The sequence below is a fragment of the Thioalkalivibrio sp. ALJ4 genome, assembly GCF_000377225.1.
In the GTDB taxonomy this organism is placed as follows: domain Bacteria; phylum Pseudomonadota; class Gammaproteobacteria; order Ectothiorhodospirales; family Ectothiorhodospiraceae; genus Thioalkalivibrio.
Window position 1 is genome coordinate 105,812 of the sequence record NZ_KB897918.1, and the last position, 227,630, is coordinate 333,441.

Sequence of the window (227,630 nt, forward strand, 5' to 3'; positions counted from 1 at the left end):
GAGCCAGAGCCAGAGCCAGAGCCAGAGCCAGAGCCAGAGCCAGAGCCAGAGCCAGAGCCAGAGCCAGACTCCGATGCGGACTCTGTGGAGGCCGCGGATGCCTCCCCGACGGATGAGGACGCCGAAGCGGTCGAGGACGACCCTGGCGACGAGGAAGCCGGTACTCCGGGTGCCGGTGCCACTCCTGCGGACGCTGATGCCGAAGGTGGTGGTGAGCCGGGTGTGGATCCCGATTATCTTGCGGAACTGCAGGCTTGGGTGGAGCAACACAAACGCTATCCGCGCCAGGCCCAGCGCCGCAGAGAAGAGGGCACGGCATCGGTCTGGTTGCGGCTCGATGGAGATGGCAACGTCGTCGACTATCGGATCGAGGAGGGATCCGGCAGCCGGATCCTGGATCGGGCGGTCGAGGAGATGGTCGAGCGCGCCGATCCGTTTCCGGCGCCGAGCGCGATCGATCGAGACGAGTTCGAGATCGTGGTTCCCGTAACGTTTTCCATTCGCTGACCAGGAGTGGAGCACCGTCACGGACACCGGCATGAGGACCGATGACCCGGACCTTGGCGGCAGACCCAGTTGAAAACGAGGACTTACCCATGCATTTACCAGGCAGGAGCATCCGGATACTGATCGCGGGCCTTTTCGTATTCGGCCTTTCGGGAAACGCGGCAGCCGAAGCGGACCCCGAGATCAGTGTCCAACTCAACAAGCTGGAAGCCGACGGTGATGACTGTCGTGCCCATCTGGTACTGGAAAATGCCCTGGGTGAAGCGCTGGAATCATTCCAGCTGGATATGGTGGTTTTCGACAAGGAGGGGGTTATTCAGCGCCGCACCGCAGTCGAACTGGCACCGCTGCGGGAGGGGAGCACTTCCGTGCGGGCCTTCCGGATGCCGGACACGGACTGCGACGGCATCGGGCGAATCCTGATCAACGAGATCGCCGCCTGCGAAGGCCCCGAGGGCGCGATAGAGGGCTGCGTCGATCGGCTGGAGATCGAAAGTCTGGCGGATGTGCCCCTGATTCGTTGAGGCAGGTGCCAGGAGATTACCGTGGCCTGTCCAGCCGGTTTCGCTGCAAATATAGATAATGGTGTTGCAAATCGTTCGCATTACCGATATTGTATCGACGCGTTGAGGGTGCCTTGCATCCGGGCGAAGCCGGGCGGGATAGTGGGGACGGACCCTGGCGGTCCCGGGGTCTCTTTAATCAATCCGGCGTTTGACCCGACCAACCCCAAAATATCTTCTCAGGAGAGTTCTGATGCAAGGCGATAAGGATGTAATTCGTTACCTCAACCAGGCCCTCAAGGGCGAGTTGACCGCGATAAACCAGTATTTCCTCCATTCCCGCATGTTCAAGGACTGGGGGCTGGAGAAACTGGCCGCGGCCGAATATGAAGAATCGATCGACGAGATGAAACACGCGGACGAGCTGATCAACCGCATCCTGTTTCTCGAAGGGCTGCCCAATTTGCAGGACCTGGGCACGCTGAGTATTGGCGAGAACACCCGCGAGATCCTGGAAGCGGATCTGGCGCTCGAGCATGCGGGTACCCCCATCTACCGCGACGCCATTGCCCACTGCGAGCAGGTGCGGGACTTCGTGACGCGGGATCTGCTGCAAAAGATCCTGGACAGCGAGGAAAGCCATATCGATTGGCTGGAGACGCAGCTGCAGCTCATCGATCGCATCGGTTTGCAGAACTACGAGCAGAGCCAGGCGAGCTCCGCGTCGTAACCGTTACGAGTACGACCGCCCCCGGGGCGGCCGGGGAGACAAACATGAGTTTCAGTGAAGGCGGGCGCATCCCGGCATCCAAGGCGTTCCCCCCGGCCGGCCGGGGCGTATGCGACGGCCCTGGCGCTGTGCCTAGGGAGGTCGCGTCGAGCGAATTGCTGCGCGACGCCGACCGTCTGTTTATCCGCCACGAGGGGCAGTGTTACACCCTGCGGGTGACCTCCAGCAAGAAACTGATATTGACCAAGTAGTTGTACTGAAGGAGTTTTCAGGCAAGCCAGCCAGCGCCGGAATCAGCCGGAGCCCGCCAGCCAGCCTCCCGTGATGCTGACCAGCCCTATGGTCAGTCGGACGTCTTTTACAGGGAGACTGATCATGATGAAGAAGCAATTGTTGGCTCTGTCGGTGGGGGCGGCGCTGGCAACCCCCGTAGTGTACGCACAGGAGGATCCCTCCAACGGCACAGAGCGCCTCTCGCCGGTCGTCATCACGGCGGGCGGTTTCGAGCAGGATCTCGAACAGGCGCCGGCCAGCATCTCCGTGGTGACGCGCGAAGAGCTGGAGCGCCGCGAGGTCACCAGCCTCGCGGATGCACTGCGCGGGGTCGAAGGGGTGAACGTGCGCTCGCTGGATGCCCGCAGCGGCAAGACCGGCAATCAGACGATCAGCCTGCGCGGCCTGCCCGAGGAATACACCCTGGTGCTGATCGACGGTGTGCGCCAGAACGTCTCCGGCACCGTGGCCCCGAATGCATTTACGGATGCCTCCAGCGTGTTCATTCCGCCGGTTGCGGCAATAGAGCGGATCGAGGTGATTCGCGGCCCGATGTCCACCCTGTATGGCTCCGACGCGATCGGGGGCGTGGTCAACATCATCACCCGCCAGCCGGGTGACGAGTGGGAGGGCTCCGCAACGCTGGGGCATACGTTCCAGTCGGATTCCGACTTTGGCGGCTACTCCACCCTGGAAGGCTATCTTGCCGGCCCGCTGGTGGACGAACGCCTGTCCATGCAGCTGTATACGCGTCTGTACGAGCGCTCGGCCTCCAGCATCGACATCCCCGGCACCGAGCCCAGCCTGACCGACAACCGCACCATGGGGCAGAACCCGACGAGCGCGAATGTCGAGACCTTTGGCGGTCGCCTGCTGTTCACACCCAATGCGCAGGATGAATTCTCCCTGCGGCTGGATACCACGCGACAAAGCTATGACAACTCGCGCGGACAGCTCGGGCGCCTGACGGGCACGGGCGATTCACGCGAGGACTTCCTGCGCGGCTATTCGCGCGACCTCGAGTTCCAGCGGGATCAGGTGCGTCTCGGCCATCGGGGCGATTACGACTTCGGGACCTGGGAGACCACCCTGACCCAGGATCGGGTGGAGACGCTCGGGCGTACGATCAACGAGGGGGCCGTTCCGGATGCCTCGCGCGAAGGCGCGCCGCGAACGCTCCGGCTGGACACCACGATCCTGGATACTCAGGTGGTCACGTATCTGGATGACCACGTGCTGACGGTCGGGGGGCAGTATCTGCGTCCGAAGCTGGAAGACGGCATCCTGCCGGATTCGCTGTCTTTCTGGCAGTACAGCCTGTTCGTCGAAGACGAGTGGTTCATGACCGACCGGTTCACCCTGACCGGTGGTCTGCGGTTTGACGACAATGAAAACTTCAGCAGTCAGATCACGCCGCGCCTGTACGGGGTGTTCAGTGCGACGGACACCGTCACGCTCAAGGGTGGGATCGGTCAGGGCTTTCGCGCCCCGTATATCGAGCAGATCACCGGCGGGGTGATCGGCTATGGCGACGGTGGCTCCACGCCGCTGTTCGGCAACCCGGACCTGGAGCCCGAGCGCAGCACCAACGTCGAGTTCACTGTCGCCTATGACAACCGCCAGGATTTCTCGGCCCAGGCGACCGTGTTCCGCAACGAGCTCAAGGATAAGATCGAACGTGGCACCGGGGCCAATGAAGGCATCGACGTAAACATTGGCGAGTCCGTAGTGCGGGGGCTCGAGCTCTCGACGCGCTACCGCTTCGCACCCGACTGGGCGTTCTCGGCCAACTACACCTGGACGGACAGCGAGGTAAAACGGGGCGGGACCGCCGCCAGCAACGTCGGCGACCCGCTGGCCAGCGTGCCCGAGCACATGCTCAATGCCCGACTGGACTGGCAGGCGACCCCGCGGGTCGAGGCCTTCGCCGAGGCCGAGTACCGCTCCAGCGCCTTCCGCCCGCGCAATTATCACGAGCCGCAGGACGGTGGCAGCGCGCAAGGCGCCTACGATGCCCTGGGAGATTTCCACGGGTTCACGATGGTGAACGTCGGTGCGGCCTACCACATCTCCGAGAACGTCACGCTGAACGCGACGATCTACAACCTCTTCGACAAGGACTTCAAGGACTACCGGCCGTATGCCCGGGAGGACACCGGAGAAACCACCTTCAGCAATGTCTACAACAACATCTACGAGCCCCGGCGGCTGTTCGTTTCGCTGAATGCCCGTTTCTGATCGGTTGCCACCGGGCCCGCCGAAAAACCGGACGTCGATCACAGTGTGGCAGGGCAGGTGCCTGGAGCGGCGATCATTCCGGTTTGCCGATGGTCCCAACGCCCGAGTCCAGCAAGCGGCGGTCCTCGACAGAGGTCGCCGATTGGACTATCTACGAGAAGGATCCATTTTCCGGTAAAGGAGCGAACCGATGCTCAACAAGTCTCGACTGACGATTTTCTTCCTGGCGCTGATGCTGGCGCTGGGCGGTGCCAGCCTCGCCGGCTGTGACAACCAGGGCCCGGCCGAAGAGGCGGGCGAAGACATTGATGACGCCATGGATGATGCCGGCGATTCGATGGAAGATGCTGGCGAAGAGATGGAAGACACCTTCGACAACTGATCGTTAGTTGTCAGGTTTTCTGATCCAGAAGGGCAGCGGCCATTGTCGCTGCCCTTTTTGTTTGCGGTGTTCGATGCAGTCGGTCGGACATAAAAAAGGAGGGGCCTGGCCCCTCCTTTTGCGTGCTTCAGGCAGGTGACAGGACTAGAAGTCCTGTTCGCCACCCTCGTCCGCGGGCGGTTCCATGCTGCCTTCTTCATCCGGCATCTGGCCGCCTTCCTGCGGGGGTTGCTGCTGTTGCATGCCCTCATCCGCCGGCGGTTGCATCGGCTCGCCACCACCTTGTTCCTGCTGCTCCATTTGTTGCTGCTCGAACTCTTCCATGTCCATGTCGCCTTCGCCGCAGCCGACCAGCAGGGCGAACGGGGCGATTGCGAGCGTCGCCAGAATTCCAGTGGATCGTTTCATAATGCCTCTCCTTGTTGTCCGAAGGCTTTGGGTGAGTCGTGCGTGAAAACACTCTGCTTTCCGTGCAGGGGACAACAACCGTTTTTATGAGTTCGACCCGATTTTTCGGCGCGTCCCTAGCTGTGCCGGCCGTCACGAAAGACTGTGTGCCAAATCGCCCTCTACATGAGGGGGCGTTAAAGTGAACTCACTACTACCCGGAGGGTCCCGGACAGTACCGGGTTCGCAGGACAGACGATGGCTGATACTCCAGAACTGGAAAACCTCGTGGAGCAGGCCCGCAAGGCCTGGGGGCGCGGCGATATCGAGGCCGCGATCGACGGCTGGCGCGCCGGTGCCGCAGCTGGCGATGCCCGCTGCGCCTATAACCTGGGCGTCCTGGCCGACGAGGGGCAATATCAGCCGCGCGATCCGGAAGCGGCCGCGCGCTGGTACCGCCGGGCAGCGGAGGCCGGCTTTCCGGATGCAGCCTTCAATCTCGCCGTCCTCTACGAGCAGGGCGATGGCGTCGCCCCCGATGCCAACGAGGCCGCCCGCTGGTTTCACGTAGCGGCCGAGCGCGGCAATGCTCAGGCGATGTTCAATCTCGGGCTCAAGTTCGATGAGGGGCGCGGCTTGCCCCAGGACGCCGAACAGGCCGCGCAGTGGTATCTGCTGGCGGCCGAGGGTGGCGAAGGCCGGGGTGCCGCGAATCTGGGGCGGCTGTTCGCGATGGGCGAGGGCGTGGAGCGTTCGGACGTGTCGGCGTTCAAGTGGTACGCGATCGCCGCCGAGATGGGCGTGGCCAACGCGGCCCGTTACCGCGAGCGCGTGGCCCGGGAGCTGTCTCCCGACGAACGATTGCATGCGGGCGAGAAGGCCCGCGAGTGGTTGCAAAGCCAGGGACAGCCGGTGACGCGGCTGCAATAATCGGCGGGGTTGGCGCTTAAGGTGGCGCTACTAGACCACCACGTTAAGTTCGCGCCGTGGCTCCTCGGTGGGGCCTGCCAGACGCACGGCCAGTTCCACCCGACGTCGCAAGGCCTCGACGCCGTCCTGCCCCAACGAACTGCCATCACGAATCGCTGAATCGTCCAGCGTGTCGCCATCGCGGCGCATGCGGGCTGCCTCCTGCTCGGCGCTGATGCGCGCACGGCTCGACAGTTCCTGTTCGGAACGCGCGCCGAACTCCAGCGAGCGGTCACTCTGGTCGCCACCACGGCGATCGCTATCCTGCTCCGCATCGTCCTCGATCGGACGGCGGGCCTCGCCGGCCTCGGGATCGTTCAGCGGGCGGTCAAACTCCGCGGGTGCCGAGGTCTGGCCGAGTCCCAGGCGATCGGAACCCGTCGGCCGCGTGCCGAGCGGGACTGCCGCCGAAGGATTGCTGACTGGGACTTCCATCGTCCGCCTCCCGGAATCCGCCGTCTCAGGCGCGCACGTCCAGCAGCGAGCCGATCATGCGATCTTCGGCCTGCAGGGTTTTCACCGAGGCCTCGACCTGATTCTGGCTCGCGATCATGCCGACCTGCGCGGTTGTGCTTTCGCGCCCGCCGGCCGGCTCGGTGGCCACCGTATGCGCCTGCTGGCGCAGGCTGGTGACACCGTTCTGGATGCCCGTCAGGGACGCGCTGCCATCGATCATCGACTGAATCCGTTAAATGAACGTCTTGATAATTATAGATCAATTACTTGGAAGGCGCTTCATGCGTTGGCGAGGCTGCCGGTCAGGGCATCGCGAACGATGGAGCGGGCATCGGCCTGGCGCTGCTGCCATTGCGCCAGGTCATCGCGTCGATCCTGTGCGGTCCGGCCCTCGGCCAGGCGTGCGAGCACCTCGTCGGCCACCTCTTCCGGCGTGCTGCCACGCGACACCAGACCGGTGTGCTCGGCGGCCAGTCGCAGCCGGGTCGCAGCGTCCGGCTGAGTCGGGTTGTCCGCCGGGCCGCAGACGACGGCACTGCCGTGAGCCAGGGGCAGCCCGAGGTCCGGCGGTGTTTCGCTGGCGGCCAGTGTGCCGCCAGGCAGGGTGATGTGCGCGCAGCCATAGGCCGAGTGCAGGGTCTCGGGGTCCTCGATGTAGTACACCCGGTTCTTGCGCGGCACAAAGGAGGTCATGAAGCGGTTGTGGCGGATGATCGGGAGCGAGTACTTGATCGCGTCGCGGTACACCGGCTCGTGGCGTTCGCGGTCTGCCGGTGCCAGTAGCAGGATCGCGGCGGTCTTGCGCAGCACGGCGAACAGCACCGCGAACGCAAAGGCCTCCTCGCCGGGCCCCGTGTTGGGGGCGAGCAGGATAGGGTGCCCCTTCTCGTGATATTCGCGAAAGCGTTCGCAGAAGCCCGTGTCGGGCGCCGGGGCCGCGGGCAGCTCGACAGCCCCTGCGATCGGGTCGCCGATCACCCGTGCCCCGGGCGCGTTACAGGCCTGATCGCGTGCAGCAAAGACCCCGGCCCACTCGACGCCGGTGGGTGCGTCGCCCTCGGCGTTCACCCAGAGGCGGGGCGCGGTGATCGCGGCGAGTGGCGGGCCCAGTTCGCCAACCGGTCCGATGACGACCACGGCCCGAGGTTGCAGGCGTGCGAGACGTTCCCGGGCCAGGTCCGGTGGCAGCGCCACTGCGGGCCGGTCACCACCCGGGTCGGGCAAGTCTCCATCGCGTTCGGCATCGGTTACGCCGAGCGTTAGCGGGCCCGCCGTGATGGCCAGGTCGTCCAGCCAGTCGACGGCGGCCAGCAAGGTCTGTTTCGGGGCCAGCACGACGATGCGGCCGGTACTGCCGGCAGGCACGGAGCGGGCGGTGATCCAGGCGGACAAACGTGAGAACATGGCGGGCTGTCATCCGGTGGTCAGCGGGAGGGCCGGCATTATACGAGAGCCGGCGCGCCGTGGCCGCCTCGCGTCGGGGAGTGCAAGGCATGCAGATACGCTGGATCGTGGGACTGATCGCGATGGCCGTGATCATGGCGCTGGCGATGTGGGTCTATTCCAACCCGGGCGGTCAGCGTACCCAGCAGTTCACCGACCTGCCCTGGCAGGTGCAGGTGATCGACGAGCAGCGCACCCGCGTGTTGGGCATCACGCTGGGTGAATCCACGATGGCGGACCAGATGGGCCGTCTGCCGGTGCCGGATATCCGCCTGTTCGTGGACCCGGACGGCAGTCGTTCAGTCGAGGCCTATTACGTGAACGCGCGCATCCCGCCGTTCGAGACGAACCTGGTGCTGCGCCCGGATCTGGACGAAGCCGACCTTGATCGCATCGAGTCCCAGACGACCTCCGATCGGCCCATGCCCAGCGGGGCATGGCGCTACGGGCTGAGCGACGAGGCGCTCAGTTCGCTGGGCAATGTGCCGATCGTCGAGATGAGCTACATCCCCCGCGCGCGCTGGACCCACGACGTTCTGGAGGAACGCTTTGGCGAGCCGGCCGAGCGCATGCAAATCGATTCCGACCACAGCTACTGGCTTTATCCGGATCGTGGCCTGGCCATCATGGTGCCGCGCCGGGGCCGCGTGCTGATGCACTTCGTGACCCAGGAGCGCTGGGCCCAGACGGTGAGCCGCTTGCGTGATGAGGGACGGCGCATGCTCGGCGAGGATCATGAGTGATCCCGCAGACGGGGCCTCGGTCCCGTTCTGGGAGCGCCCGCTGGAGACGCTGAGCCACGCCGAGTGGGAGGCCCTGTGCGATGGCTGCGGCCGCTGCTGCCTGCACAAACTGGAAGACGAGGACTCGGGCGAACTGGCCTTTACCTGGCTGGCCTGCGACCTGCTCGACTGCGAGACCGGCGCCTGTTCGGACTACGCAAACCGCCGCAACTTCGTGCCCGACTGCATCCAGCTCACCCTGGAAGACCTGCCCAGCTACCACTGGCTGCCGCCGACCTGCGCCTACCGACTGCGCTTCGAGGGCCAGCCTCTGCCCACCTGGCACCCTCTGCTGACAGGCGATCCGGAGACGGTCAAGCGCGCCCGCGTCTCGGTGGCCGGAAGGGTCATCCGCGAGTGTGATGCCCCGGATCTCCCCCTGATCGACTACGTGGTCGACTGGCCCGGCCAGGTGCCGGAGTCCGCGCGCCTGTGGCGCCCGGTGGTACGGCTCTCGCAGGAGTAGGCATCGGTATGGCGGCGTTTGTTGACCTGTTCGTGTACGGGACGCTGAAGCAGGGCTTCGCCAACCACCGCGCATTCTGCGCGCGGGCCCTCCGGATTCGTACGGCCAGCATCGCGGGGTCGATCTATGACCTGCCCGTGGGCTATCCCGCCGTGCAGGTCCCTGGCAGCAGCATTCTCCTGAAGGCCGGTCAGGACCCGGCCCGTGACGCGGGGCATCAGCACCGCTTTCGGGGTCTGACGCAGCCAGTCCCGGAGGGGACGCAGGGGCTTGTGCACGGCGAGTGGATTCGCCTGCCCGATCCGCCACGGACTCTGCCACACATCGATGCCCTCGAGGGCGTGCGCGCGGACGGCCGCGGGGAGTATCGCCGTGCCCTGGTGCCCGCCTGGACCGAGGAAGGCCCGGCGGCCCTCTGGGTCTACTGGATGCCACGCCTGCCGCCCGGCGCGCGCCATCTGGCGGACGGCACCTGGCCGGCGCGGCCCTGAACCGTATGGGCCACTCACTGGTGGTGATTCTGTAGCGTCCGCTCCACGATCCGCGCGGGGTGTAGGATGCGGATGAGCGCAGCGAATCGCATCATTGGGGTTGAAGCAGGTTCCACGCTTGAAGCGATGCGATGCGATTCGCTGCGCTCATCGCATCCTACGCTTTGCCTTGTGGTCTTCGTGCAGGACTAGCCAGCAGAGGCGAGGAGTTCGCGGGCGTGGGTGCGGGTGGTCTCGGTGAGCTGGGTGCCGCCGATCAGGCGGGCCAGGGCCTCCACGCGGCGCTCGTCGTCCAGCGGTTGGATGGCGGTGCGGGTGCCGTCCTTGCCGTGCGACTTCTGCACCTCCAGCTGCTGGTGGGCCTGGGCGGCGACCTGGGCCAGGTGGGTCACGCACAGGACCTGATGGCGCTCGCCCAGGGTGCGCAGCTTGCGCCCGACGACCTCGGCGACCGCGCCACTGATGCCGCTGTCGACCTCGTCGAAGATCAGCGTGGGCACGGTCTGCTGCTGGCTGGCCAGCACCTGTAGCGCGAGCCCGATACGCGAGAGCTCGCCGCCGGAGGCGACCTTCGCCATCGGCTGGGGCGCGGCGCCGGGGTTCGCGGCGACGCGGAACTCGATCTGGTCCTGGCCGTGCGCCTGTGGCTTGTCGGCAGGCTCGATCGCGATCTCGAAGTGGCCGCCGGCCATGCCCAGCTCCTGCATGGTGTCGGTGACTGCCTGGCCGATGCGTTTGGCGGTCTGCTGGCGGGCCTTGCTGAGCGCCGCGGCGGCCGCATCAAAGGCGGCGCGGGTCTCCTGTTCGCGCGCCTCCAGGGCCTCGAGGGTCTGGTCGCCGTTCTCCAGGGCGTCCCGCTCGGTCTGAAGTTCGTCGTGCAGGCCCGGCAGGGCCTCGGGATCGACGCGGTGCTTGCGCGCCAGGCGCAGGTACTCGCCGACGCGCTGGTCCAGTTCGGCCAGGCGCTCCGGGTCCAGTTCGATGCCTTCGGCCAGCCGGCGCAGGGTGTCGTTGGACTCAATGATCTGGATGCGCGCGGATTCCAGCAGCTCGACAGCCGGGCTGACCCGGTCGTCGTGCTGCTCGGCGCCCTGCAGTGCGTGCAGGACATGGCCGATCTGGGTATCCAGTCCGGCGTCGTCCTCGATCTGCTGGCTGGCGGTCTGCAGCGCGGTCAGCACCTCGGTGCCGTGGGCGAGCTGGTTCTGCTCGACGAGCAGTTGCGGGTATTCGTCCTGTACCGGGGCCAGTTCGGCCAGCTCGGTGGTCTGGAAGCGCAGCAGGTCGAGGCGGTCGGAGGTGTCGGCCTGGCTCTCACGGGCCTGCTCCAGCGCGCGAGCGGCCTCGCGCCAGGCCGTGTGGGCCTCGCGCACACGGGGCACGCGGTCGCCTTCTAGGAAGCCGTCTAGCCAGTGGCGCTGGGTGTCGCGCTGCAGCAGCTGCTGATGGGCGTGCTGGCCGTGGATGTCCACCAGCCACTCGCCCAGCGTGCGCAGCTGGCCGACCGCGACCGGGCGGCCGTTGATCCAGGCGCGGCTCTTGCCCTGGCGGGTCAGGACCCGCCGCAGGAGCACCGCGTCGTCATCGGGGTCCGCCAGATCCTGTTCGGCCAGCCATGTGCCGGCCGGGCCCGTGTCGGGCAGGGCAAACTCCGCGGACAGGTCGGCCTGTTCGGCGCCTTCGCGCACCATGCCCGCATCCGCACGGTCGCCCAGCAGCTGGCCGATCACGTCGATCAGGATGGATTTGCCGGCCCCGGTCTCGCCGGTCAGGGCGCTCAGGCCCGTGTCCAGCTCCAGTTCCAGCTGGTCGATGATCGCGAAGTCGCGGATGCTGATCAGTCGCAGCATGGCGGGATCAGGGCTGCTCGCCCCAGCGCAGCTTGGTCCGGAGCACGCGCAGGAAGTAGTGTTCGCGCGGGTGGATCAGGGTCAGGTTGCGCTCGCGGCGGCGGATGCGCACCAGATCGCCGGGGGCAAAGTCGATGTTCTCCTGACCATCCAGCGCGATCTGGGCCGGTGACCGGCTCCCGCTGGACAGGCGAATCTCCACCGTGGAACGGCCGCTGACCACCAGCGGGCGGTGGTTCAGGCTGTGCGGGCAGACCGGGACCATGACCATCGCATCCAGCTGCGGGGTCAGGATCGGGCCGCCGGCGGATAGGGCGTAGGCGGTGGAGCCGGTGGGAGTGGCCACGACCAGCCCGTCGGCGCGCAGGCGGCCGATGTCCATGCCGTCGATCGCGGTGTCGAATTCGATGATGCGGACCACGCTCAGCACGTGCAGTACCACGTCGTTGAGCGCGATACCTTCGTGGATGGTGACGCCGTCGCGGATCAGCTCGGCCTCGAGCATTGCGCGCGGTTCCAGTTCGTACGCGCCGTCGAGAACCTCGCCCAGTTCCTCGCAGGCCGTCTCCGGCGAGACATCCACCAGGAAGCCCAGCCGCCCGAGGTTGATGCCGAGTACCGGGGTTTCGTTGTCGGCGATCCGCCGCGCGGTGGCCAGCAACGTGCCGTCGCCGCCGATCACGACCAGCAGATCGGCGGCCTCGGCGAGTTCGGCCAGGGGGAGCAGGGCGATGTCGTCCGGGCGGTCGAAGCCGGGGATGTCCTGCTCCATGTGGACCTGGCGGTCGCGCGAGTGGAGCAGCTCCACCAGTCGCGCCACCAGCGGGCCCGTGCGCGAGTCGCTGGTCTTGCCCACCAGCCCGATCGTCTTGAATTCCGGCATCATGGCGGCATTATCCGGAAAAGGACGGGCGACTGCATCCGCGGTTTCTTGACGTCTCCCGGTGCGGATCGAACACTGGGCGTTGTTACTCGCCCCCATGGAGCGCTGATCACCGATGGAAAATGCTGCGATCAATCTGGATGCCAGGGCCCGTACCCTGCTGCGGACCCTGATCGAGAGCTATATCCGCGACGGTCAGCCGGTCGGCTCGCGTACCCTCGCGCGCACCTCCGGCCTCAATGTCAGTGCGGCCACGGTGCGCAACGTGATGGCCGATCTCGAGGACCTGGGTCTGATTCAGGCGCCACACACCTCCGCCGGGCGGATCCCGACCGCGAGCGGCTACCGCCTGTTCGTCGACAGCCTGCTCGAGGTGCGCGAACCGACGGTTGAGGAGATTCGCGCGATCCAGTCGGGTTTCGACCCGAACGCGACCACCCAGGACCTGATGGGCGCGACCTCCAACCTGCTGTCGCAGGTGACGCGCATGGCGGGCATGGTGCGCCTGCCGCGCCACCGCAACGTGGCGCTCAGCCAGCTCGAGTTCTTGCGCCTGGGCGAACGCCGGGTGCTGGCGATCCTGGTGATCGACGGCAAGGAGGTGCAGAACCGCGTACTGGAGCTGGAGCGCGACTTCGATCAGGACGATCTCCAGCGCATGGCCAACTACCTGAACGCGCACCTGGCCGGCAAGAGCCTGCACGCGGTGCGCGATGCCCTGCTGCGCGAGATGCGCGACGTGCGCGAGAACCTCGATGCGATGATGCTGGCGGCCATTGATCTGGGCGAGAAGGCCGTGGCCGGCGAAGACCCGGACGATGTCGTGGTGGCGGGTCAGACTCACCTGCTCAGCTACGAGGAGCTGGCGGACATCGACCGCCTGCGCCAGCTGCTGGAGGCCTTCAACGAGAAGCGCGAGATCCTCGGGATTCTGGATCAGTGCATCCGCAGCGACCGGGTGCAGATCTTCATCGGGCGCGAGTCCGGGCTCGACTGGTTCGAGAACTGTTCGGTGGTCACCGCGCCCTACAGTGTCGACGGGGAAGTGGTCGGCGTGCTCGGGGTGATCGGACCCACGCGCATGTCCTACGATCGCGTGATTCCGATTGTCGATGTGACCGCGCGCCTGCTGGGTTCGGCGCTTGGCGACCCGGTCCATGACACGAAATAGCCGGACGCCCTTGAAACCGCGCAGGGTGCCCCCAGAGTCCCGATAGTCAAACCGAATTGATCCGCGTGTGCCGCCCGCAGGGTCCGGCATGCGTTTTACTTTTTCACCGATTTTACGAGGCAGACATGTCCGATCAGCGTGAACCCCAGGAACCGGCGGAAGCATTCGAGGCCGCGGATTCGGAGAATACCCAGCCCGAGGGCGACGAGGCCGTTGAGGATGCCGATTCGCGCCTGCAGGAGCTCGAGGCCCTGGCCGAGGAGCGCCGCGACCAGGCCCTGCGCGCCCAGGCGGAGCTGGAAAATCAGCGCCGGCGCTTCGAACGCGAGCTGGAGAACGCGCACAAGTATGCGATGGAAAAATTCGCCTCCGAGATGCTGGAGGTGGGCGACTCCCTGGAGATGGGCCTGCAGGCTGCCCGCGAGTCCAAGGATGTCGAGCGCATCATCGAAGGCGCCGAGCTGACCCTGAAAAACCTGAACCGGGTGTTCGAGAAGTTCGGTATCCAGGCCGAGGATCCCACCGGCGAGCGTTTCGACCCGGAACGGCATCAGGCAATGTCCATGCAGGAAGACCCGGAAAATCCGCCGAATACCGTGGTGGCGACCATGCAAAAGGGCTACCTCCTGCAGGACCGCGTGCTGCGCCCGGCGATGGTCGTGGTCTCCAAGGCGCCCACCTCGCCCAACATCGACGAGAGCGCCTGACCCGGTCCCTGCGGGGCGGTTTTCGGGGCGCGTGACAGGGCGTCCCTTGAAAACGCGGCCCGGGGCCCCAGATTCCCGTACAAGTTGGCAGAGAGTCGTTCTCTGCCGAGCACAAATTTTCGCATCAGGAGAATTCAGCCATGGGCAAGATCATCGGTATCGACCTCGGGACCACCAACTCCTGTGTCGCCGTCATGGAAGGCGACCAGGCCAAGGTCATCGAGAACGCGGAAGGCACCCGCACCACCCCGTCCATCGTCGCGTTCAGTGAAGATGGCGAGGTGCTGGTCGGCCAGTCCGCCAAGCGCCAGGCGGTTACGAATCCGCAGAACACCATCTTTGCGGCCAAGCGCCTGATCGGGCGCAAGTTCGATGAAGGCGAGGTCCAGAAGGACATCAAGCTGGTCTCCTACAACATCGTGAAGGCCGACAACGGCGATGCCTGGATCGAGGTGCAGGGCAAGAAGATGGCCCCGCCAGAGATCTCCGCGCGTGTGCTGCAGAAGATGAAGAAGACCGCCGAGGACTACCTGGGCGAGCCGGTGACCGAGGCGGTGATTACCGTCCCGGCCTACTTCAACGACTCCCAGCGTCAGGCGACCAAGGACGCGGGCAAGATCGCCGGGCTCGAGGTCAAGCGCATCATCAACGAGCCGACCGCGGCTGCACTGGCCTACGGTATGGACAAGCAGCGCGGTGATCGCAAGATCGCCGTGTATGACCTCGGTGGCGGTACCTTCGACGTCTCGATCATCGAGATCGCCGAGGTGGACGGCGAGCACCAGTTCGAGGTGCTGGCGACCAACGGCGACACCTTCCTGGGTGGCGAGGATTTCGACAACCGCCTGATCGACTACCTGGTCGAGGAGTTCAAGAAGGACCAGGGCATCGACATCAAGGGCGACCCGCTGGCGATGCAGCGCGTGAAGGAGGCTGCCGAGAAGGCCAAGATCGAGCTGTCCTCCAGCCAGCAGACCGAGGTCAACCTGCCGTACATCACGGCCGACAACACCGGGCCGAAGCACCTGGCGCTGAAGATTACCCGCGCCAAGCTGGAGAGCCTGGTCGACGACCTGGTCAAGCGCTCCATCGAGCCGTGCAAGGTCGCGCTGAAGGATGCCGGCCTGTCCGCCTCCGAGGTGGACGACGTGATCCTGGTCGGCGGTCAGACCCGCATGCCCAAGGTGCAGGAAGCGGTGCAGTCCTTCTTCGGCAAGGAGCCGCGCAAGGACGTGAACCCGGACGAGGCCGTTGCGGTCGGTGCCGCGGTGCAGGCCGGAGTGCTGGGTGGCGACGTCAAGGACGTGCTGCTGCTGGACGTGACCCCCCTGTCGCTCGGGATCGAGACGATGGGCGGCGTGATGACCAAGCTGATCGAGAAGAACACCACCATCCCGACCCGGGCCAACCAGGTGTTCTCCACCGCCGACGACAACCAGACCGCGGTGACCGTGCACGTGCTGCAGGGTGAGCGCGAGATGGCCAGCGCCAACAAGTCGCTGGGCCGTTTTGACCTGCAGGACATCCCGGCCGCGCCGCGCGGCGTGCCGCAGATCGAGGTCACCTTTGACATCGATTCCAACGGTATCCTGAACGTCTCGGCCAAGGACAAGGCGACCGGCAAGGAGAACAAGATCGTGATCAAGGCCTCCTCCGGCCTGTCCGACGAGGAAGTCGAACAGATGGTCAAGGACGCCGAGGCCCATGCCGAGGAAGACAAGAAGTTCCATCAGTTGGTCGGCGCCCGTAACCAGGCCGATGCCCTGGTGCACTCGGCCGAGAAGTCACTGAAGGACCTGAGTGACCAGGTCTCCGACGACGAGCGTTCCGCGATCGAGGCGGCCGTCGCCGAGGTCAAGAAGGCCATGGAGGGTGACGACGTCGAGGCCATCGAACAGTCCACCCAGAAGCTGGCCGAGGCCTCCGGCAAGCTGGCCGAGAAGGCCTATGCCCAGAGCGCGGACGCCGCGGGCGAGGCCGGGGCCGAGCAGGCCGGTGGCGAGCAGCAGGCCGACGACGTCGTGGACGCCGAGTTCGAGGAAGTCGACGACGACCAGAAGAAGCAGGGCTGATGCCACACCCGATGGGGCCTGGTGCCCCGCCGCCAGGGAGACTTGCGTTTCCCTGTCGTTTTAACGCCGCGCCCGGGGTACTCTCCGGGCGTTTGCGTGAAGGCATCCCGCGTTCACGCGAACATTCGGGCTAGCTGGGAAGGACCATGTCACAACGCGACTACTACGAGGTGCTGGGCGTCTCCAAGGACGCCTCGGCCGCCGACATCAAGAAGGCCTTTCGCCGCCTCGCGATGAAGTACCACCCCGATCGCAATCCGGGGGACGAGGAGGCCGAGGCCAAGTTCAAGGAGGCGCGCGCCGCCTATGACGTCCTCAGCGACGACCAGAAGCGTGCAGCCTACGACCGCTACGGCCATGCCGGCGTCGATGGTGGGGCCGGGGGCTTTGGTGGCGGTGCCGGGGCCTCCAATTTCTCGGATATCTTCGAGGATATCTTTGGCGACATCTTCGGGGGTGGCGGTGGTCGCGCGCGCGGTTCGCGTGCATTCCGCGGCTCCGACCTGCAGTACAACCTGGACCTGACCCTCGAGGAGGCCGTGTTCGGTACCGAGGTCAAGATCCGCATCCCGACCACCGTCTCCTGCGAGGCCTGTGACGGCTCGGGTGCCGAACCGGGGACCTCGCCGGAGACCTGCCCGACCTGTAACGGCGTGGGCCAGGTGCGCATCCAGCAGGGCTTTTTCTCGGTGCAGCAGACCTGCCCGCGCTGCGAGGGCTCGGGCAAGATCGTCGCCAGCCCCTGCAAGGCCTGTAACGGCAACGGCCGGGTGCAGGAGCAGAACACGCTGGACGTGAAGATCCCCGCCGGGGTCGACAGCGGCGACCGCATTCGCCTGGCCGGTCAGGGCGAGGCCGGGGTCAACGGCGGCCCGCCGGGGGATCTCTATGTGCAGGTGCGGGTCAAGCCGCACAAGCTGTTCCGCCGCGACGGATCGGATCTGCACATCGAGGTGCCGATCTCGTTTGCCACCGCCGCACTCGGCGGCGAACTGGAGGTTCCCTGCCTGGACGGTCGGGTGAAGCTGAAGGTGCCCGCCGAGACCCAGACCGGCAAGCAGTTCCGCGTCGGTGGCAAGGGCGTGCAGTCCGTGCACGGGGGTGGTGTCGGCGATCTGATCTGCCGGGTGACCGTGGAGACCCCGATCAACCTGACCAAGGAGCAAAAGGCGCTACTGCGCCAGTTCGAGGATTCAACTCAGGCGGGCGGCACCAAGCACAGCCCGCAGGCGCACTCCTGGCTGGATGGCGTGAAGGGCTTTTTCGAGGACCTGAACTTCTGGTCGAAATAGGCTAGGGAAACACTGATGAATGTACACGCTCGCGCTCGAGTCGCTTTTGCGTGCGAACAAGGCGCGGTGACTGCCGTGCAGTCATTCTGCACAAGGGAGCCGCAACGCCGTTCCCACGCAAAAGCGGCCGAGCCCCTGCATTCAATAGCTTGTGGGGTTGGCGCCCCAGGTTCCCCGATCCTGCGTTGCGGTCCTTGCCGGTAGAACCACTACCGGCAAGGACCGCGCCTTGTCTCGGAAAACCTGGGGTGCCAACGCGAGCGCGTACATTCATCAGTGTTTCCCTCGGTCAGGTCGCCTCGAAGTCGAACGTCGGTTTGGCCAGGGGCGACTGGATGAAGTACCCCTGCACCAGGTTGACGTTCAATCCGTAGAGCACGGCGAGCACGCTGGCATCCTCGACGTGAGGCACGATCACCTGCTTGCCCTTGGCGTGCGCCGCGTCGACGTACTCGCGGATCGCCTCCTGGTTTTCGTCGTTCTCCGCCAGCCCCTCGACGAATGAGGGGTCGAGCTTGATGTGATCGGCCTCCAGGTGCTGCAGCAGCTGGAACGGGTTCAGGCCATTGCCGAAGTCGTCGATGCACAGGTGGCTGTGCATCTCCATCAGGCCGCGCGATACGTTCATCGCCGGCTTCAGGTTAGTGACCACGGTCGGCTCCTTGAGCTCGACCACGACGTTGTCGGCCGGGATGCGCAGGGCGTGCAGGTCATCGTTGAGCCAGCTGACCACGGTCGGGTCGCCCATTGAGCCGGTGCCCAGCTTCAGGAAAAACTGAGTCTTGGGCTGGGACTTCAGGCACCCGGCGAGTTCGCCCAGCGCGGTCTTGACGATCCAGCGATCCACCGCCGGGGCCATGCCTGTGCGTTCGGCCGCAGGCAGGAAGGCGGGTGGCTCGTGCAGGTGGCCGTCGGCGTCGCGCAGGCGCACGAACACGGAATAGCGCGGCCGGTCGTTGCCGTGCAGATGCACGATCGGCTGGAAGCGAAGTTCCAGGCGGTCATGGTCCAGGGCGTCCTGGATGCGCAGCTTCCACTGTTGATCAGCCTGGCCCTGGGTCAGCTCGCCTTCGGCCGGGTGGTAGAAGCGATGGACGCCGCCGCCCGCCTCGACTGCTTCCTCCAGCGCCCGGTGGGCCTGGTCGAGCAGATCCTCCGTGCTGGGGGCGCTCTCATCGGCGATCACCGCGCCGGCCGACAGGGTGCAGTTGGTCGACGACTGGTTGAGTTCGAAGACATGCCCGGTGACGGCCTGCATCAGGCTGTGGATGCGCTCCTCGACCTCCTGACGGCGGGTCTCCGGCGCCAGCACACCGAAGTGTTCGCCCTCCAGGCGTGCGGCAATCGCGGGTTCCGGAAAGTGATCCTCAATCATCTTGCCCATGTCGGCCAGGAGCAGGTCGGCGGCCGACATCCCGACCTTCGCGCGGATCTCCGCGAAGCGGTCGACTGTCAGGGTCAGCAGCGCGAAGGGTTTCTCCGTCTCCTCGGCCCGGGTCTGAGCGCTCTCGATCGTGGACAGGAAGTGCTGGCGGTTGTACAGGCCGGTGACCAGATCGCGCTGCGAGAGGAAGTCGATGCGCTCCGCCAGCTCGGGGTCTTCCTGGCTGGCTTCCAGCTGGAGCTGGGTGCAGGCCTCGCCCTCCACGCTCGCGGCGGACAGGCGCAGATCGGCCTCGAATGGCAGGCCATCGATACTCTGCAGGTGGAAGCGGGCGCGAGCCGTATCGCCTTCCTCGCCATTCTGGAAGCGGCGCAGCAGCGCCTTCATCTCGCCGCGGTTATCGGCCGTGACCAGATCCATCAGTGGCAGCCCGTCGACCTCGTCCGGGTCCTCGATACCGAAGCGTTCGCGCCAGGAGGCGTTGGCGTACAGGTGCATGCCCTCGTGGACATACGCGATCGCGTCGCGCGAGTTGTCGAGCAACAACTGGCAGCGGTTCTCGGACTCGTGCAGGGAGGCCTCAAGACGCTGGACACGCTGGCGCAGGCGCCGTTGTTCGGCCGCGCGGATGGCCATCAGGCTCGCCAGATCGACCTGCTCGTGATCGACCACGGCGAAACTCCCAGCCTCATAGTCCAGGACACGCTCGGGCTCCGGACGCTCGGTTAGCAGGACCAGCGGGATGCGGCGCCCACTGTCGCGCAGGGCGGCATCGACCACCTCTCGCGAGAGCGTGAGACCGGGCTCGATCAATACAACCACGTCGTGTCGCGTGTTCTCCAGCGCGCTGATCAGGTCGTCCTGGGTCTCGACCTGTTCCGGCCGTACCGCGCTACCCCGCGTACGAATGCTGCTGATGACTTGTTCGGCGAGGTTCGGGTTCGCCGTGACGAAGAGGATTCGGATGGTTTCGCTCATGCGGGTCCATTATTGCGTTCGCGCGGTGTGAGCGACAGCCCGGGCTGGGCCTGGTCAGTCACCGCTTCGTTGGCTTCCATGTCATCGGGAGGCGGTTCTCCCAGCGTCAGATCGGTCATCCGGCAGCCGGTTTCGGTAAACAGTGTCGTACCGGTGCGCTCGCTGTCCAGTGCCAGGACACGCGGGCGCCCCGCCAGCCAGCATACGACGCGGCTCTCGTGGTCGAACACCTGGGCCGGCATGAACAGCGCCGCCCCGCCACGATCCCTGCGCAGCGAGGCAAACAGACCCGGGTGCGCCGGGCCGGCCGCGCGGCCATTACGGTACTCCTGCAGTTGCACCGGCAGGCCGCGTTCGGCGAGAAATTCCACCCCGATGCTGATCTCGATGTCGCTGTCGTAGCGGATCCAGCGCAGGACCCCGACCGTCCAGTAGTGGTCGTCGGGGTGGCGCAGGGCGGCCAGGTCGCCAATCAGTAGTGACTGGCGGGGCTGAGCCAGCCGCAGGCGCAGTCCGCCCGCCCCGATGTCGTCCACGGTCCATTGCTCGGGGGGGTGCCGCTTGGTGATCGGGGTGCGGGGTTCGTCCGGACGGGCACTCTCCAGCCCGCGACCGACGTTTTCCCAGGCGGCAGCGGCCGTATCGGGCGGCCCGTCCGCCAGCTTGCGCAGCTCGGACGGTGGGCGGTGTGGGCTCGCGGCATCCACCAGGGCGAAGTCCGAGCCGCGCTCGGCGGCGGTGGACATGTGGTAAACGCCCACCCGATCCGTGTCCCGGGTGACTCCGCTGGGGAGGGGCGTATGTGATGTGTCGCGCTTGCGTTCCTCCAGTTCCTCGCACAGGAAGTGCTGGATGCGCTTGATCCCCAGCAGGCACAGGCGGTGCTGGCCCTCGGTGGTTTCGCGCGAATGCTGGCGGGTGGGCAGCTGCGACCAGAGCCGCAGCAGGCGTTCGGTCAGGCTGCGCTCGTCCGGGCGCCGGTGCGGTTCCAGGCGGCGAGGCGCCTCTCGCAGCTGCTCCAGCACCGGCCCGAGTTCGACACAACAGTCACCGTGCAGCCGCGCGTGCTCGCGCAGTGTCAGCCCCGGAGGGTGGGCGCTGTCGAGGGCCGCACACAGGACCGGGAGGTCGGGGTGCGGGGTCGCGGACAGCCCTTCGCCGCAGGACAGTGGCAGACGGTCCAGCCAGCGAGCCAGAAGGTCGACCTCGCCCACCTCCAGGGCATTGGGGTCGCTGCCGCCCAGCAGCATCAGACGTGCCGCCAGGGTCTCGACCGGGGCCATGGACAGGGGCCCATAGCGAGACTCGTCGCGCGGCTGTGCCTGCGCGAGGTTCTGTGCACGTGCCCATGACAGGATGGCGTAGGTACGCTGCCAGAAGTCATCCGGGAGCGGTTGATACAGGCGCCAGTGATGCACGGCTTGGGCGGCGCTCAAGGCCAGGGCGGCCTGCAACGCACGCGCACCGCGTTCGCTCTGCCCGTGGTGTTCGCGGGCAATCAGGAGCCAGGCGGTGAGCAGGCTGTCCAGTGCCTCGGCCTGCTCCCGCGCGCGCCTCAGACTGCGCGCCCCCAGGGGGAGCATGCGCTGGGAAAGGGATTTTCCGGTCCGCTGCAGCAAGGGCAGCAGGGGCTCCTCCAGCAGGGTGATCAACGAGTAACGAACCCCGGGGTCCAGCGCGAGACTGTTCAGTTCTCTCAGGGCCTGACGCAAATGGGAAAAGGCCGATTCCGGGTCGGCCGACGGGAGTGCTCGACACCACTGGCGCAGGCTGCGCGGCTGGCGATGCGGGAAGCTCTCGGGGCCGGCGGTGCGGGTTGGCAGTTTGGGCAGGGTGTCGGTCATGAGGGGGGCTGGAGGTTGCACCGTTGGTGGCCGGGCATCCGTTCACTGTAGCACCTCCCGAGGGGGGTGCTAATCACGACCTGTGTGCGCGCCTTCACAGCCCGGCCCAACGGGGCGTCTTGCCGGGCTCGCCCGGGATCTCGCGGACCAGGCGGGGCACCAGATAACCGGGCAGCCGGGCATGCAGGGCCTGGTGTAGCTCCAGCGCGCGGTGCTCCGTGACCTCGAAATGGGCGGTGCCCCGCGTGCGGTCGAGCAGGTGGAGGTAGTAGGGAAGAACCCCGTGGCGAAAACCGGCCTCCTGGAGTTCGCACAGGGTGTCCGGGTCATCGTTGATCCCGGCCAGCAGTACCGCCTGGTTCAGCAATGTGATGCCGTGCGCATGCAGACGTGCAAGGGCGGGGGCGGCCGGGTCGGCAAACTCCCGCGGATGATTGGCGTGCAGGACCAGTACATGATGCAGGCGCCCCTTGCCCAGCCAGCTCAGGAGTTGGTTGTCCACCCGCTCCGGCAGAACGACCGGCAGCCGCGTGTGGATGCGCAGGCGCTCGAGGTGGGGGATGACCTCCAGGCGCCGGACCAGATCGGCGAGGCGCCGATCTGGCAGAGACAGGGGGTCACCGCCGCTCAGGATCACCTCACGGATAGAGCTGTCGGCATGGATGTAGGCAAGTGCGGGCGCCCAGTCTTCCTGAGATGCGTTGTGCTCGGCGTACGGGAACTCGCGGCGGAAGCAGTAGCGACAGTGCACCGCGCAGGCCCCGGTCGTCAGCAGCAGCACGCGACCATGGTATTTGTGCACGAGGCCGGGGGCGGCCAGGGCGTCGTGGTCGCCCACCGGGTCCGCCACGAATCCCGGGTGCTCTTCGGTCTCCCGATGCTGAGGCAGGACCTGCAGTAGCAGAGGGTCCCGTGGGTCGCCCTTGCGCATGCGTGCGAGGTAGCTTGCCGGGACGCGCACTCGAAACAGGGTATGGCCCGCGTGCAGGCCGGGCAGGTGAGTCGGGTCCAGCTCCAGTTCGCGGGCCAGGGTTTCGGGGTCGCGGATCGCGCGGGCGAACGCTTGCTGCCAGGCCGGCGTGGTGTCCCCCGTGCGGGTTCGGTCGCTCGGCTGGGTTCCCCGCGGCGTGCGCGTTATCATGATGGGCTTTGTGGGCATGGCAGACTCGTTAGTGGGCGGTCATGTCCGCGCCACGCAATCGCTTGAGGACTGACGCGCAATGGCAACCTACAGTACCAACGAATTCAAGGCCGGTCTCAAACTCCTGCTGGATGGCGACCCGCAGGCCATTGTCGAGAACGAATTCGTCAAGCCGGGCAAGGGCCAGGCCTTCAACCGCGTCAAGCTGCGCAACCTGCGCACGGGGCGGGTGCTGGAAAAGACCTTCAAGTCCGGTGAGTCGGTCGAGGCGGCCGATGTCATGGATACCGAGATGCAGTACCTCTACAACGATGGCGAGTTCTGGCATTTCATGGTGCCGGACACCTTCGAGCAGTACGCCGTCGGCGAGGCTGCGCTGGGCGGCTGCGGTCAGTGGCTGAAGGAGCAGGACGTCTGCACCGTAACCCTGTGGAACGGCGAACCGCTGTCGGTGGTGCCGCCGTCCTTTGTCGAGATGAAGATCACCCAGTGCGACCCGGGCGTGCGCGGTGATACCGCCCAGGGCGGCACCAAGCCCGCAACGCTAGAGAGCGGTGCGGTGGTCAAGGTCCCGCTGTTCGTCGAGGAAGGCGAGACGGTCAAGGTCGACACCCGCTCCGGCGAGTACGTCTCGCGCGTCTGATTGTCGCGGGCGGCCGGGCATGACTGACTGGCGACCGGGCGCCGCGGCGGCCCGGGAGGCGCGTGCGCGGCTGCTGGCCGGCCTGCGCGGGTTCTTTGCCGCACGCAATGTGCTCGAGGTGGAGACGCCGATCCTGAGCCGCGGCGCGCCTCTGGATCCGATGGTCGAGAGCTGGACCGCAACCAGCCCGGACGGCGCCAGTGGCTATCTGCAGACCTCGCCGGAATACCCGATGAAGCGCCTGCTGGCGGATGGCGCGCCGGACATCTACCAGATCGCGCGCGTCTTTCGAGGTGGCGAATCGGGGCCCCGCCACAATCCCGAGTTCACGCTGCTGGAGTGGTACCGCCACGGGATGGATCATCACCGTCTGGCGCGCGAGGTGGTGGCCCTGATCATGAACCAGGCGGCACTGGATGCGAGCTGGAGGCGTCCGGCCCGCCTGCGCGAGATCTCGTATCAGGCGTTGTTTCAGGAACATCTGGGCATCGACCCGCTGGTGGCGGATGCCGACGCACTGCAGGCCGTCGCGGCACGCCAGGGGCTGGAGATTCAGGGGGCGCTGGATCGTGATGCCTGGCTGGATCTCCTGATCAGCCTGGCGATTGCCCCGGCGTTTCCGGACGACCGGCTCACCGTGGTGCACGACTACCCGGAGAGCCAGGCGGTGTTGGCCCGCCCCTGTGAACAGGATGCCCGGCTCGCGGCGCGCTTCGAGGTGTACTGGGGCGCGCTGGAGCTGGCCAACGGCTACCACGAGCTGAGCGACCCCGCCCAGTTTCGTGAACGTCGCGATCGCGACCAGGCGCTGCGCAGGCAGCGCGGGCAGGTCCTGCCCCGACCCGATGCCCATCTGGAGGCCGCGCTGGCGTCGGGGCTGCCCGAGTGTGCCGGGGTGGCGGTGGGGGTCGATCGCCTGCTGATGCGGCTGCTGGGGGCGGAGCGTATCGAACAGGTGATCGACTTCCCGTGCGAGTCCGCCTGAGGCGGTTTGCGGGTTTGTCCGGCAGGACCGGCGTTGCGCCGATCCGGGGCTTGTCAGCCCCCCCGTTGCGGGTGACTATTGTGGCGTCGATCCGGTGTCTGCTTCGGGATGGTAGCTTCGATGCGCAAGTGTTTCTTCTGGTTCTCCCGACGGTCGTTCCGCCGGGCCTTGTCCCCCTGGACGCTGTGTGTCGCACTGTTGCTGGTCGTGCCGCCGGCGCAGGCGCAGTTCGAACACCTGCCTGCGCCGCTACAGCGGGCAATCCAGGCCCAGGGGCTGTCCCCCGACTCGGTGGGTCTCTGGGTGCAGCGGGTCCCGGACGGGGCCGTGCTGGCCCGGCTGAATGCCGATACCCCTTATAACCCGGCCTCCACGGTCAAGCTGGCCACCTCGCTGGCGGCCCTGCACGAACTCGGCCCCAATTACACCTGGACGACCGAGATCTGGGCCACCCGCCCGGTCCAGGATGGTGTGCTGCGCGGGGACCTGGTGATCCGTGGGACTGGCGACCCGGGCATGGTGAGCGAGGAATACTGGCGCATGATTGGCGAGCTGCGCCGTACCGGGCTCAAGCGCATCGAGGGCGATGTGATCCTGGATGCCAGCCACTTCCAGCTCCCGAATCGGGACCCTGGAGACTTCAACCGCCAGCCATTGCGGGCGTACAACCAGCTGCCGTATGCCCTGCACGTGAACTCCAATTCCCAGCGCTTCCACGTGCGTCCCGAACGGCGCGGCAACGGCATCGATGTGGTGGTCGATCCGCCCCTGCCCGGGCTCGAGGTCGTCAACCGCCTGCAGCCGACCCGAGGGGGGTGTGGCGAGTGGCAGCGGGGTATCCAGTTCAATGTCGATCAGAACGCCCAGCGGGTGACCTTCTCCGGCCAGTACCCGGTGAACTGTGGCAACTACGAGATGCTGCGCTCGGTACTCTCGCCGGAGGCCAATCATGCCGAGATGTTTCGCATGGCCTGGGATCAATGGGGCGGCGAGCTGACGGGCAGGGTGCGTACCGGCGTGCTGCCCGTGCTGCATGACGAGCCGATTGTGCGCCATCGCTCGCGGCCCCTGTCCGATCTGATCCGGGTGTCCAACAAGTGGAGCTCGAATGTCATGAGCGATCACTTGCTGCTGACCCTGGGGGCGCGCAAGAACGGCCCGCCCGCGACGATGGACAAGGGGCGCGAGGCCCTGGTCGACTCACTGCGCGATCTGGGCGTGGATGTCGGCGGTATGGTGGTCGACAACGGCTCGGGCCTCAGCCGCGATGCCCGGATGACCGCGCGCCAGCTCGGCGAGATCCTCGAGGCGGGCTGGAAGCACCCGCATCGGCCCGAGTTCCAGTCGTCCCTGGCCCTGTCGGGGCTGGACGGTACCCTGCGCAACCGCTTCCGCAATGGTGACCTGCGCGGGCAGATGCACCTGAAGACCGGGCACATCAACGAGGTCTCGGCGGTGGCGGGCTATGTCCGCACGTCCAGCGGCGATGACGTGATCGTCACAGTGCTGGTGAATGGGCCGCGTGCGCACATCGGGCATGGGCGCAATCTCCAGGATGCGGTCCTGGAGTGGGCGCACGGGTTGTAACTATTGGGTTTCGACCTGCCAGTTCGATAGCACTGGTTTCTTCGAGACCTCGACGTCGAGGGTTTCCAGCCACTGGGCGACCACGCGGTTCGAATTGTGGCGCAGGGTGTAGGCATCGGGGTGGCGGACGAAGCTCATGCCCCAGGCCGCGGAGTGGACGCGCTCGTCGGCCCCTTCTTCCCATATGGCCTCGAGCTTTTCGATCAGTGCCTGCGCCCGTGAGGCCGGGACCTCGATGTGGTGGACCTCCTCCAACGGAACCCGCAGGCCCGCGCGCACGGCGGCGTTCAGGTTGGCGCCCTCAAGCTCCTGGCGTCCCAGCGCCGCCGGAGTGGAGGCGAAGACGGCCGCGAGCATCGCTCCCGGTCCAGTATTGCGTTCGACATAGAATGACCAGTCGCCATAGGAATAGCGCAGCCAGTGCCCGGGCGGTTCGGTCGGCAGCACCAGGCTGGAGTGGCGGCCGTGGTCGAGCACGGCCACGGTCACCGGGTCTTCGGGCTCCGCCGGGGCCTTGAGGGTGGTTGGGGCGCAGCCGGACAGCAGCCCGGCCAGGCCGATGACCAGGATCAGGGATAGCCAGCGTGTGGTCGGCCTTGGGCGCATGGTTCAGGGGCCTTTGGCTGTGTGTGTCGACGATCGCGACAGCCGATTGAATCGTTGTCCGTCACCCGTTCGGGCGGGTTCCATTGACGCGGTTCGCGTTGAGCGAGATTAGCATGGCCGGGAATGGGGGCGGCGAGTGCGTTCGCGACGGTCGTGCGGCACAATGGCGACCGTGTTTCCTCGCGGAAAATGACAGTGGAAGATCAAACGGCAGTCGGGCTGTGGACGGCCCTCGGGATTCTGGCGATCGTGGTGGCTGGTCTGGTGGGCTTCTGGGTCGGTCGCGTGACCAGTGACGAACGCAAACTGATCCGCGAGCTGGAGGAAGAGCTGGATCGGCGCATGCAGGAGCTGACGCGCTATCGCGGTCAGGTCAACGACCACTTCGACCGTACGGCCACCCTGTTCGCGACCATGGCCGGTTCCTATCGCGACCTCTATCACCACCTCGCCCAGAGTGCGGAGGAGCTGGCGGACAAGCCGACCCGGGACCGCCTGGAGGATCGCGCGGGACGCCTGTTGTCGAACGTGCCGAATCGTGATTACGGCGACAGTCCGAGCGAGGGCCGCGGACACCGTGAACGCGACTCGGAGCCGGAGGGCGATGTACCCGACCGGCGCTACGAGAGCGACTACCGCGAGTCCTCCGACGCCGAGCAGCCGCCGTCGCGTCCGCGGGTCGATTAGGCGGGCGAATACTCCTTCCGCTACCGAGGTGTACTCGCGGGAGCGGACGAAAGAAAGGCCGGGCGTATGCCCGGCCTTTCTGTTGGTTGGGGTGGCTATACGGGAGTAACGGGATTAGAGCGCCGAGATTTCCGCGCGGATCTGGTTGTCCAGATTCTGCACCCAGTTGTTGTAATTCGGGTGAATGCGTCCATCCTCGTAGTCGAGGTTCGAGCTGTCCTTGTAGCGGATGCTGTACGCCCCGTCGCTATAGGGGATTTCGACCACTGCAATATGGTCGCGCAGCGACAGCCGACCTTCGAGCAGGCCGGACTCGGTTTCGCTCATCTGCCAGCCCAGTGCCGCGCCGGCGTTGCGGATCGCCTGTTGCATCTGCTCTGCGCTCGGGCGCTCGCCGTGCACATCGGTGACTGTGGTGTCGCTGACATCATGCACCGGTGCGGTACCGCGGCAGCCCGCGAGCACGAGTACGCTGGCTATGAGCAGGATCAGCAGGAGTCTTGCAGACATTGGTGTCGGCCTTGATGGTGGATGATCACCTCGCAGTGTAGGCAGCGTGGCCTCGAATTGCCATGCCCGTCCTGGAAAAAGGTTTTTGAATCCGACCCTTGCGGTGATTTTCAGGGTCTGCGCAGTAGTCCCAGATGTCGCAGCAGACCGAGCGGGTGCAGGCCACGCGCGAGCAGGCGCAGGGCGACCATCTGGATAATGCGCAGGGTGTCGGTGGCGGCCCGAAAATGGCTGGCGCGGTGCTGGTCCGGGTAGATGCAGCGCACGGGTACCAGGGTGACCGGGAAGCCCAGGCGTTCGGCCTCGATCAGGGCCTCGCTCTCGAATACGAAGCTGCGGCGCTCGCCATGAGGCAGCTCCAGGCGTCGCAACAGGCCGGCCGGATACAGCCGAAAGCCGGACTGCGAATCGCGCAGCGGCTGTCCCGAGGCCCAGCCTATCCAGAAGTCCGCGGTGCGGTTGCCAAACAGGCGCAGAGGGGGCGTTGTTTCCCGGCCCTTGAGCCGTGCCCCGATCACCAGATGGTGGGGGTGGGCTCGCCAGGCGGCGATCAGGTTCGGGATCTCCGAGGCATCGTGCTGGCCGTCCGCATCCAGCGTGACGATGGCATCCGCTCCCTGTTCCAGGGCGTACTGCATGCCCGTCCAAAGCGCGTTCGCCTTGCCACGGTTTTCCGGTAGCCGCAGGACTTCAATCACCCCGGGTTCGGTCGCGACGCGGTCGGCAGTGCCGTCCTGCGAGCCGTCGTCGACCACGATTACCCGGTCGACAAGAGGGCGCGTGGCCGCGACGACCGCGGCGATCGTGGGGGCCTCGTTATGGGCCGGTATCAGCGCGTAGACGGACGCCATCGTCTCGGCTCAGGCCAGTGCGCCATTGATGCCGATCACCTGGCCGGAGACATAGCCGGCCTGCTCGGAGGCCAGATACGCCACCAGTCCGGCGACTTCCTCGGGGCGTCCGGCGCGCTGCGCGGGCACCATGCGCCTGATCGTCTCGGTGTCGAAGCTCGACTCGCTCATCGCGGTCTCGATGATCCCCGGCGCGACCGCATTGGCCGTGATGCCGCGCGACCCGACCTCCTGCGCCAGCGAGCGGATGGCCCCGTGCAGTCCCGACTTGGCTGCGGCGTAGTTGGCCTGGCCGCGGTTGCCGACCACGCCGGCTACCGAGGAGATCGCAATCACGCGACCCCAGCGGGTGGTGATCATGGGCAGCAGCAGCGGCTGGGCCACGTTGTAGAACCCGTTGAGCGCGACATCGATCGGCCGGGCCCATTGTTCCGGGCTCATGCCGGCCAGCGGCGCGTCGTCGTGCACGCCCGCGTTGTGAACCAGGATCTGCACCGGCTGCGCAGCCGCGACGGGCTCCAGCTGCGCCCGCGCGGCATCGGCGTCGGTGATGTCGAAGACCAGGACATCCGCCTGACCGCCGTCGGAGTGGATCTGTTCGGCCAGCTCGCGGGCAGGCTCGGGGTTGCGGTGTGCGTGCAGCAAAACCTCGCAGCCGCGATCGGCCAGGGCCCGTGCGATGGCCTGGCCGATGGCACCGCTGGCGCCGGTGATCAGTGCACGATGGCTCATGTCGGGGTGTCCTCGGTTTGCAGGATCACGGTCGCCCGCGCGGACAGGACGGGCTCGCCGTCGGCCGATACCTCGAGATCATAGATGGAGCTGTTGCGATCCGACATCACGCTGCGGGCCGTGATGTCGAGATCCGCATTCAGGTCGTCCAGCAGAGTCCGGTGCACGCGCAGGTTGCGGACTGCGGCCAGGAAGCCGGCCTTGGGTGGTCCGGCGTCGGCCAGCAGGGCGCCATGTACGGCCATCGCCTGGGCGCCGTACTCCAGCGCCGACAGGGCCGGGAGCCCGGTGGTGTTGCGCAAGGGGTTGTCGGGGGCGCGGTGGCTGATGGCGCGGCAACGGATCGCCTGTTCGTCCCATGCGACCACGGCCTCCAGCAGGCACATTGCGCCTGCATGCGGCAGCAGGCGGCAGATCGCCTCGTGGTTCAGTTGGGGGCTGGCGGCCTTCATGCGGGATCGTCCTGATCCGTTGTTAATGCGAGAGGCAAACCACCGGAAGATCAGGGCGTGACGCGGATCTCTAGCGATCGTCCCAGCGGCGCGGCAAGCGTAACATGGCCGCCTTCGCCGCGCGCGAGCACCTCCAGCAGGGGCAGGGCGCGGGCGGCGGGGTTGGTGCCGCGCAGGGCCTCGAGCGAATCCTGGCGGCAGGGGGTGGGATCGCCGCCTTCTCCCAGGGCCAGCTCGAGTGTGGGCCGCCCGGCACCCGCGGGACTCAGGCGCAGGCCGACGGCAAACGGCTCGGTGATGGGCCGTACACGCCGGAACGTGGCCATGGAAGCGACATCGTAGGCGGCCAGCAGGACGTCGCCGCCCTCGGCCTGCAGTAGCGTGGCGGCCTCCAGCAGTCCCGCCGCCAGCGTCGCATTGAAGCCGGAGATGGCCGTTGCCGGGGCCGGATTCGCGGTCGCGATCGACCAGTTGCCGGCAGGGGCGTTGTGTACCGAGTTGTGGAATTGCACGGGCGAGACCATGGGCTCCGGTTGCGTCAGGGCCTCGCAAATGCGGTCGATGATGTCCATGTCCCCGGAGGACGAGGCGAACACCGAGCGCAGCTGGCTGCGGTCGCAGTCGGCCGTGGCCTCCTCCGCGACCTTCAGCGCCAGGCGAATCGTGTCCGTCGTGCGGCGGCGTTCGTTGGCCGGCAGCAGGGTGGTCGGCGGGATGGTCACCGGCGCCCGTTCATGGGGCTGCTGCCCGGCGAGGACGGGGCGCGCCGAGGCGAAATCGGCCAGGCCCGAGCCCAGCAGGCCGATGGCCGCAATACCGACCTTCATGCGGCCTCCAGCAGCAGGCTGCAGTTGTTGCCGCCAAAGCCGAAGGCGTTTACGAGTACGTGGCGGATGTCGCGTTCCTCAGCAGCCCCCCCGGGCATCCAGTTCAAGCTCAGGGTCCAGTTGGTCGAGCCCCGCCGTGGCGGGCACGAAGCCCCTCTCCAGGCTGGCCAGTGCCTGCGCGACCCCGACGGCGCCGGCCGCCCCGAGCGTGTGACCGGTCAGGCCCTTGGTGCCGGTGGCGCGGCTCTTTGCGCCAAACAGCTGCGCCAGGGCGCGTGCCTCGGAGCGGTCGTTGGCGGGGGTCGCGGTGGCATGCATAAGCACGTAGTCGATGGCCCCGGCGGACCGCTGTGCCCGCGTGAGGGCCTGCTCCATGGCGCGTGCTGCACCGAGCCCTTCCGGGTGCGGGGCAGACATGTGGTGGGCATCGCTGGATTCGCCGTGGCCGATCAGTCGAGGGCCGGCGGCGTGGCTGTCAGCCCTCTCCAGCAGGAAGAATCCGGCGGCCTCGCCGATGGAGATGCCGGCGCGCTCGGCATGCAGCGGGCGGCAGGGTTCCGGTGCCACGAGCTGCAGCGCATTGAAGCCGTGCAGCGTCATCCCGCAGAGGGTGTCGACCCCGCCGACCACTGCTGCGTCGCAGAGCCCGGCCGCAATAAAGCGTTCGGCATCGGCAAACACCTTGGCGCTGGACGAGCAGGCCGTGGAGACGACCATCGCCGGTCCCCGCAGCCCGAGCCGGGTACCGACGAAATCGGCCAGCGAGAACATGTTCTGGGTGTGCTGGTAGTCGTAGTCCGGTGGCAGGTCCCCGGTGGCCGGGTCGCGGCGGTGGTAGGCCTGCTCCGTCGCGGCAATCCCCGAGGTGCTGGTGCCCATCAGGACTGCGATGCGCCCGGCGCCGTAGCGCTCGCGGGCGGTCTCGACGGCCTCGATGAAGCCATCCTGGCGCAGCCCCAGCTCGGCCAGCTGGTGGTTGCGGCACTGAAACGGGGCCAGGTGATCCGTCAGCACGATGTCCTCCACACCCGCCACGCGCCCGATGTGGGTGTCCAGCCGCACGGAGTCCAGGTCGCAGGCGCGCAGCCCGCTGTGCCCTTTGTGCAGTGCATCGGCATTGGCCTGGCGGCCGGTTCCGGTGGCGGAGGTCAGGGTGTGGGCGGAGATTACCAGTGGATTCATTCGGCGGGCTGCGGTTGGCGGGACTGTTGGCAGTGGGGTCAGGGATTGTTGGTGACTACTGTACGGCGCGACTGGGGGGGCTGCGCCAGAAGCGCGGCTGCGAGAAAGGAAAATATCACGCCCAGTAATACGGTGAGCCCCATGGCCCGCAATACCGGAAGACTGGAAAGGGCCAGCAGGCCAAACACGGCCACGGTGGACAATGCGCAAATGCTGACCGATGCGGCCGTGTTCTGCCGCGCCTGCAGGTCTCTCAGCGGGCGGCTGAAGAACACCGCGTAGTCCAGGCACAGGCCAACGATCAGCAACAACGCGATCAGATGGAAAAGGGATAGGGAAATCCCGAGCAGGATCAGCGCAGCCACGGTCAGGACCAGCCCGCTCCCTACTGCGGTGAGGATGCGCAGGCTGCGCCCGGGGGCGCGCGTGACCAGCAACAGCAACAGGGTGACGGCCACCACACCGAGGGCCAGTCGCTGCAGCGCCTGATCGCGGAATCCGCTGACCAGGTCCTCCGAGGCACGCAGGAAATCCACGTGCTGCACGCCCACATCGGCCAGATCGGCCAGATCCGCCAGCGGTTCCCGCTGCAGCCATTGCCTCACCGCGGTCGCATCCTCCACGCCGCTTAGCCGCACCCAGGCCATCCAGTCGCCGCGGTTCTCGTCCGGCATCAGCAGGGTGCCCGTCGTCTGACGCAGCGGGCCGTCGGGCAGTGTGGCCGGGGTCAGCGGTTCCAGATCACGGGCGTGTGCCACATCCTGAAGAAAGGGGTCGAAGGCGTCTGCGCGAAAACCCAGCCCGTCGACGGCGGTGTCCAGCCGCTCGCGCAGGGTGTCTGTGGCGGGCAGGGAATCCTGGCGTGTGCGCTGCAGTGCCTGGCTCGGCAGGGCCTGGGCCGCATGATCGTAGGCGGTCAGCGCCCCCTGGTTGCGCAGATCTTCCAGGCCCGGGGTCAGTGCCTCGGCGGCCTGCAGCGCCCGTTCGGGGTTGGAAGCGGTGATCAGCAGGGCATGGCGGATATCCGGCAGCCCCAGGGCGTGGCGCAGTTCGCGGTCGCGGTCGATGTGTTCCTGCGGCACTGGGTGCAGTGCGCCCAGGTTGTCCTCCCAGGGGAACGGGTCGGCGCTGGCGATGACCACCAGCGCCCCCAGCACGGAGGCGGCCAGGACCCAGCGCGCCGTCACCGGCGGCTGCGTCAGAGCGGTCGGTATCGGTAGGCGGGCCGGGGGTATCCCGTTACGCCGCAAAGCCTGCGGCATCAGGCGGGGCAGTACCCAGCGCGTGGTGATCGCGGCCACGCCGACGCCGGTCAGCACGAACAGCCCGAGCTGGGCCATGCCGGAAAACCCCGTGATCGCCATCAGCGCGTAGACCAGTACCGTGCTCCCGGCACCCAGGCCAATCGCCGGCCACAGCTCGCGTGCCACGCCGCGCATCCCGTCCCTCGGGGGCTGCCGGCTGTGCGCGAATAGGTGCAATGGGTAGTCGAGCGCGATGCCCAGCACGGTAATGCCGAACGCCAGTGCGATCCCGTGCAGGTGGCCGAAAACCACGGTCACGACCGCCGCCCCGGCCAGGATGCCGGTGGCCAGCGGAACGGCCGCGAGCCAGACCGGGTGGGGGTGGCGAAACACGACCAGCAGGAGCGTGGCCAGGGCCAGGCTGGCGGCCAGGCTGAAGGCGGTGATCTCGCCCCGGATACGCCCGCGCGATTCGACCGCAATCACCGCCGGCCCCGCGACGAGCAGATCCAGCTCGTCCGCGTAGTCGGCGAAGGCCTCGTCCAGCGCCTTCAGGAGCGACTCCTGACCGTCCAGGTCCATGCCTTCGGCCGCGCTGTGCAGGACCAGCACGGCCCGATCGCGCTCGGGGTCGACCCAGATGCCGTGGCTGTCGCGTTCGCCCCCGCCACCGGCCTGTCCCAACTGCTCGAGCACCACCAGTGATTCGCCCGTGGGGTCGCGGCCGATCAGTTCCCGGGGCATCAGCGGGGCGGCACTACTGAGGTCCTCCCGGCGTTCCCCGAGCCGGTCGCGCAGGGTGCCGACAGAGAAGCGCTCCGGGGTGACCTCGGGGCTCAGGAGATAGCGGTGCTCAAGCAGGAAATCCAGGGCGGGGTCATCCGGGTCGAGACGCCCGTTGCGGATCTCCGCGACCGCGGGGTGGTCGCGCAGCGCCTGGACCAGATGGTCGCTGGCATCCGCGCGTGCCTGGCTGTTCCCGCCTTCGATGCCCAGCAGCAGGATCTGTCCGGCCGGGCCGCCCCCGGGGTCCAGCGCCACCCCGGTCTCGGTGACCGGCTCCGGGGTGAAGCCCTGGAGGTCGGTGACCAGTTCGCCTCGCCACAGCAGGATGCTGGCTGCCACCAGCAGCCCGATCAGCCAGAGCGCCGGTCCCGGTGACAGGGGGAAGCGATTCGGCACCAATCAGTCGCCGTCTTGCGGATCGAGCTGCATGCGGCTGTGGCGCCCTCCGGATTCCTCGGTGTCCAGGCGCAGGAGGGCACCGCCCTCGCCCTGGAGGTCGAGTCCGAGGATCATGCGACGAAGGGCGCGGTCACGCGGAGTGAGTTCCAGCCTCCAGGCCTCCAGGTCGCCTTCGGTCTCGACCTCGAAGTGTTCTTCCAGTCCCTCGCGTTCCCCCTTGGCGAGGGAGCGGAACAAGGCGGCAAACGCGGCCAGGCCCGGCTGCTCGTCCAGGTCCACCTCGCGGCTGGAGCCTCGGCGTTCCACGATCACCTGGCGTCCCTCGATACGCACGCGTTCGCCGCCGTCGCCATCCATCCGGCGCTCCAGGGTGTCCGGCGGCTCGAACACCAGTGTGCCGGTACGGGTCTCGGGGAATTCGAGCAGGGGGTCCTGGCGGGTTTCGCGAAAGTCGATACGTGAAGGCGGATTGTCGGCCAGTGCCTCCAGGATCTGGTCCAGTGTGTCGCCGGAGGTCTCCGCCTGTGCGAACAGCGGGCAAGTCAGCAGGAGCACCGCCAGGGCCAGTGCCCGGACCCCGGGCAGTTGCCGGAAGCAAGGCTTAGCGAGACGAGTCATTCCAGAAATCATAGAAGTTGAACCAGTTGTACGGGGCCTCGCGCACACGTGCCTCGAGGCGATCGGCGTAGCGTTGCACCCATTCGGCCAGGGCCTCTTCGCGTCGGCCGCGGGGGGCCTCGATGACGTCGGCAAAGCGTTCAAAGACGATATCGTAGCGATTGCCGCCGCGATAGAGGCCGAAGCACAGGATGACCGGGACCTTCAGTACTGCGGCCAGCAGCAGGGGACCCTGGGGAAAAAAGGCCCGTCCCCCGAGGAAACGGCATTCCACCATCTTGTCGCTCTCGGCCACGCGATCGGCCAGGGTGGCCACAATCCCCCCCTGTTCCAGGCAGTCGCGGGCGTGCAGCAGGGTCTCGGTGTCGCCCAGGGGGATGACCGACGCGGCGACCTCGGGGTTGAGCGCCTCCAGCAACTGGGTGATGCGCTGATTGTGATCGCGGTACATCAGCACGCGCACGGGAAAGTCGTTCTTGCCGACCGCGAGTACCCGCAGGGCCTCGAAACTCCCCAGGTGTGCCCCCAGCAGCAGGGCCCCGCGGCCGCTTTCGACATGCTCGAGGAAGATCTCGCGATCGTGAACCTGAAGATCCAGGCACTCGTCCTTGCCGGCCAGCAGGAAGACGCGGTCCAGGATCACGGCCGCGAAGCTGTGGAAGTGCCGGGCAATCTCGCGCAGGCGCGGTTCGCGTCCGAGCACGCGGCGCAGGTAGTCCCGGCTGGACCCCCGGGACTTGGGAGCGAACAGAAGAAAATAGGCGGTTATCGGGTACAGCAGTACGCGCCCGGCCGGTCGCCCGAGATGCAAGGCAACCCACAAGATGATGCGCAGCGCCAGGGGGGACCCTCGCTCCCCCTGGCTGAACCACCCCCGGCTCACGCCGGTTGTCCGGCGTCGTGCAGTTTCAGTTGCCCGCTACACAGGAGTTCGGGGGGCTCCGTACCGTCGCGGATAACGCGGAATGCGCGCAGGCCGCTGGTACCAGGGGGGTCAATCTCCACCCGGAAATCGACCTCCGGGAGCAATGGCGCCAGGAACTTGGCCCGTGGCAGGGCGGCCACCGGCCCCAGGCCGCTTGCGCGCGCGACGGCGACCACTGTGTCCAGGATGACCACGCCCGGTACGACCGGCTGACCGGGGAAATGCCCGGGCAGTGAGGGGTGGCTGGCCGGGATGCGGCGCGTGGCAATGATTGGGGCCATTGTTCAGGCGCACTGACCGTGCTGATCCAGCAGGTCCAGCAGCACCTGGCGCGGGAGCTTGCCCGTCGCGCTGCGGGGGAGGGCATCCACCATCACCAGGGGGCGCGGAAGGAACAGCGGGTCCGTGGTTTCGGCCAGTGCGGCCAGGATCTCGGCCTCGGAGCGCTCCGGGGCGACCACGATCGCAGCCAGACGGGCAGTCCCGCTGTCCTGTCCGGGGTCGGGCGGGATGAACACGCCGTCCAGTACCCCGGGGATGGCATTCAGGCGCCGGTTCAGCTCGGCAAGAGAGGCGCGCTTGCCGGCGATATTAAGCTGATCCGCCAGGCGCCCGCGCATGCGGAAGCGCCGGGCATCTTCCCGTTCGATGCGGTCGGGCAGGGGGACTGGTGCCGGGTGCTGGGGCCCCTGTACTGCCACCCGGTCGCTGTCCTGGGTTGTCAGGGCAATCCCGTCATAGACCGTCCACAGGGGCTCCCGGGCCGTCTCGCGGCTGGCGATGGCCCCGGCCTCGGTGCAGCCGTAGATCTCGCGGACGGTCGTGCCAAACAGTGTTTCCGCGGCCCGTGCCCGGTCTTGTTCCAGTGGGGCGGTGGCGCTGAGGATGCGCGCCGCTCTGGGCCAGGTCAGCCCCGCCCGCAGGCAGGCGTCCAGGTGAAACGGGGTCGTGACGAGGTTTGCCGGGGCATGCTCGGCCAGGGCCTGGCGGATATCGTCCGGGAAGAACGGGCGCTCGGCCAGCAGCGTGCAGGGGCCGAGCAGGGCATACAGCACCGTGGACTCCAGGCCGTACATGTGTTGTGCGGGGACCGTTCCCACCAGTGTTCCCCCGTCGGCATCCAGTCCGAAGCGGCGCAGGGCCTGTGCGGTCACGACGTGAAGGCTGTTCCAGCTCCTGCTGTGGGCAGTGGGCTGTCCGGTGCTGCCCGAGGTATAGGCATGCACCGCCATCTGATTCGACGGGATCTCGGGGGTCGCACCCGCATTGTGGGCGTGCCCTGTCCCGTCCGCGGTGACGGGAATGACGGGGATGGTGACACTGAGGTCGCGCTCGTCCACCAGTGCGTGCGCGCCGGGATGACGCTCGGCGATCTCGCTCAGGGTCGTCCGGGCGCGGTTCGGGGGGAGGATGTTAGTGCCCCCGCGCAGCAGGATCGCGGCAAACGCGACGGCAAAGCGATAGCGATCCTCGCACAGGTTGAAGTGGGCTCCACCGGCCGGGATTCGCCGGGCGAGGGCGCGGACATCCGCCAGAAACGCGGTCCGCGAGACACAGCGTCCTGCCACCCAGGCCAGTGGCGTTGGGTGGTCGGCAATCAGCGCTTGCGTGTTCGAGTCCCTCATCGTTGTCTCAGGATGTGGCGGTGGTCGGCGCGTGCCAGCGCGGCGAGGTAGGGCAGGAAACCCGCCCGTGGTTCGTCGCACAGGAGCCAGCGCCGTAACGGATATTCCAGCATGAACAGCGCCGCCAGGAACAGATAGTTGATCCCATTTGCGAACAAGGCCCAGGTGGTGGTGGATACCGCCACCGCCAGTACCGCCGACAACAGGGCGAGTCCACCGCACAGCAGGGCCCAGGCGGCCGTCAGCCGCCGCGTATAGCGATGCACCGGCGTGCTGTCGGAGGCGCCCATGGCCAGCGCATACCGGGTAATCAGGGGTGTGGAACCCGGGCGCAGAGAGCGGGCAAACAGCCATGCCAGGCCCCCCTGGATAAGCACCGGTACTGCATAGATCAGCCATTTCCCGGCCGGCTCGGTACCCAGAAGCAACACTAGCACGGCCAGCACCAGGGCTATCACCCCCCGGCCGAGCACGGGCAGGGCCGGCCAGGCGAGGACCAGTATGAGCAGCGCCAGCCACGCCAGTGGCAGTCGCGGCAGCTCCAGGAAGCTGCCCGCGATCACGGCCACCGGGTAGCCCAGGGCTACCACGGCGGCGATCCGGGTACTCACGACGTGGCTCGGTGCGCCTCGATATGGGCGGTCAGGGCCCGCAAGGATGCGAAGATCTGGCGGTTGTTCTCGTCATCGGAGCGGATCTGCACGCCATAGGCACGCGAGATGGCCAGCGCCAGCTCCAGTGCATCGATCGAGTCCAGCCCAAGCCCCTCGCGGAACAAGGGGGCCTCCGGCTCGATGTCCTCGGGGCTGACCTCTTCGAGATTCAGACTGTCGACGATCAGCCTGGCGACTTCCTGTTCCATTGCGGTTTGTGCTGCCACGTCTCTCCCCTAAATAGCGGCGTAATCCGAAATCGGCTCTCCCTGTGCGAAGGTGCTGGGCTTCCCGCGCACCTTCCAGCCCGGGGCCGATGATACGCAACCCCAAGGGGGCGTGGTACCCTCCAAATGCAGGGAACAAGCGGTTTTGCGGGGCGGGCCGGCAGAGTGGGCGCTCTCATGGGATGAGACGACTCGGCCGCCAGCGAGCCGCCAGGGGGGGATATGGAGGGCAAGTCGTGATCGGCGGCCGAGTAGGACTGCGGCGCGTCGGGTCGGATGGGCTGCTGACGTTTGGGTTGTCCAATCTGGTCATTGTGCTGACGGCGGGGCTTAGCTGGCTCGCGCTGTGGGGTCGCATGCAGCTCTGGGTGCGCGGTCTGCACTGTCCGGGGCGGGCACCCTGGATCATTGTCCTGGGGCAGCAGTTACAAGAGGGGCGTCCTGGGCCGGGTTACCGGCTGCGCCTGTTGCGGGCCCTGCGCTTGCTGCGGCGTGACCCGGAGGCCCGCGTTCTGCTGTTGGGGGGGTATACCTCGCCGGAGGGGCCCAGCGAGTCAGCCGCAGGGGCGGCCTTCCTGCGCCAGCGCGGCATCCGGGCCTCTCGCATCTTCTGTGAAGAGGACTCGCGGCACACCCTGGAGAACCTGCAAAACGCCCGCGACCTGCTCGCCCAGCGTACCGGCGGCAGCCTGCCGAGCTGCGTGCTCGTGACCAGTCGCTTCCATCTGCCCCGGGCGGTGGCCATCGCGCGCGGGGTGGGACTCGAGGTCTGTCCCTGCCCTGCCGAGCACTCGCCGCGAGTGCCGCAGCTGCGGCTGGCACGCGAGATCTGGATGTTGCACTGGTACCACACCGGGCGGCTGTTCGCCCGGCTGATCCGCCATCAGGGGATGCTCGACCGGATCAGCTGACCCGCCCTTTGCAGTAGCGGTCGCAGCCGCTACATCGCGCGGATGCGTTCGCGCTGGGCGGCGAGCTGGTCGCGGGTGGCCTGCATCTCGGCGACGCGGTCGCGTTCCTTCTGCACCACCTCGGCCGGGGCGCGGTCGACGAAGCTCGCGTTGGCAAGGCGCTTTTCGCTCTGCTCGAGGTTCTTGTCGAGCTTGCCGATCTCCTTGTCCAGGCGGGCCAGCTCGGCATCCTTGTCGATCAGCCCGGCCAGCGGGATCAGCAGCTGCATCTCGTCGACCAGGGCCATCGCCGATTCCGGGGCCTCGTCGGCGGCGTCCAGCCAGGTGACGCTCTCGGGTTTGGCGAGGAACTCCAGCAGGCCGCGGTGGCGCGTGTAGCGCTCCTGGTCGGCCTCGCTCCAGTTCTTCACCAGCACCGGCAGCGGCTTGCCCGGGGCGATGTCCATCTCCGCGCGGATGCGGCGCAGCCCGGTGATGAAGTCCTTGACCCAGTCGAGCTCGGCGGTGGCGGTGGCATCACGCGGGAAGCCGTCCTGCGCCGGCCAGCGGCACTGCACCAGGAACTCGACGTCGTCGCCGATCCCGGCGTGCGGCTTCACACTGGTCCAGATCGCCTCGGTGATGAACGGCATCACCGGGTGCAGCAGGCGCAGCAGGGCCTCGAGCACGGTGACCAGCGTATTGCGCGTGGCGCGCTTGACCGCCTCCGGCGTGGCCGCGTCGTTCAGGACCGGCTTGGTCAGCTCCAGGTACCAGTCGCAGTAGTCGTGCCAGGTGAATTCGTACAGCGTCTGCGCAGCGAGGTCGAAGCGGTAGGCATCGAGCTGCTGCGTAGCGGTCTCGGCGGTGGCCGCCAGGCGGTCGAGGATCCAGCGATCGGCCAGGGTGCGGTGTTCCGCCGTGTCGGTGGCCGCCGAGCAGTCGTGGCCCTCGACGTTCATCAGCACGAAGCGCGAGGCGTTCCACAGCTTGTTGCAGAAGTTGCGGTAGCCCTCGATGCGGCCGAGGTCGAACTTGATGTCGCGCCCGGTGGTGGCCAGTGCCGCCAGGGTGAAACGCAGGGCGTCGGTGCCGAAGGCGGGGAAGCCGTCGGGGAAGGCCTTGCGCGTGGTCTTCTCGATCTTCGCGGCCATCTGCGGCTGCATCAGGCCCCGGGTGCGCTTGGCCACCAGGTCGTCGGCGCTGATGCCGTCGATCAGGTCAATCGGGTCGATCACGTTACCCTTGGACTTGGACATCTTCTGGCCTTCCGAGTCACGGATCAGGCCGGTGACGTAGACCTCGCGGAAGGGCACGTCGCCCATGAAGTGCTCGCCCATCATGATCATGCGGGCGACCCAGAAGAAGATGATGTCGAAGCCGGTGACCAGCACGCTGGTCGGGTAGAAGGCGCGCAGCTCCGGCGTCTCCTGCGGCCAGCCGAGGGTGGAGAACGGCCACAGCGCGGAGGAGAACCAGGTGTCCAGTACGTCCTCGTCCTGTTCCAGCGCCACCTCGGCGCCCAGGCCGTGCTTCTCGCGCACCTCGTCCTCGGAACGCCCGACGTACACGTTGCCATCGCTGTCGTACCAGGCCGGGATGCGGTGGCCCCACCAGATCTGGCGCGAGATGCACCAGTCCTCGATGTTGCGCATCCACTCGAAGTAGGTCTTCGACCAGTTCTCCGGCACGAAGCGGATGCGCCCGTCTTCCACCGCCTTGATCGCCGGCGCGGCCAGCGGGCCGGCCTTCACATACCACTGGTCGGTCAGATAGGGCTCGACCACGGTGCCGGAGCGGTCGCCGCGCGGGACCATCAGCTTGTGGTCGTCGATCTTCTCCAGCAGCCCCAGGGCGTCCAGGTCGTCGACGACCTTCTGCCGCGCCTGGTAGCGGTCCAGGCCGCGATAGGCCTCGGGTACGTTGTCGTTCAGGCAGGCGTCGATGGTCAGGATGTTGATCACCGGCAGGTCGTGACGCTGGCCCATCGCGTAGTCGTTGAAGTCATGCGCCGGGGTGATCTTTACGCAGCCGGAGCCGAACTCGGCCTCGACGTAGTCATCGGCGATAATCGGGATCTCGCGCCCGACCAGCGGCAGCTTGATCGTCTGGCCGATCAGGTGGCGGTAGCGCTCGTCCTCCGGGTGCACCGCGACGGCGGTATCGCCCAGCATCGTCTCGGGGCGCGTGGTCGCGACGGTCAGGTGCCCGGAGCCGTCGGCCAGCGGGTAGCGGAAGTGCCACAGGTGGCCGTTTTCCTCCTCCGACAGCACCTCGAGGTCGGACAGCGCGGTGTGCAGCACCGGGTCCCAGTTGACCAGGCGCTTGCCGCGGTAGATCAGGCCCTCTTCATGCAGGCGCACGAAGACCTCGCGCACCGCCGCGGACAGCCCGTCGTCCATGGTGAAGCGCTCGCGCGACCAGTCCACCGAGTCGCCCAGGCGACGCATCTGGCGGGTGATGGTGCCGCCGGACTGGTCCTTCCAGTCCCAGACCGCCTCGAGAAACTTCTCGCGTCCGAGGTCGTGGCGGCCCTTGCCGTCGGCGGAGAGCTGGCGCTCGACCACCATCTGGGTGGCGATCCCGGCATGGTCGGTGCCGCCCTGCCACAGGGTGCGGTCGCCGTGCATGCGGCGGTAGCGGATCAGGGTATCCATCAGCGTGTGCTGGAACGCGTGCCCCATATGCAGCGTTCCGGTCACGTTCGGCGGCGGCAGGAGGATGCAGTAGCTGGCCTCGCCCGACTCCGGCGGCGCGAAGATGTTCGCAGCCTCCCAGCGTTCGTACTGGGTCTGCTCGATGCTCTTGGGGTCGAAGCTTTTGTCCATGATCGCGGGCGCGCTCGGGTCGGAATGGGCGAAAGCCGCGCATTATAACGGCGCGGCGCGTGCGCCGCCCGCTGCCCGCTCATGTGTTTACATTGGTTTTGTCTGGCCGCCTGCCCAGTAGTGGCTGGGCCTGGTTCGGCCTCGGGTGTTTACGGTGCTTTCGTCCGGCCGCCTGCCTGCGCTGTCTCGGCAGCGCGCCCCGAGTTACTTCTTTGCTCGTACAAAGAAGTAACCAAGAAACACGCCCGGGATTCGCCCGGGAACCTTGCTCCGGACGCGTCAGGCCGGCGGCGCTGAAACTCGCTACGCTCAGACAGTCAGCGCCTTCTCCCGGCCTGTCACGCCCTCCACAAGGGGCTCATATCGGGAGGGAAGGTCAAAACCGACGGTGTTCCCGCACCTGTCATGAGCCCAAGGCTGTAGGGTGCGTTGAGCGCAGCGAAACGCACCATGCCAACGTCGGGGCAACCCTGATGCGATTCGCTGCGCTCATCAGCATCCTACCTGTCCCCCTGGCGCCCGCTCGCGGGCGCGGCACGCCAGGGCCGTAGGCCGCGCGTGCCAAGATGTTGGAACATCTTGCCTCCATCCACTCGCACGAACCTCTGGATCGCCGTTGTCTTGACCTTCTCCCCCCGTATGAAGCCCCTTGCGGAAGGGTCCTCGGGACGGACGATTCAAAATAGAAACGGGGGCGCTGACTGTCTGAGCGAAGCGAGTTTCAGCGCCGCCGGCCCGAGGGCCCTGGAGCAAGGTCCCCGGGCGGAATCCGGGTGCGCCTCGACGGGTACTTTCTTGGGCAAGCAAGAAAGTACCTCGGGGTGCGCTGCCGAGACAGCGCTTGGCAGGCGGCCGGACGAAGGCACTCGGAACACCCGAGGCCGAACCAGGCCCAGCCTGAAAGCGGTGAGAGCTTGGCTCAGGTGGTGGCGAGCCGGTGGAGCAGCTCGCGATAGCCGGTGCGGTAGTCGGGGTAGCGCAGGCGATACCCGCTGGCATGCAGTCGCCCGTTGCGGCAGCGCTTGCCGCGGACGTCGCCGGCCGGCATCGGCGGCGTCCCCGGCGGATCGAGCTCCATCTCCTGCGCCAGCCAGCCGAGCAGCTCGTGGCGCAGGGCCGGTTCGTCATCGACGCCCAGATAAAGCGGCTCGGGGTCGTCCAGATGAAACAGGTGGGTCAGCAGGCCCACGCAGTCCTCACGGTGGATGCGGTTGGTCCAGACCGGTGCTTCGTGCTGGCCACGCACGCCCTCGCGGACCTTGCGCAGGTGGTACTCGCGTCCCGGACCATAGATGCCGCCAAAGCGCACGACCACGCCGGCAAACGGGCTGTCGGCCAGCAACTGCTCGGCCTCCAGCAGGCAGTGCCCGGAGAAACGGGTGGGCTCGGCCGGGCTGGTCTCGTCCACCCAGCGCCCGTCGTCGGCGCCAAAGACCGAGGTGCTGGAGACGAACGCGATGCGGCGCGGATTTTGTTTGGCCTGCTCCAGAGCGGCCAGAGTGTTGCGCAGGCCGTCGACATAGGCGCGGCGGTATGCGGCCTCGGTGAACTCGCCCGGGGTGGCGATGAAATAGACGGTGTCCAGAGCCGCGGGGAGCGGCGGCAGCGCGTCCGCGCGGGCGAAGTCGCCGGCCAGCGGCTGGATCGGTTCCGGGATGCGCTCTGGCTGACGGCGCAGGCCCCAGACCGCGTGCCCGGCTGCGGCGAGCTGTTCTCCGACGCCGCCGCCGAGATCGCCGCAGCCCATGATCAGGATGTTGGCCATGAATCAGTATCTCTCTGGGTGCTTTCGCAACCTAACGTTTCGGCGTACGGAAGACCAGTCCCAAAGTATGGGTTCGACCCGGGGCAATGGCTCGTGCATGCTGGCGGCGACGTCGATCAGGGGAGGTATCGCTTGGGCAAGGCCAGCCGCAGGAAGGGGAATATATGCGCCTGTGGATCCGGGCTGGACCGGGCGGCCTGCTGCGGGCAGTACCTGGACGGCGCGGCTGCGGCCCCGACGGCGCAGGCGCTGATGCGCTCGCGCTATGCCGCCTTCGTGGAGGGGCGCGAGGACTATCTGCTAGCCACCTGGGCCGCCGCGACGCGACCGGAATCCCTGGTGCTGGAGCCGGGCCAGCGCTGGCTCGGTCTGGCGATCCGCGCGACCGAGGCGGGCGGGCCGGAGGATCAGGAGGGCTGGGTCGAGTTCGTCGCCCGCTCGCGGGTACGCGGCCAGGGGGTGCGCCTGCACGAGCGCAGCCGCTTTCGCCGCGAGGACGGGCGCTGGGTCTATGTGGACGGCGAGTTCCCGGGCGCATGATCGATGGGGATCGCCCAGCCGGTTCGCCGGTGGATACGGCACTGCTGGAGCGGGTGCTGGAGGCGCTGCGCGGACATCCGTGCGGATGTACGGAGCATGCGCTGATTGCGCAGCTGCGCGATCTGGAAGTGGAGCCGTTCGCCGCGGCGCGCCTGCAGGAGCCGTTGAGCCTGTTCCAGACCCACTTTGTGCTGTTCCACTGTCTTTACCGGCTGCGCGACATGCTCGCGGGGCAGGGCGAGTGGCTGCGTATCCATTGCCTGGGTATCGGGATCGAGCCGCTACAGGCGGCGGACATGGGGTCGGACCTGCCGGCGCGGGGTGATCCACTGCGGGCCTACTACCTGGATCTGACGCGGCTGGAGGGGATGGATGCGGCCGCGGTGGAGGCGCTACTGGGCGAGTTCTGGGCGCATCTGGCGCGTGACGAGCGGCGCGAGCAGGCGCTCGAGGTGCTGGGGCTGGAGGATCCGGTTGATGCGGCGGCGATCCGGCAGCAGTACCGGCGTCTGGCGCAGCGTCACCACCCCGACCGGGGTGGTGACACAGCCGTCCTGCAGCGGATCAACGCGGCCCGCTGGGTGCTGCTGGCTCAGGGCAGTTAGTCGTCCGAGTCGGACATCGTGGTCACGAAGGCCTGTTCCACGGTGAAGTTGCCGACCCCCTTGTAGTTGGTCTGGGTCCAGCCGTGTTCGACCAGCCACTCGCTCATCTCGCGGTTCATCGCCGGGTTGCCGCAGAGCATCACGCGGTCGTGCGCCGGATCTGCCGGGGGCAGGTTGAGGATCTGGAACAGCTCGCCGGAGCGGAACATGTCGGCCCCGCGCTGGTTGTTGTCATACGGCTGCTGCGCGATCGGGCAGGCAAAGTCGTGGTTCTCGCGGGTGACCGTTGGTACGTAGCGCAGGCGGTCGCTGATGCGCGACTCGATCTCCTGGCGGTAGGCGAGCTCCTCGACGGTGCGCACGCTATGCACCAGCACCGCGTTCTCGAAGTGCTCGAACAGCTCCGGGCTGCGGATCAGCGAGATGAACGGGGCCAGACCCGTGCCGGTGGCCAGCATGTACAGGGTCCGCCCGGGCTGCACGTAGTCGAAGGTCAGTGAACCGGTGACCTTGGTGTTGATCCAGATCGAGTCGCCGGGGCCGACCTGGGCCAGGCGACTGGTCAGCGCGCCGTCGGGAACGTGGATGCTCAGGAACTCCAGTTCCTCGGCCTCGGGTTCGGAGACGATCGAGTAGGCGCGCGGGATCAGTTTGCCCTCGGGGCGCAGACCCAGCGTGACGAACTGCCCGTTCTTGAACTGCAGGCCTTCGGGGCGCGTGGTCTTGAAGCTAAAGGTCTTGTCCGACCAGCGATGGGTCGAGGTGATCTGTTCTTCCGAATACGGCATGGGGTCCCACGGTTGATCAGTTGAGATGGGCCGCACGCTAACAGCTTGCCGCTGGCAAGGCGAAAGCGTCGGCTATCTCAAGGGTTGAGGCGCGCGAGCCGGGATTCAAGCCTGATCAGCGGCCGGCAATTTCCGCGAGGTAGTCGGCCAGCGGAATCGGCCTGGCCAGGTGATAGCCCTGGACGAAGTCGAGCCCGATCTCGCGCAGGTGGTGCATGGTCTCCTCGGATTCCACGCACTCGGCGATGGTGCGCAGCCCGAGCACATGGCCGACGCGGTGGATCGCGGTGACCATCGCCGCATCGACCGCGTTGGTCGCGATGTCGCGCACGAAACTGCCGTCCACCTTGAGGAAGTCGACCGGCAGGTTCTTCAGGTAGCCGAACGAGGACAGCCCGCTGCCGAAGTCGTCCAGGGAGAAGCGGCAGCCCATGTAGCGCAGCGCGCGGATCAGGCCCTGTGCGCGGTCGTGATGACTGATCGCGGCGGTCTCGGTGATCTCGAAAATGATCTGCTGCGCCTGAATGCGGAACTGGCTCATGCGGCTGGTGATGAATTCGAGCATCCCGTCCTGCGCCAGCGACTGCCCGGACAGATTGATCGACACCACGACTGGGGCATGATCCGGGTTCTGGTCCCGGTGATCGGCCAGCTGGCGGAACACGAGTTCGACCACATGGCGATCGATCTCGGGCATCAGGTGGTAGCGTTCGGCAGCCGGGATAAAGGCGCCCGGGGTGATCAGGGTTCCGTCTTCCCCGTGCAGGCGCAGCAGGATCTCGACATGGTCCAGCGGCAGATCGGCGCCGTTCAGGGGCTTGACCGGCTGGGCATAGGCGACAAAACGGGCATCCTCCAGGGCCGCACGCAGACGGCCGACCCATTCCATCTCGCCATGGCGTCGGCGCAGGATCTGGTCGGAGGGCTTCCAGGTATAGAGCCGGTTGCGCCCGAGATCCTTGGCCACGTAGCAAGCGGAATCCGCCTGGCTGAGGACCTCCGGAAGGTTCCGGCCAGGGCCCTCGATCGGGACCAGGCCGATGCTCATGCCCACATCAAAGCGGCGGCCCTCCCAGGAGAAGCGCAGTCCCTGGGCGGTGGCCAGTAGTTTCTTGCCGATGGCCTCCGCGCGTTCCACCGGGCAATGCGTCAGTAGCAGGCCGAACTCGTCACCACCGAGACGCGCCAGGGTGTCGCTGTCGCGAATATGGGCGGGCAGCAGGTCGGCCAGTTCGCGCAGTAGCGCGTCCCCGGCCTGATGGCCGCAGGTATCGTTGATGATCTTGAACTGGTCCAGGTCCATATAGAACAGCGCGTGGGGCGTGTCGCCCTCCTCCAGGGTGCGCAGGGCCTCGTCCAGGCGCCGTTCGAACTCGCGGCGGTTGCACAGGCCGGTGAGCTCGTCGTGGGTGGCCTGGTGGTTCAGTTGCTGGGTCATGCGCCACAGCTCGGTGTGGTCATGCAGCACGACCACGACCCCCTCGCTGTGGTGGTCCGGTCGCCGCAGGGGCGAGACCAGCAGGCGGACCACGCGGGCCGCACCGTCCGGGCGGCGCAGCACGCGCTCCGGCGACTCCAGCGTCATACCCGTCTCCAGGCACTGCGTGACCGGGTTCATGACCCGGTGGCCGGTATGCGTGTCCTCGAGCTCCAGCACCTCGTCGAGACGCTGGCCCTGGACCGCCGTGGCGTCCACGCCCAGCAGGTCGCGCGCCGACGGGTTGAGATAGGTCAGGCGCCCGGTGGTGTCCGCGGTCAGCACGCCATCGCTGATGGAATGCAGGGTGGTCAGGAGCCGGTCGCGTTCCGAGGCGGTGGTCGCCTCGGCCGCGCGCAGCGAGGAGATATCCCAGGCGACCCCGAGCACGCCCGGCTGTAGTGACTGCGAAATCTCCGACGGCATCCAGGAGATGGCGAAGTGGCTGTCGCCGACCTTGACCTCGGTTTGAAAGCGCTCTCCGGCGAGCGCGCGATCGATTGCAGACAGGATGGCCGGATGGTCGGCGTACAGCAGGCGTGCGTCCTGTCCGACGACCTCGCCGGGTTGTAGGCCCAGGCTGTGCAGGGCAGCCCCCTCGGACAGGGTGAAAACACCATCCGGCCCCAGCCCGAACAGGATCAGGGGCGCGTGACGGATCGTGGCCGAGAGCTGGGTCTCCAGTTCGTGCAGGGCCTGCTCGGATTGCTGCTGTCGGGTGATGTCGTGGACCGTGGCCAGGACCTCGATATCCTCCCCGGTATGAATCGCGTTGATGTTGATCTCGGCCGGAAATTCGGCCCCGTCGCGGCGGCGGTAGCGCGTTTCAAAGCGGGCCGGCAGGCGCTCGTCCGGCTGGCCGTGCGCACGGTCGACGTCGGCCTGTGTGGCCTCGAGGTCGATCGTGGTGATGTGGATGCCGCCGGTCAGTTCGTCCTGGGCGTAGCCGAGCAGGAGTGATGCGGCCTGGTTTGCCGCGACGACATGGCCCGCTCGATTGAGCACCAGCTGCGCCTCCGGTGCCTGATCAAACAGGCGCTGAAAGCGGGTGCTGTCCGGGTGATCGGGCATGGCGACAGGATGAATCCTTTCGTAGGGTGCTGGGGTCGCAAAGTGGATCCCGCTCCCGAGTGTCACCTGTCGTGCGGGTGCTGGCAAGCGTTAGTCGCTGGTTATTGTCCGGGCGCCTGGGTGAGACGGGAGAGGTGGTCTGCGGTCGGCGCTGGCGAAGGGTTGCGCAATCGTTCGAGTGCCCAGCCGACGTGTTCGCGTACCAGGGCGGAGGGGTGGTCGGCGCGGGCACGAAGGGCCGCCTCGGCCTCGGCGGAGGCCGGACCATTGCCCAGGGCGACTGCCAGATTGCGCAACCACTGCTCGTGGCCGATGCGGCGGATGGCCATGCCCTCGGTGCGTTGCAGGAAGGTGGTCTCGTCCCAGCCGAACAGTTCCACCAGACTAGCGGCATCCAGTCCGTGGCGAGCGACGAAATCGGGTTCCGCGGAGACCTCGGCAAAGCGGTTCCACGGGCAGATCAGCTGGCAGTCGTCGCAGCCGTAGATGCGGTTGCCGATCAGCGGGCGCAGCTCTTCGGGGATCGACCCCTTCAGCTCGATGGTCAGGTAGGAGATGCAGCGCCGGGCATCCAGGTCGTAGGGCCCGCGAAAGGCCTGCGTCGGGCAGATGTCGAGGCAGGCGGTACATGCCCCGCAGTGTTCGCCAACCGGGCCGTCCATCGGTAGCGGCAGGTCCGTAAACAGCTCGCCCAGAAAGAACCAGGATCCACTCTCGCGGGCGAGCAGGTTGGTGTTCTTGCCGATCCAGCCGAGCCCGGCACGGGCGGCCAGGGCCTTTTCCAGAATGGGTGCGCTGTCGGTGAAGGCACGATAGCCGTGCGGTCCTGCTGCGGCCTCGATGCGCCGGCCCAGTTCGGTCAGGCGCTTGCGGATCAGCTTGTGGTAGTCGCGGCCGAGGGCGTAGCGGGAGACATAGGCGCGGTCCCGTTCGGCCAGCTGGATCGCCGGGCGCCGGGTACGCGGAGGAAAGTAGTCCATGCGCACGCTGATCACGCGTTGTACGCCCGGCATCAGTTGTGCGGGATCGTGGCGCAGTGCGGCGCGTTCGGCCATCCAGCCCATCTCGCCGTGCGAGCCTTTCTGCAGCCAGCGGTCCAGGTGCTGGCGGTCCGCCTCCGGGACTGTGGCCGGCGCGATGCGCAGGGCCTGGAAGCCCAGCTCGCGGCCCCAGGCCCGAATCTGTTCGGCCAGTGCGTCACATTGGCGTGGATCGAGAGGCTCAGGCACGATTTCGATAATCATACGATCGGGGCAATAAACGTGAATGATGGACCCGGGGCGATCCCCCTGACCAGCGCGCTTTACGACAGCGAGGGCATGCGGGCTCTGGATGCGGCCGGCATGGCCCTGCCGGAGATCGCGCCCGGGGAGTTGATGGAGCGGGCCGGGGCGGCCCTGCTGGCGGCCGTCAGGGCCCACTGGCCCGAGGTGCGCCGGCTCGGCATCCTCTGCGGCCCCGGCAACAACGGGGGCGATGGTTATGTGCTGGCGCGACTGGCGGCACAGGCCGGCCTCGATGTGCGGCTCCACGGCGGCCCATCGCGCGCGCGCCCGCAGTCGGACGGCCGTCAGGCGCATCGACGCTGGATCGAGCACGGGGGGGCGATGGCGCCGCTCGAGGCCTTCGACCCGGCGGACGCCGAGCTGTGGGTCGACTGCCTGTTCGGTATCGGGCTGGAGCGCCCGCTGCACGATGCCTATGGCGAGGTGGTTGAACGCCTGAATGCCTCCGGGCGGCCCGTGCTGGCCGCGGACATCCCCTCGGGCGTCAATGCCGATACCGGCGCGGTGCCGGGACCCGCGGTGCGCGCCCGGCATACCGTGACCATGATTGCCGACAAGCTGGGGCTGCACACCGGCGCGGGCGTGGACTACGCGGGCACCGTCGAGGTGGCGCGGCTGGATCTGCCCGAGCAGATTGCCCGGGGCGTGATGCCGCGGGCCCGGCATCTGGGCCCGGAGGACTGGCAGGATCGTCTTCCGGCCCGCCGGCCGGGGGCGCACAAGGGTAACGCCGGACATGTGCTGGTCGTCGGGGGCGCGCCGGGATTCTCCGGGGCGGCCCGCCTGACGGCGCTCGCGGCCCTGCGTGCCGGGGCCGGGCGGGTGACGCTGGCCACGCACGAGGACCATGCGGCCTGGGCCAATGCCGACCGGCCCGAGATCATGGTGCGGGCGGTGCGCGAGCCGACCGATCTGTTACGCCTGGCCCGTCAGGTGGATGTGATCGCGGCAGGCCCGGGTCTGGGCACGGAGGAGTGGGGGCGCCGCCTGTGGCACGCGGTCGCGGATGCGGGGGTGCCCCTGGTGGTGGATGCCGATGCCCTGAACCTGCTGGCTGCGACGCCCCGTCAGATGGATTCCTGGATCCTGACTCCGCATCCAGGCGAGGCCGGCCGCCTGCTGAATCGTCCGGCGGCGGAGGTGGAGGCAAATCGACCGGCGGCCGTGCTCGAGCTGGCGCAGCGCTTCGGCGGCGTGTCGCTGCTCAAGGGGGCCGGGACGCTGGTCGCCGACGCCGATCCCGGTGTTGAGGTCGGGCCACTGAGCTGTGTGACCGGGGGCCACGCCGGCATGGCGGTCCCCGGGAGCGGGGACGTGCTTACGGGGATTATCGTCGCGCTGCGGGCGCAGGGGCTCGAGGCACGCGCCGCGGCCGAGATCGGGGCAGCCTGGCATTGTGCCGCTGGTCGGGTCCTGCGCGCGCGGCTCGGCAGCTGGCGCGGGCTGCTGGCGGGCGAGCTGGCGGATGCGCTGCCGGCCGCCGCTGGGGAGGAGGGGGTGTGAACGAGGGGATCCGGCTACCGGACGCCGCGGCTACAGAGCGGGCCGGTGCGGCCCTTGCGGGGATGGAAGGCCTGCAGATCGTCTCCCTGGAGGGGGATCTCGGCGCGGGCAAGACGACCTGGGCGCGTGGCCTCCTGCAGGCGCTGGGGCATGCGGGCAACGTGCGCAGCCCCACCTACACGCTGGTGGAGTCCTACGAACTCCAGGGACGCAGCGTGCTGCACTTCGATCTGTATCGCCTGGCGGACCCGGAGGAGCTGGAGTATCTGGGGGTGCGCGAGGCCTTTGGCGGGCAAGCGCTCTGGCTGGTGGAGTGGCCGGAGCGCGGGGCCGGCTGGCTGCCGGAGCCGGATCTTCGGGTGCGGCTGGAGCCGTGCGAGCCGGACGGGCGCATGCTTTACGTGTCCGGGCCGGCCGCCGGCGACTATCGCACGCGCCTCCAGCGAAACGCCCCACCCTGATAACCCAATGAAAAGCCGGAATAAATCCAGCCCCCCAAGAGGGATTGCGGTTCTTGTGGGGCGAGGTATCAGTTGCAATGCCACACACAAAAACCTCGATATCTCGCTCATAAAGAAAGAATTTTGCTATTGCTTTTCCAGAAAAAGCGTCCACAATGGAGTCAGACCCCCTGAATTAAAAGGGATTCGCCGTGGGCCAAAGCACGATTCCGGATATGCGCCGCCGCCAGGTGCTGCGCGCTCTGACTGCCCTGGGGCTGGTCGGGCTGCCGCTGCCCGCACTGGCGCGCACGGGTGTCGAGCGGGTGCGCATGTCCGTGGATGGTGACACCACGCGCCTGGTCTTCGACATGGATGGCGATGCCGAGTACTCGATGTTCAAGCTCGAGTCGCCCGATCGCCTGGTGGTGGATATCAAGAACGCTCGCGCGGTGGACGAGCTGAAGCTCAGCTCCAATCCGCGTTCGGTCGTGGAGTCGATCCGTCACGCCCCGCGCGACGGCGGTGATCTGCGCGTGGTGTTCGACCTGCGCAAGCCGATCGAGCCGCGCAGCTTCAAGTTGATGCCGGCCCAGGATTCCCCGCATCGTCTGGTGCTCGACCTGACCAGCCGCGAGGGTGCCCCCACGCAGTCGGCCCGGGAGGAATCCCGCGACAACGGCGAACCTCGCCGAGGCCGCTCGCAGGAGGATCTGCGTGATGTGGTGGTGGCCATCGACGCTGGCCATGGCGGGCATGACCCGGGCGCGATTGGCCCTGGTGGTACCCGCGAGAAGGACGTGGTCCTGCAGATCTCCAAGCGGCTGGCCGAGCGCGTCGACAACGAGCGCGGCATGAAGGCGGTGATGATCCGCACCGGCGATTACTTCCTGCCCCTGCGCGAGCGCATCGAGCGTGCCCGCGAGGCGGACGCTGACGTCTTTGTGTCGATTCACGCCGACGCGATCGCCAACCGCAACGTGCAGGGTTCCTCGGTCTACATGCTCTCCGAACGCGGGGCCTCCAGCGAGGCCGCCCGTTTTCTGGCGCAGCGCGAGAACCAGGCCGACCTGCGGCTGGGCGGTGTGCCGATCAACGGCAAGGATGACTCCCTGACCAACGTGCTGCTGGATCTGGCTCAGAGCGGCAGTCTCGAGGCGAGCAACACCCTGGCCGAGCGCATGATTTCCGAACTGCACCGGGTGGGCAAGGTGCGCAAGCCGGAGGTCGAGCGGGCGAACTTCGCGGTGCTGCGCTCGCCCGATGTCCCGTCCATCCTGGTCGAGGCCGCGTTCATCTCCAACCCGTCCGAGGAGCGCAAGCTGCGCAGCACGGACTTCCAGAATTCTCTTGCGGATGCCCTGCTGACCGGGCTGCGGTCCTATTTCTCGACGCATGCCCGCCCGGGCACGCTGATCGCCGATGGTCAGCCGGACCAGCACATTATTCGCCCCGGCGAGACCTTGTCCGGGATCGCCGATCGTTACAGCCTGTCGCTGGCCGATCTGCGCTCGGCGAACGATGTCAGCGACGATCGCATCTACGCCGGCCAAGTCCTGCGCATCCCGCGCGATTCCTGACGCCCATCGGCGCCTGTCCGTCCCGGAACGGGTGCCCGTCACGGATTCGGACTTTGTACCCACCGCGGTCTGTGCAGGGGCGCCCACCGGCGCGTGCAAATCGAGCTGCGTTTCCCTAGGCTTGTGGGCCCATTCCGGCCCATGGATTCGCGTGTGTCCATCGAGAAACTCTCCGAGCAACTGATCAACCAGATCGCAGCAGGCGAGGTGGTCGAGCGCCCGGCCTCGGTGGTCAAGGAGCTGGTGGAGAATGCCCTGGACGCGGGTTCGACCCGCATCGAGATCCGTCTGGAGCAGGGCGGCATCCGTCTGATCCAGATCAGCGACAATGGTTGCGGCATCCATCGCGACGAGCTCCCGCTGGCACTGTCACGCCACGCGACCAGCAAGATCCGCTCGATGGAGGACCTCGAGGCCCTGCACACCCTCGGCTTTCGTGGCGAGGCACTGCCGTCGATCGCATCCGTCTCGCGCCTGTCCATGACCTCGGCGGTGGAGGGCGAGCGCAATGGGTGGCGTCTGACCGGGGATGGTTCGGATGTCTTTCGCGAGGCGGCCCCTGCCGCGCACCCGGTGGGCACGACGGTCGAGGTGCGGGACCTGTTCTTCAATGTCCCCGCAAGGCGCAAGTTCGTGCGCACCGAGCGCACCGAGTTCAACCACTGCGAGACCGTCATCCGTACCCAGGCGGCGGCCTGCCCGGAGGTCGCCTTCATCCTGCGCCACAACGATCGTGTGGTGTTGGACCTGCCCGCCGCAGCGGACCCTGCCCAGCGCGTGCGTGCCCTGCTGGGCGAGGCCTTTATGGACGCGGCGACGCCGGTGGACGAGCAGCGCGCCGGCCTCAAGCTTTCGGGCTGGCTGGGCGCCCCGACCCAGTCCCGGGCCCAGCCCGATCAGCAGTTCTTCTTCGTTAATGGCCGCGCGATTCGCGACCGCGTGCTGGCGGCAGCCGTGCGCAAGGCCTATCAGGACGTGCTCTACCACGGGCGTCACCCGATGTTCGTGCTGGAGCTCGAACTGGACCCCGTGCAGGTCGACGTGAACGCCCACCCCACCAAGCAGGAGGTGCGTTTTCGCGAGTCGCGGATGGTGCACGACTTCATCTTTCATGCCCTGCACAAGGCGCTGGCGGATGTGCGTCCCGGGGATGGCGGGATGCCCGGGCATCTGCCGCCCGTGACCGGGGCCGCGCGGCCGTCACAGGAGCAGGCTGCGCCGGGGTTCCCACGCGAGCGGGCGCTGAGCGGACTGGGGGTGCCCGAGTACCGCGCCGAAGCCCGGTCGCCTGCGGCCGGGTCGGGTGACCGCCGCGAGTATGCGTCTGGAACATCATCGGAGTATGCGGCAGCCTGGGCCGAGTTCCGCGGGCCAGCCGCGGTGGCCGAGCCCGCGCCCCGGGCATTCGAGGCGGCCGCCCGCGCGGATGAGGACGCTGGCACGGAAGGCACGCCCCCGCTGGGCTTCGCGCTGGGGCAGGTCGCGGAGACCTTTATCCTCGCGGAGAATGCAAGCGGCCTGATCGTGGTCGACATGCATGCGGCCCATGAGCGCATTACCTACGAGCGGCTCAAGCGCGAATGGGGTTCGCAGGGCATTACCTCGCAACCCCTGCTGGTACCGGAGACGCTGGACGTGACGCCCACCGAGGCCGCGCTGGCCGAAGAGCATGCCGGTGTACTGGGTGCTTTGGGTTTCGAACTGGATCGGTCGGGGCCGGAGGCGCTGACCCTGCGCGCGGCCCCGGCGCTGCTGCGCGGGCGTGACACGGCCCAGCTGGTGCGCGATGTGCTCGCGGACCTCGCGGCCGTCGGCTACAGCCACCGCGCCGAGGGCGAGATGAATGCCGTGCTCGGCACCATGGCCTGCCACGGCTCGGTGCGCGCCGGGCGTCGTCTGACGCTCCCGGAGATGAACCAGCTGCTGCGCGACATGGAGGCGACCGAACGCTCCGGGCAATGCAATCATGGCCGCCCGACCTGGGTGGAGCTCGATCACCAGGCGCTGGATCGCTTGTTTCTGCGAGGCCGCTAGCGATCAATGGACGCATTCGGACCCGGCCGCCCGCCGGTGGTGATCCTGGCCGGACCGACGGCCTCGGGCAAGACCGCGTTGTCGCTGGCGCTTGCCGAGGCGCTGGAGGGCGAGATCGTCAGCGTCGACTCCGCGCTGGTCTATCGCGGCATGGATATCGGCACCGCGAAACCGACTGCGGAGGAGCGCGCCCGCGTGCCGCACCATCTGCTGGATATCCGCGATCCGGAGGACACTTACAGTGCCGCCGACTTCGCGCGCGACGCCCGGGAGGCGATCGCCGGGATCCACGCGCGTGGCCGGGTGGCGCTGCTGGTGGGTGGCACGCTGTTGTACCTGCGTGCTCTGCTGGATGGTTTCGACGAGATCCCCGAGGTACCGGATGCGGTGCGCGAACGGGTGCGGGCGCGCCTGGACGTGGAGGGTGGCCTGGCCTTGCATCGCGAACTCGTCAAGGTGGATCCCGAGGCGGCGGCGCGTATTCACCCGAACGACCCGCAGCGCATCCTGCGGGCACTGGAGGTCTTTGAGGCGACCGGGCGGCCGTTGTCCAGCTTCCAGCAGGGTGCGGCGGCCCGCGTGCCGGAGGGCTGGGTATCGCTGGCCCTGTGGCCGGAGGATCGCGACGTCCTGCGCGACCGGATCGCCCGTCGCTTCGACGCGATGCTGGAGGCCGGGTTTGTCGACGAACTGATGGCCCTGCAGCAGCGCCCCGGGCTGACGGCGGAGCATCCCTCCCAGCGCGCGGTGGGCTACCGTCAGGGCTGGCAGTGGCTGGCGGGAGAGCTCGACTTTGCGCAGTTCCGCGAGCGGGCGATCGCTGCGACGCGGCAACTGGCCAAGCGCCAGCTGACGGGCTTGCGGCGATTCCCGCTGCATGCGCGATTGAACGCGGCCACGATCGATCGGTCGGAAGTGTTGAACGTGATTCGCCGCGCAGACTTCCAGTAGTGATGTGCTACTCTCTGAGAAGGCGCCGCCGGGGCTTGGTGGAGGAGCTTTTGGCGTGTGGCGAGATGAAGAATAACAACCAAGGAACGCACTGATGGCCAAAGGGCAAATGCTGCAGGAACCCTTCCTGAACGCGCTGCGTCGGGACCGTGTGCCGGTCTCGATCTATCTGGTCAACGGCATCAAGCTGCAGGGGCAGATCGAGTCCTTCGATCAGTTCGTGGTGCTGCTGCGCAGTACCGTTTCGCAGATGGTGTACAAGCATGCGATCTCGACCATCGTCCCGTCCCGCCAGGTGCGCATGAATACCGAGGGCGAAGAGGTCACCACCGCTGAGGCGGAGGCTTGAGCGTGCGCGGGAGGTTCGTCTTTTTTGTTTGAGCGTCCCGACAGCGCCGGCGATCGCGCCGTGCTGGTGGCACTGGCCATCGGCGAAAACCCCGATATCGAGGCCCAGGTCCAGGAGTTCGACGAACTGGTCCGCTCCGCCGGCGCGGATGTCCTGGAACTCGTCCGTGGTTCACGCGACCGCCCGCATCCCCGCTTGTTCGTAGGCGCCGGCAAGGCCGACGAGATTCGTGCCGCGGTCGAGGCCCATGGCGCCGATGTGGTGATCTTCAACCACGCCCTCTCGCCCAGTCAGGAACGTAACCTCGAACGTCAGCTGCAATGCCGTGTGCTGGACCGTGCGGGGCTGATCCTCGACATCTTCGCCCAGCGCGCGCGTTCGCACGAAGGCAAGCTGCAGGTCGAGCTGGCCCAGTTGCGGCACATGGCCACGCGGCTGGTGCGCGGCTGGACTCACCTGGAACGGCAGAAGGGCGGGATTGGTCTGCGCGGCCCGGGGGAAACCCAGCTCGAAACCGACCGCCGCTTGCTGGCGGCGCGCATCAAGCACATCGAACGGCGTCTGGAGAAGGTCGAGCGCACCCGCGAGCAGGGGCGTCAGGCGCGCCTGCGCAACGAGATCCCGACCGTGTCCCTGGTGGGCTATACCAACGCCGGCAAGTCCACGCTGTTTAACCGCCTGACGCACTCGGATGTGTACGAGGCGGATCAGCTGTTCGCGACCCTGGACCCGACCCTGCGGCGGCTGGACCTGGCCCCGCACCAGTCGCTGATCCTGGCGGACACGGTCGGGTTCGTGCGCGACCTGCCGCACGAACTGGTGGCGGCCTTTAAAGCGACCCTGACCGAGACCCGCGAGGCCGCGCTGCTGCTGCACGTGATCGACGCCGCCGATCCCGAACGCGAGGCGCGCATCCGCCAGGTCGATGCGGTGCTGGAGGAGATCGGCGCGCAGGATGTCCCCTGCTGGCGGGTCTACAACAAGATCGACCGACTGGAGTCGGCCCCGGATGCCGCCGAGGCCCGCTTCGGCTCCGGCGATGACGTCTTCTGGGTGTCCGCGTATACGGGCGAGGGGATCGCCACGCTGGAAGAGCGCCTGGCCGAGACCTTTACCGAGTCGATGATGCGGGGCTGGGTGGAACTGCCGGCCAGTGCCGGCCGTTTGCGCGCCCAGCTGTACGAGGAGAAGGCCGTGGAGGCGGAGCAGACCACCGCGGACGGTCAGATCCAGCTGCGCTTGAGTCTGCCGCAACGGCGCTTCCAGCAACTGGTGCGCGATGCCGGTCTGAATCCGGAGCAGATCGAGGTCGTATTCGACGCGCCCTCATCGGCCGCGGTGGGACAGTAGGTACCCGGACGGGCGCGCGGCATCAGGGGCCGCGAGCGCCGGCGCGTCAGGCGTCGCGGGCTCGCGCAATGGCCTCTTCGTCGGCCTCGGCCACGTAGAGCGTCAGGGTCTCCCCCGCGCGGATGCCGTCGCCATTGAGCGAGTTCCAGCGGCGCAGGTCGCTTACCGAGACCTGGAACTGACGGGCAATGCTGGACAGGGAATCCCCAGGCTGGACTTCGTAGGCCACGCTGCGGCCGTTATCCGACGCGCTCCCCCCATTGGCTTGGGCGACCTGCAACGTGTCGCCCGGACGCAGGATGGCGTCGCGCTCCAGCTCGTTCGCCGCGCGCAGTTCGCTGATGGTCATGCCCGTACGTTCGCTGATGGTCCACAGGCTGTCGCCTTCCTGGATCTCGTAGGTGTCGAGCTCGCCCGCCTCGGCAGCGGCCGCGACCTGGATCTCGGCGTCTTCCTGTCCGGTTACCGGCAGTTTCAGCGTCTGTCCGGCGCGGATGTTGTCGCCGTTGAGACCATTCATTTCGCGCAGCACGGCCACGCGGGTACCGGCGCGCTGGGCGATGGAACCGAGGTTGTCACCACTGGCCACGGTGTATTCGCGGAAGCGGATCAGCGGGTCGTCGCCGTGTTCGGCCAGGGCGACTTCCAGGGTCTCGGCCGCATCGTGCGGAATGAACAGGTGCTGGGCATGAGCCGGATGGGTGGCGTGGCGCTGATACCCCGGGTTCAGGCGCTTCAGGTCATCCGCCTCGAGCCCGATCATCTCGGCGATCAGGGCGAGATCGGCCTGGCGACCGGGCTCGATCCGCTCCAGCGCCGGTTCGTTGGCGATCGGGGTGATCTGTGTCCCGTGTTCGTCGGGCTTCAGAAACAGCTCGCGCAGGGCCAGGAGACGGGGCACGTAGGCGGTCGCCTCGGCCGAGAGTTCGAGGCTCCAGTAGTCGGTCGGCTCCCCGCGCGCGGCGTTGCGTTCCATTGCCCGCGTCACGTTGCCCTGGCCGAAGTTGTAGGCGGCCAGGGCCAGGTACCAGTCATCGAAGCGCTGATACAGCGCCTCCAGGTAGTCCAGCGCGGCGAGGGTGGACTGATAGACATCGCGGCGCCCGTCGTACCAGTGGTCGCGCGTCAGGTCGAAATGGTCGCCAGTCGCCGGGATGAACTGCCAGATGCCGGCTGCACGACCGCTGGAGGTCGCCTCGGCGGCAAAGCCACTCTCCACGATCGGCAGCAGCAGCAGCTCGGTTGGCATGTCGCGCTGTTCGATCTCCGAGAGGATGAAGTACGCAAACGGCTCGGCGCGCTCGGTCGAGAGCTGGATGATGCGCGGGTTGGCGCGGTAGTGCTCGATGTACTGCTCCACGCGCTCGTGGTGCAGGTCATCTTCAAAGCCGAAGCCCAAGCGGGTGCGCTCCCACAGGTCGTCGGTCTCCGCGGCCTGGTCGGCGGCCTCGAGGGCCTGCCGCTCCATGGCGGCCTGGACGTCGGCCTGGGTCGGACCCTCCACCACGGGCTTGTCGACCTGGGAGGTATCCAGTGCGCGTTCGGAGTCGTGTAGGCTACAGGCAGAGGCCAGCAGGGTCGCCAGGCCCAGGATAATGCCAAGCGGCAGTCGGGAGCGGGGTCGGATCATCATGGCGCTGAAGGATAAACCACACTCGGAGTATCACCAAGACCCTTTTTTGCGCTGGCTTTCTCACTGGTACGAGAAGCCGCAGGGCCGGCGCGTTCGCGAGCGGCTTTTGCAACGGATTCGACAGCACGCCGCCCCCGGCCCGGGGGAGGTCGCGATCGAGCTCTCCCCGGTCCCGATGCTGGAAGATTCCGACACCCTGGGCGGTCCAGTCGTGCGCATGGACTCCTCGCGTCCAGGCCTGTTGATGGAGCCGGAATCCTGGCCACTGGAGTCGGATTGCGCGCGCCGCATCGTGCTGGCCCATCCCTGCTCTTACAGCGATCTGCCCGCCGCCGTGGTTGCCGAGGCCGCGCGCGTGCTGGAGCCGGAGGGCATGGTCTTCATGCTCGAGGGCAACCGCCTGCAACTGGGCGATCAGGGTGGGGTGCGCGTGTCTCCGCTGCCGGAGGGGCTCCGGCGTCGCCAGTACCGCGAGTTCATGGAATCGGCCGATCTGGAGGTGCTGGAGCAGTGGAGCCTCAGCCTGCTGCCGCCCGGACTGTCCGAGGCCTGGCAGCAAAGGCTGGCCCCGGTGGACGCCTGGACCCGCCGGGGGCTGCCGCCGCTGGCCAGCGTGATCCTGACCGTTGCCCACAAGCGCGTGGATCTGCCCTTGCGCCCGGCGCCGCAATATCGCTTCGCCACCCCGGGTCCCCGCCTGCGGCCCGGACTGGTATCCTCGCGCTCCCCTCATTCCGGAGTCCGCCGAGCGCATGGCTGACGAACGCGTGTACATCTATACCGACGGCGCCTGTCGCGGTAACCCGGGCCCTGGTGGCTGGGGCGCAATCCTGCGTTACCAGGGCACTGAGCGGGAGTTGTACGGGGCAGAGGCCGAGACCACCAATAACCGCATGGAGATGACCGCCGCAATCCGCGCCCTGGAGACGCTCAAGCGCCCCTGCAAAGTGGAACTGGTCACGGATTCGAAATACGTCAAGCAGGGGGTGACCGACTGGCTGCCCGGCTGGAAACGGCGTAACTGGAAATCCGCCAGCGGCTCCCCGGTGAAGAACCGCGACCTGTGGGAGGCCCTGGACGCCCAGGCCGCGCGTCACGACATCGAGTGGTACTGGGTGCGTGGGCACAGCGGTCACCCGGAGAACGAGCGCGCCGACCAGCTGGCCAATGCGGGGATCGACGCCCTGCTGGCGGGCGAGCCGACGGAGAACTGAAATGCGACAGATCGTGCTGGATACCGAGACCACCGGCCTGGAGCCGGCCGAGGGGCACCGCATCATCGAGATCGGTTGCCTGGAGCTGGATAACCGCCGGCCGACCGGACGCAAGCTGCACGAGTACCTGCAGCCGGATCGCGAGATCGATGCCGGCGCGATCGAGGTCCATGGAATTACCAACGATTTCCTCGCGGACAAGCCGCGTTTCGCCGATGTGGTCGGCCAATTCATCGAGTTCGTGCGCGGCGCCGAGCTGATCATCCACAATGCCCCGTTCGATGTCGGCTTCATCAATCATGAGTTGCGTCTGCTGGGTGCCGCCGCGCCGGTGACGGAGCTGGCGGAGGCCTGCACCGTGCTGGATTCGCTGGTGATGGCGCGGCGCATGCACCCGGGGACACGCAATTCGCTGGACGCGCTGTGCAAGCGCTACGAGATCGATGCCTCCGGGCGCACGCTGCACGGCGCGCTGCTCGATGCCGAGCTGCTGGCGGATGTCTATCTGGCGATGACCGGTGGTCAGGTTGCCCTGGGCCTGGACGCCGAGGGCGAGGGCGGTGCCGAGGCCGGTGCCCCGGTGCGCGCGCAGCGCTCCGGCAAGCCCCTGCCGGTGATCGAACCGAATGCCGACGAACAGGCCGCGCACGAGACCCTGTTGCGCACGCTGGACGAGGCCGCGGGCGGGGCCTGTCGCTGGCGCGCGACCTCGTCCTGACGTAGGGAAACACTGATCAATGTACACACTCGCGTTGGCACCCCAGGTTTTCCGAGACAAGGCGCGTCGTGCAGCGGGTAGTGGTTCTACCCGCAAGGGGCGCAACGCAGAATCGGGGAACCTGGGGTGCCAACCCCTACAAGCTACTGAGAGACGGGGCTCGGCCGCTTTTGCGCGCGCACGGCGTTGCGGTTCCCTTGTGCAGAATGACTGCACGGCAGTCACCGCGCCTTGTTCGCACGCAAAAGCGACTCGAGCGCAAGCGTGTACATTGATCAGTGTTTCCCTTTGGCCTTCCGGCGCGGCCGGTCGCGGTCAGAAGATCAGATTGATCACCACCAGCGAGACGACCATGAACAGCAGGGTCATCAGCGCGCCGGCGCGCAGGTAGTCGGCTACGCGGTAGCCGCCCGGGTCCATGATCAGGGCATTCACCTGGTGGGTGGGTAGCAGGAACGAGTTGGACGCGGCAATCGCGACGATCAGGGCGAATACCCGCGGGTCGGCGTCGATGCCCACGCCCTGGGCGACGGTGGCGAAGCTGACGGCCAGTGGCACCAGCAGCACGGTGGCCCCCACGTTCGACATCACCAGTGTGAAGAAGGTGGTCAGCAGGAACACCGCGACCTGCAGGACCCAGACCGGCATCCCCTCCAGCTGCGCCATGCCGTTGGCCGCGATCCACTCGCCGGCCCCGGAGTTCTCCACCGCGAGCCCCAGCGGGATCAGCGAGGCCAGCAGAAACACCGTCTTCCAGCTGATGCCCCGGTAGGCCTCGTCCATCGCGATCACGCCGGTCAAGATCATCCCCAGCGCGCCCCCCAGCAAGGCCAGCGCCAGTGGCAGATCGGTGAACAGCACCAGCCCCAGGCCCAGCGCCAGCGAGCCGAGGGCCGCCAGTGGCCGGTGAGTCGCGGGCTCCTCGCGCCGGCGGCGCGGGTAGCGGCTGGTGACCACCACGAAGTCGCGGTCGTCCTCCAGCGCCTGCAGGTTCTCCCATGGGGTGTGCACGACCAGGGTGTCGCCGGCCTTGAGTGGGGTCTCCGGGACCTCGTCGACGATGCGGTCGTCCCCGCGCTGGATACGCAGCACCGAGATCCCGTAGGTACGGCGCATGCCCTTGTCGCGCACGGTCTGGCCGATCAGGTCGGAGCCGGGTGGGATGATCACCTCGGCAATCCCGCCGTAACGGGCCGACATCGCACGCGCGAACACGTCCAGTTCGTCCTTGAGGATCGTGCCGGTGCCGTCGCAGGTCTTCTCGATGGTGGTGACCGGACCGAGGATCGCCAGATGCGCGCCGCGTTCCAGTTCGATCTCGCGGTTCGGTTCGATGCGCGTCTCGTCACCGGTGGTCACCCCCACCACATGCACCCCGAAGGCCGCCTCGAAATCCCCCACCCGCATACCGGCCAGAGAGCTGTCCTCGCCCAGGCGCGCCTCGCGCACGCCGAAATCCATGCCGTATACATCACGAAACCAGGCCGAGGTGGTCTGCACCCGGCTCTCGTCCGGGTCCTCGGCCTGTGGATCGCGGGCCGGCAGGACCCAGTGCCCGAGAATCGCGAAGTAGAGGATCAGGGTGGCCAGCAGCGCCAGCCCGATCGGGGTCACGTCGAACAGCCCGAAGTCGTCCAGATGCCCGGGCATCAGGTCATTGAGCAGGATCAGCGGGCTGGAGGCGACCAGCGTCAGGGTGCCGCCGACGATCGCGGCAAAGCCCATGGGCATCAGCAGCCGCGAGCGCGGGATGCGCGCGGCCGCGCCGATGCGGTTAATCACGGGCATGAACAGGGCGGCGGCCCCGATGTTCTGCATGAAGCTGGTGATCACCCCCACCGCGCCGGAGGTTGTGGCCATCACCCGGCGTTCGGTCTGACCACCAAAGCGCAGGATCAGGTCCGCCAGGCGGTTCATGACGCCGGAACGGTCGAGGCCCGCGCCGATGATCATCACCGCGATGATCGCGATCACCGCGTTCGAGGCAAAGCCCGAGAACAGTTCGTCGCCCTCGACGATCGGGGCCACGCCCGGTACCAGCGCCACCATGCCGAGCAGGAACAGCACGCTCAGCGCCGCCAGGTCGATCCGGATGATCTCGGTGACGAACAGCAGGATCGTCAGGCCAAGCAGGCCGAACACGATCCCCATCTCCAGGGTGAAGGCGACCTCGTCCATCGTGGTCGCCCGGGTTCAGCCGAGCAAGCGCTCGCGCAGGGCGTTGAGCAGGCCGTCCATCGGGAGGTGTTCGGCTTCGCTGGAGGTGCGCGCCTGGTATTCGAGTTCGCCGGCGTCGAGGCCGCGTTCGCCGATGACCAGTCGGTGCGGGATGCCGATCAGCTCCATGTCGGCGAACATCACGCCGGGGCGCTGTTCGCGATCATCCAGCAGGACCTGGAAGCCGGCGGCCTCCAGCTCGTCGTGCAGTCTCTCCGCGGCCTCGCGCACGCGCTGAGACTTCTTTGCGCCGATCGGGCACAGGGCGATGTCGAAGGGGGCGATCGCCGTGGGCCAGCAGATGCCGCGCTCGTCGGAGTTCTGCTCGATTGCGGCCGCGACCACGCGCGAGACGCCAATGCCGTAGCAGCCCATCGTTACCACCTGTTCGCGGCCGTCCTCGTCCAGCACGCGGGCGCCCAGGGCCTGCGAATACTTGTCGCCGAGCTGGAAGATGTGGCCGACCTCGATACCGCGGCGGATCTCGATCGGGCCGGAGCCGTCCGGGGCCGGTTCGCCCTCGGTGATGTTGCGCAGGTCGGCGCTCTCCGGCTGCGGCAGGTCGCGTTCCCAGTTCACGTGCTTCAGGTGGTGGCCGTCCTCGTTGGCCCCGACCACCATGTCCGCCATGCCCAGCACGGCCTGATCGGCCAGCACGGGGATCGGGCTGTCCACCGGCCCCAGCGAGCCGGGCTCGGCGCCGAAGGCGGTACGGATCTCGGCCGCCTCGGCCATGCGCAGGGGGTCGGCTACCCATGGGTGCTTCTCGGCCTTCACCGCATTGAGTTCGTGGTCCCCGCGCAGGACCAGCGCGACCAGATCGGCATCGATCGCGTCGGAGGCGGCCACGACCAGGGTCTTGACGGTCTGTGCGGCTGGGATGCCGAGGGAGTTCGCCAGATCCTCGATGGTATGCACCCCGGGGGTGGCAATTTTTTCCATGGCACCGCTGGGGGGCGGGGCCTGGGCCGGCTGCGGACACATGGCCAGCTCGACGTTGGCGGCATAGCCGCCCGGCGAGAAGGCGATCGCGTCCTCGCCGGAGCTGGCGAGCACGTGGAACTCGTGCGAGGCGTTGCCACCGATCGCGCCGGTGTCGGCCTCTACCGCGCGGAAGTCCAGGCCGCAGCGCTCGAAGATGCGGCAGTAGGCGTCGTGCATTTGCTGGTAGGTCTGCCCCAGCGACTCGGCATCCAGGTGGAAGGAGTAGGCATCCTTCATCAGGAACTCGCGGGCGCGCATCACGCCGAAGCGCGGGCGGCGCTCGTCCCGGAATTTGGTCTGGATCTGGTAGTAGTTGACCGGCAGTTGGCGGTAGCTACGGATCTCGCGGCGCACGAGATCCGTGATGACCTCCTCGTGGGTCGGGCCGAAGCAGAAGTCGCGTTCGTGGCGATCCTTCAGGCGCAGCAGCTCGGCCCCGTAGAAGTCCCAGCGACCGGACTCCTGCCACAACTCGGCCGGCTGCACTGCCGGCATCAGCACCTCCAGCGCTCCGGCACGGTTCATCTCTTCGCGAACGATGTTTTCCACCCGGCGCAGCACACGCAGCCCCAGCGGCAGCCAGGTGTACAGCCCGGCGGCCAGGCGCCGGACATAGCCGGCGCGCAGCATCAGCTGGTGGGAGATGATCTCGGCGTCGGCCGGGGTTTCTTTCAGGGTGTTCAGCGGGAATTGCGAGACGCGCATCGGGGCAGTCCGTTATCAAGTGCGTGAGAGAAGTGACGGCCCACCGGGCCGCGATGATTCAGAACGTCGTGCTGTTGGTGCCCCAGAAGTGGCGCGGGGCGTCGGAGAATTCGATATAGACCCGGGCTGGGTCCAGGCCCAGCTCGGTTTGCAGGGCGTCGCAGAGTTTGCGTGACAGCTCGCGGGTCAGCCCCTCGGGCAGGTCGATGCTTTTCAACTCGCAGTAGGCGAGTGGGTCGGTGCTGCCGGCGAAGCACATCGCCGGGTTGTGCGTGCAGGTGACCATCACGTAGCCCTCGGGCTTGCCCAGCCAGTCGGCCACCTGTGCGGACAGGTGCTGGCACAGCCCCGAAGGGTCGTCGGGCAGGACGGTGTTGGTCTCGACTCGCAGCAGCGGCATCTCGGTTCCCCATCGGTTAGCTACGGCGCCACATGATACGGCCAGCGGACGGACCGTGCAGTCCGGGGTGCGTTGGCTGACGATATAGCTATACTCACCGCAAGGTATTTCCGGGCGTCGGCGTTGCCGTCGGCGCGCAATCGGCGTATAAATTAGAAAACGCTAATATATGTCGAACCCGCTTTATCCCGACCCAATGGGCTCGATAGCACGCAAGGAACCGAAGCCGATGACACTCAAGTGGATGCGCCCGGCCCTCTGGGGGCTGTTGTTGTTGCCATTTTCCGCCCAGGCGGACTTCCCGTTCGACACGGCGACCGCGGAGCGACAGACGCTCGCGCAGGAGCGCATCCTGGATGGCCGAGTCGAGGCCGTTCAGCGTTCCACGATCTCGGCGCAGACCTCCGGCCGGGTGCGCGAGATCTACGTCGACGTAGACGACTTCGTCGAGGCGGACGAGCTGCTGTTGCGCATTAGCGATTCCGAGCAGCAGGCGCGTGTGAGCCAGGCCGAGGGCGATCTGGCCGAGGCCCGTGCCCGCTTTGGCGAAGCACGCTCCGAGTTCAATCGCATCCAGGACGTATTTGATCGCGGCGTGGTATCGCGTTCGGAGTTCGAGCGCGCGGAGGCCGAGCTGGAATCGGCCCGGGCGCGTTTGCGCTCGGCCGAGGCCCGCGTCGAGGAGGCTCGCGAGCAGCTCGGTTACACCGAGGTGTTCGCGCCGTTTTCCGGAATCGTTACCGAGCGCCACGTGGAGTTCGGGGAGTCGGTCAGCCCCGGCTCGCCGCTGCTCTCGGGGATTAGTCTGGACCGTCTGCGCGTAGAGGTGGATATCCCTCAGCGGCTGATCCACGCGGTACGCGAGCGCCGCGAGGCCGAGGTGCTGCTGAATGACGACCGTCGCCTGGCGGCCGAGAGCCTGACCATCTTCCCCTATGCCGATCCAGCGAGCTCCACCTTCCGTATCCGCGTGAATCTGCCGGAGCAGGAGGACCTGGGTCTGTTCCCCGGCATGTTCGTGAAGACGGCGTTCTTCCTGGACGAGGTCGAGCGCCTGACCGTCCCGCGCGAGGCCGTCGTCTATCGCAGCGAGGTCACCGCTGTGTACGTGATCGACGACGAGGACCGGGTACGTTTCCGTCAGGTCCGTGTCGGGCGCACGCATGACGGATACATTGAGATCCTCGGTGGCCTGAGCGAGGGCGAGCGCGTGGCGCTGGACCCGGTGCACGCGGCGATCTACCTGAAGGAACATCAGCAGGTGGGCGCCGATGAGTGATGCCAGCACGGACGCGGCATCCGGCCGCATGGGGATCTCCGGGCGTATCGCCAAGGCTTTTCTGACCACCCAGATCACGCCGCTGCTGGCCCTGGTGGGGCTGCTGCTGGGGCTGTTCGCGATCCTCGTGACCCCACGCGAGGAAGAGCCGCAGATCAACGTGACCATGGCGGATGTGTTCATCCCGTTCCCCGGGGCGAGCGCCGAGGAGGTCGCGCAACTGGTGGCGACACCGGCCGAGCAGGTGCTCTCGGAGATCGAGGGCATCGACGACATCTATTCCACCTCGCGCCCGAACATGGCGCAGGTCACCATCCAGTTCGAGGTCGGCGAGGACCGCACCGCGGCGCTCGTGCGCCTGTACAACCAGGTGTTCTCCAACCAGGACTGGTTGCCCGAGGGCCTGGGGGTCGGCGAGCCGATCATCAAGCCGATGGGCATCGACGACGTGCCGATCGTCAACGTGACGCTGTGGACCGAGGACGGGGATCGCGGCGGTCATGACCTGCTGCGCGTGGCACATGCGCTGGAATCGGAACTCAAGCGCGTCCCCGGGACCCGTGATATCTATACCGTCGGTGGTCCGGATCATGTAGTGCACGTACGCTTCAAGCCGGAGACGCTGGCGGCCTACAACCTGTCGGTGGACGACCTGCGCGACAGCCTGCAGGCCTCGAATTTCTCGCGCGATGCCGGCCGGCTCTACCAGGACGACCAGGAGATCCTGATCCAGGCCGGCGATTTCATCACCGAACCAGAGGCCTTCGCTGGGCTGGTGGTCGGGATGCACGACGACCGCCCGGTCTACCTGTCCGATGTCGCCGAGGTGATACAGGGCCCGGCATATGCGACCGAGCATGTGCGCTTTGCCCATGGCGCGGCGGCCGGGGATCACGCGCGTGTCGGCGAGAGCCACCCGGCGGTCACCGTGGCGATCGCCAAGCAGCCGGGCACCAACGCCCCGGACATCGCCGATGCCCTGATCGAGCGGCTCGAGCAGCTGCGCGGGACGTACATCCCCGACGGCATCGAGACCACGATCACCCGCAACTATGGCGCGACCGCCGACGACAAGGCGAACACCCTGATCCAGAAGCTGATCCTCGCGACGGCCTCGGTGGTGATCCTGGTCTGGATCGCGCTCGGCTGGCGCGAGGCCTTCATCGTTGGCGTGGCGGTGGTGATCACGCTGGCGATCACGCTGTTCGCCTCCTGGGCCTACGGCTTCACGCTCAACCGCGTGTCGCTGTTCGCGCTGATCTTCTCCATCGGGATCCTCGTGGACGACGCGATAGTGGTGGTGGAGAACATCCACCGGCACATGGTCCAGGGCGGCAAGAAGTTCCTCGAGGCGATCCCCCATGCGGTCGACGAGGTGGGCGGGCCGACGATCCTCGCCACCTTCACCGTGATCGCGGCGCTGTTGCCGATGGCCTTCGTCACCGGTCTGATGGGGCCGTACATGAGCCCGATCCCGATCAACGCCTCGATGGGGATGATCATCTCGCTGGCCGTGGCTTATGTGGTCACGCCGTGGCTAACCTACAAGGTCTTGCGGCGCCAGGCCGAGCAGTATGAACACGCGGCCCCGGCCGCCGGCGGCCACGCCGCGCAGGGCGAGAGCGCCTCCGCCGGGCTAATGAAGATCTTCAACACCCTGCTGCTGCCGTTCCTGGGGACCGGTGGGCGCAAGAAGGCCAATCGTCTCGCGCTGTGGGTCGGCACGCTGGTGCTGATCCTGGGCTCCGTCTCGCTGGCGTACTTCCAGCTGGTGGTGATGAAGATGCTGCCCTTCGACGACAAGTCGGAGTTCCAAGTGGTGCTGGACATGCCGGAAGGGACCAGCCTGGAGCGCACCTCCATGGTGCTGTCCGAGATGGCCGACTACCTCAAGACCGTGCCCGAGGTCGACAACGTGCAGACCTATGCGGGTACGGCCGCACCGATCAACTTCAACGGCCTGGTGCGGCAGTACTACCTGCGCGAGGGTTCACATGTCGGGGACATCCAGGTGAACCTGACCCATGAGTCCGAGCGCTCGCGCAAGAGCCACGACATTGCTCTCGGCGTGCGCGAGGCAATCAACGCGATCGCCGACCGCCACGACGCGGCGGTGAAGGTGGTCGAGGTGCCGCCGGGGCCACCGGTGATGTCGCCGATCGTGGCCGAGATCTACGGCCCGGACTATGCGGGCCAGATCGAGGTCGCCAAAAAGGTGCGCGAGTTATTCGAGAACACCGAGGGCATCACCGACATCGACGACTCGGTGGAATACCCGGGGCCGAAGAAGATCCTGCAGGTGGACCGCGAGCGGGCTGCACGCCTGGGCGTGTCGCAGCAGGCGGTGGTCAAGGCGATCGAGACCGCGCTGTCCGGCGAGGACGTGACCTACCTCTACGGTTCCAACGTGAAGTACGCGGTCCCCGTGCGGCTCGAGTTCGAGCAGGCCGAGAAGGGCAGCCTGGACCCGGTGCTGGGGCTCAAGGTGCGCTCGCGCGACGGCGCCCTGGTGCCACTGTCCGAGGTCGTCAACGTGGTGGACTCGACCCTCGAGCACTCGATCCACCACAAGAACCTGCTGCCGGTGGTCTACGTGATGGGCGACCTGGCCGGCGGGCTGGACAGCCCGTTGTACGGCATGTTCGACATGTTCTTCGGCCTGCGCGACACGCCGATGGCCTACGACGAGCCGCTGGAACAGCTGTTCATCAACCAGCCGGACAATCCGTACAACTTCTCGCTGAAGTGGGATGGCGAGTGGCAGGTGACCTACGAGACCTTCCGCGACATGGGTATCGCCTACTCGGTGGGTCTGATCCTGATCTACCTGCTGGTGGTCGCGCAGTTCCGTTCGTACATGGTGCCGCTGATCATCATGGCGCCGATCCCGCTGACGGTGATCGGGGTGATGCCGGGCCATGCGTTCATGGATGCCTTCTTCATGGACGCCAAGTTCACCGCGACCTCGATGATCGGGATGATTGCGCTGGCCGGGATCATTGTGCGCAACTCGATCCTGCTGGTGGACTTCATCAACGACGAGATCCGCCGTGGCGTGGAGGTGATCGAGGCGGTGGTGCACGCGGGTGCGGTGCGCGCCAAGCCGATCATCCTGACCGGGCTGGCGGCGATGGTCGGCGCCGGGTTTATCCTCGACGACCCGATCTTCTCGGGCCTGGCGATCTCGCTGATCTTCGGCGTGTTCGTCTCGACCCTGCTGACGCTGGTGATCATCCCGGTGCTGTACTACCTGTACGTGCGCAACCGGGTCGATCTGATCCGCGCCCAGACGGCGTAGGCCGGCCCCTTCATTGCGAGGAGCGTAGCGACGAAGCAATTGCCACGGTGGACTCCGGGCCCCAGCGCGCTGCCAGCGTCAACCGATTGCCGCGACGCCTTCGGCTCCTCGCAATGACGCCGGCCGGGACGGGCGCTGTGTCTCGGCGCGTTGCTGCACGGCAATGCCCGAGCTCGGGTCCGGCGTTTTCGCTGCGGGCGCGCGAGCCGCTACAATCCCGGCTTTGACCGAACTGGAGTGACCCGATGGATGTCGAGATGGGAGAAGAGGGCCTGAACGTCCTCGGGATCAGCCGCGAGCAATGCGCGACGCTGGTCGAGGTGCTGAAGGCCAGCGAGGACCAGCGCTTCATGGACGATCCGGAGCTGCGCAAGCTGTTCAAGCTGCTGGCCGTGCTGCAGAGCGACCTGTGGGACGACATGACCGCCGGGCAGTTCGACTTCGCCCCCTACAAGAAGCAGTAATCGCCTGCCGCGCAGGCCCGGAGCCCCCCGATGCCCGAAAACGGATCCCGCCGTCCCTCGAACTTCGTAATCGGCAATATCTTCCTCGGCGCGGCCGCGCTGATGCTGTTCTTCTTCGTCACCCTGTGGGAGATCCTGGGCGTGGTGGCCCTGGTCCTGTGGATGGCGCTGGCGGCCATCGGGGTCTACTTCATCGTGAAGGACAAGGACATCAATCCCGGCGGCCCGCCCAATTAGGGAAACACTGATTTCAGTGTTTCCCAAGGGGAACCTGCTTCCCTGGGAAGGTGACCGCCATGCCCGTCCGTTTCGGTACGGGATGTGATTCGGCCGGTGGCTGTGCCCGGCGTCCGACCTCCCGTCAACCGGGTATGTGACCCGACCACCGAGGACAGCCGCCATGAACCTGCGTGAGCAGCACCCGACCGGCGCGCGCCTGCAGGCCGAGTTTTTGCAATCCCTTCCGGAACACGTCACCCGCCTGCGCGAACTTGCCCGGAACCTGGAGGAAGCCGCTTCGCCGGCCCAGGCACGCGACCTACTGGGGCAGCGGATCAGCGAGCTCCGGCACTCGGCCGAGGTGTTCGGGATTCCGGTGGTCGGGGCAGCGGTGGCAACCCTGGCCGACTCGCTCGATGCCTCCACCGGAGACTCGGATCTGGTCGATCGTGACCAATGGGACAACGCCCTGGACCGGCTCGCGGCGATTGCCGCCCAGCATGCGCGTGGCGACGCCCTCGCCATCGCCAGCCGGGTGCAGCCGTTGTCCGGCGCGCGTGCGGACGGGCGGGTGCTGGTCGTCGTGGATGATGACGCCCTGGCGCGCGATATCGTGCTGATGCTCCAGGACCACGGGTTCCGGACGGACCAGATCCCGGTCCGTGATTCGCAGGCCCCGCAGCCCCCCGACGACGACCCCTACACCGCGGTCGTCCTCTGCGCCGGTGTGGTGATGCCCGGCACCGTGATTACGAATGATTTTGCTGGGTGCCTGGCGCCGGGGCACGCGCGCCTTCCGGTGCTGGCGGTAGCGCGGGAATGGAATCCCGGTGCACGGCTGGATGCCGTGCGCCAGGGGGTGGCCCGCTGCCTGGATTATCCACTCGACGGGGATACCCTGATCGAGCAGTTGGTCCAGATCGGGGGTGTGATAACCGAGAGCGACTACCGGGTCCTGTTAATCGCCGGTGCCGAACAAGAAGGCGTGGAGCGCACGCTGCTCGATGCAGGCTATCGTGTGGAGCGGGCGGAAGAGCCGGACCGCCTGGTGGAGGTCATGGACGAGCTCGACCCCGAGGTGGCCATCCTTGATGTCGAATCCCTGGACTGCTCGGCGCTCGAGGTGGCCGCGGTTCTGCGGACCCGGCAGAGCGGGGGCTCGATTCCACTGGTGATCCTGACCGCGGATGCCTCGCGTACCAATGCCCTGATGACGCTTCATCCGGGCGTGTGCGGTGTACTCCTGAAGCCGCTGGAGGCCAGTCGGGTCCTCGCGGTGGTGACCAATCGGGCGCGCCAGTTGCGCGAGATGGACAGTGTCAGCCGTTCCTACCGCGAAACCCTCTACGAGCGCGAACGGGAGCATCTCGCCGTCAACGAGCATGCCCTCGTCAGCATTGCCGATGCCCGGGGCGACATCATTTATGCCAACAGGCGGTTCGCCGAGGTCAGCGGATACATGGTCGAAGAGCTGCTCGGGCAAAATCATCGAGTGGTGAAGTCCGGGCAGCATCCGCCGCACTTCTACACCCGCATGTGGGAGACCATCACGGCGGGCCAGGTCTGGCAGGACGAGATCTGCAATCGGGCACGTGACGGTTCGCTGTACTGGGTCGACACCACGATCGTGCCGTACCTGGATGCCGAAGGCGTGCCCTATCAGTTCGTGTCCATCCGCACGGAGATCACCACGGTCAAGCGCCAGGAACAGCGCCAACGCTCGAGCCAGATCTTCGCCAATATGGGCACTTGGGAATGGACGCCCGACCAGGAGCGCCTCGAATGGTCCGAGCGGATTCCACCGCTGCTGGGTTACCGCGACGGTGCGGTCGAACCGACGGTTACCAACTTCATGCACGCCGTGCATCCGGAGGATCGCGATCGGATGCGCAACGCCATCTCGAGCAGCCTGCGTCGGGGCGCGCACTTCGAACTGGAGCACCGGGTGCTGTGGCCCGACGGCTCCGAACACTGGCTGCTACAACGGGGCGACGCCGTTCGGGACGCCGATGGCAGCGTGCTGTACATGCTGGGCGTGATGCAGGACATCACCAAACGCAAGCACTCCGAGCTGGCGCTGTCGGAGCTGTCGACACGGTTGCTGGAGGCACAGCGACTGGCCCGGCTCGGTCACTGGGAATACGAAGTGCGCAGCGACCGACTGACCTGGTCGAAGGTGATTTACGAGATGTTCGAGATGATCGCCGGGAACGGCCATCTCGCCCGGGATGACTATCAACGCCTAGTGCATCCGGACGACCGCGAGCGGGTGCAGGCATTCGAGGCCGGTCTGGCCGACTCCGGACACGGCGAGATCACCCATCGCGTGCAGCTCCCGGACGGCATGGTCCGCTACGTTCATCAGATCGCTACGGCTACGTTCGACGACGGCGGTGAGGTGGTCCGCCTCTCGGGCACGCTCCAGGATCTGACCGAATTGCACGAGGCTCAGGATCGGCTGACCCTGTTCGGGCGAATCATCGAATCAGCCGAACAGGGCGTTGCGGTGGTGGACCGGGAAGGTTGTTTCGTGTACGTCAATCCGGCAGCGCTGGATCTGGTCGGTTATCGCCTGGATGAGATGGTCGGCCGCAGCTTCCGCGCAATGGGCATTATCCCCGAGGAGGCGCGCGAGGAGGCTCAGGAGATCGATCGGGTGCTGGCGGAGGGCGGGGTATGGACTGGGCTGTTGCCTCACCGCTGCGCCAACGGGGCCGTATTCGTCACCGCAAGCACCATCAGTGTTGTGCGCGACGAGCACGGTGATCCGCAGTATGGCTTCAATATCTTCAGTGATTACACCGATGAGTTGCGGCGGCGCGAAGAGCTCCGTCAGGCGCGTGATGCCTCAGAGCGTGCGAACCGGGCGAAGTCGGAATTCCTGTCCAGCATGAGTCACGAGCTGCGCACGCCAATGAATGCCGTGCTCGGCTTCGCCCAGTTGCTGGAGCGCGACCCCGGACTGGGCGAGCGCCAGCATTCGCATGCGACCGAGATCCGCCGCGCCGGCTCGCACCTGCTGGACCTGATCAACGAGGTCCTGGATCTGGCCCGGATCGAGGCCGGGCGGCTGAAGATCGACCTGCAGCCGGTCTTCGTGGCGCCGGTGGTCACCGACTGCCTGTCCCTGACCCGTGCCCTGGTCGATGAACATGCGGTGCACTGCGAGGCCGAAGTGGCTGATGATGTGCAGGTGCAGGCGGACCCCCTGCGCCTGAAGCAGGTCCTGCTGAACCTGGTGGGCAACGCGATCAAGTACAACCGCCGCGGCGGCGAAGTCCGTGTCGGTGTCACGCCGCAGCGGGATGTCGTCGAGATCGCGGTAAGCGATAGCGGACCCGGGATCGCGCTGGAGGATCAGGCGCGGCTGTTCGAACCCTTTGAGCGGCTGCATGCCGATGGCGGTCGCGTCGAGGGTGCGGGCGTCGGACTCGCGGTCTCGAACAGCCTGGTCAAAATGATGGGGGGCGAGCTTGCGGTGGAATCGGAGCCGGGTGTCGGCAGCCGCTTCTGGTTCCGGCTGCCGCGTGCCGGGGCGGAGCCCCACGTGATGGATGACTCAACCGTCGAGTCCGGCGTGGACAAGGACCCGCATGTCCTGTTGATCGAGGCCGACCCCGAACACCTCGCGAGGCTCCAGACCATGTTCGAGGGGCAGGTGGGGCTGCAGCCGTTGTGCGCGACCTCGGCGGTGGAGGGTCTGGACCTGGCGCTGCGCCATGTGCCGGCCCTGGTGGTGCTGGCACTGGACCTGCCGGTGATGGATGGCTTCCAGGTCCTGCGCGCGCTGCAGGCGGACCCCGCCCTGGCGCCAATCCCTGTAGTTGCGGTCGGGGGGGGCGAGGATTCAGAGAGGACTGAACGCGCCCGCCATGCACCCTTCCGGCGCGTGCTGACCCGGCCGGTGTCGGCGGACGATCTGGCCGCGTTGCTGGACGATCTCGCGATCTGTCAGAGGTAGAGGAAGCCGACGATCGCGACCGCCGCGATCACGGCCACCGCATCGGCGCTCAGCGCCGCGGCCAGGGTGTGGCGTACGCGCTTGACGCCGATCGCGCCGAAGTACACGGCGAGCACGTAGAAGGTCGTCTCGGTCGAGCCCTGCAGGGTGGAGACCAGGATGCCGACATGGGTGTCCGGGCCGGTGGCCGGGTCCTGCATGATGCCGGCCATGATGCCGTAGGCGCCGGAGCCGGACAGCGGACGCAGCAGGGCCATCGGCAGGGCCTCGGCCGGCAGGCCGAACGGGGTCGTCAGTGGCCCGACCAGCCCGACGAACATGCCCAGCGCACCACTCTCGCGCAGCATCCCCACCGCGACCAGGATCGCCACCAGATAGGGGATGATGCGCAGGGCCACGTTGAAGCCCTCCTTGGCCCCCTCGACGAAGACCTCGTAGACCGGCACCCCGCGGATCACCCCGTAGGACAGGAACCCCACCACCAGCCCGGGGATGATCCAGGGGGCGATTGCCTGGCCGTACACGATCGTCAGCGGGATGATCGCCAGCACCCCCAGCAGGACCAGGATCGAGACCCAGGCCGGGTAGCCCTCGGTGGGGACCTCGATGTTCATCGGCTGCTGATCGGGCTGGGCGCTGTCCTGCTCGCGATTCTCGGCCTTCGCCGGTTCGGTGCTGTCCTGGCTCGCTTCCCGGATCGTGTCTTCCAGTTCGTCGGAGCCGGCGGAGGCATCCGCGTCGATCGAGCGGGTGGGGGCCGGGCTGCGGAAATAGCGCTGCAGGATCAGGGCACTGGTGATGCCGGCGATGGTCGCGAACAGCGTGGCGAACAGCGTGGTCGGCAGGATCGCCGCCGGGGCCTCGGAGCCGAGCGAGGCACGCAGCGCGATCACCCCGGTGGGCAGCAGCGTAATGCTGGAGGTGTTGATTGCCAGGAACAGCGCCATCGCATTGGTCGCGGTGCCCGGGTGCGGATTCAGCTTCTCCAGCTCCTGCATCGCGCGGATGCCGAACGGGGTCGCGGCGTTGCCCAGCCCCAGGATGTTGGCGGAGAAGTTCAGGATCATCGCGCCCATCGCCGGGTGCTCCGGCGGGACCGACGGAAACAGGCGGGTCATCAGCGGGCGCAGCAGGCGGGCGAGCACGGTCAGCAGGCCGCCGGCCTCGGCGATCTTCATCAGCCCGAGGAACAGCGCCATTACCCCGACCAGCCCCAGCGCCAGTTCGACCGCCGAGCCGGTGGCATCGATCGCGCCCTCGGACAGGGCCTGCATCGGCTGTTCGTCGGGGTCGGTGGACTGGAACTCGCGGATCGCGGCCGTAGCCACGGCGATCACGATCAGCGCGAGAAAGATCAGATTCATGCGGCGCCCGCCCCTGGCCGCGCGCGCATCAGCGGTTCTCCCCGCGCGATACCCCGCGCAGCACGGCGTCCATCGCGCGCGCCGGCAGCAGCCACTTCAGGAAGGCGAACAACTTGGTCGGGAAGGTGATGCGGTAGCGCACCCGCGGGCGGCGGGCCTCCAGGGCATGCATCACGCAGCGGGTGACGGCCTCCGGGCCGAGGGTGAACGGGGCATCGGACTCGGCATTGGCCATGCGCGCCTCGGCCGCGCGGTAGGTCTCGGCCCAAGGGCTGTGCTCGCGGTGGATGTGGCGGCGGAAGGCCTTCAGGGCGTTGGCGCGGAAGGCACTGCGGATCGGGCCGGGCTCGACCAGGCTCACATGGATGCCCGTGCCGTGCAGCTCCTGGCGCAGGGTGTCGCTCATGCCCTCGATCGCGAACTTGGACGTCACATAGGCCCCGCGCAGGCGCAGGGCGGCAAAGCCCAGCACCGAGGAGTTCTGGATGATCCGTCCCTCCCCGGCACGGCGCATCGCGGGCAGTACCGCATTGGTCAGCTCCAGCCAGCCGAGTACGTTGGTCTCGAGCTGGGCGCGCAGGGTGGCGCGCGAGAGGTCCTCCACCGCGCCGGGCTGGCCATAGGCGCCGTTGTTGAACAGGCCGTAGAGATGCCCGTCGGTGCGGTGCAGGATCTCGGTGACCGCGCTGTGGATGCTGGCGGAGTCGTCCAGATCCAGCTGCAGGGCCTCGAAGCCCTCCTTCTTCAGGCGCGCAACATCCTCGCCGCGACGGGCGGTCGGGAACACGCGGTAGCCGCGCTCGCCCAGCGCACGGGCGGCGTGCAGTCCGATCCCGCTGGAGCAGCCGGTAATCAGGACGGCACGGGGCCGGGATTCGCTCACCGGGCCCGGCTCAGTAGGTCAGGGTGGCCACGTCGTCCTCGACCACCTCGCCGATAAAGGCGCCCCCGCCGCGCATGCCGTCCAGTTCGGGGATCGCGTTGTCCAGGGTCAGGCCGTTTTCGTCCATTGCGCCGGCGCAGGCGTAGAAGCGGCAGCCGGCCTCGTGGGCATCCTGCATGAAGCTGTAGACCGATTTCTCCTTCGCCTCGCCGGGGTAGATCTTGTCCGCCACGCCCTGGCGCAACAGGCGCGTGGTGCCGGCGGCGAAGTACATCTCGACTTCCAGATCCATCGCGGCGGCGACGGTCGCCTGGAAGAACGGGGCCCCCAGCGTGCCGGGGCGGTCCAGGTCCAGGTTCAGCAGCATGATCACGATCTTTTCGGCCATGACGGGTCCTTGCGGGCAGTACGTTCGGGTATGGGGCGAATGATCGGCGCTGCGGCCTCGCGGCGCAAACACGGATTGCCACCGGGGAAAGCCTTTTATTCCCGGGAAACGCCCGCATAATACGCCTCGAACCGTTTTGTTGCGGCCGTTGTCGCGGACGCGAAGCCTGAGGAATACACGCATGCCCATTTACGAGTATCAGTGCAAGGACTGTGGCGAGATTTCCGAGATCCTGCAGAAGATCTCCGATCCGCCGGCCACCACCTGTCCCGAATGTGGCGCCGAGGCCCTGACCAAGCAGGTCTCCGCTGCCGGCTTTCGCCTGGCGGGGGGCGGCTGGTACGAGACTGACTTCAAGAAAGACGGCAAGCGCAATCTGAAGGATGGCGGTGGTGCTGGCAGCGGTTCCGGCAAGGGCGATTCCACGGCGACCTCGAAAGCGGCAGCGACCGGAACCTGATCGATGCTGGTCTCCCTGCGCCGCTACCTGATTGCAGGGCTGCTGGTCTGGCTGCCGCTGATCGTCACCGGCTTCGTTATCAAGCTGCTGGTCGATCTGCTGGACTTCACCATTCTCCTCCTGCCGCCGGCCTGGCGGCCGGAGGCCTTGCTTGGCTTTTCGATCCCCGGTGCCGGGATCGTGGTCGCGATCGTGGTTGTGTTCGTCACCGGCGTGATCGTGGCCAATATTGTCGGGCGCAAGCTGGTCTCGGTGGGCGAATCCATCGTGCACCGCATCCCGCTGGTCAGCTCGATCTACGGGGCGGTGAAGAAGGTCACCGAGACGGTGCTGACCGATGGTGGCCAGGCCTTTCGCAAGGTCGTGATGATCGAGTACCCGCGTCGCGGGCTGTGGTCGGTCGGTTTCATGACCGGCGTTGGTTACGGCGAGGTGCAGGAGCGTACCGAGCGCGAGGTGATTACCGTGTTCGTCCCCACCACCCCCAACCCGACCTCCGGCTTTGTGCTGCTGGTTCCGCGCGACGAGGCGGTCGAGCTCGACATGACGGTGGAGGACGGGCTCAAGTTCGTGATGTCCATGGGCGTGGTCACGCCGCTGTCGAGCCCGTCCGAGGCCCCGGCTCCGGTTGCGCGAGAGCAGGGCAAATCGTAAGATTTCCGGCCTTTTCGCGGGCGCAGGCGCGACGTTTGCCCCGTTTTCCCGACTAACCGTGCAGGCCCTTTCGGGCGTGCCCTTCGGCTGGAACAGCGTAATGCGAACTCATCTGTGTGGACGTGTCACCGAGAACGAACTCGACTCGGAGGTGACCCTTTGCGGCTGGGTGAATCGCCGGCGTGACCACGGGGGCGTGATATTCGTCGACCTGCGCGACCACACGGGGCGGGTGCAGGTGGTGTTCGACCCCGACCGCGAGGACGTCTTCGCCCGCGCCGAGCAGCTGCGTAGCGAGTTCGTGATCCGCATGACCGGCCGCGTGCGCCGCCGCCCCGAGGGCACCGAGAACCCCGACCTGTCCACCGGCGCGGTGGAGATCCTGGGTCTGGAGCTCGAGGTCCTGAACGCCGCGAAGACCCCGCCGTTCCCGCTGGACGACGAGGACGTCGGCGAGGACACCCGCCTGCGCTATCGCTACGTGGACCTGCGCCGCCCGGTTATGCAGGAGCGCCTGCGCCTGCGTGCGAAGGTCTCCGCGGCCATGCGCCGCTTCCTCGAGGAGCGCGACTTCCTCGACCTCGAAACCCCGATGCTGACCAAGGCCACGCCGGAGGGCGCACGCGACTACCTGGTGCCCAGCCGTACGCATCCGGGCAGCTTCTTTGCCCTGCCGCAGTCGCCGCAGCTGTTCAAGCAGCTGCTGATGATGTCCGGCATGGACCGCTACTACCAGATCACCCGCTGCTTCCGCGACGAGGACCTGCGCGCCGATCGCCAGCCGGAGTTCACCCAGCTGGATATGGAGATGGCCTTTGTCGACGAGGCCGACGTGATGGACGTGACCGAGGGCCTGATCCGCCACCTGTTCCGCGAGGTGCAGGGTGTCGAGTTGCCCGATCCGTTCCCGCGCATGGCCTACGCCGAGGCGATGGCCCGCTTCGGGTCGGACAAGCCCGATCTGCGCATCCCGCTGGAGTTCACCGAGCTGACCGAGGTGATGCAGGCGGTGGAGTTCAAGGTGTTCAACGGCCCGGCGAACGACCCCGAGGGCCGCGTGGCCGCGCTGCGCGTGCCGGGCGGGGCGAAACTGACGCGCAAGGAGATTGACGTCTACACCGAGTACGTCGGTCGCTACGGCGCGAAGGGCCTGGCCTACATCAAGGTCAACGACCCGGCGGACCTCGCGGGCGGGCTGCAGTCGCCGATCCTGAAATTCCTGCCGGAGGATGTGACCCGCCAGATCCTGGAGAAGACCGCGGCCGCCGCCGGCGACCTGATCTTCTTCGGTGCGGACAAGGCCTCGGTGGTCAACGAGGCGATCGGCGCGCTGCGTGTGAAGCTCGGCCACGACCTCGAGCTGGTCGAGGCGGGCTGGCAGCCGCTGTGGGTGGTCGACTTCCCGATGTTCGAGTACGACGACGAGGACAAGCGCCTGTACGCCCTGCATCACCCGTTCACCGCCCCGGCGGTGGACAGCCCGGACGCGCTGCGCAATAACCCGCGCGAGGCCCTGTCCCGTGCCTACGACATGGTGCTCAACGGCACCGAGGTGGGCGGTGGCTCCATCCGTATCCACAACCCCGAGATGCAGCAGGCCGCGTTTGAGGCCCTGGGCATCGGCGAGGACGAGGCGCGCGAGAAGTTCGGCTTCCTGCTGGATGCGCTGGAGTTCGGTGCCCCGCCGCACGGCGGCCTGGCCTTTGGCCTGGACCGCTTGGTGATGCTGATGAGCGGCGCCCACTCCATTCGCGACGTAATGGCCTTCCCCAAGACCCAGACGGCCGCCTGCCTGCTGACCGACGCCCCGGCGCCGGTCGGCGAGAAGCAGCTGCGCGAGCTGGGCATCCGTCTGCGCGCCAGCGCCACACAACAGGCCGGGTAGGCAACGGGCCGGTCGTTCACCATGGCCGGCATGCGCGCCAGCGTTGTTACGGTCCATGGCTGGCATATGCCGGGCCTGGAGCTGGCGCTGCTGGAACGCCGGCTGCGTGCGGCCGGGCTGGAGGTCCATCGCTTCCACTATGCCTCGCGCCGCCAGACCCCGGAACAGGCGGCGCGCGCCCTGGCCGCCTTCATTGAGGCAGTGCCCGGCGACCTGGTGCACCTTGTGGCCCACAGCCTCGGCGGCATCATCGTCCGCCATCTGTTCACCGTGGCCCCGGTCCAGCGCCCCGGTCGGATCGTGATGCTGGGCTCGCCGCTGGCGGGCAGCCGGGTGGCCGCGCGTCTGGCGCGCAACCGGCTCGGCCGCTGGTGGTTGGGGGCCGCGCTGGACCGCGGTCTGCTGGGGGGCAGCCCTGTCTTGCGCGGACGCGAAATCGGGATGATCGCCGGCAGCCGCCCACTGGGTCCGGCACCGCTGTTCGCGCAGATGCCGCCCCCGCATGATGGCTTCGTCGCCGTCGACGAGACACGCGGCCCGGATGTCACGCGCCACCTGACACTGCCGATCTCGCATACGGGGATGCTGTTCGATGCCACGGTGGCCCGCGAGACCCTGCACTTCCTCGATCGCGGCGACTTCCTTCCCTGAGCGGCCCCGTTCAGCGTTTCCCTCAGGCGGCGCCTCGCCGGGTCTCCAGCAGTTCTTCGATCTGACGCCGCCATTGCGGTTCCACCCTCTTGCTGTGCCACTGGCCGATATCGGGGACGGGCGGTCGCGCGCCGGTCAGCCATGCGCCGAGACGCGTGGCCAGTGCTTGGGTATCACCGGCGGGGTAACGGCAGGTGGCCGGGTATTGCTCGGGGTATACCAGGGCATCCGGCACCAGTGGCAGTATGCCCGCGCGGGTGGCCTCCAGCAGCGAAAGACCCTGGAACTCGTGGCGGGCAGTGCTGACCACGATCCCCGCCCGGCACAGCCAGTATTCGTATTCCTCGCGCGAGCACTTGGCGTCCACGATGATGCGGTCAGCCAGATGCGTGCGGAGTCGTGTGAGGGCGTCCGGAATCCTGGCGGGCCGAGGGCCGAGCAGGGCCAGTCGGAAATCGATTCCCTCACGGGCCAGTTGCAGCAAGGCTTCCGCGAAGTCGTCCGGGGCCTTGTCGTACTCCCAGCGGTGATTCCACAAAATCAGGTTCGGGTCGCGCTCTGCGTGGTCGGTGGTGGTGATGGCCTGGATCGGAACGGGCAGGATCTCGCTGCGCTCGTCGAGCGTCGTGCGCAGACCCGGGGGTACCTTGTCTGGCATACGTGCAAGCAGGCGGTCGACGCCGTCGAGAAAGGTATCGCGGTTGTAGTGCGAGTTGAACGCGATGCGGTCGGCCGCCAGGGCGCCGTAGAGCTGGACCATCTGCGGATCCACCGAGGGGTTCTGGCCGGGGCTGGTCGGGTAGGCGAACTGGTTTTCGTGGAAGTAGTACAGCGCAGGTGATTGCGCGAGTGCCGGGTGCAGGCCGCGCAGTGTGGCGAGATCGACCATGGAGGTCGCAACCATGGCGTCGGGTTGGGCGTCGCCGAGGCTGCGGAGCCAGGAGAGCGGGTTGCCCCGTATGCGCCAGCGGAAGTGGCGCCCCGGTAATTCCCGGCGATCCCAGTCGAACTCGGGGAATTGCCGGGTCAGCCAGTCGGCCCAGGCGGCATGGCTGTCCGCACGGTAGGCGGACAGTAGCAGGATGCGGGGTGCCGCGGGCTGCACACCTACGGGGCCCGGTCCGGCGGGAAGTCCGGCGAGGGGCGATTCAGATGGTAGCCCTGGACCATGTCGACCCCCAGGTCGGCCAGCATCGCAAGGGTGTCGCCGTCTTCGACGCACTCGGCCACGGTCCATTTTTCCAGTCCGCGAGCGACGTCGACCATCGCGCGGATGAATGCCTGGTTGTCGCGGTTGTTCGGCAGATCCCGCACGAACATGCCGTCGATTTTGAGCACCTGTACGCCCAGGTACTTGAGGTAGGCAAAGGTGGAGAAGCCGGAGCCAAAATCGTCCAGGCAGACGAGGCAGCCGGCCTGCTGCAACGCTTCGATGAAGCGCTGGGCGTCCTGCATCTCGGAGACGGCTGCCGTTTCGGTCAGTTCGATGATCAGCCGCCGGGGATTGACACCCTGCTGGCTCAGCTCGTTGGTGATGTATTGCGGCAGCCCGGGTTCGTCGAAGCTGCGACCGGAGATGTTGATCGCGATCCCCGGGAGTTCAGGGTGGCCGGCCAGGTGCGCGATGCTCTCGCGGATCACCCAGCGGTCGATATCGAGGATCTGCCCGGTCTTCTCGGCCACAGGGATGAACTGCCCTGGCATCACGACCTCGTCGGACGCCAGTGGGTCGCGCATGCGGACCAGGGCCTCCATGTGATTGAGCGCCCCGCTGTCCAACTGGTAGATCCCCTGGAAATGCAGCTCGAACTGCCCGCCCTCCAGCGCGTTGCCAATGCGCTGGCTCCAGCTCATTCGCTCGAGCATGCGTTCGGCGGTGTTGCGGCTGGCGTCGAATACCGCCCAGGTGTTTTTGCCCGAGTCCTTGGCCTGGTACATCGCGGCATCGGCATGCGCCACCAGGTCTTCGACATTGTCACCGTGCTCGGGGTAGCGCGCGATCCCGATGCTCGCGGTCAGGCGGTAGTTTTGGCCGCGGAAGCGGAACGGAATCGCGGAGATCGCGCGGGCCACGCGTTCAGCTAGCCCTTCAGGTTCCCGTTCGGATGCCTGGTCGACCAGGATCGCGAACTCGTCGCCGCCAAGGCGGGCAAAGATCTCCTCCTCGCGTACGAGGCTTGCGATCTCGCCCGCCGCGCGTACCAGGACCGTGTCCCCGGCGCGGTGGCCGAAGGTGTCGTTGATGGTCTTGAACTCATCGAGGTCGAAGTAGATCAACGCGAGCTGGGTCTCGCGGCGGCGGGCGTTGTGGATCGCATGCTCCAGCTGGCGCTGGAAGCGGTGGCGGTTGTACAGGCCCGTGAGCGGGTCGTGCTCGGCCAGATAGACCAGCTGCTGGGCGGTCTGGCGCTCGTGGGTGACGTCCTCGTACAGCCACAGCCGACCAATAGAGCGCTCGTCGGCATCGTGTACCGGATAGGACAGCTGCGTGAGGATCCGGCCGTCGTAGAGATCCACCTCGAAGCGTTCGCTGATCTCGTGGGTGTCGAGGACGTGCAGCACGTGCCTCGAGGCATGGTCGGGCCGGGCAAAGCGGTGAGTGGAATGTTCCAGCACGGCACGTGAGGGCTGGCCGACCAGGTCGATTTCGTCGGCGATCGCCCACATGCGGCGAAATGCCGGGTTCACGTACTCGATGTACCCCTCGCGATCCTCGAACAGGATGCCGATGCTCATGGCCGACAGCAGCGAGGCCATGCGTCCCTGCTCGCGCCGCGTAAGTTCCAGCAGCCGGGCCTGCTCGTCGCGCGAGGTCTCCAGGCTTTCCAGTGCCTCCAGAAGTGCTTCTTCATTGCGCCTGCGCTGGCTGATGTCGTGCACGATGGCGACATAGCGCGGGCGTTCACCCCGGGGGGCGACCAGCTGCAGGGAGATGTGTACGGGGATCAGATGGCCGGCGATGTGCTGGTGCGTGGTCTCGAACAGCAACTGGTCGCGCTCCCCTCGCCGCAGGGGTTCCAGCATGCTGCGGAAACGGGTCTCGGGGAACTCCGGTTTGATGTCGTAAGGGTGCAGTTGCAAGAGCTCGTCGCGAGTACGCCCGGTCTGGTCCATTGCGCCCTGGTTGACATAGATGAACTGCAGGCTGTCCACGTCGAACAGGAAGACGCCATCCAGCGTCAGGTCCAGCGTGCTGCGAAAGGCCTCGAGCTCCTCGCTGCGGCGTTCGAGTTCGTGGGAGGTGGTGACCAGCTCGTGGGCGTCGATCACGTGACCCTGAAGATAGATGAGCCGCCCGTGTGCGTCGTACACGCCGGTCCCGCGTTCGAAGACCCAGCGCAAAGATCCGTCCCGGTTTACCGCTCGATACTGGATCTGATAACTGCCGTCTCGCTTGAGCCCTTCCTGCACGCCCTCCCAGGTATAGTCGGTATCGTCCGGGTGGACCCAGGCGGCGAAGGTGATGTCGCCACGATAGAAGTCGCGGGCCTCGTAGCCGGTCAGCTCATGCACCCCACCGTCGACGAAGATCACGTCCCACTGCGGGTTGTTGCGGCAGCGGTAGACAAAGCCATTGACCGTGTCCAGCACCCGTAGCAGGTCGTCGCTGTGCTGCGCGCCGAGACTGCGTGCGAGGCTGATCAGCGCCAGGGTGAAGAGCATCGCGGCACCGGTGCGCAGTGACTGGATCGGGACCCCGGTTGCGGCCAGGAAATCGCCCTGCGTGGGCAGCCATGGGGGGAGGCCGAAATCAACCTGTGCCGGGAAAGGCAGAAACGCGGCATAGGCCAGGAACGCGAAGGCTGCGATCCCCAGCGCCGGGATATGCCGCTGCATCTCCGGCTGCGCCTCCGGGGGGCGAACGTGCAGCAGGAACGCGAGCCCTGTGAGGAGCGCGCCGGGGAATCCGATCAGGTAGCGGGCGCCATTGGCGAGGCCCGTTGCCGGCTCAACGACGACCAGGAGCATTGTGCTCAGGCCGATAGCGAGACCCCCGTATATCCCCCAGGCTGGCAGGTGCAGGCCGGGGCGGATATCGAGCAGCGCGCGCCGACCGAACTCCAGCAGGGGCAGATAGGAGATCGCGAGCCAGGTGGCCATGAACCAGCGATCGGACACTATGCCCAGTTCGTGATGCAGGCCGATCGCGTTGAGGAAACCATAGGTCCCGTGCAGAAGACCGAACGGCACCAGCCACCCGACATGAGCGGCGAAAGGTACAAACCGTTCGCGGCGCGGCAGCATCAGCGCCACGATGCCGAGGGTGAAGAACGCGAGCCCGTTGAGCGCGTACAGCAGCGTCAGTGGCGTGGTGTCCAGGCCCACTGGCTAGAGGTGGGCTCTGATTGGAGAACGATGTTGCTCGGGGCCGGGGCAGGCGCTCGAACGGGAGTGGGGCACGCGGAGCTCCTTAAACGGGCGGTTCATCGTCCGATAACGTCCAGAAGGCCAAAAATTTGAGGCGCTGCGGCGTAAGCGTGACCGGTTTGTGACCCAGTCCGCAAGTCGTACCGTTCAATTGCGGAGGCTATAAACGTGAACACCGCCCGGAGGCGGTGTTCGCAGGTGCCGTCAGGCGGTGTGGTGATCAGCCGCCACGGACATGGGCATCGCACCAGCCGTCGGCGTTGACCAGGACGTCCTGGAAGGCCTGGTGGTGGCAGCCACCCCAGCCGTTGTCCTCTTCGCCCGCCCAGAAGGCGCAGTTGTCGCACACGGCACCGTCTTCGTAGGCGTCGTGGCCGGATGCGTCGGACGCATCGTTCACGTAGTCATGGGCGTGACCGTCTTCGGCCTTCGGCTTGGCATAGGCAACGCCGAAGGTGGTCAGACTTGCGAGCGGGACGGCTGCCACAGCCATGGAGGCGCGGCGGAGAAAGGCTCGGCGGTTCGCGTTCGGTTGATCGGACATGGAGTGACCTCCGTAGATCATATGAATTTTTTAGCGCTTAATTTGACCCGAGGCATGGTTGAAGCATGCCGGACGGATCGCTGGATTAGAGCGAGGGAATATCCAGATGTTCCCGTGGTGGGCAACTTCTGCCTGATTCAAAGACACGCTCCGCACCCTTCGATGCATCGGGCGGCGAAAAAATTCCGTTCCCTGGTGGCCCGCCCCGGTTTCTATGGACTCGGGGATCAACTAATATCAGGAGGTGCTGAAGTTCCTGCTGGCGGTGGCGGCACGACGCGCCAGCGGGGCTTCAGGTCCCCGTCAATGACTCACTGGAGGTGTCCCATGCTCAAGCTACGTACGTCCCTTGCTATGTTGGCCGCTGGTTCTCTTGCGCTGGCCGGAACGACGGTCCAGGCGCAGGAACGCGTGGGCATGGAACCCAGTATCGCCGTCATGCTCGGCTCGGTCTCGCCGGACGCGTCGGGGGCCTCGACGGACTGGGGCTATGGCATCGAGCTGGGTGCAAATTGCCAGCTGCTCCAGCCGCGCACCGGTGTCCTGCGCCACCAGCTGAGCGTTTCCCGATACTCCGAGAGCCCGCTGCGCATGACCAGCACCGAGCTGAATACCCACTGGATGTTCGAGACCGCACCGAACCTTGAGCTGGGTTTCGGTCCCGGCCTGGGCTATGTGCGTGCGGAATTGGGTGATGACACCAACGGCCTGTGGGCGGCTCAGTTCGGCGGCAGCCTGAAGTACACCATGGACAACAATATGTTTCTTGGCGTCGAGGCCCGCTATCAGTTCACGGAGAGTGATCGCTTCCGTAGCGGCCGCGGTCGCGAGGACGTCGACAATCTGCGGGTGATGGCCAAGCTGGGCGTGCATTTCTAGCCGGCCACAGGCTAGCCGACCATCGGCTGAACGGCGGGGCTGAATCAGGCCCCGCGCCCTGCCCGCCGAGGCTTGCCGGTCGCGGGGTCTTGTTCGAGGATGGGGCTTCATCTCTCGGCACCGATACCGAATGGACGAATCGCAAAACGCGCAGTCCCCCAGGGACGAGACCATCGCCTGGCATGCTCTTGATCCCGATGCCGCCCTGAGCGAGCGCGACAGTCGCCGCGAGGGGCTGTCCACTGACGCGGCCCGGGAACGCCTGGACCAGTACGGCAGGAACCAGCTGCGCCCGCCGGAGCAGGCGGGCCTGATCCGGCGTTTCTTTCGCCACTTCCACAACATCCTGATCTACATCCTGCTGGCCGCGGCGGCCGGTACGGCCCTGCTCGGTCACTGGGTCGACACCGGCGTGATCCTGGCCGTGGTCCTGATCAACACGCTGATCGGCTTTGTCCAGGAGGGCAAGGCGGAAAAGGCGCTGGATGCGATCCGCAAGATGCTCTCGCCGCACGCGCTGGCCCTGCGCGATGGGCACCGGCGCGAGATTCCGGCCGAGGAGCTGGTCCCGGGCGATATCGTCTATCTGCAGGCGGGCGACCGTGTGCCGGCGGACCTGCGCCTGCTCGAGGTCAAGAACCTGCGGGTCGAGGAGGCGGTGCTGACCGGGGAGTCGGTCGCGGTGGAAAAATCCCCCGAAGCCGTGGACCGCGAGGCGGACCTGGGGGACCGCACCGGCATGGCCTTTTCCGGCACGCTGGTCGCCTTCGGGCGCGGGCACGGCGTGGTGGTGGCCACCGGCGAGCACACCGAGATCGGTCGCATATCTTCGATGCTGGGCGAGGTCGAAAGCCTGCAGACGCCGCTGGTACGCCAGATGGAGCAGTTCGGCCGCTGGCTGGCCGGCGTCGTCGTGGTTATCTCCGCTGCGACGTTCGCCTTTGGCTACTGGGTGCGCAGTTACCCGCTGGACGAGATGTTCCTGGCAGCGGCCAGTCTGGCGGTCTCCTCCATCCCCGAGGGTCTGCCGGCGATCATGACCATCGCCCTGGCGATCGGCGTGCAGAAGATGGCGCGGCGCAATGCCATCATCCGTCGCCTGCCGGCGGTGGAGACGCTGGGCTCGGTCTCCACGATCTGCTCCGACAAGACCGGCACGCTGACCCGCAACGAGATGACGGTGCAGACCGTGTGCACGGCGGGCGAAGAGTACGGCGTCTCCGGCGTGGGCTATGCCCCGCACGGGCATTTCTCCGTGGGCCAGCAGGAAGTGGAGGCCGACGAGCAGCCGGCGCTGCTGGAGGTGCTGCGCGCGGGCCTTTTGTGCAACGACGCCCAGGTGTTCGAACGCGAGGGCGAGTGGGTGATGGAGGGCGACCCGACCGAGGGGGCGCTGGTGGTGGCCGCGCGCAAGGCGGGGCTCGACCCGCACCTGGAGGCGGAGCGGCTTCCGCGTGCCGATGTGATCCCGTTCGAGTCCGATCATCGCTACATGGCGACCCTGCACCATGATCACGACGGGCATGCGCAGATCTTTCTGAAGGGGGCCCCGGAGCGGGTGCTGGAGCTGTGCGACCGGGTGCGTGCGGGTGAGGATACCAATGACCTTGACCGCGAAGCCTGGCACCAGTCGCTGGAAGCCATCGCGGCTCGCGGCCAGCGCCTGCTGGCCATTGCGACCCGCGAGGTGGAGCCTGATCAGCGCGAACTGAATTTCGATCATGTCGAGCAGGGCGGGTTCGCCCTGCTCGCCCTGGTGGGGATTATCGATCCGCCGCGGGACGAGGCGATCCAGGCCGTGGCCGAGTGCCGGGAGGCGGGCATTCGCGTGAAGATGATCACCGGCGATCATCTGGCGACCGCGCGGGCCATCGGCGAGCAGCTGGGGCTGGGGCGCGATGCCGAGGCGCACGCGGGGCACGAGCTGGATGATGTAGACGACGAGCGCCTGGCGCAGATGGCCGAGGCCACCGATGTGTTCGCACGCACCTCGCCCGAGCACAAGCTGCGTCTGGTGCGGGCCCTGCAGGGCCGCGGTCGGATCGTTGCCATGACCGGGGACGGGGTGAACGACGCCCCGGCACTCAAGCGCGCGGATGTCGGCGTCGCGATGGGCGGCAAGGGCACGGAGGCCGCCAAGGAGGCGTCGGAGATGGTGCTCGCGGACGACAACTTCGCCTCGATCGCCCACGCGGTCGAGGAGGGGCGCACGGTCTACGACAACATCCGCAAGGCCATCCTGCACATGCTGCCGACCAACGCCGGGCAGTCGCTGACTATCATGATGGCGATCCTGATGGGGCTGGCCCTGCCGCTGACACCGGTGCAGGTACTGTGGGTGAACATGGTGACCTCGGTGACCCTGGCGATGGCGCTGGCCTTCGAACGTGCCGAGCCGGGGGTGATGCAGCGTCCGCCGCGTGCCCCGGATCAGCCGCTCCTGTCCGGGTTCCTGTTGTGGCGCATCCCGTTTGTTGCGGTCCTGCTGTGGCTCGGGACCTTCGGACATTTCGTCTACATGGAGACGGTGGTCGGCGTAAACGAGGAGCTGGCGCGTACCATTGCGATCAATACCCTGGTGGCCGGGCAGGCCTTTTATCTCCTGAATCTGCGCCTGATCCACCAGCCGGTGCTGCCGGGATTCGAGCTGTTTCGCTCGCACAGCATGTGGATCGCGATTGGGGTCCTGATCCTGCTTCAACTGGCCTTCACCTATGCCCCGGTGATGCACACCCTGTTCGGCACGACCACGATCGGCCTGGGCGACTGGCTGCGCATCCTGGCCTTCGGCCTTGCGGTGTTCGTGATCGTGGAGCTGGAGAAACTGGTGGTGCGCCAGGTGCTGGCCCGCCGTCGAGGAATTGCCCCGACGGCGGTGTAGCCTCCAGGCCGGCCGCTGGGCTCAGGTGGTGACCAGCGGGAGCTGATCGGCAACCAGGAGGTCGCCGGCCCGGTCGGCGGGTACGGGGCGGGAGTAGTAGTACCCTTGGGCTCGGGTGCACCCCAGTGCGCGCAAGGTGGCCGCGTGGGTATTGCTCTCGACGCCCTCGGCGACCGCCTCCAGGCCGAGGTTGCGCGCCATGTTGATCACGGTCTGCACCAGGCGCTGGCTGTATTCGTCGCGGTCCAGCCCGGCCACGAAGGCGCGATCGATCTTCAGGATATCCAGCGGCAGGCGGTGAAGATAACTGAGCGACGAGTAGCCCGTGCCGAAGTCATCCATCGCCAGACTGACGCCGAGGGCCTTCAGTCCCTTCAGGGTGGCGATCAGTTCTTCGAGGTTGCCCAGCGTTGCGGTCTCGGTGATCTCCAGGCGCAGTTGTTCCGGCGGGGTGTCGGTACCGCACAGGATCGTGGCGACCTCGTCCACCAGCTCGGGGCGGGTGAGCTGCCGCGCGGAGAGGTTGGTGCTGATCGTCAGCGGCGGGCCGCTGCGTTGTGCATTCCAGGTCTGTAGCTGGCAGCACGCGGTGTACAGCACCTGCATGTCGATCAGGTGGACCAGCCCGGCATCCTCCGCGATCGGGATGAAGCGATCCGGGGGCAGGAGTTCGCCTTCCCGTTCCCAGCGCACCAGGGCCTCGAACCCGGTAATGCGATTGTCCGCCAGGGACATGATCGGCTGGTAATGCACGACAAAGGCATTGCGCTCCACCGACTCGCGCAGGCTGGTCTCCAGACGCAGGCTCTCGAGCGCCTGCGTCTGCATGCCCGGGTCGCAGAACTCGCAGCGGGCCTTGCCGAGCGATTTGGCGCGATACATCGCCATATCCGCCTCGCGCATCAGATCCTCGGCACAGCTCGGGCCGTCCTGATCGGCACTGGCGACTGGGCAGGCCTGGCCATAGGGGCGCGTGGCGATGCCGATACTGACCGTGACATACACCGTCTGGCCGGCGACCGCGAAGGGCTCGTGCAGGACGGCCTGCAGGCGCTCGGCGACGCGCAGCGCATCCACCGGTTCGTGCAGGCCCTCCAGCAGGATCGTGAATTCGTCACCGCCCAGTCGGGCGAGGGTGTCGTCCGGTCGCGCATTGTGGTCAACGCCGGGACGAGAAACCGTGTCGTTCTGGCGTAGCGTCGTCAGCAGACGCTGGCCGACCTGGGCCAGCAGTTCGTCGCCGGCCGTGTGGCCGAGGCTGTCGTTGACGAGCTTGAAGCGGTCGAGATCGACGAACAGCACGGCGAACAGTGACTCCGGCTCGCGCGCATAGCGCGCGATCGCGTGCTCCAGGCGGTCGTGAAAGAGCCGCCGGTTCGGCAGGCCCGTCAGCGGATCATGGGAGGCGTGGTGGATCAGCCGTTCGGCGTGGCGGTTGCGCTCGACCACGCGCCCCAGTTGCACACCGGCCTGTGCCAGCAGGGCCAGTACCTCCGGCTGCTCGGGAGTGGTCTCGGCGGCGAAAAATTCCAGTACGCAGGCGACCTCGTGCCCGACCATGACCGGGAAGGCGAAGCCCGAGCGCAGGCCGCTCAAGGCCGCTGCCGCGCGCCGGGGGAAATGGGGGTCCTGATCCAGGTGCTCGATCCACACCGGGGCACGCTGTTCGAGAACGCGGCCGGGCAGGCCCTGGCCGGAACGGAAGATCGTGTCTTCCGTACATTCACGAAAGGCCTCGACCGGGTCGAGTGTCCGCAGGTGCCAGATGCCCGTCGGGCCCAGCTCCAGTTCGCCATCTGAACTCTTGCGCGCAAGGTAGGCATGGCCGACCGGCCAGTCGAGAAACTCCCCGATGGCATTCAGGGCCGTGCGCAGGACTTCGGCGATGGAGTCGGACTGATTGGCTGCGAAGGCAATCGTGTTGAGCAGTTCGATCTGCTGCTGCTTCGCGTAGAGGTCCTGCAGGCGGGTGTCGGCCAGGGATTCTGCATGTCGTCGGGCCTCGCGTTCCTCGCGAATCAGGCCCTCGAGGCGCGCGCGCTCCTCGTCCGGGAGGACGTCGCTACGGCGGCGATTCATTGGTGGTTTCCGTGTTCGCGGCGACCACTGGCTGCGTCATGCATGGGCTTCCCCGGTCTTCCATACCCTGGGTGTGAACGCGGCGGATCATAACCCGTTTGAGGCTTGCTATCTCGGCAGACGCCGTGGCGCTAGCGGCTATTCCCGAGTGAGCGTAATTCCTGGGGGCGGTGTGGCTTGCGTGAGGTCCCGGTTGAGCACTGTTTAGTGATGTTCGTGCCCGGTCGAAGGGTTGCGCGGATCGGATACGTGAGTGACCCAGGGCTCGCCCATCTCTTCCTCCCAGGCCTCCTGGGTCGGGTGGTTCTGGTCGTAGCGGATCCATGCCTCGAAGATCTCGTCGGGCCACTGCGCCTGTATGAAGGCGATAATCGCTTCTACGTCGTCGTAGGACAGGGTGTCCTCGAAACTGGGCATGGCCCCGCCGCGCGCTTCGGCGCCGTAGCGGATCATGTCCTTGAGCTGCCAGTAGGGGTGGTGCCAGGTGTGGGCGCTGCCATCCAGGGGCGGGGGCGGCATGTAGCCGTCCGCGTCGCGCTGGCGCCAGTTCTCCGCGCCCTCGCGATTCTCGCCGTGGCATACCGCGCAGTTCTGCATGTACAGCCGTTCGCCGTATTGCAGGGTCTCGTTGTCCCAGTCGCGCTGGTGGTGTTCCGGGGTCGCGTCCAGGCCTGGCAGACCGTCGCAACCGACCAGGACCGCGCCGGCGAGCAGCGCGGCCAGGGCCGGAAGGAACATGACGGGCCGGCGTCCGTGTCGGCTTGGCTTCATTCAACCCTCATTGTGACGAGTACCATTTCAGTCCGTCCGTTGGTTCAATTCGTCTGCATCGCCGGGTCGTCCGGGTCCGCGGGATTTTCCTGCGTGCCCGGTTCGCCTTGCTCGGCCGGCGGGCGATCCCCGCGGACGGCATCACGAACGGAGCCCCAGGCCTTGCGCGAGCCATCGCGAACGCCACCCCAGGCATCGCGGGCGCCTTCGCGCACACCCTGCCAGGCACCGGAGGAACGTTCGCGGGTCTCGGCGGACCATTCGGCCAGGTTGTCGCGTTCGCGTACCAGTCCGTCGTAGGCCCGTTCTCGGCGCTCGCGGGTGGCATCGCTCAGGTCATCCCAGCCCTCGCGCGTGCGTTCGCGCAGGGTGGTGAGCTGCTGGTCCATTGCATCCAGGGTTTCGCGGGTGCGCGAGCGGGTTGCTTCGTCGTCGCGTTCGGCATCGGCCTGGATTTCTTCGCGGGTCTGCGCCCAGTCGTCGCGCAGCTCTTCCATTTCGGTTGCGGTTTCGTCCTCGGCGGCCTGCTCCTCGGCCAGCACGAGCGGCGCACTGAGTGCCAGCGCGGCCGCGGCCACCAGGGCGAGTCCTGTCGTGCGGATGTGGTCCATCATCGTATCCCCCGTGGGAATGGGCTTGTGGTCATGTGATGATAAGACGTTCGTGCGGTGGAATTTGTTGCAGTGGATGATGGATTTGCGACGCGAGACACGTGATGGGGTACCAGCCATGATAGACAGACGACTAATCGGGGCGCTTCTGCTGGGCGGGCTGCTGGCGGGTTGTGCGCCATTCCCTTCTGAGCAAAAGCGAGCGACGGACGTGTTCCAGCCGCAGCCGACCGAGCGCAAGACGCTCGAGATCCCGGAGCTCGAACCGGCCGCCACGCCGGGGGGCGCGGTGATGGACTGGGTGGAGGCCAGCGGCTGGCGCGAGGGCCTGGGTACGGACTACTCCAGTCTGGAGATCCACCATCAGCGCCGCGAGCGGGCCGAGGTCTTCGTCAAGAACCTGCGCGATGACGCCGTGCGCGACCATGAATACCGGCTGACACTTCGTGAACGCGACGATGGCTGGGCGGTGACCGGGGTGGAGCGGCGCGTGATCTGTCGCCGGGGGTTGTCTGGCGACGGGCTTTGTCGCTGATCGCCTGATTCGCGCGCGGCCTGACGATCAGCGGCGACGCGCCAGGGACAGGCCGTCGCCGATCGGCACCAGCGAGAGGTCGATGCGCTCGTCGCGATGCAGCGCCTGGTTGAAGTCGCGGATGGCCCGGGTGTCCTCGTCATCGCAGTGCCGGTCCGCCACCTGGCCATGCCAGAGGGTGTTGTCCACCATGATCAGTCCGCCCGGGCGGACCAGGCGCAGGCAGGCCTCGAAGTACTCCGGGTAACCGGTCTTGTCGGCGTCGATGAACGCAAGATCGAAGCGATCGCTCTGTCCTTCAGCCTCCAGCTGGCGCAGGCTGGCGCGCGCATCGCCCAGGCGCAGGTCCATGCGCGCGGCCAGACCGGCCCGGTCCCAGTAGCGCCTGGCGATCGCGGTCCAGGTCTCGCTGTGATCCAGGCAGACCACCTCGCCGTCGTCGGGGAGGGCTTGCCCCACCGCCAGCGCGCTGTAGCCGGTAAAGGTGCCGACTTCCAGGTAGCGCCGGGCCCCGACCAGGCGCGCCAGCAGGGCCATGAACTGTCCCTGTTCGGGGGCGATCTGCATGTTGTGCTCCGGCAGCCCCGCGGTCTCGGCGCGCAGCTCCGCAAGCAGGCTGGACTCGCGCAGCGAGCGATCCAGTACATAGGCCTGAAGGCGGTCATCGAGCCCGATTGAACGGTTGGACATCACGGCTCCTTAGGCATGGGCAGGCAGGCGCCAGCGTAGCGGATGCAGGGCGAGCACCACCAGCACGGCCAGCGCCACCCATTCGACGGTGGGCGGTATCCATTCGGTGGCCTTGCCCGGGGTGATCGCGGGGCTCAACCCGCTCATGCCCAGTCCGGCATCCAGTGCCAGCCCGAGCGCCACGGTGCTGGCGCCGATACCCAATAGATAAAGACTCAGGGCCGCGTTGCCGAGTTCCCGCCGGAACACCCCCAGGGTCGCCAGGCTGGTGATCGGGGCGGCCAGCAGGAACACCAGCACGGCGCCAGGAGAAACTCCAGCCGCCAGCAGGGCGACCGCGATGGGGGTGGCCGCGGTCGCACACAGGTACATCGGGATGCCGATCACGGCGAGCAGCAGCATTGCCGGCAGCCCGCTGCCATATTCCGCCAGTGCGGCCGGTGGCACCAGGGCCAGCAGCGCCCCGGCAACGAACAGTCCGATCACCAGCCAGAGACGGATGTCATCCAGCACGTCGCCGAATGCGTAGCGCTGGCCCTCCAGCAGGCGCGTCCATGGGCCCGGCGCCGTGGCGGATGGTGAGCCCCCTCCATCGCAGGAAGCCGCGGTGCAGCAGTCTTGTGACGTCTGCGTATTGTCCGCATGCGCCGCGGGAGCGCGCGTGCGCCCGACCAGCAGGCCCGTGGCGATGGCCGTCACCACGGCGCCGGCGACCCGGGCGACGGTCATCAGGGGGCCGAGCAGGGCATAGCTGATCGCCACCGAGTCGACGCCCACGCCCGGGGTACCGATCAGGAACGCCGTGGTCGGGCCCCGTCCGGCGCCGCCCCGGTGCAGTGCCAGGGCGGTCGGGATCGCCCCGCAGGAGCAAAGCGGCAAGGGTGCCCCGGCAATGGCGGCGCGGGCGGTCGGTGCCAGACCCGTGCCGCCCAGCCAGCGCTGCAGCGCCGCCTCTGGCAGGAAGGCCTTGACCAGTCCGGCCGCGGCCAGGCCCAGCAGCAGCCACGGGGCGGCCGTCAGGGCGAGTTCCAGCGTAGCGCTCAGGATCGCGGCGATCATTGGTCGATCGTCGTCTTGGGACGTCGCCGCTGCAAGAGTCCGCGAGGGCAGCGCCGGATGGTGACTGGCGAGACAGGGGTCGGCAGAGTCCGCTGTGCCCGGCTACACTGCGCCACGGAATCATCCGAAACGGACAAGGAGCGGAATATGGAAGGGTATGCACTGGCCACCGTGGTGCACGTGCTGGCGGTCGTGATCTGGGTTGGCGGGATGTTCTTCGCCTGGATGTTCCTGCGGCCGACGGCGGGACGGCAGCTCGACGACATGGCGCGGCTGCGCCTGTGGGAAGAGGTGTTCCAGCGCTTCTTTCCCTGGGTGTGGGCGGCGGTCGTGGCGCTGCTGATCACCGGCTTCCACATGATCTTCCTGGTGTTTGGCGGCATGGACAGCGTGCATCCCAGTGTGCACACGATGCTGGCGCTGGGCCTCATCATGATGGCGATCTTCGCCCATGTGGTATTCGCCCCGTACCGCCGTATGCGCCAGGCGATCGCGGCCAGTGACACCGCGGAAGGCCTGCGCCGTCTGGGCCAGATCCGCCGGCTGGTGGGTATCAACACCCTGATCGGGCTGGTCACCATCATCGTGGCCTCCGGTGGTCCGCTGATGCCGCAGTAGGGTCATTGCCGGTCGGGCAGTCGGGAGCGGCCGGGGCTCAGCCGGCCGATCACAGGGCCGGGTGCCAGACCAGACGCGGCGTGCCGGGAGGTTCGATTACCACAGCCGCGTTCTGGTCGAACCCGACCATCCAGGTATCCAGCTCGGCGGCGCCCATCCCCAGCACACAGCAGCCGGGTTCGTCGGGCCAGCGGCCGGCCGGGTCCCGGTGGACCGTGGGCCAGCAGCGCCAGCCGGCCTGCGCCAGCTCGCGCTCGAGACGGGCCTGGCGTGCGCGGTTCTCCGGGTCCGGCAGGGGGTCGCTGCGCGGGTTCCATGCGGTCAGCAAGCTGGCCTGCTTCACCCCCTGTGCCTGCACGGCGGCCTCGAGACGCGGATCGCGCTGACCGATGCGCAGGAGCAACGTCTGCCCGGGGGCCTCGATGCAATAGTGCGTGGCAGTGTAGGCCCGGGACAGCGCCGCCCGGGTCTCGGGGTTATCGATGGGTGTCCCGTCCCCTCTTGAGTTTGGCGCCATCCCGGGGCACTCTCGCGTGTGGTCGTGCGGACTCACGATCACACAGGGAGACAGCATGCGCGTCAAGGACTGGACTCAGACCTGCCGGACGGTCGGTGACGATCCGACGATCACGCGGGCGAAGGCACTGGCAGCCGGAAGGTCGGTGGGCTGATCGTGTCCGTCGATCGCCCGCGTGTCCCGGGAATCACCAGCGTGTTTGCGCTGGTGATTCTGCTGGTCGCGGCGATCGCGGTGTTCAGTTGGCTGCGGGTGCAACACCTGCAGCAGGATATCCAGACCCTCACCGAAGAACACATCCAGAGGGTTGATCATGTCCACCGCATGCGCAGCCTGGTGCGCGAGCGTGTGCTGCGCGCATCGCTGGTGGTGAGCGCGGAGGACACCGCCCTGCAGGAGCGCTATCACCGGGAGTTTCGCGACCTCGCGCCCCAGTTCGTGGAGACACTGGCGGCGGCGGAGGCCCAGACCACCGAGACCGCGGAGCGCCAGCGCATGCAGGAATTGCGCGAGCTGACTTCCATCGGCGCCCCGCTTCTGGAAGACATCGTCGATCTCGCCCTGGTCGGGGACCGTAACGAGGCCCTGGGCATGCTGTATGCCGACTTGATGCCGGTGCAGGAAGAAGTCCTGGGTCAGATGGAGCGCATACTGGAGGCTTTCCACCGGGACAATACGCGTGCGATCGAGGTCATGGCGCAACGCCATGAACAAAGCCAGGAATGGATGCTGTGGGCCACCGGTCTGGCGGCGTTGCTGATCATGCTGCTGGGGGCTCGCGTACGCCACCGCCTGCAGCGCAATCACCAGGCACTACAGGACGAGTTGCGCGAGCGCGAACGAGTGGAGGCGCGCCTGCGCGAGACCCAGGGGGGTCTCGAGGCCGCCGTGGCGCGTCGAACGGCGGAGCTCGAGGAGACCACGGCGCGCCTGGAGGAGGCGCAGCGCAGTGCGGGCGCAGGGTTCTGGGACTGGGACATACGCAATGGGCAGCTGAACTGGTCCGCTCATGTGTTCGAGCTGTTCGGGCTGGACCCCGGGTTGGACGAGGCGGGTTTCGAGTCCTACATCCACGCCGTGCACCCGGATGACCGCACCCGCGTGCGCCGGACCATCAACCAGGCCCTTGCCAGCGAAGCGGTCTATCGTGTCGATCACCGGGTCGTGCGGCCGGATGGCGGGGTGCGCCATGTGCGCGTGGAAGGCGAGATCGCCCGTGACGACACCGGCCGCCCCCTGCAGGTCCTGGGGATGGTGCGGGATGTCACCCTGGAAAAGGCCTCGGAGGAGCGCCTGTGGCATCAGGCCCATCATGACTCGCTGACCGGGCTGGCCAATCGCAGTCTCTTTAACGAGCACCTGTGCCATGCGCTGCGCCGTGCCCAGCGCAACAACACGGGGCTGGCCCTGGTGGTCTGCGATCTGGACGGGTTCAAGCCAATCAATGACCGGCTTGGCCATGACGCGGGCGATGTGGTGCTGGTGACGGTGGCCGGGCGTCTGCGCGAGGGGGTGCGCGAGTGCGATGTGGTCGCCCGCATGGGGGGAGACGAGTTCGTGATTCTGCTGGAAAACATGGATGGCCCGGATGCCTTGCTCGGGGTCGGTCTGAAGCTGATCGAACGCTTTGCCGAGCCCATCGAGGTCAACCACGAGGCCGTGCAGGTGGGCTTGAGCATGGGAGCAGCTCTGTACCCGCATGACAGTGCCGACGCGGAAGGTCTGCTGCTGCAGGCGGATCGTGCGATGTATGCGGCCAAGGAGGCCGGGGGCGGCGGGATCGTGTTGTACGAGCAGGTCGATACCAGCCTCGCCAGCCGGTCGAACACACGGCATCGGCGGCGCGGGCCGCTGGGCTGCGGTCTTGGGCTGGAAGCCCCGTAGTCAGCGCTGGGTCAGCTCTGGCGTTGCGCTGCCGGGCTGGAGTTTCGTTCCAGCCAGGCCGGGAACTCGTCTTCCGCGATCGGCTGGCCGTAGAGAAATCCCTGGAAATGCGTGCAACCCAGTGCCAGGAGCCGCTGGCGCTGGGTCTGTTGGGCCACGCCCTCGGCGATCACGCGCAGGCCCATGTTGTGGCCGATATCGAGGATGTTCTCGATGAGCATCTGCTCGCCCTTGTCCACGAGTTCATCGATGAACGACTTGTCGATCTTGAGTTCGTCCAGTGGCAGATCGCGCAGGTAGGCCAGAGACGAATACCCCGTGCCGAAGTCATCCAGTGCCACCTGGACGCCGAACTCGCGCAGCACCCGAAGTTTCCCAATGGCATCGGACAGGTCACGCAGCAGTCCCGACTCGGTCACTTCCAGGGTGATGCGGCTGGGTTCCAGGTCGGCGGCCTGCACGCGCTCCCTGAGCTGCTCGACGAAATCGGGGCGGGCCAGCTGCCAGGGCGAGATATTGATGGCCACGTGGGGCGGAAGCGGCAGACCCCGCGCGCGCCAGTCCCGCAGATTTTCCAGTACATGTTCGACCACCCAGGTCCCGATAGGGTGGATCAGCCCGGTCTCCTCGGCGATCGGGATGAACAGCGCCGGCCCGACCGAGCCCAGCTCGGGGTGTGTCCAGCGCAGCAGCGCCTCGGCACCGATCATGTTCTCCTGGGCATCGAACTGCGGCTGGTAACTCAGGTGCATCTCGTGATTCGCCAGGGCCTGGCGCAGCCCCTCCTCGATCTGCAGCCGTGCACGGGCCTCGTCCTGCAGCGCATGGCGGTAGAACTGCACCCCGCCGCGTCCGGCCCGTTTCGCCTGGTACAGCGCGATGTCGGCATGGCGCAAGGCATCCGATGAGGTCTGCCCCGCGTCCGGGAACAGCACGCAGCCCAGGCTGGCGCCGACACTGAAGGTGCGCTCTCCCACCACGATCGGGTGCTGCAGGGCATCCAGCAGCCGTTGGGCCGCGTCGTTGACCGTCGCCTCGATCGCCTGGCGCGATGCGCGCCGGGGATGGATCAGGGTGGCGAACTCGTCCCCGCCCAGGCGCACCACCAGGGCCTGGGCGGGCGCGTTCTGTCGCAGGCGGTCGGCGACCGCGGCCAGCACGGTGTCACCGACCGCGTGCCCCAGGGCATCGTTGATCGTCTTGAAATGGTCCAGGTCGATCAGGATCAGGCCGCCTTGTTGATCCCCGTGCTGAGCCCGCTCAAGGTCTCGTGTCAGGGCGTCATGCAGCTGGGTGCGGTTGGCCAGCCCGGTCAGTGGATCGTGGTAGGCGAGCTGGCGGATGTGTTCTTCGCCCTCCAGTCGCTCGAGTTCAGCAGCCGCTCGGTCGGCAAAGATCTCGAGGATGCCGGCCGCCTGTTCGGTTTCGTCCAGCGGGTAACGATTGATGATGGCGATGTGCCCGAGCTCGCGCCCCTGGCTGTCGAGCATGGGGGTGCCGAGGTAACTGCGTGCCCCCATCTCGCCCAGGAGATGGTCATGCGGGAACAGCTCCTGGACGCGGTCCGGGTAGACGCACATGCCGCGGGAGAGCACTTCGTCGCAGGGGGTGCTGGCCAGGGCATAGCGGATGTTGTCCACCAGTTCGCCGTCCTGGCAAAGCGCGGCGGTTTCAATGTGCCCGGGCGTGTCCGGGACGTTCACGCCCGCCAGGGCGTAGTCGGCACGAAAGACCTCGCGCAGCCGCAACACCAGATTCTCGAAGAAGCTCTGGCGGTTGTCGGCGCGAAAGCCCTGGGCGATCACGCGCAGGGCCTCTTCGCTTCGCCGCGCGAGCGTGATGTCTTCCTGCATCACGACGATGTCCTGCACCTCGTCGCGGTGGTTCTTCAGGGGATAGACGCAGCCCTTCAGCCAGTGGTTGCCCGCCTGTTTGGCCGCGGGGTCGGAGCTCGCGTGATACGCGAACGGGCCGACGAGCTGCCGCTCGCCCAGCGCGGCGGCGCGGATCGCGTCGGTGATGCGTCCGTCGATAGTGTCTGGGAGATGCAGCACGCTGGAGTCTTGCACGCGCTTGCCCTTGCGGCCGTGCATCGCCTCCCAGGCCGCGTTGACCTGGCGCACCCGGCCCTCGGGCGTGAGGACCTCCACGGCCATCGGAGCCTGGTGCACCAGGTCGCGAAAGCGGTGCTCGGATTCGCGGATGCGCTCCTGAGTCTCCCGGTGCAGCACCAGGCTCATCACCAGGATCATGCCCAGATAACCGAACACCCCCAGTGGAACGGACTCGGTGATGCCGAGGCGTACCAGTGCGCCCTGGACGGTGGCCGCGAGGAAGACAATGATCGCTGCGAAAAGGATCAGCGGGCCGCTGCCTCCTTCACGGCGCCACTGCCGCAGCAGTGCCCAAAGGGCGAAGCCGAACACCAGCAGCAAGCCCGCCAGAGCCAGCAGGAACCAAGGGCTCGGCGGCCCCATCCCAAGCGACAGTGTTTCGCCCCAGGGCATGGCGACTGTACGTAGCTCGGAAATCTCGCTCAATTGCAGCCCGTACGGTTGGCGCGTGTTCGCGATCCAGACGGCGAGCATTAGCACGCCCAGGACTGCGAGCAGGCCGCGTGCCGGGGTCTCGGTATAGCGGGCGATGAAGGCCGCGAACAGCACATACAGCGGCGCAATCAGGGCGTAGTACACCTTGATTGGGCCAGCATAGGCCTCGATGGACGTCGCCTGGTAGGTCAGGGCAATGCTGATCGCGGCGCCCGTCATCAACAGGCACATCGCGGCGAACAGCAGGTGTTCCACGCGGCGCAGGCTGTGGGCCGCATGCAGGAGGTGGCTGGCTGTGGCGTACACACACAGCCCGGCGAGCAGGTAGAGCGCTGCGATCAGTGGACCATTCACCATCGACCCCCTGAAATGGCGGAAATCCCTTTCTCTGTGTTCGAGTTAAGCACAAGCAGCGTCGGGTTGCGCGCGCTGGGGCATCTAGAGGTACGGCGTCAGCAGGCGGGCGGCGCCATCGCGCAGGCGGGCGGGGAGGGTGCGCGCGTGGACATCTTCCAGGCTCAGCGCGTGGGAGCGCGAGCGCAGATCCTCGGCCCAGTCGGCCAGCTGTTGCCCCAGGTCGCGGTCCACGCATTCCAGGTTGCACTCGAAGTTGAGGCGCAGGCTGCGCGGGTCCCAGTTGGCCGATCCCACCAGGGCCCATTCCCCGTCGACGAGCATCAGCTTGGAGTGATTGAACGGGGGCGGCGTCAACCAGATGCGGCAGCCGCGGGTCAGGAGTTCGCCGTGCAGCGGCCGGGCGGCCCACTCGACCAGGCGCAGGTTGTTGCGTTCCGGCAGCAGTAGATCGACCTCGATGCCGCGCAGGGCCGCGGCCTTGAGCGCCCCCAGCAGTTCCAGGTCAGGCAGGAAGTAGGGCGTGACCACGGTAACGTGCTCGCGCGCCTCCGCGATCGCGGCCAACAGGGTGAACTTGAGCACCTCGAAGTCTTCATCGGGGCCGTCCGGCAGGGCGCGGCACAACTGGGCACCTGCCAGGCGCGTCTCCTCCGGGAACCAGGGCGGGCCTTCCAGCGCCTCCTGCGTGCTGAATTGCCAGTCTTCCGCGAACACCCGCTGCAACTGCAGACAGATCGGACCGCGGACCTCGAAGTGCAGGTCCTGAATCGGGTGTGGGCCCGGGTCGCTCGCGCTGTGGCCGCGACGGATATTCATGCCCCCGGTAAAGCCGTGCTCGCCATCCACCAGCAGCATCTTGCGGTGATTGCGCAGATTGAATGCCGCGAGCGTCCGCGGCAGGTGGTGTACGGGCATGAAGGCGGCGGCCGGGATGCCGGCCCGCTTGAGGAAGCGCAGGGTGTTGCGGCGGCTGTAGCGGGCACCGATCCCATCGATCAGGACGCGCACCTCGACGCCGCGGTCGCGGGCGGCGTTCAGGTGGCGCACGAATCGCTGCCCGACCACGTCGTAGTCAAAGATATAGGTCGCCAGGGTGATGCTGCGGGACGCGCGGTCGATTGCCTCGAGCATCGCCGCATAGGCCTGGTCCCCATCGGTCAGCGGTCGGACCGAATTGCCGGCGCTGGCGCGAAACGGCGCGAGCCGGTCGCCACAGCCCAGCAGGCGACTCCAGCGGGGCGGAATGCCCGGGCCGTCGGCGTCGCGCGCCGCGGGGTCGACCAGCAGATGGCCCTCGCGCAGGGCGTGGGCGCGGCGGCGGATGCGGTTGACCCCGAACATCCAGTACAGGATCGAGCCCCCCACCGGCAGCAGTACGATCAGCCCGACCCAGGCGATCACGGTCCCGGTCTCGCGGCGCTGGAGCAATGCGTGCATCACACTGGCGGCGGCCAGTGCAAAGGCGGCGACGGCAGTGATACTGGCAATCCAGCCGGTACCCAGCACGGCATTCTCCCCGGGAATGGAATGGTGGCGGTGTGATCGCTACAGTACGCGGGCCGGGCGAGCGGTAAAAGGCCGCCATGGTGATCCATTCGCCCTTCGAGAGAGCCGATGACCGATATCGAGACCCCCAGCCTGTTCGCCAACAGTGGCGAGCAGCTGCCGCTGAAGGACTTCACCGAGAAGGCGTACCTGGACTACTCCATGTACGTGATCCTGGACCGTGCGCTACCGCACATCGGCGATGGGCTCAAGCCCGTGCAGCGCCGCATCATCTACGCGATGAGCGAGCTGGGGCTCTCGGCCACGGCCAAATACAAGAAGTCCGCGCGCACCATAGGTGACGTCCTCGGCAAGTTCCATCCGCACGGCGACTCGGCCTGCTATGAGGCGATGGTGCTGATGGCGCAGCCCTTCTCCTACCGCTACCCGTTCGTCGACGGGCAGGGCAACTGGGGCTCGCCGGACGATCCCAAGTCCTTCGCCGCGATGCGTTACACCGAATCGCGCCTGTCGCGCTATGCGCAGCTGCTGCTCTCGGAGCTGGGGCAGGGCACGGTGGACTGGGTGCCGAACTTCGACGGCGCGCTGGACGAGCCGAAGGTGCTGCCGGCCCGGCTGCCGAACGTGTTGCTAAACGGTGGCTCCGGGATCGCCGTGGGCATGGCCACCGACATCCCGCCGCACAACCTGCGCGAGGTGGCTGCGGCCTGCGTGCATCTGCTGGAGCACCCGAAGGCGACTGTCGCGGAGCTGTGCGAGCATCTGCCGGCGCCGGACTTTCCCACCGAGGCCGAGATCATCTCCCCGCCCGCCGAGCTGAGCCGGGTCTACGAGACCGGCCAGGGCTCGATCCGCGCGCGGGCGCGCTATGAACGCGAAGGTGACGACATCGTGGTGACCGCGCTGCCGCATCAGGTCTCCGGGGCCAAGCTGCTGGAGCAGATCGCCAGCCAGATCCGCGCGAAGAAGCTGCCGATGGTCGAGGACCTGCGAGACGAGTCCGACCACGAGCACCCGACCCGCCTGGTGATTACCCCGCGCTCGAACCGCGTCGATGTCGAGGCGCTGATGGCGCATCTGTTCGCGACCACGGACCTGGAAAAGACCTACCGCGTGAACATGAATGTGATCGGCCTCGACGGCCGTCCGCAGGTGCGCGACCTGGCCGGGCTGCTGGGCGAATGGCTGACCTTCCGCATCGAGACTGTGCGCCGGCGCCTGCAATGGCGCCTGGAAAAGGTGCAGGCGCGGCTGCATGTGCTGGAAGGCCTGCTGATCGCCTATCTCAATATCGACGAGGTGATCGCGATCATCCGCGAGTACGACCAGCCGAAGCCCGAGCTGATGAGCCGCTTTGGCCTGTCCGACATCCAGGCCGAGGCGATCCTGGAGCTGAAGCTGCGCCACCTGGCCAAGCTCGAGGAGATGAAGATCCGCGGCGAGCAGGACGAACTGGCCAAGGAGCGCGATCAGCTGGAGAAGACCCTTGGGTCCGAGCGTCGCCTGCGCACCCAGGTGCGCCGCGAGATCGAGAAGGACGCCGCGGACTACGGCGACGAGCGCCGCTCGCCGCTGGTCCAGCGCGCTGCCGCGCAGGCACTGGACGAGTCCGCGCTGGTGCCCACCGAGCCGCTGACCATTGTGCTGTCGGAGAAGGGCTGGGCACGCGCGGCCAAGGGTCACGACGTGGATGCCCAGGGACTCAGCTACAAGGCCGGGGATGCCTTCCAGGCCGCGGTCACCGGGCGCAGCAACCAGCCGGTCGCGTTCATCGACTCCACCGGCCGCACCTATACCATCCCCGCCCACACCCTGCCGTCCGCGCGCGGGCAGGGCGAGCCGCTGTCCGGCCGTGTGAACCCGCCGGAGGGCGCGCGCTTTGTCGGCCTGGCCACCGGAGCGGAGGAAGATCGCTGGCTGCTGGGTTCGGATCACGGCTACGGCTTCGTCGCGAAGCTGGGTGATCTGCTGGGCCGGCAGAAGGCGGGCAAGAACGTGCTGACCGTGCCTGACGGGGCCGCCGTGCTGCAGCCGGCCTCGGTGCGCAACCCGCACGAGGATCACATCGCCGTCGTCACCACGCGTGGCTACCTGCTGCTGTTCCCGGCTACCGAGCTGCCGGAACTGGCGCGCGGCAAGGGCAACAAGCTGATTGGCATCCCGTCCGCCGCCCTCAAGGACGGCTCCGAGCGGGTGCTCGGCGTGGCCGTGCTGGGCCCGCAGGACACCCTGGTCGTGCATGCCGGCAAGCGCTTCAAGGCGCTGGCCCCGACGGAGTGGGCGGAGTACGTGGGCGAGCGCGCCCGGCGCGGGCGCCAGCTGCCGCGCGGCTACCAGAACGCCGATCGCCTGGAAGTGCGCAGCGCCTGATTGGCAAGCGTGGCCGTCTACCGCCAAGCGCGGGGGAGCGGCTGGATGTCAGGCGCAGGCTCGGCCCAGCAGACCGCTTGCGTCCGTCTCGGCGAGCGGGCGGTGGTAGAGGTATCCTTGGCCAATCGGGCATCCGAGCTTCGCCAGGTGTCGTGCGTCGGCCTCGGTCTCGATGCCCTCGGCGACGGTGGTCAGGCCGAACCCGCGCCCCACCGACAGGATGGCGCGGGCCAGAGTGTCCATGCTCGGGTTCGCGGATACGCCGTCTATCAGGCTGCGGTCGATCTTGATGGCCGTAACCGGCAGGCGACGCAGGTACGCCAGCGATGAGTAGCCGGTACCGAAGTCATCAATCGCGATCGATACCCCGAGGGCCCTAAGGGCCCGAAGTTCCTCTACTGCCGCGTCCACGTCGTGCATTACCGCAGTCTCGGTAATCTCGATCTCCAGTGCGCTGCCGTTCAGGCCGTTGGCCTTCAGCGCGCTTTCCACTGCATCCACCAGCGATCTGCCGGATCGGGTCAGGGCGGCGAATTGCTGGGTGGAGACATTGACCGCGATCGGCGGGCAGTGCCCGCTGGCCTCGCGCCAGCGGCGGGCGGCGGCCAGTGCCTCGTGCAGGGCCCATTCTCCCAGCTCGGCGATACGCCCGGTGTTCTCCGCCAGCGGGATGAACTCCGCCGGCGAGATGAGCCCAAGACGCGGATGCTCCCAGCGCATCAGGGCCTCGAACCCGACCAGGCAGCCGCTGGCGAGCTCGATCTTTGGCTGGTAAAGCAGGTGGAACTGGTCTTGCTCGCGGGCGACCGTCAGACCGTATTCCAGTTGGTGGCGTCGGCGTGCAGCCTGCTCCAGTACGGGGTCGAAGCTGAGCCACTCGCTCCCGCGGCGTTCGCCCTTGGCCAGGGTCAGCGAGACCCGGCGGATCAGTTCCTCAGTGTCGCGACCATGATCGGGGGCCCGGACGTGTCCGGCGGAGGCACTGGGGGTGATCTCGTAGCGCCCCAGGCGCAGGTGCGCCATCGAGGCATCCAGGCAGTCCTGCAGGGTGCTGGTGGCAATGCTCTCGCTGCTGGCCACGGCGAGCAGCAATGTGGAACTGCCCCAGATGCCGCACAGTACTCGCCCCGGGGTCTGATCTTCCAGGGCCAGGCGCAGCCGCTGGCCGATCTCGCGCAGCATCAGGTCGGCCGCGGCATAGCCCTCAAGACGTTCCACTGCCTCGTGACCACGGACGTGCACCATGACCAGGTCCAGGGCGCTGCCGGTCTCGATGGTCCCGTCAATGAAACGCAGCAGTGAATGCCGGTTTGGCAGGCCGGTAGCCGGGTCGTGGTGGGCCAGGTGTTCGAGGTCCTGTTCGGTGCGTTGCAGGGTGCGCACACGGTCGGCCAGGCTGCGCGACAGGTCTTCGGCGCGATCGTGGGCGGCGTTGTGCAGCGCCCGGACCCGCAGGAGATTGTCGATCCGCTGCACCACCTCGGTGGTGTTGAACGGCTTGGTAATGAAATCCAGCGCCCCGGCGGCGAGGGCCTGTTCCCGGGTCTGGGGGTCGATCTGCGCGGTCAGGACGATGACCGGCAGCCAGTCGCCCTCCGCCAGGTCGCCGTTCAGTTGGCGCATCACCTCGTGGCCGTCGATGCCGGGCATGCGGATGTCCAGCAGCAACAGGTCGAAGGGTTCTTCGCGCCAGCGCTCCACCGCGCGTTCCCCGCTGGTTTCGCTGGCGATATCCCGGAACCCGGCCCCCTCGAGGATGGCCCCAAGCAGATCCACGTTCATCCGGTTGTCGTCCACGATCAGAATGCGGGCATCGCGGGGGCTGTCAGCGGGTGTAATCATCGGCGTCCGTGCGATCCGCGCGAGGTTCGAGCAGTGGGTCGAGGGCCGCGAGGAACCGCGCTATATCCAAGGGTTTCGTGAAGTAAGTCACAAAATCCGGGTTTTGGTTCCCGTCATCGACGGCCTCACGCGTGGCATCGGCACTCAGGGCGATGATCGGGACCTCCCGGGTCTCCGGACGCGCGCGCAGGAGGCGGGCGGCCGCGGTCCCGCTCATCCCGGGCAGGTGGATGTCCATGATCACCAGATCCGGGGGGTTCTCCCGGGCGAGCATCAGGCCCTCCTCAGCGCTTCCCGCCGTCTGTAGTTCGATCCCGTCGCGAAGCGCCAGGATCTCTTGCATCAGGCTGACATTGGCTGGATTGTCCTCGACATACAGCACCCGCCGGCACAAGTCCGTTCTCGGTGCATCGTCGAGCGACCGGGTTGTGTGTTCCTGGGTCGCTGGACGCTCGGCGGCGCTGGTCATGGGCAGGGTGAAGAAGAATTCCGTGCCTTCGCCCTCCTGGCTTCGGTATTCGAGTTCGCCACACATGTGTCGCACCAGCTCCCGAGTGATGACCAGTCCGATTCCGGAGCCCTGGATGGCGCCGGTCTCGTGCCCGAGGCGGCTGAAGGGCCGGAACAGTTCGGCGCGGCGGTCTTCGGGGATCCCCAGGCCGGTGTCCCGGACACGGAATTCCACGCGTCCGTCGGGCATGGGGGTCACGTGGACGCGCACGATGCCCTCGTCGCGGTTGTACTTGATCGCATTGCTGAACAGGTTCAGCAGTACCTGCTTGAGCCGTGTGCGGTCGGCCTGTACGGCGGGCAGGGCGGGTTCCGGAGGCGGAAAGTCCAGCTGGATGCCCCGTTCGCTGGCCGCGCCCTCGATCATGCCGCGGCACTCCGCGAGGGTCATGGCGGGATCCGTAGGCTCCAGTGACAACGCGATTTGCCCTGCCTCGATGCGGGACAGGTCCAGGATGTCATTGATAAGGGCCAGAAGGTGGTGTCCGCTGCGCTCGATGTGCTCGACCTGGCGCTGCTGGCGCTCGGGCAGTGGGTGGGCCCGGTCGGCCCGCATCAGCTGGGAGAACCCCAGGATGGAGTTCAGTGGGGTGCGCAGCTCGTGGGACATGTTTGAGAGAAACTCGGACTTGGCACGATTGGCCCGTTCGGCCTCCGCCAGTTCGCGGCGCTGGCTCTCGCGCAGGTCGGTGAGGTCCGTGACGATACCGATGTAGTGGGGCTGCTCTTCGATTCGAACCTCGCTGACCGCGAGCTGCATCGGAAAGGTGGAACCGTCGCGGCGCAGCCCTTCGACCTCGCGCCCGCTGCCGATCACCCGCGCTTGCCCCGTTTCGCGGTAGTGACGCAGGTAGTCGTCGTGTTCGTGGGCCCAGCGTGACGGCATCAGCATGGATACGTTGTGCCCGAGGACTTGATCCGCCGGGTAATCGAACAGTCGTTCGGCCGCCGAATTGAACTGCTCGATATGGCCAGTGTGGTCGATCTGGATGATGCCGGCCGCGGCCGTTTCGAGTACGGCGGCGAGACGCTGGCCCTGAGCATCCAGTGCGCTGCGGCTGTGCCCCAGGTCGCGGCGCGCGAGGTACTCGCGCAGCAACGAGGTGGCGATTTCGCCGAATTCGCGCAGATCCGTCGCCTCCTCTGAACGGAAGCGGCGTGGTTGCGTGTCGATGATGCACAGATTGCCGACTGCAAGCCCGGGCTCGGGTGTCAGCGGGATCCCGGCGTAGAAGCGGATGCCGGGCTCGTCGAGGACCAGCGGGTTGTCGGTAAAACGCGGGTCTGCGGTGGCATCCTCGATGATCAGCAGTTCATCCGGCCGGGCCAGAGCGTGTGCACAAAAGGAGATGCTGCGCTCCGTGCCGGCCCCGAGCGGACCCTGTGGCGCGATGAAGCACTGGCATTGCTCGTCGACCAGCGTGACCGTGGCCATGGGGACGTCGAAGTGGCGCGCGACGAGCCGCGTCAGCGGCCGAAACAGGTCGTGGTCGCTGGTTTCCAGGGGCAGGCGGTGCACTGCCTCCAGACGTGCCTGCTCGTTTTCGGGCAAGGGTGCGGAGGGCATCGGCCGGGACCGTAGGAATGGCCTGGCAGTATGCGGGAAGAATGGCGTTGATGGGAGGGGGCCGGCAGGGTTGGGGGCTGGGAACCGCAGCGCCGGAATGTGGTCCTTAAGGAAATACTGATGAATATACACGCTCGCTGCTTCGTCGCTTTTGCGTGCGAACAAGGCGCGGTAACTGCCGTGCAGTCATTCTGCACAAAGGAGGCGCAACGCCGCTGTTCCCACGCTTCGGGGTTGGCACCCCAGGTTCCCCGATCCTGCGTTGCGCCGCTTGCGGGTAGAACCACTACCCGTTGCACGACGCGCCTTGTCTCGGAAAACCTGGGGTACCAACGCGAGCGTGTATATTCATCAGTGTTTCCTTAAAGCGGCGCGGTATCCCGCCGGTGGTGATGAAATACCGCCGGCGAGCCTTGAATTCCGGCGCGTGGCAACCATTTAATACGCATCCACCGATTCCGACTGATGGGGTACAGGAAGGCTTCATGAAACGTATTGCGCTGTTTCTGGCGACAAACTTCGCCATCATCATCGTGCTCAGTATCACCCTGCGCCTGCTGGGTGTGGAGCGCATTCTCGACGAGGAGGGGGTCCACCTCGACCTCAATGCGCTTCTGATCTTTGCCGCGGTGTTCGGCTTTGGCGGGTCCTTTATCTCGCTGGCCATCTCCAAGTGGATGGCCAAGAAGACCATGAAGGTCCACGTCATCGACAAGCCGCGCAATGCCACCGAGCAGTGGTTGCTGGAGACCGTTCAGCGCCAGGCCCGTGAGGCCGGGATCGGCATGCCGGAGGTGGGCATCTATGACTCGCCGGACCCGAATGCCTTCGCCACTGGCATGAGCAAGAACAATGCGCTGGTTGCGGTCAGCACCGGGCTGATGCAAAGCATGGGTCAGGGCGAGGTCGAGGCGGTGCTGGGCCACGAGGTCGGGCACGTGGCCAACGGCGACATGGTCACGCTGGCGCTGATCCAGGGCGTGGTGAATACCTTCGTGATCTTCCTGGCGCGTGTGGCTGGGCATTTCGTCGACCGCGTGGTTTTCAAGAACGAGTCCGGTCATGGCCCGGCGTTCTGGATTACCACCATCGTGACGGAGATCATCCTGGCGATCCTGGCCTCGATCATCGTCATGTGGTTCTCGCGCCAGCGCGAGTTCCGGGCCGACGAGGCGGGAGCGAAGCTGGCCGGACGCGAAAAAATGATCGGTGCACTGGAGTCGCTGGCGCGCGCCTCCGGGCGCCAGGTGGACATGCCCGATCAGATGGCGGCCTTTGGCATTCGCGGGGGCATGGCCCAGGGGCTGAAGAAGCTGTTCATGAGCCACCCGCCGATCGAGGAGCGCATCGCGTCGCTGCGTGCGAACAGCTGATTCACCTCCAGCACCAGGGGCAGGAACGCGGAAGGCCGCCGACAGGGCGGCCTTCTTCGTTGGGAGGCTGGTTACTCGTAGGATGCGTTGAGCGCAGCGAGACGCATCAATAATAGCGTCCGCGCCCGGGCTGACCGCCAGCAGCGAGAGCGGCATCGCCCACAAAAGGGTTGCTGCGGCGCTCTTCCCCGAACGTCGACTCCGGGCCGTGGCCGGGCACAAAGCGCACATCGTCGCCCAGCGGCCAGAGGCGCCGGGTGATGGATTCGATCAGTTGCGGCCCGTTGCCGCGCGGGAAGTCGCTGCGGCCGATGGCGCCATGGAACAGGACATCGCCCACCAGGGCGAGGCGGCTCTCGCGGTCGAAGAACACGATATGACCCGGGGTGTGCCCCGGGCAGTGCAGCACCTCGAGCGTGACCTCGCCCAGCGGCAGATTCTCGCCGTCGTGCAGCCAGCGATCCGGAACCAGCGCAGGCATCTCGGGAAAACCGAACATCTGGCACTGCATCGGCAGCTGATCGAGCCAGAAGGCATCTTCAACCTGAGGGCCCAGGATCGGGATATTGCAGCGGCGCGCCATCTCGGCGGCGGCCCCGACATGATCGAGGTGGCCATGGGTCAGCAGGATGCAGTCCAGCCGGACATCCTGCCGTCGTGCGATCTCGATCAGCGTGTCGGCCTCGGCGCCGGGGTCCACCCAGGCGGCGGCGCGGGTCTGGTCGCACCAGATCAAGGTGGCGTTCTGCGCGAGTGCGGTAACGGGGTGGCTCAGGTGCTGGAGCATATGGGCTGTGAAGATCGGTGACGAGAACGCGGATTGTGCCCGTTTTTGATTCGTGACGGGAATTCGGGAATAGAACGCGCGCGCCTGCGTCTTAAAGGGTGTGCAGATCTTTAGAAAAAGCGGTCGAGCGGAGCAGCCCAAGAGTACGACCCCCTGCGTACGAGGCTGCTTGACAAGAAGATCGCTATATTAGAAGATTTGCATATGCTGATTGCTACCCCCCCTGGTAGCGTCAGCAGACTCCTCCATCCTCCTTTGGTGGTTTTCTTGGCGCGGGCTTCGACCCGCGCTTTTTTTTGCCCGGAATTCGCATCCCGACAAAGCCCTGCCTAACATGACGGCGATGTCCGGATCCCCGAACGCCTGATGCCCACACGTCTGAACAGTCTGCGCAATGCGGTGTTGCTGTTTGTCCTGCTGCCCCTGTTGCTGGTGGTCGGCGGCACGGTGACGCTCGGGCTGCAGGAGTTCCAGACGCAGATGGAAAATCGCATGCAGGCCGATATCGAGCTGGTTGCGCGTTCCATTCGCCTGCCTGTGGCCACCGCGATGATTGACCAGGACGTGACCACGGTGCAGCAGTCGCTGGACTCGTTGTTCCAGATCGACCAGGTGTTCGGCGTCTACGTCTACGACGCCCAGGGCGACATGGTCGCCACCAGCGGGCCGCCCAGCCCCACCATTCGCCACCCGGGCGAGGCCCAGGCGATCAGCGAGACGGGCAGCCTTGGCGCCTTCGACGAACATCAGGGGCGCGAGGTCTTCTCGTTCTTCCTGCCACTGTCGGATTCCGCCGGGCGGATCGTCGGCCTGTTGCAGGTGACGCGTGACGTCTCGCCGTTCCGGGCCTATGTGTCGCAGCTGCGCTGGCAGGGGGGCATGGTGATGCTGGCGGTCAGCGTGCTGTTCTTGCTGGTGGTCCTGATTGGTCACCATCGAGCGGTCGGGCGTCATGTGGCGCGCCTGATCGGTGCCATGCGAGATATTGGCGACGGGCAGCGGGGGCTGCGCGCCCCGGAGAAGGGACCCTGGGAACTGCGCCGTCTGGCGATCACGATGAACGGGATGCTGGAGCGCCGCGAGGCCTCAGAGGCGGCATTGCAGGCGCAGCGCGAGGAGCAGGCACGGCTCGAGGAAAAGCTGCGCCACTCGGAAAAGCTGGCTGCCATTGGTCAACTGGCGGCCGGGGTCGCGCATGAGCTGGGGACACCTCTGGGTATTATCGCCGGCCGGGCCCAGCGTGCCGCGCGGCGCTTGCCCGCGGACGACCCCGCGCACAAGGAGATGAAGGAGCTGCAGGCGGAGCTCGAGCGCGTGGAGACCATCGTCCGCCAGCTCCTGGATTTCGCGCGCCGGAATCCGTTGCAGCAGCGCCCGCTGGAGCTGCAGGGCCTGGTCCGCGAGATCGTGGCGCGCGTACAGGAACGTGGCAAAGGGCGCGAACAGGTGCGCTTTGATCTGGATGGCGGGGCGTTGACGGTGGCGGCGGACCGGTTGCGTCTGGGGCAGGCGCTGGAGAATCTGATCGACAACGCTGCGCAGGCTGCTGCCGAATGTGTGCGGGTGAGTTGGCGCTGCCAGGGCGACACGCTCGAATGTGTGATTGCGGACGATGCCCCGCGCGCGGGGCGCGGAATCTCCGATGAGCAGGCTGAGCGCCTGTTCGAGCCCTTTTTTACGACCAAGCCGACGGGCGAGGGGACCGGCCTGGGGCTGGCGGTCGCACAAGTGGCGCTGGAGGACCATGGTGGCCAGGTAAGGCTGGATCGCAACGATCCGCAGCTCACGCGTTTTGTGGTCACGCTCCCGCTCGCGTCCGGCGCCTGTCGCGACAGGCAATCGGAACCGTCCGGGGCGGAGTCGGTCCAGGACGGGCACGCAACAGGTGGAGGAGCGGAATGAGCGTGGCCCGGGGTGACGAGCTGAACAATCGCGTGCTGGTCGTCGAAGACGACCGGGGCCATCGCGAGCTCCTGGCCGAAGAGCTGGCCGAAGTGGGCTACGCGGTCACTGCGGTGGAGACGGCCGAGGAGGCCGAGCAGGTCCTGCGGCAGCAAACGGTTTCCCTGGTGGTCAGCGATCTGCGGCTGCCCGGTGCCGATGGCTTCCATGTGCTGGAGGTGGCGCGCGACACGGTGCCGGTGCCCGGGTTCATCATGCTCACGGGCTTCGGCACGATCGATCAGGCCGTGACGGCGCTGAAGGCGGGTGCGGACGACTTCCTGACCAAGCCCGTCGATCTGGAGCATCTGCGTCTGGCGGCCGAACGGGTGGCCGAGGCCCGCCGCCTTCGGGCCGAGGTACGCCAGTATCGCGAGGTCCTTGCGGGCGACGAGAGCTTTCATGGCATGCAGGGCAAGAGCCCGGCGATGCTCAAGCTGCATGACCTGATCCGTCGGATCGCCGCGGCCGATGGCAGCGTACTCATCACCGGCGAATCGGGGACGGGCAAGGAGCTGGTGGCCCGCGCGCTGCATGCGGAGAGTGCCCGCGCCGATGGCCCATTCATCGCGCTGAACTGTGCGGGCATCCCGGAGACCTTGCTGGAGTCGGAGTTGTTGGGGCATGTCGCCGGGGCGTTCAGTGGCGCCAAGGGCTCGCGGCGTGGCCTGTTTACCGAGGCCGACGGCGGCACACTGTTCCTCGACGAGATCGCCGAGATGCCGGTGGCCATGCAGAGCAAGCTGCTGCGTTTGCTGCAGGACGGGCGTGTCCGGCCGGTGGGTTCCAACGAGGAGATCGAGACGGACGTGCGCATTGTGGCCGCCACCCACCAGGATCTGCAGGAGCGTATTCGTCACGAGCAGTTCCGCGAGGACCTCTATTACCGTCTCGAGACCTTTCGTATCGAGATCCCGCCCCTGCGCGATCGCGGTGATGACATCGAGCGCCTGGCGCAGCAGTTCCTGCGCGAGCAGGCGCTGGCGCGCGGGCTGCCCGTGCGCGAACTCAGCCCGGAGGCCATGCGTGCCCTGCTGCGCTACGGCTTCCCCGGGAACGTCCGCGAACTGGCCAGCCTGATGGAACGCGCGGCGACGCTCGCATCCGGGGAGGTGATCGAGCTACGCGATCTGCCCGAGCGTGTGCGCCAGTCCGGGGCCGCTAGCGGCTCGGGTGAATCGTCCGGGAATGTCTCTGGAGCCGACCTGCCGATACCGGGCGCCGGTGATGACAGCCACTGGCCCAGCCTCGCCGAGGTGGAGCAGGCCTATCTGCATCGGGTCCTGGAGCATGTCGAGGGCAACAAGCAGCGCGCCGCGCGTATCCTGGGGATCGGCCGCAAGACGCTTTATCGCAAGCTGGGCGAGAGCGAGTCGGATTCGTGACCGGCGTTATCTGCTGCGCACCGCGCCTGGTCTCGGAAAACCTGGGGTACCAACGCGAGTGTGTACATTAATCAGTGTTTCCCGAGTGCCTCTGCTCGGCGCCTCTCCACCGTTCACGGTCGGCTCTAACGTGACCCTTTTCACCCCTCCCAGCCCCTGATGGGCCGTACTGACCCGGGTCGCCCTGACCCATGTGTCGTTTTGACCCGCATCTCATTGTGATCCAGGCCCACCTGCAGGCCCTTTGGGTATTCGTAAAGCATTGATTATTAGTTTGTTGTTCTTTTTGGGTCGTTTTTGGCACGGCTTCTGCTAATTCCTTGGGTGCAGTCAACCGAAAGCCAATCGAGCCGTTCCGTTGACTGTGCTGAAACCTTAAATGAAGGAGAGAAGCACAATGTCGACTTTTCGTAAATCTGCTCTAGCAATCGCGATGAGTTCCCTTTTTGCCCTCGGTGGTCTGAGCGCCGCCCAAGCCATGGGCGAAGGTGCCGAGGCGCCGGATGAAGAAGAGGCGCAGGAAGAACAGGGTGGTATGCCGCCCCAGATGATGGTCCAGGCGGGTGAGCCTGCCGCGCCGCCGGCCGATGATGACGACGAGGATCGTGAGGGTGGTGGCATGCCTCCGCAAATGGCCCAGGCCGGTGAGCCGGCTGCTCCGCCCGCGGATGACGACGAGGACGAGGGCAACGGCGGTATGCCTCCGCAGATGACTCAGGCTGGTGAGCCGGCTGCCCCGCCCGCGGACGATGATGATGACGACCGCGAAGGCGGTATGCCGCAGATGGCCCAGGCGGGCGGCGCTGAAGCCCCGGCTGGCGATGATGACGACGACGAAGACGACGCCCCGGATTGGTAAGGGGCTAACGGGCAAGCCGGGCAGTGTTCGTCTGCCCGGCCCCCATCTCTGAGGCAGGAGCCTCGAGTTTTTTCACCCAGAGGAAGAGGTAGACATTATGAGCTTTCGCAAGACCGCACTCGCATTTGCTTTGACTTCCATGTTCGCGATCGGTGGCGTGGCGACCGCGCAGACCGGCGACATGGGTGGTGGTGCCCAGGGTGGCGCCGAAGGTGCCCCGCCGCAGGGTGGTGCCGAAGGTGGTGCTCCGCCGCAGGGTGGCCAGCCGCCGGAAGGTGGTGCCCAGGGTGGTCAGCCGCCTGAAGGTGGCGCTCCGCCGGAAGGTGGTGCTGCTGGTGCGCCGCCCGCTCAGCAGGCCCCTGAAGTGGACCTGAGCGAAGAAGATATCGACACGTTCGTGGGTGCCTTTGTGGCCGTCCAGGAAGTGCGCGAAGACTTCGCCAACCGCCTGCAGGAAGCCGAGGATGAAACCGAGGCCCAGTCCATGCAGCAGGAAGCCCAGGACGAAATGGTCAGCGCTGTTGAAGACGCCGGCATGTCCGTCGAGGAATACAACGAAGTGGCCATGGCTCTGCAGAACGATCCCGAGTTGATGCAGGAAGTCCAGGAGCGCGCCGAAGCGGAGATGTAATCCATCCCCGCTCCGGACCCCGGGCCTCGCGCCCGGGTCCAGAAAGGGCCGGCCTTCGTGCCGGCCTTTTTATTGTTTTCTATTACGGGATATCTCATGGGTGTGATCGCGCACAGGTTCTCGTGGGGCGTGCAGATTAATCCGCGCGCCGCTTGAATCAGACGCCGGGAAGCGCTATTCTTGCGCGCTTTCTGAATCGCCCCGACATCGGAGCATCAAGACATGAGCACCATCAGCGCCAAGCCGGCTGAAGTCGAACGCGACTGGTTCCTGGTCGACGCCGCGGACAAGACCCTGGGCCGCCTCGCCACGGAAATCGCGCGTCGCCTGCGCGGGAAGCACAAGCCCGTCTACACGCCGCACGTGGACACTGGCGATTACATCGTCGTGATCAACGCGGAAAAAATTCGCGTGTCCGGCAACAAGGCCAGCGACAAAATGTACTTCCGCCATACCGGCTACCCGGGTGGTATCAAGGAAGCCAATTTCAACCAGATGATTGACCGTCATCCGGAGAAGGTGCTCGAGCTCGCCGTGAAGGGCATGCTGCCGCGCAACCCGCTGGGCCGCGCCATGTTCAAGAAGCTCAAGGTGTACTCCGGTACCGAGCATCGCCACACCGCGCAGCAGCCGCAGCCGCTCGACATCTGACGGCTAAACAGCAAGGGAAATCGATCCGTATGGCTACCAATCAATACTACGGCACTGGCCGTCGCAAGACCTCCTCGGCCCGCGTGTTCCTGCGCCCGGGTACGGGCAACATCACGGTCAACGACAAGCCGCTGGACGAGTTCTTCGGCCGTCAGACCTCGCGCATGGTCGTGCGTCAGCCGCTGGAGGCCACCGAGTCCACCGAGAACTTCGACGTGATCGCGACCGTGGAAGGCGGAGGCGGCAACGGCCAGGCCGGGGCCATTCGTCTGGGCATCGCTCGTGCGCTGGTGCAGTACAACGAAGAGATGCGCCCGTCGCTGCGTCGTGGGGGTCATCTGACCCGTGACGCCCGCGAGGTCGAGCGCAAGAAGGTCGGCCTTCGCAAGGCTCGCCGCGCGACCCAGTACTCGAAGCGCTAAACCGCGCTCGAGTGCCGGCGCGTACGGCACCCGGTTTACTGGGGGATCGTCTAGCGGTAGGACTACGGACTCTGACTCCGTCAACCCAGGTTCGAATCCTGGTCCCCCAGCCATCCATAGAGAAGGGCCCCCTCGCGGGGCCCTTTTCTATGGATATTTGAGCGAGTCCGGGGTTCGAACCTGGAAGGTTCGGCGCAGCGAAGCGGAGCACTGCACGCGCGCTGCGCGTGCAGCCCCGAAGGGGTGAGGCGGCGTAGCCGCCGAATCATCCTGGTCCCCCAGCCATCCCCGCCTGGAGCCGCTATCGGCCCTTGCGGGTCGAGCATGGCGATGCGGCGATCTCTGCCGCTGGCTTTCCCTCCCCGCGTCCCAAACTCGCTACACTCCCCTGATCGGCGCCCCGCCACCCGCATCCAGCGGGAATTCTTGCGGCCCCTCTGCGTCGAACCCTTCAGGAATGGCGCGAACGTCGACTCGATGTGCGCCAGACAAAACCAAAAAAACAGGAGAGGAGAGAGTCCATGTCGGTACCTGACAACCCCTACGAGCCGGTCAGCGTCGATACCACCGCCCACGAGGTCGAGGGCGCGGATACCTGGTACATGATCGGGATATCCGGAATCCCGGACCCGGACAACGAGGGGCATACCTCGAACGCCGGCTTTGTGGTGACGGACGAGGGTGTGGTGGTCTACGACGCCCTGGGGACGCCGCCGCTCGGGTTCGAGATGATCCGGCGGATCAAGGAGGTAACGGATCAGCCGATCAAGTACGTGATTGCCGGGCATTACCACGCGGATCACATCTATGGCCTGCAGGCCTTCGCCGATCACACGGACGCGAAGATCATCGGCCAGTCGCGCGCGCAGGACTATCTTGACAGCCCCGGGGCCTCCGCACGGCTCGAGCAGCGCCGAGGTGTGCTGGCTCCCTGGGTCGACGAGGACACCCAGATCATCCCGCCGGACGAGTTCTTCGATGACGAGTACGTGATCAAGCTGGGCGGCAAGACGTTTCGTTGCGTGCACGCAGGCCCGGCCCATTCGCCGGATGACATCATCATGGTGGTGGAGGAGACCGGCGTGGTCTTTGCCGGCGATATCGTGTTCGACGGCCGCATCCCGTTCATGGGTGATGACGCGCTGGACTCGGAAAACTGGGTCAAACGTCTGGAAGAACTGATGGAGATGGACCTGAAGTTCCTGGTCCCGGGGCATGGCGACGCCACCGACGAGGCAGCTCGCGCGGTGAAGTTCACCCGTGACTATATCGCGTATCTGCGTGAACACATGGGCGCGGCAGTCGAGAATATGGATTCCTTCGACGAGGCCTATGCGGCGATGGACTGGTCCGACTATGAGGACCTGCCGGCCTTCGAGCAGACCAATCGCAGCAACGCCAATGCCGTTTATCTGGAGATGGAAGAAAAACTCTTCTGATCTCGATCACTCGCGGTATGCCGGGCCGTCGAGCCCGGCAAAGGAGCATCCGCATGACGCTGCATATTGACCCCGGCCTGCTGACGGCCATCCTCTCGCTGGGTGCGGGCATCCTGATTCTGGTTTGGCCCCGGCTGCTGAACTATATCGTGGCGATCTACCTGATCGTAATCGGTGCGGTGGGGCTGCTGACCTACCTGTAACGCCGGGTAACCAGAAGCCGGGTACCGAACGGCGCGGGGATCGGCAGGTACTTTGGTGCCCAAAAGCATGGACGAAGAGTGCGACTTCGTGCGCATCCCGCACGGAGCCGTTACTCTTTGCGCTCATTCTGATCGGGGGGCCAAGCCTCAATGACCGCCGAACGCGTTCGAGAAATACCCTATAACTACACTTCATTCTCCGACCGCGAAATTGTCATCCGCTTCCTGGGTTCCGATACCTGGGACCTCCTCAACGAACTGCGTGGGGAACGCCAGACGGGTGTCTCTGCGCGCATGCTGTTCGAGGTGCTCGGCGACATGTGGGTGGTCGCCCGCAACCCGTATATCCAGGACGACCTGCTGGACGACAAGAAGCGCCGCAAGTCGCTGATCGATGCGATGCAGCATCGCCTGGACCAGATTCGCAAGCGTGCTGACGGCAACGAGAAGGCGCTGACGCTGGCGCGCCGTGCCCAGGCCGCGGTCACGGCCTTTTCCGACGAGTTCCAGCAGACGCTGGAGCTGCGCGAGCGTGTGCGCAAACGCCTGAAGGGCCTGACGCACAGGGACAACATCCAGTTCGGTGGCCTGGCCCGCGTCTCCCACGTCACCGACGCCACCGACTGGCGCGTGGAACTGCCGTTCGTCGTGCTGACGCCGGATTCCGAGGACGAAATGGGGCCGCTGGTCGCCGCCTGTATCGAACTCGGCCTGACCGTGATCCCGCGTGGTGGTGGTACCGGCTATACCGGCAGTGCGGTGCCGCTGTCCAAGCGTTCCGCCGTGATCAATACCGAAAAGCTCGAAGGGATCGGTCCGGTCGAGCGACGTCCGCTCCCGGGTGTCGATCAGGACGTGGCTGTCGTGCGTGTGGAGGCCGGCGTGGTGACCAAGCGCGTCTCCGAGCTGGCCGCCGAGAATGGACTCGTGTTCGCGGTGGATCCCACTTCGCAGGACGCCTCCACCATCGGCGGCAACGTCGCCATGAACGCGGGGGGCAAGAAGGCCGTGCTCTGGGGGACCGCGCTGGACAACCTCGCCTCCTGGACGATGGTCACCCCCGAGGCCGACTGGATGCGGGTCGAGCGCCTGGACCACAACCTCGGCAAGATCCATGATGCCGAGACCGTGCGCTTTCGCATTACACGTTTTGGCCCCGACGGTCGCACCCCCAAGGGCGAACCCGAGACGCTGGAGATGCCGGGTGCACGCTTCCGCAAGCTCGGTCTGGGCAAGGACGTGACCGACAAGACCCTGATGGGCGTGCCGGGCATCCAGAAAGAGGGCTGTGACGGCCTGATTACCTCGGCCGAGTTCATCCTGCACCGGATGCCGGACAACATCCGCACCGTGTGCCTGGAGTTCTACGGTACCGATCTGCATCAGGCGGTTCCGGCGATCGTCGAGATCAAGGATGCGGTGGATGCCGAGGACGACGTCCTGCTGGCGGGTCTGGAGCACCTGGACGAGCGCTATGTGCGCGCCGTCAAGTACACCCCCAAGGGCGCCCGTGGCGAGCAGCCGAAGATGGTGCTGATCGCCGACATCGTCTCCGACAACGAGGATGCCCTGGGCAAGCTCGCCGCCAAGATGGTGCGCGCGGCCAACGCCCGCAACGGCGAGGGCTTCATCGCCGTGAGCCCGGAGGCACGCAAGCGTTTCTGGGCCGATCGCGCGCGCACTGCCGCGATCGCGCACCACACCAACGCGTTCAAGATCAACGAGGACGTGGTGATCCCGCTGGAGCGGCTCGCCGAGTACACCGAGGGGATCGAGACCCTGAACGTGCGCGAATCGCTGAAGAACAAGCTGGCGATGATCGACGAGGTGCTGGAGTGCATGCGCGGCGACCACCCCGAGCTGCGCGAGCTACTGGAGGACACCGGTGGCGAAGGGCAGCAGTGGTTCGAGGCCAAGCGCGAACGCGCGGTCGAGAAGCTCGAGGCGGTGCAAAAGCGCTGGAAGGCGATCGCGGACAACTACTTTACGCTGGCCTCCGAGTGCGACGAGCTGCTGGACGAACCCGCCCGCGCCGATCGCCGTGACCACGACAAGCTGATCAACCTGCTACTGCGACGCAGCCTGCGCATCTCCTATCGTGCGGAGGTGGAGCGCCCGCTGTTCGAGATCTTCGACGGTCACCAGATGGAGTCGGTGCGCAAGCGCCTGGGCGCGATCCACGACCGCGTGCTGACCAGCCGGTTGTTCATCGCCCTGCACATGCACGCCGGGGATGGCAACGTGCACACCAACATCCCGGTCAACTCCAACGACTACCAGATGATGCACCAGGCCGAGCGTCTGGTGGATGACGTGATGCGCCTGGCGCGCGAGCTGAATGGCGTGATCTCCGGCGAGCACGGGATCGGGCTGACCAAAATGCAGTATCTCGAGCCCGAACGCATCGAGTCGTTCGCGAAGTACAAAAAGCAGGTCGACCCCAATGGCGTGTTCAACGCCGGCAAGCTGCTCGAGGGCTCCGGGCTGTCCAACGCCTATACGCCGTCCCTGCGCCTGGTGAAGCAGGAGGCACTGATCCTGGAGCAGAGCGAGCTGGGCGATCTCAACGACGAGATCAAGGACTGCCTGCGCTGCGGCAAGTGCAAGCCGGAGTGCAACACGCATGTCCCGCGCGCGAACCTGCTCTACTCGCCGCGCAACAAGATCCTGGCCACCGGGCTGATCGTCGAGGCCTTCCTCTACGAGGAGCAGACCCGGCGCGGGCTGTCGCTGCACCACTTCGACGAGATGAACGATGTGGCCGACCACTGCACGATCTGCCACAAGTGCCTGAATCCGTGCCCGGTCGACATCGACTTCGGCGACGTGACCATGCACATGCGCTCGATCCTGAAGAAGAAGGGCAAGCGCAAGGCCACGCCGGCGACGATGATGTCCATGGCCTTCCTGAACACCAAGGATCCGTCCAAGATCAAGGGCATCCGCAAGGGGGCGATCCAGATGGGCTATGCCGCCCAGCGCCTCGGCCACTACGCGTTCAAGAAGCTCAACCTGACCGGCGAGGGCAAGCGCCCGCGCTCGACCACCGGCAAGGCCCCGATGCACGAACAGGTCGTGCACTTCGTGAAAAAGCCGATGCCGGCCGGTCTGCCGAGCCAGACCACCCGCCAGATGCTCGGGCTCGAGGATTCGCGCTATGTGCCAATCCTGCGCGACCCGGTGAAGACCGATCTCGACTCGGACGCGGTGTTCTATTTCCCCGGCTGTGGCTCCGAGCGCCTGTTCAGTCAGGTCGGGCTGGCGACCCTGGCCATGCTCTATGACGTCGGGGCGCAGACGGTGCTGCCGCCGGGCTACCTGTGTTGCGGCTATCCGCAGAACTCCAATGGCGACTTCGACAAGGGCTCGCAGATCACCACCGAAAACCGGGTGCTGTTCCACCGCGTGGCGACCACGCTGAACTACCTGGACATCAAGACCGTGGTGGTCTCCTGCGGCACCTGCATGGATCAGCTGCTCAAATACGAGTTCGAGCGCATCTTCCCGGGCTGCCGACTGCTCGACATCCACGAGTACCTGATGGAGAAGGGCGTGAAGCTGGAGGGGCTCAACGGGGTGCAGTACATGTACCACGACCCCTGCCACTCGCCGATGAAGTCGCACAAGCCGACCGATGTGGCCGCCAAGCTGCTGGGGCAGGAGGTGCTGCAGTCCAACCGCTGCTGCGGCGAGGCGGGCACGTTCGCGGTCAGCCGTCCGGATATCGCCACGCAGGTGCGCTTCCGCAAGCAGGAAGAGCTGCACAAGGGGATTCGCCAGCTTACCGGCGAGGACAAGGCCGAAAACGGCAACGTGAAGCTGCTGACCTCCTGCCCGGCCTGCCAGCAGGGCCTGTCGCGCTACCGCGAGGACACCGGCATGGATACCGACTACATCGTGGTCGAGATGGCCAATCGCCTGATGGGCGACGGCTGGCAGAAGGACTTCATCGACCGGGCGCGCGAGGGCGGCATCGAGAAGGTTCTCCTGTAGGGGCGACGCTGCGGCGCCAGGACGGGCGGCAAGGCCCGCGCCTGGAAAGCCGCGTATGGTTGGCTACAATCGGGGCAACCGGGTACCCTGCCAAAACGTGCATCGTGCGATGTGCGTTCCGGGTCGGGACCCGGAGGGCTAAAGGGGCGATTCGTGGGCCGCAGTTCGCGGACGCCCATCGTCAACCAAGGGAGTTCGCATGATCGTTCGTTTCGCTCGCCCCCGAGTGGCCCTGGTGGCCCTGTGCCTGAGTCTGGCCGGAGCGCCCATCGTGGCCTCGGCCCAGCAACCTTTTGTGGAATTCCCTGGCCGCCCGCTCTATGAGCGCTTTGGGGTCGAGGCGGTGGATCTGTTCGACCTGCGCGGCCAGTTGTCGGGCTCCACCTTGGTCGACGTTCGCCCCCGGCTGGAATACGACATCCTGCATATCGAGGGCGCTCATCACGTCGATCTCGACAGCGAAGACTTCGATCAGCAGATCCTGGCGCTGGAAGAGGAACATGGCAGCCCACTGGTGTTCTACTGCAACGGACGCCAGAGCTACGCCGGCTATCGCGCCGCCGCGCGCGCCAACGAGCTCGGCGTGGCTTCGGCCCAGGCCTATGACGCCGGGATGCAGGACTGGGTCGAGCGCTACCCAGGGCTGGCTCGTTTCCGTGGTGAGCCGGCCAACGAGGCCGAGGACGAACTGATCAGCGGGGACGACTTCGAGGCCCGCGTGCTGGCGGCCGACGCCTTCTCCCGGCGCGCCCGCCAGGGTGAGGATGTCGTGGTCGTGGATATCCGCAGCCGCGGCGAACGCGACGAGATCTCGCTGTTTGGTGGCCGCGAGGTCGGCGCGCCCTTGTCGGACATCAGCGCCCTGGACCGTATCGTGGACCAGGCCCGGCGCAACGAGCAGACCCTGCTGATCTTCGACCAGTACGGGCAGCAGGCTCGCTGGCTGCAGTACCACCTGGAAGAACGCGGGGTGGATGACTACTACTTCCTGGAAGGCGGCCTGCAGCGCTTCTACGACGAGGTCATGGCGCGCTAGCGACTGTGGCCGAGAGCCGCTTTGCATGGCTCTCACAAACAAAAAGGCCGGGGACATCCCCGGCCTTTTTGTTGCGTGGCTAACGCCGAAACAGTGCGAGAATAATCGAGATCACCACGCTTACGATGATCATCGTCGTGATCGGGAAATAGAAGCGGGCATTTTCGCGTTCGATCACGATGTCGCCCGGCAGACGACCCCAGGGGACCTTGCCCAGCCAGGGCCACAGCAGGCCGATCAGAACGATCAGCCCGCCGATGACGATCAGCCACTTGCCGGTTTCGCTCACTAGGCGGTCATTTCCTCGACGCCAGAGGGCGAGCCGACCAGCATCACGTCCGCCGGGCGGCGGGCGAACAGCCCGTTGGTGACCACGCCGGCGATGTGGTCCAGCTCGGACTCCAGTTCCACCGGGTTCATGATGCGCAGGTTGTGCACATCCAGGATGACGTTGCCGTTATCGGTCTTGAAGCCCTCGCGCAGCTCCGGATTGCCGCCCAGCTTCGAAAGCGCACGGGCCACGTGGCTGCGGGCCATCGGGATGACCTCGACCGGCAGCGGGAATGCACCGAGGTAGTCCACGACCTTCGTCTCGTCGACGACGCAGACGAAGGTCTTCGAGGCCGCCGCGACGATCTTCTCGCGGGTCAGCGCGCCGCCCCCACCCTTGGTCAGGTGCAGGTGGCGGGTCGCCTCGTCGGCGCCGTCGACATAGATGGGCAGCGGGCCGGCGGAGTTCAGATCTAGGACCTCGATCCCGTGGCCGCGCAGACGCTCTGCACTGGCCTCGCTGGAGGCCACCGCGCCGTCGATCTTGCCCTTGATACCGGCCAGGGCATCGATGAAGTAATTCGCGGTCGAGCCGGTGCCGACCCCCACGATCCAGCCACTTTCGATGCGTGCGAGCGCGGCCTCGGCGACCGCCTTCTTCATTTCGTCCTGAGTCATTACGCTGTCTCGTCTGTGATGTCTATAACCCGCCGAGGATACCGACTGGCGCGCAAGCGAGACAAGCATGATTCGCGCCGTGCTATCGTTCCGGCCATGACAGTCCCCTACCTCGAGAAGATCCTCACGGCGCGTGTCTACGATGTCGCGCGCGAGACGCCGCTGGAGCCGATGCCGACGCTTTCGCAGCGCCTGGGTTCCAGTATCTGGCTCAAGCGCGAGGACCTGCAGCCGGTGTTCTCGTTCAAGCTGCGCGGGGCCTACAACAAGATCGCGCAGCTCACGCCCGAGCAGCGCAAGAAAGGCGTGATCGCCGCCTCCGCCGGCAACCATGCCCAGGGGGTGGCGTTGGGCGCGGCCCATCTGGGGATCAAGGCGGTGATCGTGATGCCGGTGACCACGCCGTCGATCAAGATCGACGCCGTGCGCCGCTATGGCGGCAAGGCTGTGCTGCACGGCGATTCCTTCGACGAGGCGGCCGCGCATGCGCGGACCTTGCAGGAAAAGCACGGCTATACGTTTATCCACCCGTTCGACGATCCGGACGTGATCGCCGGCCAGGGTACCGTGGCCATGGAGCTGTTGCGCCAGCACTCCGCGCCGCTGGATGCGGTGTTTGTCTGCATCGGTGGCGGAGGTCTGGCGGCGGGCATGGCCGCTTATATCAAGCGCCTGCGTCCGGAGATCAAGGTGATCGGGGTCGAGCCGGACGACGCCCCGTCCATGTACAAGGCGCTGCAGCAGAATCGTCGCGTCACGCTGAAGCAGGTCGGGATCTTTGCCGACGGCGCCGCCGTGCGTCAGGTGGGCAAGGAGACCTTTCGCCTGGTGCGCGAACTGGTCGACGAGGTCCTGCTGGTGGATACCGACTCGATCTGCGCCGCGATCAAGGACGTGTTCGACGATACCCGCGTACTGGCGGAACCGGCAGGCGCGCTGGCCGTGGCCGGGATGAAGCAGTACATCGCGCGCGAAGGGATCACGGGGGGCGACTTCGCCGCCGTGCTGAGCGGTGCCAACATCAATTTCGACCGTCTGCGCCACGTGGCCGAGCGCGCCGAGATCGGCGAGCACCGCGAGGCCCTGTTCGCGGTGACCATCCCCGAGCGCCCGGGGAGCTTTCGCCAGTTCTGCCAGGCCATCGGCAAGCGGGGCATCACGGAGTTCAACTACCGCTACGCGGACGACGAACGCGCGCACGTGTTTGCCGGCATCAAGCTGGAAGGCGGCGACAGCGAACGTCAGGCGATCCGCGAGACGCTGGAGGCGCAGGGCTACGAGGTCATGGACATGACCGAGAACGAGGTGGCCAAACTGCACCTGCGGCACATGGTCGGTGGTCATGGCGGCGAGGTCCGCAACGAACGCCTGTACCGCTTCGAGTTTCCCGAGCGCCCCGGGGCGTTGCTGAACTTCCTGACCCACATGGGCCAGACCTGGAACATCAGCCTGTTCCACTACCGCAACCACGGGGCCGCCTACGGGCGCGTGCTGGTGGGGATGCAGATCCCGGCCGAGGATCGCGCGCGCTTTCGCGATTTTCTGAAGGAAGTCGGCTACCCCTGGCACGAGGAGACGGCCAACCCGGCCTACTCGCTGTTTCTGCGCTGATTGCGTTCCCGGCTAAGGTGGCTATGGGGGCACATCCTTGTGCCGCCCGCGTCCACTAAAGCCCGAAGATCTCGGACTTCAGGTTCCACTTCGAGGCGAGGGTTTCCGTTGCGTTGAGGAATTCCTCGGCGCGGGCCGGGTGGTTCCACTGGCCGCGGGCGAGCCAGGCCAGTGCGGTGTCGCGGTCGGGGGCCAGCGAAAGGATGTGAATCAGTTCGCCGGCGTCGCTGCCGATGACCTCGCCGCCCAGCAGGGCGCCGGTGTCCATGTCGCCGATCAGGCGTACGAAGCCCTCCGGCTCGTCCTGGCCCAGCGCGCGCGGGGAGGTCTCGAACGCGGCGAAGCCGACCGCCGGCTCCAGCTCATCGTCCTCGGCGTCGTCCTCGTCCATCCCCAGGCGCGCCATCTCCACCGCGGAGTAGATCGCGATCGGCACGAAGCGCTCGTCCTGCTCGCGGGTATTGCCGTTCTGGATGTTTTCCACCGCGATGGTGGCGTCCGCCAGCGCGTGGTTCGCGGTCTGCCATTCGCTTGCGACATCGCCGATGGCGTAGATGTTGTCGACATCGGTCTGCAGGGTGGGGCGGCGCTTCACGAAGCCGCGGGCATCGATCTTCACCCCGATTTCGTCGAGGTTCAGGCCCTCGGTATGCGGGGTGCGCCCGGTGCCGAGCAGGACCCAGTCGACCTCGAAGCTGTTGCCCTCGCTGTCGGTGATGGTGACGCCGTTATCGGAGGTCTCGACCTGGTCATATCCCTTGACCCGCACCGGCTCGATGCCGTCCGCGGCCAGCTGCTCCTTCAGCGTGCCCAGCGCCTGCGGGCTGAACTTCTGGGTGGACAGCGGCTTGGAGCGCGACAGCCAGGTCACCTTCTTGCCGAGGTGATGGAAGATCCAGGCGAACTCGGTGGCGACCACGCCGGAGCCGATGATCGCGACGCGCTTGCCTGCCGGCGGCTTGTCGTCGAACAGCATGTCGGTGGTCAGTACGCGCCCGGGTTCGGTCGTGAACGGGGCCGGGACAGTAGCGGTGGCGCCGGTGGCGATAATGGTATGGCGGGCCTGGATGGTCTCGGTTCCATCCTCCGTCGCGACCTCGAGGGTCTCGGCATCGCGGAAGCGGGCAGTGCCGTGACGGTACTGGATCTTCAGGTGCTTCATGTAGCCGAGGTAGGAGTTGCGGACCTCGGTGACCACGTCCTTCTGGTGGTCCCAGGCGCGGTCCATGTCGGCCGTGAGGCTGCCGCTGATGCCGCGGCCCTCGAAGTGGCGCTGCGCGGCGACGGTGCGTGCGGTGTGGTACCAGTCCTTTTTCGGCACGCAGCCGCGGTTCAGGCAGCAGCCGCCCCAGTCGCCCTTTTCGACGATGACGACGTTGAGCCCGCGCAGGGCGCCCAGAACGGCGGCACGATAGCCCCCGGGGCCACTTCCGATGATGGCCAGGTCAAAGGTCTCGCTCATGGTGTCTACTCGGTCAGGTCAATGATCGGGTCGTGCCACTCCAGCCGGGTCAGCTTCAGTTCGAACACGCGGCCGTCGGCCTCGTAATCGAACCGTACCGGCAGGTGGCTGAGGTCCGGGGCGAACCAGGCAGAGAGTTCGATGTCACTGTCCCGGCTCTTGCGCACGACGCGCACCGTCTCGATACGCCCCATCGGGGATTCGATCGTCTCCGTATCGGCGTACTCGAAGCGATACTCGCGCAGGCGGTCGCGTTCCAGGGTCTGTACCGTTTCGCCGTCACCCTCTCCGGCGAGGTCGCCGGCCTCCAGGCGCTGCATCATGAAGTACAGCGAGCCGAGAAAGTCGAGGGTATGCGGGGGTACTTCGATATCGAATCGCTCGTTGTCTACGTGTCCGATCGCACGGTCTTCTTCCCAGTCGAAGCGCGTCTCGACCTTGCGTTCGCGGCGGGGCGTCACCTCGCGGCTGCGCGAGGTGACCAGCTGCAGTCCGACGTCGTTGGCGTTCATCAGGGCCTCGCGGCTCAGCTCGAAGCGCCCGAGGATCCGCAGGAAGCCGGATACATGGGCATCCATGGCCATGCGTGTTTGTACGTCTTCGTGGTTCAGGGTGATCCTGGCATTCAGGGTGTTGCCCATGGCCTGGGCCTCGTAGCTGGCCGTGAATGGCGGCAGGCGCGGACCCTCCTGGGGCTCATTGGCGGCAGCGGACGCCAGCAGGACCTGTCCCAGCAGGAGCAGGGCGGTCAGCAGGCTAGTCCGCGTCGCGCGGCACAGGGCTCCGTTCCTCGGGAGCTTCAACATCGGGTACTACCTCATTGGTTTCGAGCTGCAGCGGGACCGTCAGCGGGGTGTTGTCCCCGGTCACGATGCGGTCGCGCCACTGAATTTCCCCTGAACACAGGCGCCGCACGACCTCGGGATACAGCCGGTGTTCGGCGCGCTGGACGCGGGTGGCGAGGCTCTCGGGCGTGTCATCGGGCAGGACCGGCACGCGGGCCTGCATGATCACCGGGCCGCCGTCCAGTTCGGGGGTGACAAAATGCACGCTGGCGCCGTGTTCGTCCTCCCCGTCGGCCAGCGCGCGGGCATGTGTGTCCAGCCCACGGTACTTCGGCAACAGGGAGGGGTGAATGTTCAACAGCCTTCCCGTGAAGCGATCGACGAAACCGGGGGTCAGGATGCGCATGAAGCCGGCCAGGATCACGAGATCGGGCTCAAGGGCCTCGATCGCCTCGGCCAGATCTGCATCGAAGGCCTCGCGCGAGGGGTAGTCGCGGTGGTTCAGAACACGTGCGGGGATCGCGTGCTCTTCCGCGTAGGCCAGCCCCCCTGCATCGGGGCGATTGCTGATGATGCCGACGATCCGGGCCGGGATGTGGCCAGTGTTGCAGGCCTCGATCATGGCGCCCAGATTGCTGCCGCGCCCCGAGATCAGGACGACCAGGCGTGGCAGGGAATCCGGGCTGGAGGGGCCGGCGTTGCTGCTCATCGTGCGGCGTAGACCACCCCGGGGGCCGTGTCTTCGCAGTCCTCGATCGTGCCGATCGGCCAGCTCGGGATGCCCGCCCGGGCCAGTGCCGAGCTGGCGGCCTCGACACGGTCTTCGGGCAGGATCACGGTCATGCCGATCCCGCAGTTGAACGTGCGCAGCATCTCTTCAGGCGCGATGTCGCCGGCCTGTTGCAGCCAGTCGAACACGGGTGGCCATTGCCAGGCCTGCGGATCAATGCGGGCGCACAGCTGCTCCGGCAGCACCCGCGGGAGGTTTTCGGTCAGGCCGCCACCGGTGATGTGGGCCGCCGCGTGTACCGGAAACTGCTGCATCAGATCCAGCAGCGGGCGCACGTAGATCGTGGTCGGGGCCATCAGGGCATCGCCCAGTGTGGTGCCGTCGGCCCCGGGAAGCGGGGCATCCAGGGCCGCGCCGGAGTGTTCCAGGACGCGCCGGATTAGAGAATAGCCATTGGAGTGCGGGCCGCTGGCGGCCAGCCCGAGCACGACATCGCCCGCGCTGACCCGGGTGCCGTCGATCAGGGCCTCCTTTTCGGCAATGCCGACCGCGAAGCCCGCGACGTCGTAGTCCTCGCCCTGGTACATGCCCGGCATCTCGGCCGTTTCGCCCCCGATCAGGGCGCAGCCGGCCTGTTCGCAGCCGGTGGCGATACCGGTGACGACATCCGCGGCGATATCGACGTCCAGGTGTCCGGTGGCGTAGTAGTCGAGGAAGAACAGCGGCTCGGCTCCCTGCACCACGATGTCATTCACGCACATCGCCACCAGATCGATGCCGATGCTGTCATGGCGCCCCGTCTCCTGGGCCAGGCGCAGCTTGGTGCCTACGCCGTCGGTGCCGGAGACCAGCACAGGCTGCTTGTAGCGGTCCATCGGGAGCTCAAACAGGGCACCAAAGCCGCCCAGCCCGGCCATGACGCCAGGGCGCTGCGTGCGGGCGGCATGCGGTTTGATGCGTTCGACCAGCTCGGCGCCGGCCTCGATGTCGACACCTGCCTCGCGGTAGGTCAGGCCTGAACGGGTTTCGGACATGGGTACCCTGGGTGGTTGATGGCCGCATCCGGTATCCGGCGGCGCTCGCGGAATCCGGCATGGTAGCGAGGCGCCGGGGGGCGTGCAAAAAGCCGGGCGCTGCAGGTTAGGGAAACACTGATGAATGTACACGCTCGCTGCTTCGTCGCTTTTGCGTGCGAACAAGGCGCGGTGACTGCCGTGCAGTCATTCTGCACAAGGGAACCGCAACGCAGTGCGCGCGCCCGTTTTTGATAACAACGGGCGGCCGAGCCCCTGCATTGAATGGTTTGTGGGGTTGGCGCCCCAGGTTCCCCGATCCGGCGTTGCGGCCCGAATCCGTCAAGAACGGGCTGGTAGAACTGCTACCGGCTGCGCACCGCGCCTTGTCTCGGAAAACCTGGGGTACCAACGCGAGCGTTTACATGCATCAGTGTTTCCCTGGGGCGCTGTGGTATTTTGGGCGCCTGTCGAAAACGCCATTCAACCCTATGCTGCGCCTCTTTCGCCCGTCCCGCGCCCTGGCTGCGTGCCTACTCCTGTGTCTGCTGTTGGGGGTCTCTCCATTGCTGGCGGATGATGCCGTGGTGGTGAACGTCCATGCGGAGGACGAAACGACCGCGCTGGCGCAGGGCCTGGAACAGGCGCTGGTGCGCGTGGCCGGGCAGCGTTCGCCGGAGCTGAGCGAACTGGCGCAGCTCCTGTTGCTGGAACTGGACGAGGAGGGGCGTATTGAGGCCCTGCGTCGGCGGCAGGAGGTGGATAACGGCGAATATCGCCTGGAGTTCGATCGGGGCCGCCTGCGCAACGCTCTAAATGCCGCCGAGGTGCCCGTGGTGCTGGGCGCGCGCCCGCAACTGCTGGTCTGGGCGGTGTACGAGGCGGACGGGCGCCGCCACCTGCTGGGCTCCACCCAGGACGAGGCCGATGTGCTGGCCGGGATTGACGCGCTGGGGCGCGATCGCGGGATGCCTTTCGTGCTGCCACTGGGGGATCTGGAGGATCGCCGGGCCGCGCAGGCGGGGGATGTGATTGGTGGCGTGACCGAGCCGCTGCAGGAAGCGGCCGGGCGCTACGGGCCGACGGGTATCGTGGCGCTGCATGTACGCTCGGTTGGGGGTGGCGCCGAGGCGCGTGCCATTACCGTGCATGGTGGGCGCGAGTACCGTAGTGAGGGCCGCGGTGAATCTCCGGCCGCCGCGGCGCGCGCGGCGGTCGAGGATGGCCTTGACCAGGTCGTGGCACCGCTGGCCCGCGTCGCCGCCGAGCCCGAGTGGGTGAAGCTGGGCTTTGTCGGGGTCGAGGGCTTTCCCGCGTTCGAGGCGTTGCGGCGGGAGCTGGCGCAGATCGAGGCTATTGAGAGCGCAAGGCTGGATTCGCTGGGTGGTAACGCGGTGACCCTCGAGGTGCGCACGGGTTTGGCCCCGGATGACCTGGTAGACCTGCTGCACGCCAGCGGCTATGGCGCGGCGGAGGATCCGCGCGGTGACTCCGAGGCGAAGGCCTGGCTGCGCCGCGAGTGAACCCGCTGGCGCCATTCTCCGCTGCCACGCTGGCGGCCCTGGTCGGGCTGGTGGTCCTGGGCGTGGCGCTCTATCTGCTAGCGCCGATTCTTACGCCGTTTCTGATCGCGCTGCTGATCGGCTACCTGTTCAACCCCTTGGTGACGCGCCTGGCGGTACGCATGGGCGGTTCGCGCACCTTGGCCACGCTGGTGATCTTCGTGCTGGTGATGCTGGGAATGGCGGGGCTGGTGCTGGTCCTGATCCCGCTGGCCATGGCCCAGTTCGAACGCCTGATGCTGCTGTTGCCCGAGGTGATCGCCTGGTTCGACGAGCGGGTTCGTCCCTGGATCGAGCAGCAGGCGGGCGATCGCCTGCCGGCCCTGGAGCCGGCGGCACTGCAGGAACTGCTGGCCGAGCACTGGCGCGAGGCCGGCGGTCTGGCGGGCGGGTTGCTGCACTGGCTGGGCAGCTCGACCGGCGCCCTGGTCCTGGGCGTGCTCAATCTGGTGCTGATCCCGGTGGTCAGTTTCTATCTGCTGCGGGACTGGCCGCGGCTGGTCGCGGGTCTGCATGACCTGCTGCCGCGAGCCTGGCGTGACCCGGTCAGCCGTTTTGCGGTGGAATCGGACCATACCCTGGGGGCGTTCCTGCGCGGGCAGCTACTGGTAATGCTGGCGCTGGGGCTGTTCTACGCGATCACCCTGAGCGTGGCGGGCGTGCAGATGGGCCTGGCCATCGGCCTGATTGCCGGACTGGTCAGTTTCATCCCCTATGTGGGCGTGATCGTGGGCATCGTGCTGGCCACGGCGGCCGTGCTGTTCCAGGGCGATGGCTGGACGCTGTTGCTGGTGGTGCTGGTGATCTTCGCGGTGGCGCAGGTGCTGGAGTCGGTGGTGCTGACCCCGTGGCTGGTGGGGGACCGGACCGGGCTGCATCCGGTGGCGGTGATCTTTGCCGTGCTCGCCGGCGGTCAGCTGTTCGGGTTCTTCGGGGTCCTGCTTGCGTTGCCGGTGGCGGCGGTGCTCGCAGTTGCGGTGCGTCAGGCAATGGCGCGCTATCGGGACATGAACGCAGCCGGGGCCGATGTCCCGTGAGACCCGAAGGCAACAGCCCGCTGGAGCGCCAGATGCCGCTGGACCTGCGCCTGCGCGACGCCTCGCGTTTTTCCGGTTTTTGCGTGGCAGGCAATGCCCTGGCGCGGGATGCCGTGCGGGCCTTGAGCGTCGGGACCGGGATACAGGAGCCGCAGATCCTGCTGCACGGGCCGCCCGGCTCCGGCAAGACGCACCTGCTGCAGGCTGCCTGTCACCAGGGACACGAGCGCGGGGAACCGGTCAGCTACCTGCCGCTTGGCGAGGTACGTGATGCGCCACCGATGGCCGTGCTCGATGGTCTGGAGCGCTCGCGTCTGGTGGCGCTGGATGATCTGGAGGCCGTGGTGGGCCGCGGGGACTGGGACGAGGCCCTGTTCGGGCTGATCAACCGGCTGCGTGATGCCGGCTGCCGCGTGCTGCTGGCGGCCGCGGCACCGCCCGAGGGGCTACCGGTCCAGTTGCCGGATCTGGCCTCGCGCCTGGCCTGGGGCCCGGTGTTCCGCATGCAGCGGCCGGATGATGCGGCCTGCAAGGAGATCCTGGCACAGCGTGCGGCCCTGCGCGGGCTGGAGCTGCCGGAGCCGGTGGCGGATTACCTGCTGCGCCGCTGCTCGCGTGACCTGTCCACGCTGCTGGCGCTGCTGGACCGCCTGGATCTGGCTGCGCTAGCCCAGCAGCGGCGCCTGACCATCCCGTTCGTGCGCGAACAGCTGGCCCGTATGGGCTGAACCCGGGGTTGCTTGACGTTACTCGGCCGCCGCGCGGGCCCGCCGGGCGTCCAGTTTCACGAACAGCAGGCTGCCCGCGAACCAGGCGAGGCTGGCTCCGGTCATCAGGAGGCCATAGAGCCGGTCCTCCGCGGCCGCGCCGATGGTGATCCCGAGCGTGATGTAGGCGAGCGCCAGCAGGCTGGACCAGGCGTGGGTGTAGCGCCTTCCGTGCAGCATCCCGCGCAGCGGAAACAGCAGCGGCATGACCAGTACGATCAACGCCAGCCAGACCGGGACGATCTCCGGCGGGGCGATCCAGGTGGTCCAGACCAGGATTAGCAGCAGCAGTCCAAGAAAGCCGGCCAGAGCCAGGGCACGGGACAGCGCGATCATGCCGGGGCGCCAGGTGCTGCTTCGAGGCGCAAGGCGATGCGCGCGACGCGTTCCCCAAGGGCTGCTGCGATGCGCTGTTCGTCGCGCGTGACCGCCTGTTCGCCCTGGGTGCCGGCCACGTGGCTGGCGCCATAGGGCGTCCCGCCGCTGGTGGTGCTGTTCAGCTCCGGCACGGTATAGGGCACGCCGACCCACAGCATGCCCTGATGGATCAGCGGCAGGGCCATGCTGAGCAGGGTGGTCTCCTGCCCGCCATGCTGGGTGGCGGTGCTGGTGAAGACGCCGAAGGGCCGGTCTACCAGCCCGCCGCTGGCCCACAGCCCGCTGGTGCCGTCGAGGAAGTATTTCAGCGGCGCGGCCATGTTGCCGAAGCGGGTCGGCGAACCCATGACCAGCCCCGCGCATTCCTCGAGATCGCGCAGTTCGGCATAGGGTGGCCCGTCCTCGGGTACTGCCGGGCGGTCCTCGCCGATATTCGTGGAGACTGGGGGTACGGTGCGCACCCGCGCGGTGGCGCCAGCCTTTTCGACGCCGGTTGCGACCTGGCGGGCCAGCTCGGCGGTCGCCCCGTAGCGGCTGTAGTACAGCACCAGGATCTCCGGTGCCGTGCTCACGACACGATCTCCAGCACCTGTTCCGGCGGGCGCCCGATGCGGGCCGCGCCCCCGACGATCAGGATCGGTCGCTCGATCAGTTTCGGGTGCTGGACCATGGTCTGGATCAGCGCCTCGTCATCCATCTCCGCGTCTTTCAGGCCCAGCTCGCGGTACTCCGCCTCGCCGGTGCGCAGCAGGTCGCGGGGGCGGATGCCCAGCTTCTCGATCACGCCCTTCAACGTCGCGGCATCCGGTGGCGTCTTCAGATACTCCACGATCTCGGGCTCTACACCTTGCTCCCGCAGCAGGGCGAGGGTCGCGCGCGACTTGCTGCAGCGCGGGTTGTGATACAGCGTAGGGGCATCGGACATGAATCGACTCCGGAGGTCATCGATGGCAAAGGCCCATGATACCCATGCCCGCCGCTGGCATGTCAGGGGGCGTGTGCAGGGCGTGTTCTTTCGCGCCTCGACCCGCGAGCAGGCGCAGGCGCTCGGGCTGACGGGGTATGCGCGCAACCTGCCGGACGGCCGCGTGGAGGTGCTGGCGGTCGGTTCCCCGGATGCCCTGGACCGGCTGGAGACATGGCTTTGGGAGGGACCGCGCATGGCGCACGTGGAGGAACTGGATAGGGAGGTTGTGAGCCCGCCGGAGCCGTTGCCCGCAGGCTTTGATACGGGTTGAATCGGGAGCTTTTGAGACGCTTCCTTTAAAGTTGTACGGGGGTCTATAAACGCCATCGCGACGGATGCATACTGCGGGGTCATGGAATCACGCCTGGTCGATATGCAGAGTCAGTCGGAGGACACGCGGGTGGAGGTCAGCCTGCGTCCCAAGCGGCTGGACGACTACACCGGACAGCCCCGGGTGGTTGAACAACTGGGCCTGTTTATCGAGGCGGCGCGCGGGCGCGGGGAGGCCCTGGACCATACGCTGGTGGCCGGCCCCCCGGGGCTGGGCAAGACGACCCTGGCCCATATCGTGGCGAACGAACTCGGGGTGGGGCTGCGCCAGACCTCGGGCCCGGTACTGGAGCGCGCTGGCGACCTGGCCGCGATCCTGACCGCGCTGGAGCCCCAGGACGTCCTGTTCGTTGACGAGATCCACCGCCTGCCGACCGTGGTCGAGGAGATCCTGTATCCGGCGCTGGAAGACGGTCAGCTCGACATCGTGATTGGCGAGGGACCGGCGGCGCGCTCGATCAAGGTGGACTTGCCCCCGTTCACACTAGTGGGCGCGACTACGCGCGCGGGCCTGCTTTCGGCGCCGTTGCGTGACCGGTTCGGCATCGTTCAGCGACTCGATCATTACACTGTCACAGACCTCGCCCATATTGTCGGGCGCGCCGCCGGATTGCTGGGTGTCGGGATCGAGCCTGAAGGGGCGGCGGAGATCGCGCGCCGCGGGCGGGGCACGCCGCGCCTGGCGAATCGCCTGCTGCGGCGGGTTCGCGACTATGCCGAGGTCCGTGCCTCCGGCGTGATTACCGCCGAGGTCGCGGGTCAGGCGCTGGACCTGCTGGCGATCGATGCCTCGGGCCTGGATGCCCAGGACCGCCGGTTGCTGGAGGTGCTGGTCGAGAAATTCGACGGCGGGCCGGTCGGCGTGGAAAGCCTGGCGACGGCGCTGAACGAGGATCGCGGTACCCTGGAGGATGTGGTCGAGCCGTTTCTGATCCAGCAGGGGTACCTGCAGCGAACCCCGCGCGGGCGTCAGGCCACGCGGCGGACGCTGGCGATGTTCGGCCTGACCGGGTCGGTGGAACCCGACCTGCTGGCGCCGGTCGACAGCCAGGGCGGAGGCCGTCCGTGACGGAAGGCGACGCCCCGTTCGAGTGGCCGGTGCGAGTCTATTACGAAGACACTGACGCCGGCGGCGTGGTCTACCACGCGAACTACCTCAAGTTCATGGAGCGCGCGCGCACCGAGTGGTTGCGCGCGCTGGGGTTCGAGCAGGATGCATTGCGCGAGGAATACGGGATCGTTTTTGCGGTGCGCCGCTGCTGTCTGGATATGCGGCGCCCGGCGCGCTTCAACGATGCCCTGACGGTGACCTGCCGGCTGCACTCGTTGCGCCGGGCGAGCCTGGAGTTCCATCAGGGTGTGGAGCGCGACGGCGAGACCCTGGCCAGCGGCGAGGTGGGGATTGCCTGCGTCGAGGTGGCGCGCCAGGCGCCCGCCGCGATCCCCGGTCCGGTACTGGAGGCCCTGCGCCGACATCATGATCATGGGCCGGCTGACCGCGTAGCCGGAACCAAGTAACGCTGTAACGGGAGACGGACAAGTGGCAGTCGACTTTTCAATGTACCAGCTGGTGATGGAGGCGACCCTGGTGGTCCAGCTGGTGATGGTGATTCTGGTGCTCGCCTCCGTACTCTCCTGGTTGGCGATCGTCGTCAAGGCCAGGTCCCTGAATGCGGCGCACCGCGCCTGCGACGATTTCGAGGAGCGCTTCTGGTCGGGGGCCGACCTGTCCCATCTCTACGAAGGGGTGCGGCGCAAGCAGGAAATGACGGGCATGGAGCACGTCTTCTCCTCTGGGTTCAAGGAATTTCTGCGTGCGCGCCAGCATGGCATCCCGGCCGGTGAGCCCGCCCAGCGTGCCATGCGTGTGGCGATCGCGCGCGAGATTGACGAGATGGAGCGCTATCTGCAGTTCCTCGCCACGGTGGGGTCGACCAGCCCGTATATCGGCCTGTTCGGCACGGTCTGGGGCATCATGCATGCCTTCCTGGGGCTGTCTGGGGTGCAGCAGGCGACCCTGGCGATGGTCGCTCCCGGGATCGCCGAGGCCCTGATCGCGACCGCGCTGGGTCTGTTTGCCGCGATCCCGGCCGTGATCGCCTACAACCGCTTTGCGGGGGATGTCGACCGCGTGGCCGTGCGCCTGGAGAACTTCAATGACGAGTTCGTGGCCCTGCTCAACCGACAGGTACACGCCAAGTCCACGGATACGGCCTCCGAGGCCACGGCCTGACCCATGTCCGAGCAGCGCCGTAACAGCCGCCGCCTGCGGCGGCCCATGTCCCAGATCAACGTCGTGCCGTTTATCGACGTGATGCTGGTGCTTTTGATCATCTTCATGATCACCGCGCCGATGCTGCAGCAGGGCGTGGAAGTCGACCTGCCGGAGGCGGACGCCGAGGCCCTGGACCGCGACGAACAGGCGGCCGAGCCGCTGGTGGTGACCGTGGACGCCAGCGGGGCCATGAGTCTGAACCAGGGGCCGATCATTGACGAGCCGCTGGCGCCGCAGGAGATGACCGAGATCGTGCGCGAGTTCCTGGCGGAGCATCCAGGTACCCAGACCTTCGTGCGTGGCGACCGTAATGTGGACTACGGGCGTGTGATCGATGCCATGATCGCCCTGCAGCGCGCGGGCGGCGGGCGTGTCGGACTGATCACCGAGCCGCCGCGCGAAACCGGCGACTGACGTACGCTGCCGTGTTCGAGCTTGTCCGCCGCCACCCCGTCAGCTTCCTCCTCGTGCTCCTGTTGCACGGGGTGCTGTTTGCGGCGTTGATGTTCAATATCAGCCTGATATCTCCCACCTCCTCGCAGGCTGCGGTGGAGATCTCGGTGCAGGAAGACATCGAGGTGATCGACGCGGTGGCGGTGGATGCCGAGGCGTTCGATCAGGTCGAGCACCAGCGCGAGGTGGCGCAGCAGGAAGAAGTTGCCGCGCAGCTGCGCGAGGAAGAGGAGCAACGGCGCGCCGAAGAAGAGGCCCGGCGCGAGGAGGAGCGCCGCCAGGCCGAAGAGCAGCGCCGCCTGGAAGAGGAAGAACGGGCGCGGCAGCAGGCGATCGAGGAAGCCGAGCAGGCCCGCCGCGAGGCCGAAGAGGAGCGCCAGCGCGCACAGGAAGAGGCCGAGGCCGAGCGTGAACGGATCCGCGCCGAACGCGAGGCGGCGGAGCGTGAACGACAGGAGGCCGCGGAGGCCCGCGAGCGCGAAGAGGCGGAGCGGCGCGAGCGTGAAGAGGCCGAACGCCAGGCCCGCGAGGAGCAGGAGCGCCGCGAGCAGGAAGAAGCCGAGCGTCGCGCACAGGAAGAGGCCGAGCGTCGGGCCGAGCAGGAGCGCGAGCTGGAAGAGCAGCGCCGGCGCGAGGCGATGGAGCGCGAGCAGGAGCGTCTGGCGGAGGCGCGCGAACGGCGCGAGGCCGCCGAGCGCCAGGCGCAGATGGATCGCGAAGTGGATGAGTGGCGTGCCCAGGTGCAGTCGGTGGTCCAGCGGCGCTGGCGTCAGCCGTCGGATATCGACTCCTCGGACCGTGCCATTGTTCTCGTGCGTGTCAACGAGACCGGGCGTATCATCGACTTCGATATCGAAAGCTGTTCCGGCGACAGCCGGTTCTGCGACTCCGTGCGCCAGACCATGGACCGTCTGAGTTCGCTGCCACGCCCGCCGGATGCGAGCGCGGTGCGAGGCGGGGTGCGGATCCGATTTGAACCGGACTGATTCGCGGGCCATGCCCGCCTGACGAGGAGCTCATGCGACGACTGATTCACTGGATGCTGCCGGCCATGCTGCTGCTGTGGGCGGCGCAGGCACAGGCCGTACTGGAAGTCACGGTCACCGAGGGGGTTACCGGGGCGATACCGGTAGCCGTTGCGCCGTTTACCTACGAGGGCGAGGGGGAGCTCGACGAGGACATCTCCCAGATCGTCGCGGCCAATCTGGCCCGTAGCGGGCTGTTCAATGTCGAACAGGACGATCTGCCTGCGGCCCCGTCCGGACCGGCCGACTTTCTTGCCGAGCCCTGGGCCGACACCGGGGTCGAGTACCTGGTCGTGGGCAATCAGCGCCGCGATGGCGATGACGTGCTGGTGGAGTTTCACGTATTTGATGTGCTGTCCGAGGAACGCCTGGGTGGCTGGCGCATTCCCGTGCCCGGCGACATGCTTCGACGCGGGGCACATCGCATCTCGGACATCATCTACGAACAGATTACCGGTGATCCGGGGGCATTCAGTGCGCGCATCGCGTTTGTGAGTGTGGAGCGTAACGGCGACGAGCGCCGCTTTGCCCTTGAGGTCGCCGATTCCGACGGGGCCAATCCGCGCACCCTGTTTCGTTCCGCGAAGCCGATCATGTCGCCGGACTGGTCGCCGGATGGACGCGAACTGGTGTACGTCTCGTTCGAGAACCGCCGTTCCGAGGTCTATCGCCAGAATGTCGAGACCGGCAGTCGGGAACGGGTGGCCAGCTTCACGGGTATCAACAGCGCGCCCGCCTGGTCGCCCGATGGCCGCTATCTCGCGCTGAGCCTGTCACGCGATGGGGCGCCGAATATCTACCTGATGGAGCTGGAGACGGGCGAGATGCGCCAGATGACCCAGACCAGCTCGATCGAGACCGAGCCGGTCTGGTCGCCCGATGGCGAAACCCTCTACTTTACGTCCGACCGCGCAGGCGCACCGCAGATCTATGCGCTGCCGCGAGAGGGGGGCAGCCCCCGGCGTCTGACATTCGAGAGCGGCTATGCGGCCGCGGCGACGGTGTCCCCGGATGGGCGTTATCTGGTCTACGTGCACGGTGGTGATGGCGGATTTCAACTGGCCCGTCTCGATTTGAACGACCGCCGTGTGACCCGCCTCACGGATGGGCGGGATGCGGAATCGCCAAGCTTTGCCCCGAATGGCAGCATGATTATCTATGCGATGACAGATGGCGGGCGTGGCGTGCTGGGCTCGGTGAGCCAGGATGGGCAGGTCCATCAGCGTCTCGCTGCCAGGGAGGGCGAGGTCCGTGAGCCGGCCTGGTCACCCTTGAATTGATCTTCCTAATAACAACCGCTTTTCGAGGATAATGACGTGATGAGCACGATCTTTCGCTGGTTTTTTGTGGCCATGGTGATTGGGGCGCTGTCGGCGTGTGCGACGCCGACGCGTGATGCCGAGGATGCCGAACGCGAGGCCGAGCGGGCTGCGGCCGAGCAAGCGGAGCGCGAACGCGCCGAAGCCGAGGCCCGCGAGGCCGAGGCCCGCGCGCTGGGCCGCGATCGGCAGTTCGATGCCGATGCGCTGGATGATCCGGACAGCCCGCTGGCCGAGCGCCTGGTCTATTTCGAGTTCGACCGTGACGAGGTGCAGTCGCAGTACATGGATATGCTCGAGGCGCATGCGGCCTATCTGTCGCAGAACTCCGGGGCCCGCCTGCGGCTGGAGGGCCATACCGACGAGCGGGGTACTCGCGAGTACAACCTGGGGCTGGGCGAGCGCCGCGCACAGTCGGTGCGCCGTATCCTGACCCTGAACGGGGCCTCGGATGACCAGATCGAGGTCATCAGTTATGGTGAAGAAATGCCGGTCGCCTTTGAGCAGAACGAGGAGGCCTGGGCCAAGAATCGCCGGGTCGAATTGGTCTACGAATCCCGGCGCTAGACGACGGGAGGCGCCATGCGGCGTTTGACAGGTAGCAGTAACCGAAATGCCCCCCCGGGGGCATTTCTCTTTCCACGGGTGGGTGTGGCGGTCGCCGCCGGGGTGTTGGTCCTGGCGGTGGGGTCGTGGGGCCCGCTTGCCAGCGAAGCCGTCGCCCAGGACGACGTGTTCGCGACCCAGTCGCAGATCCGCGACCTCTCGCGGAGGCTGGACCGCATCGAGCGGACGCTGGACTCCAGCGCCATGCAGGAACTCCTGCGGGGTGCGGAAACCATGAACCGGGAGATGCGCGAGCTGCGGGGCGAAGTGGAGACGCTGCGCCACGAGCTGGAGCGTCTGAACGCCCGTCAGCGCGATCAGTTCCGTAACCTGGACGAGCGCGTGGCCACGTTCGAGACCGGCGCGGCCGCGCCCGCGGATACCGCTGCCCCGGCGGACGAGGTCATTGAGTTCGACCTTCCCGAGGCGGACGAGCAGGCGGCCTACCAGGAGGCCTTCGAGCAGTTGATGGCGGGTGACTACAACGCCGCGATGAGCGGCCTTGAACGCTTCATCGAGAGCTATCCCGACAGCGACTACTCCGCCAATGCCTGGTACTGGCTGGCCGAGGCCAAGTATGCCAGTGGCGACTTCGAGGCGGCCCTGGAGGATTTCGAGCATTTGCGCGAGCAGTACCCGGAGAGCGACAAGTCCGGGGATGCCCTGCTCAAGATCGGCTATGCGCATTACGAGCTGGGCAACGAGGACGAGGCCCGCGAGGCGCTGGAGGCGGTGCGCGCCGATTACGGCGGCACGACGCTGGACCGCCTGGCACGCGAGCGGTTGCGGCGGCTCAACGGGCAATGACCGAGATCCCCGTGCGTGCCCGGCGCGCACCGACCACGGGCGATTCGCATGGCCCGACCCAGGTCCGTATCACCGAGATGTTCGTTTCGCTGCAGGGCGAGGCGGCGGATTCCGGCTGGCCCACCGCATTTGTGCGGCTGACCGGGTGCCCGCTGCGTTGCCGCTGGTGCGACAGTGCTTACGCCTTCGAGGGTGGTGAGGCACGCGCGCTGGACTCGATCCTCGCGTGGGTCGGTCAGACGGGCGTCCGTCATGTCTGTGTCACGGGTGGGGAGCCACTGGCCCAGCCCGGTTGTCGCGACCTGCTGGCGCGGCTGTGTGATGCAGGCTATCGGGTGTCGTTGGAAACCAGCGGCGCCCTCGACATCGGCGGGCTCGATTCGCGCGTCACGGTCGTGATGGACTGGAAGGCGCCGGGCTCCGACGAGCAGGACCGCAACCTGGAGGCCAATATCCCTCACCTTGCTGCCGGCGATCAGCTGAAGTTCGTACTCGCCAACCGAGCGGATTTCGATTGGGCCCGCGCGGAACTCGGGCGCCTGGATCTTGCGCCCGAGGTCGAGGTCCTGTTCTCGCCGGTATTCGGCGAGCTCGCCCCGCGCGAGCTGGCCGACTGGATCGTGGCCGAACGGCTGCCCGTGCGGTTTCAGCTTCAGCTCCACAAGCTCCTGTGGGGCGATCAACCAGGTCGTTAGTCGATGTCGCAACCGGAAAAGGCGGTGGTGTTGCTCTCGGGCGGGCTGGATTCTGCAACCTGCCTGGCAATGGCGCTGGCCGACGGGCTCGACTGTCATGCCCTGTCGATCGACTATGGCCAGCGACACCGTACCGAGCTCGACGCGGCGCGCCGCGTGGCTGCCGCCCAGGGCGTGCAGGACCACCGAGTGGTCCGGGTCGACCTGACCGCGATCGGCGGCTCCGCGCTCACCGATGACGCGATCGCGGTCCCCACCGAGTCGAGCGAAGGCATCCCGGTCACCTATGTGCCCGCCCGTAATACGGTGTTCCTGTCTCTGGCGCTGGGGCTGGCCGAAACGCTTGATGCCCGGCTGCTCTATGTCGGTGCGAATGCGGTCGACTACTCCGGGTACCCGGATTGTCGCCCGGCCTTTATCGACGCCTTCCGCGACCTTGCGCAGGTCGCTACCCGTGCCGGGGTGGAGGGCGTACGCTGGGAGGTGCGTGCACCCTTGATGCACATGAGCAAGGCCGAGATCATCCGTGCCGGCGCGCGCCTGGGGGTCGATTACGCCCAGACGGTGAGTTGCTATCAGGCCGACCGGGACGGGCGGGCCTGTGGGCGCTGCGACAGCTGCCGTATCCGTCGCGAGGGTTTTGCGGCCGCTGGTGTCCCCGACCCGACTCTCTACCGGACGGCCTGACGGCGGACGGTTCGCCCTCGTCAGACAGCCCCGGGTCCGGAATGAATTGGGGGTCGATCTCGTCTTGAGTCCGATGTATGCTGCGCACCCCATGGGTGCAGGCGTGCCCGACAACCGATCAGTGAGAGGATACGTTGATGGAATTCTCCAGCTTTTCAACCGCCGCAATGATGTTCCTGGGCGGCACGTTCGTCCTCGCCTTCATCATGGGTGCGGTCGCGAACAAGACCAACTTCTGCACCATGGGAGCCGTCTCCGACTGGGTGAACATGGGTGATACCGGGCGCATGCGCTCCTGGCTGCTGGCGATTGCCGTGGCGATGCTGGGTGTGGCGGCGCTCGAATTCTTCGGGGTGCTGAGCGCCGAGGGTTCCTTCCCTCCCTACCGCGGCGAAAACTTCAACTGGCTCGGGCACGTGCTGGGCGGCTTCCTGTTCGGCATCGGCATGACCTATGCGTCCGGCTGCGGTAACAAGACGCTGGTGCGCGTGGGTGGCGGCAACATCAAGTCCGTGATGGTGATGATCATCATCGGTGTGATCGCCTTCTGGCTGACCAGCCGCGCCACTGTCTTCGGCACCGGCCAGACGCTGTTCCAGCTGCTGTTTGGCTGGATGGACGCGGTGTCCATCCAGATGGAAGGCGGCCAGGATCTTGGCTCCATTATCGCTGGCGAAAATGCCCTGGGCGCCCGCCTGGTGATGGGTCTGGTGATCGGCGTGCTACTACTCGCCCTGATCTTCAAGGCCGCGGACTTCCGCAAGAGCTTCGACAACATCCTGGGTGGTCTGGTGATCGGCCTGGTGGTGATCGGGGCCTGGTGGCTGACCAGCAACATCCAGATCGACGACGGCATGGGCGGCGTGTACAGCGCCCAGGAATACATCCAGGAATGGGATTTCGTCGCCGATGACGACGATGGCGAGCGTCCGGCGCTGTCCGGTCCCTGGGCCAACCAGTCGTTTACCTTTATCAACCCGATGGGCCAGAGCGTGGGCTACGTGTCCAGCGGCTTTGACCGCACCATGCTGTACTTCGGTGTGCTGGCGCTGGCCGGCGTGATCCTGGGTTCGTTCTTCTGGGCTCTGGTGTCGCGCAGCTTCCGAATCGAGTGGTTCTCGTCCTTCCGTGACTTCGTCAACCACTTCATCGGCGGCATCCTGATGGGTGTCGGCGGCATCCTGGCGCTGGGTTGCACCATCGGTCAGGCGGTCACCGGGATTTCCACGCTGGCGCTGGGTGGCTTCTTTACCTTTGCGTTCATCGTGTTCGGGTCCGCGCTGACCATGAAGATCCAGTACTACAAGATGGTCTATGAAGACGAGGCGACCTTCGGCAAGGCCCTGGTCACCTCGCTGGTGGACATGAAGCTGCTGCCGGGCGGCATGCGCAAGCTCGAGGCCATCTGATCGCCGGCCGCCGGGGGAGCCTTGCGTTTTCCCCGGCGGGCCGTAAACTACGCGGCGCGGTGATTCAGGTGCTGCCGCGTAATGACAAGGCCGGCGGACCCCTGCGGGGGTGCCATGCGGGCCTCAGACATGGGTCGTTAGCTCAGTTGGTAGAGCAGTTGGCTTTTAACCAATTGGTCGTAGGTTCGAATCCTACACGACCCACCATTATTCCCGGCCGCGTGCGAGCGCGGCCGGCACAAGGGCCCGCCTACGCGGGCTTTTTGTGTTTATGGGGCGCGAACAGGCTAGAATGCGCGCCTTTATCGAACCATTGAATGCACACGCGAAAGTGGCGGAACTGGTAGACGCGCTGGGTTTAGGTCCCAGTGGGGTAAAACCCGTGAGAGTTCGAGTCTCTCCTTTCGCACCAATGTCCCGTGAACGCCCAGGCAGGCAGCCGGCGAGTGCTGCGGTCGGCAGGGATGACCGATTTTTGAACTATTGCGAGGCCCTTCATGCAAGTTTCCGTTGAAGCCACCGGCAACCTGGAACGCAAGATGACCATCCAGGTCCCCCCCGAGCGCGTCGAGACCGAAGTCGACAACCGTCTGAAATCGCTGGCCAAGCGCGTCCGGCTCGACGGCTTTCGCCCGGGCAAGGTCCCGCTGAAGGTCGTGCGCCAGCGTTACGGCGCCGGGGTCTATCAGGAGGTGCTGAGCGAAGTCCTGCAGGAGAGTTACCGCGAGGCCGTGCAGCAGGAAGGGCTGGAGCCTGCGGGGAACCCGAGTATCGAGCCGCAGAGTGTGGAAAGCGGGCAGCCGATCGAGTTCGTTGCGAGCTTTCAGGTCTTTCCCGAGGTCGAGGTGGCCGATTTCTCCGATGCCGAGATCGAACGCCCGGTGGCCGAGATTGGCGACGAGGACATCGATCGCGTGATCGACTCCCTGCGCGAGCAGAACAAGGAATGGGCGGAGGTCAAGCGCAAGGCGAAGAAGGGCGATCGCATTACGCTGGACTTCGTCGGCAGCATCGATGGCGAGGAGTTCGAGGGTGGTAAGGCCGAAGACTTCCAGGTGGAAGTGGGTGCCGGCCGTCTGATCGAAGACTTCGAGAAGCAGCTCAAGGGCGTGAAGACCGGCGAAGAGCCGACCATCGACGTCACCTTCCCCGATGACTACCCGGCCGAGAACCTGAAGGGCAAGACCGCGCAGTTCGCCCTGACCATCAAGAAGGTCGAGGGGCCCAAGCTACCTGAGGTGGACGAAGAGTTCGCGAAGAAATTCGGCATCGAAGACGGCTCGGTCGAGAAACTTCGCGCCGACGTGCGGTCCAATATGGAGCGCGAGTTGAACCAGGCGCTGAAAGGCAAGGTCAAGAATCAGGTCATGGAGCTGATTATCGAGCGCCATGGGTTCGACCTGCCGGATGCCCTGGTGAAGTCCGAGATCAATCGCCTGCGCGAGGAGGCCGAGAAGCGCTTCGGTGGTGCCCAGCAGACCCAGCCGCTCCCCGACAGTCTGTTCGAGGAGGAGGCCAAGCGCCGCGTGCGCCTGGGTCTGTCCCTGCGCGCCATTATCGACCAGAAGGGGTTCGAGGTGGACGCGGAGCGGGTCGAGCGTGACCTGGAAGACATGGCGGCCACCTACGAGGACCCGGAAGAGGTCAAGCAGTACTACCGCTCCAACCCGCAGGCGAAGAGCAACCTGGAGTCGCTGGTGCTCGAGGACCAGGTGGTCGACTGGATCGTCGATCAGGCCAAGGTCACCGAGAAAAAGACCAGCTTCCAGGACGTCATGAATCCGAATAAGGAGTCGACTGAATGAGCCACGACATGGCCGGTCAGGGGGCGCAGCATGCCCAGGGACTGAATCTGGTCCCGATGGTGGTCGAGCAGACCGCCCGCGGCGAGCGCGCCTATGACATCTACTCCCGGTTGCTGAAGGACCGGGTCATCTTCTGTGTGGGTCCGGTCGAGGACTACATGGCCAACGTGATCGTGGCCCAGCTGCTGTTCCTCGAATCGGAAAACCCGGACAAGGAGATCAGCCTGTACATCAACTCCCCGGGCGGGGCCGTGACCGCGGGCATGGCGATCTACGACACCATGCAGTTCATCAAGCCCCAGGTGAGCACCCTGTGTGTCGGCCAGGCCGCGAGCATGGGCGCGGTGCTGTTGGCCGGTGGTGCCCCGGGCAAGCGTTACTCCCTGCCGCACTCGCGGGTCATGATCCACCAGCCGCTGGGCGGGTTCCAGGGGCAGGCATCGGATATCGACATCCACGCCCGCGAGATCCTGAAGATCCGCGAGGAGCTCAACCGCGTGCTGGCCCACCACACCGGGCAGACCGTGGAGCAGGTGGAGCAGGACACGGATCGTGACCGTTTCATGACCGCAGTGGAGGCTAAGGACTACGGCCTGGTGGACAACGTCCTCTCCAGCCGCGGCGCGCCGGACACCGGCGACAAGGAAGCCGGCAAGAAGGACAAGTCCTGATCGAAGCCAGGCTGGGTGCGAGCGGGATATACCGGACTCGCGCCCGGTCCGTTTGCAACGTGGCTGCAAACGGGGCATGTTCTGAGAAACCCTGATAGCGCAACCGAGGCATACGGATGAGCGACGACAAGACCCCCTCCGCCGACGGCAAGCTTCTGTACTGCTCTTTCTGCGGGAAGAGTCAGCACGAAGTGCGCAAGCTGATCGCGGGTCCCTCCGTGTTTATCTGCGACGAGTGTGTCGAGCTTTGCAACGACATCATTCGCGAGGAGATGCAGGAGGCGGGGCATACCGAGCGCGATTCGCTGCCCAAGCCGCGCGAGATCCGCGAGATCCTCGACGACTACGTGATCGGGCAGAACTCCGCGAAGAAGATCCTCTCGGTCGCGGTGTACAACCACTACAAGCGCCTCGAGGCCCGAGCCGGCAAGGACGACGTCGAGTTGTCCAAGTCCAACATCATGCTGATCGGCCCGACCGGTTCCGGCAAGACGCTGCTGGCCGAGACGCTGGCGCGGGTGCTCAACGTCCCGTTCACCATCGCCGACGCGACCACGCTGACCGAGGCCGGTTACGTGGGCGAGGACGTCGAGAACATCATCCAGAAGCTGCTGCAGAAGTGCGACTACGATGTGGAGAAGGCCGAAAACGGCATCGTCTACATCGACGAGATCGACAAGGTCTCGCGCAAATCGGACAATCCCTCGATCACCCGCGATGTCTCGGGCGAGGGTGTGCAGCAGGCCCTGCTGAAGCTGATCGAGGGCACCACGGCCTCCGTGCCGCCGCAGGGCGGGCGCAAGCATCCACAGCAGGAGTTCCTGCAGGTCGATACCCGCAACATCCTGTTCATCTGCGGCGGTGCCTTCTCCGGCCTGGAGAAAATCATCCAGCAGCGCGCGGAGAAGGGTGGTATCGGTTTCTCTGCCGAGGTCAGCTCCAAGGACGAGAGCAAGAGCGGCGGCCAGTGGCTGAAACAGCTGGAGGCCGACGACCTGGTGCGCTATGGCCTGATCCCCGAGTTCGTCGGTCGTCTGCCGGTGCAGGCGACGCTGGACGAACTGGACGAGGATGCGCTGATCACCATCCTGACCCAGCCGAAGAACGCGCTGGTCAAGCAATACGCCCGTCTGTTCGATATGGAAGGCGTGGAGCTCGAGTTCCGGGACGATGCCCTGGCCGCGATCGCCCACAAGGCGATGGAGCGCAAGACCGGCGCCCGGGGCCTGCGCACCATCATGGAGAACATCCTGCTCGACACCATGTACGAGCTGCCCTCGATGGAGGGCGTCAGCAAGGTGGTGATCGACGAAGCCGTGATCCGCGGAGACGCCGAGCCCTACCTCATCTACGAGAACGCATCGTTCTCCAAGCAGGCCGCTGCCGATTCCTGAAGCTTCGCGGTCATGCACAGGGGGCGGGCATGGGGCTGGCCCCGGCTTGAAAAACGGTCAGGGCGCCCCCATCTCTCCCGTACATTCGTCAAGCCCTGAGGGGGCCACATGACCGACCAACACTCCTCCCAGAACGAGGTGGATTCCCCCGTGAAGCGCGTCGCGGTCCTGCCGCTGCGCGATGTCGTGGTGTATCCGCACATGGTCATCCCGCTGTTTGTGGGTCGCGAGAAGTCGATCCGCGCGCTGGATTCCGCCATGGCCCAGAACAAGCAGGTCCTGCTGGTGGCGCAGAAGAGCGCCGAGGTGGACGAGCCCGAGGCCGGCGATCTGCACGAGATCGGTACCCTCGGCAACATCCTGCAATTGCTGCGCCTGCCCGATGGCACGATCAAGGTGCTGGTCGAGGGCGCCCAGCGCGCGCGCGTGATGGATGTCTCCACGACCGGCAATGCCGAGAAGGAAGAGGACTACTTCACCGCCGATATCCGCATGATCGAGGAGGAGTACGACACCGAGGAGAAGGAACTCGAGGTCCTCGGCCGCTCCGCGCTCAATCAGTTCGAGCAGTACATCAAGCTGAACAAGAAGGTCCCGCCGGAGATCCTGACCTCGCTGGCCGGGATCGACGACACCTCGCGTCTGGCTGACACCATTGCTGCGCACATGTCGCTGAAGCTCGAGGAGAAGCAGCAGGTCCTCGAGATCGCCAACGTGCGTGCGCGTCTGGAGCACCTGGTCGCCAAGATCGAGGGCGAGATGGACGTGCTGCAGATCGAGAAGAAGATCCGCGGCCGCGTGAAGCAGCAGATGGAGAAGTCCCAGCGCGAGTACTACCTGAATGAGCAGATGAAGGCCATTCAGAAGGAGCTGGGCGATCTCGAGGATGCGCCAAACGAACAGGAAGACCTGGCCGAGAAGATCGAGCAGGCCGGCATGCCGGCGGAGGCCAAGAAGAAGGCCACCGCCGAGCTGAACAAGCTGAAGATGATGTCGCCGATGTCGGCCGAGGCCACCGTCGTGCGCAGCTACATCGACTGGCTGGTCAATGTCCCGTGGAAGAAGAAGACCCGGGTCAGCAAGGACTTGGCCCGTGCCGAGAAGATCCTCAACGAGGACCACTACGGCCTGGAAGAGGTCAAGGAGCGCATCCTTGAATACCTCGCCGTGCAGTCGCGTGTGCGCAAGCTGAAGGGCCCGATCCTCTGCCTGGTCGGTCCCCCGGGGGTCGGCAAGACCTCGCTGGGCCAGTCCATCGCGCGCGCAACCAACCGCAAGTTCTCGCGCATGGCCCTTGGCGGTGTCCGTGACGAAGCCGAGATCCGCGGTCACCGCCGGACCTATATCGGCTCCCTCCCGGGCAAGATTGTCCAGAACCTGTCCAAGGTCGGGGTGCGCAACCCGCTGTTTTTGCTCGACGAGATCGACAAGATGGCGATGGATTTCCGCGGCGATCCGGCCTCGGCGATGCTCGAGGTCCTGGACCCGGAGCAGAACCATACCTTCAGCGACCACTACCTGGAGGTCGATTACGACCTCTCCGACGTGATGTTCGTGGCCACGGCCAATTCGATGAACATCCCCGGTCCGCTGCTGGATCGTATGGAGGTCATCCGCCTGTCCGGCTACACCGAGGACGAGAAGGTCAACATCGCCCATACCTACCTGGTACCGAAGCAGATCAAGACCAACGGCCTGAAGCCGGACGAGATCAATATCTCCGATGCCGCGGTGCGCGACGTCGTGCGCTACTACACCCGCGAGGCGGGTGTACGCGCCCTGGAGCGCGAGATCGCCAAGATCTGCCGCAAGGTGGTCAAGCAGCGTCTCCTGGCCAAGGGCAAGGAGCGTGACCGCACCACGTCGGTCACCCCGAAGACCCTGGACAAGTACCTGGGTGTGCGGCGCTTCCGCTTCGGCCTGGCCGAGGAGAACGATCAGATCGGCCAGGTGACTGGCCTGGCGTGGACCGAGGTCGGTGGCGAACTGTTGACCATCGAGGCGACGGTCGTCCCGGGCAAGGGCAAGACCCAGCAGACCGGCAAGCTCGGCGACGTGATGCAGGAGTCGATCCATGCGGCCCTGACCGTCGTGCGCTCGCGTGCCGAGTCCCTGGGGGTCGAGGAGAACTTTCACGAGAAGAAAGACCTGCACATCCATGTCCCCGAGGGCGCCACGCCCAAGGACGGCCCCTCGGCCGGTATCGCGATGTGCACGGCCATCGTCTCGGCGCTGACCGGCATCCCGGTACGTGCCGACGTGGCGATGACCGGCGAGATCACCCTGCGGGGTCAGGTGCTGCCGATCGGCGGGCTCAAGGAGAAGCTGCTGGCGGCCCATCGTGGCGGGATCCGCACGGTGCTGATCCCCGAGGAGAACGAAAAGGACCTGGTGGACATCCCGAAGAACATCAAGAACAAGCTCGATATCCGCCCGGTACGCTGGATCGACGAGGTGTTCGAGGTGGCGCTCACGCACCTGCCGGAGGCCAAGGGCGGCGAGACACCGGCCAAGGTCGAGGAGGCTGTGAAGCCGGCCAAGGAATCGGGCCGACGCCGGGTCCGGCACCACTAAGCAACGGATTTGCAATCAAAACCGCGGCTTCGGCCGCGGTTTTTTTGCGCCGTGGCGTACAGTGAACCGCAGGGGTTGTGTAACGCTTGTTTGACACTTTTTCGAGCCCCTTGATATAACCCCAATCGCATTATTTGATTCCCGGCTGGGCAAGCCCGCGACAGGATGGAGAACCCTCCCCGCGCTGGTGTAAGCTTGGCCTTCATCGGGCCGTAAGCCTGAGTCACCACTGAGATAAGGAAGCGCTTCATGAATAAATCCGAACTGATCGACGCGATCGCCGCAGAAGCCGATGTCCCGAAGGCCCAGGCCGGCCGCATGCTGGACGCCATGGTGACCGTGGTGGGCGATACTCTGGCCAAGGGCGACCAGGTCTCCCTGGTGGGCTTTGGCACCTTCCTCGTCCGCGAGCGCGAAGCCCGCACCGGCCGTAACCCGCGTACTGGCCAGTCCATCCAGATCGCTGCCTCCAAAACGCCTTCTTTCAAGGCTGGTAAAGCGCTCAAGGATCGCGTAAACTAGTGCGCTTTATCGGGTGCTTAGCTCAGTTGGTAGAGCGTCGCCCTTACAAGGCGAATGTCGGCGGTTCGAACCCGTCAGCACCCACCATGCAGCCTGACTGGCTGCATGAAGAAAATTTGGAGCGGTAGTTCAGTTGGTTAGAATACCGGCCTGTCACGCCGGGGGTCGCGGGTTCGAGTCCCGTCCGCTCCGCCATATCTGAGAAAGGCGCCTTCGGGCGCCTTTTTCTTTGCCTGTCGTACAGCCCAGGCCGCCCCCCCCAACCCGTTCGCGAGAAGCGACCCTTTGTCTTTTGGTGCACGGGAAAGAGGGGCTGCCGCGGCGCATACGGCCTGGCTTGAGCTCGGTACGCGGTCGGCGCTGGTTGCTGCGAGCGCACCTTGGGGCGCGCGCGAGAGGGAGCCGTAGCGCTCAGGTGTCGCTTGGGCGAGTTTCGTCGATGGGCGCTTGGGGATCGATCGGTGTGCCCGGGCCGTTCTCGCTCTCAGGGGAGGGGGTGGATTCTGGTGCGTAGGTCTCGCCCTCAAGGCTCTTGCGCATCGCTTCTTCGGCCTCCTGGTTGAGCACGATGATGGAGATGCGTCGGTTGATGGCCGCCTCCGGGTCGTCGCGGGTGAACGGTACGCTGTCGGCCAGGCCCACGACCCGCGCGACCTGTCCCGATTCGGCCCCGCCCGCAATCAGCGCACGGCGTGCGGCATTGGCGCGGTCGGTCGAAAGCTCCCAGTTGGAATAGTCCGGACGCAGCAAGGGGCGGGCATCGGTGTGGCCGGTGATCGAGATGCGATTCGGCACCTGGTTGATCAGGCTTGCGAGCTCGCGCAGGATCGCGTCGGCGTGCGGAAGAGGAGTGGAGCTGGCGGTGTCGAACATCGGGCGATTCTCGCGGTCGATGATCTGGATGCGCAGTCCCTCGGGAGTGATATCCAGCAGCAACTGGTCCTTGTAGGGCTCCAGGGCCTGGCTCTGGCCCAGGGCTTCCTCCAAGGCTTCCTGAAGTGCCTCCAGGGCCTCGCGGTCGCGGGCTTCGGCCAGCTCGTCCAACGCCTCTCCATCCAGCCCCATGGGTGCCTCCATGGCCTCGGGGTCCTGGATCAGCTCGGGCATGCCCTCGAAGTCGATCAGCGATGGATCGACCCCGGTCCCATCGCCCGGTGCCTGGCCGGGCGCGGCGGCCTCGCCGACGAATGCGGAAGGGTTCTGGAAGTACTCGGATATGCCGGCGCGTTGTTCGTCGTCCAGCGCCACGAGCAGCCATAACACCAGGAAGAAACCCATCATCGCGAGGGTGAAGTCGGCAAACGCGATCTTCCACGCGCCACCGTGGTGGCCGCCCTTGACCACCTTCTTTTTGACGATGATCGGCTGGGTCTTGTCCTCGACGCCCATGTGGCTGATCCGGAGGCGGTCAGGCCCCCTTCACGTGCTCCTCGAGCTCGGTAAAGCTCGGGCGCATGGCGCCTTCCATGGTCTTGCGGCCAAACTCGACGGCGACCTGCGGGCTGTAGCCCTGGACATTGGCCAGGATGCAGGCCTTGATGCACTGCAGGAACTTGGCTTCTTCCTGGGCGCGGGTCTCGAGCGCCGTCGAGGTCGGTCCGGCAAAGCCGTAAGCCAGCAGGATCCCGAGGAAGGAGCCGACCAGCGCGGCCGCCACGCTCGAGCCGATCTCCTCGATCGAGCCGTCGAGCCTGCCCATGGTCATTACGATCCCCAGCACCGCGGCGACGATCCCGAAGCCGGGCAGGGCCTCCGCCACGCGGTGCACGGCGTGGGCGGGCTTGTGCGATTCCTCGTGATGGGTCTCGAGGTCCAGATCCATCAGGGCATCGAGTTCATGCGGGTTCATGCTGCCGGAGATGATCAGGCGCATGTAATCGGTAATGAACTCCATCGCGTGGTGGTCCTGCAGGATCCGCGGGTGGGCCTGAAAGATCTCGCTGTTCTCCGGCTCCTCGATGTCATTCTCCACCCCCATCAGCCCTTCCTTGCGGGCCTTGGTGAAGAGCTTGTACATCAGTGCGAGCAGGTCGAGGTAGTCGTCCGACTTGTACTTGCTACCCTTCATCAGGCTGGGGATGGACTTGAAGACGGTGATGACGACTCGAGGCGGATTGGCGATCAGGAATGCGCCCAGCGCTGCACCCCCGATGATCCAGTATTCGTATGGCTGCCACATGACCCGAAGGTCGCCGCCATGAAAGTAGTACCCCCCGAAGACCGACGAGAATACGACGACGATGCCAAGAAAATACTTCACGAAACGGGAACCCCGAGCTGGTCGATGGGCGAAAGTGACGCCGGTCACGCTTTCGCTGTTGATATAGTGACGGCCATAACGATAACGACTCCCCCGCGCGAGGTACAGCATGGCCAAGGATGAGGGCGCGCCCTATAGCGACCAGGCACGTCGCCTGGCTGGACTCGACTGGCCGATTCTGGAAGCCAGTGCAGTCGCCTTTTCCCAGCCGGACGCGCTGGTGCAGCGCTCCTTGCGTGATTTGGGCCAGTGGGCGGAGCGCGACCCCGGCCTTGCACTGCGTCTGGTCCTGCGGGCGAACGGCTCGCGCCGCGGTATGCGCCAGGAGGTGCATTCGGTGCCCGACGCCATCGCCATGCTCGGTCTGCAGAACGTCTGCGATGAAGTCCGCACGGCCCCGCCGGTTGGTGAGGTCGTGCGTGAACCGCAGCGGTATCGGCAGGTGGCGGCCCAGTCGCGGCTGGCGGCGATGATCGCGGCCGACGTGGCCCAGCGTCGACGCGACTCCGAGCCGGCGGAAGTCGGTCTGGCCGCCCTGCTGAATCAGCTGGGCCTGCTCGGTCTCCTGGTGGCTGGTGAGCCACGCCTGGGCCGCCTGCTTGCCATGCTGGAGCTCAACGCCCTTCCCGACGAGGCCAGCTATACCGCGCTGGGCTACGCGACCGACGACCTGTCGCGTGCGATGACCGAGGCGATGGAGCTGCCCGAACTGGTCGTGGGGACTCAGCGCGCGGTCAACGCCGCGCATCCGCGCGCCTTTGAGGTCATGGTCGCCAGTGCGGTGGCCTGGCAGATCATGCGCGGGATGGACACGGTGCGGGGCGATCGCGATCTGCGCCTGTTGGCCGGCCTGACCGGAGTCAACGAGAAGGTCGTCGCGGACCGGCTGTCGGAGATCATCGATCGCTTCAATGAAGACGTCGACCTGTATCACATCGAGCCCCTGAATCCCGCGACACCCGGGTCGGTCTGGCTCGGCGCGCGCCACCGCACGCGGCTCGCGCTTTGCCCACGTGCGGATGTGCTGGAGGAGGGGCTGGCGCGACTACAACAGGACACCAACCGCGTGTCGCGGCTGCGGCGCATATTGCGCGTGATGCAGTTCGGGCTGGGACTGAACCGGGTGGTGTTCGCCCGGCTCGCGCGTGATGGCGAATCACTGCGAGCCGAGCACATGGTCGGGACCCTGCACGAGCCGGAATTTAGTCACTTCGTGATCCATCGTTCGGCCCTGGGCCCGCTGGAGGCCGTGCTGGAGGATGACATGCCGACCTGGTGGGGGCGCCACTACCCGGGCGTGGCGCTGCCGGAGGCGGTCCAGGCCCTGACAGGAGGGGTCGATGCCTTTTATGCGCCGGTGCGGGACCAGGGGCAGGTGGTCGGTCTGGTGTATGCCGATCGCCGCAGTCGCCAGCATGCCCTCGACGACCGCGCGTTCAAGGGTTTTTGCCGCGTGGTGCAGGCAGCCTCGAGCGCCGGTTAGTCTTTTCTCGCACACGATCAATTGGCCCGTGCCTCAAGCTACGACGGCCCTGGCCGTTATATCGGGTGGTGCATATATGGTCGCGCATGAAGGCGAGGCCATGTGTCTGCCACTTCGGCTCCACCCCGACACTGCAACAACAGGACATCGTCCCTTATGCGCAAGAACCTTCCCGTTACTCAGACCGAATATTCCCTGGAGGCCCACGGAGACCTGATCTCGGCCACCGACGAGAAGGGCCGGATTCGCTATGCCAATGACGATTTCGTGACGGTCAGCGGTTTCGGCTGTGAGGAGCTGGAGCATTCGCCGCACAACATCGTGCGCCACCCGGACATGCCGGAGGCCGCCTACGTGAACATGTGGGAGACCCTGAAGGCGGATCACCCGTGGATGGGTATCGTCAAGAACCGGCGCAAGGACGGTGACCACTACTGGGTGGATGCCTTTGTAACACCCGCCTACGAGCATGGTCGCAAGACCGGTTACGAGTCGGTGCGGGCCATCCCGGAGCGCGAGCATGTCGCCCGCGCGGAGCAGGTTTATGCCGCGCTCAACCGGGGCCGGAGTTTTGCGCGGCGCTGGTATCACGGCCTCACCTGGCGTCTTGCGGGGACGTGGATCGCGGGCTTTCTGCTGGCGCTGGCCGCTGTGTCCCTGGCACCCCCGCCACTGGTCCTGGCCGGCCTGCTGGCGCTGGTCTTCGTCGCCGGTGGGGTGGTGTCGCTGGCGTTGACCTCGGGTATCCGGCAGGCGGTTAACCGCGCCCGCGAACAGTTCGACAACCCCGTGATGGAGGCGATCTATACCGGGCGTCGCGACGACAGCGCGTCGCTGGAGCTAATCCAGCATTTCAACGAGGCGAAGCTGCGCACGGTGCTGGGCCGTATCGAGGACAAGGCCGATGCGGTGGCCGGTGACGCGCAGGCGATGGCCAGCAGCGTCGATCAGACGGCCTCGGGCGTGGAGCGCCAGCAAAACGAGATCGACCAGGTCGCCACTGCGATGAACGAGATGAGCTCGACTATCCAGGAGATGGCCGGCAATTCCGCGCGCGCGGCCGAGGCCGCGAACCACGCCGAGAAGGAGACCGGGGCCGGGCAGGAGGTCGTGAACGATACGGTTGCCGTGATCAACCGCATGGCAGCCGAGGTCGAATCCACTGCCGAGAAGCTGGGCAAACTGGAGGCGAGCACCGAGGAGATCGACAAGATCCTGGGCGTGATCCGCGAGATTGCCGAACAGACCAACCTGCTGGCGCTGAACGCCGCGATCGAGGCCGCGCGCGCGGGCGAGCACGGCCGTGGCTTTGCGGTGGTGGCCGACGAGGTGCGCTCATTGTCGCAGCGCACCGACGAGTCCACGGTGACCATTCGCAACATGATCGAGAGCCTGCAAAACGGTGCGCGCGAGGCGATGTCCGCCATGCGCGCCAGCCAGGAACAGGCGGCCGACGGGGTTGAAAAGGCCCGTGCGGCGGGGGATTCGTTGACTACCATCCGCGAGGCCGTCGCCCAGATCACCGAGATGAACACCCAGATCGCCACGGCGGTCGAGGAACAAAGCGCGGTCTCCGAGGAGATCAACCGCAACGTGACCTCCATCCGCGATGTCGCCAGCGAAACCGGTTCGGTCTCCGCACATGCGCGCGCCGCCAGCGCGCGCATGCTGGCCGAGGCCGCCGAGCTGAAAGCGCTGATCCAGCGGTTTGAACAAAAGACTGGCTAGAATTTTACTTTTCGGGGTTGCGCCATTGAATGTGCGCTACTACAATAACGGCCATCTTGGGTAGTAGAGGTATGTCAATGGACTGTTGTCGATGGATGCATGAACGTCGGGCCGGTGGCCGGTACGAGCGTGCATATCGTTGCCAGCGGGGTCCCTCCATCCGGTAATTCGGTGGTGTCTCCCCGGTGTCAGCGATATGCGTGATTCCGGGGGGTGGCAAGCCCTTTCCCCTCCCTGTCCGTTGCGACGGGCGCCTCCCCAGCCCTCACCCCGTGCTGCGCCAGCCCTTGTGCGCGGCGCACGACTCCATGCCGTTCGATAATATTCCGCCTCTGCCCGAATCGGGGGACGCTCTGCGTGTCTCCGGTGGAGCGGGGTGCGTATTGCTGTGCGCGTGTCCGTTTTCTCTTAACCAGCCAACCAACAGGAGGCTGCCATGCCAGCACCTGAAGACGACGACCCCGGGTCTAGGCCCGAAGTAACACTGCAGGGCAGTGGAAAAAGTAAAAGTGTGTTCGTCTTGCTGACGGGAGTTTTGTAAAAGACCGCCGCCAGCGGTCACGGGATTCTTTTGTCTTTTTGTAATGCCCTGCGTGCTTTGTATGACTCTTACACGTACGAGGAGCATTACTGATGAACGACATCATCCAGAAAATGATTGACGCGGGTGAGCTGGAACGCGCCCGTTCTGAGCTGATCCACCCAGCCCCGGCCATAACGGCCGAACGTCTCGCCGAACTGGAGCCGGCCGCGCGCTGGACCGTGCTGGAAGGCGTGGACCTCAACGAGCGTCGCGCCATCTTCCTGGCCATGGACGACGAAGAGCAGGCCATCCTGCTCGAACAGATGCCGGCCCCCGCAGCGCGTGAACTGGTCCAGCGTCTGCCGGCCTACACCCTGGCGCGTGCCCTGAATCTCGTTGGCAAAGGGCGTTCCGACGATTTCCTGAACGCCCTCCCGGGCGCCAAGCGTGACAAGGTCCGCACCCTGTGGCGTCAAGACGAGGACACGGTGGCCCGCTTCATGCGCCGCCCCGTGTTCTGGGTGACCCCGGAGGAGACCGTTGGCGAGGTTACCGCACGGCTGCGCGACAACTCCAAGATGCCCGAAGATGTTGGGGCGGCGCTGCTGATCACCGATCGCGACCAGCACTACCGCGGGCTCGTGCGCCTGGGCCGACTGTTCCGCGCCGAGCCGGAACAGCCGGTGGGTGAACTCCTCGAGATGGGGGACTTCTACACCACGCCGACCGGCGACAAGGTGGAGGCCGCCCGGCTGCTGCAGCGGACGGACCTGCCCTGGCTGCCCGTGGTGGATGCGGACGGCCTGCTGGTGGGCGTGTTGCGCATCGATGATGCGATGGACGTGCTTGAGGAAGACACCTCGGAAGACTTCTACAAGAAGGCGGGCATTGGGGATCTGCTGCATCACAAGGATGTCGTTCGATCCGAAAAGCTGACCTCCGGTGGGATTGGCTATGCGGTCAAGGTGCGCATGGCCTTCCTGATGGTGACGCTGGCCGGGGGTCTGGCCGTAGGCGGGGTGATCGACTTCTTCGAGGACACCCTGGCGGCGGTGGTTGCGCTGGCCATCTTTATCCCGCTGGTGATGGACATGGGCGGCAACGTCGGCACGCAGTCGACCACGATCTTCGCCCGCGGGCTTGCCCTGGGGCATATCAACCTGGGCCGATTTTTCCGTGGCCACATGGTGCGTGAGGCCGGTGTGGGTCTGGCCATGGGGGTCATCATGGCCGTGCTGGCCGGGACGATTGCCTATTTCTGGCAGGGTGCGCCGAACGACATCCCGCAACTGGGCGTCGTGGTCGGTGTTGCGCTGTTCATCTCCGTGTTCACCGCCTCCCTCCTTGGGTTCCTGTTGCCGTGGGTGCTGCTGAAGGTTGGTGTGGACCATGCGCCTGGTGCAGACCCGTTCATCACCACCATAAAGGATTTTACCGGCCTGGCCGTGTACTTCGGGATGGCTGCCTGGCTGCTGAGCTCGCATATGCCGGCCTGAACGACGGGAAAACCGACGCGTGTTGCCGGGGACAAGATCCGGCAACACGCCTGCAAAGATCATTTGATAGAAGAGGAATCGACATGAATCATCGCAACTTCCATCGTGGCGTGCTGGGCGCCACCCTGGCCGGAGTCTTCGCCTTCGGTGTGCCGGCCATCCAGGCCGCCGAGGCCGAATTCAACATCGGCGTGTTCACCGACTACATCGACGACGGTGCCTCCAAGTCCGACAACGACCCGGTGGTGCAGGGCGGCTTCGAGCTGGGCTTCCCCACCGGTGTGTTCACCGGTGTGCAGGCCTCCAGCCTGGGCAGTGGCCGTGGCACCGAGATCGTCCCGTTCGTCGGCTACGGCTTCGACGCTGGCCCGATCGGCATCGAATTCGGCTACGAGTACTCCCATTACTCCAGCCTGGATGACGAAGACGAGGGTGAGCTGTTCCTGGGTGCGGACTGGGGGCCGCTGTTCGCCGAGGTGGCGTATGTCGCGCACGCCGACGATCGCGATGCCGAGGGCAGCCGCGTCTGGTTCGTCGGGGCCGGGCACGAGGTGGCCCCGCGTACCGAGCTCTTCGGCGGGCTCGGCTATGACGATCCGGCCGATGACAACGGCGCGAAGTTCTGGGAACTGGGCGCGGCGCACGCGACCGACTTCGGCACCTTCTCGCTCACCTACGCCTCGCGCGACGAGAGCGGTGCCCAGGACCTCTTCGTGGCCGGCTACACTCTGAGCTTCTGACGCGTCCGCTCCGGACACTGACCAGCGGGCCGTCTTCCGGGACTCCGAGCCGGGAGGCGGCCCGTTTTCTTTTGCAGGATCCGAGTCCGGAAAGGAGCGTTGTGACTGCCAGGGCGGGCCCGTAGCTGCGGTTCAGATTGCGCAGCGTTCCCTGCTGCCCGAACGGCTGGCAGATAACCAGCCGCCTGGCAGCGGTGAGCAGACCCGTTTCCCAAAACCGAAGCTCCGGGACAGGGCCCCGGAGCCTGCAAGTACACAAACTGAGCGCGAACCGCTGCACAGGTGCCGCGATGGAAATGATCAATCTCGTAGCAGGCGTCCTGCTGATCCTGTTCGGCCTGCGCTTCCTGCGCAAGGGCTTCGCGCGGGCGATGGGCGGTGACCTGATCGACTGGCTGCAGGGCTTTACCCGCACTCGCCCCCGCGCATGGGTCGGTGGTGTCGCGGGCGGGGTCGTGATGCCCTCGTCGACGGCCGCGGCCCTGCTCTCGGTGCAGATGACCCGCCGCGGGAATGTCGCCTGGGAAAACGTGCTCGCGGTTCTGCTGGGGGCGCAACTGGGCACGACGGCGCTGATCCAGGTGTTGTCCTTCGACCTGCAGGCATTCGCGGGCCTGTTCGTCGCCCTGGGCGCGGCGTTGTTCCTGTACGTCGAGGCCCCACGGCCGCGGGGCATCGGGCAGGCGCTGCTGGCGTTCGGTTTCATGCTGCTGGGGATGGGGCTGCTGGGCGAGGCCGCTCGCTCGCTGGGCAATGATCCCGCCGTGGTCAATCTCTTCGCCGCGCTGGGGCAGCTCCCCCTGCTGTTTCTGATCGGCGCTGCGCTGCTGACGCTGCTGATGCAGAGCGCCACGGCGTCGATTGCGCTCGCGCTTGCGCTGGTCGCAAGCGGGCAGGTGGACCTGACGATGCTTCTGCTGTGGGTACTGGGCGCGAACATCGGTCTGGTGCTGACGGTGTTGGTTGCCGGCTGGGGCGATCGCCAGGGGCGCCGGCTCGGTCTGGCCAATTTTCTGGTCAAGGGGCCGCTGGTGGTCGCGCTCACCGCCGTGTTGCTGACCGTTCCGCTGGCATCGCTGGAGTCGCTGCCCGGGACCCTCCCGCAGCAGGCGGCCTGGGGCCATACCCTGTTCAATCTGGCTGCCTGCGCGGCGATCCTGTTCGCGCCTCTGCTCGGGCGCTGGGTCCGTGTCCTGGTTCCCAAGCCCGCCGCCGAGCCCTCCGCGGCGACCAGTCTCGACCCGCTGCTCCTGCAGAATCCAGCCCTGGCTCTCAATGCCGTGCTGCGCGAGACACTGAAGGTGTTCGATCAGCTGCACCTGATCCGCGAGCGGGCGATGCTCGCGCTGTCCGAGGGTGCGCTTCCGCCCGGGCTCAAGACGGAGATGGATCATCGGCGCTGGCAGATCCTGGAGGTTCGCGACGAGCTGGTGGAGTTCCTGGACGGCATCCCCGACGACGCGCTGGATGAGGACGACCAGGTCCTGAAGGAGACTCTGGACGACTTCATGCGCGAACTGCCGGTCATCGTGCGCACGCTGGGTCCGAACCTCTACGAGGATGTCGAGCGCCTCGTGCGGACACATCCCAACGCGCTGGACGCCGCGCGCCCGGTGTTGGCCGAGGCCGCGACGCGGCTCTCGCAGCAGATGAACACCGTGGCGCGGATGCTGATGCGCGAGCGCCCCGAGTTGGGGCGCAAGATCCTGGAACGCAAGCAGGAGAACAGTAGCTGGCTGATCCAGGCGAAGCGCACGCAGATCGGTCTGCCGTACCCGGCCTGGGAGATCCTGGATGACTTCCAGCAGCTCAATCGCCGTCTGAGCGGCGTGGCATATGTCTACTGCCGTAACGAACCGGAGGTCGAGGCGCTGGACACGTAAGCATGCTTGTTACCGAGCTGATGCGATTCAGGCGCTTAGGCACTGGCCAAACAGAAAGGAGAATCCGGATGACGCCGAACAGCTTGCCTCCAATTCAGGCCCCTGCGGTGCCCGAGTTTCGCTCTTTTACGGATGCCGACCAGGCGGTCGCCTGCCTGGAAGAGCTCTACGCGACCGCAACACGATTTCTTGTCGAAGCGTTTGATGGTGTTTCCAGAGGTGAGCTGCCGGCGGCCCGTTTCAGGGCTTGCTATCCGGAAATCCGTTTTTCCACCTCGCGCTTCGATCCGATCGATTCGCGCCTGAGCTTCGGCCACGTAACGGAGCCGGGAACGTATACGACAACGGTGACCCGCCCGGACCTGTTCCGGGATTACCTGCATCAGCAGATCACGTTGCTGATGCAGAACCATGGTGTCCCGGTCAGTATCGGCCCATCCACCACGCCGATACCCCTGCAATTTGCCATGGCCGGCAGGGGTGAGGTGAAGCCGCTGGAGCATGATGGGCAGGAACGCTCGCTGCGCGATTATTTCGATGTGCCGGATCTGGCCACCATGAATGACGAGGCCGCCAATGGTGACGCCGTGGCACGCGAGGATGGCTCACTGCCGCTGGCCCTGTTCAGTGCGCAGCGGGTGGATTATTCGCTGGCGCGGATTGCGCATTACACGGGCACTGCGCCCGAGCATTTCCAGAACCACGTCCTGTTCACCAATTACCAGTTCTACATGGACGAGTTCGAGGGTTTCGCCCGCGCACAGCTGCGCGATCCCGACAGCGGCTACACCGCGCTCGTGGCACCGGGGGATGTCGTGATCACCGACCCTGACGCGCCGATCCCCGCACGGCCCCGCTTGCCGCAGATGCCGGCCTTCCACCTGCAGCGTCCGGGCGGGGCGGGGGTGACGCTGGTCAATATCGGTGTGGGGCCATCGAATGCGAAAACTGCCACCGACCATATCGCCGTGCTGCGCCCGCGTGCCTGGCTGATGGTGGGTCATTGCGCCGGGCTGCGAAGCTCTCAGGCGCTGGGGGATTTCGTTCTCGCCCATGCCTACCTGCGCGAAGACCACGTGCTCGATGCCGATCTGCCCGTATGGGTGCCGATTCCGGCTTTGGCCGAGATTCAGATCGCGCTTCAGGATGCCGTGGCGGAGATCACGCAGCTCGAGGGCTACGACCTGAAGCAGATCATGCGCACCGGCACGGTAGCCACCATCGACAATCGGAACTGGGAGTTGCGGGAGCAGTCCGGGCCGGTGCAGCGCCTCAGCCAGTCACGGGCGATCGCCCTGGATATGGAAAGCGCAACCATCGCGGCCAATGGGTTCCGCTTTCGCGTCCCCTACGGGACGCTGCTGTGCGTATCCGACAAGCCGCTTCACGGTGAACTGAAACTGCCAGGCATGGCGTCGAGCTTCTACCGAACACAGGTGTCGCGCCACCTGCAGATCGGGATTCGCGCAATGGAGTTGCTGCGCGACATGCCCATCGAGGAGATTCACAGCCGCAAGCTGCGCTCCTTCAACGAAACGGCATTCCTCTAGGCGCCCGTCGTCGATGTTGGAGGGGCGAATGGAGGAGGGGGGTGGCTGGCAAAAACAAACGCAAAGGGGTTTCGTGTGCCAGGGGCTGTCGATATAATGTTGGCCGTCTCCAGCACGCGCTGGGGGCATATCCGAGGCAGCAGAGGTCATTGCTTGAATGGACAGTGACAGTAGTCGACCAAAACATGTGAAGGCCGGTTGCGGTCTGAAACGGTTTTGTCGCCTGTCGCGCCTGGACACGCCGAGGCACCGGGTCATCTAAGCCCACCTTGACTGTCCCTTGCGCGCCGCGACATCACTGACGGCACGCAAGGGGTATCGTCGCAGCTACCGTCCGGCCCCGGAACACGACCGGACCGTGACAAGGACGATCGCTTGCGCGAAGCAATGCCCGACCGGGTACCTGCGCCGACCGTTTCTTTCCCGCTACCGCTCTTCGCATCCTGTTCCGCACCTGTGGTGCGGCCATGTTGCTGCGCGCCGTTTTCGGCGTCGGCCCGATGGCGAGGAGAAACGAGATGAACCCGATCTACGCAGAGAACCTGAACAACACCCACTTTCCCGGGACCGAGACTGCCACGGTGGGCCCGATCCTCTGGCAGGACGAGCGTCCGGACGCGGCGCTGGAGGTCGTACACCGCGCGCTGCGCGGTGGCGAGCCCGGCACGGCCCGGCTGCGCCTGATGCAGCTCACCGAAAATGCCCAGGCCGACGTGGTACGGCGGCTGTCCGCGGAGGACACCGCCTCGCTCGCCCGGGGGCTGAGCAACTATGCCCTGGCGAGGATCTGCGAGCGCCTGCCGGATGCCGACGTCCACGAGATTCTCGAGTCGCTACCCGCGTTCAAGCGCCGGGGCGTGGAAATGATCCTGGTGCATCGGCGTAATCGTTGAACGGCGTCTCGGTGTGGCGAAGGGCGCGGGGTGCGGCGGTGGGCCTCCCGGGGGGGCAGCCCCGGGTTGGTCGTAACCGGGAACGAGGGCGGAAGCCGCGCTGGGTCAGGCGGTCTGGCCGTAGCGGCGTTCGATGTAGGCCTCGACGCGGGCCTGGAATTCCTCGGCGATGCGTTCGCCCTTGAGCGTCACGGTCTTCTCGCCGTCCTCGTAGACCGGGGCCACGGGTTGCTCGCCGGTGCCGGGGAGGGAGATGCCGATGTTGGCGTGCTTGCTCTCGCCGGGGCCGTTGACCACGCAGCCCATTACCGCGACGGTCATCTCCTCCACGCCCGGGTACTGTTGCTTCCAGTTGGGCATCTGCTGGCGGATGTAGGACTGGATGTCCTGTGCCAGGTGCTGGAAGTACTCGCTGGAGGTGCGACCGCAGCCGGGGCAGGCGACCACCGACGGCAGGAAGCTGCGCAGCCCCATGCTCTGCAGGATCTCCTGGGCGACCAGGACCTCCTGGGTGCGGTCGCCGCCGGGCTCCGGGGTCAGCGAAATACGGATGGTGTCGCCGATGCCCTGCTGCAGCAGCACGGCCAGCGCGGCGGTGGAGGCGACGATGCCCTTCGCGCCCATGCCGGCCTCTGTCAGGCCGAGGTGCAGCGGGTAGTCGCAGCGCGTGGCCAGGTCCTGGTAGACGCTGATCAGCGGCTGCACGCCGCTGACCTTGGCCGAGAGGATGATGCGGTCGTGGGCCAGGCCGATGCGCTCGGCCTCGGCCGCACTCTCCAGTGCCGAGGCGATCAGCACCTCCTGCATCACCGCCTCGGGCGCGGCCGGCTCGGCGCGCTGGCTGTTCTCGTCCATCATCCGTGCGAGCAGGGCCTGGTCCAGACTGCCCCAGTTCACGCCGATCCGCACCGGCTTGTCATAGCGGATCGCGGTCTCGATCATCGCGGCGTACTGGGCGTCGCGCTTCGAGCCGCGGCCGACATTCCCGGGATTGATGCGCAGCTTGGCCAGCGCCTCGGCGCACTCCGGGTACTTGGTCAGCAGCTTGTGCCCGTTGAAGTGGAAGTCCCCGACCAGCGGCACCTCCAGCCCCATGGCCTCCAGCCGCTCGCGGATCTCCGGCACCGCCTTCGCCGCGTCCTCGGAGTTCACCGTAATGCGCACGACCTCGGAGCCGGCGCGCGCCAGTTCCGCCACCTGCACGGCGGTGCGCAGCGCATCGGCGGTATCGGTGTTGGTCATCGACTGCACCATCACCGGGGAATCGCCACCGACGGTGACAGGGCCGATGCGAACGGGGACGGTCTTGCGGCGGGCGGGGGTCGTGTTCATGTTGAGCTACGTAAGGGCGGGAAAACGGTGCGCGGAGTGTAACGCAGGCCCCGCTCGCTGCCGAGACGCCGCAGGTGCGCAGGGGTTGCCGGGGCTGCAACGGGTGCCGCGGTTCACGGATTCAGGGCCGCCTTCCACGGCTGAAAGGTCCGGTCGATTGCCTCGCGGCTGGCCGAGTGGCGTGCCTCGACATGCTCGGCGATGGCTTGCTGCCAGGTCAGGCGGGTCTCGGTGTGCAGGGCGTCCAGGGCCTCGTGCAGGGCGGCCTCGAGGTCCTCGCGGTGGCGCGCCTCGTCGATCCGCAGCAGCACCCAGTCGGTCCCGACCCAGGCCGCGCCGGCGGCCGCGATCCCGCAGCCGAGCGAGACCGGACCGCTCCAGGCGCAGACCCCCGCGCCCAGGGCCCCCGCGCGCCCGGCCCGGGTCAATGCCGCACCGCCACCGCGCGCCACCTGGGCCGCCAGCCGGGCCTGGACCGCACGGGCGATCAGCGGGGTGGCCAGTCCCGTTCCGGCGGCGGCAGTGGCCGCCAGGCCCGCGCGCTGTTCCAGCCGGGCGAGATCCGCGTCCATCGCGCTGGCCAGTTGCTGGGCCCGCTCGATGCGCGCGTGCTGTTCGATCGGCGACTGCAGGGCCGCCGGCGTGGCGGGTACGCGGGCGTCGGCCATCTCGCGCGTCAGGGCGATGCGCCAGGCATCCCGGACCTTGCGCTGATCCTCGTCCAGGCCCCATTGCGCCCGTTCGGCAAGCGCCTGCAGAGGACCGTCCCAGAGGTCTTCCGGCAAGAGTCGGTCGCGCAGGGCCCGTGTGGCCGCGTCGTCTTCGGCCGTGCCCAGCCACTGGGCGCCGCGGAGCAACAGGCGCTGATACTCCGCACCCAGCGAGAAGTACCAGTCCGCGACCTCGGGCACGCGGTCATGCAGGGTCTGGAAGTGCTGGTCCAGTTCGTGATCGATCCGGGTCTGCCACTGGCCTCGGACCTGCTCGTCACCGGCCTCCAGCCACTCCAGCGAGAAGCGCTCCAGGCGGCTCAGCCGGTCGCGGTCGAGCCGATAGCGCTCGCCCTCGAACTCCAGTTCGACATGCGCCTGGTCATCCCACTGGCGCGGTTCGTGGCGATCGACCTGGGCCAGGAACGCGGCCGCCGCAAGGGCGGTCAGCGCGAACCAGGCCAGGGTCCGCAGGAGTCTACGGTTGCGCGGGGTCATCGCCGGGATCACGGGGCGGGAGCAGTCCGTTGGCCAGCAGCAGGAAGCCGGCGGCCAAAAATGCCTGTTCGATCAATAGCAGCGACCAGGCCACCAGCACCGGCAGGGGCTGGGCGCCGGGCGGCAGCCACTGCTGGCCAAGCCACAGGCGCAGCCCGTCCTGGGCCGCGGCCAGTTGCAGCCCGATCTCCAGCACGGCGCTTCGGGCCCCTTCGTGCTCCACCATGAACCAGATCACCTGTTCCAGCGAGGCGCCGGAAAGGTCCGGATACCAGCCACGCAGGGCCAGCACCAGCAACGCCAGTGTCAGCCCGCCGCCGGTGATCCACAAGGCGCCGCGCCGGGCCAGCTCCGGGGCCAGCCGCGGGTGCGCATGACCGGCGATCAGCCGGGCAAAGGCGGCCTCCAGCACGACCAGTGCCAGCGCGCCCGCGACCAGGACCGCCCACACCGCCGGGGTCTGGATGCGGGCCAAGGCCAGGACCAGCAGCCCGCCCAACAGAGCCCCCACGACCAGGTGGCGCAATGCCATCAGCGGGCCCCCGCGCAGGCGTTCGCTCCACGGGCTGCCCGCATCCAGATAGCCGCGCAGGAACGCCGCCCGGCGCAACCGGTGGCGGCGAAAGCCGCCGTAGCCGATCAGCAGGGTCGCCCCGATCCACAGGGCCAGGATCACCGCTTCGGGCGCCACGCGCAGGTTCAGGTGGAGCAGCCACAGCCCCATCAGCAGGAGCACCAGCGTGAACAGCTGGCGGGCGGCATTGGCCGGCGCCCGGGTGGGCACCGCGGCGGCGGGGGCAGTGGCGGACATGCGTGACTCCGCAAGGGATGTCTCCCGATGGTAGCAAGCGCGGGCGTCGCGCGATGCAGGAAGAAGCCGTTCTGGTGCGGTTCAGGTGGTCAGGGTATAACCGGGGCATGCCACGCATCGCCGTCATTATTCTCCTTTGTCTGCTCGCCGCGCCGGTAGCGGCGGAGGACTGGCAACTGCATGCCGTGTTCGGCAATCAGGTCGTGCTGTCGGTCGACGGCGAGCGCGCGCTGGTCGGCGAGGGCGAGACCGGGCCGGGCGGGGTGCGGGTACTGCGCATCTCCGGCAGTGGCGCGGTGGTCGAGCGCGCCGGCGAGCGTCGCGAACTTCAGGTGGAAAGACGCCCCCGCGGCGCCGGTGCGCCCCAGGTCGACCGGCGTGGCGCCGGGGTCAGCGTACATCGGGATTCGGCGGGCGAGCACGCGGTTACCGGCGGGGTCAACGGTCAGGCGGTGACCTTCGTGATTGATCCCGAGGCCGAGTGGGTGCTGCTGCGCGAACGCGATGCCCGGCGCGCGGGTCTCGATCCGGATCGCGGGGAGTCGGTCCGTGTCGGACGCGCCCGCGGAAGGGTAGAGGGGCGTTCGCTGCGCGTTGACCGCTTGCAACTGGGGCATCTGGCCCGCGATGACGTCCCGGTGATCGTCCTGGCCGACGAGGACCTGCCGCGCTCGCGTCTGGGTCAGGCGTTCCTGGATGCCTTCGAGGTCGAGTTCGATGGCGGGGCTTACACCATCCGGCCGTAAGCTCAAAAACTGCCGGGTGGATTCGCGTTAGGATGCGGCAAACCATGCCTCCGGTCCCCTATGCCGCTGATCCGGCGTCACCCCGTCGATGCCCCCGCCCCGCGCCGCGAGATCTTCGGCTGGGCGATGTTCGACTTCGCCAACCAGGCCTACACGCTGCTGATCATCACGGTGATCTTCGGCGATCTGTTCACCCGCATCATCGTCGGTGACGGGCCGGACTACCGGCTGGGCAATCTGCTGTGGAGCCTGGCCCTGGCGATCAGCTACGGGATGGTGGTGATCGCTGCCCCGTTCGCCGGTGCGATCATGGATGCCACGGCCTCGCGCAAGCGCTTCCTGATGGCCTCCTGGATGCTGACCGTGATCGCCACGGCGATGCTCTACTTCGTCGAGCCGGGGCTGGTGGTCTTCGGCATGGCGCTGATCATCGCCTCCAACTTTGGCTACGCGATTGGAGAGTCCTTTATCGCCAGCTTCCTGCCCAGTCTCGGGCCGCCGGAGAAGCTTGGCTGGATCTCCGGGCTCGGCTGGGGCATGGGCTATGTCGGCGGGCTGATTGCCACCGCCTTTGCCCTGGGTCTGCTGGGTGACGTCAGCGAGGAGAACTTCGAGCGCATCCGCTGGGTGGGACCTTTCGCCGCGGCCTTCTTCCTGGTCTCTGCGATCCCGACCTTCCTGTTCCTGAAAGAGCGTGGTACGCGTCGGCGCATGCGCCGACGGCTGCAACTGGGGCTTGGCTGGCGCCGCGTGCGCGAGGCGCTGGTGACCCTGGGGCAGCGCCGCGAGCTGCGCGCGCTGTATGTGTCCATCTTCTTCATGATGGCCGGGATTTACATCATCATCTCCTTCACCTTCATCTACGGCTCGCAGGTGATCCAGTGGGAGGAGTCGGTGCGCATCGCGATGTTCGTGATCACCCAGGTCACGGCGATCATTGGGGCGATCGGGTTTGGCTTCCTGATGGACCGCGTCGGACCGGTGCGTATCTACCGCATCACCCTCGCGCTGTGGGCGCTGGCGGTGCTGGCGATCTTCGGCACTTCGGCCATTGCGCAGTGGCTGAGCGCGTTGCTGGGCCAGCCGGTCGAGGCGCAGATGGTGTTTCTCGGGGTCGGGATCATTGCCGGGCTGTGTCTTGGGGCTGCACAGTCGGCCGGGCGCGCTCTGGTGGGCATGATGGTGCCGGTACGCGAGGCGGGGCGCTGGTTTGGCTTCTGGGCGCTGTCGGCGCGGGCGGCCGCGATCTTTGGCCTGGTCGGGATTGGCCTGTTGCAGGCCTGGCTGGGGCTGGCCAATGCGATCCTGTTCTGTCTGTTCTTGTTCGTGGCCGCGCTGCTGGCCTCGATTCCGTTGCATCTCGCCCGGCGCAACCGCGAGCCCGATACGGCCTGACTCGAAGGGCAGTCGCGCTGCCCTAATCGTGGTCACGGGCCGGGATGCGCGGGTCCTCCACCTCGTTTTCGTCCAGCATTTCGGTGTCCAGCATGAAGCCGATTGCGGCGTCGCTGATGCCGTTGATCACGAATTGCACGGCCAGTACCGCCAGGATCAGGCCGAAGACCTTGGTCAGGATGTCCTTCCCGGTGTCGCCCAGGTACTGGACGATGTAGCGCGAATAGATCATCGCGTAGTAGCAGGCCACCATGCAGGCCAGTACGCCGAGGAACACGAGCCCCGTGTGATAGACCGTCGGGGCCTCGCTGGTCAGGATCATCACCGTGGCGATCGCACCCGGACCGCTCATGAACGGGATCGCCAGCGGGATCACCGAGATATCCTCGGTCACGTGCCCCTTGTCGGCCTTCACCTCTTCGGCGGTCTCCTTTTCGGTCGCTCCCTTCTGCCGAATCATGCCGATCGCGATGCCGAACAGGATGATGCCGCCGGCGATGCGAAACGCGGCCAGGGTGATTCCGAACAACTGGAAGATCACCCCGCCCAGCAGGGCGAAGGCGAACAGCAGGGAGGTGGCTACCTTCACCGAACGCAGCGCGATCGCGCGCCGTTTCTCCTCAGAGGCGCGTGGCAGCATCGCCGTGAAGATGAACGCTGTGGTCAGCGGGTTCACGATCACGAACACCGCCAGGAAGGTGACGACGAGGTATTCCAGCAGTACGAGCATGACTGGATCTTAGGCCGGAAGCCGGAAGGTTGCGAGATAAGCTTGCGCAGGCGGCCTGATCACACCGATCGCCACGGCACTGCGCGCCTCGCGATGACGGTGCCCTTTTGGTGTCATTGCGAGGAGCCAAGCGACGAAGCAATCGCCTGACGCTTGCGGTGCCCCCTTCGCGTCATTGCGAGGAGCAGCGCGACGAAGCAATCTCCATGGGAAGCCCCGACGCCGGACCGTCGCGTGCGTGGGCAGGGACGGGGCCCGGTCGTTATACTCTGCGCGCATGAAGAAACGCCTGCACCCTGAATCCTTCCCGACCCTCGAGCACTTTGTCGGCAACACGCCGCTGGTGCGCCTGCAGCGCATGGCGGCGGATCTGCCGTCCACCGTGCTGGTGAAGCTCGAGGGCAACAATCCCGCCGGTTCGGTCAAGGACCGGCCCGCGCTGAACATGATCCAGGCGGCCGAGCGCCGCGGCGACATCCAGCCCGGCGATACCCTGATCGAGGCGACCAGCGGCAATACCGGCATCGCGCTGGCGATGGTCGCGGCGATGAAGGGCTATCGCATGATCCTGGTGATGCCGGACAACATGTCCGCCGAGCGGCGCGCCTCGATGAAGGCCTTTGGCGCCGAGCTGGTGCTGGTCTCGCGCGAGGAGAGCATGGAGGGCGCGCGCGACCTGGCCGACCGCATGGAGGCCGAGGGCAAGGGCCGGGTACTGAACCAGTTCGGCAACCCGGACAACCCCGATGCCCACTACATCGGCACCGGGCCGGAGATCTGGCGCGACACCGAGGGCACGGTGACCCACTTCGTGTCGGCGATGGGGACCACCGGCACCATCATGGGCGTGTCGCGCTATCTGAAGGAGCGCGACCCCAGCGTGCAGATCGTCGGCGTGCAGCCCACTGAGGGATCGTCGATCCCCGGCATCCGGCGCTGGCCGGAGGCGTACCTGCCGACCATCTTCGAGGCCTCGCGGGTCGACCAGACGGTGGATGTGACCCAGGAGGAGGCCGAGGACACCATGCGCCGGCTGGCCGCCGAGGAGGGCATCTTCGCGGGTGTCTCCTCCGGCGGTTCCGTGGCCGCGGCCCTGAAGCTTGCAGCCGCGACCGAGGGCGGCACCTTCGTCGCGATCATCTGTGACCGCGGCGACCGCTACATCTCCACCGGCGTGTTCCCCGTATGAGCGCCCCGATCCTGATCTTCGATCTCGAGACCGTCCCCGACATCGACGGCGCCCGGCGCCTGCACGACTTCGAGGGCCTGAGCGATCACGAGGTGGCCGAGGCGCTGTTCGCCCTGCGCCGCGCGCAGGCCGGCACGGAGTTCCTGAAGCACCCGCTGCACCGCATCGTCTCCATCGGCGTGCTCTACCAGGGGGGCGACGCGCTGAAGCTCTCCGCGTTCGGGCGCGAGGGCGAGGACGGCCAGACGCCGACCGAGGCCGAGCTGCTGCGCCAGTTCTTCGATGTAATCGACAAGCGCACGCCGCAGCTGGTCAGCTGGAACGGCGGCGGCTTCGACCTGCCGGTGCTGCACTACCGCGCGCTGGTCAACGGTGTGCAGGCCCCGCGCTACTGGGAGCAGGGCGACGACGACCGCGAGTTTCGCTACAACAACTACCTGTCGCGCTTCCACTGGCGCCATGTGGACCTGATGGACGTGCTGGCCGGCTTCCAGGGCCGCGCGGTCACCAGCCTCGACATGATGGCGAGCCTGCTCGGCTTTCCCGGCAAGCTGGGCATGGACGGCTCCCAGGTCTGGCCGGCCTGGCGCGACGGCCGCGCCCGCGAGATCCACGACTACGTGGAGCACGACGTGCTGAACACCTATCTGGTCTGGCTGCGCTTCGAGTACATGCGCGGCAATCTGACCGACGCGGCCCTGGCCAGCCGGCAGCAGCAGCTGGCCGAGTACCTGGAGGCCAGCGGCGCGGCCCACCACCGCGAATTCCTCGACGCCTGGCAGCCGGCCGGACGCGCGGACTGATGGCACGCATCGACAAGACCCCGTTCGAGGCCACCATCGAGGAGGTCACGCTGGATGGCCAGGGCGTGATCCGCCGCGATGGCAAGGCCTGCTTCATCCACGGGGCGCTGAAGGGCGAGCGGGTGATGGCCCAGCAGACCGGGCGCAAGCGCCGCTTCGACAGCGCCGAGGTGGTAGAGGTGCTGGAGCCGGCCCCGGGCCGGGTCGAGCCGCCCTGCGAGTTTTTCGGCCTGTGCGGCGGCTGCAAGCTGCAGCATGCCTCGATCGAGACCCAGCGTGCGATCAAGGAGCAGGCCCTGTTCGATGCCCTGGAGCGTATCGGCCACGTGACCCCCGAGGCCCGTTTCGAGCCGCTGACCGACACCACCCTCGGCTACCGCCGCACCGCGCGGCTGGGGGCGAAGTACGTGCCGAAGAAGGGCGGGGTGCTGGTCGGCTTTCGCGAGCGCGGCAGTCCGTATCTGGCCGAGATGACCCACTGCGAGGTGCTGCACCCGGCCGTGGGGCAGCGCATCCGGGCCCTGCGCGAGCTGATTGGCGGCCTCGAGGCGCGCGATCGCCTGCCGCAGATCGAGGTGGCGGTGGATGACGACGAGCGCGTGGCGCTGATCTTTCGCAACCTGGATCCACTGTCGGAGGCGGACAGCGCGCGCCTGTCCGCCTGGGCGGAGGCCGAGGGCATTCAGGTGTATCTGCAGCCCGGCGGCCCGGACACGGTGGAACCGCTGGCCGGGCCGATCGAGCCGCTGGTCTATCGCCACCCGGATTACGACGTGTCGGTCCCGTTCATGCCGACGGACTTCATCCAGGTGCATGCCGGGATCAACCGCAAGATGGTCCCGCAGGCGCTGGCCGCGCTGGACCTGCATCCGGGCCAGCGGGTGCTGGATCTGTTCTGCGGGCTGGGCAACTTCACCCTGCCGCTGGCGCGCAGCGTGTTGGATGGCGAGGTGGCTGGCGAAGTAGTTGGCGTCGAGGTGGACGACGCGATGCTGGCACGGGCGCGCGCCAATGCCCGCGACCAGGGCATCGCCAACACCCGCTACGAACGCGCCGACCTGGACGACGTGGAGGCCCTGAAGAACGCCGCATGGCTGCACGAGCGCGCCGACCGCGTGCTGCTGGACCCGCCGCGCACCGGCGCGGCTGCGGCGATCGAGGCGCTGGCGCCGCAGGGCATCGAGCGCATGGTCTATGTTTCCTGCAACCCGGCCACGCTCGCCCGTGACGCCGAGCGCCTGGTGCATCATCATGGCTATCGCCTGGAGCGGGCCGGAATCATGGATATGTTCCCGCATACCGCCCATGTGGAATCCATGGCCGTGTTCCGGCGCGACTGACGCGCCGGCCCGACGAGCCAAGAGGGAGAGACTGAATGCTGGAGATCGTACAGGCGGGCGGCTGGCTGATGCTGCCGATCCTGCTGTGTTCCGTACTCGCGGTGGCCATCGTGCTGGAGCGGCTGTGGACGCTGCGCCGCTCGCGCGTGGTCCCGCCGCGCCTGCTGACCTCGGTGTGGGAGCAGATGCGCACGCAGGGCCTCAAGCTCGACGACATCCAGCGCCTGCGCGCGGGTTCGCCGCTGGGCGCGATCCTGGCCGCCGGTCTTGCCACCCATGACCGTGCGCGCCAGATCACCCAGGAGAGCATCGAGGAGGCCGGCCGTCGGGTGGCCCACGAACTCGAGCGCTACATGAATACGCTGGGCACCATCGCGATGATCACCCCGCTGCTGGGCCTGCTCGGCACCGTGGTCGGGATGATCGAGGTCTTCACCGTGATCACCGAGATCGGCGTGGGCAGCCCGCGTGATCTGGCCGGGGGCATCTCCCAGGCCCTGATCACCACCGCCGCCGGCATCGGCGTGGCGATCCCGGCACTGGCCTTCCATCGCTACTTCCGGGGCCGCATTGACGAGCTGGTGCTGGAGATGGAGCAGGAGGCGACCAAGCTGGTCGAGGTGATCCACGGCGAGCGGGACGCAACCGCCGCCACGCCGGAAGGCGGAGTCACCGCGTGAACTTTCGCAGGCCGCACCATGACGAGCCGGGCGTCAATCTGACGCCGCTGATCGATGTGGTGTTTCTGCTGCTGATCTTCTTCATGGTCTCGACCACCTTCGATCAGCACGCGGACATCGAACTGACCCTGCCCTCGGCCGACCGCGAGGCCGAAGTGGTCGAGCGGGCCTGGCTGGATATCGTGGTGGATGCCGACGGCAACTACTTCGTGGATGGCCAGGAGCTGGTCAACCGCCGCGCCGAGACCCTGGAACGCGTGCTGTCCGAGGCGCGCGAGGGGCGCGAGGATGATCCCGTGCTGATCCGCGCCGACGCCAATACCTCGCATCAGTCGGTGGTGCGCGCGCTCGATGTGGTCGGGCGCCTGGGCATTACCTCGGTCTCGATCGCGACCCTGGGTGAACGCGACGACGATGACTGAGGGGCCACGCGAAGATGCCGCCTTCGGGGCTGCGCATGGGAGATGAGGCGGCGGGCTACGGTGATCGCCCGCTGCCGGTCTGGCGTGCCGTCTGGCGCGATTATCGCCAGGGCAACGGAGCGCGGGCGCGGGCGCGCCGCGGTTTTCTGAGCCCGCCCGCCGAGCGCGGGCGTCTGGTCTGGATCAAGGCTGGTGGCACCGCCGAGGATGTACGTCTGGGCATCGAGCTGCTGGGTGCGGTGCGCGACAAGCGTCAGGACGTGCGCATCGTGCTGACCTTCGAGCAGGACTACCCCGAGCTGTTCGAGCGCCACATGCAGCCATTCAAGAAGGTCGGCGTGGGCTATGGGCCCAGCGATCGCCCGCGCGTGGTGCGCCGTGTCCTGGATCGCTTCCAGCCCCACGGCATCCTCCTGGCCGGGGGCGGTGCCCCGCGCAGCCTGCTGGCACAGGCCCAATGCCCGGTGGTTGCGGTCAATACCCGTACCCCCACGTGGAAACCTGTGCGGCCAGTGGACCAGTGTTGGCCCCTGAACACATCCACGAGCTGGGCGGACGGTGCGGCGGCCGATGTCCTGCCGGTCGCCGACCCCCAGGCGCGTTTTGTCGAGGCCCAGGCGGACGTGGTCCTGCGCGCCCTGGTCGGCGGGGAGGTGCAGCGGCTTTGGTGGTGGCATGGACGTGACGACCAGTGGTCGGCATGGCGCGCGGCCTGGGAGGCATCCGGCATGGGGGCGACCGATATCCTGCTGGCCAGCCGCCGGGGTGGGGCGGCGGCGACCGCGCGCGATCTCCCGGGTGCCGGGCTGCGGGTCTCGGATTGGGATCGCTCGGCTCTGGCGCCGGGGACCATCTTGCATCTGGATGACCGGCGCTGGTTTGCGGCAGCGGCCAGCGCCGCGCATGCGATACACCTGGCCGCCCCCGACCGTCAGGCCCTCTGGCAGGGACTGGCGGGGGGTGCGGCCGTGAGTCTGGGAGAGGAACCGGCCGCCGAGGTTCCATGCCCGGTGCTGGAGGATGTCTCCGCCGTGCTGGAGGCCTGGGCGCGACTGTGGGACGACCCCGCCGCCCGGCGCCAGCAGGGCGACGCGGCCCGGCGGCGCTTCTGGGAGGAGCGCCGGCAGGTGGACGCCAACTTCGATGCCGTGCTGCGGCGGGTCTGGGACTGGTAGCTATGGGCCGGTTCAAGGCGTGGCTGGGCGCCCGCATCTGGGATCAGTGGTGTCATCGCGGGCCGTTCGCGGCGGCGATGTATCCGCTGTCGCTGGCCTATGCCGGAGCGGTGGAGTGGAATCGCCATAGGCTGGAGCAGGCCCGGCGGGGCATCACGATCCCGGCCAAGGCCGTGATCGTGGTCGGCAACCTGACGGTGGGTGGCAGCGGCAAGACCCCGATGACCATCTGGCTGGCGAAACGGCTGGCGGATGCCGGGTATCGGCCGGGGATCGTCAGCCGGGGCTACGGCGGGCGCGGGGACGTCGCAGGGATTCGCGTGACCCCGCTTTCCGACCCCGTGGTGGTCGGGGACGAGCCCCTGCTGATCGCACAGCGCACCGGGGTTCCGGTACAGGTCGACCGCGATCGCGTGCGCGGGGCTCAGGCGCTGACCGACCAGGGCGTGGATGTGGTGATCGCGGACGACGGGATGCAGCATCACCGTCTGCCGCGTGACATTACCATCCTGATGATCGACGGCAAGCGCCGGCTGGGCAACGGTCTGTGCCTGCCCTCCGGGCCGTTGCGCGAGCCGAAGACCGCACGGGAGCGGGCGGACTTTGTGCTGGTGACCAGTGGCGAGCCTGGCCCCGGCGAGTTTGCGATGGAGCTGGTGCCGTCCAGTCGCCTGCAGCGCGTGGATGGCCAGGGCGAGGGCTACAAGCCGCACCGCTTTGCCCGTCGCGATGCCCATGCGATTGCCGGCATCGCCGACCCGGAGCGTTTCTTTCGCATGCTCGAGGCGGCCCATATCGACATCATCCGCCACCCGTTTCCGGATCATCACCGCTTTCGTCCGCACCAGATCCGCTTCGGTGACGGGCTGCCGGTTCTGATGACCGAGAAGGATGCCGTAAAATGCCGGGCGTTCGCGCAGGAGAATCACTGGTACTGGCCGATTGCGGCCCGCGTGCCGTCCGCCTTCGAGTCGGCTTTGCTGGCCCGTCTGGAGACGGTCGCCCGAATCAAGAAGACGCTGATCTGACCGCGTCGCAACTACTATTGGGGTATTACATGGACAAGCGTCTGCTCGATATTCTCGTCTGCCCGGTGACCAAGGGCCCGCTCAAGTACGACCGCGAGAACCAGGAACTGATCTCCGTCTCCGCCGGTCTTGCCTATCCGATCCGCGACGAGATCCCGGTGATGCTGGAGGACGAGGCCCGCGCGCTGTCGGACGAGGAAAAGGAACGCTGGCGCGCCGCCTGAGCGTTCCGTGGCCGCCTTCCACGTCGTGATCCCGGCCCGGATGGCCTCCAGCCGCCTGCCGGGCAAGCCGCTGGCAGCCGTCGCCGGGTGCCCCCTGATCGCCCATGTGATCGCCCGGGCGAAGGAGAGCCGGGCCTCGCGGGTGATCGTCGCGGCGGACGACGAGCTTATCCTCGATGTCGCGCGCCAGTGCGGGGTCGAGGCGTTTGCCACCGAGGCGGATCTGCCCTCCGGTACCGACCGCATCGCGGCAGTGGCGGCCGCCGAGGGCTGGGGCGACGAGTCCATCGTGGTCAATCTGCAGGGTGACGAGCCGCTGACCCCGGGGCCGCTGCTGGATGACCTGGCCCGCCTGCTGGCCGACACCCCGGACGCGGACATGGCGACCTTCGGCGTCCCGATCGTCCGCCCAGAAGACCTGGCCGACCCGAACCAGGTGAAGCTGGTCACCGATGCGTCGGGGCGTGCCCTGTATTTCTCGCGCGCCCCGATCCCCTGGGATCGCGAGGCCCATCGGGAAGGCCGTGCCCCGGCGCTGGATCAGGCGACCCGGCATCTCGGCGTCTATGCCTACCGTGCCGGCTTTCTGCGCCGAATGAGTGCGGAGGCACCCGCTGCACTCGAGCAGCTCGAGCAACTCGAGCAACTGCGGGCCCTGGCCATGGGTGCCTGGATCCAGGTCGGCCGTCGCGGCGAGGCGCATCCGCCGGGTGTCGATACCCCGGAGGACTTAGACCGGGTAGATGCCCTGCTGTCGGGGCGGGCGCGTGTCTGACCACGGATTCTCCGGGTTTCCGCAGACTTGGGGCGCCGCTCCTGCTACCATCGTTGATTGATTCTGAAACCCCCGGCACCAAGCGCCGGGGCGACCCCGGAGCACGCAGAGACCACCATGCTGCAAGCAATTCGCGACCGGGCGAGCGGCTGGCTCGCCTATGTGATTATCGGCCTGATTACCATCCCCTTTGCTGTCTGGGGGCTCGGGGAATATTTCGGTGGCTCCGGCCCGCTCGTCGCGGCCGAGGTCAACGGGACCGATATTCAGGTGCGTGACGTGCACAACGAGGCGCGCGCACAGCGGGACCAGATGGCCCGCATGTTCGGTGGCCAGATCCCGGATGACCTGCTCGACGAGGAGGGCATCCGCATGCAGGCGCTGGAGACCCTGATTCGCCAGGAACTGCTGCGCCAGGCAGCCGATTCGGCGGGCTTCAAGGCCGCAGGGGACAGCATCTTGCGCGAGATTCGCGGGATGCCGGTGTTCCAGGAAGGTGGCCAGTTCAGTCGCGAGCGCTATGCCCAGTTGCTCAATGCCCAGCGCCTGAGCCCGTCGGACTTCGAGCGCGACATCGGCCGGTCGATCATCCTGTCGCAGCTCCAGGGTGGCATCCAGGCCACCGGCTTCCCGGCCGATGCAGTGGTGGACGACTTCAGCCGCTTGCGCAACCAGACGCGTGTGGCCAGCTGGCGCGTCTTCCCGGTCGATGACTTCGACCAGCCGGACGTGGTCGACGACGAGGCGATCGAGGCCTATTACGAGGCCAACCAGGACGATTTCACCACCGAAGAGCGCGTGCGCATCGCCTACCTGCAGCTCGACCCCGAGTCCCTGGAAGACGCGGTGGATGTGTCCGAGGACGATATTCGCCAGCACTACGAGGTGAACCGCAGCCGCTACGAAGAACCGGAGCTGCGCGAAGTGCGCCAGATCCGGATTCAGGACACCGGCGAGGAAGGCGAGGCGAAGATCAACGAATTGCGCGATCGCCTGGACGATGGCGAGGACTTTTCCGAGCTGGCCGAAGCGTATTCCGAGGACAGCCTCAGTGCCGACCGTGGCGGCAGCCTTGGCGAGATCGCCCGGGGCGACCTGGATCGCACGCTCGAGACCATCATCTTTACACTGCCCGAGGGGCTGATCAGCCGCCCGGTGCGTACCGACCGGGGCTGGTTCATCCTCGAGGTGACCTCGATTCAGGAGGCCCGCCCGCAACCGTTCGAGGACGTGCGGGACGAGGTTGAACGCGATCTGCGCGACCGCAGCGCCGAACAGATGCAGATCGACGCCCTGGATGACCTGATGGGACAGGCCGCCGAATATCCGGACAGCCTGGAGCCGGCCGCCGAGGCGACCCGTCTGGAGATCCAGACCAGCGACTGGTTTACCCGCGGCTCCGGCGACGGTATCGCTCAGCACCGTTCGATCCGCAATGCGGCCTTCGATCCCCGCGTGCTGGAGGATGGTCACAACAGCGAGGCGATCGACCTGCAGGATGGTTCGACCATCGTGCTGCGCATCGAGGAGCACGAGCCGTCCGAGGTCCGTCCGCTGGCCGAGGTCGAGGACGAGATCCGCGAGCGTCTGCGGCGGGAGGCGGCCGCCGATGCCGCCCGCGAAGCGGGTGAGGAGCTGATCGCACGGCTGCGCGACGCCGACGACTGGGCGGATGCCATCGAGGACGACGACGCCTGGCAGATGGAGCGCGAGGTGCGCCGGGATTCGCCGGTAGATGGCGATAACGGCGTGCCCGGTGGCTTGCAGCAGCACCTGTTCCGCCTGTCGGCTCCGGGCGAGGACGCCGTCGAGATCAGCGGCACGAGGCTGGGGAGTGGCGACTTTGCCGTCGCGATCCTGCATGAAGTCCGGCTGGACGAGCAGGAGGCGGACGAGGCGATGCGCCAGCAGGCCCGCGAGCTGATGCGCAATGCCTATGCCAGCGCCGAGTTCCGCGCCTATCTGGCCTGGCTGGAGTCCGAGGCGGATATCAAGCGTTATCCGGAGAACCTGGACTAGTCGCGCCCAGCGGGCGGTTCACCGGAACCGCCGAACGTAAAAAGGCCCGGTCCGCGAAAGCGGGCCGGGCCTTTTTCGTGGGTCGCGTACCCCGCCAGCCGGCCGGGGCGGGAGCTTAACTGTCCTTGTCGAGTCCGATCTCGGCGGCGCCCAGGCCGACGGTGTTGTAGCCCGAGTCGACGTACATCACCTCGCCGGTGATGCCGGAGGCCAGGTCGGAGCAGAGGAAGGCCCCGGCATTGCCGACCTGCTCGGTGGTCACGTTGCGGCGCAGCGGCGCGTTCGCCTCGACGTGGTCGAGGATGCGCTTGAATTCGCCGATGCCCGAGGCGGCCAGCGTGCGGATCGGGCCGGCGGAGATCGCATTCACGCGCGTGGTTTCCGGGCCCAGGGTGTAGGCGAGATAGCGGACATTGGCCTCGAGGCTGGCCTTGGCCAGGCCCATAACGTTGTAGTTGGGCATGGAGCGTTCGGCGCCGAGGTAGCTCAGGGTCAGGATGGAGGCGTCGCGGTCCTTCATCATGCCGCGTCCGGCCTTGGCCAGGGCCGCGAGGCTGTAGGAGCTGACGTCGTGGGCGATGCGGAAGCCGTCGCGGGTCATGTTGTCGAGGAAGTCGCCGTCCAGTTGCTCCTTCGGGGCGAAGGCGACCGAGTGCACCAGGATATCGACGCCATCCCAGTAGTCGTCCAGGCGCTCGAAGACCTGTTCGATCTCGCGGTCGTCCTCGACGTTGCAGGGCACGAGAATGTCGGAGTCGAAATCGGCGACCAGCTTCTCCACACGGTCGCGCAGCCGCTCGTTCTGATAGGTGAACGCGAGCTCGGCGCCCTCGCGATGCATGGCCGACGCAATGCCGTAGGCGATGGAGCGGTTACTGGCTACGCCGACAATCAGCGCGCGCTTGCCCTTCAGAAAACCCATGTGAATCTCCTTGAATCTGGTTCGTGCCGGCGCCCTTGAAAAGGACCGCCCCGTGGCGGCCGGACCGGGCGGGAACCCAGTGCCGACGCGACTGTCTCGGGATCATACCGATGTGCCGCGGGTCGGGCCAGCAAGAATGGGACAACGCCGGTGAGACCGGCTGACGGGATTGCTATAGTGCGCGAAGTGCGGTCTGCATCGTTTGTCCCTGGGGGAGTGCGGACGTCGGTGCCACTCAAGAGCGGAGGCCTTGTGAGTCGTCATTTTGGTTGGATTGTCACCCTGATCGTGCTGGGCATCCTGCTGTTGCTGGTCATGGTGCAGGTGGATCGCCAGTGGCAGCGCATGGCCGCCATGCAGAACATGATGAGCGAGCAGGCGCGCGACCTGCGCGCTCTCCGCCGCAGTCTGCAGAGCCTGGAATCGGATCTGGCCGAGGGACGTTTTGCGACCGGCGACGGCGAACGCGCACCTCGGGTTACGGAAGTGCCCTCGGCATTCGAGCGGGCGGCCGAGGTGGCGGGGCGCGAGGATTACGCGGAGGGCGACTGGCTGGTGCAGGCCTTCGGTACCGGGCTGGCGACGATCACGCCCTACGTCTCAAGCGACGCCTATGCCTCCGAGGTCCAGAACTACGTTCTGGAGTCGCTGGTGCAACGCCATCCGGAGACACTGGAATGGCAGGGCCTGCTGGCCGCGTCCTGGGACTTCGATGAATCCGGTCAGGAGCTGACCTTCCAGCTGCGCTCGGGCCTGCAGTTCTCCGACGGAGAGCCGCTGACTGCCGAGGATGTGGAGTTCACCTTCAACTTCCTGATGACCGATGCAATTGCGGTGCCGCGCGCGCGGGCGTTTCTGGAGAAGGTCGAGAAGGTGGAAGCGGTGGACGAGCGCACCGTCGTATTTACCTTCGAGGAACCGTACTTCGACGCCCTGCGAGTCGCCGGTGGCCTGGATGTCCTGCCGAAGCATTTCTACGAGCGCTATCTTGACGAGCCCGAGACCTTCAACGAGTCGCGCGGGATCCTGCTGGGTTCCGGCCCCTACCGGCTAGAGGACCCGACCGGCTGGACGCCGGATGCCGGGCGGATCGAACTGGAGCGCAATCCGCGCTACTGGGGGCCGGTGGAGCCCTCGTTCGACCGGCTCGTCTGGCGCGTGATCCAGAATGACTCGGCGCGCCTGACGACCTTTCGCAACCGCGATATCGATGTCTACGGCGCCCGGCCGCGCGAATATGCCCGGTTGCGTGATGACGAGGCCCTGCGCGAGCGGGCGGATACCCATGAGTACATGAGCCCCACCGCCGGGTATTCCTACATCGGCTGGAACCAGAAGCGCAATGGCGAGCCGACCCGCTTTGCCGATCCCCGTGTGCGCCGGGCGATGAGCTATCTGACGGATGTCGATCGCCTGATCGAGCAGGTGATGCTGGGGTATGCCGAGCGCGCGATCAGCCCGTTCAGCCCGCGCAGTGACCAGCACAACCCCGACCTCGAGCACATCCCCTTTGACGTCGATCGCGCGCTGGAGCTGCTGGCCGAGGCCGGCTACTCCGAGAAGAACCGCGACGGGGTGCTGGTCAACGAGGAGGGTGAGCCGTTCTCGTTCGACCTGGTGTACTTCCAGGACAACGAGGACACCCGCCGCATCGCCTTGTTCCTGCGCGATCTGTACGCGCGCGCAGGGGTCCATATGCGGCCGCAGCCGACCGAGTGGTCGGTGATGCTGGAGAAGCTCAGCCGCCAGGACTTCGATGCCATTACCCTGGGCTGGACCAGCGGCGTGGAGGTGGATATCTACCAGATGTTCCACTCCAGTCAGACGGTCTCAGGTGGTGACAACTTCATCAACTACGAAAACCCCGAGCTGGATGCCGTGATCGAGGCCGCACGCGGCGAGGTGGACGAGGACGCGCGCATGGAACACTGGCGCGAGGCCGAGCGGATTCTGGTGGAGGATCAGCCGTATACCTTCCTGATGCGGCGCCAGACCCTCGCCTTCATCGACCGACGCATCCAGAACCTGGAGCAGACGGCGCTCGGCCTGAACCTCGGGTTTGTGCCGGTGGAGATCTACGTCCCGTTCGACCAGCAGCGGTACGGGCAGTAGCCGCATGCCAACCGGGGCCGGAGTGCCAGAGAACCCGCGCACGCCATGCTGACCTACATCCTGCGCCGCCTGATGCTGATGGTGCCGACGCTGTTCGGCATCACGATCGTGGTCTTTGCCGTGATGGCGGCCGCGCCCGGTGGCATCAGCGCGCTGACCCTGATCGAGGGGCAGGGCCTGGAGCCGCAGGCGCAAAAGGCGATGGAGGAGTACTACAACCGCCTCTATGGCCTGGACCAGCCACCGCCGGTGCAGTACGGGCGCTGGTTGAACAACATCTCGCCGGTCGGCTTTGCCCAGGATGAGGACGGCTCGCTGACCGGCTGGCCCAAGCTGAAGGCCCCCAATCTCGGGACCAGCTTTCGCTTTGGCCGGCCGGTGTCCGACCTGATTGCCGAACGTCTGCCGATCACCCTGCTGTTGAATGTGCTGTCGATACCACTGATCTACATCGTGGCGGTGGCTGTCGGGGTGCGGGCGGCCACCCAGCAGGGACAGGCCTTCGATTCCCAGTCCGGGGTGGTGCTGCTGGCCCTGTGGTCGGTGCCCACGATGCTGGCGGGCGTTCTGCTGATCGGTTTCTTCGCCTCCGATCAGTTCTGGCAATGGTTCCCGACCGGGGGGTTGAGCCAGCGTGCGGCGCTGGACATGACCTTCCTGCCAACGGTGGAGGTGGCCTGGGCCATACCGCTGCTGCTGGTGCTGCCGTTTCTGGGGGCGGCGCTCGGCATTTATCTGGCGCGCTACCTGCCGGCGCTGATCCGGGGCGGGCTCGGTGCGGCTGTCGGGGCCTTCTGCGGCTGGCTGATGTTCAGTGACCTGGCCCCGGCGGGCTGGATCAGTACGACGGTTGCCATGGCGATCGGTGTGGTGCTGGGCTGGCTGATGGCGCACAGTGACTGGGGCGTGCTGCGTGGCTTCTACCTGGGCACGGTGGGCCTGGCCGCGGGGTTCGCGATAGCGCTGGGCCTGGCGCCGGGCAGCATGGTCCCGGGTTTCCTGCTCGATCGCGCCTGGCACCTGGTGCTGCCGGTGCTGTGCCTGTCCTATGGGGGGCTCGCCTTCCTGGCCAAACTCTCGCGTTCGTCGGTGCTGGAAAACCTGAACTCGGACTACGCCCGCACCGCGCGTGCCAAGGGCGTGCCCGAGCACGAGGTGCTGTGGCGGCATGTGTTCCGCAACAGTCTGTTACCGCTGATCACCGTCTCGGCCACCCTGCTGCCGTCGCTGCTGGCCGGCTCGGTGATCGTGGAGGCAATCTTCTCGATCGACGGGATGGGCAAGCTCGCGGTGGAGGCGGTGCAGACCCGCGACCGTGAACTGGTGCTGTCGATCACCCTGATCTCCGGCGTGCTGACCCTGGTTGGCTATCTACTGGCGGACCTGGCCTATGCCATTGTCGACCCGCGGGTGAGCTATGACTGAGTCGGTGCAGCAGGTCGAGGGCCGTCGCAGCCGCTCCTGGGCACGCCGCGTGGTCGGAGAGGTACTGCTGCGCTGGGGGGCGCGGCTGGGGATCGGCTGGATCGCGCTGCTGACGCTGGTCGCGATCCTGGCGCCCGTGCTGGCCAGCTCGCACCCGCTGCTGGTACAGACGGCGGACGGCTGGTCCATGCCCTTTCTGCGCTACCTGACCGCGGCGGATGTCACGCTGTTCGGGATGCTGGTACTGGCGGGCGTGTTCTGGCTGTTGCCCGGCCGGCCCTGGCGGCGCTTTGTGCTCTGGGGGGTGCTGAGTGCGATTCTGGGGGCGGTGGCCTGGCAGACGGTCTCGTCCCCCTCGCTGGTGATCTACGAGCAGTACCGCGAGGCCGAGGCGCAGGGCGAATACCAGACCGTGATCCGAGCGCCGATCCCGTATTCGCCGCGCGACTACCTGCGGGATTACGCGGACACCGGGCTCGAGGCCCCGCGCGAGGCCCCCGATCGCGTGCACTGGTTCGGTACTGACGACAATGGCGCGGATGCCCTTTCGCGCATGATCCATGCCTCGCGCATCGCCCTGTCCATCGGCTTCATCGCCACCGGGATCGCACTGGGGATCGGGGTGATCCTGGGCGGGTTGATGGGCTATTTCTCGGGAATCGTGGACATCATCGGCATGCGCCTGGTGGAGATCTTCGAGGCCATCCCGACGCTGTTCCTGCTGCTGACCTTTGTCGCCTTCTTCGGGCGATCGCTGTACCTGATGATGCTGATCATCGGCCTGACGTCGTGGTCCGGCTATGCGCGCTATGTGCGCGCGGAGTTCCTGCGCCTGCGCCAGCAGGACTTCGTGCAGGGGGCGATCGCCTCCGGGCTGTCGCTGCCCTCGATCCTGTTCCGCCATATGCTGCCGAACGGGATCGCGCCGATCCTGGTGGCGGCCAGCTTTGGCGTGGCCTCCGCGATCCTCGCCGAGGCCACGCTGTCGTTCCTGGGCCTGGGGCTGGTGGACGAGCCCTCCTGGGGGCAGATGCTGAACCAGGCGGTGCAGAGCTCGACCTTCAATTGGTGGATGGCGGCCTTCCCGGGGGGCGCGATCTTCCTGACCGTGTTTGCCTACAACCTGATTGGCGAGGCCCTGCGCGATGCGGTGGATCCGCACTCGCGCTCGGCTGCCAAGGCGGCCAGCCATGCCGCGCCAGCCCGCCCGGCCGCCTCGGGCGCCACCAGCGGGGGGGTGCGCTAGGCCATGCTCGAGGTACGCAACCTCCGCATTCGGCATCGCGACAGCGAGGCACCGCTGGTCGAGGACATCAGCTTCTCGATCCGCGCGGGCGAGATGTTCGCGCTGGTGGGCGAGTCGGGGTCCGGCAAGTCGATCACCGCGCTGGCGATCATGCGGCTGCTGGATGGGGGCTTCGAGCCTTCCACGGGGGAGGTCTGGCTGGCCGGCCACGGCACTCGTCAGGAACTGCTGGGCCTGCCGGACCGCGTGATGCAGCAGGTCCGTGGGGACCGGGTAGGCATGATCTTCCAGGAGCCGATGACTTCGCTGAATCCGGTGCTGACCGTGGGCGACCAGATCGACGAGGTCCTGCGCCTGCACCGTCCGCAGATGACCCCGGCCGAGCGCGAGGCGCGGGTGCTTGAAGTGCTGCGCGAGGTCCAGCTTCCGAACCCGGAACAGCGGCGTCACGACTATCCGCACAAGCTCTCCGGGGGTCAACGTCAGCGCGTGATGATCGCGATGGCGCTGGTGGCGGAGCCGGATCTGCTGATTGCCGACGAGCCGACCACCGCGCTGGACGTGACCATCCAGGCCGAGATCCTGAAGCTGATCGATCAGCTTCGCGAAAAGAACGGGATGGCCGTGCTGCTGATCACCCACGACTTCGGCGTGGTGGCCTCGGTGGCGGATCGCGTGGCGGTCATGCACAAGGGCCGGCTGGTGGAACAGGGCGAGTGCCACCCGCTGCTGCGCGATCCACAGGATGCTTACACACGCAAGCTGATCGGGGCCCTGCCGGAGAACCTGCCGGCCTTGCCCTCCGTGCCGGGGGCCGGGCGCGAGACGCTGCTGGACGTGCACGATTTGCAGGTGCACTTCCCCGTGCTCAAGGGCCTGATGCGCCGCCAGGTGGATGTCGTGCGTGCAGTGGACGGCGTGTCGTTTCAGCTCGAAAACGGCGAGGTGCTGGCCGTCGTGGGGGAGTCCGGCTGCGGCAAGACCACACTGGGCCGCGCCATCCTGCGCCTGATCGAACCCACCGGCGGCGAGATCCGCTATCGCGACCAGCCGCTGACCGGGATGCCGCGCAAGCCTTTGCGGCGGCTGCGCCGTCATTTGCAGGTGGTATTCCAGGACCCGGCCTCGTCGCTGAACCCACGCCTGAATGTGATGACCCTGCTGACCGAACCGATGGCCGTCCACGGGATTGGCGAGGATCAGGAAGATCGCATCGAACGTGCCCGGGCGACCCTGGACCAGGTCGCGCTGCCGCCGGATACGCTGTGGCGCTATCCGCACGAGTTCTCGGGCGGTCAGCGTCAGCGTATCGGCATCGCCCGGGCCCTGGTGCTGGACCCGGACGTGATCATTTGCGACGAGGTGACCAGCGCGCTGGATGTCTCGGTGCAGGCGGAGGTCCTGCAGATCCTCGGACGGCTGCGGGTCGAGCGCCGCCTGGCGCTGATCTTTATCACCCACGACATGGGGGTGGTCGAGTATTTCTCCGATCGCATGCTGGTGATGCACGATGGCCGCATGGAGGAGATCGGCAACACCGCCGAGGTGCTGGCCAATCCGCGTGCCGATTACACCCGGCACCTGCTGGAGGCCGTCCCCCGGGTCTCGCGCTACGTGCAGTAACCTGCGCCGCGTCGGAGGGTGTTTAACTCGCCTCGTGGGTGCCGAAGGCGCGGGCGCGCAGGGTGTTGTCCAGCAGCATTGCCACGGTCATCGGTCCGACCCCGCCGGGCACCGGCGTAATCCAGGCGGCCTTCTCGGCGGCCGCGTCGAACTCCACATCACCGCACAGGGTGCCGTCCTCGCGACGGTTGATGCCGATGTCGATCACCGTGGCGCCGGGCTTGACCCAGTCACCCTTGACCAGGCCCGGCTTGCCGGCCGCCGCGATCAGGATGTCGGACTGGCGCGCGATGCCGGCGGTATCCGGTGTGAAGCGGTGGCAGATGGTCGGGGTGGCCCCGGCCAGCAGGAGTTCCAGGGCCATCGGGCGGCCCACAATATTGGAGGCGCCGATCACGCAGGCGGTGCGGCCCTTGAACGGTTCGTCCAGGTGGCGCAGTAGCTGGATCACGCCCCAGGGGGTGCAGGGGCGCAGGCGCGGGATCCGGGCGACGAGCCGGCCGACGTTGTAGGGGTGGAACCCGTCGACGTCCTTGGCGGGCGATATGCGCTCGATCACCGTCTCCGGATCGATATGGCTGGGCAGGGGGAGCTGCACCAGGATGCCGTCGATGGTGCGGTCGGCATTGAGCTGGTCGATCAGGGCCAGCAGGTCCGTCTGCGGCGTGCCCGAGGGCAGATCATAGGAATGCGAGACCACCCCCACCTGCTCGCAGGCCTTGCGCTTGTTGCGCACATAGACCTGGGAGGCGGGATCGGAGCCGACCAGCACCACGGCCAGGCCCGGCGGACGCAGGTCGCGGGCGGTCATGGATTCGATCTCGGTGGCGATGCGGGCGCGATGGGTCTGGGCAATCGCGCGGCCGTCGATGAGCTGGGCGGTCATGGGAGGCTCTGTCTCGGAAACTGGCCGCGATCATCCCACGCGCGCGGGAGCGCCTCAAGCCGGGCGGGTTGTGTACCGCGTCGGAGCGGCCTCAGCCGACCGCCGTGAGGTTCGATCGGTCATTGCCCGCTTCGCAGCGATTGCGGCCGCCGGCCTTGGCACGGTAGAGGGCATCGTCCGCCCGCTGGATCAGGAAATCCGCGTTGTCGCGGGAGTCGGGCGCAGTATCGAGACTGGCGGTCCCCACCGAAACCGTTACGTACAGTTCGTCCGGGGCGCAGGGCGGTACATGTTCATGGCCCTTGAGTACGACCGGAGTCCGGGCGATCTCGTTGCGCAGCTTCTCGGCCAGTTGCAGCGCAGCATCCAGGTGGGTGTGTGGGGCGATGACGACGAATTCCTCGCCGCCGAAGCGTGCTGCCAGGTCTACGCGGCGAAGGTTTTGCTGCAGGCGCAGGGCGATCGACTGGAGGATGTAGTCGCCCGCCAAGTGCCCCAGGCGGTCGTTGATGGCCTTGAAATGGTCGATGTCCAGCATTATCACCGATAGTGGCTGGCCGTAGCGCCGCGCGCGCGCGACTTCGTCGTCCAGGCGCCGGTCCATTTGGCGGCGGTTGCACAGGCCGGTCAGGGGGTCGGTAATCGACTCGTGCTCGAGTCGGGTGATGCGGCGGATACTCTCGACCGAGCTGTAGGACAGACGCACCACGCTGCAGACGAAACAGCCCCCGAGGAGGAAGATGATCGGCACCAGCAGGTCGGGGATGGCCTGGTACATCCCCCAGTTCAGCGGGATGTACCCGAGATAGCCGAGGGTGAAGACGGGGATCAGCAGGAACATCAGCAGCCAGCCCGTACGGACGCGGCTCTCTGGCAGTTCGTGCAGCAGGCGGGCGAGGTTCCACTGGGCATAGATCAGCCCTGCTGCACCCAGCACGATGGCCCCGTTGGCGATCCAGTTGAGCATGTCCCTGTCCCCTGCACGCAATCCCGGCTTGCGTGCGTCAACGTACCACGGAAACGTGTATGAAAGAACAACGTTTCTAACCCCTTGTACCTTGACCGCGGGCGGTGGCAGCGCTACCATCCTGCGCTCGCTGTGTAGGCCCTTTAGCGGGGACGGCTCGACGGGGTATAGCGCAGTCTGGTAGCGCGCCTGCTTTGGGAGCAGGATGTCGGGGGTTCGAATCCCTCTACCCCGACCACCCCTCCCGGCCAATGGTTTGCAGGCAGGCTCGAGATCAGGCGTGGCACCTCGACGTTCGGCGGTAACGCGCTCGTAGCTCAACCGGATAGAGCATCGGCCTTCTAAGCCGACGGTTGCAGGTTCGAGTCCTGCCGGGCGCGCCAGAGCCGCCCTGTGGCAGTTGCCTGGACAGTGACACGGTGGTGACCGTAGCTCAGTTGGTAGAGTCCCGGATTGTGACTCCGGTTGTCGTGGGTTCGAGTCCCATCGGTCACCCCATCCCCTTTTTCTTGGGGGCCGTTAGCTCAATTGGTAGAGCAGTGGACTCTTAATCCATTGGTTGTAGGTTCGATTCCTACACGGCCCACCATCTCCAAGTCTGACCTTCCGCGTTTGGTCCGTATTTTGTGTTCCCTCGGGCGGTCTCGTCTGTTTGGGTCCGGCTGTGCCTGTCGGTGCTGACCCGCACTCGATTGTCGGGTGTATCGGGCGGTATTCGGTCAACCTTTTTCGGCTGATTTCGTAGCGATCTACCGACAGCGTGATGGCGCCCTCAGTCGTTCGTCTGACAGCGTGATTTCCCCCCCAATTAGCCTGCCATTCAGGTGCTAGCCTCCCCACACGTTTGCGGTGCAAGGCGAGCCGAAAGGTTCGGCAAGTACACCGCGCCCGGTTGCTGACACATTGGAGGCCTGAATCATGGCGGTACTGGATCGTAGTCTGGAGAACTTGCTGCGACTGCCGCGCGGCAAGAAGCAGGGATTGATGGTGCTGGCGGACATCGTGATGCTGCCGCTGGCGCTGTGGCTGGCCTTTGTGATTCGCACGGGACAGCCGCTGCCGCCCATGATGGTCGAGGCCTGGTGGCTGTTTGCCCTGGTCCCGGCGGTTGGTGCGCTGGTGTTTGCGCGCCTCGGCCTGTATCGAACGGTCGTGCGTTTCATGGGGGCCCGGGCGGTACGTGCGGTGATCGTCGGGGTCTCCGCGCTGGCGCTGATGATCTGGGCCTCCGCCGAGCTGACGCAGACGCCCGGATTCTTCGGGGCGGTCGCGGTGAACTTCGCCCTGCTGGCCTTTGCCCTGGTGGCGGCGGGCCGATTTGCGGTGCGCAGCTGGTACCAGGCCGTGTCCGATGCGCGTACCGGCAGTGAGCGCGTGGTCATCTTTGGCGCCGGCGAGGCAGGAGTTCAGCTGGCCTCCGGGCTGCAGTCCAGCGGGCGTTTCCGGGTGATGGCCTTCATCGACGAGGACCCGGCGGTCCAGGGCCGCTCGATCGATGACATCCCGGTCTGTGGCCGCGAGTCCCTGGGTACTCTGGTGGAGCAGTGTGGCGTGGGCCGGGTGTTGCTGGCGGTGCCGTCGGCGAGCCGTGCCGACCGCCGGCGCATCCTCGAATGGCTGGAGCCCTATCCGCTGCATGTGCAGTCGGTGCCCTCGCTGGAGGCAGTCGTCTCGGGCCGGGCCCCGCTGGATCAGCTGGAGGACCTGGATGTCGCCGACCTGCTGGGCCGCGATCCGGTGCCGCCCAACGAGGCCCTGCTGGCGCGGAGCATTCGCGGACGCGTGGTGATGGTCACCGGGGCCGGGGGTTCTATTGGTTCGGAGCTCTGCCGCCGCATCCTCAGTCTCGAGCCGGCCGCCCTGGTACTGTTCGAGCGTAACGAGTTCGCGCTCTACCGGATCGAACAGGAGATCACGCAGCGCCGGTCGTCCATGCAGTCGGGTGTCGAGGTGCACGCGGTGCTGGGCTCGGTCGCCAACCAGGCGCGAGTCGAAGAGGTCCTGCACCAGTATGGCGTGCAGACGCTCTACCACGCGGCGGCCTACAAGCATGTGCCGCTGGTCGAGGGCAATCTGCTGGAAGGCCTGCGCAACAACAGCCTGGGTACCGCCGTGGTGGCCGATGCGGCGATCGCGGCCGGCGTCGAGCGATTTATCCTGGTGAGCACGGACAAGGCTGTGCGGCCCACGAATGTGATGGGCGCGAGCAAGCGCCTGGCCGAGATGGTGCTGCAGGACCGCGCACGCCGTCAGAACACAACGGTGTTCAGCATGGTGCGCTTTGGCAACGTCCTGGGTTCTTCCGGATCCGTTGTGCCCCTGTTCCATCGCCAGATTCGCGAAGGCGGGCCGGTCACGGTGACTCACCCGGAGATTACCCGCTACTTCATGTCGATCCCGGAGGCCGCCGAGCTGGTGATTCAGGCCGGGGCGATGGCGCAGGGGGGCGAGGTCTATGTGCTCGACATGGGCGAACCCGTGCGCATCATCGATCTGGCCCGACGCATGATCCGTCTGCATGGCCATCAGGTCCGGGAGGACGAGGCCGAAGGGGAAGGCATCGCCATCACCTGTACCGGCCTGCGTCCCGGCGAGAAGCTCTACGAGGAACTGCTGATCGGGGATAACGTGGAAGAGACCCCGCACAGCAAGATTATGCGTGCACGCGAAACCTGTGCGGAGCCGGCGGTTCTCGCCCGCGCCCTGCGCACGCTGGAGAAGGCCGACCGCGAGCGCAATGCCCAGGCCGCGTTCGAGGTGCTTCGCGAGATCGTCGATGGTTACGAGCCGGGCCACGACGAAGAGGCCACGCATAGTACCCCCGCACCGGTCGGTCGGCCCCGTCCGGCTCCGGCGCCGACCGTGCGTCCGGCGGCAGTCGCCTATGCACGGGTGGCCGATTCGGTTCCACGCTAGGGCAAGTGAAGTCCTCTGGAGGAGAGGCGGATGATCCGGGTTTCCCTGGGCGAAACCCGGATCAGTCGCGTCCGGCGCGTAGGGCGATGGCCAGCAGGAGCAGGGGCAGGTAGCCGATCACGACACCGGCAGCACCCGGTAGCTGGTTGGCAACGACCAGGACCGCAATGGGGAGTAACCAGAGCAGGTTGATCGCGGCGACACCCAGGGCCACCGGGATATGGGACCCGAACCGGTGGGCGGCATGCTGGTAGGCATGGCTGCGATGGGCCTCGTAGACCCGCATTCCCCGAAACAGGCGTACGGCCAGTGTCGTGGTGGCGTCGACAATGAACACGCCCAGCAGGATCAGCCAGGCGGCCAGGAAGTTCGTGTCCAGCCCCGCTGCTTGCATCGACAGCAGACCCAGCAGCAATCCGAGCGTGCCACTCCCGACATCCCCCATGAAGATCCGCGCCCGCGGAAAGTTCCAGACGAGGAATCCCGTACTTGCCGCGGCCAGCAGCGCCGGCAGCCACCAGGCGTGCGCATCCCCCCACCCAAAGAGCAGGCCGGCCATGGCCAGACAGGCCGTGACCGCCTGAATGCCGGCCAGACCGTCGATGCCGTCCATGAAGTTGTAGAGGTTCAGCAGCCAGACAACGTAGAAAAGCGCGAGTACATGGCCGATCCAGCCGGCATCGATCTGGACGCCGACAATCGCCACCGTTGGCAGCCCGCCTAGCCAGGCCAGGCCCCAGGAGGCCGCAAGAAAATGCACCAGCAGTCGCCAGCGTGCGGCCAGGTGACCGTGGTCGTCCAGCCAGCCGACCCAGGCGACGGCGCCCGCAGCCCCGATCAGGGCGGCGGCGGTCGGCAGGTCGACCCAGCCGATCCCGGCGGAGAGCAGGATTCCGAGCAGAAAGACCAGTACCAGTGCCAGGCCGGCACCGCGTGGTGTGGGGGTCTGGTGAGAGCTGCGTGCGCCGGGGATGTCGACCAGCTGCTGCGCCAGGGCGTAGCGGCGAATCCAGCCCGTGATTACCACCACCAGCGCGAAGGCGGTCAGCAATCCGATGGTCTCGATCACGTAAGGCATCCCCCATGGGTCCCGGCTGGCGGCCCCGGGCGGGCAATCGGATTGATGCCGCCCCGGGCCGGATGCCGCGCATTGTGGGGGAAGGGGAGATGGGACTCCAGCGCTTGGCTGGTAACCGTCGAGCTGGTAACCGCCGACCTAGTAACCAGCGACCGGGTCGACCGGGGTCACCGGGGGCTCGCCTTGCGCCATCGCGCGGGCATTGCGGATGAAGATCTCCAGCGCACGTTCCATATAGTGCGGCGAGGTGCCCGAGACATGGGGTGTGACGAGGACGTTCTCCCGGTTCCACAGCGGTGACTGGGCGGGAAGAGGCTGCTGCTCGAAGACATCCACCGCCGCACCGCGCAGGTGTCCGGCATCCAGCGCCCGGGTCAGCGCCTGCTGATCCACAACCCCGCCGCGGGAGATGTCCACCAGCACGGCGCCCGGCTGGAGCCGCTGGAACTGGGCTTCGCCGATCCGGTGCCGGGTGTCCCGGGTGAGCGGCAGGCATACGATCAGGTCGTCCACCTCCGGCAGGCGGTCCTCCACGCTATCCAGGGCAATGACCTCGTCGGCGCAGTCATGGGGGCGCGGGTTGCGCTGGACACCGATCACGCGCATGTCGAACGCCCGGGCCCGGCGCGCCACCTGGGTACCGATATGCCCCATGCCAAGCACCATGGCGGTGCGCCCGGTCAGCTCCCCGAGCCAGCAGCGCTCCCAGCGCTTCTCGCGGCTTTGTGCGTTGAAGCGGTCGAAGTGCTTGGCGAAATAGAGCATGGCCCCGATCGCATACTCGCTCATCGGGGCGCCGTGGACGCCACTGCTCTTGGTCATCAGCAGGCCATCCTTGGGGAATGGCATGTCCCAGATCTTCTCGACCCCGGCGGACAGAAAGTGCACCCAGCCATAGCGCGACAGGCGGTCCAGGGCGTCGGGCAGCCAGGGCAGGGTGGGGGCGATCACGGCATCGACCTCAAGCCCCTCGGGTATGGCCTCGGGCTGGCCGGCGAAGGTCAGCGTGGTGCCGGGCAACGCCTGCTGCAGGCGGGCCTCGATCGTGTCCTGCTGCTTCTCCAGAACCTCCGGTTTCTGCAGGAACAGGGTGTGGCTCAGGCGCATGCACGGCTCCGGTTGTGCATGCGGGCGGCCAGCCGGAAGATGCGGCTGCGGACCTCGTCGCGGTTCTCCAGCAGTGCTTCCGCGGGGGCTGCGCGAAACTGCTGTTCCGCGGCCTGTAGCCGCTCCAGCTCGCCGCGCAGGCGCGCCGTCCCGGTGGCCGGGTCTTCCTGGCTGACCACCTCGCGGAAGGCGCGCGAAAGGATGACCCATTCGGACCCAAGGCGCACGTGTTCGCCCAGGATGGACTCGGCCGGGACCTCGCCCTTGCCCACCGCGCCGACACCCCCGAACCCGAACGCGATGCCCGCCTCGCGGCACAGGGCGGCCGGCACCTCCAGCATGCCGCCGGCCAGCGGTTCGAACAGGAAATCGAGCCCGGACGCCAGGCTGAGATCGTTCAGGCCGATATGAATCTGGTCCTGTGGCCCGAGCAGGGGCAGGTAGGACGGCAGTCGGATCAGGGCCTGCGGGGTCTCGACCAGCAGGGTCACCGGCACCTGTCCGCCGACGGCGTCGAGAAAATGCTGCACCTCGTCGATGCGGGTGAACATCGGCAGCATCAGCCGGTCGGCGCCGGCCTCGATCGCCTGACGGACCTCGGACGGCGTTTGTGGTGCCGGCGGATTGATGCGGACCATCAGCTCTGCGCTCGTGAGCACGCTGGAGATGCGCCGGACATCGTCGAGCGTGTGGCGCGCCTTGTGGGTATCCAGATGGCCCTGGCGTTCGGCCTTCCCGCGGGTCTCCATGTCGACAAAGATCCGTGCGATCCCCGCTGCCTCGGCCTGCCGGGCCACATCGGCGGAGGCCGTAATGAACATGTGTTTCAGGGTGGAAGTCATTCCATGTTCCCTTGCTGTCGGTTACGCAACGAATCGCGATAGGTACGCCAGTTGATCCCGGCCTCGCCGTAGATCCCCTGGCCGGTCAGGACGACGTAGACCGTCTTGATGATGAGCCCCAGGTCGTACAGCAGGTTGTGCTGCGCGGCGTATTCGGTGTCGGCCTCGAGCTGCTGGATCCAGCCCAGCGTGCGGCGACCGCGGACCTGGGCCAGTCCGGTCAGGCCGGGACGCACCGAAAACCGGGAGGCGTAGGAGGGGGGCACGACCTCTACCTGTTCCGGCAGGATCGGGCGGGGACCGACCACGCTCATGTCGCCGCGCAGGATGTTCCACAGCTGCGGCAGTTCGTCGAGACTGGTCGCCCGCAGCCAGCGCCCTACGCGGGTAATGCGCGGGTCGACCCCGGTGCTGACCACCTGTTCCTGGTACTGGTCGATCGCGTCCGGATCGCGATCCACCATGGTGCGGAACTTCAGTACCCGAAACGGCTGTCCGTTGAAGCCGATGCGTCGCTGACGAAAGAGGGTCGGCCCGGAGCTGTCGAGGCGAATCGCAATGGCGATCAGCAGCAGCAACGGGGCCAGCACGAGCAGCACCGCCATGCTGGACAGGATGTCGAACAGGCGTTTGAGGGTGGCGTTCATGCGAGCTCCATCGTTCGAAGAATGACGCGGTTGACCTGCCCCACCTCGTACTTTGCCTCCACCCGATCGCGCGAGGCCCGGGCCATGCGGGGCAACAGCTCAGGGTGGTCGAGGAGCCTCTGCATGGCATCCGCCAGGGGCGCGGAGGTCCGGGGTGGGACGAGGAGGCCGTTCTCGCCGTCGACGACGGTCTCGCGGCAGCCCGGGGCATCGGTGGTGATGATCGGGCGGCCCACGCTCATCGCCTCCAGCACCGAACGCGGGGTGCCTTCGCGGTAGGAGGGCAGGACGAACGCGGAGGCCTTCTGGAGCCAGGGTCGAACATCGGCCACGCCGCCGACGAACTCGACGATGCCTTCGCGCTTCCAGGACTCGACCTGCTCCGCCGAGATCGTGTGCGGAAGGTCCGGGTTATGGGGGCCGACCACCACGAAGCGGGCATTGGGGTGTTGCGTGTGAACCTGGCGCGCGGCCTTCACGAACTCGAGGATGCCCTTCTCGGTGAGCAGCCGGCCGACAAACAGGAACAGCGGGTCGCCTTCGGGAAGGGGATGCTGGGCGAAGCGGTCCACGTCCACCCCGGAGCCGTTAATGCGGACGACCCGCTCGGTATCCGGCAGCACACCTCGATCGAGGAAATCCTGGAGGTCATCCGGGTTCTGGAAGAACACGCGATCGCAGCGGGCCAGGGCCTGGCGATACAGGCCGGAACTGATCGTGCGCAGGATGCGCGTGCGCCAGGACTCGGTGGTAAAGGCATGCCCGAGACCGGTAATCATCGCGTAGACCCGCGGGACCCCGGCCCAGCGGGCGGCCAGAGAACCGTACACCACGGGCTTCACGGTATAGCTGAACACGGCCTCCGGCCGCAGGCGGCGCATCAGTTGGGTCAGGGCGAAGGTCGTGCGCAGGTCTTCAATCGGGTTCACACCGGTACGGCCCAGGTCGAATGGGTAGATCGGGATGCCCAGTTCTTCGACTTCGGGCAGGTAGTCCTTGCGCGGGACGGCAGCGGCCACCGTTTGGCCGCGGCGGCGGATCTCGCGGATCAGGTCCCCGCGGTTGGCGATCAGCGACCGGGCATTGGCCGCCACGATCAGGAGGTCGATCCCGCTGTGTTCCCGCGACTCGCTTTCCCGTGCGGCCCGTTCTGTATGGGGGGGGTCCCCACGCAGGGTGGTGGCCACCCTGCGGTGCTCGGTGTTCTGCATGTCTTTTGCTCCTGTTCCCGAGGGGTGCCGGGCGGTCTCCGCCTATGCTGGATAGGCCCCTCGGAAGTCCTTGTGCATAGGTGCAAAAGGTAAACAGGACAATGATTTATCGCCATGCTTCGGGGTGCTCAAAGTGTGCGAGACACCCCGAAAAGGCAGACCGGCTCAGGGGGGATGGCCGGTTTATAGACGCAGGTCACTCGCCTCGGGCGGGAGTACCGATTTCACGTCGAAGACCACCGCGCGCTCGCGTCCGAACCTCTGCAGGCCCTGGGCCCCAAGTTCGACGAACTCGTGGTGCGGGACCGCAAGGATGATGGCATCGTACGCGCCCTGCTTCGGCGACTCGGTCAGCAGGTCCAGTCCATACTCGTGACGGGCCTCGGCGGTATCCACCCAGGGGTCCCAGACATCGACCTCGGCGTTGTAGCCGTGCAGGTCATGGATGATGTCGACCACGCGCGTATTGCGCAGATCCGGGCAGTTCTCCTTGAACGCGAGCCCCATCACCAGGACGCGCGAGCCTACGACCGGGAACCCCTTGCGGATCATGGCCTTGATCGTGCGATCCGCGATGTAGCCGCCCATGCCGTCATTGGTACGGCGTCCGGCAAGGATCATCTCCGGGTGGTAGTTGGCGGCCTGTGCCTTGTGCGTCAGGTAGTACGGGTCGACGCCAATGCAGTGCCCGCCCACCAGACCGGGCCGAAACGGCAGGAAGTTCCACTTGGTCCCGGCCGCGGCCAGCACGGCCTCGGTATCGAGATCGAGTCGCTCGAACAGCATTGCGAGTTCGTTGATCAGCGCGATATTCACGTCGCGCTGGGTGTTCTCGATCACCTTGGCCGCCTCGGCCACGCGAATGCTGGGGGCCGGATGGGTGCCGGCACGGATGATGCGGGCGTACAGCGCGTTGACGAAGGTCGCGACCTCGGGGGTCGAGCCGGACGTGACCTTGACGATATCGGGGATGCGATGCTCCTTGTCGCCGGGGTTGACCCGCTCCGGGCTGTAGCCGAGGAAGAAATCCCGGTTCAGCTCCAGGCCGGATTCGCGGGCCAGCACCGGGGCGCAGTCTTCCTCGGTCGCGCCGGGGTAGACGGTGGACTCGTAGATCACCACGTCCCCTGGCTTCAGGGCACGACCCACCGTGCGGCTGGCCGCCAGTAGCGGGCCCAGGTCCGGGCGCCGGTGGGCATCGATCGGTGTGGGGACCGTCACGATGAACACGTTGCAGTCCTGCAGTCGCTCCAGATCGGCGGTCAGTTTCAGATGCTCGGCGGCGGCGAGTTCCTCACGGGAAACCTCGCGTGTGCGGTCGTGTCCCCCGCGCAGTTCCTCGACGCGGCCCGTATCGATATCGAAGCCCAGTGTGGGCAGGACCCGTCCGAACTCGGCTGCCAGAGGCAGGCCGACATAACCCAGACCAATTATGGCCAGACGCGGGGCGTCCGGTGCCGCAAATTCCGCCATCTTCCAATCTCCTGTGTGAATGTTGGTAATGGCCCCGGGAGCGGGGCGGGTGCGCGCGAGTCGCGCGCGGCCGATCAGGGCGCGGCACGCCGTGGTTGCGGCAGTTCCGCGCCGGAAATCTCCGGTGGATCCGTGGTGCTGTTCGGGGCTGACGAGCGACTGGCGCCAAGGCGTCGCAGTCGTTCCCAGCGCCACAGGCGGCGCCCGGCCAGGCCCGCCGCCAGGGCGATCAGGATCCCGAGGAACTTGGCCCGGTGACGGGCGGCGGTCCCGAAGTTACTGGTGCCCCAGGCGAAGATGATCGCCAGGACGATGAACACGACGACCAGCACGCGAAAATCCGAGCGATGCCACCAGTGGCGGCGATACACCGCCAGCAGCAGGACCAGTGTCAGATAGAACAGACCCTCCACCATGCCGATCAGATGCACGGGCGAGCGCACTTCCCACAGCGGGGGACCGAACAGCAAATAGCCCACCCGGATTGGTGTCAGGACCAGTGCCTGGAGGTCATTGGACGGGATCAAAAAGGACGGGTAGGCGGCCCCGCCGCGGGCGCTGCGCTCGGCCCGCTGGTCCAGCGTCTCGGTCTGTTCCATCACGTCGCCCAGCTGCCCGATCGACGAGAAGCGCATGTCGTCCATCACCACGAATCCGAGGACCCCGGCCGTGCCGAGTAGCATGCCGCCGAGCATCAGCCCGGGACGCATATGCCCCAGATCCGATGCGCGCAGGAATTCCTTGATCGACCAGCCGACCAGCACGACCGCGATGCCCGCGATCGCAAAGACTGCCGCGCCGTGCACGACCGCCGCGCCCAGCAGTACCCCGACGGCAGCCACCAGGAAACCGGTGCGCTGACTCTGAACCCAGCGCACCAGCCAGAGCACGCCCAGCAGGAAGAAGGCAGTAAACCAGACCTCGCGTAGTGGCACGGCCGCGTTCACGATCAGGATCGGGAACAAAGCAGCGATCCAGGCCGCACGCACGGCCGCCTGGCGGTCCCAGAGCTGCTCGGCGATGCGCGCAATCAGATAGACCGTCAGCATGCCCAGGGCGATGTTCACGGCCTGGAAGGCCAGGGGGGCGCGGTCGGCACATGCGTAGACGTTCGCGATCAGCCAGCTGTGCAGGTACGAGCTGCCCATGCTGAAGTGGTCGCCGAGATTGCCGCAGCCACTCTGGGCCCAGAACCAGGCCCGGCGCTCGAAGCTGATCGCATCGGCTCCACCCTGAGGCAGGGGAAACAGGAAGCGCTGTACCAGGGCTGCCCCGATGCGGGCCAGCAGGGCCGCCAACAGCGGCCACAGATAGCCCTCGCGTCTTGCCCCGGTCCACAGCACGGCGACCAGCACCACCATCAGGAAGCTGGCCGACAGGAGCAGCTCCATCGTCGTGAACGGGATCGAGGTGTAGCTCATGGCGAGACGGGCGCGGTATCGACCATCGCATCCTGGAACAGGGTCTGGTAGCGCGCGGCCACGGCCTCGAGGGCGTAATGCGATTCCATGCGTGCGCGCGCCTCGTCCCCCAGCTCGCGCAGGCGATCACGACCCTGGCCGATGGCCCGGGCAATGGCGTCGGCCAGATCCGGCGGCTCGGGGCTTGCGGCGACAAAGCCGGTGGGCCCGACCACGCGGGCGGCATCGCCGATATCCGTGACCACGGCCGGTCTGCCGCAGGCCATGGCCTCGCCCACGACATTGGGGAAGCCTTCGCCCCAGCGCGAGGGCAGCACTAGCAGGTCCAGGCCCGGGTAGAGGGCCTCGGGTTCGGGGGTGGGCGGCAGCAGCGTGACATGCCGGTCCATTCCGTGTTCGCGGATGGCCCGGGCCAGCGGGTTGTCATCCGCGGATACCCCGGTGCCTACCATTACGCAGTGAACGTCGGCTCCAGCCCGGACCAGATGCGCCAGCGCGGCCACCAGTCCGGCATGGTTCTTCATCGGGTGAGCGCGTCCGACCATGCCCAGCAGCCAGGTATCCGCGCCAATACCCAGTTGGGTGCGTAGCCCGGGGGCGGCGTCCGGTGCCGGATGGAAGCGCGCCAGATCAAAGCCGTTGGGCAGGACCACGCGGCGATCCGCGGAGAATCCCAGTGCCTCGTGCTGGGCGGCCGCGGTTGCGCTGTTGTAGACGATGCGGGTCGGATACCGCGACAGCCAGGCGCCGCTGCGGATCACCCAGCGGGTCCCGCGTTTCTCGTGCGCCAGGTCATGCACCGAGTGGCGCACGTTCCAGAACACCGGTCCCTGATGCCCGAGGCGTCGGGTCAGCGAGGCCGCCAGATTGCCGTGGTACATCCAGCCCATCACGCCATCGGGCTGATAGGCGGCCAGCGCGCGGCGCAGGGCGACAATCCACCCCGTGGAGAGCGGGTTGCGCAGTCGTCCGGTATAGACCGGGATGCCCTGCGCGCGGATGTCGCCGGCCATCACGCCGGGCTCCTTGAGCGCGAACACGGCGCCGGCGTCCGGTGCCGCGTGCAGCAGGTTGCCCAGCTGGCGCTCCGCGCCGCCCTGGCCGAGCCCGTTGATCACGTGCAGGATCTTCACTGCCGGTTCTCCTGCAACTCGCTGATCACATGCAGGTGCTTGCCGCTGGGCGATGGCGGGATCTCGTTTACACGATCAATATCCAGGCGTGTGCCCGCGCCGAGTTGCTCGCGGATCTCGGGCGCCAGACGTGCCTGCAGGCGCTGTTCGCGTTCTCCCTGCGGGGCACGGTCGATGGGGATCAGGCGCAGGCGGATATGATCTGCCGCGTGCTGGACCCACTGGTACTGTCCGATCCAGTCTTCCGGGTACAGCAACTGGCGCAGCCACCCGCCGAACACGACGGCACCGTTGGCGCCGCGGATGTGGTCGGTCACGCGTCCCCATACCCCCTCCAGCAGCGGCCATTCCCGGCCGCAATCGCAGGTCTGGCCGGACCAGCTGGCCAGGTCGCCGATTGCATAGCGCAACAGGGGCATGCTGTGGTTCGTCAGCGAGGTGACCACGACCCGCCCGGGGGTTCCGGGTGGCGTCGGACGGCCGTCGTCGTCGAGGATCTCCAGGTACTGGGTCAGCGGATTCACGTGCAGCCCGCGGTGGTGCTCGCATTCGCAGGCGATGTCCCCAACCTCGCGCGAGCCGTAGCGGTTGAACACGGGGGCATCGAATGCCTTCTCGATGGTCTCGCGCATATCGGGAAAGAGGGTGCCGGCCGAGCTCAGGACACTGCCGATACCCGGCACACGGACCCCCCGGCGCAGGGCGTGCCGGGCGAGTTCGTGGCCACTCTCCGCGTAGATCTGCAACTGTCTGGGCGGTGCGGCGCGCAGCTGCTCGAGGTGCGCGTCCATCGTCTCCGGATCCATGCGGTAGGCGTTCAGCAGGGTGCGATTCTTCAGGCGTTCGGCGAGGCGGCGGGTGCCCCGGGGTGCGGTCAGGTCGCGCGAAGCCGCCCACAGCACGGCCTTGCGCTGACCCGGGCGGTAGCCGGTCCAGCCGTCGAACAGCACCTTGGTGGCGCGACCCCAGCGGCGATAGGCGGTGTCCTGGTAGAACGTGGCGGGCTCGCCGGTGGACCCCCCCGATGTGTTGCGCCGCAGCCCGGGGCGGGGTCGCTGTGCGCACAGGCGCTCGCCCTCGCGGCGGATGGTGTCCTTGTCGAGGATGGGAAGCGACAGCAGGGTGCCCAGTGGATCGGCGGCGATGGTGTCCGCATCTGGCAGGATTTCGCGGTAGTACGGCACGTCGTCGCGCGCCTGTGCCAGCAGGCGCGCGAGCCGCTCCCCCCGCCGGGCGGGGGGGGGGGGGGGAGCCGCTCGGCCTGCAGGCGCTGCAAGGCGGGCAGGGACAGCCGCTCGGCACGGCGCAGCGCGGCATATTCGCGCGGGCCGGAGAGCCAGGGGAGGAGGGCACCGAAGGCCAGGGACATGACGGTTGTACCTCAGGCGCTGGCGGTGCGCGTCGAGCGCAGGCTGGACCGCACCCGGCGGGCCAACTCCAGGAACGGACCCAGACGCGAGTACTGGATCGTGCGTCGCGACTCGCGCGAGAAGCGGCAGGGCTGGCAGTGACCACAGGGCTGGCCGAGGATTGGCGAGTGGCAGAACCAGGACTGTTCGAGCAGCGGCAGGAAGCCCTTGGTCTCGGCGTCGTACTTCATCGCCTCCTTGGTGACCGACAGCAGGGGGAAGCGGTAGTACTGGAACAGCTCCCAGGCGAAGTCGTCCTCGCGGAAGCGGAAGTCCCCGTACTGCGGGTTGCGGAACAGACGTTCCTGCAGCTCGGTGCCGGCCTCGTGCCCGGTGAGCGAAAGCTCCAGGTCACGCAGGCCTTCCTGTTCGCACAGGCGGGCGAGCCAATCGTACTGGGTACCCACGTGCACCTCGCTCGCCAGGCGCTGGTAGAGCTCGGTGATGTTCGGGTCTTCGAGGATGTCGCTGCGCAGATAGACACGAACCGGCGCCACGCGCCCGCGGGCCTCCGCCCGCGCCTCGATGCCCGCACGGATGTTGGCCATGGCCCGCAGCTCGTACACATAGGATTTCCGGCGCGGGTCCAGCACGTAGATCGGCTGTACCTTGCGGTTGCGATAAAGCGCCAGGTCCAGCAGGCGGTAGCTGGAGTCCCAGCCACCGGTCCACAGCAGTTTGATCGTGTTCATGTCGTTCTCCTGATGGCAGTGGCGGATCAGCGCGGATAGCCGCGCGGGACCGAGGGCAACAAGGGTCCGAAGCAGGACTCGTTGCGCGACCAGGCCACCTGCTCCGCATTCCACTCGAGGATTACGGGCTCGCCGTTGGCCTGAATGCAGACATCCCAGCCAATGAAGCGCAGATAGGGGATGCGGCGATGGGCGTTCAGGCACAGCTCGCGTACCGCGCCGAAGTTGGGGATCCGGCAGTCCTTTACGTCCACGCCGCTGTCGGGGTGGACCGAGCCGATGCTGACGCAGACCGGGTCGCGCAGATGGCCGTCCAGCCAGCCCTCGCCATCGACACCGACGAAGTAGCCACCGGTGGAGACGTTGTCGGTGCGCTGCCCCTCGCGGCCCAGGCGGAGGAAATGGTTCAGGATGCGCAGTTCCCCGGATTCCGGATCGAGGAAGGTCAGAACCCGCAGCGTATTGACCGAGCTGGCGTTGATCCGCGCGATATCCGGATGCTGCTCGATCAGGGGCTGTACGATGCAGTTTCCGGGGACCTTGCCGAGTTCCTCGGCCACCTGTTCGGCGGTGGTGAAGGTCACGCCGAGGCCCTGGCGACCCTCGTCGGGCTTGATCACATAGCTCTTGCCGGACTCGAGTCGGGAGAGGGCGGTTTCCAGTGGTTCCGGCGTCCCCTGGGCATCCAGGTACTGGCCGCCCACGCGCACGAAGACCGGGGGCACGACGCTGTCCGGGAACAGGCGCGAATCCATGGTCTTGAGCCCGCTCAGGCGGCGGATGTCCTGCCGGTTCCAGAGCGGGTTCAGGGACTCGGTGTAGTAGTCGTCGCCGATCCATCCCTCGACAAACTCGCGCCGCACCTCGGTGTAGGCGGCCAGCCATGGCCACCAGGACTCGCTCCCGTAGGTGTCGGCCGCATAACGCTTGATCCGCTGCAGGACCGGGCGCGTGACGGCGGACTCGCCGTGGGCGCGGATCAGCTTCTCGCGCCACTGGATGGCGATCTTGCGCGACTTTTGCAGGTGGCGCAGATGGACCGCGCGCGCGACGGTGCGGGCGATACGGCCGCTGTTCTTGATCTGCAGCGGCTGGGATTGAACGTGCGTCACGGGCAACTCCTCGTGTGGTGTCGACACGGCGGGTTCAGCCATGGGTGCCGGAGGCCGCGGGGCCGGGGACGGACTGGACCTGGGGGTTATCTGCCTCGGTGTGAGTGACCAGCTCGTCGAAGCGGCCAACGGAGGCGAACGATCCCCGTTCCAGGTGGGCGACCTGATCGCAGGCGCGCACGGTACTCAGGCGGTGCGCGATCAGGATGATGGTCTTGCTGCGTGACAGGGACTCGATCGCCTCCATCACGGCGCGTTCGGTTGCGGTGTCCAGGGCACTGGTGGCCTCGTCGAACACCAGGACGTCGGGGTCGTGGTAGAGGGCGCGGGCGATCCCGATGCGCTGGCGCTGGCCCCCGGACAGGCGCACGCCACGCTCGCCCACCATCGTGGCGTACTGCTCCGGCATGTCCTGAACGATGAAGTCATGCACCTGTGCCATGCGCGCGCAGCGCTCGACGCGATCGTGGTCGATCTGCGCGGCGGGAATCCCCAAGGCGATGTTCTCGGCCACGGTCGAGTCGGTCAGGAAGATGTCCTGGGGGACGTAGCCCAGGGACTGCTGCCAGGCGCGCAGGTTGGCATCCGTGACCGGCTGGCCATCCACCAGGATGGCGCCCTCGGTCGGGCGCAACAGGCCCAGCAGGACATCGACCAGCGTGGTCTTGCCGGAGCCGGTGGTGCCGATGATCCCGACCGATGTACCGACCGGGATCTCCAGGTTGATGGACTGCAGAGCGGGGCGGTGGCCGCCTGGATAGGTGAAGTCGATGCCCTTGAGCGCGATGGTCTTCTGCGGGACGAGCGGCTGGGGGGCCCGGCGATGCAGTTCCGCCAGGGCCTCGCGTTCACGCAGGTCCTCGGTCACGCTTTCCACGGCGGCGGCGCCGAAGCGAAGCTTCGCAAGGCCCGCGTAGATGTGCTGAGCGGCGGGCAACAGGCGGTAGCCGGCAAAGGCGTACAGCCCGAGGATCGGCAGGATCTCGCCCAGCGCATCCGTACCGGTGCCGCCCTGGGTGTGCAGCAGGATCAGGGTGAGCCCGATGATGCCGCCGAAGCCGATTGCCTCGATCAGGAATTTGGGGACCTGGGAGATGGTCTGGTTGGTCGCCTGGTGCCGGGCCTGGCGCTTGGAGGGAGCCTCGAAGCGCGACAGGTAGGCGTGTTCGCGACCCAGCAGCTTGATGTCCTTGATGCCGCCGAGGGCCTCGCCGGCGGCGGTGAAGCGTTCCTTGTTGGCGAGCGAGCGGTCCCGGCCGATGCGCCCGAGCAGGCCGCGCACGAACACGAAGATCGTGCCGTATACCCCGCCGATCACGACCGCCACGCCAAGCGCGAGCCACGGATCCACAACGATCAGCAGTGCCACGATGGCGATGGTCACGACCAGGTAGGCGATCATCGTGATCCCGGGACGGAAGACATTCAGCACCAGCTGGTCGACCTCCGACAGGATGCTCTTGGCCATGTCGCCGCTATGACGGTTCAGGAAGAACGCATACGGCTGGCGCAGGTAGGTCTCCAGCAGGCGCTTGCCGAGGCTGTGGCGGCGCATCTCGATGAAACGGTTCATCGCGTAGTGCGTGAGCGTGCGAAACACCGCCGAGAACAGGATCAGCGCGAAGGCCGCCGCACCCAGGGCAAAGATGAACTGATCCACCGAGTTAAAGCCGAGCCCGGTGTAGAGCTGATTCAGGACGGGGTTGGTGTTGACCAGCTCCGGGTTACCCAATACGGACAGGAACGGCATGATCGATGCGACCCCGGCGGTCTCCAGTACCGCCATGATCATCACCATTCCCAGCACGAGCCCACCCCGGCGCTTCTCCGCCGGGGTGAGCAGCTGCAGCGTTTTGCGGTAGACCCCCATCAGGCGGCCGCCCGGTAATACCCCAGGTACCACTCGACGAAGCGGGCGACGCCCTCCTCGACCGAGGTGGTGGGTTCATAGCCGGTGTCGGCGCGCAGCGCCTCGACGTCGGCGTAGGTGTCCGGCACGTCGCCCGGCTGCAGCGGCAGGAGATTCTTCTCCGCCTTGCAGCCCAGGCAGTCTTCCAGCACCTCGATGTAGTGCATCAACTCCACCGGACGATGGGCCCCGATGTTGTACAGCCGATAGGGGGCTGCACTCGTCGCCGAGTCGGGCTCGGCGCCGGTCCAGTCGAGGTTGGGCTGCGCCGGACGATCCAGCGTGCGGATCACGCCCTCGACGATGTCGTCGATGTAGGTGAAGTCGCGGCGGTGGTGGCCGTAGTTGAAGACGTCGATCGGCTCGCCCGCCAGGATCTTCTTCGTGAACAGGAACAGCGCCATGTCCGGCCGGCCCCAGGGGCCGTAGACGGTAAAGAAGCGCAGGCCCGTCACCGGGAGCTGGTAAAGATGCGCATAGGTATGCGCCATCAGCTCGTTGGCCTTCTTGCTCGCGGCGTAGAGGCTCAGCGGGTGGTCGACGTTGTCGTGTACCGAGAACGGCATCGTGGTGTTGGCGCCGTAGACGGAGCTGGAGCTGGCGTAGACCAGGTGCTCCACGCCGTTGTGCCGGCAGCCCTCCAGGATGTTGCCGAACCCGACCAGGTTGGTGTCGACATAGGCCGCCGGGTTCTCCAGCGAGTAGCGCACCCCGGCCTGGGCCGCCAGGTTGACCACCCGCTCCGGGCGATGCTCGCGGAACACCCGCTCCATCGCTGCGCGGTCGGCGATGTCTTCCTGTTCGAATACGAAGCGCTGGCGGGATGCTGGCAGGGCGCGGATGCGGTCCAGCCGGGCCCGCTTCAGGCTCGGGTCGTAGTAGTCGTTCATGTCGTCGACACCGATCACGGTGTCGCCACGATCCAGCAGGCGCAGGGCCAGATGGGAGCCGATAAAACCTGCCGCGCCGGTGATCAAGACTTTCATGTCGCCTCTTCCTTGTCGGATGGATGGGACCGGTGTGTCCGGACGTTTCGCTTGCCCGCGGGCGTTGTGACGAGGGTCCGGGTCACTCGTTCATGGGGTGAACGCGATGGATTCAAGCATCGGCCGGAATGGCCCCGCAACGCCGGTTCCGGGAAACGTGAGGTCGATCCGTCGAAGCTGTGACCAGCCCCGTAAGTTTCGGATCGCGGCATTGCCCGCAAGGGGTTGGCTGCCGATATTTTGCGCCAGTTCGACGACGATCCGGCCCATTCATGACATGGTCGGCCCGCTTGAGGCGGACCCGGTGGGGCTCGCCAGGATGAATCGCAAGGTGACGACGCGGCCGTGGGCGCCAGGGGCGTTGCGGCCATGCGCAAAAGAGGAAGATCCATGAACGTGATTCCCCCCGTACGCTGGGTCCTGTTACTGAGCCTGCTGGTGATATTGGGTGGGTGTGCCTGGGCCCCTGGCGGGCACATTGCCGAGCGCACCTCCAGTGCCCCGGTCGAGGACCTGGTCGATATCGAGCCCATAACCTTCGGTCTGATCCGGGCCCAGGAGACGCGCTCGGTCCCGCCGGACCTTCGCCGTGTAAGCGACGAGATGGCACAGGACGTCGCTGAATACGATTACCGCATCGGTCGCGGCGACGTGCTGGCGGTCATCGTGTACGAACACCCCGAGTTGACCATCCCCGCCGGTAGCGAGCGATCGGCCGTGGAGTCGGGAAATACCGTGCACCCGGACGGCACGATCTTTTACCCCTATATCGGGCGCGTGGAAGTCGAGGGGTACACGGTGTCGCAGGTGCGCGACCGGATTGCGCGCGATCTCGCCACCTTCGTGAACGAGCCCCAGGTCGAGGTACGCGTGGCGGCCTTCAACTCGCAGAAGGTCCAGGTGACGGGCTCGGTACGCGAGCCCGGTGTGCAGCCGGTGACCAATGTCCCGCTGACGGTGCTGGATGCGATCCATCACTCGGGTGGGCTTTCCGACGATGCCAACTGGCACGAGGTGATCCTCACGCGGGAAGGCGAGGAGATCGTCATCTCGCTCTACGACATGCTGCGCTATGGCGACATGTCGCAAAACCGGCTCCTGCGTGACGGCGACGTGCTGCATGTCCCGGATACCGCCGGCCAGCAGGTCTACGTGATGGGCGAGGTAGGCGACCCGCAACGGCTGCCCCTCGGCCGCGGTCAGCTGACACTGATGGATGCGCTCAGCCAGGCCGGAGGGTTTAACGAGAACCGGGCGGACGCCAGCGGCATCTTCGTGATCCGCCGTGCGCCACCGGAGAGCGACAAGCTTGCGACCGTCTACCAGCTGGATGCGCGCAATTCCGCAGCGCTGATGCTGGGAGCCGAGTTCGAGCTGGAGCCGCTGGACATCGTGTATGTGACAACGACGTCGCTGGGCCGCTGGAATCGCGTGATCAGCCAGCTGCTGCCCACGGTCAGTGCCGTTTATCAATCCTCCCGTACCACGCGCGACGTGCGTCGCCTGTCGGATGACTTCTAGCCATGTTTAACCGGATTCTGGTGGTTTGTACCGGCAATATCTGCCGCAGTCCCGTGGGCGAGGCACTGCTGCGCGAGCGCCTGCCCGATCGCTCGGTGGAATCCGCGGGCCTTGGGGCGGTGGTCGGGGAGGGCGTCCACCCCGAGGCACGGCGCCTGGCCGAGGCCGACGGTCTGGACGTTACGGCGCACAAGGCCCGCCAGATCGAGGCGGACTGGCTGCATCACGCCGATCTGGTGCTGGTGATGAGCGAGGGCCAGCGCCAGGCTGTCGGCGGGCGCCACCCCGAAGTGCTCGGCAAGACGATGCGATTTGGTCACTGGCTGGAAGGCGGCCGTGGCCGAGATATTCCCGATCCCTATGGCAAGAGCCCCGAGGTCTTTGCGCAGGCTCATGCCCTACTCGTGGAGGCTGCCGATGCCTGGGCACGGCGGCTGAACCGATGATCTCCGACACAGGTAAGTCCCGATGACAAAGAACCATTCCCCCGGGGTGCCGGAAGGCGAACTGGATATTGGCCGACTGCTCGGCCAGTTGCTGGACCACAAGTGGCTGATCATTTTCATAACGGCACTGTTTGCCATTGCGGGCGCGGTATACGCCACGGTGTCCACCCCGATCTACCGCGCCGATGCACTGGTGCAGGTGGAGGACATGGGACGCTTCAGCAGCCCGTTGTCCAGTGTGCGCGAGATGCTGGGGCAGGAGCCGCGCGTCGAGGCCGAGCTGCAGATCCTGCGTTCACGCATGGTCCTCGGGCGCACGGTCGATCAGGAGGCACTGGATCTGGTGGTACGCCCGCACCGTATGCCGGTGGTGGGCGATTACCTCGTTCGCCGGGGCATGGAGCGCCCCGCCTTTGCTCAGTCCAGTGTCTGGGCGGGCGAGTCGATCAACGTGGGCGAGTTCCAGGTGGCCCGAGCCTACGAGGGGCGCACCTTTACGCTGGAGGTCCTGGATGACGATCGTTATCGCCTGATCAACGGGGATCACGAACTGGGCGAGGGGCGTATCGGCGAGGACGTGGAGTTCTTCGAGGGTGACGTGCGCCTGCGTGTGGCCGAAATGGATGCGGGGCCGGGTGCGCGTTTTGATATCCAGCGGCGTTCGCGCCTGGCGGCGATCAACAGCCTGCGTGGGCAGTTCGAGGTGGGGCAGCAGGGCCGCGAGAGTGGCGTGTTCAGCCTGACCCTGACCGATCCGGACCCGCAGCACGCCCAGCGCATCCTGAACACCATCAGCCAGATCTATCTGACGCAGAATGTTCAGCGCAAGGCCGCCGAGGCCGAGAAGAGCCTCGAGTTCCTCGAGGAGAAGGTCCCGGATGTGCGCGATCAGCTGCAAACCGCCGAGGATGCGCTGAACGAGTACCGCACGGAGCGCGACAGCGTGGATCTCTCGCAGGAGACCCGTGCCGTGCTCGACCGCCTGGTCAACCTGGAACGTCAGCTCAACGAGCTGGAGTTCGAGGAGGCCGAGATCTCCCGGCGGTACACGGCCAGCCATCCGACCTATGCGGCCCTGATCGACAAGCGCCAGAAGCTGCAGGAGGAGCGCAACCGGCTGAACCAGGAGGTCAGCGCGCTGCCGGAGACCCAGCAGCAGATCCTGCGTCTCAACCGGGATGTGGAGGTCAACCAGGACATCTACGTCCAGCTGCTCAATCGCATGCAGGAGATGGATATCGCCCGCGCCAGCACGGTGGGCAATGTCCGCATCCTGGACGACGCCCAGGCGGGGCTGTCCGCGGTCGAACCGCAGCGCAACCTGATCGTGATGCTGTCCACGGTATTTGGTGGTGGCCTGGCGATCGCGCTGGTGCTGGTGCGCGGGATGTTCAACCGCGGGGTGGAATCGCAGGAGGAAATCGAGGCGATCGACCTGCCGGTGTATGCCAGCGTGCCGCGTTCCAGGGCGCAGGAGAACCTGCTGCGCCGCGTGAAACGGAGCAACCAGCCGCGCGGCTACGATGTCCCGGGGGGCGTGCTGGCCTCGATCGATCCGGCCGACGATTCAATCGAGGCACTGCGTGGCCTGCGCAGCAGCCTGCATTTCGCGATGCTGGAGGCCGAAAACAACCGCCTGGTGATTACCGGTCCGAGTCCGAATGTGGGCAAGAGCTTTGTCTCGGTTAACCTGGCGACCGTCTGTGCCCAGGCGGGGCAGCGCGTGCTGATCATCGACGCCGATCTGCGCAAGGGGCATGTACACCACGCCTTCGGTCAGCGCAGCGACGGGGGACTCTCGGAGTTTCTGGCGGGCCAGGAATCCCTGGAAGGCGTGCTGCGCCGCACGGACATCCAGGGGCTGGACTACATCGCCCGTGGCAGCGCGCCACCGAACCCGTCGGAGTTGCTGATGAGCGACCGTTTCAGCCGCATGCTGGAACAGCTCAGCCGGGATTACGACCTGGTGCTGATCGACACGCCGCCGATCCTGGCGGTCACCGATGCGGCCGTGGTCGCACGCCAGTGCTCGACCACCTTGATGGTGGTGCGCTTCCAGTTGAACCCGCTGCGCGAGATCGAATCGGCACGGCGCCGTCTCGATGCGGCGGGGGTCGATGTGCGTGGCTGTATCCTGAACTCGATCGAGTACAAGGCCTCGACCAGCTACGGCTACGGCTATTACCACTACTCCTACAAGTAGTGGTCCAGGGGGGCCGCTAAACAGTGGCCCCATCTGACGCACCCCTGGCCCCGGCAAATGCCGGGGCTTTTTTGTGGCGCGGATCGGGTGCCGCCAGCCATGGGCCACGCCTTTGCCCTGGCCGGTTCTGCGTGACCCCCGCTGCGCGTGTGCAGTCTTTCAGTCGATTGCCAGGCGAATGACCCGGGCGGCCCGCACTGGCTGCTGGCCAGCGGACGTTGGGGTGCCCAGTCTGCCGGCGGGTTTCAGTGGGTTTCCTGCGCGGCGCGGAGAGTCGAAAGCCAGCTAACGGGTGTGTACCCGGGGGCGAACGATGCCGTGCGGTCCGGTTGGGGATGCGCGGCCGTGGCGGGCTTCCCGATTCAGAGGGGGGCTGGTTGTGTCGAATCTGGCAGGCGAACAAGGGCAGGCGACGCGGGTGCGTGCAGGCACGCAGGGTGTCTGGAAGGAAGGGCTGCCCGGGACTCGATGCCCCGGACACCGGGGGATTAACGCCAGGTGGCGTCGGGCTCGTCCCAGTAGCGGCCGACCTGACGTTCTTCGGTGATGTCGAACAGCTGATGACGCCGGTTCAGGCGCGCACCACCGTCGCGGGTCAGCGGCTGCCAGGCGATGTTGGCCCGGTTGCGGCTGGAGGTGGAGAAGAAGGAGTCGTAGGGGACCGACAGGTACAGGCCCTTGTCGAAGCTGCCTTCGCCGAAATCGTCACCAGCATCGGTGAAGGTCGACCAGGCGCCGACCCGCACGCCATTGGCGAATTCGCGCGAGAAGTCGAGGGTGGTCCCGAGGTCGCCCGCCAGATAGCGGCCTACGCTCACCCGTGCATGGATGTCCTGCACGCCGGTGTCGATGTAGGTGGTCACATGCCCAGTCACCTGCTCGTAGTCCCGCAGGCCGAACTGCTGGTTAAACTCGCGCTGGCGTACCCAGTTGGCATCGACGCCGATGGCCCAGCGGCTGTTGAACGGCCGGTACAAGACCTCGGCCCCGACACCCGCGTACATCATCTCCAGAAGGCCACCGTAGCCCATCGCGTACCAGTTCTTGCCCAGTCGCTTGGTGTGGGTGGCCTGCAGGTTGGAGATGCCTACGCTGGTCTCGGCGAGATAGTCGCCGATGTGGGTGCGCACGCGGGGCAACTCGGAATCGGCGATGTATTCGTAGTTCTCGAGGTTGTCGGCCAGGGTCGTCGTGAGCATGGACGAGATCCAGGTGCCCTGGGCGAGGTGATAGCTGGCATCGAGATAGGCGGACAGCCGGTACAGATAGCCGTCGGGGCCGCCAAAGTTCTGTTCCAGAGAGGGGCCTGCGCCCCATTCGAAGCGCCGGGGTTCGGCCTCGTAAAGGACCTCGCCGCGATCATTGTTCGTCGTAGGTTCGATATCGCGTACCCGCACGCTGTGCCGGTAGTCGGTCTCGTGATCCGCGGAGGCCAGTGCGCGGCCAAAGGCCTCCCGGTCGTGCAGGCTCTCGCGCAGGTCGAGCCCCAGTGTCTGCCAGCGGTACTGGAAGGTGTGGATGCCGGCATCGGCCTGCGCCTCAAGCAGACGGTTGGCCCGCCCTTCGGACTGCTTCAGGTTGCGGTAACGGGCCGGTTCGCCCGTGACCTCGATGGTGTCGCCGACCTGGCGGATCTCGGTCACGTAGATCCCGGCATTGGTATTGAGGTCCGTGGCCACCGCATCCCAGTCGCGGCGCTCCACATGGGCGGGGTCGACTGGGGCCGGGTCGTCGGCCTTGGGCTGCGAGAGCCGCGCCAGGTTGGTCGTGAAATGGAGGCCCACCATCGCGGTATTGCCGCGCTGCCAGCCGGTATGCAGCTCAATGCTGTTGGTCAGTTTCAGCCGCGCGCCGAAATTAAAGCGGGAATCCTGTTCCTGGGCGTTGTCCTGAGGTTCTTGCTGATAGGTGTTGCCCTCGTATTCGACTTGAAGCAGCAGGCGGTCCCAGGGCGTCTGGTACTCGAACCCCCCGAACAGGGCCGCCGGGCCACGGAACATCTGGTGCGTGGCGACCTCGCCGCCTTGACCACCCCCGGCGGACCGTGGGCGTTCGTCAAAGCTGTCGTCAATCCAGCCAAGCGGTGATTCGATATCGCCGTGATTGCCCAGGTAACCCCAGCCAATCCCCAGGGAGAAGTCGAAGTTGTTCCAGCGCTTGTTGGCAACCAGGTACTCGCCACCGAACAGGGTCGTGCCGCCCAGGTCCTGAAAACCGACGGCCACTTCCGGGATATAGCGGCTCTCCTCGACCAGGCGGAGTTTGATGTCCGCGCCTTTGTCGATGTTGTAACGGTCGTCATCGCCGGCGGCCAGATATGGTCGGTTCTCGACCTGTATATAGCGAAAGCCGAGTTCCATCCAGTCGAGCGGCTGTACGAACACGCTCCAGCGACGGTAGGGGTAGGTGCGGTTCCAGCCGGCGGCGAAGTGACCGGCATCACCGGTGCGGGCCGTGGGGGTCTGCATCAGACCGATCCCGCCGGTATCCCGCTGGCCCTGGCCGAGTCCGAATTCCTCGGCCTGTGCCGTGGGCAGGCCCAGGCCGAGGAGCACGGCGACCACCAGGCTGCGGCGGCGCATGCGCAAAGGTGTAGCGTTCATGGCAGTTTCCGAAGTGTGCAGTTGTCGCCCGGCAAACGGGTCGCAAGAAAGCGGGGTAGGCGCTGGTTGAGCAGGTCACCCTCTACCGACCCCCCCAGGTCACGGACATGGAGGTGCGTCATCACCCGGGTCCCGGGGGCGATCGCGGTGTCCTCACGGTTCCAGGGCGCGGCGCCGAATACGTGGACCTCGCCGACCGGCGAAACCACGGCGGCCGTGTCCGTGCCGCGCAGCGCCGTGCGCGAGGGCTTGGCGAGCAGGTCCTGCAGGGTCATCCCCGGGGTCCATTCATGGCGGTCCACACCATCCAGGGACCACAGCTCCACCCAGTCGGGCGGGGTGCAGTAGCCAATGTGCTCCATGCCGGACGGGTCGGGCGCGTGGCGCAGATTGGCCAGGAGCCAGGGCAGGTCGAGGCGCTCGGCACTGCGTACATTGGGAGCCGCCTCCATCGCCTCGACGGTTTCGCTCCAGGAATCGAGTGCCCGGGCCACCTCGGGGCGTCCGCCGATGTCCATCGTCTGTCCGATCAGTTCGATTTCGGCCAGGAGCCGTCGGCGTTCGTGGTCGATGGGGCGTACATCGCGGCTACGCAGGGCGAAACCGTAGGCCCAGTCGATGGGTTCGGACAGTTCTTCCTGCCAGGTCACCCAGGTTTCGGCGAGCGAGGGCGGGACCGGCGTGTCGTCGGTCGAGCCCACCGTTGGGGCCAGGGCCAGCAAGCCCACGGCCAGCCACATGGGATGAAAATGGCGTTGCATCATGCCTCCTGCGAGGGCTACCACCAGGGGCGAGCCACCTGCCAGGCGATCGAGGGACCATCCGGCCAGGCCTGGCCGTCGTATGCCCATAGATCGCGGGTTTCGGGGTCACGCCAGAAATCGGCGCGAGTCGTTCCGGCACCTTCCCAGTCGATACGCTCGCGGCAGCGCTCGAGTTCCAGAGTCACGAGGGGGAGGTCCCGCGATGTGCGAGTCCCGCAGTCCAGGGTGCCCTCGCCGACATGGCGGACAATGGCGCCGGAGGGTGCGCGGACATGCCGTTCGACCTGGTAGGTGGCGGGGCTTGCCTGGCGCCAGGGGGGGGCATCGGCATCGGGGTGGTGGGTTCCCAGAAGGTCCTGTTCGAGACCGGACGTGGCAAACAGCCCCCCGTCGCGCAGCTGCAGCGAAAGGCCCTCGGCACTCGGCCAGAAGGTGTGTTCGTCGGAGAGGGCCCCAAGGATCAGCAACCCCTGATGGTGTTCGGTGCGAACCGCGAGCGACGCATAGGGAATCTCCTCTGCCCGGGAGCTCACATCCGGCCCGCCCGTGACCATGCCTTGCAGGGATGCCCCCAGCGGCGTGGGCCCCCCGCTACCGCAGCCCGTGACCAGGCTCACGAAAACTCCAAGGCCCAGACATGCGAAAGCCGCCCGGAGGCGGCCTTCGCGAAGGAAGTGCGAATTGGTTCGCATGGGCGTTCGTTACCGAGTGCCGGTAGCGGGGGTGGTACCCGTGCCCGGGGTGGTACCGGTACCCGGAGTCGTACCGGTGGAGGCAATCAGGCCCACCAGGCGACCGGAGCGGGTCGCAATACGCGACACCGCGCCCGGTTCCGAACGCGCGGCTGCGGAGATGCCACCCGAGGGGGTGCCACCGGCGACCGGCGAGCTGGGGTTCCCCTGCGGGGCACTGGCACTGGCACTGGCGCTGGCGCCCGCGCCGGCGGACTGCGCCATCACCGGGCCGGCTACGAACACACTGGCAACAATGGCTGTGGCGAATATCTTCTTGATCATGGTCACGTTCCTCACTTCACCGGGGGGTGTCTTTTACCGGAGGACAGTCTAGGAAGGGATGCCTGAAAGCGACAGCGGAGGGGGGCGATTCTGAGACATGAATACGAGGTTTCTCATACGTGTTTTGAACGGCTTGGAAGTTTTGCGGCCTGGAGGTCACATTCAGCCGCCGGCTTTGCGTGCCCGGATTTTCACGCAGCGTTCAGGTCTTCGCCGCTAACTTGAATGATGCAGTTGTGCAGTGCGGTCCGGTGGCCGCGCAACGGAGGCAGAGATGAAGAAGACAGTGTTGTTAGCGGCGGTGGCGAGCGTGACCTTTCTGCTCGCCGGTTGCCAGACGCCGCCCACCAAACAGCAGACCGGTGCAGTGATCGGTGGTGCGGCCGGCGGCGTCATTGGTTCCCAGATCGGCGGTGGTCGGGGGCGGACCGCGGCGATCATCGCGGGTACGCTGGCCGGCGCAGCGATCGGCGGCTCCGTTGGACGCACCATGGACCAGGTCGATCGCCAGCAGGTCTCGCATGCCCTGGAACACAATCCGGATCATCGGGCATCCACCTGGCAGAACCCCAATACCGGGTACCAGTATCAGGCCACCCCCACGCGCACCTATCAGGCGTCCGGGCAGGACTGCCGCGAGTACCAGGTGCAGACGACGATGAACGGACAGCCGGAAACGGTGAACGGTACGGCGTGCAGGGATGCGCAGGGACGCTGGGTCAATCAGTAAGACCGGCAATCTCCCACAAAAAAGCCCCGCGATCGCGGGGCTTTCTCGTTCCTGGACCTGCGGCAGGATCAGGAGGGACGGTACATGTCCTCGGTCGTCGGGACATAGCCGAGGTTGTCCTCGCCGATGCCCTTGACCTTCGGCTCGTTGAGTTTGCTGATGCGAACACCGTCGGACTGGTTGCGCAGGTACTCGGCGACGTTGTCCCAGATCATCGTGCCGGTACCGCCCGTCGGCTCCTGCTGGACGCTGGCCCAGCCGGCGACGACGTATTCCTTGTCCGGATCGATCTTCTCGCCGCCCAGCTCCATCTCGGAGATGCGGCTACCGATCTCGGCTTCCGGATCGATCGCATAGCGCAGGCCGCCCACGCGGACCATGTCGCCACCCTGCTGGTAGAACGGGTCGGCGTTGAACAGGTTGTCGGCGACGTCTTCCAGGATGTCCTTGATCTGCGCGCCGGTCATGGCGTTGCGGGTCGTCTCCGGATAGGTCAGGCCGGTCTGGTCCATGATGTGCTCGAAGGTGATCGGCATGCCCGGGAGTACGGTGGTGCCCCAGCGGAAGCCCGGAGAGAACGCGATCTGGGCATCGTGGACCTCCATCAGCGCATCACAGATCAGCTGGTCGAAGGTGCCGTTGAAGTTGCCGCGGCGGAACAGCAGGTCCTCGGCCACGGCCAGCTCTTCGGAGAGCTTCTCTTCCATGTTGAAGGTGTCGCCGTCGTAGGTGACTTCCTGGCTGCGCATGCTGTCGACGAACTCGGCCATCTCCGGATCTTCGTCCAGGAGGTTGGCGAACACCGGGACCAGGCGGTATTCCCAGTCCTTGATCTCGCCGTCGCGGAAATCGAAGTCCAGCACGCCAACGAACTTGGCATTGGAGCCGGCGTTGGTCACCAGGCAGGTGCCACCGTCGGGGCGTTCCACCGGCAGCGGCTGGGGGACGGCATCGTGCGTGTGACCGCCCATGATCGCGTCGAGACCCTCGACCATGCCGGCCATCTTGATGTCCACGTCCATGCCGTTGTGCGACAGCGCGACCACGATCTCGGCGCCTTCTTCGCGCGCGGCGTTGACCTGGCGCTGCATATCGTCCGGACGAATGCCGAACGACCACTGCTCGACCATCCAGCGCGGGTTGGCGATCGGGGTGTAGGGGAACGCCTGGCCGATCACGGCGACGTTCACACCGTTCAACTCGCGGATCACGTACGGCTTGAAGATCAGGTCGCCCCAGTCCACGTCGCGCACGTTCTGGGCGACGAAGTCGATCCCGGCATCGGCGAAATCGCCGTTGACGACCTCTTCCACACGGTCGGCTCCGTAGGTGAATTCCCAGTGGCCGGTCATGATGTCGATACCCAGCAGCTTCTGTGCATCGACCATGTCCTGGGCATTGGTCCACAGCGCGGTGCCCGAACCGCCACCCCAGGTGTCGCCACCGTCCAGCAACAGCGAGTTCGGGCGCGAGTCGCGCAGCTTCTTGACCAGTGTCTTCAGCTGCGGGAAGCCGCCGACACGACCGTACTGTTCGGCCGCCTCCATGAAGTTCAGGTTGGTGTAGGCGTGGGCAAAGATGCTGTCGCGTTCGACGTCATAGTGCTTGAGGAAGTGCTCGCCGACGATGTGCGGCGGGCGGTTGCGCATATCGGCTACGCCCAGGTTCACGTTGGGCTCGCGGAAATAGATCGGCTTGAGCTGCGCATGGCAGTCGGTGTAGTGCAGCAGATGCACATTGCCGAAGCGATCCAGCATGTCGTACGGGTCTCCCGAGGTGCCGTACTTGCCATTGGTGGCCTTGGCGCAGCCCGCCAGGGGGAAGCCGGCCACGCTGGCGGCGGCCAGCAGCTGCATGAATTCGCGGCGTGAGATATGCATGAGGGTCCTACCTCTCTCTACAGTAGTTTATTGTGATTTTTGGGTTTCTCGAAGCAGCAATCTAGACGCTATTTCTTTGTGGAACATTCCCTGGGTATGGAGCTTCCTTGCCGACCGGCGCGACGCCCGGCTGGTATGAAGCCGTAGTCAGCCCGCAGCGCCTCAAGAACCGGATTCCCCGGTTTCTGGCCGTGACGGATGCTGATGTCTGCCCTTGACCGAGCCCCGAATCTTCGTGGGGGGCGGCGTCACCCTAGCGGCGCTGTTCGCGCGCCTGCCGCGCGGTTTCCTTGGCCGTGTCGCGCTTGTCCTCGATCCGCTGGATATCGCGCTCGCTGGCATCGCGTGCGTCGATGGCGGCCTCGAACTGGCGTACTGACTCTTCGTATTGCGCGCGGTGGAAGAAATATTCCGCCATGGCCTCGCGGCTGACCGCAATATAGCCGGCCCCATCCGCGATGTCTGCCTTCAGTCGCAGCAACTCGGGGTTGGGCGCGCGTTCATTGCGGATCATCTCGTTGACGATGCGGATGGCGCGGTCGGGGTTGTCGAGATCTCGGTGCACGCGGGCCAGCACTTCGCGGATGACCGGGTGCCCGGGGTAGACCGCGTCCAGGTCATTCAGGATCTCGAGCGCCGCTTCGTGGTTGCCGCGTTCGCGCTCCAGTGCGACGCGCGCCAGCTCCAGCGTCATCCCGGGGGCCTCCTCGACCGGGATTTCCTCCAGCCGTTCGGCGGCGCGGTCCAGTTCGCCGCGCTCCAGGTGAGCCACCATTGCGCCGTAGATCTGGTGCGGGGCCGGGTCCGAGGCCCCGCGATGGATCTCGATCGCACGGCGCGGGTCCTTCAGGGCCCGGGTGCGGGCCTGCATCCACTGGAACTCGGGGCCGCGGTTGCGCGTATCGACCGCCGGCAGGCCGGCCGCGCGATTGCGGGCGTCGGTGATGCGGTCGAGCGTGACCGGGTGGGTGCGCAGGTACTCGGGCACCGCGTCGCCAACGCCGCGCGAGAGTTCCTGTAGACGCTCGAAGAAAGCCGCCATCGCGTTCGGGTCGAAGTCGGCGCTGGCCAGTATGCGCATGCCGGCGCGGTCGGCCTCGGCCTCGTTGGCGCGGGTGAAGTTGATCTGTTGCTGGATACCGCCCGCGACACCGCCGGTGATGATGGCCGAGCCCAAGGTGGGATCCGCCATCGATGCCAGGACCCCGGCGAGGATGGCCAGGCCGGTGGTGAAGTTGACCTCGCGCCCGCGCGCGAACATTCGGGCCAGGTGGCGTTGGGTGACGTGTGCAATTTCGTGGGCCATGACGGCGGCCAGTTCGGCCTCGTCGCGCACCTCGAGCATCAGTCCGGAGTGCACCCCGATGATTCCGCCGGGCATCGCAAAGGCGTTGACCTGACCGTTGTCGATCGTCAGGAAGTAGAACGGGCCATCTGCGTCAGGGGCATTGGCGAGCAGCTGCCGGCCAAGGGAGTCGACGTAGAAGGAAACTTCCGGATCGGTCACCAGTGGCAGGGACCGTCGGATCTCTCGAAGCAGTGAGCGGCCGAGCTCGCGCTCTTCCGCGGGGGTCAGTACGCCACCGGAGGCCTCGCCCAGATCGGGCAGGGCGGTCCCGGAGGCCGAAACCGTTGGAGCCCCCAGCGTGAGTACCAGGAGCAGGGTCGAAAGTAGCGTGAGAAGCCGTGTCTTCATACGACGGAGGCCGGCCGTTGGGGCCGGCCTCCGAAGGGTCTTGGCATCGCGGGGTCGGTTACTTGCCGAGGCCCGGAGCCGAAGAGTAGGTGCGCATGCTGTCACGGGTTTCCCAGAGCTTCGGCTTGAGCATCGCTTCCGGAATCATGAACTTCTTGCGGTCCAGCACCTTGTGGGTGCGCACGATCTTGACCACGTCGTCGTACTTCAGCTTGAACAGGAGACCCACGTCACCGCCGGAGGTGCGGCGCACGATCATGTATTGGTCTTCCATGCTGTGCACGTAGATGTTGGCCGGGCGCAGCTTGCCGTTTTCGTCCTTCATGGTCACGGCGTAGTGGCCGTTGACCTGGAATTCGCTCTTGTCCACCGCAAAGTCCTCCGCGAATGAATCAGGGGGTTGATCGTCTGGACGAGCCCGCCCGAGAGTCGGGTGCGTCCATCAGTCTTTCCTTCAACTCGGAACGATAGCACGACTTCTGTGCGCGAGAGAACAAACCACCTGCCGACCGTCGGACAAGTTTGCATTTGTGGTCCGTTTCGCTATTCTCCGCGCCCATCCTTCGTAACCGGTGCCATCTGTCGAGGCCCGCGAGCGAGGCAGGCAGATGCGGTTCAGCACACTTGGAGTGGGACGCATGTACGGATTCTCGGAGATTACGGCCGACGAACTCGAGCAGTGGCGAACGGAAGGCAAGTCCTTTCGGCTCGTCGATGTACGCTCCCCTGGCGAGACGTCCCGCGGCGTGATTCCTGGCGCCGAGCTGGTGCCGCTGACGGTTCTGCCATTGCGCAAGGACGAGTTTCTGGGAGGCGACACGCCGCTGGTCCTGTACTGCCAGAGTGGCGCTCGTTCCGCCCAGGCTTGCGCGTTTCTTGCGCAGCAAGGGCTGGAGACCGCAAACAGCCTGCGTGGCGGTATCGTGGCGTGGGCTCAGGCCGGCAAGTCGGTCGTCACCCCGGATTAGAATTCGGTTGTATTCCGATCCCGTTTCCCCTATAAGGGTGAATTCGGCTGGCAAGGGTTCGATCGTCGTGGTCCCCGAACCGCCACGATTGGTACCTCAGCACCCAACTGATTTTGGTAACGCACTAAAGGAGACACACCATGGCCAACTTTGACCAAGAACTCGACGCTTCCGGCCTGAACTGCCCGCTGCCCATCCTGCGCGCCAAGAAGGCCCTGGCGGCCATGGAATCCGGTCAGGTTCTGCACATCATCGCCACCGATCCGGGTGCCGTGAAGGACTTCCAGGCCTTCGCCAAGCAGACCGGCAACGAGCTGATGGAACACAAGGAAGAAGGTGGCAAGTTCTACTTCCTCGTGAAGAAGTCCTAAGGCGTCTCTAAGTGCCTGAAACGGGGCGGCGATCCGCAAGGATCGACCGCCCCGATTCCTGAAAAACGACGGTTGCCATGCGGTAACTGGATAGGTGCCTGGACGAGGTCTAGGCTGGCTGAGCAAGGTTCTCAAAGAAACCTGCCTCGCCAACAGCGAAGAGGTGACATATGGCGACATACGCTGAGATGCAGCAAATCTTCGACGACATCCGCGGAGATTTTCGCTACGACCACGAACTCAACGGCTGTCTGAACTGCGGCATCTGCACGGCGACGTGCCCCTCTGCTCAGTTCTATGACTACTCCCCGCGCGAGATCGTCCAGCTGCTGTGGACCGAAAACGTCGAGCAGATCTACGACGCGATGCAGGAAAAGATCTGGGCCTGCGCTCAGTGCATGACCTGCGCCGCTCGCTGTCCGTTCAAGAATTCCCCTGGTGGCCTGGTCGCGATCATGCGCGAAGTGGCCATCAAGCACGAAATGCAATCCGCGAAGGACGTGCTCCGCCCGTTCGGTCGCGTGATGCTGAAGCTGATCACCACGGGTAACCAGCTGTCGCCCGACATGATCCAGCCCGACCACTTCCCCGACTGGGGCCCCAATATCCAGAAGGTGGAAGGTGACCTGCGCATCCTGCGCAAGGCGATTCCGGTGAAGACGCTGCAGACGGTCGAGACCGCCTGGGAAGTGTCCCTGAAGACTTCGGTCGAGATGTACACCATCTGGGAAATGACCGGGGTGCTGAAGTCCCTCGAGCTGATGGACGAGAACCTCTTCGACGTGATCGAAGACTTCATCGACGAGAAGCGCGAGGACTACGAAGACTGGCTCGAGGAGCAGGAAGAGGAAGACGACGAATAAGTCGTCCCGTTTCCGACTCCACTCCAGGACATCAGGAGAAGCGTTATGAGTGAACAGACCCCAGGCAATCACAACCAGAACGGCGAAGGTGCCGGTGCTGGCACCATGAAGCCCGGCTTCCACAATACCGACGGTCAGGGTATCGCCGGTCACGGTTCCTTCTTCCAGGCGACCGACCTGTCCAAAGAAGACGCCATCAAGGCGACCGACTGGGTGCGCAAGCACGTTGACCGCCGTACGGTCGACCTCGGTGACCGCATGGATGACGTCCGCGAGCACATGTACGAGCTCGAAAAAGACGGCCAGATCATCATCCACCGCATCGAGGACCAGCACGAGCCGATCTCGGTGAACACCCTGTTCGGCTGGGAGAAGAAGGTCCCGACCAAGCAGCTGTGGCACCACAAGTCCTGTGGCCAGTGCGGGAACATCCCGGGCTACCCGACCTCGCTGCTGTGGTTCATGAACAAGTTCGGCTTCGAGCCGGGCAAGGACTACCTCGACGAGACCGACCAGACCTCCTGCACCGCGTGGAACTACCACGGCTCCGGTATCGGGAACGTCGAATCGCTGGCCGCGGTGTTCCTGCGTAACTTCCACCAGTCTTATGTATCCGGCAAGCAGCACGGCCACGAGCTGGGCCACTTCTTCCCGCTCGTCCACTGTGGCACCTCCTTCGGTAACTACAAGGAGATCCGCAAGTATCTGGTCGAGTCTGCCGAGCTGCGCGAGAAGGTCACCAAGATCCTTGGGAAGCTGGGTCGCCTGGTCGACGGCAAGCTGGTCATCCCGGAAGAGATCATCCACTACTCCGAGTGGGTGCACGTGATGCGTAACCGTATCGCCTCCGAGCTCCAGACCATCGACGTCTCGAATATCCGCACCACGTCCCACGTGGCCTGCCATTACTACAAGATGGTCCACGAAGACGCGGTCTACGACCCGTCCGTGCTGGGGGGCAACCGTACCGCGATCATCACCTCCACGGCCCAGGCCCTGGGTGCGCAGGTGATCGACTACTCCACCTGGTACGACTGCTGCGGCTTCGGCTTCCGCCACATCATCTCCGAGCGCGAGTTCACCCGCTCGTTCACGATGGATCGCAAGATCCGCGTGGCCCGCGAGGAAGCCAATGCCGACGTGATGCTGGCCAACGACACCGGTTGCGTCACGACCATGGACAAGAACCAGTGGATCGGCAAGGCCCACAACCAGAACTTCCAGATTCCGATCATGGCGGAAGTCCAGTTCGCAGCCCTGGCCTGCGGCGCGGATCCGTTCAAGATCGTCCAGCTGCAGTGGCACGCATCGCCCTGCGAAGACCTGGTCGAGAAGATGGGAATCTCCTGGGACGAGGCCAAGAAGACCTTCCAGGAATACCTGAAGGAAGTCGAGGCCGGCAATATCGAATACCTCTACAATCCTGAGCTCGCTTACGGGGGCAAAGTCTGATGCAGCAAGATACCGTTCTAGTAGTGGGTGGTGGCCCGGCTGGGCTGGCCGCCGCCGCCAATGTCACCTCGGCCGGCTTCAAGGCCGTGATGGTCGAGAAGGAAGACGTCCTGGGCGGTGCCCCGATCCTGTCGGGTTACGCCAAGCTGGTCCCCTCTGGCGAGTGGGCCAAGGACGCCATTGGCCGCATGGTCAAGCGCGTGGAAGACGATTCCAACTCGACCGTGCACAAGGGTGCCAAGGTCGAGAAGCTGGAAGGCGAGGCCGGTAACTTCACCGCCACGCTGACCAGCGGTGAATCGGTCCAGGCCGGTGCCGTCGTGCTGGCCACGGGCTTTACCCATTTCGATTCCATCAACAAGCCGGAGTGGGGCTTTGGCACGTACGAAGACGTGCTGACCACCACCCAGATGGAACAGATGGTCGCCTCCGGCAAGATCGCCTGCCCGTCCGACGGCCGTGTGCCGGAGCGGGTCTGCATCCTGCTCTGCGTGGGCTCGCGTGATCGCCAGATCGGTCGTGAGTGGTGCTCCAAGATCTGCTGCACCGTCTCCGCCAACCTGGCCATGGAAATCAAGGAACTGTCGCCGGAAACGGACGTGTTCATCTACTACATGGACATCCGCACCTTCGGCCTGTACGAAGACAAGTTCTACTGGAAGTCCCAGGAAGAGTTCAAAACCAAGTTCGTCAAGGCCCGTATCGCGGAAGTGACGGCCTCTGGCGACGGCCGGCTGCTGGTCAAGGGCGAGGACACCCTGGTCAAGCGTCCGATCGTGATCCCGTTCGACATCGTCGTGCACGCCATTGGCATGGATCCGAACGCCGACAACCCGGAAATCTCCCAGGTCTTCGGTGTCGGTCTCGAGAAGCACGGCTTTATCGAGAAGGCCGAGCAGTACACCAACACCTGTGGCACCACCCGCAAGGGCGTTTACTCCTGCGGTGCGGCCTATGGCCCCGAGACGATCGATGATTCGATCGCGCAGGGTGCCGCTGCTGGTGGCCGCGCGGTTGCGGACCTGCATGCGCTGGTTTCGAAAGCCGGCTGAGGTCGTCAGCGACGCAGCGGCTTCGGGGCTGGCCCCGGAGCCGCTGGAGGTCAGCTTCGACAAGGATATCCTTGCGACGAAGCTGAACAGTCTGAATGAGGCCATCGCCGAGGCGGGTGGTGTCGACGGGCTGGGGACTTTCATCGAGGCCCTGCGGTCGAAACACGAAGTGTTTGCCGCGATTGTCGCGAAAGGGGACGAGATCGATGCCGAGGATGTTCGCACCCTCGGCGGTCTGGTTTTCTCGGTTCGGCGCAAGCTTGGCTCGTTGATGGCCGAGCGTCAGGGCGCCCTGGTGGACGGTGTGCGCACTCTGGTTCGCCCGGATGTTGGGGTGAACGAGCGGCTCGCGAACTTTGCGGATCTTGCGGCTGACGACAAAAAGCTTCGGCGGGCGATCTGGGATTTTGGCGCCGAGATCCTGCACTTCGCGGATCCGGACGCGGTGCCTCTGGCCTGCCGTTGGGTGTGGGATACGTCGACCACGACGGGCGCGTTGCGCGAGTTCATCCGCGGCAATGACACGCTCCGGTCGATCCCAATTGGGGACACGGTCGGCTCGATCGAGGGGGCGCGGCGCTGGTTTTTCGATGCGCTGGCCGAGGAAGGCTTTTATCGAGACCTGCCGTTTGTGACGGACCTGGTCTGGGTGCAAGCCTATTCCGACTATGCCCGAGCGCTTTCGATGAGTCTGGGGATGATCGACAACCAGTTCGGGGCCAAGCAGGATCCGCTGGAACTGGCGGTGAAGATGCTGGGGATCGACTCCCCGGAAGGTCGCCTGAAAGGAACCGATGCGTCGCTGCATTAAATAACGGAACGAACTTGAGCCTGGCTACACAGGTTTTCGGAGAGACGTCATGGCAATACATGAAAAGGCACTAATCGAGGACGAGCGCCTCCAGCAACACGACGAGCTGGTGGTCGACGGCGTGGACGTGTCCGGACACTGGAACACGATGATCGCCCCGCGCACTGTTCGCGATTACGACGACGATTTCGAGACGAAGATCCAGAGCTTTGCGGGTGGCGAGAACGTCCATCGTTGCTGGCAGTGCGGGTCCTGCACCAACTCGTGCACCATGTATGCGCAGAACGTGCAGTTCAATCCGCGTTATTGGATCTACCTCACCCGCCTGGGCATGAAGGAAGAGCTGGTCAAGGACAAGGACATCATCTGGCAGTGCGTCTCGTGCAACAAGTGCACGAACATCTGCCCGAAGGACGTGAAGCCGGAAGGCGTGATGAAGGCTCTGGCGCACTGGATGGAAGAGGAAGGGATCACCGAAAAGGCTCCGTCCACGATCTTCGACGAAGAGTTTGCCGATCAGATCTACAAGACTGGCCGCATCGAAGACTCCAAGGTGATGCAGAATTTCTTCAAGAAGACCGGCCAGCCTCTGGTGCAGGAATGGATGAAGATCTTCATCTTCCGGATGATGAAGCACCTGCCGGTGAAGCATCTGATGGCGATGGGCATCAACACCGTACATACGCCGCGCACCAAGTCCTGGGGCAAGACCGGGGACGTGCTGAAGAATTACGTGCGCGAACAGAAGGAGGCCGCTCATGGCTAAGGTTGCTTACTATCCGGGTTGCGCGCTCGAGGGCTCTGGTGGTCCGTACGACCGCTCGACCCGCGTGCTGGTCAAGGCGCTGGGACTCGAGATGGAAAACCTGCGGGACTACAACTGCTGCGGCGCGATGGAGGTGAAGAACATTCACCCGATGCTGCAGACCTATCTGTCCGCGCGGAACATGGCGATTGCCTCCGAACAGATGGGCATGGACACCGTGATGGCGCCGTGCAACGGCTGCTACCACAACCTGAAGAAGGCCGAGTACGAGACCGCGACCTCCCAGGATGCGATGGACACCGTCCAGGATCTGGCGCGCAAGTCCGACGACCCGGTCTACACCGGGGACGTCCGCACCCTGCATCTGCTCGAGTGGCTGATGGAAGAGCTGGGGCCCGAGGGCATCAAGCAGAAGATGACCAAGAGCCTGAATGGCATCAAGATCGCCAACTACTACGGCTGCATGTACACCCGCCCGCGCCAGATTTTCCCCGAGAAGGACAATGGCCCGGGTTCGGATTCCAGTTACCAGCCGCATTTCATGGATGACCTGCTGGGTGCCGCCGGCGCCGTGAACGTGGACTTTCCGCTTAAGACCTCCTGCTGCGGCGGTGCGCATACGCTGTCGGATTCTGACACCTCGACCCAGCTGGTGCTGAACCTGCTGCAGTCGGCGGAGGATTCCGGTGCCGAGGTGATCGCTACCGAATGCCCGACCTGCCACTCCGGTCTGGAGATGCACCAGGTGCGTGCCGAGACCGAGTTCGGCATCAAGACCGACGTGAAGGTGGTGTACTTCACGCAGCTGCTGGGCCTGGCGATGGGGCTGTCCCCGCGCAAGCTGGGTATCCACGAGAACGTGAGTGACTCCATCGGGCTGCTGAAGGAGAAGGGGGTCATCTGATCCCCTGATTCGAGGCCCGAATG

Annotated in this window: 199 protein-coding genes, 9 tRNA genes and 2 pseudogenes; 123 read left to right on the top strand and 87 right to left on the bottom strand. The window is 66.5% G+C overall.

Features of this window, described 5'->3' with window-relative positions; translation table 11 throughout:
• The 6 genes from C936_RS15110 to C936_RS0106745 form a co-directional block, all read left to right on the top strand.
• The coding region (locus tag C936_RS15110; RefSeq protein ID WP_038038640.1) for an energy transducer TonB at positions 1 to 507 on the top strand (507 nt) is incomplete at its 5' end.
• Positions 508 to 596: 89 nt separating this feature from the next.
• The gene (locus C936_RS0106725; protein ID WP_012981855.1) at positions 597 to 1,031 is read left to right on the top strand and encodes a hypothetical protein; all 435 of its coding nucleotides are present in this window, start codon (positions 597 to 599) and stop codon (positions 1,029 to 1,031) included.
• Between the two features lie 232 nt (positions 1,032 to 1,263).
• Complete coding sequence (gene bfr, locus C936_RS0106730) at positions 1,264 to 1,740, top strand: bacterioferritin (RefSeq protein WP_018137661.1); 477 nt, start codon at positions 1,264 to 1,266, stop codon at positions 1,738 to 1,740.
• Between the two features lie 44 nt (positions 1,741 to 1,784).
• Positions 1,785 to 1,991 (top strand): hemin uptake protein HemP, encoded by a 207-nt coding sequence (locus C936_RS0106735; RefSeq protein ID WP_018137662.1) that lies wholly within the window; start codon positions 1,785 to 1,787, stop codon positions 1,989 to 1,991.
• 124 nt (positions 1,992 to 2,115) lie between these two features.
• The gene (locus C936_RS0106740) at positions 2,116 to 4,251 is read left to right on the top strand and encodes a TonB-dependent receptor domain-containing protein (protein WP_018137663.1); all 2,136 of its coding nucleotides are present in this window, start codon (positions 2,116 to 2,118) and stop codon (positions 4,249 to 4,251) included.
• Positions 4,252 to 4,441: 190 nt separating this feature from the next.
• On the top strand, positions 4,442 to 4,633 hold the full coding sequence (locus C936_RS0106745; RefSeq protein ID WP_018137664.1) for a hypothetical protein: 192 nt from the start codon (positions 4,442 to 4,444) through the stop codon (positions 4,631 to 4,633).
• A gap of 144 nt (positions 4,634 to 4,777) precedes the next feature.
• Here C936_RS0106745 and C936_RS0106750 read toward each other — a convergent pair whose 3' ends face one another.
• Complete coding sequence (locus C936_RS0106750; protein WP_018137665.1) at positions 4,778 to 5,041, bottom strand: hypothetical protein; 264 nt, start codon at positions 5,039 to 5,041, stop codon at positions 4,778 to 4,780.
• A gap of 237 nt (positions 5,042 to 5,278) precedes the next feature.
• Here C936_RS0106750 and C936_RS0106755 point away from each other — a divergent pair, with 237 nt between their 5' ends.
• Complete coding sequence (locus C936_RS0106755; RefSeq protein ID WP_018137666.1) at positions 5,279 to 5,950, top strand: tetratricopeptide repeat protein; 672 nt, start codon at positions 5,279 to 5,281, stop codon at positions 5,948 to 5,950.
• A gap of 30 nt (positions 5,951 to 5,980) precedes the next feature.
• Here the strand turns inward: C936_RS0106755 and C936_RS0106760 are convergent, their stop codons facing one another.
• From C936_RS0106760 to C936_RS0106770, 3 genes are read right to left on the bottom strand one after another with little or no spacing between them, the layout of a single operon-like run.
• A complete protein-coding gene (locus C936_RS0106760; RefSeq protein WP_018649084.1) occupies positions 5,981 to 6,424 on the bottom strand; it encodes a hypothetical protein in 444 nt (147 codons plus the stop codon).
• A gap of 25 nt (positions 6,425 to 6,449) precedes the next feature.
• The gene (locus C936_RS0106765; protein WP_018137668.1) at positions 6,450 to 6,665 is read right to left on the bottom strand and encodes a hypothetical protein; all 216 of its coding nucleotides are present in this window, start codon (positions 6,663 to 6,665) and stop codon (positions 6,450 to 6,452) included.
• Positions 6,666 to 6,724: 59 nt separating this feature from the next.
• Positions 6,725 to 7,849, bottom strand: a complete 1,125-nt coding sequence (locus C936_RS0106770) for a hypothetical protein (RefSeq protein ID WP_018649083.1) — start codon at positions 7,847 to 7,849, stop codon at positions 6,725 to 6,727.
• An 89-nt stretch (positions 7,850 to 7,938) separates the two neighbouring features.
• On the opposite strand from C936_RS0106770, the gene C936_RS0106775 reads away from it, so the two are divergent.
• The 3 genes from C936_RS0106775 to C936_RS0106785 are packed head-to-tail and all read left to right on the top strand — an operon-like array spanning position 7,939 to position 9,627.
• Positions 7,939 to 8,631: a hypothetical protein gene (locus C936_RS0106775; protein ID WP_018137670.1), complete on the top strand. Its 693-nt coding sequence runs from the start codon at positions 7,939 to 7,941 to the stop codon at positions 8,629 to 8,631.
• A complete protein-coding gene (locus C936_RS0106780) occupies positions 8,624 to 9,136 on the top strand; it encodes a YcgN family cysteine cluster protein (protein WP_018649082.1) in 513 nt (170 codons plus the stop codon). Before C936_RS0106775 ends, C936_RS0106780 begins: the two co-directional genes overlap by 8 nt.
• 8 nt (positions 9,137 to 9,144) lie before the next feature.
• Entirely contained in the window at positions 9,145 to 9,627 is a 483-nt protein-coding gene (locus C936_RS0106785) for a gamma-glutamylcyclotransferase (protein ID WP_018174582.1), read from the top strand.
• A gap of 188 nt (positions 9,628 to 9,815) precedes the next feature.
• On the opposite strand, the gene recN is transcribed toward C936_RS0106785, so the two are convergent.
• Both recN and C936_RS0106795 read right to left on the bottom strand, forming a co-directional pair.
• The gene (gene recN, locus C936_RS0106790) at positions 9,816 to 11,477 is read right to left on the bottom strand and encodes a DNA repair protein RecN (protein WP_018649081.1); all 1,662 of its coding nucleotides are present in this window, start codon (positions 11,475 to 11,477) and stop codon (positions 9,816 to 9,818) included.
• A gap of 7 nt (positions 11,478 to 11,484) precedes the next feature.
• On the bottom strand, positions 11,485 to 12,363 hold the full coding sequence (locus tag C936_RS0106795) for an NAD(+) kinase (RefSeq protein WP_018649080.1): 879 nt from the start codon (positions 12,361 to 12,363) through the stop codon (positions 11,485 to 11,487).
• Between the two features lie 112 nt (positions 12,364 to 12,475).
• Between C936_RS0106795 and hrcA the strand changes: the two genes are divergently transcribed.
• From hrcA to dnaJ, 4 genes are all read left to right on the top strand, one after another.
• On the top strand, positions 12,476 to 13,531 hold the full coding sequence (gene hrcA / locus C936_RS0106800; RefSeq protein ID WP_018649079.1) for a heat-inducible transcriptional repressor HrcA: 1,056 nt from the start codon (positions 12,476 to 12,478) through the stop codon (positions 13,529 to 13,531).
• 125 nt (positions 13,532 to 13,656) lie between these two features.
• Entirely contained in the window at positions 13,657 to 14,238 is a 582-nt protein-coding gene (gene grpE / locus C936_RS0106805; RefSeq protein WP_018649078.1) for a nucleotide exchange factor GrpE, read from the top strand.
• Between the two features lie 140 nt (positions 14,239 to 14,378).
• The gene (gene dnaK, locus C936_RS0106810; RefSeq protein ID WP_018649077.1) at positions 14,379 to 16,310 is read left to right on the top strand and encodes a molecular chaperone DnaK; all 1,932 of its coding nucleotides are present in this window, start codon (positions 14,379 to 14,381) and stop codon (positions 16,308 to 16,310) included.
• Positions 16,311 to 16,456: 146 nt separating this feature from the next.
• Positions 16,457 to 17,602 (top strand): molecular chaperone DnaJ, encoded by a 1,146-nt coding sequence (gene dnaJ, locus C936_RS0106815; protein WP_018649076.1) that lies wholly within the window; start codon positions 16,457 to 16,459, stop codon positions 17,600 to 17,602.
• A gap of 289 nt (positions 17,603 to 17,891) precedes the next feature.
• On the opposite strand, the gene C936_RS0106820 is transcribed toward dnaJ, so the two are convergent.
• The 3 genes from C936_RS0106820 to epmB form a co-directional block, all read right to left on the bottom strand.
• Positions 17,892 to 19,964, bottom strand: a complete 2,073-nt coding sequence (locus tag C936_RS0106820) for an EAL domain-containing protein (protein ID WP_018649075.1) — start codon at positions 19,962 to 19,964, stop codon at positions 17,892 to 17,894.
• The gene (locus C936_RS0106825; protein ID WP_018649074.1) at positions 19,961 to 21,808 is read right to left on the bottom strand and encodes a hypothetical protein; all 1,848 of its coding nucleotides are present in this window, start codon (positions 21,806 to 21,808) and stop codon (positions 19,961 to 19,963) included. Before C936_RS0106825 ends, C936_RS0106820 begins: the two co-directional genes overlap by 4 nt.
• A 94-nt stretch (positions 21,809 to 21,902) precedes the next feature.
• Positions 21,903 to 22,949 (bottom strand): EF-P beta-lysylation protein EpmB, encoded by a 1,047-nt coding sequence (epmB, locus tag C936_RS0106830; protein ID WP_196800030.1) that lies wholly within the window; start codon positions 22,947 to 22,949, stop codon positions 21,903 to 21,905.
• A gap of 79 nt (positions 22,950 to 23,028) precedes the next feature.
• On the opposite strand from epmB, the gene efp reads away from it, so the two are divergent.
• The 3 genes from efp (at position 23,029) to dacB (ending at position 26,164) form a co-directional block, all read left to right on the top strand.
• Positions 23,029 to 23,592, top strand: a complete 564-nt coding sequence (gene efp / locus C936_RS0106835) for an elongation factor P (protein WP_018137742.1) — start codon at positions 23,029 to 23,031, stop codon at positions 23,590 to 23,592.
• Positions 23,593 to 23,611: 19 nt separating this feature from the next.
• Positions 23,612 to 24,577, top strand: a complete 966-nt coding sequence (epmA, locus tag C936_RS0106840; protein ID WP_018649072.1) for an EF-P lysine aminoacylase EpmA — start codon at positions 23,612 to 23,614, stop codon at positions 24,575 to 24,577.
• Between the two features lie 120 nt (positions 24,578 to 24,697).
• A complete protein-coding gene (gene dacB / locus C936_RS0106845; protein WP_018649071.1) occupies positions 24,698 to 26,164 on the top strand; it encodes a D-alanyl-D-alanine carboxypeptidase/D-alanyl-D-alanine-endopeptidase in 1,467 nt (488 codons plus the stop codon).
• Here the strand turns inward: dacB and C936_RS0106850 are convergent, their stop codons facing one another.
• On the bottom strand, positions 26,165 to 26,770 hold the full coding sequence (locus C936_RS0106850; protein ID WP_018649070.1) for a DUF2459 domain-containing protein: 606 nt from the start codon (positions 26,768 to 26,770) through the stop codon (positions 26,165 to 26,167).
• A 195-nt stretch (positions 26,771 to 26,965) separates the two neighbouring features.
• On the opposite strand from C936_RS0106850, the gene C936_RS0106855 reads away from it, so the two are divergent.
• Positions 26,966 to 27,457, top strand: a complete 492-nt coding sequence (locus C936_RS0106855; RefSeq protein ID WP_018649069.1) for a YhcB family protein — start codon at positions 26,966 to 26,968, stop codon at positions 27,455 to 27,457.
• A gap of 114 nt (positions 27,458 to 27,571) precedes the next feature.
• Here the strand turns inward: C936_RS0106855 and C936_RS0106860 are convergent, their stop codons facing one another.
• The 13 genes and pseudogenes from C936_RS0106860 to C936_RS0106920 all read right to left on the bottom strand — a co-directional run bounded on the left by C936_RS0106860 (position 27,572) and on the right by C936_RS0106920 (position 38,488).
• Entirely contained in the window at positions 27,572 to 27,967 is a 396-nt protein-coding gene (locus C936_RS0106860; protein ID WP_018649068.1) for a hypothetical protein, read from the bottom strand.
• Positions 27,968 to 28,077: 110 nt separating this feature from the next.
• The gene (locus C936_RS0106865; RefSeq protein ID WP_018649067.1) at positions 28,078 to 28,818 is read right to left on the bottom strand and encodes a glycosyltransferase family 2 protein; all 741 of its coding nucleotides are present in this window, start codon (positions 28,816 to 28,818) and stop codon (positions 28,078 to 28,080) included.
• A 9-nt stretch (positions 28,819 to 28,827) separates the two neighbouring features.
• Complete coding sequence (gene fabG, locus C936_RS0106870; RefSeq protein WP_018649066.1) at positions 28,828 to 29,550, bottom strand: 3-oxoacyl-ACP reductase FabG; 723 nt, start codon at positions 29,548 to 29,550, stop codon at positions 28,828 to 28,830.
• Entirely contained in the window at positions 29,547 to 30,002 is a 456-nt protein-coding gene (locus C936_RS0106875; protein WP_018649065.1) for a hypothetical protein, read from the bottom strand. Before C936_RS0106875 ends, fabG begins: the two co-directional genes overlap by 4 nt.
• Positions 30,003 to 30,052: 50 nt before the next feature.
• Complete coding sequence (locus tag C936_RS0106880) at positions 30,053 to 30,829, bottom strand: beta-ketoacyl synthase chain length factor (protein ID WP_018649064.1); 777 nt, start codon at positions 30,827 to 30,829, stop codon at positions 30,053 to 30,055.
• Positions 30,826 to 32,011: pseudogene (locus C936_RS14250) on the bottom strand (beta-ketoacyl-[acyl-carrier-protein] synthase family protein). The gene C936_RS0106880 and the pseudogene C936_RS14250 overlap by 4 nt, the downstream one beginning before the upstream one ends.
• A 38-nt stretch (positions 32,012 to 32,049) precedes the next feature.
• On the bottom strand, positions 32,050 to 34,440 hold the full coding sequence (locus tag C936_RS0106890) for an MMPL family transporter (protein WP_018649062.1): 2,391 nt from the start codon (positions 34,438 to 34,440) through the stop codon (positions 32,050 to 32,052).
• Positions 34,441 to 34,995 (bottom strand): LolA-related protein, encoded by a 555-nt coding sequence (locus tag C936_RS0106895; RefSeq protein WP_018649061.1) that lies wholly within the window; start codon positions 34,993 to 34,995, stop codon positions 34,441 to 34,443.
• Positions 34,996 to 35,041: 46 nt separating this feature from the next.
• Positions 35,042 to 35,941 (bottom strand): lipid A biosynthesis acyltransferase, encoded by a 900-nt coding sequence (locus C936_RS0106900; protein ID WP_018862883.1) that lies wholly within the window; start codon positions 35,939 to 35,941, stop codon positions 35,042 to 35,044.
• Positions 35,938 to 36,264 (bottom strand): hypothetical protein, encoded by a 327-nt coding sequence (locus tag C936_RS0106905; protein WP_018174596.1) that lies wholly within the window; start codon positions 36,262 to 36,264, stop codon positions 35,938 to 35,940. The genes C936_RS0106900 and C936_RS0106905 overlap by 4 nt, the downstream gene beginning before the upstream one ends.
• A 3-nt stretch (positions 36,265 to 36,267) precedes the next feature.
• Positions 36,268 to 37,608, bottom strand: a complete 1,341-nt coding sequence (locus C936_RS0106910) for an AMP-binding protein (RefSeq protein ID WP_018174597.1) — start codon at positions 37,606 to 37,608, stop codon at positions 36,268 to 36,270.
• Positions 37,605 to 38,219: a hypothetical protein gene (locus C936_RS0106915; RefSeq protein ID WP_018137726.1), complete on the bottom strand. Its 615-nt coding sequence runs from the start codon at positions 38,217 to 38,219 to the stop codon at positions 37,605 to 37,607. The genes C936_RS0106910 and C936_RS0106915 overlap by 4 nt, the downstream gene beginning before the upstream one ends.
• Positions 38,216 to 38,488: a phosphopantetheine-binding protein gene (locus C936_RS0106920; protein ID WP_012981895.1), complete on the bottom strand. Its 273-nt coding sequence runs from the start codon at positions 38,486 to 38,488 to the stop codon at positions 38,216 to 38,218. Before C936_RS0106920 ends, C936_RS0106915 begins: the two co-directional genes overlap by 4 nt.
• A 236-nt stretch (positions 38,489 to 38,724) precedes the next feature.
• Here C936_RS0106920 and C936_RS0106925 point away from each other — a divergent pair, with 236 nt between their 5' ends.
• Positions 38,725 to 39,399 (top strand): YdcF family protein, encoded by a 675-nt coding sequence (locus C936_RS0106925; RefSeq protein ID WP_018174598.1) that lies wholly within the window; start codon positions 38,725 to 38,727, stop codon positions 39,397 to 39,399.
• Positions 39,400 to 39,428: 29 nt separating this feature from the next.
• Here C936_RS0106925 and C936_RS0106930 read toward each other — a convergent pair whose 3' ends face one another.
• Together C936_RS0106930 and C936_RS0106935 are read right to left on the bottom strand one after the other, a co-directional pair.
• Entirely contained in the window at positions 39,429 to 42,206 is a 2,778-nt protein-coding gene (locus C936_RS0106930) for a valine--tRNA ligase (RefSeq protein WP_018174599.1), read from the bottom strand.
• Between the two features lie 919 nt (positions 42,207 to 43,125).
• Positions 43,126 to 43,971 (bottom strand): NAD-dependent epimerase/dehydratase family protein, encoded by an 846-nt coding sequence (locus C936_RS0106935; protein ID WP_018174600.1) that lies wholly within the window; start codon positions 43,969 to 43,971, stop codon positions 43,126 to 43,128.
• Positions 43,972 to 44,103: 132 nt separating this feature from the next.
• Between C936_RS0106935 and C936_RS14255 the strand changes: the two genes are divergently transcribed.
• A complete protein-coding gene (locus tag C936_RS14255) occupies positions 44,104 to 44,511 on the top strand; it encodes a YchJ family protein (RefSeq protein WP_018174601.1) in 408 nt (135 codons plus the stop codon).
• The gene (locus C936_RS0106945) at positions 44,508 to 45,116 is read left to right on the top strand and encodes a DNA-J related domain-containing protein (protein ID WP_018138601.1); all 609 of its coding nucleotides are present in this window, start codon (positions 44,508 to 44,510) and stop codon (positions 45,114 to 45,116) included. The genes C936_RS14255 and C936_RS0106945 overlap by 4 nt, the downstream gene beginning before the upstream one ends.
• Here C936_RS0106945 and C936_RS0106950 read toward each other — a convergent pair.
• From C936_RS0106950 to queG, 3 genes are all read right to left on the bottom strand, one after another.
• Positions 45,113 to 45,904, bottom strand: a complete 792-nt coding sequence (locus C936_RS0106950; RefSeq protein ID WP_018174602.1) for a ferredoxin--NADP reductase — start codon at positions 45,902 to 45,904, stop codon at positions 45,113 to 45,115. The genes C936_RS0106945 and C936_RS0106950 overlap by 4 nt on opposite strands.
• A gap of 115 nt (positions 45,905 to 46,019) precedes the next feature.
• Positions 46,020 to 48,452 carry an EAL domain-containing protein gene (locus tag C936_RS0106955; protein ID WP_018649058.1) on the bottom strand — a complete coding sequence of 811 codons (2,433 nt, stop codon included), beginning with the start codon at positions 48,450 to 48,452 and terminating at the stop codon, positions 46,020 to 46,022.
• Positions 48,453 to 48,553: 101 nt separating this feature from the next.
• Positions 48,554 to 49,696 carry a tRNA epoxyqueuosine(34) reductase QueG gene (gene queG / locus C936_RS0106960; RefSeq protein ID WP_018649057.1) on the bottom strand — a complete coding sequence of 381 codons (1,143 nt, stop codon included), beginning with the start codon at positions 49,694 to 49,696 and terminating at the stop codon, positions 48,554 to 48,556.
• Positions 49,697 to 49,714: 18 nt separating this feature from the next.
• On the opposite strand from queG, the gene C936_RS0106965 reads away from it, so the two are divergent.
• From C936_RS0106965 to hflX, 7 genes are all read left to right on the top strand, one after another.
• Positions 49,715 to 51,241, top strand: coding sequence for a bifunctional ADP-dependent NAD(P)H-hydrate dehydratase/NAD(P)H-hydrate epimerase (locus C936_RS0106965; protein WP_018649056.1), 1,527 nt, complete (start codon positions 49,715 to 49,717; stop codon positions 51,239 to 51,241).
• Entirely contained in the window at positions 51,238 to 51,702 is a 465-nt protein-coding gene (gene tsaE, locus C936_RS0106970; RefSeq protein ID WP_018138596.1) for a tRNA (adenosine(37)-N6)-threonylcarbamoyltransferase complex ATPase subunit type 1 TsaE, read from the top strand. Before C936_RS0106965 ends, tsaE begins: the two co-directional genes overlap by 4 nt.
• Before the next feature lie 215 nt (positions 51,703 to 51,917).
• Positions 51,918 to 53,261, top strand: a complete 1,344-nt coding sequence (locus C936_RS0106975; protein WP_018138595.1) for an N-acetylmuramoyl-L-alanine amidase — start codon at positions 51,918 to 51,920, stop codon at positions 53,259 to 53,261.
• Between the two features lie 153 nt (positions 53,262 to 53,414).
• Positions 53,415 to 55,295 (top strand): DNA mismatch repair endonuclease MutL, encoded by a 1,881-nt coding sequence (mutL, locus tag C936_RS0106980; RefSeq protein WP_018138594.1) that lies wholly within the window; start codon positions 53,415 to 53,417, stop codon positions 55,293 to 55,295.
• A 6-nt stretch (positions 55,296 to 55,301) separates the two neighbouring features.
• A complete protein-coding gene (miaA, locus tag C936_RS0106985; protein WP_018174606.1) occupies positions 55,302 to 56,246 on the top strand; it encodes a tRNA (adenosine(37)-N6)-dimethylallyltransferase MiaA in 945 nt (314 codons plus the stop codon).
• Positions 56,247 to 56,340: 94 nt separating this feature from the next.
• Positions 56,341 to 56,595, top strand: coding sequence for an RNA chaperone Hfq (gene hfq / locus C936_RS0106990; RefSeq protein WP_018138592.1), 255 nt, complete (start codon positions 56,341 to 56,343; stop codon positions 56,593 to 56,595).
• A 24-nt stretch (positions 56,596 to 56,619) separates the two neighbouring features.
• Entirely contained in the window at positions 56,620 to 57,945 is a 1,326-nt protein-coding gene (gene hflX / locus C936_RS0106995) for a ribosome rescue GTPase HflX (protein ID WP_018174607.1), read from the top strand.
• Between the two features lie 46 nt (positions 57,946 to 57,991).
• On the opposite strand, the gene C936_RS0107000 is transcribed toward hflX, so the two are convergent.
• The gene (locus tag C936_RS0107000) at positions 57,992 to 59,578 is read right to left on the bottom strand and encodes a LysM peptidoglycan-binding domain-containing protein (RefSeq protein ID WP_018138590.1); all 1,587 of its coding nucleotides are present in this window, start codon (positions 59,576 to 59,578) and stop codon (positions 57,992 to 57,994) included.
• On the opposite strand from C936_RS0107000, the gene C936_RS0107005 reads away from it, so the two are divergent.
• The 3 genes from C936_RS0107005 to dnaQ are packed head-to-tail and all read left to right on the top strand — an operon-like array spanning position 59,577 to position 61,510.
• Positions 59,577 to 60,338, top strand: coding sequence for a hypothetical protein (locus C936_RS0107005; RefSeq protein ID WP_018138589.1), 762 nt, complete (start codon positions 59,577 to 59,579; stop codon positions 60,336 to 60,338). The genes C936_RS0107000 and C936_RS0107005 overlap by 2 nt on opposite strands.
• Positions 60,331 to 60,792, top strand: coding sequence for a ribonuclease HI (gene rnhA / locus C936_RS0107010; protein WP_018138588.1), 462 nt, complete (start codon positions 60,331 to 60,333; stop codon positions 60,790 to 60,792). The genes C936_RS0107005 and rnhA overlap by 8 nt, the downstream gene beginning before the upstream one ends.
• Position 60,793: 1 nt before the next feature.
• Entirely contained in the window at positions 60,794 to 61,510 is a 717-nt protein-coding gene (gene dnaQ, locus C936_RS0107015) for a DNA polymerase III subunit epsilon (RefSeq protein WP_018174608.1), read from the top strand.
• A gap of 315 nt (positions 61,511 to 61,825) precedes the next feature.
• Here the strand turns inward: dnaQ and C936_RS0107020 are convergent, their stop codons facing one another.
• The 3 genes from C936_RS0107020 to C936_RS0107030 are packed head-to-tail and all read right to left on the bottom strand — an operon-like array spanning position 61,826 to position 65,816.
• Positions 61,826 to 63,688, bottom strand: a complete 1,863-nt coding sequence (locus tag C936_RS0107020) for an SLC13 family permease (RefSeq protein ID WP_018174609.1) — start codon at positions 63,686 to 63,688, stop codon at positions 61,826 to 61,828.
• Between the two features lie 15 nt (positions 63,689 to 63,703).
• A complete protein-coding gene (locus C936_RS0107025) occupies positions 63,704 to 65,416 on the bottom strand; it encodes a proline--tRNA ligase (RefSeq protein ID WP_018174610.1) in 1,713 nt (570 codons plus the stop codon).
• 58 nt (positions 65,417 to 65,474) lie between these two features.
• Positions 65,475 to 65,816 carry a phenylpyruvate tautomerase MIF-related protein gene (locus tag C936_RS0107030; protein WP_018138584.1) on the bottom strand — a complete coding sequence of 114 codons (342 nt, stop codon included), beginning with the start codon at positions 65,814 to 65,816 and terminating at the stop codon, positions 65,475 to 65,477.
• Between the two features lie 229 nt (positions 65,817 to 66,045).
• On the opposite strand from C936_RS0107030, the gene C936_RS0107035 reads away from it, so the two are divergent.
• The 5 genes from C936_RS0107035 (at position 66,046) to C936_RS0107055 (ending at position 75,037) form a co-directional block, all read left to right on the top strand.
• Positions 66,046 to 67,095 (top strand): efflux RND transporter periplasmic adaptor subunit, encoded by a 1,050-nt coding sequence (locus C936_RS0107035; RefSeq protein ID WP_018174611.1) that lies wholly within the window; start codon positions 66,046 to 66,048, stop codon positions 67,093 to 67,095.
• Complete coding sequence (locus tag C936_RS0107040) at positions 67,088 to 70,393, top strand: efflux RND transporter permease subunit (protein ID WP_018138582.1); 3,306 nt, start codon at positions 67,088 to 67,090, stop codon at positions 70,391 to 70,393. The genes C936_RS0107035 and C936_RS0107040 overlap by 8 nt, the downstream gene beginning before the upstream one ends.
• A 245-nt stretch (positions 70,394 to 70,638) precedes the next feature.
• Complete coding sequence (locus C936_RS0107045) at positions 70,639 to 70,857, top strand: hypothetical protein (protein WP_012981920.1); 219 nt, start codon at positions 70,639 to 70,641, stop codon at positions 70,855 to 70,857.
• Between the two features lie 30 nt (positions 70,858 to 70,887).
• Positions 70,888 to 71,094 (top strand): hypothetical protein, encoded by a 207-nt coding sequence (locus C936_RS0107050; RefSeq protein ID WP_018138581.1) that lies wholly within the window; start codon positions 70,888 to 70,890, stop codon positions 71,092 to 71,094.
• A 163-nt stretch (positions 71,095 to 71,257) separates the two neighbouring features.
• Entirely contained in the window at positions 71,258 to 75,037 is a 3,780-nt protein-coding gene (locus tag C936_RS0107055) for a PAS domain-containing protein (protein ID WP_018138580.1), read from the top strand.
• Here the strand turns inward: C936_RS0107055 and C936_RS0107060 are convergent.
• Genes C936_RS0107060 through C936_RS0107070 form a run of 3 tightly spaced genes read right to left on the bottom strand, consistent with a single transcriptional unit; the run spans position 75,028 to position 77,672 of the window.
• Positions 75,028 to 76,401 (bottom strand): nucleoside recognition domain-containing protein, encoded by a 1,374-nt coding sequence (locus C936_RS0107060; RefSeq protein ID WP_018649055.1) that lies wholly within the window; start codon positions 76,399 to 76,401, stop codon positions 75,028 to 75,030. The two genes, C936_RS0107055 and C936_RS0107060, sit on opposite strands and share 10 nt — an antisense overlap.
• 28 nt (positions 76,402 to 76,429) lie before the next feature.
• Positions 76,430 to 77,284 (bottom strand): SDR family NAD(P)-dependent oxidoreductase, encoded by an 855-nt coding sequence (locus tag C936_RS0107065; RefSeq protein WP_018174612.1) that lies wholly within the window; start codon positions 77,282 to 77,284, stop codon positions 76,430 to 76,432.
• Between the two features lie 10 nt (positions 77,285 to 77,294).
• Positions 77,295 to 77,672: a DsrE family protein gene (locus C936_RS0107070; RefSeq protein WP_018138577.1), complete on the bottom strand. Its 378-nt coding sequence runs from the start codon at positions 77,670 to 77,672 to the stop codon at positions 77,295 to 77,297.
• 181 nt (positions 77,673 to 77,853) lie between these two features.
• Here C936_RS0107070 and C936_RS0107075 point away from each other — a divergent pair, with 181 nt between their 5' ends.
• From C936_RS0107075 to C936_RS0107090, 4 genes are all read left to right on the top strand, one after another.
• Positions 77,854 to 78,132, top strand: coding sequence for an FmdB family zinc ribbon protein (locus C936_RS0107075; RefSeq protein WP_018138576.1), 279 nt, complete (start codon positions 77,854 to 77,856; stop codon positions 78,130 to 78,132).
• 3 nt (positions 78,133 to 78,135) lie between these two features.
• On the top strand, positions 78,136 to 78,786 hold the full coding sequence (locus tag C936_RS0107080; protein WP_018138575.1) for a DUF502 domain-containing protein: 651 nt from the start codon (positions 78,136 to 78,138) through the stop codon (positions 78,784 to 78,786).
• 100 nt (positions 78,787 to 78,886) lie between these two features.
• The gene (gene aspS / locus C936_RS0107085; protein WP_018174613.1) at positions 78,887 to 80,671 is read left to right on the top strand and encodes an aspartate--tRNA ligase; all 1,785 of its coding nucleotides are present in this window, start codon (positions 78,887 to 78,889) and stop codon (positions 80,669 to 80,671) included.
• A gap of 21 nt (positions 80,672 to 80,692) precedes the next feature.
• Positions 80,693 to 81,322: a triacylglycerol lipase gene (locus C936_RS0107090; RefSeq protein WP_018174614.1), complete on the top strand. Its 630-nt coding sequence runs from the start codon at positions 80,693 to 80,695 to the stop codon at positions 81,320 to 81,322.
• Positions 81,323 to 81,344: 22 nt separating this feature from the next.
• Here the strand turns inward: C936_RS0107090 and C936_RS0107095 are convergent, their stop codons facing one another.
• The 3 genes from C936_RS0107095 to C936_RS0107105 all read right to left on the bottom strand — a co-directional run bounded on the left by C936_RS0107095 (position 81,345) and on the right by C936_RS0107105 (position 86,234).
• Positions 81,345 to 82,427, bottom strand: a complete 1,083-nt coding sequence (locus tag C936_RS0107095) for a DUF3524 domain-containing protein (RefSeq protein WP_018174615.1) — start codon at positions 82,425 to 82,427, stop codon at positions 81,345 to 81,347.
• 2 nt (positions 82,428 to 82,429) lie between these two features.
• Positions 82,430 to 85,648 carry an EAL domain-containing protein gene (locus C936_RS0107100; protein WP_018174616.1) on the bottom strand — a complete coding sequence of 1,073 codons (3,219 nt, stop codon included), beginning with the start codon at positions 85,646 to 85,648 and terminating at the stop codon, positions 82,430 to 82,432.
• A 262-nt stretch (positions 85,649 to 85,910) separates the two neighbouring features.
• The gene (locus C936_RS0107105) at positions 85,911 to 86,234 is read right to left on the bottom strand and encodes a high-potential iron-sulfur protein (protein WP_018138570.1); all 324 of its coding nucleotides are present in this window, start codon (positions 86,232 to 86,234) and stop codon (positions 85,911 to 85,913) included.
• Positions 86,235 to 86,561: 327 nt separating this feature from the next.
• On the opposite strand from C936_RS0107105, the gene C936_RS0107110 reads away from it, so the two are divergent.
• The gene (locus tag C936_RS0107110; RefSeq protein WP_038038639.1) at positions 86,562 to 87,113 is read left to right on the top strand and encodes an outer membrane beta-barrel protein; all 552 of its coding nucleotides are present in this window, start codon (positions 86,562 to 86,564) and stop codon (positions 87,111 to 87,113) included.
• Between the two features lie 130 nt (positions 87,114 to 87,243).
• A complete protein-coding gene (locus C936_RS0107115; RefSeq protein WP_018174618.1) occupies positions 87,244 to 89,994 on the top strand; it encodes a cation-transporting P-type ATPase in 2,751 nt (916 codons plus the stop codon).
• A gap of 21 nt (positions 89,995 to 90,015) precedes the next feature.
• Here the strand turns inward: C936_RS0107115 and C936_RS0107120 are convergent, their stop codons facing one another.
• The 3 genes from C936_RS0107120 to C936_RS0107130 all read right to left on the bottom strand — a co-directional run bounded on the left by C936_RS0107120 (position 90,016) and on the right by C936_RS0107130 (position 93,458).
• Positions 90,016 to 92,073: a bifunctional diguanylate cyclase/phosphodiesterase gene (locus C936_RS0107120; RefSeq protein ID WP_018174619.1), complete on the bottom strand. Its 2,058-nt coding sequence runs from the start codon at positions 92,071 to 92,073 to the stop codon at positions 90,016 to 90,018.
• A gap of 204 nt (positions 92,074 to 92,277) precedes the next feature.
• Complete coding sequence (locus C936_RS0107125; RefSeq protein WP_018138566.1) at positions 92,278 to 92,811, bottom strand: cytochrome c; 534 nt, start codon at positions 92,809 to 92,811, stop codon at positions 92,278 to 92,280.
• Between the two features lie 77 nt (positions 92,812 to 92,888).
• Positions 92,889 to 93,458 carry a hypothetical protein gene (locus C936_RS0107130; protein WP_018138565.1) on the bottom strand — a complete coding sequence of 190 codons (570 nt, stop codon included), beginning with the start codon at positions 93,456 to 93,458 and terminating at the stop codon, positions 92,889 to 92,891.
• A gap of 208 nt (positions 93,459 to 93,666) precedes the next feature.
• Here C936_RS0107130 and C936_RS14260 point away from each other — a divergent pair, with 208 nt between their 5' ends.
• Positions 93,667 to 93,990, top strand: a complete 324-nt coding sequence (locus C936_RS14260) for a hypothetical protein (RefSeq protein ID WP_018138564.1) — start codon at positions 93,667 to 93,669, stop codon at positions 93,988 to 93,990.
• A 27-nt stretch (positions 93,991 to 94,017) separates the two neighbouring features.
• On the opposite strand, the gene C936_RS15115 is transcribed toward C936_RS14260, so the two are convergent.
• Together C936_RS15115 and C936_RS15120 are read right to left on the bottom strand one after the other, a co-directional pair.
• A complete protein-coding gene (locus C936_RS15115; RefSeq protein WP_018174620.1) occupies positions 94,018 to 94,680 on the bottom strand; it encodes an O-methyltransferase in 663 nt (220 codons plus the stop codon).
• A 9-nt stretch (positions 94,681 to 94,689) separates the two neighbouring features.
• Complete coding sequence (locus tag C936_RS15120) at positions 94,690 to 95,739, bottom strand: SO_0444 family Cu/Zn efflux transporter (protein ID WP_018174621.1); 1,050 nt, start codon at positions 95,737 to 95,739, stop codon at positions 94,690 to 94,692.
• 147 nt (positions 95,740 to 95,886) lie between these two features.
• Here C936_RS15120 and C936_RS0107150 point away from each other — a divergent pair, with 147 nt between their 5' ends.
• Positions 95,887 to 96,357: a CopD family protein gene (locus C936_RS0107150; RefSeq protein ID WP_018174622.1), complete on the top strand. Its 471-nt coding sequence runs from the start codon at positions 95,887 to 95,889 to the stop codon at positions 96,355 to 96,357.
• A gap of 49 nt (positions 96,358 to 96,406) precedes the next feature.
• Here the strand turns inward: C936_RS0107150 and C936_RS0107155 are convergent, their stop codons facing one another.
• The gene (locus C936_RS0107155) at positions 96,407 to 96,874 is read right to left on the bottom strand and encodes a DUF3293 domain-containing protein (protein WP_231362976.1); all 468 of its coding nucleotides are present in this window, start codon (positions 96,872 to 96,874) and stop codon (positions 96,407 to 96,409) included.
• 156 nt (positions 96,875 to 97,030) lie between these two features.
• On the opposite strand from C936_RS0107155, the gene C936_RS0107160 reads away from it, so the two are divergent.
• Positions 97,031 to 98,758, top strand: coding sequence for a diguanylate cyclase domain-containing protein (locus tag C936_RS0107160; protein WP_018138559.1), 1,728 nt, complete (start codon positions 97,031 to 97,033; stop codon positions 98,756 to 98,758).
• Between the two features lie 11 nt (positions 98,759 to 98,769).
• Here the strand turns inward: C936_RS0107160 and C936_RS0107165 are convergent, their stop codons facing one another.
• The gene (locus C936_RS0107165) at positions 98,770 to 101,664 is read right to left on the bottom strand and encodes an EAL domain-containing protein (protein WP_018174624.1); all 2,895 of its coding nucleotides are present in this window, start codon (positions 101,662 to 101,664) and stop codon (positions 98,770 to 98,772) included.
• Positions 101,665 to 101,745: 81 nt separating this feature from the next.
• Positions 101,746 to 103,170 carry a phospholipase D-like domain-containing protein gene (locus tag C936_RS0107170; protein ID WP_018174625.1) on the bottom strand — a complete coding sequence of 475 codons (1,425 nt, stop codon included), beginning with the start codon at positions 103,168 to 103,170 and terminating at the stop codon, positions 101,746 to 101,748.
• Positions 103,171 to 103,278: 108 nt separating this feature from the next.
• On the opposite strand from C936_RS0107170, the gene parC reads away from it, so the two are divergent.
• Positions 103,279 to 105,540: a DNA topoisomerase IV subunit A gene (gene parC, locus C936_RS0107175; protein ID WP_018649054.1), complete on the top strand. Its 2,262-nt coding sequence runs from the start codon at positions 103,279 to 103,281 to the stop codon at positions 105,538 to 105,540.
• A 48-nt stretch (positions 105,541 to 105,588) separates the two neighbouring features.
• On the opposite strand, the gene C936_RS0107180 is transcribed toward parC, so the two are convergent.
• Together C936_RS0107180 and C936_RS0107185 are read right to left on the bottom strand one after the other, a co-directional pair.
• Complete coding sequence (locus C936_RS0107180; protein WP_018174627.1) at positions 105,589 to 107,382, bottom strand: bifunctional diguanylate cyclase/phosphodiesterase; 1,794 nt, start codon at positions 107,380 to 107,382, stop codon at positions 105,589 to 105,591.
• On the bottom strand, positions 107,366 to 109,459 hold the full coding sequence (locus tag C936_RS0107185) for an ATP-binding protein (RefSeq protein ID WP_018174628.1): 2,094 nt from the start codon (positions 109,457 to 109,459) through the stop codon (positions 107,366 to 107,368). The genes C936_RS0107180 and C936_RS0107185 overlap by 17 nt, the downstream gene beginning before the upstream one ends.
• A 485-nt stretch (positions 109,460 to 109,944) precedes the next feature.
• Here C936_RS0107185 and htpX point away from each other — a divergent pair, with 485 nt between their 5' ends.
• Positions 109,945 to 110,832, top strand: a complete 888-nt coding sequence (gene htpX, locus C936_RS0107190) for a protease HtpX (RefSeq protein ID WP_018174629.1) — start codon at positions 109,945 to 109,947, stop codon at positions 110,830 to 110,832.
• A gap of 106 nt (positions 110,833 to 110,938) precedes the next feature.
• Here htpX and C936_RS0107195 read toward each other — a convergent pair whose 3' ends face one another.
• On the bottom strand, positions 110,939 to 111,619 hold the full coding sequence (locus C936_RS0107195; protein WP_018174630.1) for an MBL fold metallo-hydrolase: 681 nt from the start codon (positions 111,617 to 111,619) through the stop codon (positions 110,939 to 110,941).
• 366 nt (positions 111,620 to 111,985) lie between these two features.
• Here C936_RS0107195 and C936_RS0107200 point away from each other — a divergent pair, with 366 nt between their 5' ends.
• The 11 genes from C936_RS0107200 to C936_RS0107250 all read left to right on the top strand — a co-directional run bounded on the left by C936_RS0107200 (position 111,986) and on the right by C936_RS0107250 (position 124,179).
• Positions 111,986 to 113,521: an ATP-binding protein gene (locus tag C936_RS0107200; RefSeq protein WP_018174631.1), complete on the top strand. Its 1,536-nt coding sequence runs from the start codon at positions 111,986 to 111,988 to the stop codon at positions 113,519 to 113,521.
• The gene (locus C936_RS0107205) at positions 113,518 to 114,945 is read left to right on the top strand and encodes a sigma-54 dependent transcriptional regulator (RefSeq protein ID WP_018174632.1); all 1,428 of its coding nucleotides are present in this window, start codon (positions 113,518 to 113,520) and stop codon (positions 114,943 to 114,945) included. The genes C936_RS0107200 and C936_RS0107205 overlap by 4 nt, the downstream gene beginning before the upstream one ends.
• Before the next feature lie 397 nt (positions 114,946 to 115,342).
• Entirely contained in the window at positions 115,343 to 115,804 is a 462-nt protein-coding gene (locus tag C936_RS0107210) for a hypothetical protein (protein WP_018174633.1), read from the top strand.
• Between the two features lie 97 nt (positions 115,805 to 115,901).
• A complete protein-coding gene (locus tag C936_RS0107215; protein WP_018174634.1) occupies positions 115,902 to 116,435 on the top strand; it encodes a DUF4168 domain-containing protein in 534 nt (177 codons plus the stop codon).
• A gap of 222 nt (positions 116,436 to 116,657) precedes the next feature.
• Positions 116,658 to 117,086 (top strand): 50S ribosomal protein L13, encoded by a 429-nt coding sequence (gene rplM, locus C936_RS0107220; RefSeq protein WP_018138548.1) that lies wholly within the window; start codon positions 116,658 to 116,660, stop codon positions 117,084 to 117,086.
• A 29-nt stretch (positions 117,087 to 117,115) separates the two neighbouring features.
• Positions 117,116 to 117,508, top strand: coding sequence for a 30S ribosomal protein S9 (gene rpsI / locus C936_RS0107225; protein WP_018138547.1), 393 nt, complete (start codon positions 117,116 to 117,118; stop codon positions 117,506 to 117,508).
• 39 nt (positions 117,509 to 117,547) lie between these two features.
• A tRNA-Gln gene (locus C936_RS0107230) sits at positions 117,548 to 117,621 on the top strand.
• Between the two features lie 408 nt (positions 117,622 to 118,029).
• Positions 118,030 to 118,947 carry an MBL fold metallo-hydrolase gene (locus tag C936_RS0107235; protein ID WP_018138816.1) on the top strand — a complete coding sequence of 306 codons (918 nt, stop codon included), beginning with the start codon at positions 118,030 to 118,032 and terminating at the stop codon, positions 118,945 to 118,947.
• Positions 118,948 to 119,000: 53 nt separating this feature from the next.
• Positions 119,001 to 119,150, top strand: a complete 150-nt coding sequence (locus C936_RS14595) for a DUF3096 domain-containing protein (RefSeq protein WP_018138815.1) — start codon at positions 119,001 to 119,003, stop codon at positions 119,148 to 119,150.
• Between the two features lie 150 nt (positions 119,151 to 119,300).
• On the top strand, positions 119,301 to 123,143 hold the full coding sequence (locus C936_RS0107245) for a DUF3683 domain-containing protein (RefSeq protein ID WP_018174635.1): 3,843 nt from the start codon (positions 119,301 to 119,303) through the stop codon (positions 123,141 to 123,143).
• Positions 123,144 to 123,342: 199 nt separating this feature from the next.
• On the top strand, positions 123,343 to 124,179 hold the full coding sequence (locus C936_RS0107250) for a rhodanese-like domain-containing protein (protein ID WP_018138813.1): 837 nt from the start codon (positions 123,343 to 123,345) through the stop codon (positions 124,177 to 124,179).
• A gap of 79 nt (positions 124,180 to 124,258) precedes the next feature.
• Here C936_RS0107250 and C936_RS0107255 read toward each other — a convergent pair whose 3' ends face one another.
• Positions 124,259 to 124,468: a DUF2905 domain-containing protein gene (locus C936_RS0107255; RefSeq protein WP_018138812.1), complete on the bottom strand. Its 210-nt coding sequence runs from the start codon at positions 124,466 to 124,468 to the stop codon at positions 124,259 to 124,261.
• Positions 124,468 to 125,127, bottom strand: a complete 660-nt coding sequence (gene rpiA, locus C936_RS0107260; RefSeq protein WP_018174636.1) for a ribose-5-phosphate isomerase RpiA — start codon at positions 125,125 to 125,127, stop codon at positions 124,468 to 124,470. Before rpiA ends, C936_RS0107255 begins: the two co-directional genes overlap by 1 nt.
• 96 nt (positions 125,128 to 125,223) lie before the next feature.
• On the opposite strand from rpiA, the gene ilvA reads away from it, so the two are divergent.
• The gene (ilvA, locus tag C936_RS0107265) at positions 125,224 to 126,738 is read left to right on the top strand and encodes a threonine ammonia-lyase, biosynthetic (RefSeq protein WP_018174637.1); all 1,515 of its coding nucleotides are present in this window, start codon (positions 125,224 to 125,226) and stop codon (positions 126,736 to 126,738) included.
• Between the two features lie 55 nt (positions 126,739 to 126,793).
• Here ilvA and C936_RS0107270 read toward each other — a convergent pair whose 3' ends face one another.
• The 4 genes from C936_RS0107270 to purM are packed head-to-tail and all read right to left on the bottom strand — an operon-like array spanning position 126,794 to position 130,749.
• Positions 126,794 to 128,200 (bottom strand): NAD(P)/FAD-dependent oxidoreductase, encoded by a 1,407-nt coding sequence (locus tag C936_RS0107270; protein ID WP_018174638.1) that lies wholly within the window; start codon positions 128,198 to 128,200, stop codon positions 126,794 to 126,796.
• Positions 128,201 to 128,205: 5 nt separating this feature from the next.
• Positions 128,206 to 129,006, bottom strand: a complete 801-nt coding sequence (locus C936_RS0107275; protein ID WP_018174639.1) for a DUF3108 domain-containing protein — start codon at positions 129,004 to 129,006, stop codon at positions 128,206 to 128,208.
• Positions 128,957 to 129,694: a phosphoribosylglycinamide formyltransferase gene (gene purN, locus C936_RS0107280; RefSeq protein WP_018174640.1), complete on the bottom strand. Its 738-nt coding sequence runs from the start codon at positions 129,692 to 129,694 to the stop codon at positions 128,957 to 128,959. Before purN ends, C936_RS0107275 begins: the two co-directional genes overlap by 50 nt.
• The gene (gene purM, locus C936_RS0107285; RefSeq protein ID WP_018174641.1) at positions 129,691 to 130,749 is read right to left on the bottom strand and encodes a phosphoribosylformylglycinamidine cyclo-ligase; all 1,059 of its coding nucleotides are present in this window, start codon (positions 130,747 to 130,749) and stop codon (positions 129,691 to 129,693) included. The genes purN and purM overlap by 4 nt, the downstream gene beginning before the upstream one ends.
• 470 nt (positions 130,750 to 131,219) lie before the next feature.
• On the opposite strand from purM, the gene C936_RS0107290 reads away from it, so the two are divergent.
• From C936_RS0107290 to hda, 3 genes are read left to right on the top strand one after another with little or no spacing between them, the layout of a single operon-like run.
• A complete protein-coding gene (locus C936_RS0107290) occupies positions 131,220 to 132,251 on the top strand; it encodes a DUF2066 domain-containing protein (protein WP_038038633.1) in 1,032 nt (343 codons plus the stop codon).
• The gene (locus C936_RS0107295; protein ID WP_018174643.1) at positions 132,248 to 133,327 is read left to right on the top strand and encodes an AI-2E family transporter; all 1,080 of its coding nucleotides are present in this window, start codon (positions 132,248 to 132,250) and stop codon (positions 133,325 to 133,327) included. Before C936_RS0107290 ends, C936_RS0107295 begins: the two co-directional genes overlap by 4 nt.
• A gap of 32 nt (positions 133,328 to 133,359) precedes the next feature.
• Positions 133,360 to 134,055 (top strand): DnaA regulatory inactivator Hda, encoded by a 696-nt coding sequence (hda, locus tag C936_RS0107300; protein ID WP_018174644.1) that lies wholly within the window; start codon positions 133,360 to 133,362, stop codon positions 134,053 to 134,055.
• Positions 134,056 to 134,073: 18 nt separating this feature from the next.
• Here hda and C936_RS0107305 read toward each other — a convergent pair whose 3' ends face one another.
• From C936_RS0107305 to arsC, 3 genes are read right to left on the bottom strand one after another with little or no spacing between them, the layout of a single operon-like run.
• Positions 134,074 to 134,430: a DUF2069 domain-containing protein gene (locus C936_RS0107305; protein WP_018138802.1), complete on the bottom strand. Its 357-nt coding sequence runs from the start codon at positions 134,428 to 134,430 to the stop codon at positions 134,074 to 134,076.
• Positions 134,427 to 135,044: an NAD(P)H:quinone oxidoreductase gene (gene wrbA, locus C936_RS0107310; RefSeq protein WP_018174645.1), complete on the bottom strand. Its 618-nt coding sequence runs from the start codon at positions 135,042 to 135,044 to the stop codon at positions 134,427 to 134,429. The genes C936_RS0107305 and wrbA overlap by 4 nt, the downstream gene beginning before the upstream one ends.
• Positions 135,041 to 135,397: an arsenate reductase (glutaredoxin) gene (arsC, locus tag C936_RS0107315; protein WP_018138800.1), complete on the bottom strand. Its 357-nt coding sequence runs from the start codon at positions 135,395 to 135,397 to the stop codon at positions 135,041 to 135,043. The genes wrbA and arsC overlap by 4 nt, the downstream gene beginning before the upstream one ends.
• A 22-nt stretch (positions 135,398 to 135,419) precedes the next feature.
• On the opposite strand from arsC, the gene C936_RS0107320 reads away from it, so the two are divergent.
• From C936_RS0107320 to C936_RS0107420, 21 genes are all read left to right on the top strand, one after another.
• Positions 135,420 to 135,710 carry an acylphosphatase gene (locus tag C936_RS0107320; RefSeq protein WP_018174646.1) on the top strand — a complete coding sequence of 97 codons (291 nt, stop codon included), beginning with the start codon at positions 135,420 to 135,422 and terminating at the stop codon, positions 135,708 to 135,710.
• Between the two features lie 81 nt (positions 135,711 to 135,791).
• Positions 135,792 to 136,838, top strand: coding sequence for a Holliday junction branch migration DNA helicase RuvB (ruvB, locus tag C936_RS0107325; protein WP_018138798.1), 1,047 nt, complete (start codon positions 135,792 to 135,794; stop codon positions 136,836 to 136,838).
• Positions 136,835 to 137,287 (top strand): tol-pal system-associated acyl-CoA thioesterase, encoded by a 453-nt coding sequence (gene ybgC / locus C936_RS0107330; RefSeq protein ID WP_018174647.1) that lies wholly within the window; start codon positions 136,835 to 136,837, stop codon positions 137,285 to 137,287. The genes ruvB and ybgC overlap by 4 nt, the downstream gene beginning before the upstream one ends.
• A gap of 40 nt (positions 137,288 to 137,327) precedes the next feature.
• Positions 137,328 to 138,002, top strand: a complete 675-nt coding sequence (gene tolQ / locus C936_RS0107335) for a protein TolQ (protein ID WP_018138796.1) — start codon at positions 137,328 to 137,330, stop codon at positions 138,000 to 138,002.
• 3 nt (positions 138,003 to 138,005) lie between these two features.
• The gene (gene tolR, locus C936_RS0107340; RefSeq protein WP_018138795.1) at positions 138,006 to 138,458 is read left to right on the top strand and encodes a protein TolR; all 453 of its coding nucleotides are present in this window, start codon (positions 138,006 to 138,008) and stop codon (positions 138,456 to 138,458) included.
• A gap of 11 nt (positions 138,459 to 138,469) precedes the next feature.
• Complete coding sequence (tolA, locus tag C936_RS0107345) at positions 138,470 to 139,483, top strand: cell envelope integrity protein TolA (RefSeq protein ID WP_018174648.1); 1,014 nt, start codon at positions 138,470 to 138,472, stop codon at positions 139,481 to 139,483.
• 32 nt (positions 139,484 to 139,515) lie between these two features.
• The gene (gene tolB, locus C936_RS0107350; RefSeq protein WP_018174649.1) at positions 139,516 to 140,802 is read left to right on the top strand and encodes a Tol-Pal system beta propeller repeat protein TolB; all 1,287 of its coding nucleotides are present in this window, start codon (positions 139,516 to 139,518) and stop codon (positions 140,800 to 140,802) included.
• Positions 140,803 to 140,841: 39 nt separating this feature from the next.
• Positions 140,842 to 141,408 (top strand): peptidoglycan-associated lipoprotein Pal, encoded by a 567-nt coding sequence (gene pal / locus C936_RS0107355; protein ID WP_018138792.1) that lies wholly within the window; start codon positions 140,842 to 140,844, stop codon positions 141,406 to 141,408.
• Positions 141,409 to 141,486: 78 nt separating this feature from the next.
• Complete coding sequence (gene ybgF, locus C936_RS0107360; protein WP_018174650.1) at positions 141,487 to 142,254, top strand: tol-pal system protein YbgF; 768 nt, start codon at positions 141,487 to 141,489, stop codon at positions 142,252 to 142,254.
• The gene (queE, locus tag C936_RS0107365; protein ID WP_018138790.1) at positions 142,251 to 142,949 is read left to right on the top strand and encodes a 7-carboxy-7-deazaguanine synthase QueE; all 699 of its coding nucleotides are present in this window, start codon (positions 142,251 to 142,253) and stop codon (positions 142,947 to 142,949) included. Before ybgF ends, queE begins: the two co-directional genes overlap by 4 nt.
• Positions 142,950 to 142,952: 3 nt before the next feature.
• Positions 142,953 to 143,636, top strand: a complete 684-nt coding sequence (gene queC / locus C936_RS0107370; RefSeq protein ID WP_038038631.1) for a 7-cyano-7-deazaguanine synthase QueC — start codon at positions 142,953 to 142,955, stop codon at positions 143,634 to 143,636.
• Between the two features lie 137 nt (positions 143,637 to 143,773).
• Positions 143,774 to 145,045 carry a YeeE/YedE family protein gene (locus C936_RS0107375; protein WP_018138788.1) on the top strand — a complete coding sequence of 424 codons (1,272 nt, stop codon included), beginning with the start codon at positions 143,774 to 143,776 and terminating at the stop codon, positions 145,043 to 145,045.
• A 131-nt stretch (positions 145,046 to 145,176) separates the two neighbouring features.
• Positions 145,177 to 145,252 (top strand) — tRNA-Lys (locus tag C936_RS0107380).
• Positions 145,253 to 145,370: 118 nt separating this feature from the next.
• Positions 145,371 to 145,457 (top strand) — tRNA-Leu (locus C936_RS0107385).
• 85 nt (positions 145,458 to 145,542) lie between these two features.
• A complete protein-coding gene (gene tig, locus C936_RS0107390) occupies positions 145,543 to 146,850 on the top strand; it encodes a trigger factor (RefSeq protein WP_018174653.1) in 1,308 nt (435 codons plus the stop codon).
• Entirely contained in the window at positions 146,847 to 147,521 is a 675-nt protein-coding gene (gene clpP, locus C936_RS0107395) for an ATP-dependent Clp endopeptidase proteolytic subunit ClpP (RefSeq protein WP_018138786.1), read from the top strand. The genes tig and clpP overlap by 4 nt, the downstream gene beginning before the upstream one ends.
• A 116-nt stretch (positions 147,522 to 147,637) precedes the next feature.
• Positions 147,638 to 148,915: an ATP-dependent Clp protease ATP-binding subunit ClpX gene (clpX, locus tag C936_RS0107400; RefSeq protein WP_018138785.1), complete on the top strand. Its 1,278-nt coding sequence runs from the start codon at positions 147,638 to 147,640 to the stop codon at positions 148,913 to 148,915.
• Positions 148,916 to 149,023: 108 nt separating this feature from the next.
• Positions 149,024 to 151,489, top strand: coding sequence for an endopeptidase La (gene lon, locus C936_RS0107405; RefSeq protein ID WP_018138784.1), 2,466 nt, complete (start codon positions 149,024 to 149,026; stop codon positions 151,487 to 151,489).
• Between the two features lie 249 nt (positions 151,490 to 151,738).
• Positions 151,739 to 152,011 (top strand): HU family DNA-binding protein, encoded by a 273-nt coding sequence (locus C936_RS0107410; protein ID WP_012981989.1) that lies wholly within the window; start codon positions 151,739 to 151,741, stop codon positions 152,009 to 152,011.
• An 11-nt stretch (positions 152,012 to 152,022) separates the two neighbouring features.
• Positions 152,023 to 152,098: transfer RNA gene (locus C936_RS0107415), tRNA-Val, on the top strand.
• Between the two features lie 31 nt (positions 152,099 to 152,129).
• Positions 152,130 to 152,206 (top strand) — tRNA-Asp (locus tag C936_RS0107420).
• A 216-nt stretch (positions 152,207 to 152,422) separates the two neighbouring features.
• Here C936_RS0107420 and motB read toward each other — a convergent pair.
• Together motB and motA are read right to left on the bottom strand one after the other, a co-directional pair.
• Entirely contained in the window at positions 152,423 to 153,400 is a 978-nt protein-coding gene (gene motB / locus C936_RS0107425) for a flagellar motor protein MotB (protein ID WP_018174654.1), read from the bottom strand.
• 19 nt (positions 153,401 to 153,419) lie between these two features.
• Positions 153,420 to 154,271, bottom strand: coding sequence for a flagellar motor stator protein MotA (gene motA, locus C936_RS0107430; RefSeq protein ID WP_018138782.1), 852 nt, complete (start codon positions 154,269 to 154,271; stop codon positions 153,420 to 153,422).
• A 109-nt stretch (positions 154,272 to 154,380) separates the two neighbouring features.
• Here motA and C936_RS0107435 point away from each other — a divergent pair, with 109 nt between their 5' ends.
• The 7 genes from C936_RS0107435 to C936_RS0107465 all read left to right on the top strand — a co-directional run bounded on the left by C936_RS0107435 (position 154,381) and on the right by C936_RS0107465 (position 164,567).
• Complete coding sequence (locus C936_RS0107435) at positions 154,381 to 155,754, top strand: HDOD domain-containing protein (protein WP_018174655.1); 1,374 nt, start codon at positions 154,381 to 154,383, stop codon at positions 155,752 to 155,754.
• Positions 155,755 to 155,910: 156 nt separating this feature from the next.
• Positions 155,911 to 157,482 (top strand): PAS domain-containing methyl-accepting chemotaxis protein, encoded by a 1,572-nt coding sequence (locus C936_RS0107440; RefSeq protein WP_018174656.1) that lies wholly within the window; start codon positions 155,911 to 155,913, stop codon positions 157,480 to 157,482.
• A gap of 633 nt (positions 157,483 to 158,115) precedes the next feature.
• Entirely contained in the window at positions 158,116 to 159,501 is a 1,386-nt protein-coding gene (gene mgtE / locus C936_RS0107445) for a magnesium transporter (RefSeq protein WP_018174657.1), read from the top strand.
• An 83-nt stretch (positions 159,502 to 159,584) separates the two neighbouring features.
• Positions 159,585 to 160,241 (top strand): TorF family putative porin, encoded by a 657-nt coding sequence (locus C936_RS0107450; RefSeq protein WP_018174658.1) that lies wholly within the window; start codon positions 159,585 to 159,587, stop codon positions 160,239 to 160,241.
• A gap of 290 nt (positions 160,242 to 160,531) precedes the next feature.
• Positions 160,532 to 162,124: a Na/Pi cotransporter family protein gene (locus C936_RS0107455; RefSeq protein WP_018862884.1), complete on the top strand. Its 1,593-nt coding sequence runs from the start codon at positions 160,532 to 160,534 to the stop codon at positions 162,122 to 162,124.
• Positions 162,125 to 162,192: 68 nt separating this feature from the next.
• Positions 162,193 to 163,674, top strand: a complete 1,482-nt coding sequence (locus tag C936_RS0107460; protein WP_018174660.1) for an AMP nucleosidase — start codon at positions 162,193 to 162,195, stop codon at positions 163,672 to 163,674.
• 518 nt (positions 163,675 to 164,192) lie between these two features.
• Positions 164,193 to 164,567, top strand: a complete 375-nt coding sequence (locus C936_RS0107465; RefSeq protein ID WP_018174661.1) for a magnesium transporter MgtE N-terminal domain-containing protein — start codon at positions 164,193 to 164,195, stop codon at positions 164,565 to 164,567.
• Between the two features lie 105 nt (positions 164,568 to 164,672).
• On the opposite strand, the gene ispG is transcribed toward C936_RS0107465, so the two are convergent.
• From ispG to C936_RS0107480, 3 genes are all read right to left on the bottom strand, one after another.
• Positions 164,673 to 165,899 (bottom strand): flavodoxin-dependent (E)-4-hydroxy-3-methylbut-2-enyl-diphosphate synthase, encoded by a 1,227-nt coding sequence (gene ispG, locus C936_RS0107470; RefSeq protein ID WP_018174662.1) that lies wholly within the window; start codon positions 165,897 to 165,899, stop codon positions 164,673 to 164,675.
• A gap of 113 nt (positions 165,900 to 166,012) precedes the next feature.
• Positions 166,013 to 167,107, bottom strand: coding sequence for a hypothetical protein (locus tag C936_RS0107475; RefSeq protein ID WP_038038663.1), 1,095 nt, complete (start codon positions 167,105 to 167,107; stop codon positions 166,013 to 166,015).
• On the bottom strand, positions 167,088 to 167,918 hold the full coding sequence (locus C936_RS0107480; RefSeq protein ID WP_018174664.1) for a hypothetical protein: 831 nt from the start codon (positions 167,916 to 167,918) through the stop codon (positions 167,088 to 167,090). Before C936_RS0107480 ends, C936_RS0107475 begins: the two co-directional genes overlap by 20 nt.
• A 107-nt stretch (positions 167,919 to 168,025) precedes the next feature.
• Between C936_RS0107480 and C936_RS0107485 the strand changes: the two genes are divergently transcribed.
• Both C936_RS0107485 and C936_RS0107490 read left to right on the top strand, forming a co-directional pair.
• Positions 168,026 to 168,664: a TIGR02281 family clan AA aspartic protease gene (locus C936_RS0107485; protein WP_018138772.1), complete on the top strand. Its 639-nt coding sequence runs from the start codon at positions 168,026 to 168,028 to the stop codon at positions 168,662 to 168,664.
• 60 nt (positions 168,665 to 168,724) lie between these two features.
• Entirely contained in the window at positions 168,725 to 170,059 is a 1,335-nt protein-coding gene (locus C936_RS0107490; protein WP_018174665.1) for an MFS transporter, read from the top strand.
• A 22-nt stretch (positions 170,060 to 170,081) separates the two neighbouring features.
• Here C936_RS0107490 and C936_RS0107495 read toward each other — a convergent pair whose 3' ends face one another.
• Complete coding sequence (locus tag C936_RS0107495; protein WP_018138770.1) at positions 170,082 to 170,789, bottom strand: MarC family protein; 708 nt, start codon at positions 170,787 to 170,789, stop codon at positions 170,082 to 170,084.
• 277 nt (positions 170,790 to 171,066) lie between these two features.
• On the opposite strand from C936_RS0107495, the gene cysM reads away from it, so the two are divergent.
• The 10 genes from cysM to C936_RS0107545 all read left to right on the top strand — a co-directional run bounded on the left by cysM (position 171,067) and on the right by C936_RS0107545 (position 180,444).
• Positions 171,067 to 171,978, top strand: a complete 912-nt coding sequence (cysM, locus tag C936_RS0107500) for a cysteine synthase CysM (RefSeq protein WP_018174666.1) — start codon at positions 171,067 to 171,069, stop codon at positions 171,976 to 171,978.
• Positions 171,975 to 172,781, top strand: coding sequence for a 3'-5' exonuclease (locus C936_RS0107505; RefSeq protein WP_018174667.1), 807 nt, complete (start codon positions 171,975 to 171,977; stop codon positions 172,779 to 172,781). The genes cysM and C936_RS0107505 overlap by 4 nt, the downstream gene beginning before the upstream one ends.
• The gene (gene rlmD, locus C936_RS0107510; RefSeq protein WP_018174668.1) at positions 172,781 to 174,121 is read left to right on the top strand and encodes a 23S rRNA (uracil(1939)-C(5))-methyltransferase RlmD; all 1,341 of its coding nucleotides are present in this window, start codon (positions 172,781 to 172,783) and stop codon (positions 174,119 to 174,121) included. Before C936_RS0107505 ends, rlmD begins: the two co-directional genes overlap by 1 nt.
• 35 nt (positions 174,122 to 174,156) lie before the next feature.
• Positions 174,157 to 174,801: a MotA/TolQ/ExbB proton channel family protein gene (locus C936_RS0107515; RefSeq protein WP_018138766.1), complete on the top strand. Its 645-nt coding sequence runs from the start codon at positions 174,157 to 174,159 to the stop codon at positions 174,799 to 174,801.
• Positions 174,798 to 175,223 (top strand): biopolymer transporter ExbD, encoded by a 426-nt coding sequence (locus C936_RS0107520; RefSeq protein WP_018138765.1) that lies wholly within the window; start codon positions 174,798 to 174,800, stop codon positions 175,221 to 175,223. The genes C936_RS0107515 and C936_RS0107520 overlap by 4 nt, the downstream gene beginning before the upstream one ends.
• A 35-nt stretch (positions 175,224 to 175,258) precedes the next feature.
• Positions 175,259 to 176,398, top strand: a complete 1,140-nt coding sequence (locus C936_RS0107525; protein ID WP_018174669.1) for a glycosyltransferase N-terminal domain-containing protein — start codon at positions 175,259 to 175,261, stop codon at positions 176,396 to 176,398.
• Between the two features lie 2 nt (positions 176,399 to 176,400).
• On the top strand, positions 176,401 to 177,426 hold the full coding sequence (lpxK, locus tag C936_RS0107530) for a tetraacyldisaccharide 4'-kinase (protein ID WP_018174670.1): 1,026 nt from the start codon (positions 176,401 to 176,403) through the stop codon (positions 177,424 to 177,426).
• A 29-nt stretch (positions 177,427 to 177,455) separates the two neighbouring features.
• Positions 177,456 to 177,650: a Trm112 family protein gene (locus C936_RS0107535; protein WP_018174671.1), complete on the top strand. Its 195-nt coding sequence runs from the start codon at positions 177,456 to 177,458 to the stop codon at positions 177,648 to 177,650.
• 7 nt (positions 177,651 to 177,657) lie between these two features.
• The gene (kdsB, locus tag C936_RS0107540) at positions 177,658 to 178,425 is read left to right on the top strand and encodes a 3-deoxy-manno-octulosonate cytidylyltransferase (protein ID WP_018174672.1); all 768 of its coding nucleotides are present in this window, start codon (positions 177,658 to 177,660) and stop codon (positions 178,423 to 178,425) included.
• 117 nt (positions 178,426 to 178,542) lie between these two features.
• On the top strand, positions 178,543 to 180,444 hold the full coding sequence (locus C936_RS0107545) for a SurA N-terminal domain-containing protein (RefSeq protein ID WP_018174673.1): 1,902 nt from the start codon (positions 178,543 to 178,545) through the stop codon (positions 180,442 to 180,444).
• Positions 180,445 to 180,559: 115 nt separating this feature from the next.
• On the opposite strand, the gene C936_RS0107550 is transcribed toward C936_RS0107545, so the two are convergent.
• Positions 180,560 to 181,366: an enoyl-ACP reductase gene (locus tag C936_RS0107550; protein ID WP_018138759.1), complete on the bottom strand. Its 807-nt coding sequence runs from the start codon at positions 181,364 to 181,366 to the stop codon at positions 180,560 to 180,562.
• Between the two features lie 252 nt (positions 181,367 to 181,618).
• On the opposite strand from C936_RS0107550, the gene C936_RS0107555 reads away from it, so the two are divergent.
• The 4 genes from C936_RS0107555 to C936_RS0107570 are packed head-to-tail and all read left to right on the top strand — an operon-like array spanning position 181,619 to position 187,772.
• Complete coding sequence (locus tag C936_RS0107555; RefSeq protein WP_018174674.1) at positions 181,619 to 183,478, top strand: peptide-binding protein; 1,860 nt, start codon at positions 181,619 to 181,621, stop codon at positions 183,476 to 183,478.
• Between the two features lie 45 nt (positions 183,479 to 183,523).
• Positions 183,524 to 184,903, top strand: a complete 1,380-nt coding sequence (locus C936_RS0107560; protein WP_018138757.1) for an ABC transporter permease — start codon at positions 183,524 to 183,526, stop codon at positions 184,901 to 184,903.
• The gene (locus C936_RS0107565) at positions 184,896 to 186,149 is read left to right on the top strand and encodes an ABC transporter permease (RefSeq protein ID WP_018649049.1); all 1,254 of its coding nucleotides are present in this window, start codon (positions 184,896 to 184,898) and stop codon (positions 186,147 to 186,149) included. The genes C936_RS0107560 and C936_RS0107565 overlap by 8 nt, the downstream gene beginning before the upstream one ends.
• A gap of 3 nt (positions 186,150 to 186,152) precedes the next feature.
• Positions 186,153 to 187,772: an ABC transporter ATP-binding protein gene (locus C936_RS0107570; protein ID WP_018649048.1), complete on the top strand. Its 1,620-nt coding sequence runs from the start codon at positions 186,153 to 186,155 to the stop codon at positions 187,770 to 187,772.
• Positions 187,773 to 187,794: 22 nt separating this feature from the next.
• Here C936_RS0107570 and folD read toward each other — a convergent pair whose 3' ends face one another.
• Both folD and C936_RS0107580 read right to left on the bottom strand, forming a co-directional pair.
• The gene (folD, locus tag C936_RS0107575) at positions 187,795 to 188,658 is read right to left on the bottom strand and encodes a bifunctional methylenetetrahydrofolate dehydrogenase/methenyltetrahydrofolate cyclohydrolase FolD (RefSeq protein ID WP_017925872.1); all 864 of its coding nucleotides are present in this window, start codon (positions 188,656 to 188,658) and stop codon (positions 187,795 to 187,797) included.
• Positions 188,659 to 188,749: 91 nt separating this feature from the next.
• Positions 188,750 to 189,625 carry a GGDEF domain-containing protein gene (locus tag C936_RS0107580; protein WP_018174677.1) on the bottom strand — a complete coding sequence of 292 codons (876 nt, stop codon included), beginning with the start codon at positions 189,623 to 189,625 and terminating at the stop codon, positions 188,750 to 188,752.
• A 161-nt stretch (positions 189,626 to 189,786) separates the two neighbouring features.
• On the opposite strand from C936_RS0107580, the gene C936_RS0107585 reads away from it, so the two are divergent.
• The 5 genes from C936_RS0107585 to C936_RS0107605 all read left to right on the top strand — a co-directional run bounded on the left by C936_RS0107585 (position 189,787) and on the right by C936_RS0107605 (position 192,541).
• Positions 189,787 to 189,863, top strand: a tRNA-Pro gene (locus tag C936_RS0107585).
• A 68-nt stretch (positions 189,864 to 189,931) separates the two neighbouring features.
• Positions 189,932 to 190,008 (top strand) — tRNA-Arg (locus C936_RS0107590).
• A 39-nt stretch (positions 190,009 to 190,047) separates the two neighbouring features.
• A tRNA-His gene (locus tag C936_RS0107595) sits at positions 190,048 to 190,123 on the top strand.
• 15 nt (positions 190,124 to 190,138) lie between these two features.
• Positions 190,139 to 190,214 (top strand) — tRNA-Lys (locus C936_RS0107600).
• Positions 190,215 to 190,543: 329 nt separating this feature from the next.
• Positions 190,544 to 192,541, top strand: coding sequence for a nucleoside-diphosphate sugar epimerase/dehydratase (locus tag C936_RS0107605; RefSeq protein ID WP_018138753.1), 1,998 nt, complete (start codon positions 190,544 to 190,546; stop codon positions 192,539 to 192,541).
• 61 nt (positions 192,542 to 192,602) lie between these two features.
• On the opposite strand, the gene C936_RS0107610 is transcribed toward C936_RS0107605, so the two are convergent.
• From C936_RS0107610 to C936_RS0107670, 13 genes and pseudogenes are all read right to left on the bottom strand, one after another.
• Positions 192,603 to 193,619, bottom strand: coding sequence for a glycosyltransferase family 4 protein (locus C936_RS0107610; protein ID WP_018138752.1), 1,017 nt, complete (start codon positions 193,617 to 193,619; stop codon positions 192,603 to 192,605).
• A 138-nt stretch (positions 193,620 to 193,757) separates the two neighbouring features.
• On the bottom strand, positions 193,758 to 194,726 hold the full coding sequence (locus tag C936_RS0107615) for a D-2-hydroxyacid dehydrogenase (RefSeq protein WP_018138751.1): 969 nt from the start codon (positions 194,724 to 194,726) through the stop codon (positions 193,758 to 193,760).
• On the bottom strand, positions 194,717 to 195,568 hold the full coding sequence (locus C936_RS0107620; protein WP_018138750.1) for an aldolase/citrate lyase family protein: 852 nt from the start codon (positions 195,566 to 195,568) through the stop codon (positions 194,717 to 194,719). Before C936_RS0107620 ends, C936_RS0107615 begins: the two co-directional genes overlap by 10 nt.
• Positions 195,565 to 196,215, bottom strand: coding sequence for a sugar transferase (locus tag C936_RS0107625; protein WP_018649047.1), 651 nt, complete (start codon positions 196,213 to 196,215; stop codon positions 195,565 to 195,567). The genes C936_RS0107620 and C936_RS0107625 overlap by 4 nt, the downstream gene beginning before the upstream one ends.
• Complete coding sequence (locus C936_RS0107630; RefSeq protein ID WP_018649046.1) at positions 196,212 to 197,426, bottom strand: glycosyltransferase family 4 protein; 1,215 nt, start codon at positions 197,424 to 197,426, stop codon at positions 196,212 to 196,214. Before C936_RS0107630 ends, C936_RS0107625 begins: the two co-directional genes overlap by 4 nt.
• Before the next feature lie 183 nt (positions 197,427 to 197,609).
• Positions 197,610 to 198,899, bottom strand: a complete 1,290-nt coding sequence (gene tviB / locus C936_RS0107635; RefSeq protein ID WP_018649045.1) for a Vi polysaccharide biosynthesis UDP-N-acetylglucosamine C-6 dehydrogenase TviB — start codon at positions 198,897 to 198,899, stop codon at positions 197,610 to 197,612.
• A 74-nt stretch (positions 198,900 to 198,973) separates the two neighbouring features.
• Positions 198,974 to 200,320, bottom strand: coding sequence for a glycosyltransferase family 39 protein (locus C936_RS0107640; RefSeq protein WP_018138746.1), 1,347 nt, complete (start codon positions 200,318 to 200,320; stop codon positions 198,974 to 198,976).
• On the bottom strand, positions 200,317 to 201,453 hold the full coding sequence (locus tag C936_RS0107645; protein WP_018649044.1) for a glycosyltransferase: 1,137 nt from the start codon (positions 201,451 to 201,453) through the stop codon (positions 200,317 to 200,319). Before C936_RS0107645 ends, C936_RS0107640 begins: the two co-directional genes overlap by 4 nt.
• Positions 201,450 to 202,822: pseudogene (locus C936_RS14265) on the bottom strand (phenylacetate--CoA ligase family protein). Before C936_RS14265 ends, C936_RS0107645 begins: the two are co-directional and overlap by 4 nt.
• 12 nt (positions 202,823 to 202,834) lie before the next feature.
• Positions 202,835 to 203,554, bottom strand: coding sequence for a hypothetical protein (locus tag C936_RS0107655; RefSeq protein WP_018649042.1), 720 nt, complete (start codon positions 203,552 to 203,554; stop codon positions 202,835 to 202,837).
• A gap of 26 nt (positions 203,555 to 203,580) precedes the next feature.
• A complete protein-coding gene (locus tag C936_RS0107660) occupies positions 203,581 to 204,666 on the bottom strand; it encodes a sugar-transfer associated ATP-grasp domain-containing protein (RefSeq protein WP_018649041.1) in 1,086 nt (361 codons plus the stop codon).
• A gap of 34 nt (positions 204,667 to 204,700) precedes the next feature.
• A complete protein-coding gene (locus tag C936_RS0107665; protein ID WP_018174686.1) occupies positions 204,701 to 206,536 on the bottom strand; it encodes an ABC transporter ATP-binding protein in 1,836 nt (611 codons plus the stop codon).
• Entirely contained in the window at positions 206,536 to 207,561 is a 1,026-nt protein-coding gene (locus C936_RS0107670) for an NAD-dependent epimerase (RefSeq protein WP_018649040.1), read from the bottom strand. The genes C936_RS0107665 and C936_RS0107670 overlap by 1 nt, the downstream gene beginning before the upstream one ends.
• 390 nt (positions 207,562 to 207,951) lie before the next feature.
• On the opposite strand from C936_RS0107670, the gene C936_RS0107675 reads away from it, so the two are divergent.
• Genes C936_RS0107675 through C936_RS0107685 form a run of 3 tightly spaced genes read left to right on the top strand, consistent with a single transcriptional unit; the run spans position 207,952 to position 211,731 of the window.
• Complete coding sequence (locus C936_RS0107675) at positions 207,952 to 209,082, top strand: polysaccharide export protein (protein WP_018174688.1); 1,131 nt, start codon at positions 207,952 to 207,954, stop codon at positions 209,080 to 209,082.
• A 2-nt stretch (positions 209,083 to 209,084) separates the two neighbouring features.
• Positions 209,085 to 209,528 carry a low molecular weight protein-tyrosine-phosphatase gene (locus tag C936_RS0107680; protein WP_018138353.1) on the top strand — a complete coding sequence of 148 codons (444 nt, stop codon included), beginning with the start codon at positions 209,085 to 209,087 and terminating at the stop codon, positions 209,526 to 209,528.
• Between the two features lie 22 nt (positions 209,529 to 209,550).
• Entirely contained in the window at positions 209,551 to 211,731 is a 2,181-nt protein-coding gene (locus tag C936_RS0107685) for a polysaccharide biosynthesis tyrosine autokinase (protein ID WP_018138352.1), read from the top strand.
• 488 nt (positions 211,732 to 212,219) lie between these two features.
• Here C936_RS0107685 and C936_RS0107690 read toward each other — a convergent pair whose 3' ends face one another.
• The 4 genes from C936_RS0107690 to C936_RS0107705 form a co-directional block, all read right to left on the bottom strand.
• A complete protein-coding gene (locus C936_RS0107690; protein ID WP_018174689.1) occupies positions 212,220 to 214,313 on the bottom strand; it encodes a YjbH domain-containing protein in 2,094 nt (697 codons plus the stop codon).
• 17 nt (positions 214,314 to 214,330) lie between these two features.
• Complete coding sequence (locus C936_RS0107695; protein ID WP_018649039.1) at positions 214,331 to 215,074, bottom strand: capsule biosynthesis GfcC family protein; 744 nt, start codon at positions 215,072 to 215,074, stop codon at positions 214,331 to 214,333.
• A 38-nt stretch (positions 215,075 to 215,112) separates the two neighbouring features.
• Positions 215,113 to 215,652, bottom strand: a complete 540-nt coding sequence (locus C936_RS0107700; protein ID WP_018138349.1) for a YjbF family lipoprotein — start codon at positions 215,650 to 215,652, stop codon at positions 215,113 to 215,115.
• Positions 215,653 to 215,799: 147 nt separating this feature from the next.
• Positions 215,800 to 216,114, bottom strand: coding sequence for a hypothetical protein (locus tag C936_RS0107705; protein WP_018174691.1), 315 nt, complete (start codon positions 216,112 to 216,114; stop codon positions 215,800 to 215,802).
• 274 nt (positions 216,115 to 216,388) lie between these two features.
• Between C936_RS0107705 and C936_RS0107710 the strand changes: the two genes are divergently transcribed.
• The gene (locus tag C936_RS0107710; RefSeq protein WP_018138347.1) at positions 216,389 to 216,844 is read left to right on the top strand and encodes an RT0821/Lpp0805 family surface protein; all 456 of its coding nucleotides are present in this window, start codon (positions 216,389 to 216,391) and stop codon (positions 216,842 to 216,844) included.
• Between the two features lie 68 nt (positions 216,845 to 216,912).
• On the opposite strand, the gene soxB is transcribed toward C936_RS0107710, so the two are convergent.
• The 3 genes from soxB to C936_RS0107725 all read right to left on the bottom strand — a co-directional run bounded on the left by soxB (position 216,913) and on the right by C936_RS0107725 (position 220,790).
• Positions 216,913 to 218,724, bottom strand: a complete 1,812-nt coding sequence (gene soxB, locus C936_RS0107715; protein ID WP_018174692.1) for a thiosulfohydrolase SoxB — start codon at positions 218,722 to 218,724, stop codon at positions 216,913 to 216,915.
• Positions 218,725 to 218,977: 253 nt separating this feature from the next.
• Complete coding sequence (locus tag C936_RS0107720; protein ID WP_018649038.1) at positions 218,978 to 220,420, bottom strand: M48 family metalloprotease; 1,443 nt, start codon at positions 220,418 to 220,420, stop codon at positions 218,978 to 218,980.
• 58 nt (positions 220,421 to 220,478) lie between these two features.
• Positions 220,479 to 220,790: a hypothetical protein gene (locus tag C936_RS0107725; RefSeq protein ID WP_018649037.1), complete on the bottom strand. Its 312-nt coding sequence runs from the start codon at positions 220,788 to 220,790 to the stop codon at positions 220,479 to 220,481.
• 268 nt (positions 220,791 to 221,058) lie between these two features.
• Here C936_RS0107725 and C936_RS0107730 point away from each other — a divergent pair, with 268 nt between their 5' ends.
• The 8 genes from C936_RS0107730 (at position 221,059) to C936_RS0107765 (ending at position 227,607) form a co-directional block, all read left to right on the top strand.
• A complete protein-coding gene (locus C936_RS0107730) occupies positions 221,059 to 221,388 on the top strand; it encodes a rhodanese-like domain-containing protein (RefSeq protein WP_018649036.1) in 330 nt (109 codons plus the stop codon).
• 140 nt (positions 221,389 to 221,528) lie between these two features.
• Positions 221,529 to 221,759, top strand: a complete 231-nt coding sequence (locus C936_RS0107735) for a sulfurtransferase TusA family protein (protein ID WP_012982044.1) — start codon at positions 221,529 to 221,531, stop codon at positions 221,757 to 221,759.
• Between the two features lie 188 nt (positions 221,760 to 221,947).
• Entirely contained in the window at positions 221,948 to 222,622 is a 675-nt protein-coding gene (locus C936_RS0107740) for a 4Fe-4S dicluster domain-containing protein (protein ID WP_017941141.1), read from the top strand.
• A gap of 45 nt (positions 222,623 to 222,667) precedes the next feature.
• Positions 222,668 to 224,074: a heterodisulfide reductase-related iron-sulfur binding cluster gene (locus C936_RS0107745; protein WP_018138343.1), complete on the top strand. Its 1,407-nt coding sequence runs from the start codon at positions 222,668 to 222,670 to the stop codon at positions 224,072 to 224,074.
• A gap of 23 nt (positions 224,075 to 224,097) precedes the next feature.
• Complete coding sequence (locus C936_RS0107750; protein WP_018649035.1) at positions 224,098 to 225,126, top strand: FAD-dependent oxidoreductase; 1,029 nt, start codon at positions 224,098 to 224,100, stop codon at positions 225,124 to 225,126.
• The gene (locus tag C936_RS0107755; protein ID WP_018649034.1) at positions 225,065 to 225,937 is read left to right on the top strand and encodes a hypothetical protein; all 873 of its coding nucleotides are present in this window, start codon (positions 225,065 to 225,067) and stop codon (positions 225,935 to 225,937) included. Before C936_RS0107750 ends, C936_RS0107755 begins: the two co-directional genes overlap by 62 nt.
• Before the next feature lie 49 nt (positions 225,938 to 225,986).
• Positions 225,987 to 226,703, top strand: coding sequence for a 4Fe-4S dicluster domain-containing protein (locus C936_RS0107760; protein WP_018138340.1), 717 nt, complete (start codon positions 225,987 to 225,989; stop codon positions 226,701 to 226,703).
• On the top strand, positions 226,696 to 227,607 hold the full coding sequence (locus tag C936_RS0107765; protein ID WP_018138339.1) for a CoB--CoM heterodisulfide reductase iron-sulfur subunit B family protein: 912 nt from the start codon (positions 226,696 to 226,698) through the stop codon (positions 227,605 to 227,607). The genes C936_RS0107760 and C936_RS0107765 overlap by 8 nt, the downstream gene beginning before the upstream one ends.
• The last annotated feature ends 23 nt before the right edge of the window (positions 227,608 to 227,630 follow it).

Excerpts from the sequence above, each read along its gene's own strand:
- C936_RS0107740 (WP_017941141.1), top strand. The coding sequence starts at position 221,948 with ATGCAGCAAATCTTCGACGACATCCGCGGAGATTTTCGCTACGACCAC.
- C936_RS0107640 (WP_018138746.1), bottom strand. The coding sequence starts at position 200,320 with ATGAGCTACACCTCGATCCCGTTCACGACGATGGAGCTGCTCCTGTCG.
- cysM (WP_018174666.1), top strand. The coding sequence starts at position 171,067 with ATGAAGAAACGCCTGCACCCTGAATCCTTCCCGACCCTCGAGCACTTT.
- C936_RS0107550 (WP_018138759.1), bottom strand. The coding sequence starts at position 181,366 with ATGGGTTTTCTGAAGGGCAAGCGCGCGCTGATTGTCGGCGTAGCCAGT.
- tolQ (WP_018138796.1), top strand. The coding sequence starts at position 137,328 with ATGTACCAGCTGGTGATGGAGGCGACCCTGGTGGTCCAGCTGGTGATG.
- C936_RS0107110 (WP_038038639.1), top strand. The coding sequence starts at position 86,562 with ATGCTCAAGCTACGTACGTCCCTTGCTATGTTGGCCGCTGGTTCTCTT.
- C936_RS0107020 (WP_018174609.1), bottom strand. The coding sequence starts at position 63,688 with ATGGACGAGGTCGCCTTCACCCTGGAGATGGGGATCGTGTTCGGCCTG.
- epmA (WP_018649072.1), top strand. The coding sequence starts at position 23,612 with ATGACTGACTGGCGACCGGGCGCCGCGGCGGCCCGGGAGGCGCGTGCG.
- C936_RS0106950 (WP_018174602.1), bottom strand. The coding sequence starts at position 45,904 with ATGCCGTATTCGGAAGAACAGATCACCTCGACCCATCGCTGGTCGGAC.
- C936_RS0107090 (WP_018174614.1), top strand. The coding sequence starts at position 80,693 with ATGGCCGGCATGCGCGCCAGCGTTGTTACGGTCCATGGCTGGCATATG.
- C936_RS0107670 (WP_018649040.1), bottom strand. The coding sequence starts at position 207,561 with ATGAAAGTCTTGATCACCGGCGCGGCAGGTTTTATCGGCTCCCATCTG.
- hda (WP_018174644.1), top strand. The coding sequence starts at position 133,360 with ATGCCGCTGGACCTGCGCCTGCGCGACGCCTCGCGTTTTTCCGGTTTT.
- C936_RS0107705 (WP_018174691.1), bottom strand. The coding sequence starts at position 216,114 with ATGATCAAGAAGATATTCGCCACAGCCATTGTTGCCAGTGTGTTCGTA.
- C936_RS0106935 (WP_018174600.1), bottom strand. The coding sequence starts at position 43,971 with ATGGCCAACATCCTGATCATGGGCTGCGGCGATCTCGGCGGCGGCGTC.
- C936_RS0107305 (WP_018138802.1), bottom strand. The coding sequence starts at position 134,430 with ATGATCGCGCTGTCCCGTGCCCTGGCTCTGGCCGGCTTTCTTGGACTG.
- dnaJ (WP_018649076.1), top strand. The coding sequence starts at position 16,457 with ATGTCACAACGCGACTACTACGAGGTGCTGGGCGTCTCCAAGGACGCC.
- C936_RS0107665 (WP_018174686.1), bottom strand. The coding sequence starts at position 206,536 with ATGGGGGTCTACCGCAAAACGCTGCAGCTGCTCACCCCGGCGGAGAAG.
- queE (WP_018138790.1), top strand. The coding sequence starts at position 142,251 with ATGACCGAGATCCCCGTGCGTGCCCGGCGCGCACCGACCACGGGCGAT.
- C936_RS0107535 (WP_018174671.1), top strand. The coding sequence starts at position 177,456 with ATGGACAAGCGTCTGCTCGATATTCTCGTCTGCCCGGTGACCAAGGGC.
- C936_RS0107205 (WP_018174632.1), top strand. The coding sequence starts at position 113,518 with ATGAGCGTGGCCCGGGGTGACGAGCTGAACAATCGCGTGCTGGTCGTC.
- C936_RS14595 (WP_018138815.1), top strand. The coding sequence starts at position 119,001 with ATGACGCTGCATATTGACCCCGGCCTGCTGACGGCCATCCTCTCGCTG.
- dacB (WP_018649071.1), top strand. The coding sequence starts at position 24,698 with ATGCGCAAGTGTTTCTTCTGGTTCTCCCGACGGTCGTTCCGCCGGGCC.
- C936_RS0106780 (WP_018649082.1), top strand. The coding sequence starts at position 8,624 with ATGAGTGATCCCGCAGACGGGGCCTCGGTCCCGTTCTGGGAGCGCCCG.
- aspS (WP_018174613.1), top strand. The coding sequence starts at position 78,887 with ATGCGAACTCATCTGTGTGGACGTGTCACCGAGAACGAACTCGACTCG.
- rnhA (WP_018138588.1), top strand. The coding sequence starts at position 60,331 with ATGGCTGACGAACGCGTGTACATCTATACCGACGGCGCCTGTCGCGGT.
- C936_RS0107710 (WP_018138347.1), top strand. The coding sequence starts at position 216,389 with ATGAAGAAGACAGTGTTGTTAGCGGCGGTGGCGAGCGTGACCTTTCTG.
- C936_RS0107200 (WP_018174631.1), top strand. The coding sequence starts at position 111,986 with ATGCCCACACGTCTGAACAGTCTGCGCAATGCGGTGTTGCTGTTTGTC.
- C936_RS0107275 (WP_018174639.1), bottom strand. The coding sequence starts at position 129,006 with ATGTTGAAGCTCCCGAGGAACGGAGCCCTGTGCCGCGCGACGCGGACT.
- C936_RS15115 (WP_018174620.1), bottom strand. The coding sequence starts at position 94,680 with ATGTCCAACCGTTCAATCGGGCTCGATGACCGCCTTCAGGCCTATGTA.
- C936_RS0107475 (WP_038038663.1), bottom strand. The coding sequence starts at position 167,107 with ATGACCCCGCGCAACCGTAGACTCCTGCGGACCCTGGCCTGGTTCGCG.
- arsC (WP_018138800.1), bottom strand. The coding sequence starts at position 135,397 with ATGTCCGATGCCCCTACGCTGTATCACAACCCGCGCTGCAGCAAGTCG.
- tolR (WP_018138795.1), top strand. The coding sequence starts at position 138,006 with ATGTCCGAGCAGCGCCGTAACAGCCGCCGCCTGCGGCGGCCCATGTCC.
- C936_RS0106755 (WP_018137666.1), top strand. The coding sequence starts at position 5,279 with ATGGCTGATACTCCAGAACTGGAAAACCTCGTGGAGCAGGCCCGCAAG.
- C936_RS0107625 (WP_018649047.1), bottom strand. The coding sequence starts at position 196,215 with ATGAACGCCACCCTCAAACGCCTGTTCGACATCCTGTCCAGCATGGCG.
- C936_RS0107235 (WP_018138816.1), top strand. The coding sequence starts at position 118,030 with ATGTCGGTACCTGACAACCCCTACGAGCCGGTCAGCGTCGATACCACC.
- C936_RS0107490 (WP_018174665.1), top strand. The coding sequence starts at position 168,725 with ATGCCGCTGATCCGGCGTCACCCCGTCGATGCCCCCGCCCCGCGCCGC.
- C936_RS0107630 (WP_018649046.1), bottom strand. The coding sequence starts at position 197,426 with ATGCAGAACACCGAGCACCGCAGGGTGGCCACCACCCTGCGTGGGGAC.
- C936_RS0107215 (WP_018174634.1), top strand. The coding sequence starts at position 115,902 with ATGAGCTTTCGCAAGACCGCACTCGCATTTGCTTTGACTTCCATGTTC.
- C936_RS0107375 (WP_018138788.1), top strand. The coding sequence starts at position 143,774 with ATGGAATTCTCCAGCTTTTCAACCGCCGCAATGATGTTCCTGGGCGGC.
- C936_RS0107480 (WP_018174664.1), bottom strand. The coding sequence starts at position 167,918 with ATGTCCGCCACTGCCCCCGCCGCCGCGGTGCCCACCCGGGCGCCGGCC.
- C936_RS0106770 (WP_018649083.1), bottom strand. The coding sequence starts at position 7,849 with ATGTTCTCACGTTTGTCCGCCTGGATCACCGCCCGCTCCGTGCCTGCC.
- tviB (WP_018649045.1), bottom strand. The coding sequence starts at position 198,899 with ATGGCGGAATTTGCGGCACCGGACGCCCCGCGTCTGGCCATAATTGGT.
- folD (WP_017925872.1), bottom strand. The coding sequence starts at position 188,658 with ATGACCGCCCAGCTCATCGACGGCCGCGCGATTGCCCAGACCCATCGC.
- C936_RS0107460 (WP_018174660.1), top strand. The coding sequence starts at position 162,193 with ATGACGCCGAACAGCTTGCCTCCAATTCAGGCCCCTGCGGTGCCCGAG.
- C936_RS0106820 (WP_018649075.1), bottom strand. The coding sequence starts at position 19,964 with ATGAGCGAAACCATCCGAATCCTCTTCGTCACGGCGAACCCGAACCTC.
- C936_RS0106760 (WP_018649084.1), bottom strand. The coding sequence starts at position 6,424 with ATGGAAGTCCCAGTCAGCAATCCTTCGGCGGCAGTCCCGCTCGGCACG.
- C936_RS0107270 (WP_018174638.1), bottom strand. The coding sequence starts at position 128,200 with ATGAGCGAGACCTTTGACCTGGCCATCATCGGAAGTGGCCCCGGGGGC.
- ilvA (WP_018174637.1), top strand. The coding sequence starts at position 125,224 with ATGACAGTCCCCTACCTCGAGAAGATCCTCACGGCGCGTGTCTACGAT.
- C936_RS0107570 (WP_018649048.1), top strand. The coding sequence starts at position 186,153 with ATGCTCGAGGTACGCAACCTCCGCATTCGGCATCGCGACAGCGAGGCA.
- C936_RS0106850 (WP_018649070.1), bottom strand. The coding sequence starts at position 26,770 with ATGCGCCCAAGGCCGACCACACGCTGGCTATCCCTGATCCTGGTCATC.
- C936_RS0106865 (WP_018649067.1), bottom strand. The coding sequence starts at position 28,818 with ATGGCGTCCGTCTACGCGCTGATACCGGCCCATAACGAGGCCCCCACG.
- lpxK (WP_018174670.1), top strand. The coding sequence starts at position 176,401 with ATGGGCCGGTTCAAGGCGTGGCTGGGCGCCCGCATCTGGGATCAGTGG.
- C936_RS0107150 (WP_018174622.1), top strand. The coding sequence starts at position 95,887 with ATGGAAGGGTATGCACTGGCCACCGTGGTGCACGTGCTGGCGGTCGTG.
- dnaK (WP_018649077.1), top strand. The coding sequence starts at position 14,379 with ATGGGCAAGATCATCGGTATCGACCTCGGGACCACCAACTCCTGTGTC.
- C936_RS0107440 (WP_018174656.1), top strand. The coding sequence starts at position 155,911 with ATGCGCAAGAACCTTCCCGTTACTCAGACCGAATATTCCCTGGAGGCC.
- soxB (WP_018174692.1), bottom strand. The coding sequence starts at position 218,724 with ATGCATATCTCACGCCGCGAATTCATGCAGCTGCTGGCCGCCGCCAGC.
- C936_RS0107735 (WP_012982044.1), top strand. The coding sequence starts at position 221,529 with ATGGCCAACTTTGACCAAGAACTCGACGCTTCCGGCCTGAACTGCCCG.
- parC (WP_018649054.1), top strand. The coding sequence starts at position 103,279 with ATGACCGATATCGAGACCCCCAGCCTGTTCGCCAACAGTGGCGAGCAG.
- C936_RS0106740 (WP_018137663.1), top strand. The coding sequence starts at position 2,116 with ATGATGAAGAAGCAATTGTTGGCTCTGTCGGTGGGGGCGGCGCTGGCA.
- C936_RS0107720 (WP_018649038.1), bottom strand. The coding sequence starts at position 220,420 with ATGAAGACACGGCTTCTCACGCTACTTTCGACCCTGCTCCTGGTACTC.
- C936_RS0107495 (WP_018138770.1), bottom strand. The coding sequence starts at position 170,789 with ATGCTCGTACTGCTGGAATACCTCGTCGTCACCTTCCTGGCGGTGTTC.
- C936_RS0107195 (WP_018174630.1), bottom strand. The coding sequence starts at position 111,619 with ATGCTCCAGCACCTGAGCCACCCCGTTACCGCACTCGCGCAGAACGCC.
- efp (WP_018137742.1), top strand. The coding sequence starts at position 23,029 with ATGGCAACCTACAGTACCAACGAATTCAAGGCCGGTCTCAAACTCCTG.
- C936_RS0106880 (WP_018649064.1), bottom strand. The coding sequence starts at position 30,829 with ATGAAGGTCGGTATTGCGGCCATCGGCCTGCTGGGCTCGGGCCTGGCC.
- C936_RS0107700 (WP_018138349.1), bottom strand. The coding sequence starts at position 215,652 with ATGGTCACGGGCGGGCCGGATGTGAGCTCCCGGGCAGAGGAGATTCCC.
- recN (WP_018649081.1), bottom strand. The coding sequence starts at position 11,477 with ATGCTGCGACTGATCAGCATCCGCGACTTCGCGATCATCGACCAGCTG.
- C936_RS0106785 (WP_018174582.1), top strand. The coding sequence starts at position 9,145 with ATGGCGGCGTTTGTTGACCTGTTCGTGTACGGGACGCTGAAGCAGGGC.
- C936_RS0106775 (WP_018137670.1), top strand. The coding sequence starts at position 7,939 with ATGCAGATACGCTGGATCGTGGGACTGATCGCGATGGCCGTGATCATG.
- C936_RS0107730 (WP_018649036.1), top strand. The coding sequence starts at position 221,059 with ATGTACGGATTCTCGGAGATTACGGCCGACGAACTCGAGCAGTGGCGA.
- C936_RS0107605 (WP_018138753.1), top strand. The coding sequence starts at position 190,544 with ATGGCGGTACTGGATCGTAGTCTGGAGAACTTGCTGCGACTGCCGCGC.
- rpiA (WP_018174636.1), bottom strand. The coding sequence starts at position 125,127 with ATGACTCAGGACGAAATGAAGAAGGCGGTCGCCGAGGCCGCGCTCGCA.
- motB (WP_018174654.1), bottom strand. The coding sequence starts at position 153,400 with ATGGGCGTCGAGGACAAGACCCAGCCGATCATCGTCAAAAAGAAGGTG.
- C936_RS0107045 (WP_012981920.1), top strand. The coding sequence starts at position 70,639 with ATGGATGTCGAGATGGGAGAAGAGGGCCTGAACGTCCTCGGGATCAGC.
- C936_RS0107760 (WP_018138340.1), top strand. The coding sequence starts at position 225,987 with ATGGCAATACATGAAAAGGCACTAATCGAGGACGAGCGCCTCCAGCAA.
- fabG (WP_018649066.1), bottom strand. The coding sequence starts at position 29,550 with ATGAGCCATCGTGCACTGATCACCGGCGCCAGCGGTGCCATCGGCCAG.
- C936_RS0107210 (WP_018174633.1), top strand. The coding sequence starts at position 115,343 with ATGTCGACTTTTCGTAAATCTGCTCTAGCAATCGCGATGAGTTCCCTT.
- C936_RS0107155 (WP_231362976.1), bottom strand. The coding sequence starts at position 96,874 with ATGGCGCCAAACTCAAGAGGGGACGGGACACCCATCGATAACCCCGAG.
- C936_RS0107040 (WP_018138582.1), top strand. The coding sequence starts at position 67,088 with ATGAGTGATGCCAGCACGGACGCGGCATCCGGCCGCATGGGGATCTCC.
- C936_RS0107485 (WP_018138772.1), top strand. The coding sequence starts at position 168,026 with ATGCCACGCATCGCCGTCATTATTCTCCTTTGTCTGCTCGCCGCGCCG.
- C936_RS0107685 (WP_018138352.1), top strand. The coding sequence starts at position 209,551 with ATGACAAAGAACCATTCCCCCGGGGTGCCGGAAGGCGAACTGGATATT.
- rlmD (WP_018174668.1), top strand. The coding sequence starts at position 172,781 with ATGGCACGCATCGACAAGACCCCGTTCGAGGCCACCATCGAGGAGGTC.
- C936_RS0107060 (WP_018649055.1), bottom strand. The coding sequence starts at position 76,401 with ATGAATCTGATCTTTCTCGCGCTGATCGTGATCGCCGTGGCTACGGCC.
- C936_RS0107035 (WP_018174611.1), top strand. The coding sequence starts at position 66,046 with ATGACACTCAAGTGGATGCGCCCGGCCCTCTGGGGGCTGTTGTTGTTG.
- C936_RS0106750 (WP_018137665.1), bottom strand. The coding sequence starts at position 5,041 with ATGAAACGATCCACTGGAATTCTGGCGACGCTCGCAATCGCCCCGTTC.
- C936_RS0106825 (WP_018649074.1), bottom strand. The coding sequence starts at position 21,808 with ATGACCGACACCCTGCCCAAACTGCCAACCCGCACCGCCGGCCCCGAG.
- C936_RS0107180 (WP_018174627.1), bottom strand. The coding sequence starts at position 107,382 with ATGATTACACCCGCTGACAGCCCCCGCGATGCCCGCATTCTGATCGTG.
- C936_RS0106955 (WP_018649058.1), bottom strand. The coding sequence starts at position 48,452 with ATGCCCGATCACCCGGACAGCACCCGCTTTCAGCGCCTGTTTGATCAG.
- purN (WP_018174640.1), bottom strand. The coding sequence starts at position 129,694 with ATGAGCAGCAACGCCGGCCCCTCCAGCCCGGATTCCCTGCCACGCCTG.
- grpE (WP_018649078.1), top strand. The coding sequence starts at position 13,657 with ATGTCCGATCAGCGTGAACCCCAGGAACCGGCGGAAGCATTCGAGGCC.
- C936_RS0106860 (WP_018649068.1), bottom strand. The coding sequence starts at position 27,967 with ATGTCTGCAAGACTCCTGCTGATCCTGCTCATAGCCAGCGTACTCGTG.
- pal (WP_018138792.1), top strand. The coding sequence starts at position 140,842 with ATGAGCACGATCTTTCGCTGGTTTTTTGTGGCCATGGTGATTGGGGCG.
- C936_RS0107465 (WP_018174661.1), top strand. The coding sequence starts at position 164,193 with ATGAACCCGATCTACGCAGAGAACCTGAACAACACCCACTTTCCCGGG.
- C936_RS0107450 (WP_018174658.1), top strand. The coding sequence starts at position 159,585 with ATGAATCATCGCAACTTCCATCGTGGCGTGCTGGGCGCCACCCTGGCC.
- C936_RS0107525 (WP_018174669.1), top strand. The coding sequence starts at position 175,259 with ATGGGAGATGAGGCGGCGGGCTACGGTGATCGCCCGCTGCCGGTCTGG.
- C936_RS0107125 (WP_018138566.1), bottom strand. The coding sequence starts at position 92,811 with ATGTTCCTTCCGGCCCTGGCCGCGCTGCTCGCCGGCGCGGTCCTGGTC.
- purM (WP_018174641.1), bottom strand. The coding sequence starts at position 130,749 with ATGTCCGAAACCCGTTCAGGCCTGACCTACCGCGAGGCAGGTGTCGAC.
- epmB (WP_196800030.1), bottom strand. The coding sequence starts at position 22,949 with ATGATAACGCGCACGCCGCGGGGAACCCAGCCGAGCGACCGAACCCGC.
- hrcA (WP_018649079.1), top strand. The coding sequence starts at position 12,476 with ATGGAAAATGCTGCGATCAATCTGGATGCCAGGGCCCGTACCCTGCTG.
- C936_RS0107070 (WP_018138577.1), bottom strand. The coding sequence starts at position 77,672 with ATGGCCGAAAAGATCGTGATCATGCTGCTGAACCTGGACCTGGACCGC.
- ispG (WP_018174662.1), bottom strand. The coding sequence starts at position 165,899 with ATGAACACGACCCCCGCCCGCCGCAAGACCGTCCCCGTTCGCATCGGC.
- ruvB (WP_018138798.1), top strand. The coding sequence starts at position 135,792 with ATGGAATCACGCCTGGTCGATATGCAGAGTCAGTCGGAGGACACGCGG.
- C936_RS0107615 (WP_018138751.1), bottom strand. The coding sequence starts at position 194,726 with ATGCGCCTGAGCCACACCCTGTTCCTGCAGAAACCGGAGGTTCTGGAG.
- C936_RS0107580 (WP_018174677.1), bottom strand. The coding sequence starts at position 189,625 with ATGCTCAACTGGATCGCCAACGGGGCCATCGTGCTGGGTGCAGCAGGG.
- C936_RS0107610 (WP_018138752.1), bottom strand. The coding sequence starts at position 193,619 with ATGCCTTACGTGATCGAGACCATCGGATTGCTGACCGCCTTCGCGCTG.
- tig (WP_018174653.1), top strand. The coding sequence starts at position 145,543 with ATGCAAGTTTCCGTTGAAGCCACCGGCAACCTGGAACGCAAGATGACC.
- rplM (WP_018138548.1), top strand. The coding sequence starts at position 116,658 with ATGAGCACCATCAGCGCCAAGCCGGCTGAAGTCGAACGCGACTGGTTC.
- C936_RS0106930 (WP_018174599.1), bottom strand. The coding sequence starts at position 42,206 with ATGGACAAAAGCTTCGACCCCAAGAGCATCGAGCAGACCCAGTACGAA.
- C936_RS0107655 (WP_018649042.1), bottom strand. The coding sequence starts at position 203,554 with ATGAACACGATCAAACTGCTGTGGACCGGTGGCTGGGACTCCAGCTAC.
- C936_RS0107455 (WP_018862884.1), top strand. The coding sequence starts at position 160,532 with ATGGAAATGATCAATCTCGTAGCAGGCGTCCTGCTGATCCTGTTCGGC.
- C936_RS0107745 (WP_018138343.1), top strand. The coding sequence starts at position 222,668 with ATGAGTGAACAGACCCCAGGCAATCACAACCAGAACGGCGAAGGTGCC.
- C936_RS0106945 (WP_018138601.1), top strand. The coding sequence starts at position 44,508 with ATGATCGATGGGGATCGCCCAGCCGGTTCGCCGGTGGATACGGCACTG.
- C936_RS0106745 (WP_018137664.1), top strand. The coding sequence starts at position 4,442 with ATGCTCAACAAGTCTCGACTGACGATTTTCTTCCTGGCGCTGATGCTG.
- C936_RS0107165 (WP_018174624.1), bottom strand. The coding sequence starts at position 101,664 with ATGGTGAATGGTCCACTGATCGCAGCGCTCTACCTGCTCGCCGGGCTG.
- C936_RS0106905 (WP_018174596.1), bottom strand. The coding sequence starts at position 36,264 with ATGGCCCCAATCATTGCCACGCGCCGCATCCCGGCCAGCCACCCCTCA.
- C936_RS0107680 (WP_018138353.1), top strand. The coding sequence starts at position 209,085 with ATGTTTAACCGGATTCTGGTGGTTTGTACCGGCAATATCTGCCGCAGT.
- C936_RS0106910 (WP_018174597.1), bottom strand. The coding sequence starts at position 37,608 with ATGAGGGACTCGAACACGCAAGCGCTGATTGCCGACCACCCAACGCCA.
- C936_RS0107000 (WP_018138590.1), bottom strand. The coding sequence starts at position 59,578 with ATGATGATCCGACCCCGCTCCCGACTGCCGCTTGGCATTATCCTGGGC.
- C936_RS0107005 (WP_018138589.1), top strand. The coding sequence starts at position 59,577 with ATGGCGCTGAAGGATAAACCACACTCGGAGTATCACCAAGACCCTTTT.
- C936_RS0107130 (WP_018138565.1), bottom strand. The coding sequence starts at position 93,458 with ATGATGGACCACATCCGCACGACAGGACTCGCCCTGGTGGCCGCGGCC.
- rpsI (WP_018138547.1), top strand. The coding sequence starts at position 117,116 with ATGGCTACCAATCAATACTACGGCACTGGCCGTCGCAAGACCTCCTCG.
- C936_RS0106765 (WP_018137668.1), bottom strand. The coding sequence starts at position 6,665 with ATGATCGATGGCAGCGCGTCCCTGACGGGCATCCAGAACGGTGTCACC.
- C936_RS0107075 (WP_018138576.1), top strand. The coding sequence starts at position 77,854 with ATGCCCATTTACGAGTATCAGTGCAAGGACTGTGGCGAGATTTCCGAG.
- C936_RS0106875 (WP_018649065.1), bottom strand. The coding sequence starts at position 30,002 with ATGAAGGCCGCCAGCCCCCAACTGAACCACGAGGCGATCTGCCGCCTG.
- clpP (WP_018138786.1), top strand. The coding sequence starts at position 146,847 with ATGAGCCACGACATGGCCGGTCAGGGGGCGCAGCATGCCCAGGGACTG.
- queC (WP_038038631.1), top strand. The coding sequence starts at position 142,953 with ATGTCGCAACCGGAAAAGGCGGTGGTGTTGCTCTCGGGCGGGCTGGAT.
- lon (WP_018138784.1), top strand. The coding sequence starts at position 149,024 with ATGACCGACCAACACTCCTCCCAGAACGAGGTGGATTCCCCCGTGAAG.
- C936_RS0107115 (WP_018174618.1), top strand. The coding sequence starts at position 87,244 with ATGGACGAATCGCAAAACGCGCAGTCCCCCAGGGACGAGACCATCGCC.
- htpX (WP_018174629.1), top strand. The coding sequence starts at position 109,945 with ATGAAACGTATTGCGCTGTTTCTGGCGACAAACTTCGCCATCATCATC.
- C936_RS0107515 (WP_018138766.1), top strand. The coding sequence starts at position 174,157 with ATGCTGGAGATCGTACAGGCGGGCGGCTGGCTGATGCTGCCGATCCTG.
- C936_RS0107250 (WP_018138813.1), top strand. The coding sequence starts at position 123,343 with ATGATCGTTCGTTTCGCTCGCCCCCGAGTGGCCCTGGTGGCCCTGTGC.
- queG (WP_018649057.1), bottom strand. The coding sequence starts at position 49,696 with ATGATTATCGAAATCGTGCCTGAGCCTCTCGATCCACGCCAATGTGAC.
- C936_RS0107505 (WP_018174667.1), top strand. The coding sequence starts at position 171,975 with ATGAGCGCCCCGATCCTGATCTTCGATCTCGAGACCGTCCCCGACATC.
- dnaQ (WP_018174608.1), top strand. The coding sequence starts at position 60,794 with ATGCGACAGATCGTGCTGGATACCGAGACCACCGGCCTGGAGCCGGCC.
- C936_RS0107410 (WP_012981989.1), top strand. The coding sequence starts at position 151,739 with ATGAATAAATCCGAACTGATCGACGCGATCGCCGCAGAAGCCGATGTC.
- C936_RS0107435 (WP_018174655.1), top strand. The coding sequence starts at position 154,381 with ATGGCCAAGGATGAGGGCGCGCCCTATAGCGACCAGGCACGTCGCCTG.
- C936_RS0107565 (WP_018649049.1), top strand. The coding sequence starts at position 184,896 with ATGACTGAGTCGGTGCAGCAGGTCGAGGGCCGTCGCAGCCGCTCCTGG.
- miaA (WP_018174606.1), top strand. The coding sequence starts at position 55,302 with ATGGACGCATTCGGACCCGGCCGCCCGCCGGTGGTGATCCTGGCCGGA.
- clpX (WP_018138785.1), top strand. The coding sequence starts at position 147,638 with ATGAGCGACGACAAGACCCCCTCCGCCGACGGCAAGCTTCTGTACTGC.
- C936_RS0106975 (WP_018138595.1), top strand. The coding sequence starts at position 51,918 with ATGCGCCGCCGCCAGGTGCTGCGCGCTCTGACTGCCCTGGGGCTGGTC.
- C936_RS0107080 (WP_018138575.1), top strand. The coding sequence starts at position 78,136 with ATGCTGGTCTCCCTGCGCCGCTACCTGATTGCAGGGCTGCTGGTCTGG.
- C936_RS0107185 (WP_018174628.1), bottom strand. The coding sequence starts at position 109,459 with ATGCCCTCCGCACCCTTGCCCGAAAACGAGCAGGCACGTCTGGAGGCA.
- hfq (WP_018138592.1), top strand. The coding sequence starts at position 56,341 with ATGGCCAAAGGGCAAATGCTGCAGGAACCCTTCCTGAACGCGCTGCGT.
- C936_RS0106795 (WP_018649080.1), bottom strand. The coding sequence starts at position 12,363 with ATGATGCCGGAATTCAAGACGATCGGGCTGGTGGGCAAGACCAGCGAC.
- C936_RS0107055 (WP_018138580.1), top strand. The coding sequence starts at position 71,258 with ATGAACCTGCGTGAGCAGCACCCGACCGGCGCGCGCCTGCAGGCCGAG.
- C936_RS0107105 (WP_018138570.1), bottom strand. The coding sequence starts at position 86,234 with ATGTCCGATCAACCGAACGCGAACCGCCGAGCCTTTCTCCGCCGCGCC.
- C936_RS0107695 (WP_018649039.1), bottom strand. The coding sequence starts at position 215,074 with ATGTGGCTGGCCGTGGGCTTGCTGGCCCTGGCCCCAACGGTGGGCTCG.
- mgtE (WP_018174657.1), top strand. The coding sequence starts at position 158,116 with ATGAACGACATCATCCAGAAAATGATTGACGCGGGTGAGCTGGAACGC.
- C936_RS0106735 (WP_018137662.1), top strand. The coding sequence starts at position 1,785 with ATGAGTTTCAGTGAAGGCGGGCGCATCCCGGCATCCAAGGCGTTCCCC.
- C936_RS0107025 (WP_018174610.1), bottom strand. The coding sequence starts at position 65,416 with ATGCGCGTCTCGCAATTCCCGCTGAACACCCTGAAAGAAACCCCGGCC.
- C936_RS0107320 (WP_018174646.1), top strand. The coding sequence starts at position 135,420 with ATGGCAAAGGCCCATGATACCCATGCCCGCCGCTGGCATGTCAGGGGG.
- C936_RS0106725 (WP_012981855.1), top strand. The coding sequence starts at position 597 with ATGCATTTACCAGGCAGGAGCATCCGGATACTGATCGCGGGCCTTTTC.
- C936_RS0107765 (WP_018138339.1), top strand. The coding sequence starts at position 226,696 with ATGGCTAAGGTTGCTTACTATCCGGGTTGCGCGCTCGAGGGCTCTGGT.
- C936_RS0107545 (WP_018174673.1), top strand. The coding sequence starts at position 178,543 with ATGCTGCAAGCAATTCGCGACCGGGCGAGCGGCTGGCTCGCCTATGTG.
- tolB (WP_018174649.1), top strand. The coding sequence starts at position 139,516 with ATGCGACGACTGATTCACTGGATGCTGCCGGCCATGCTGCTGCTGTGG.
- C936_RS0107690 (WP_018174689.1), bottom strand. The coding sequence starts at position 214,313 with ATGCGCCGCCGCAGCCTGGTGGTCGCCGTGCTCCTCGGCCTGGGCCTG.
- C936_RS0107675 (WP_018174688.1), top strand. The coding sequence starts at position 207,952 with ATGAACGTGATTCCCCCCGTACGCTGGGTCCTGTTACTGAGCCTGCTG.
- C936_RS0107560 (WP_018138757.1), top strand. The coding sequence starts at position 183,524 with ATGCTGACCTACATCCTGCGCCGCCTGATGCTGATGGTGCCGACGCTG.
- C936_RS15120 (WP_018174621.1), bottom strand. The coding sequence starts at position 95,739 with ATGATCGCCGCGATCCTGAGCGCTACGCTGGAACTCGCCCTGACGGCC.
- bfr (WP_018137661.1), top strand. The coding sequence starts at position 1,264 with ATGCAAGGCGATAAGGATGTAATTCGTTACCTCAACCAGGCCCTCAAG.
- C936_RS0107050 (WP_018138581.1), top strand. The coding sequence starts at position 70,888 with ATGCCCGAAAACGGATCCCGCCGTCCCTCGAACTTCGTAATCGGCAAT.
- C936_RS0107030 (WP_018138584.1), bottom strand. The coding sequence starts at position 65,816 with ATGCCGCTGCTGCGAGTCGAGACCAACACCGTCCTGCCCGACGACCCT.
- C936_RS0107290 (WP_038038633.1), top strand. The coding sequence starts at position 131,220 with ATGCTGCGCCTCTTTCGCCCGTCCCGCGCCCTGGCTGCGTGCCTACTC.
- C936_RS0107245 (WP_018174635.1), top strand. The coding sequence starts at position 119,301 with ATGACCGCCGAACGCGTTCGAGAAATACCCTATAACTACACTTCATTC.
- C936_RS0107620 (WP_018138750.1), bottom strand. The coding sequence starts at position 195,568 with ATGACTTCCACCCTGAAACACATGTTCATTACGGCCTCCGCCGATGTG.
- C936_RS0107120 (WP_018174619.1), bottom strand. The coding sequence starts at position 92,073 with ATGAATCGCCGCCGTAGCGACGTCCTCCCGGACGAGGAGCGCGCGCGC.